The 230,686-nt window shown below is 64.2% G+C and carries 203 protein-coding genes, 1 tRNA gene, 1 pseudogene and 1 riboswitch (2 of these 206 running past the window's edge); of the genes and pseudogenes, 137 read left to right on the top strand and 68 right to left on the bottom strand.

Annotated features, from left to right (window positions below; genetic code table 11):
- On the bottom strand, window positions 1–1,297 hold the 5' portion of the coding sequence (locus S7S_RS12700; RefSeq protein WP_008738706.1) for a hypothetical protein. Its footprint begins 524 nt before the window's first position; 1,297 of the gene's 1,821 nt are visible here — the first part of the coding sequence; the start codon lies at window positions 1,295–1,297; the stop codon falls past the left edge of the window.
- A 587-nt stretch (window positions 1,298–1,884) separates the two neighbouring features.
- On the opposite strand from S7S_RS12700, the gene S7S_RS12695 reads away from it, so the two are divergent.
- From S7S_RS12695 to S7S_RS12635, 15 genes are all read left to right on the top strand, one after another.
- Window positions 1,885–3,270 carry a TolC family protein gene (locus tag S7S_RS12695; protein ID WP_041025995.1) on the top strand — a complete coding sequence of 462 codons (1,386 nt, stop codon included), beginning with the start codon at window positions 1,885–1,887 and terminating at the stop codon, window positions 3,268–3,270.
- Window positions 3,267–4,244: an HlyD family secretion protein gene (locus tag S7S_RS12690; RefSeq protein WP_008738710.1), complete on the top strand. Its 978-nt coding sequence runs from the start codon at window positions 3,267–3,269 to the stop codon at window positions 4,242–4,244. Before S7S_RS12695 ends, S7S_RS12690 begins: the two co-directional genes overlap by 4 nt.
- 1 nt (window position 4,245) lies before the next feature.
- A complete protein-coding gene (locus S7S_RS12685; RefSeq protein ID WP_008738713.1) occupies window positions 4,246–5,364 on the top strand; it encodes an ABC transporter permease in 1,119 nt (372 codons plus the stop codon).
- The gene (locus S7S_RS12680) at window positions 5,361–6,512 is read left to right on the top strand and encodes an ABC transporter permease (protein WP_008738716.1); all 1,152 of its coding nucleotides are present in this window, start codon (window positions 5,361–5,363) and stop codon (window positions 6,510–6,512) included. Before S7S_RS12685 ends, S7S_RS12680 begins: the two co-directional genes overlap by 4 nt.
- Window positions 6,513–6,663: 151 nt before the next feature.
- Window positions 6,664–8,211, top strand: coding sequence for an MFS transporter (locus tag S7S_RS12675; RefSeq protein ID WP_008738719.1), 1,548 nt, complete (start codon window positions 6,664–6,666; stop codon window positions 8,209–8,211).
- A gap of 88 nt (window positions 8,212–8,299) precedes the next feature.
- A complete protein-coding gene (locus S7S_RS12670) occupies window positions 8,300–9,172 on the top strand; it encodes a universal stress protein (RefSeq protein ID WP_008738721.1) in 873 nt (290 codons plus the stop codon).
- A gap of 116 nt (window positions 9,173–9,288) precedes the next feature.
- A complete protein-coding gene (locus tag S7S_RS12665) occupies window positions 9,289–9,825 on the top strand; it encodes a hypothetical protein (RefSeq protein WP_008738722.1) in 537 nt (178 codons plus the stop codon).
- Between the two features lie 144 nt (window positions 9,826–9,969).
- Complete coding sequence (dbpA, locus tag S7S_RS12660; RefSeq protein WP_008738724.1) at window positions 9,970–11,349, top strand: ATP-dependent RNA helicase DbpA; 1,380 nt, start codon at window positions 9,970–9,972, stop codon at window positions 11,347–11,349.
- Between the two features lie 232 nt (window positions 11,350–11,581).
- A complete protein-coding gene (locus tag S7S_RS19875) occupies window positions 11,582–11,731 on the top strand; it encodes a hypothetical protein (protein ID WP_169745570.1) in 150 nt (49 codons plus the stop codon).
- A complete protein-coding gene (locus S7S_RS12655) occupies window positions 11,728–11,907 on the top strand; it encodes a hypothetical protein (protein WP_035205388.1) in 180 nt (59 codons plus the stop codon). Before S7S_RS19875 ends, S7S_RS12655 begins: the two co-directional genes overlap by 4 nt.
- A gap of 323 nt (window positions 11,908–12,230) precedes the next feature.
- Window positions 12,231–12,782: an outer membrane beta-barrel protein gene (locus tag S7S_RS12650; protein WP_008738726.1), complete on the top strand. Its 552-nt coding sequence runs from the start codon at window positions 12,231–12,233 to the stop codon at window positions 12,780–12,782.
- Between the two features lie 93 nt (window positions 12,783–12,875).
- Entirely contained in the window at window positions 12,876–15,722 is a 2,847-nt protein-coding gene (locus S7S_RS12645) for a hypothetical protein (protein ID WP_008738729.1), read from the top strand.
- Between the two features lie 39 nt (window positions 15,723–15,761).
- Window positions 15,762–16,004 (top strand): RNA-binding protein, encoded by a 243-nt coding sequence (locus S7S_RS19670; RefSeq protein WP_144401660.1) that lies wholly within the window; start codon window positions 15,762–15,764, stop codon window positions 16,002–16,004.
- A gap of 3 nt (window positions 16,005–16,007) precedes the next feature.
- On the top strand, window positions 16,008–16,232 hold the full coding sequence (locus tag S7S_RS12640; RefSeq protein ID WP_008738730.1) for a helix-turn-helix domain-containing protein: 225 nt from the start codon (window positions 16,008–16,010) through the stop codon (window positions 16,230–16,232).
- On the top strand, window positions 16,229–17,488 hold the full coding sequence (locus S7S_RS12635) for a type II toxin-antitoxin system HipA family toxin (RefSeq protein ID WP_008738731.1): 1,260 nt from the start codon (window positions 16,229–16,231) through the stop codon (window positions 17,486–17,488). The genes S7S_RS12640 and S7S_RS12635 overlap by 4 nt, the downstream gene beginning before the upstream one ends.
- Before the next feature lie 54 nt (window positions 17,489–17,542).
- Here the strand turns inward: S7S_RS12635 and fadA are convergent, their stop codons facing one another.
- Both fadA and fadB read right to left on the bottom strand, forming a co-directional pair.
- Window positions 17,543–18,718 (bottom strand): acetyl-CoA C-acyltransferase FadA, encoded by a 1,176-nt coding sequence (fadA, locus tag S7S_RS12630; protein ID WP_008738732.1) that lies wholly within the window; start codon window positions 18,716–18,718, stop codon window positions 17,543–17,545.
- 23 nt (window positions 18,719–18,741) lie between these two features.
- A complete protein-coding gene (gene fadB / locus S7S_RS12625) occupies window positions 18,742–20,892 on the bottom strand; it encodes a fatty acid oxidation complex subunit alpha FadB (RefSeq protein ID WP_008738734.1) in 2,151 nt (716 codons plus the stop codon).
- Window positions 20,893–21,336: 444 nt separating this feature from the next.
- Between fadB and recJ the strand changes: the two genes are divergently transcribed.
- The 6 genes from recJ to ung all read left to right on the top strand — a co-directional run bounded on the left by recJ (window position 21,337) and on the right by ung (window position 27,719).
- Window positions 21,337–23,007: a single-stranded-DNA-specific exonuclease RecJ gene (gene recJ, locus S7S_RS12620; RefSeq protein WP_008738735.1), complete on the top strand. Its 1,671-nt coding sequence runs from the start codon at window positions 21,337–21,339 to the stop codon at window positions 23,005–23,007.
- A 196-nt stretch (window positions 23,008–23,203) separates the two neighbouring features.
- A complete protein-coding gene (locus tag S7S_RS12615) occupies window positions 23,204–23,488 on the top strand; it encodes a DUF7352 domain-containing protein (protein WP_008738737.1) in 285 nt (94 codons plus the stop codon).
- Between the two features lie 111 nt (window positions 23,489–23,599).
- Window positions 23,600–24,719, top strand: a protein-coding gene (gene prfB / locus S7S_RS12610; protein WP_144401659.1) for a peptide chain release factor 2 whose coding sequence is annotated in 2 segments (ribosomal slippage) — window positions 23,600–23,671 and window positions 23,673–24,719 — 1,119 coding nt in all. Because the reading frame shifts where the segments join, the coding sequence is not laid out codon by codon here.
- Window positions 24,720–24,814: 95 nt separating this feature from the next.
- A complete protein-coding gene (gene lysS / locus S7S_RS12605; protein WP_008738741.1) occupies window positions 24,815–26,302 on the top strand; it encodes a lysine--tRNA ligase in 1,488 nt (495 codons plus the stop codon).
- A gap of 35 nt (window positions 26,303–26,337) precedes the next feature.
- Complete coding sequence (locus S7S_RS12600; RefSeq protein WP_008738745.1) at window positions 26,338–27,009, top strand: TetR/AcrR family transcriptional regulator; 672 nt, start codon at window positions 26,338–26,340, stop codon at window positions 27,007–27,009.
- Window positions 27,010–27,035: 26 nt separating this feature from the next.
- Entirely contained in the window at window positions 27,036–27,719 is a 684-nt protein-coding gene (gene ung / locus S7S_RS12595; RefSeq protein WP_035205415.1) for a uracil-DNA glycosylase, read from the top strand.
- A 221-nt stretch (window positions 27,720–27,940) separates the two neighbouring features.
- Here the strand turns inward: ung and S7S_RS12590 are convergent, their stop codons facing one another.
- Complete coding sequence (locus tag S7S_RS12590; protein ID WP_008738753.1) at window positions 27,941–28,858, bottom strand: AraC family transcriptional regulator; 918 nt, start codon at window positions 28,856–28,858, stop codon at window positions 27,941–27,943.
- Between the two features lie 133 nt (window positions 28,859–28,991).
- Here S7S_RS12590 and S7S_RS12585 point away from each other — a divergent pair, with 133 nt between their 5' ends.
- The 6 genes from S7S_RS12585 (at window position 28,992) to S7S_RS12560 (ending at window position 36,071) form a co-directional block, all read left to right on the top strand.
- Entirely contained in the window at window positions 28,992–30,482 is a 1,491-nt protein-coding gene (locus S7S_RS12585; protein WP_008738755.1) for a CoA-acylating methylmalonate-semialdehyde dehydrogenase, read from the top strand.
- 16 nt (window positions 30,483–30,498) lie between these two features.
- Window positions 30,499–31,647 carry an acyl-CoA dehydrogenase family protein gene (locus S7S_RS12580; protein ID WP_008738756.1) on the top strand — a complete coding sequence of 383 codons (1,149 nt, stop codon included), beginning with the start codon at window positions 30,499–30,501 and terminating at the stop codon, window positions 31,645–31,647.
- Window positions 31,648–31,702: 55 nt separating this feature from the next.
- Complete coding sequence (mmsB, locus tag S7S_RS12575; protein ID WP_008738757.1) at window positions 31,703–32,590, top strand: 3-hydroxyisobutyrate dehydrogenase; 888 nt, start codon at window positions 31,703–31,705, stop codon at window positions 32,588–32,590.
- An 18-nt stretch (window positions 32,591–32,608) separates the two neighbouring features.
- Window positions 32,609–33,709, top strand: coding sequence for an enoyl-CoA hydratase/isomerase family protein (locus S7S_RS12570; protein ID WP_008738758.1), 1,101 nt, complete (start codon window positions 32,609–32,611; stop codon window positions 33,707–33,709).
- Between the two features lie 218 nt (window positions 33,710–33,927).
- A complete protein-coding gene (locus S7S_RS12565) occupies window positions 33,928–34,296 on the top strand; it encodes a hypothetical protein (protein WP_008738759.1) in 369 nt (122 codons plus the stop codon).
- A complete protein-coding gene (locus tag S7S_RS12560; RefSeq protein ID WP_008738760.1) occupies window positions 34,296–36,071 on the top strand; it encodes an outer membrane protein assembly factor BamB family protein in 1,776 nt (591 codons plus the stop codon). Before S7S_RS12565 ends, S7S_RS12560 begins: the two co-directional genes overlap by 1 nt.
- Here S7S_RS12560 and S7S_RS12555 read toward each other — a convergent pair.
- A complete protein-coding gene (locus tag S7S_RS12555; RefSeq protein ID WP_008738761.1) occupies window positions 36,057–37,202 on the bottom strand; it encodes a PQQ-dependent sugar dehydrogenase in 1,146 nt (381 codons plus the stop codon). The genes S7S_RS12560 and S7S_RS12555 overlap by 15 nt on opposite strands.
- A 95-nt stretch (window positions 37,203–37,297) precedes the next feature.
- Between S7S_RS12555 and S7S_RS12550 the strand changes: the two genes are divergently transcribed.
- Window positions 37,298–37,756 (top strand): hypothetical protein, encoded by a 459-nt coding sequence (locus S7S_RS12550; RefSeq protein ID WP_008738762.1) that lies wholly within the window; start codon window positions 37,298–37,300, stop codon window positions 37,754–37,756.
- Here the strand turns inward: S7S_RS12550 and S7S_RS12545 are convergent, their stop codons facing one another.
- Complete coding sequence (locus tag S7S_RS12545) at window positions 37,757–38,650, bottom strand: acyltransferase (RefSeq protein ID WP_008738763.1); 894 nt, start codon at window positions 38,648–38,650, stop codon at window positions 37,757–37,759.
- Window positions 38,651–38,739: 89 nt separating this feature from the next.
- Complete coding sequence (gene ygfZ / locus S7S_RS12540; protein ID WP_008738764.1) at window positions 38,740–39,750, bottom strand: CAF17-like 4Fe-4S cluster assembly/insertion protein YgfZ; 1,011 nt, start codon at window positions 39,748–39,750, stop codon at window positions 38,740–38,742.
- Between the two features lie 190 nt (window positions 39,751–39,940).
- Between ygfZ and S7S_RS12535 the strand changes: the two genes are divergently transcribed.
- Both S7S_RS12535 and S7S_RS12530 read left to right on the top strand, forming a co-directional pair.
- Window positions 39,941–40,198, top strand: a complete 258-nt coding sequence (locus S7S_RS12535; RefSeq protein ID WP_008738765.1) for an FAD assembly factor SdhE — start codon at window positions 39,941–39,943, stop codon at window positions 40,196–40,198.
- Between the two features lie 46 nt (window positions 40,199–40,244).
- Window positions 40,245–40,544 carry a hypothetical protein gene (locus S7S_RS12530; RefSeq protein WP_144401658.1) on the top strand — a complete coding sequence of 100 codons (300 nt, stop codon included), beginning with the start codon at window positions 40,245–40,247 and terminating at the stop codon, window positions 40,542–40,544.
- Between the two features lie 21 nt (window positions 40,545–40,565).
- Here S7S_RS12530 and nadB read toward each other — a convergent pair whose 3' ends face one another.
- On the bottom strand, window positions 40,566–42,143 hold the full coding sequence (gene nadB / locus S7S_RS12525) for an L-aspartate oxidase (RefSeq protein WP_008738766.1): 1,578 nt from the start codon (window positions 42,141–42,143) through the stop codon (window positions 40,566–40,568).
- A 384-nt stretch (window positions 42,144–42,527) separates the two neighbouring features.
- On the opposite strand from nadB, the gene rpoE reads away from it, so the two are divergent.
- The 15 genes from rpoE to acpS all read left to right on the top strand — a co-directional run bounded on the left by rpoE (window position 42,528) and on the right by acpS (window position 54,565).
- The gene (gene rpoE, locus S7S_RS12520; protein WP_008738782.1) at window positions 42,528–43,097 is read left to right on the top strand and encodes an RNA polymerase sigma factor RpoE; all 570 of its coding nucleotides are present in this window, start codon (window positions 42,528–42,530) and stop codon (window positions 43,095–43,097) included.
- Window positions 43,098–43,152: 55 nt separating this feature from the next.
- The gene (locus S7S_RS18895; RefSeq protein WP_052269337.1) at window positions 43,153–43,725 is read left to right on the top strand and encodes a sigma-E factor negative regulatory protein; all 573 of its coding nucleotides are present in this window, start codon (window positions 43,153–43,155) and stop codon (window positions 43,723–43,725) included.
- 12 nt (window positions 43,726–43,737) lie between these two features.
- Window positions 43,738–44,754 (top strand): MucB/RseB C-terminal domain-containing protein, encoded by a 1,017-nt coding sequence (locus S7S_RS12510; RefSeq protein ID WP_008738786.1) that lies wholly within the window; start codon window positions 43,738–43,740, stop codon window positions 44,752–44,754.
- Window positions 44,751–45,227, top strand: a complete 477-nt coding sequence (locus S7S_RS12505; protein ID WP_008738787.1) for a SoxR reducing system RseC family protein — start codon at window positions 44,751–44,753, stop codon at window positions 45,225–45,227. Before S7S_RS12510 ends, S7S_RS12505 begins: the two co-directional genes overlap by 4 nt.
- Window positions 45,228–45,340: 113 nt before the next feature.
- The gene (locus tag S7S_RS12500) at window positions 45,341–46,759 is read left to right on the top strand and encodes a DegQ family serine endoprotease (protein ID WP_008738788.1); all 1,419 of its coding nucleotides are present in this window, start codon (window positions 45,341–45,343) and stop codon (window positions 46,757–46,759) included.
- Between the two features lie 100 nt (window positions 46,760–46,859).
- Window positions 46,860–48,659, top strand: coding sequence for a translation elongation factor 4 (lepA, locus tag S7S_RS12495; RefSeq protein ID WP_008738789.1), 1,800 nt, complete (start codon window positions 46,860–46,862; stop codon window positions 48,657–48,659).
- A complete protein-coding gene (gene lepB, locus S7S_RS12490; RefSeq protein WP_008738790.1) occupies window positions 48,659–49,453 on the top strand; it encodes a signal peptidase I in 795 nt (264 codons plus the stop codon). Before lepA ends, lepB begins: the two co-directional genes overlap by 1 nt.
- Before the next feature lie 203 nt (window positions 49,454–49,656).
- Window positions 49,657–50,034: a DUF4845 domain-containing protein gene (locus tag S7S_RS12485; protein ID WP_144401657.1), complete on the top strand. Its 378-nt coding sequence runs from the start codon at window positions 49,657–49,659 to the stop codon at window positions 50,032–50,034.
- 46 nt (window positions 50,035–50,080) lie between these two features.
- Window positions 50,081–50,767, top strand: coding sequence for a ribonuclease III (gene rnc / locus S7S_RS12480; protein ID WP_008738792.1), 687 nt, complete (start codon window positions 50,081–50,083; stop codon window positions 50,765–50,767).
- Window positions 50,764–51,657 (top strand): GTPase Era, encoded by an 894-nt coding sequence (era, locus tag S7S_RS12475; RefSeq protein WP_008738793.1) that lies wholly within the window; start codon window positions 50,764–50,766, stop codon window positions 51,655–51,657. Before rnc ends, era begins: the two co-directional genes overlap by 4 nt.
- Window positions 51,658–51,665: 8 nt before the next feature.
- A complete protein-coding gene (gene recO, locus S7S_RS12470; protein WP_008738794.1) occupies window positions 51,666–52,334 on the top strand; it encodes a DNA repair protein RecO in 669 nt (222 codons plus the stop codon).
- Window positions 52,335–52,439: 105 nt separating this feature from the next.
- A complete protein-coding gene (locus S7S_RS12465) occupies window positions 52,440–52,718 on the top strand; it encodes a type II toxin-antitoxin system TacA family antitoxin (protein ID WP_008738795.1) in 279 nt (92 codons plus the stop codon).
- A 41-nt stretch (window positions 52,719–52,759) separates the two neighbouring features.
- Window positions 52,760–53,266 (top strand): GNAT family N-acetyltransferase, encoded by a 507-nt coding sequence (locus S7S_RS12460; protein ID WP_008738796.1) that lies wholly within the window; start codon window positions 52,760–52,762, stop codon window positions 53,264–53,266.
- A gap of 181 nt (window positions 53,267–53,447) precedes the next feature.
- Window positions 53,448–54,185, top strand: a complete 738-nt coding sequence (gene pdxJ, locus S7S_RS12455; RefSeq protein ID WP_008738797.1) for a pyridoxine 5'-phosphate synthase — start codon at window positions 53,448–53,450, stop codon at window positions 54,183–54,185.
- Window positions 54,182–54,565 carry a holo-ACP synthase gene (gene acpS, locus S7S_RS12450; protein WP_008738798.1) on the top strand — a complete coding sequence of 128 codons (384 nt, stop codon included), beginning with the start codon at window positions 54,182–54,184 and terminating at the stop codon, window positions 54,563–54,565. The genes pdxJ and acpS overlap by 4 nt, the downstream gene beginning before the upstream one ends.
- Here acpS and S7S_RS12445 read toward each other — a convergent pair.
- On the bottom strand, window positions 54,526–57,270 hold the full coding sequence (locus S7S_RS12445; protein ID WP_008738799.1) for a response regulator: 2,745 nt from the start codon (window positions 57,268–57,270) through the stop codon (window positions 54,526–54,528). The two genes, acpS and S7S_RS12445, sit on opposite strands and share 40 nt — an antisense overlap.
- Window positions 57,271–57,394: 124 nt before the next feature.
- Between S7S_RS12445 and cysM the strand changes: the two genes are divergently transcribed.
- From cysM to mazG, 4 genes are read left to right on the top strand one after another with little or no spacing between them, the layout of a single operon-like run.
- Window positions 57,395–58,300 (top strand): cysteine synthase CysM, encoded by a 906-nt coding sequence (gene cysM, locus S7S_RS12440; protein WP_008738800.1) that lies wholly within the window; start codon window positions 57,395–57,397, stop codon window positions 58,298–58,300.
- A gap of 7 nt (window positions 58,301–58,307) precedes the next feature.
- Window positions 58,308–59,642, top strand: a complete 1,335-nt coding sequence (gene rlmD / locus S7S_RS12435; protein WP_008738809.1) for a 23S rRNA (uracil(1939)-C(5))-methyltransferase RlmD — start codon at window positions 58,308–58,310, stop codon at window positions 59,640–59,642.
- A 33-nt stretch (window positions 59,643–59,675) separates the two neighbouring features.
- Window positions 59,676–61,919, top strand: a complete 2,244-nt coding sequence (gene relA, locus S7S_RS12430; protein ID WP_008738812.1) for a GTP diphosphokinase — start codon at window positions 59,676–59,678, stop codon at window positions 61,917–61,919.
- 22 nt (window positions 61,920–61,941) lie between these two features.
- Window positions 61,942–62,736, top strand: a complete 795-nt coding sequence (gene mazG, locus S7S_RS12425; protein ID WP_008738814.1) for a nucleoside triphosphate pyrophosphohydrolase — start codon at window positions 61,942–61,944, stop codon at window positions 62,734–62,736.
- A 3-nt stretch (window positions 62,737–62,739) separates the two neighbouring features.
- Here the strand turns inward: mazG and S7S_RS12420 are convergent, their stop codons facing one another.
- Window positions 62,740–63,381 (bottom strand): DNA-3-methyladenine glycosylase family protein, encoded by a 642-nt coding sequence (locus S7S_RS12420; RefSeq protein ID WP_008738817.1) that lies wholly within the window; start codon window positions 63,379–63,381, stop codon window positions 62,740–62,742.
- 166 nt (window positions 63,382–63,547) lie between these two features.
- On the opposite strand from S7S_RS12420, the gene S7S_RS20125 reads away from it, so the two are divergent.
- From S7S_RS20125 to S7S_RS12400, 4 genes are all read left to right on the top strand, one after another.
- Entirely contained in the window at window positions 63,548–69,592 is a 6,045-nt protein-coding gene (locus tag S7S_RS20125) for an autotransporter-associated beta strand repeat-containing protein (protein ID WP_052269255.1), read from the top strand.
- 19 nt (window positions 69,593–69,611) lie between these two features.
- Entirely contained in the window at window positions 69,612–70,379 is a 768-nt protein-coding gene (locus S7S_RS18885; RefSeq protein WP_008736654.1) for an OmpA family protein, read from the top strand.
- A 165-nt stretch (window positions 70,380–70,544) separates the two neighbouring features.
- Complete coding sequence (locus S7S_RS12405) at window positions 70,545–71,555, top strand: porin (protein WP_008736657.1); 1,011 nt, start codon at window positions 70,545–70,547, stop codon at window positions 71,553–71,555.
- Between the two features lie 345 nt (window positions 71,556–71,900).
- Window positions 71,901–72,671: a putative porin gene (locus S7S_RS12400; protein ID WP_008736659.1), complete on the top strand. Its 771-nt coding sequence runs from the start codon at window positions 71,901–71,903 to the stop codon at window positions 72,669–72,671.
- Window positions 72,672–72,740: 69 nt separating this feature from the next.
- Here the strand turns inward: S7S_RS12400 and fabB are convergent, their stop codons facing one another.
- Window positions 72,741–73,955, bottom strand: coding sequence for a beta-ketoacyl-ACP synthase I (gene fabB, locus S7S_RS12395; RefSeq protein WP_008736661.1), 1,215 nt, complete (start codon window positions 73,953–73,955; stop codon window positions 72,741–72,743).
- A gap of 84 nt (window positions 73,956–74,039) precedes the next feature.
- A complete protein-coding gene (fabA, locus tag S7S_RS12390; RefSeq protein ID WP_008736664.1) occupies window positions 74,040–74,558 on the bottom strand; it encodes a bifunctional 3-hydroxydecanoyl-ACP dehydratase/trans-2-decenoyl-ACP isomerase in 519 nt (172 codons plus the stop codon).
- A gap of 538 nt (window positions 74,559–75,096) precedes the next feature.
- Here fabA and S7S_RS12385 point away from each other — a divergent pair.
- The 9 genes from S7S_RS12385 (at window position 75,097) to S7S_RS12345 (ending at window position 83,453) form a co-directional block, all read left to right on the top strand.
- Window positions 75,097–77,091: a heme lyase CcmF/NrfE family subunit gene (locus S7S_RS12385; protein WP_008736666.1), complete on the top strand. Its 1,995-nt coding sequence runs from the start codon at window positions 75,097–75,099 to the stop codon at window positions 77,089–77,091.
- Entirely contained in the window at window positions 77,088–77,621 is a 534-nt protein-coding gene (locus S7S_RS12380) for a DsbE family thiol:disulfide interchange protein (protein ID WP_008736668.1), read from the top strand. The genes S7S_RS12385 and S7S_RS12380 overlap by 4 nt, the downstream gene beginning before the upstream one ends.
- Window positions 77,618–78,061: a cytochrome c-type biogenesis protein gene (locus S7S_RS12375; protein ID WP_008736670.1), complete on the top strand. Its 444-nt coding sequence runs from the start codon at window positions 77,618–77,620 to the stop codon at window positions 78,059–78,061. Before S7S_RS12380 ends, S7S_RS12375 begins: the two co-directional genes overlap by 4 nt.
- Complete coding sequence (locus S7S_RS12370; protein ID WP_041025993.1) at window positions 78,058–79,071, top strand: tetratricopeptide repeat protein; 1,014 nt, start codon at window positions 78,058–78,060, stop codon at window positions 79,069–79,071. Before S7S_RS12375 ends, S7S_RS12370 begins: the two co-directional genes overlap by 4 nt.
- A 195-nt stretch (window positions 79,072–79,266) precedes the next feature.
- Complete coding sequence (adk, locus tag S7S_RS12365) at window positions 79,267–79,929, top strand: adenylate kinase (RefSeq protein ID WP_008736674.1); 663 nt, start codon at window positions 79,267–79,269, stop codon at window positions 79,927–79,929.
- A gap of 343 nt (window positions 79,930–80,272) precedes the next feature.
- Window positions 80,273–81,004, top strand: a complete 732-nt coding sequence (gene minC, locus S7S_RS12360; protein WP_035204456.1) for a septum site-determining protein MinC — start codon at window positions 80,273–80,275, stop codon at window positions 81,002–81,004.
- 89 nt (window positions 81,005–81,093) lie between these two features.
- Window positions 81,094–81,915, top strand: a complete 822-nt coding sequence (gene minD / locus S7S_RS12355; RefSeq protein WP_008736677.1) for a septum site-determining protein MinD — start codon at window positions 81,094–81,096, stop codon at window positions 81,913–81,915.
- Complete coding sequence (gene minE / locus S7S_RS12350; protein ID WP_008736679.1) at window positions 81,912–82,166, top strand: cell division topological specificity factor MinE; 255 nt, start codon at window positions 81,912–81,914, stop codon at window positions 82,164–82,166. Before minD ends, minE begins: the two co-directional genes overlap by 4 nt.
- 498 nt (window positions 82,167–82,664) lie before the next feature.
- Window positions 82,665–83,453 carry a hypothetical protein gene (locus tag S7S_RS12345; protein ID WP_035204458.1) on the top strand — a complete coding sequence of 263 codons (789 nt, stop codon included), beginning with the start codon at window positions 82,665–82,667 and terminating at the stop codon, window positions 83,451–83,453.
- A gap of 207 nt (window positions 83,454–83,660) precedes the next feature.
- Here the strand turns inward: S7S_RS12345 and mobA are convergent, their stop codons facing one another.
- Entirely contained in the window at window positions 83,661–84,242 is a 582-nt protein-coding gene (mobA, locus tag S7S_RS12340) for a molybdenum cofactor guanylyltransferase MobA (protein WP_008736684.1), read from the bottom strand.
- A gap of 129 nt (window positions 84,243–84,371) precedes the next feature.
- On the opposite strand from mobA, the gene S7S_RS12335 reads away from it, so the two are divergent.
- Genes S7S_RS12335 through S7S_RS12315 form a run of 5 tightly spaced genes read left to right on the top strand, consistent with a single transcriptional unit; the run spans window position 84,372 to window position 88,961 of the window.
- Window positions 84,372–86,342: a DNA repair helicase YoaA gene (locus S7S_RS12335; RefSeq protein ID WP_008736687.1), complete on the top strand. Its 1,971-nt coding sequence runs from the start codon at window positions 84,372–84,374 to the stop codon at window positions 86,340–86,342.
- The gene (gene tsaB, locus S7S_RS12330) at window positions 86,323–87,003 is read left to right on the top strand and encodes a tRNA (adenosine(37)-N6)-threonylcarbamoyltransferase complex dimerization subunit type 1 TsaB (protein ID WP_008736689.1); all 681 of its coding nucleotides are present in this window, start codon (window positions 86,323–86,325) and stop codon (window positions 87,001–87,003) included. Before S7S_RS12335 ends, tsaB begins: the two co-directional genes overlap by 20 nt.
- Window positions 87,000–87,440 carry an acyl-CoA thioesterase gene (locus S7S_RS12325; RefSeq protein WP_008736691.1) on the top strand — a complete coding sequence of 147 codons (441 nt, stop codon included), beginning with the start codon at window positions 87,000–87,002 and terminating at the stop codon, window positions 87,438–87,440. Before tsaB ends, S7S_RS12325 begins: the two co-directional genes overlap by 4 nt.
- The gene (locus S7S_RS12320; RefSeq protein ID WP_008736693.1) at window positions 87,440–88,237 is read left to right on the top strand and encodes an undecaprenyl-diphosphate phosphatase; all 798 of its coding nucleotides are present in this window, start codon (window positions 87,440–87,442) and stop codon (window positions 88,235–88,237) included. Before S7S_RS12325 ends, S7S_RS12320 begins: the two co-directional genes overlap by 1 nt.
- A 4-nt stretch (window positions 88,238–88,241) precedes the next feature.
- Window positions 88,242–88,961 carry a class I SAM-dependent methyltransferase gene (locus S7S_RS12315; protein ID WP_041025992.1) on the top strand — a complete coding sequence of 240 codons (720 nt, stop codon included), beginning with the start codon at window positions 88,242–88,244 and terminating at the stop codon, window positions 88,959–88,961.
- A 5-nt stretch (window positions 88,962–88,966) separates the two neighbouring features.
- Here the strand turns inward: S7S_RS12315 and S7S_RS19330 are convergent, their stop codons facing one another.
- Window positions 88,967–89,344 (bottom strand): DUF4351 domain-containing protein, encoded by a 378-nt coding sequence (locus tag S7S_RS19330; RefSeq protein WP_238582969.1) that lies wholly within the window; start codon window positions 89,342–89,344, stop codon window positions 88,967–88,969.
- 190 nt (window positions 89,345–89,534) lie between these two features.
- On the bottom strand, window positions 89,535–92,036 hold the full coding sequence (plsB, locus tag S7S_RS12305) for a glycerol-3-phosphate 1-O-acyltransferase PlsB (RefSeq protein WP_008736701.1): 2,502 nt from the start codon (window positions 92,034–92,036) through the stop codon (window positions 89,535–89,537).
- A gap of 320 nt (window positions 92,037–92,356) precedes the next feature.
- Here plsB and S7S_RS12300 point away from each other — a divergent pair, with 320 nt between their 5' ends.
- Window positions 92,357–93,097, top strand: coding sequence for a TIGR04219 family outer membrane beta-barrel protein (locus S7S_RS12300; RefSeq protein WP_008736703.1), 741 nt, complete (start codon window positions 92,357–92,359; stop codon window positions 93,095–93,097).
- On the opposite strand, the gene S7S_RS12295 is transcribed toward S7S_RS12300, so the two are convergent.
- From S7S_RS12295 to glnT, 3 genes are all read right to left on the bottom strand, one after another.
- Window positions 93,054–93,710, bottom strand: a complete 657-nt coding sequence (locus S7S_RS12295; protein ID WP_008736705.1) for a TetR family transcriptional regulator — start codon at window positions 93,708–93,710, stop codon at window positions 93,054–93,056. The genes S7S_RS12300 and S7S_RS12295 overlap by 44 nt on opposite strands.
- Before the next feature lie 66 nt (window positions 93,711–93,776).
- Window positions 93,777–94,853: a putative urea ABC transporter substrate-binding protein gene (locus S7S_RS12290; RefSeq protein WP_008736707.1), complete on the bottom strand. Its 1,077-nt coding sequence runs from the start codon at window positions 94,851–94,853 to the stop codon at window positions 93,777–93,779.
- Between the two features lie 93 nt (window positions 94,854–94,946).
- Window positions 94,947–96,305, bottom strand: a complete 1,359-nt coding sequence (glnT, locus tag S7S_RS12285) for a type III glutamate--ammonia ligase (protein ID WP_008736710.1) — start codon at window positions 96,303–96,305, stop codon at window positions 94,947–94,949.
- 143 nt (window positions 96,306–96,448) lie between these two features.
- Here glnT and S7S_RS12280 point away from each other — a divergent pair, with 143 nt between their 5' ends.
- The 11 genes from S7S_RS12280 (at window position 96,449) to S7S_RS12230 (ending at window position 109,329) form a co-directional block, all read left to right on the top strand.
- On the top strand, window positions 96,449–97,462 hold the full coding sequence (locus S7S_RS12280) for an alpha/beta fold hydrolase (RefSeq protein ID WP_082027710.1): 1,014 nt from the start codon (window positions 96,449–96,451) through the stop codon (window positions 97,460–97,462).
- A gap of 159 nt (window positions 97,463–97,621) precedes the next feature.
- Window positions 97,622–97,724: riboswitch (guanidine-I (ykkC/yxkD leader) on the top strand.
- Between the two features lie 142 nt (window positions 97,725–97,866).
- Complete coding sequence (locus S7S_RS12275) at window positions 97,867–98,691, top strand: ABC transporter permease (protein ID WP_008736714.1); 825 nt, start codon at window positions 97,867–97,869, stop codon at window positions 98,689–98,691.
- A complete protein-coding gene (locus S7S_RS12270) occupies window positions 98,688–99,497 on the top strand; it encodes an ABC transporter ATP-binding protein (RefSeq protein WP_008736716.1) in 810 nt (269 codons plus the stop codon). Before S7S_RS12275 ends, S7S_RS12270 begins: the two co-directional genes overlap by 4 nt.
- Window positions 99,497–100,219, top strand: coding sequence for an urea amidolyase associated protein UAAP1 (locus S7S_RS12265; RefSeq protein ID WP_008736718.1), 723 nt, complete (start codon window positions 99,497–99,499; stop codon window positions 100,217–100,219). Before S7S_RS12270 ends, S7S_RS12265 begins: the two co-directional genes overlap by 1 nt.
- Window positions 100,219–100,863: an urea amidolyase associated protein UAAP2 gene (locus S7S_RS12260; protein ID WP_008736720.1), complete on the top strand. Its 645-nt coding sequence runs from the start codon at window positions 100,219–100,221 to the stop codon at window positions 100,861–100,863. Before S7S_RS12265 ends, S7S_RS12260 begins: the two co-directional genes overlap by 1 nt.
- Window positions 100,864–100,943: 80 nt before the next feature.
- Entirely contained in the window at window positions 100,944–104,543 is a 3,600-nt protein-coding gene (gene uca, locus S7S_RS12255) for an urea carboxylase (protein ID WP_008736722.1), read from the top strand.
- Window positions 104,543–106,321 carry an allophanate hydrolase gene (gene atzF, locus S7S_RS12250; protein WP_008736724.1) on the top strand — a complete coding sequence of 593 codons (1,779 nt, stop codon included), beginning with the start codon at window positions 104,543–104,545 and terminating at the stop codon, window positions 106,319–106,321. The genes uca and atzF overlap by 1 nt, the downstream gene beginning before the upstream one ends.
- Window positions 106,322–106,400: 79 nt before the next feature.
- Entirely contained in the window at window positions 106,401–107,267 is an 867-nt protein-coding gene (locus S7S_RS12245) for a Dyp-type peroxidase (protein WP_008736726.1), read from the top strand.
- Between the two features lie 110 nt (window positions 107,268–107,377).
- Entirely contained in the window at window positions 107,378–107,911 is a 534-nt protein-coding gene (locus tag S7S_RS12240) for a DUF2058 domain-containing protein (RefSeq protein ID WP_008736728.1), read from the top strand.
- Between the two features lie 4 nt (window positions 107,912–107,915).
- A complete protein-coding gene (locus tag S7S_RS12235) occupies window positions 107,916–108,755 on the top strand; it encodes a CvfB family protein (RefSeq protein ID WP_008736730.1) in 840 nt (279 codons plus the stop codon).
- A 181-nt stretch (window positions 108,756–108,936) separates the two neighbouring features.
- Entirely contained in the window at window positions 108,937–109,329 is a 393-nt protein-coding gene (locus S7S_RS12230; protein WP_008736732.1) for a hypothetical protein, read from the top strand.
- Window positions 109,330–109,391: 62 nt separating this feature from the next.
- On the opposite strand, the gene S7S_RS12225 is transcribed toward S7S_RS12230, so the two are convergent.
- From S7S_RS12225 to map, 9 genes are all read right to left on the bottom strand, one after another.
- On the bottom strand, window positions 109,392–111,071 hold the full coding sequence (locus tag S7S_RS12225) for an amidase (protein ID WP_008736734.1): 1,680 nt from the start codon (window positions 111,069–111,071) through the stop codon (window positions 109,392–109,394).
- Between the two features lie 366 nt (window positions 111,072–111,437).
- Window positions 111,438–113,030: an aldehyde dehydrogenase family protein gene (locus S7S_RS12220; protein WP_008736736.1), complete on the bottom strand. Its 1,593-nt coding sequence runs from the start codon at window positions 113,028–113,030 to the stop codon at window positions 111,438–111,440.
- Window positions 113,031–113,252: 222 nt separating this feature from the next.
- Window positions 113,253–113,609 carry a hypothetical protein gene (locus S7S_RS12215; RefSeq protein ID WP_008736738.1) on the bottom strand — a complete coding sequence of 119 codons (357 nt, stop codon included), beginning with the start codon at window positions 113,607–113,609 and terminating at the stop codon, window positions 113,253–113,255.
- A gap of 124 nt (window positions 113,610–113,733) precedes the next feature.
- Complete coding sequence (gene dapE, locus S7S_RS12210) at window positions 113,734–114,870, bottom strand: succinyl-diaminopimelate desuccinylase (RefSeq protein ID WP_008736740.1); 1,137 nt, start codon at window positions 114,868–114,870, stop codon at window positions 113,734–113,736.
- A gap of 77 nt (window positions 114,871–114,947) precedes the next feature.
- Window positions 114,948–115,982, bottom strand: coding sequence for a 2,3,4,5-tetrahydropyridine-2,6-dicarboxylate N-succinyltransferase (gene dapD / locus S7S_RS12205; protein ID WP_008736743.1), 1,035 nt, complete (start codon window positions 115,980–115,982; stop codon window positions 114,948–114,950).
- A 73-nt stretch (window positions 115,983–116,055) separates the two neighbouring features.
- A complete protein-coding gene (locus S7S_RS12200) occupies window positions 116,056–116,415 on the bottom strand; it encodes an ArsC family reductase (RefSeq protein WP_008736745.1) in 360 nt (119 codons plus the stop codon).
- Between the two features lie 21 nt (window positions 116,416–116,436).
- The gene (gene dapC, locus S7S_RS12195) at window positions 116,437–117,615 is read right to left on the bottom strand and encodes a succinyldiaminopimelate transaminase (RefSeq protein ID WP_008736746.1); all 1,179 of its coding nucleotides are present in this window, start codon (window positions 117,613–117,615) and stop codon (window positions 116,437–116,439) included.
- Window positions 117,616–117,643: 28 nt separating this feature from the next.
- On the bottom strand, window positions 117,644–120,352 hold the full coding sequence (locus S7S_RS12190) for a [protein-PII] uridylyltransferase (protein ID WP_008736748.1): 2,709 nt from the start codon (window positions 120,350–120,352) through the stop codon (window positions 117,644–117,646).
- Window positions 120,353–120,406: 54 nt separating this feature from the next.
- On the bottom strand, window positions 120,407–121,183 hold the full coding sequence (gene map / locus S7S_RS12185) for a type I methionyl aminopeptidase (protein WP_008736750.1): 777 nt from the start codon (window positions 121,181–121,183) through the stop codon (window positions 120,407–120,409).
- Window positions 121,184–121,455: 272 nt separating this feature from the next.
- Here map and rpsB point away from each other — a divergent pair, with 272 nt between their 5' ends.
- The 17 genes from rpsB to S7S_RS12100 all read left to right on the top strand — a co-directional run bounded on the left by rpsB (window position 121,456) and on the right by S7S_RS12100 (window position 142,162).
- A complete protein-coding gene (rpsB, locus tag S7S_RS12180; protein ID WP_008736752.1) occupies window positions 121,456–122,205 on the top strand; it encodes a 30S ribosomal protein S2 in 750 nt (249 codons plus the stop codon).
- A 116-nt stretch (window positions 122,206–122,321) separates the two neighbouring features.
- The gene (tsf, locus tag S7S_RS12175) at window positions 122,322–123,203 is read left to right on the top strand and encodes a translation elongation factor Ts (protein WP_008736754.1); all 882 of its coding nucleotides are present in this window, start codon (window positions 122,322–122,324) and stop codon (window positions 123,201–123,203) included.
- 253 nt (window positions 123,204–123,456) lie between these two features.
- The gene (gene pyrH / locus S7S_RS12170) at window positions 123,457–124,209 is read left to right on the top strand and encodes a UMP kinase (protein ID WP_008736756.1); all 753 of its coding nucleotides are present in this window, start codon (window positions 123,457–123,459) and stop codon (window positions 124,207–124,209) included.
- 71 nt (window positions 124,210–124,280) lie between these two features.
- Complete coding sequence (gene frr / locus S7S_RS12165; protein WP_008736758.1) at window positions 124,281–124,838, top strand: ribosome recycling factor; 558 nt, start codon at window positions 124,281–124,283, stop codon at window positions 124,836–124,838.
- Window positions 124,839–124,955: 117 nt separating this feature from the next.
- Entirely contained in the window at window positions 124,956–125,741 is a 786-nt protein-coding gene (uppS, locus tag S7S_RS12160) for a polyprenyl diphosphate synthase (protein ID WP_008736760.1), read from the top strand.
- The gene (locus tag S7S_RS19635; protein WP_008736762.1) at window positions 125,735–126,556 is read left to right on the top strand and encodes a phosphatidate cytidylyltransferase; all 822 of its coding nucleotides are present in this window, start codon (window positions 125,735–125,737) and stop codon (window positions 126,554–126,556) included. Before uppS ends, S7S_RS19635 begins: the two co-directional genes overlap by 7 nt.
- Before the next feature lie 3 nt (window positions 126,557–126,559).
- The gene (gene ispC / locus S7S_RS19630) at window positions 126,560–127,753 is read left to right on the top strand and encodes a 1-deoxy-D-xylulose-5-phosphate reductoisomerase (RefSeq protein ID WP_008736764.1); all 1,194 of its coding nucleotides are present in this window, start codon (window positions 126,560–126,562) and stop codon (window positions 127,751–127,753) included.
- Between the two features lie 46 nt (window positions 127,754–127,799).
- Entirely contained in the window at window positions 127,800–129,119 is a 1,320-nt protein-coding gene (rseP, locus tag S7S_RS12145; RefSeq protein ID WP_008736766.1) for an RIP metalloprotease RseP, read from the top strand.
- A gap of 14 nt (window positions 129,120–129,133) precedes the next feature.
- On the top strand, window positions 129,134–131,485 hold the full coding sequence (gene bamA / locus S7S_RS12140) for an outer membrane protein assembly factor BamA (RefSeq protein ID WP_008736768.1): 2,352 nt from the start codon (window positions 129,134–129,136) through the stop codon (window positions 131,483–131,485).
- Window positions 131,486–131,651: 166 nt separating this feature from the next.
- Entirely contained in the window at window positions 131,652–132,149 is a 498-nt protein-coding gene (locus tag S7S_RS12135) for an OmpH/Skp family outer membrane protein (RefSeq protein WP_008736770.1), read from the top strand.
- A 6-nt stretch (window positions 132,150–132,155) separates the two neighbouring features.
- On the top strand, window positions 132,156–133,172 hold the full coding sequence (gene lpxD, locus S7S_RS12130) for a UDP-3-O-(3-hydroxymyristoyl)glucosamine N-acyltransferase (RefSeq protein WP_035204550.1): 1,017 nt from the start codon (window positions 132,156–132,158) through the stop codon (window positions 133,170–133,172).
- Between the two features lie 111 nt (window positions 133,173–133,283).
- Window positions 133,284–133,718, top strand: a complete 435-nt coding sequence (fabZ, locus tag S7S_RS12125) for a 3-hydroxyacyl-ACP dehydratase FabZ (RefSeq protein WP_035204552.1) — start codon at window positions 133,284–133,286, stop codon at window positions 133,716–133,718.
- Window positions 133,719–133,887: 169 nt separating this feature from the next.
- The gene (lpxA, locus tag S7S_RS12120; protein WP_008736775.1) at window positions 133,888–134,655 is read left to right on the top strand and encodes an acyl-ACP--UDP-N-acetylglucosamine O-acyltransferase; all 768 of its coding nucleotides are present in this window, start codon (window positions 133,888–133,890) and stop codon (window positions 134,653–134,655) included.
- Between the two features lie 5 nt (window positions 134,656–134,660).
- Window positions 134,661–135,815: a lipid-A-disaccharide synthase gene (gene lpxB, locus S7S_RS12115; protein WP_008736778.1), complete on the top strand. Its 1,155-nt coding sequence runs from the start codon at window positions 134,661–134,663 to the stop codon at window positions 135,813–135,815.
- Window positions 135,812–136,483 carry a ribonuclease HII gene (gene rnhB / locus S7S_RS12110; protein WP_420795637.1) on the top strand — a complete coding sequence of 224 codons (672 nt, stop codon included), beginning with the start codon at window positions 135,812–135,814 and terminating at the stop codon, window positions 136,481–136,483. The genes lpxB and rnhB overlap by 4 nt, the downstream gene beginning before the upstream one ends.
- Before the next feature lie 80 nt (window positions 136,484–136,563).
- The gene (gene dnaE, locus S7S_RS12105) at window positions 136,564–140,064 is read left to right on the top strand and encodes a DNA polymerase III subunit alpha (protein WP_008736781.1); all 3,501 of its coding nucleotides are present in this window, start codon (window positions 136,564–136,566) and stop codon (window positions 140,062–140,064) included.
- A gap of 322 nt (window positions 140,065–140,386) precedes the next feature.
- Window positions 140,387–142,162 (top strand): alpha/beta hydrolase, encoded by a 1,776-nt coding sequence (locus tag S7S_RS12100; protein ID WP_035204471.1) that lies wholly within the window; start codon window positions 140,387–140,389, stop codon window positions 142,160–142,162.
- Between the two features lie 90 nt (window positions 142,163–142,252).
- Here the strand turns inward: S7S_RS12100 and S7S_RS12095 are convergent, their stop codons facing one another.
- The gene (locus S7S_RS12095; protein ID WP_035204473.1) at window positions 142,253–144,184 is read right to left on the bottom strand and encodes a ligand-gated channel protein; all 1,932 of its coding nucleotides are present in this window, start codon (window positions 144,182–144,184) and stop codon (window positions 142,253–142,255) included.
- 306 nt (window positions 144,185–144,490) lie between these two features.
- Between S7S_RS12095 and S7S_RS12090 the strand changes: the two genes are divergently transcribed.
- From S7S_RS12090 to S7S_RS12030, 13 genes are all read left to right on the top strand, one after another.
- Window positions 144,491–145,462: an acetyl-CoA carboxylase carboxyltransferase subunit alpha gene (locus tag S7S_RS12090; protein ID WP_008736788.1), complete on the top strand. Its 972-nt coding sequence runs from the start codon at window positions 144,491–144,493 to the stop codon at window positions 145,460–145,462.
- Window positions 145,463–145,497: 35 nt separating this feature from the next.
- Window positions 145,498–146,889, top strand: coding sequence for a tRNA lysidine(34) synthetase TilS (gene tilS / locus S7S_RS12085; protein WP_052269249.1), 1,392 nt, complete (start codon window positions 145,498–145,500; stop codon window positions 146,887–146,889).
- A gap of 321 nt (window positions 146,890–147,210) precedes the next feature.
- A complete protein-coding gene (locus S7S_RS12080; protein WP_035204476.1) occupies window positions 147,211–148,857 on the top strand; it encodes a CTP synthase in 1,647 nt (548 codons plus the stop codon).
- Window positions 148,850–149,698 carry a 3-deoxy-8-phosphooctulonate synthase gene (gene kdsA / locus S7S_RS12075; RefSeq protein WP_008736792.1) on the top strand — a complete coding sequence of 283 codons (849 nt, stop codon included), beginning with the start codon at window positions 148,850–148,852 and terminating at the stop codon, window positions 149,696–149,698. Before S7S_RS12080 ends, kdsA begins: the two co-directional genes overlap by 8 nt.
- 16 nt (window positions 149,699–149,714) lie before the next feature.
- On the top strand, window positions 149,715–151,007 hold the full coding sequence (gene eno / locus S7S_RS12070) for a phosphopyruvate hydratase (RefSeq protein WP_008736794.1): 1,293 nt from the start codon (window positions 149,715–149,717) through the stop codon (window positions 151,005–151,007).
- A 91-nt stretch (window positions 151,008–151,098) separates the two neighbouring features.
- On the top strand, window positions 151,099–151,401 hold the full coding sequence (locus tag S7S_RS12065) for an FtsB family cell division protein (protein WP_008736797.1): 303 nt from the start codon (window positions 151,099–151,101) through the stop codon (window positions 151,399–151,401).
- Window positions 151,388–152,113: a 2-C-methyl-D-erythritol 4-phosphate cytidylyltransferase gene (gene ispD, locus S7S_RS12060; RefSeq protein ID WP_008736800.1), complete on the top strand. Its 726-nt coding sequence runs from the start codon at window positions 151,388–151,390 to the stop codon at window positions 152,111–152,113. The genes S7S_RS12065 and ispD overlap by 14 nt, the downstream gene beginning before the upstream one ends.
- On the top strand, window positions 152,104–152,580 hold the full coding sequence (ispF, locus tag S7S_RS12055) for a 2-C-methyl-D-erythritol 2,4-cyclodiphosphate synthase (RefSeq protein WP_082027801.1): 477 nt from the start codon (window positions 152,104–152,106) through the stop codon (window positions 152,578–152,580). Before ispD ends, ispF begins: the two co-directional genes overlap by 10 nt.
- Window positions 152,577–153,635: a tRNA pseudouridine(13) synthase TruD gene (gene truD, locus S7S_RS12050; protein ID WP_008736803.1), complete on the top strand. Its 1,059-nt coding sequence runs from the start codon at window positions 152,577–152,579 to the stop codon at window positions 153,633–153,635. The genes ispF and truD overlap by 4 nt, the downstream gene beginning before the upstream one ends.
- 4 nt (window positions 153,636–153,639) lie before the next feature.
- Window positions 153,640–154,299: a protein-L-isoaspartate(D-aspartate) O-methyltransferase gene (locus tag S7S_RS12045; RefSeq protein ID WP_420795636.1), complete on the top strand. Its 660-nt coding sequence runs from the start codon at window positions 153,640–153,642 to the stop codon at window positions 154,297–154,299.
- Window positions 154,296–155,228, top strand: coding sequence for a DUF368 domain-containing protein (locus S7S_RS12040; protein ID WP_008736808.1), 933 nt, complete (start codon window positions 154,296–154,298; stop codon window positions 155,226–155,228). Before S7S_RS12045 ends, S7S_RS12040 begins: the two co-directional genes overlap by 4 nt.
- On the top strand, window positions 155,225–156,034 hold the full coding sequence (locus S7S_RS12035; RefSeq protein ID WP_008736812.1) for a peptidoglycan DD-metalloendopeptidase family protein: 810 nt from the start codon (window positions 155,225–155,227) through the stop codon (window positions 156,032–156,034). Before S7S_RS12040 ends, S7S_RS12035 begins: the two co-directional genes overlap by 4 nt.
- A 2-nt stretch (window positions 156,035–156,036) precedes the next feature.
- Window positions 156,037–156,957, top strand: coding sequence for a cation diffusion facilitator family transporter (locus S7S_RS12030; protein WP_008736814.1), 921 nt, complete (start codon window positions 156,037–156,039; stop codon window positions 156,955–156,957).
- Window positions 156,958–157,044: 87 nt separating this feature from the next.
- Here the strand turns inward: S7S_RS12030 and S7S_RS20025 are convergent.
- Both S7S_RS20025 and rnt read right to left on the bottom strand, forming a co-directional pair.
- Window positions 157,045–157,194, bottom strand: a pseudogene (locus tag S7S_RS20025) (ribonuclease T); the annotation flags it as partial.
- Window positions 157,195–157,401: 207 nt separating this feature from the next.
- Window positions 157,402–158,076 (bottom strand): ribonuclease T, encoded by a 675-nt coding sequence (gene rnt / locus S7S_RS12025; protein ID WP_008736819.1) that lies wholly within the window; start codon window positions 158,074–158,076, stop codon window positions 157,402–157,404.
- Between the two features lie 150 nt (window positions 158,077–158,226).
- On the opposite strand from rnt, the gene S7S_RS12020 reads away from it, so the two are divergent.
- From S7S_RS12020 to S7S_RS12000, 5 genes are all read left to right on the top strand, one after another.
- Complete coding sequence (locus S7S_RS12020) at window positions 158,227–159,447, top strand: argininosuccinate synthase (protein WP_008736823.1); 1,221 nt, start codon at window positions 158,227–158,229, stop codon at window positions 159,445–159,447.
- A gap of 165 nt (window positions 159,448–159,612) precedes the next feature.
- Window positions 159,613–160,002 (top strand): lactoylglutathione lyase, encoded by a 390-nt coding sequence (gene gloA, locus S7S_RS12015; RefSeq protein ID WP_008736826.1) that lies wholly within the window; start codon window positions 159,613–159,615, stop codon window positions 160,000–160,002.
- Window positions 159,999–160,442, top strand: coding sequence for an ATP-dependent zinc protease family protein (locus S7S_RS12010; RefSeq protein WP_008736828.1), 444 nt, complete (start codon window positions 159,999–160,001; stop codon window positions 160,440–160,442). The genes gloA and S7S_RS12010 overlap by 4 nt, the downstream gene beginning before the upstream one ends.
- Window positions 160,439–161,347: a 30S ribosomal protein S6--L-glutamate ligase gene (gene rimK / locus S7S_RS12005; RefSeq protein ID WP_008736831.1), complete on the top strand. Its 909-nt coding sequence runs from the start codon at window positions 160,439–160,441 to the stop codon at window positions 161,345–161,347. The genes S7S_RS12010 and rimK overlap by 4 nt, the downstream gene beginning before the upstream one ends.
- Entirely contained in the window at window positions 161,344–162,393 is a 1,050-nt protein-coding gene (locus S7S_RS12000; protein ID WP_008736833.1) for a succinylglutamate desuccinylase/aspartoacylase family protein, read from the top strand. The genes rimK and S7S_RS12000 overlap by 4 nt, the downstream gene beginning before the upstream one ends.
- Before the next feature lie 7 nt (window positions 162,394–162,400).
- Here the strand turns inward: S7S_RS12000 and S7S_RS11995 are convergent, their stop codons facing one another.
- The 4 genes from S7S_RS11995 to S7S_RS11985 all read right to left on the bottom strand — a co-directional run bounded on the left by S7S_RS11995 (window position 162,401) and on the right by S7S_RS11985 (window position 164,710).
- Window positions 162,401–163,090, bottom strand: coding sequence for a BUD32 family EKC/KEOPS complex subunit (locus tag S7S_RS11995; protein ID WP_008736836.1), 690 nt, complete (start codon window positions 163,088–163,090; stop codon window positions 162,401–162,403).
- A gap of 76 nt (window positions 163,091–163,166) precedes the next feature.
- A complete protein-coding gene (locus tag S7S_RS20120; RefSeq protein WP_274544688.1) occupies window positions 163,167–163,298 on the bottom strand; it encodes a hypothetical protein in 132 nt (43 codons plus the stop codon).
- Window positions 163,299–163,423: 125 nt separating this feature from the next.
- Entirely contained in the window at window positions 163,424–164,065 is a 642-nt protein-coding gene (gene nth / locus S7S_RS11990) for an endonuclease III (protein WP_008736838.1), read from the bottom strand.
- Window positions 164,066–164,176: 111 nt separating this feature from the next.
- A complete protein-coding gene (locus tag S7S_RS11985) occupies window positions 164,177–164,710 on the bottom strand; it encodes a glycine zipper 2TM domain-containing protein (RefSeq protein WP_008736840.1) in 534 nt (177 codons plus the stop codon).
- 162 nt (window positions 164,711–164,872) lie between these two features.
- Here S7S_RS11985 and S7S_RS11980 point away from each other — a divergent pair, with 162 nt between their 5' ends.
- Entirely contained in the window at window positions 164,873–165,718 is an 846-nt protein-coding gene (locus S7S_RS11980) for an HAD family hydrolase (protein WP_008736842.1), read from the top strand.
- 46 nt (window positions 165,719–165,764) lie between these two features.
- Here S7S_RS11980 and S7S_RS11975 read toward each other — a convergent pair whose 3' ends face one another.
- The 7 genes from S7S_RS11975 to rsxA all read right to left on the bottom strand — a co-directional run bounded on the left by S7S_RS11975 (window position 165,765) and on the right by rsxA (window position 172,803).
- Window positions 165,765–166,406, bottom strand: coding sequence for a glycine zipper 2TM domain-containing protein (locus tag S7S_RS11975; RefSeq protein ID WP_008736844.1), 642 nt, complete (start codon window positions 166,404–166,406; stop codon window positions 165,765–165,767).
- 235 nt (window positions 166,407–166,641) lie between these two features.
- Window positions 166,642–167,355: an electron transport complex subunit E gene (locus tag S7S_RS11970; protein ID WP_008736845.1), complete on the bottom strand. Its 714-nt coding sequence runs from the start codon at window positions 167,353–167,355 to the stop codon at window positions 166,642–166,644.
- Complete coding sequence (gene rsxG, locus S7S_RS11965) at window positions 167,348–168,016, bottom strand: electron transport complex subunit RsxG (protein ID WP_008736848.1); 669 nt, start codon at window positions 168,014–168,016, stop codon at window positions 167,348–167,350. Before rsxG ends, S7S_RS11970 begins: the two co-directional genes overlap by 8 nt.
- A complete protein-coding gene (gene rsxD / locus S7S_RS11960; protein ID WP_008736850.1) occupies window positions 168,013–169,035 on the bottom strand; it encodes an electron transport complex subunit RsxD in 1,023 nt (340 codons plus the stop codon). The genes rsxG and rsxD overlap by 4 nt, the downstream gene beginning before the upstream one ends.
- Window positions 169,032–171,644 (bottom strand): electron transport complex subunit RsxC, encoded by a 2,613-nt coding sequence (gene rsxC / locus S7S_RS11955; RefSeq protein WP_008736852.1) that lies wholly within the window; start codon window positions 171,642–171,644, stop codon window positions 169,032–169,034. Before rsxC ends, rsxD begins: the two co-directional genes overlap by 4 nt.
- Complete coding sequence (gene rsxB / locus S7S_RS11950) at window positions 171,641–172,222, bottom strand: electron transport complex subunit RsxB (RefSeq protein ID WP_008736855.1); 582 nt, start codon at window positions 172,220–172,222, stop codon at window positions 171,641–171,643. Before rsxB ends, rsxC begins: the two co-directional genes overlap by 4 nt.
- Window positions 172,219–172,803 carry an electron transport complex subunit RsxA gene (gene rsxA / locus S7S_RS11945; RefSeq protein WP_008736857.1) on the bottom strand — a complete coding sequence of 195 codons (585 nt, stop codon included), beginning with the start codon at window positions 172,801–172,803 and terminating at the stop codon, window positions 172,219–172,221. Before rsxA ends, rsxB begins: the two co-directional genes overlap by 4 nt.
- Before the next feature lie 331 nt (window positions 172,804–173,134).
- On the opposite strand from rsxA, the gene S7S_RS11935 reads away from it, so the two are divergent.
- From S7S_RS11935 to S7S_RS11925, 3 genes are all read left to right on the top strand, one after another.
- Complete coding sequence (locus S7S_RS11935; RefSeq protein WP_008736861.1) at window positions 173,135–174,619, top strand: amidase; 1,485 nt, start codon at window positions 173,135–173,137, stop codon at window positions 174,617–174,619.
- Window positions 174,620–174,648: 29 nt separating this feature from the next.
- Window positions 174,649–176,787, top strand: a complete 2,139-nt coding sequence (locus tag S7S_RS11930; protein WP_008736863.1) for a molybdopterin oxidoreductase family protein — start codon at window positions 174,649–174,651, stop codon at window positions 176,785–176,787.
- A gap of 109 nt (window positions 176,788–176,896) precedes the next feature.
- Window positions 176,897–178,519, top strand: a complete 1,623-nt coding sequence (locus S7S_RS11925) for a BCCT family transporter (RefSeq protein WP_008736865.1) — start codon at window positions 176,897–176,899, stop codon at window positions 178,517–178,519.
- Between the two features lie 161 nt (window positions 178,520–178,680).
- Here the strand turns inward: S7S_RS11925 and S7S_RS11920 are convergent, their stop codons facing one another.
- Window positions 178,681–179,574: a LysR family transcriptional regulator gene (locus S7S_RS11920; protein WP_008736867.1), complete on the bottom strand. Its 894-nt coding sequence runs from the start codon at window positions 179,572–179,574 to the stop codon at window positions 178,681–178,683.
- A gap of 64 nt (window positions 179,575–179,638) precedes the next feature.
- Between S7S_RS11920 and S7S_RS11915 the strand changes: the two genes are divergently transcribed.
- Window positions 179,639–180,514: a DMT family transporter gene (locus tag S7S_RS11915; protein ID WP_008736870.1), complete on the top strand. Its 876-nt coding sequence runs from the start codon at window positions 179,639–179,641 to the stop codon at window positions 180,512–180,514.
- Between the two features lie 603 nt (window positions 180,515–181,117).
- Window positions 181,118–182,572 (top strand): sodium:proton antiporter NhaD, encoded by a 1,455-nt coding sequence (gene nhaD, locus S7S_RS11910; protein WP_008736872.1) that lies wholly within the window; start codon window positions 181,118–181,120, stop codon window positions 182,570–182,572.
- Between the two features lie 74 nt (window positions 182,573–182,646).
- Here the strand turns inward: nhaD and S7S_RS11905 are convergent, their stop codons facing one another.
- The 4 genes from S7S_RS11905 to egtB all read right to left on the bottom strand — a co-directional run bounded on the left by S7S_RS11905 (window position 182,647) and on the right by egtB (window position 186,231).
- A complete protein-coding gene (locus S7S_RS11905; RefSeq protein ID WP_008736874.1) occupies window positions 182,647–183,393 on the bottom strand; it encodes a hypothetical protein in 747 nt (248 codons plus the stop codon).
- A gap of 96 nt (window positions 183,394–183,489) precedes the next feature.
- Window positions 183,490–183,786, bottom strand: a complete 297-nt coding sequence (locus tag S7S_RS11900; protein WP_008736875.1) for a sll1863 family stress response protein — start codon at window positions 183,784–183,786, stop codon at window positions 183,490–183,492.
- A gap of 187 nt (window positions 183,787–183,973) precedes the next feature.
- The gene (gene egtD / locus S7S_RS11895) at window positions 183,974–184,951 is read right to left on the bottom strand and encodes an L-histidine N(alpha)-methyltransferase (RefSeq protein WP_008736877.1); all 978 of its coding nucleotides are present in this window, start codon (window positions 184,949–184,951) and stop codon (window positions 183,974–183,976) included.
- Complete coding sequence (gene egtB / locus S7S_RS11890; protein WP_008736879.1) at window positions 184,948–186,231, bottom strand: ergothioneine biosynthesis protein EgtB; 1,284 nt, start codon at window positions 186,229–186,231, stop codon at window positions 184,948–184,950. The genes egtD and egtB overlap by 4 nt, the downstream gene beginning before the upstream one ends.
- Before the next feature lie 243 nt (window positions 186,232–186,474).
- On the opposite strand from egtB, the gene S7S_RS11885 reads away from it, so the two are divergent.
- Window positions 186,475–186,768, top strand: coding sequence for a hypothetical protein (locus tag S7S_RS11885; protein WP_008736881.1), 294 nt, complete (start codon window positions 186,475–186,477; stop codon window positions 186,766–186,768).
- Here the strand turns inward: S7S_RS11885 and S7S_RS11880 are convergent.
- Window positions 186,765–187,760 (bottom strand): LLM class flavin-dependent oxidoreductase, encoded by a 996-nt coding sequence (locus tag S7S_RS11880; RefSeq protein ID WP_008736882.1) that lies wholly within the window; start codon window positions 187,758–187,760, stop codon window positions 186,765–186,767. The two genes, S7S_RS11885 and S7S_RS11880, sit on opposite strands and share 4 nt — an antisense overlap.
- A gap of 113 nt (window positions 187,761–187,873) precedes the next feature.
- Here S7S_RS11880 and S7S_RS11875 point away from each other — a divergent pair, with 113 nt between their 5' ends.
- On the top strand, window positions 187,874–189,661 hold the full coding sequence (locus S7S_RS11875) for an ABCB family ABC transporter ATP-binding protein/permease (protein WP_008736885.1): 1,788 nt from the start codon (window positions 187,874–187,876) through the stop codon (window positions 189,659–189,661).
- Here the strand turns inward: S7S_RS11875 and pyrC are convergent.
- Entirely contained in the window at window positions 189,658–190,692 is a 1,035-nt protein-coding gene (gene pyrC / locus S7S_RS11870; RefSeq protein WP_008736886.1) for a dihydroorotase, read from the bottom strand. The two genes, S7S_RS11875 and pyrC, sit on opposite strands and share 4 nt — an antisense overlap.
- A 79-nt stretch (window positions 190,693–190,771) precedes the next feature.
- Window positions 190,772–192,589, bottom strand: coding sequence for a hypothetical protein (locus S7S_RS11865; RefSeq protein WP_008736889.1), 1,818 nt, complete (start codon window positions 192,587–192,589; stop codon window positions 190,772–190,774).
- 196 nt (window positions 192,590–192,785) lie between these two features.
- Between S7S_RS11865 and S7S_RS19315 the strand changes: the two genes are divergently transcribed.
- The gene (locus tag S7S_RS19315; protein ID WP_008736891.1) at window positions 192,786–192,935 is read left to right on the top strand and encodes a DUF3096 domain-containing protein; all 150 of its coding nucleotides are present in this window, start codon (window positions 192,786–192,788) and stop codon (window positions 192,933–192,935) included.
- Here the strand turns inward: S7S_RS19315 and S7S_RS11860 are convergent.
- Window positions 192,909–193,241 carry a thioredoxin family protein gene (locus S7S_RS11860; protein ID WP_008736893.1) on the bottom strand — a complete coding sequence of 111 codons (333 nt, stop codon included), beginning with the start codon at window positions 193,239–193,241 and terminating at the stop codon, window positions 192,909–192,911. The genes S7S_RS19315 and S7S_RS11860 overlap by 27 nt on opposite strands.
- A 73-nt stretch (window positions 193,242–193,314) precedes the next feature.
- Here S7S_RS11860 and sbcB point away from each other — a divergent pair, with 73 nt between their 5' ends.
- Window positions 193,315–194,784 (top strand): exodeoxyribonuclease I, encoded by a 1,470-nt coding sequence (gene sbcB / locus S7S_RS11855; protein ID WP_052269248.1) that lies wholly within the window; start codon window positions 193,315–193,317, stop codon window positions 194,782–194,784.
- A 3-nt stretch (window positions 194,785–194,787) separates the two neighbouring features.
- Here the strand turns inward: sbcB and S7S_RS11850 are convergent, their stop codons facing one another.
- The 6 genes from S7S_RS11850 to S7S_RS11825 form a co-directional block, all read right to left on the bottom strand.
- On the bottom strand, window positions 194,788–195,336 hold the full coding sequence (locus tag S7S_RS11850; protein ID WP_008736897.1) for a type 1 glutamine amidotransferase domain-containing protein: 549 nt from the start codon (window positions 195,334–195,336) through the stop codon (window positions 194,788–194,790).
- Between the two features lie 168 nt (window positions 195,337–195,504).
- Window positions 195,505–197,073, bottom strand: coding sequence for an alkyl hydroperoxide reductase subunit F (ahpF, locus tag S7S_RS11845; RefSeq protein ID WP_008736899.1), 1,569 nt, complete (start codon window positions 197,071–197,073; stop codon window positions 195,505–195,507).
- Between the two features lie 78 nt (window positions 197,074–197,151).
- Window positions 197,152–197,715: an alkyl hydroperoxide reductase subunit C gene (ahpC, locus tag S7S_RS11840; RefSeq protein ID WP_008736901.1), complete on the bottom strand. Its 564-nt coding sequence runs from the start codon at window positions 197,713–197,715 to the stop codon at window positions 197,152–197,154.
- Window positions 197,716–197,951: 236 nt separating this feature from the next.
- Window positions 197,952–199,013, bottom strand: a complete 1,062-nt coding sequence (locus S7S_RS11835) for an alpha/beta hydrolase (protein WP_008736902.1) — start codon at window positions 199,011–199,013, stop codon at window positions 197,952–197,954.
- Window positions 199,014–199,017: 4 nt separating this feature from the next.
- On the bottom strand, window positions 199,018–201,063 hold the full coding sequence (gene metG, locus S7S_RS11830; RefSeq protein ID WP_008736905.1) for a methionine--tRNA ligase: 2,046 nt from the start codon (window positions 201,061–201,063) through the stop codon (window positions 199,018–199,020).
- Window positions 201,064–201,156: 93 nt separating this feature from the next.
- On the bottom strand, window positions 201,157–203,928 hold the full coding sequence (locus S7S_RS11825) for a hybrid sensor histidine kinase/response regulator (protein ID WP_008736908.1): 2,772 nt from the start codon (window positions 203,926–203,928) through the stop codon (window positions 201,157–201,159).
- A gap of 383 nt (window positions 203,929–204,311) precedes the next feature.
- Between S7S_RS11825 and S7S_RS11820 the strand changes: the two genes are divergently transcribed.
- Window positions 204,312–205,757, top strand: a complete 1,446-nt coding sequence (locus tag S7S_RS11820) for an alkaline phosphatase D family protein (protein WP_008736910.1) — start codon at window positions 204,312–204,314, stop codon at window positions 205,755–205,757.
- A gap of 355 nt (window positions 205,758–206,112) precedes the next feature.
- On the opposite strand, the gene S7S_RS11815 is transcribed toward S7S_RS11820, so the two are convergent.
- Window positions 206,113–206,412, bottom strand: coding sequence for a DUF2288 domain-containing protein (locus tag S7S_RS11815; RefSeq protein ID WP_008736912.1), 300 nt, complete (start codon window positions 206,410–206,412; stop codon window positions 206,113–206,115).
- Window positions 206,413–206,655: 243 nt separating this feature from the next.
- On the opposite strand from S7S_RS11815, the gene S7S_RS11810 reads away from it, so the two are divergent.
- On the top strand, window positions 206,656–207,846 hold the full coding sequence (locus S7S_RS11810; RefSeq protein WP_008736913.1) for an oxygenase MpaB family protein: 1,191 nt from the start codon (window positions 206,656–206,658) through the stop codon (window positions 207,844–207,846).
- A gap of 76 nt (window positions 207,847–207,922) precedes the next feature.
- Here S7S_RS11810 and S7S_RS11805 read toward each other — a convergent pair whose 3' ends face one another.
- The gene (locus tag S7S_RS11805; protein WP_008736915.1) at window positions 207,923–208,582 is read right to left on the bottom strand and encodes a glutathione S-transferase family protein; all 660 of its coding nucleotides are present in this window, start codon (window positions 208,580–208,582) and stop codon (window positions 207,923–207,925) included.
- Between the two features lie 143 nt (window positions 208,583–208,725).
- Between S7S_RS11805 and S7S_RS11800 the strand changes: the two genes are divergently transcribed.
- Window positions 208,726–209,787: a PA0069 family radical SAM protein gene (locus S7S_RS11800; protein WP_008736917.1), complete on the top strand. Its 1,062-nt coding sequence runs from the start codon at window positions 208,726–208,728 to the stop codon at window positions 209,785–209,787.
- A gap of 49 nt (window positions 209,788–209,836) precedes the next feature.
- Entirely contained in the window at window positions 209,837–210,475 is a 639-nt protein-coding gene (locus tag S7S_RS11795) for an alpha/beta family hydrolase (RefSeq protein ID WP_041025991.1), read from the top strand.
- 33 nt (window positions 210,476–210,508) lie between these two features.
- On the opposite strand, the gene S7S_RS11790 is transcribed toward S7S_RS11795, so the two are convergent.
- The 5 genes from S7S_RS11790 to S7S_RS11770 all read right to left on the bottom strand — a co-directional run bounded on the left by S7S_RS11790 (window position 210,509) and on the right by S7S_RS11770 (window position 215,786).
- Window positions 210,509–211,993, bottom strand: a complete 1,485-nt coding sequence (locus tag S7S_RS11790) for an amidase family protein (protein WP_041025990.1) — start codon at window positions 211,991–211,993, stop codon at window positions 210,509–210,511.
- A 449-nt stretch (window positions 211,994–212,442) separates the two neighbouring features.
- Window positions 212,443–213,564: a GNAT family N-acetyltransferase/peptidase C39 family protein gene (locus S7S_RS11785; protein WP_008736923.1), complete on the bottom strand. Its 1,122-nt coding sequence runs from the start codon at window positions 213,562–213,564 to the stop codon at window positions 212,443–212,445.
- Window positions 213,561–214,658: a DUF2817 domain-containing protein gene (locus tag S7S_RS11780; RefSeq protein ID WP_008736925.1), complete on the bottom strand. Its 1,098-nt coding sequence runs from the start codon at window positions 214,656–214,658 to the stop codon at window positions 213,561–213,563. The genes S7S_RS11785 and S7S_RS11780 overlap by 4 nt, the downstream gene beginning before the upstream one ends.
- Window positions 214,659–214,735: 77 nt before the next feature.
- Window positions 214,736–215,293: a YaeQ family protein gene (locus S7S_RS11775; RefSeq protein ID WP_008736926.1), complete on the bottom strand. Its 558-nt coding sequence runs from the start codon at window positions 215,291–215,293 to the stop codon at window positions 214,736–214,738.
- Window positions 215,294–215,309: 16 nt separating this feature from the next.
- Window positions 215,310–215,786 carry a hotdog fold domain-containing protein gene (locus S7S_RS11770; RefSeq protein WP_008736928.1) on the bottom strand — a complete coding sequence of 159 codons (477 nt, stop codon included), beginning with the start codon at window positions 215,784–215,786 and terminating at the stop codon, window positions 215,310–215,312.
- 139 nt (window positions 215,787–215,925) lie between these two features.
- Here S7S_RS11770 and S7S_RS11765 point away from each other — a divergent pair, with 139 nt between their 5' ends.
- Both S7S_RS11765 and S7S_RS11760 read left to right on the top strand, forming a co-directional pair.
- Entirely contained in the window at window positions 215,926–216,645 is a 720-nt protein-coding gene (locus tag S7S_RS11765; RefSeq protein WP_008736930.1) for a pseudouridine synthase, read from the top strand.
- Entirely contained in the window at window positions 216,645–217,385 is a 741-nt protein-coding gene (locus S7S_RS11760; protein ID WP_041025989.1) for an O-methyltransferase, read from the top strand. Before S7S_RS11765 ends, S7S_RS11760 begins: the two co-directional genes overlap by 1 nt.
- Window positions 217,386–217,560: 175 nt before the next feature.
- Here S7S_RS11760 and S7S_RS11755 read toward each other — a convergent pair whose 3' ends face one another.
- Window positions 217,561–219,525 (bottom strand): transglycosylase SLT domain-containing protein, encoded by a 1,965-nt coding sequence (locus S7S_RS11755; protein WP_169745568.1) that lies wholly within the window; start codon window positions 219,523–219,525, stop codon window positions 217,561–217,563.
- 267 nt (window positions 219,526–219,792) lie between these two features.
- Here S7S_RS11755 and S7S_RS11750 point away from each other — a divergent pair, with 267 nt between their 5' ends.
- Window positions 219,793–220,752 (top strand): methyltransferase, encoded by a 960-nt coding sequence (locus S7S_RS11750; RefSeq protein WP_008736937.1) that lies wholly within the window; start codon window positions 219,793–219,795, stop codon window positions 220,750–220,752.
- A 3-nt stretch (window positions 220,753–220,755) separates the two neighbouring features.
- Here S7S_RS11750 and S7S_RS11745 read toward each other — a convergent pair whose 3' ends face one another.
- A complete protein-coding gene (locus S7S_RS11745) occupies window positions 220,756–221,748 on the bottom strand; it encodes an SDR family oxidoreductase (protein WP_008736939.1) in 993 nt (330 codons plus the stop codon).
- A gap of 238 nt (window positions 221,749–221,986) precedes the next feature.
- Between S7S_RS11745 and S7S_RS11740 the strand changes: the two genes are divergently transcribed.
- Together S7S_RS11740 and S7S_RS11735 are read left to right on the top strand one after the other, a co-directional pair.
- Window positions 221,987–222,469, top strand: coding sequence for an FKBP-type peptidyl-prolyl cis-trans isomerase (locus tag S7S_RS11740; protein WP_008736941.1), 483 nt, complete (start codon window positions 221,987–221,989; stop codon window positions 222,467–222,469).
- 56 nt (window positions 222,470–222,525) lie between these two features.
- Window positions 222,526–222,599, top strand: a tRNA-Gly gene (locus S7S_RS11735).
- 48 nt (window positions 222,600–222,647) lie between these two features.
- Here the strand turns inward: S7S_RS11735 and S7S_RS11730 are convergent.
- Window positions 222,648–223,874: an MFS transporter gene (locus S7S_RS11730; protein ID WP_008736945.1), complete on the bottom strand. Its 1,227-nt coding sequence runs from the start codon at window positions 223,872–223,874 to the stop codon at window positions 222,648–222,650.
- 98 nt (window positions 223,875–223,972) lie between these two features.
- On the opposite strand from S7S_RS11730, the gene S7S_RS11725 reads away from it, so the two are divergent.
- From S7S_RS11725 to S7S_RS11710, 4 genes are all read left to right on the top strand, one after another.
- Window positions 223,973–224,902: a LysR family transcriptional regulator gene (locus S7S_RS11725; RefSeq protein WP_008736947.1), complete on the top strand. Its 930-nt coding sequence runs from the start codon at window positions 223,973–223,975 to the stop codon at window positions 224,900–224,902.
- A 70-nt stretch (window positions 224,903–224,972) separates the two neighbouring features.
- Window positions 224,973–225,794: a MipA/OmpV family protein gene (locus S7S_RS11720; RefSeq protein ID WP_008736951.1), complete on the top strand. Its 822-nt coding sequence runs from the start codon at window positions 224,973–224,975 to the stop codon at window positions 225,792–225,794.
- Complete coding sequence (locus S7S_RS11715; protein ID WP_008736953.1) at window positions 225,794–226,480, top strand: response regulator transcription factor; 687 nt, start codon at window positions 225,794–225,796, stop codon at window positions 226,478–226,480. The genes S7S_RS11720 and S7S_RS11715 overlap by 1 nt, the downstream gene beginning before the upstream one ends.
- Window positions 226,467–227,834 (top strand): sensor histidine kinase, encoded by a 1,368-nt coding sequence (locus S7S_RS11710; RefSeq protein WP_008736956.1) that lies wholly within the window; start codon window positions 226,467–226,469, stop codon window positions 227,832–227,834. Before S7S_RS11715 ends, S7S_RS11710 begins: the two co-directional genes overlap by 14 nt.
- A 92-nt stretch (window positions 227,835–227,926) precedes the next feature.
- On the opposite strand, the gene S7S_RS11705 is transcribed toward S7S_RS11710, so the two are convergent.
- Complete coding sequence (locus S7S_RS11705; protein ID WP_008736957.1) at window positions 227,927–230,230, bottom strand: hybrid sensor histidine kinase/response regulator; 2,304 nt, start codon at window positions 230,228–230,230, stop codon at window positions 227,927–227,929.
- A gap of 237 nt (window positions 230,231–230,467) precedes the next feature.
- On the bottom strand, window positions 230,468–230,686 hold the final stretch of the coding sequence (locus tag S7S_RS11700; protein WP_008736959.1) for a DUF3336 domain-containing protein. Its footprint extends 1,266 nt past the window's final position; 219 of the gene's 1,485 nt are visible here — the last part of the coding sequence; its start codon lies off the right edge, out of view; the stop codon is at window positions 230,468–230,470.

The raw sequence follows: 230,686 nt of genomic DNA, 5'->3' as shown, positions 1-230,686 counted from the left end.
GTGCGGCGGGTGACGGCAACTGGTCGGTGTAGGCCTTCAGGGCTGCCAGCGCGTCGTCATCAACACGGCGACCTGCCGGGCCGGCGGGGCTGCCCGGCGCCAGGCCGGTCTGCGCGGCATTCACGTAAGGCAACACGTCGCTGATGGCCACGCCATCGGGCAATACACCGGTATCGCGCAGCGCCTCTTCGTACCGGTTGGCGATCTCATCGCCCACCGGGCCGGCCAGGGCGTTCAGCAGTGCCCGGCCTTCGGTGGTCAGCAGGCTGGTCGGGTCCAGCGCCACGGTATAGACCAGATTATTGAAATCATTCAACCGTGCGAAGCTGCCGGCATGGCCCCACGGCGCCGCGAGATCGGTGCGGAAGAACGGCGGTATGTAGGTCGCGTTGCCGATGCCGTCCGGCGTCGGATCAAAAAACGTCACCGGGTAGTAGCGCTCGCCGGTGACCGTATCACTGCCGGTCAGGTATTCGCGCGCGGCGGCGGTGGCTTCTGCCACGGAAGCGCCGTCGGGAATGCCGGCGAAATCGCCATTGCCGAGGGTGGCATCGCCCAGGGATGTGAACTGCAATTGCAGCAGCGGCAGGTAGGCGAGCGGATTGGCGGCGGCGGCAAAGATATTGCCGATGTCGACACCCTCCGCCACGACGCCATCCACTTGTGCACCGACAGAGCCGGGACCGGCGAAGCCGGCGGGCACCACGCTGCCATCGGTGCCGGCGTGGCACACCGCGCATGTCACACCGACCTTGTCGCCCCGCGCCAGGTCCAGCGTGTCGGCGGGATTGAAGCCGGTATCGCTGCCGAGTGGCTTGCGTGTGCCGTCGGCGGCGAACGGTACGACACCGATGACGGCGCCCTCGTTGATCAGCGCCAGGGTGACGGCCGGGCTGGCCAGCACAGTGTCGGCCGGGTCGACGCCGTTGTTGATCTGGTCCAGTGCATCCAGCAACGCAGCGGCGGTGCCACTGCTGAGTGCGTTGACGTTCACGTTCAGGCCCAGGCTGAGCGCATCCAGCGGCGTAACACCGGCGGCAGCGATGCCCTGCGGCAATTGCATGGCGTCGGTCCAGAAGCCTTCGTTACCGAAAGTCTCGTAGCTGAAAATGGTTTTGCCCTTGGCCACATTGTCCACCGGCACTTCCACCGGACGGTCGACAAACACGGTGCGGTCATTGTCGCCACCACAGGCGGACAGTACGACGGCAGCCAGCAGGCCAGGCAGGGCATGGCGTAGTGAAAGCAGTGGATAAGCATGGCGCGTTGGCGCCGGGGTCTGGTGATCGCGCTTCATGGAAAACTCCTTTTTCTTGTCGGAGGCCTCACGGCCGGCGCTCGGTCGGACCAGGACCTTCCCGGGGAGTGAGCAGCCGTCAATGTGCTGTCACGGGCCGACGTTAGGCGCTGGTGAATGAACGTCGAGTCAATGGGCGAGTGAAATGAAGAGCGTCTTTTCTGGGAGATCGTGTGAGTGAAGAAAACAGGGCCCGTGAAGGAAAAAAACAAAACCACCATGAATTCATGGACCTGAAAAAAAGAAGGTGGGTATTCGGGAAACGCACAATAAAAAAAATGGTGAACAGCAGGTGAATTCACCGGCGTCAGTGACACAGAGCGCTGGCATGGAGAGAAATGCGTTTTTTTGTAACGGGGCGCGGGCAGGCGTGACGGGATGCAAAACACCCGTCCCATGTGGCCGTGGCCGGAGCGGGCCATGACGTTAGCCTGGCGCCGCTGGCGGTATCACCGTCGCTCGCCCTCAGGTGGCCTGTCCGGGACCGGCAGCCGCGGCATAGTGCCACGCCATTGACCGTCTGTGTCTTGCAGCGCTCCCGGGCCTGTGCTTTTCTCTCTGGGGCGGTCTGCATCCAGGGAGGATCAATGCTGCGAACGGTAATCGCGCTCGTACTGGGCTGCCTGGTGCCTGCCGTGGCGCCGGCGACGCCAATGAGTTTCAGCGATGCCTGGCAGGCGTTGCAGGCCAGCGACGACAGCCTCGCTGCCGGTGAACACGCGCGCGAACGGGCCGCCGCGCTGCTTTCTTCCAGCGGCTCCCTGTTCCTGCCGCAGATCGATCTGATCGGCAGCTACACTCGCCTTGAAGAACCCGTCGAACTTGATGCCCTGGCACTGCGGCCGCTGAGTGACGCAGCCGATACGTTGCCGGGGCAGTTGCTGATTTCCCTGCTGGGCGGGCCGGATGCCTTCCTCACCCCGATGACACGCCGCGACATCACCCGCAGCGCGCTGGTCGCGTTCTGGCCGTTGTATACCGGCGGCAAGATCACCACAGCGCGCGACATCGCGGCACTGGGCCAGCAGGAAGCCGATGCCTTGCTGGAAGAAATCCGGCGTGCCCGTTTTCTGGAACTGGTGTCGGCCTACTTCGGGCTGGTGACAGCAGAGAAAGCGCTGGCCAGCCAGCGTCTGGCGGAACAGACGCTGGCCGGACACCTGCGCGCGGCCGAAGCACTGGAAGAACAGGCACAGATCGCGGTGGTCGAGCGTCTTGCGGTGCAGGCCGCCTACGATCAGGCCCGCATCGCCACGCGCGCGATGCAGGAAAAGCGGGACATCGCACAGTTGGCCCTGACACGCCTGGTGCACGGAGACAGCGATGTGGAACCCGTCTCGCCCTTGTTCATCCACCCGTCGCTGCCGGCGCTTGCCAGCTTCGAACCCGGGCTGGCTGATCATCCCGGCCTGCGGATACTGGGTGTTAAAAAAGCGCAGGCCGAACACCTCGCCCGCGCCGGGCGCGGTCTGTATCACCCCGATGTATTCATGTTCGGCAGCTACAGCGTTTATGAGGACGATTCCCTGGCCAGTGAACTGACACCGGACTGGCTGGTGGGCGTGGGCGTACGCCTGCCGTTGCTGGACCGCAACGGCAGGCGCGGCAAAGTGCGCGCCGCCGACAGCGCGGTAGCGGAAGCCGGGCGTCTGCAGCAGGGCGCTGAGCGTCGTCTCAGCCTGTTGCTGGAAAGTCAGTACCGCGAGGCCCGCCAGGCGCTGCTGGAATACCGCGAGCTGGCCAGCAGCGTGGCGCTGGCGGAGCAGACGTTGCGCCTGCGCGAGCGTGCCTTCGCCGAAGGGCTGGGCCGTGCGCTGGATGTGGTGGACGCGCAGTCTTTTCTGTCGGCAACGCGCACCCGCCGTGATGCGGCGTCGTTTCGTTACGTGCTGTCGCTGGCGCAGGTGTTGAGCCTGGCCGGGCGGCAGGCAGAGTTTGTCCGTTACCTTGACGACGGGGAGGCAATCCAGTGAACGCACGCAAAGGGCTGATGCTGGTGGTGGCGGTCGTGGTGTTCTGCGGCGTGGCGTGGGCCTTCGTGCAGGCCTACCGCACGCCGGCGGAAAGGCTGCAGGGCCAGATCGAGGCGCGCCAGTACATGGTGTCGTCCAAGGTGCCGGGCCGGCTTGGTGAATTGCGGGTGCACAAGGGCGACCGGGTCGCCGAGGGCGATGTGCTGTTCAGCATCGACAGCCCGGAACTGGAAGCGAAGCTGGTGCAGATTGATGCGATCGACCGCATCGCGGGTTCACTGCTGGACGCGGTGGAGGGCGGCACCCGCGAGGAACGCATCAATGCCGCGCGCAGTGAATATGAAAAAGCCAGAGTGGCCGAGGCGCTGGCGGAAAAAACCTGGCAGCGCATGCGCGCGCTGGCAGAGGAAGGGGTGGTGGCGCGGCAGCGGCTGGATGAAGCCTACACCTTCTGGCAGGTGGCGGTGAAAACCAGTACCACGGCGTCGGAAGTGCTGCGCCTGGCGGAAGCGGGGCCGCGCCGTGAAGCGCGCGATGCCAGCCGCGCCAACGAAGAAGTCACCGCCAGCCTGCGCGAAGAAGTGGAAACCCTGCTGGCGGACACTCGTGCGCATGCGCCACACGCCGGTATCGTCAGCAACGTGCTGCTGTCACAGGGTGAACTGGTTCCGCAGGGATTTCCGGTGGTGATGGTCACCGATCTGGACGATGCCTGGGCGCTGTTCAATGTGCGCGAAGACCTGTTGCAGCAGTTGCCGCAGGGCGCCGCTTTCGAAGTGGAGATTCCCGCACTGTCGACGCGCGCCAGGTTCCGTGTGACACACATTGCCGTGCTGGGTGATTTTGCCACCTGGCGAGCGACCTCGTCCGGGCAGGGGTTTGACCTGCGCACCTTCGAGGTGGAACTGCGCCCGGAAAAACCCGTGCCGGGGCTGCGGCCCGGCATGAGCGTGTTGCTGTCCCTGGCGCGCTGACATGGGCCGCAGCGGTTGGCAGGCACTGCGCGACGATCCCTGGCTGCTGGCGCTGGTGGTCTGGTTGCCGCCGCTGCTGACCGGATTGTTTATTGCCGTGTTTGCCAGTGGCCTGCCCCGCGATCTGCCGGTGACGGTGGTCGATCTCGATCACAGCACGGCCTCGCGCGCATTGCTGCGGCAACTGGACGCCAGCCCTGCACTGGACACCGCGCATGCGCGTGCGAGTGTGAAGGAGGGGGCGTTCGCCTTGCGTACGGGCGACAGCCTGGCCTTGCTGGTGATTCCCGAGCATTTTGAAAAAGACGTGCGGCGCGGGCTGAGCCCGCGTGTGGAAGCCTATTACAACGCGCAATATCTGCTTGCCGGCAAGTTCATTGCGTCCGCGTTGCAGGAAAGCGGTGCGGATTTTGCGGCCCACGCCGGCGCTGCGCAGCGGCTCGCGGCCGGGCAGCACATGCCGGAGGTGCTCGCGGCGGTAGCGCCGGTGCGGCCGCAGATTACCGCGCTCTACAATCCGGCCATGAGCTACGCGCGTTTTCTGGTCACCGCCATCGCGCCGGCGGTCTGGCAGATACTGATTGTGACGGCGATGGTGTTGTTGCTCAGCCGTCAGCTCCAGCGTGAGGGGCTGCCGGAGAGCGGGCCTCGGCGATGGCGGTTGTTGCTGCGCTGGTGCCTGCCCCTGACACTGGTCTACTGGGTGCAGGGCCTGCTGATGCTGGGGCTGTTCCGGCATTTTGTCGGCTGGGTGCCGGCGGGATCGGTGCTGATACTGGTGCCGGCACTGTTGTTCACCGTGCTGGCGGTGCAAAGCATTGCACTGATGATTCTGGCGCTGGCACCCGACACGGTGCGTGCGTTGAGCCTGTGCGCCGCGTATCTGGCGCCGGCCTTTGCCTTTATGGGCATTACCTTCCCGCGTGGCGACATGCCTGCGCTGGCGGTGTTCTGGGGCAACCTGATGCCGTCCACGCACTATGTGCAGTTGCAGGTGGCAGTGGGTGACCACGCCGCGCCATGGAGCGCGCTCTGGCCGTCGCTGCTGGTGTTGTTGCTGTTTTTACTGCCGTTGCCGCTGGCACTGCGCGCGCTGCCGTCACGCATGGTGGCGTCATGACGCGCTGGTGGCACGCCTGGTGTGATGAGGTGCGTCATGTGCTGACCGACCACGCTGTGTTGCTGGTGTTCGGTGGCGGGCTGCTGTTCTACGCCTTGCTGTATCCGTTGCCCTATCACCGCAACGTGCCGGGCGAGCAGGCGGTGGCCGTGCTGGACCATGATCGCGGTGCACTGGCGCGGCAACTGGTGCGCTGGGTGGATGCCACGCCGCAGATCCGGATCACGGCGCAGCCGCGCAGCCTGTATGAAGCGCGCGCGCTGCTGGCGGCAGGTACGGTGCATGGGCTGCTGGTGATTCCGGAGCAGTTCGAGCGCGATGTCTACCTGGGCCGGCCGACAACCCTGTCGTATGCCGGAGATGCCAGTTACTTTCTGATCTACAGCAACATCGTCCAGGGCCTGGTCACCGCCGGCACCACGCTCACGGTGCAGACACAGGTGGCCCGGGCGCTGCGCAGTGGCGAAAATCCGGCCCGCATTCCGGGTCAGGTGATGGCCCTGCGTGTGACGCCCGAGCCGGTATTCAACAGCAGCGGCGGATATATCAATTACATTGTGCCGGCAGTGTTTGCACTGATCCTGCATCAGACGCTGCTGATCACGGCCGGCAGTGTCACGGTCAAGGACCGCCGCCGCCGTGCGGCAGGGCAGATGGCCGCACCGCCCGGCATGGCGCTGATGCTGCGCGGGCTGTTGTTTGTGCTGATCTATGTGTTTTTTGCGCTGTTGTACTTTGGTTTTTTCTTTGCGTTGTACGATGTGCCGCGCGTGGCGCCACCCTGGGCGTTGCTGGGTGTGGCAGGGGTATTCCTCGCCAGTACCACAGTGTGCGCCATGTTGATCGGTTATCTGGTGTCGCGGCCGGAACTGCCGACGGTGGTGGTGCTGATCACTTCGCTGCCGATTGTTTTCACGGCCGGTTTTGCCTGGCCGGCACAGAGCCTGCCGGCGGGGCTGGATGCGCTGAGCTGGGTGCTGCCGGCGCGGCCGGGCATCCAGGCGCTGCTGACACTGAACCAGATGGGTGGTGGCCTGGCCGGGGTGCGGGACGAACTGCTGGTGCTGGTCGTCCAGGGTCTGGTGTATGCGCTGTTGCTGGGGAAGTTGGTGCAGCGCCAGACGAAAAAAAGTGTTCTCCCGTCATAAAATGGCAACAGCGCGGTGTAACTGAAAAATCCGCTGTCCCCGTCGATTCGCTTCCTTTCTGCACGACAAGAAACAAGCTGCTTGACCTCGACATGGCTTGAGATTCTATAGTGCGCGTCCGGGCGTGGGTCCCGGGACCAGGGAGAATGTAATGACGACAGATATTCCGGCCAGCACGGCGCGGCCGGCAACACGACGGGAATGGCTGGGCCTGGCGGTGCTGATGCTGCCCACCGTACTGCTGGCGCTGGACATGACCGTGCTGCATCTGGCCGCACCGCACCTGAGTGCAGACCTGAAACCGACCAGTGCACAGCTGCTGTGGATACTCGATATCTACGGTTTCATGATCGCCGGTTTCCTGGTGACCATGGGCACACTGGGCGACCGCATTGGCCGTCGCCGGTTGCTGCTTTGCGGCGCCACGGCGTTTGGCCTGGCGTCGGTACTGGCGGCGTTTGCACACACTGCCGAAGCGCTGATCGCCAGCCGCGCCCTGCTTGGCGTGGCCGGTGCTACCCTGATGCCGTCGACGCTGTCGCTGCTGCGCAACATGTTCCAGGTTGATACACAGCGCACGCTGGCGATCACCGTCTGGATGACCGGCTTTATCGTCGGCAGCGCGATCGGGCCGCTGGTGGGTGGGCTGATGCTGGAGTTTTTCTGGTGGGGGTCCGTTTTTCTGCTGGGCGTGCCGGTGATGCTGCTGTTGCTGGCGGTGGGCCGCTGGATCTTGCCGGAGTTTCGTGATGACAACGCAGGCCGGCTTGATTTCGCCAGTGCGCTGTTGTCCGTGGCGATGGTGCTGGCGGTGATCTACGGCCTCAAGGATATGGCGCGCAATGGTCTCAGCCTGATGGCGCTGGGGGCTGTGCTGCTGGGCTTGCTGGTGGGAGTGATCTTTGTGCGCCGCCAGCGCCGGCTGGCGCAACCCATGTTCGACATGGCGCTGTTTCGCAATCGCGCGTTCAGCACGTCGGTGGGCGCGATGATGCTGACCGTGCTGGCGATCTCGGGCGCCTGGCTGATGGTGTTCCAGTATCTGCAGGGTGTGCTCGGGTTGTCGCCGCTGAAGGCGGGCATCGTGATGCTGCCGGCGACGCTGGTGCAGATATTCGGTTCGTTGCTGGTGCCGGTGCTGGCCGGACGCATGCCGAAATCGGTATTGATCAGCGGTGGCCTGCTGCTTGCGGCGCTGGGTTTCCTGGCCATGGCGCAGGTCACCGGGCTCGACAATATGGCCTGGCTGATGATCGGCACGGTGATCATGGGGTTCGGTGTCATGCCAATGATGATTCTCGGCACGGACCTGGTGGTCAGCGCGGCCCCGGCAGAAAAAGCGGGGGCCGCCTCGGCCACCTCGGAAACCGCCAGTGAACTGGGTATGGCGCTGGGGATCGCGGTGATCGGCAGCATCGGCGCCGCCATCTACCGCAGCGAAATGGCGCTGCACCTGCCCGCCGGGCTGCCACAGGACCTGGCACTGGCTGCCACCGATACCCTGGGCGGCGCACTGGGTGTGGCGGCAGCGCTGCCGTCATTGCAGGCCGAAAGCGTACTGGTCCCGGCGCGCGCAGCGTTCTCGGCCGCGTTGCATACCAATGCGGTGATCGGGGCGGTGATCGTGACAGTCGTTGCGGTCATCACCGGGCTGCTGCTACGCCAGCGCCCGGCACCGTCCGCCGAAGCGGCCTGTTGACGTGCATCAAGACCGGGTGGGCCAGGAGGCATAGACTGGTGACAGGCAGTACATGGAGTGTCATCCACCACCTGGGAGGTTGCTTGTCATGGCCCGTATCTCATCTCTGCGCATTGCGACTGATTTTTCTGAGCACGCTGACCGCGCTGCGCGTCGCGGCGCCCGTCTGGCCCGCGCCCTGGGCATCACCGGGGCGCGTCTGATCCACGTTGCTGAAAAACCCGGCCTGCTGGCGGTGCAGTCGTTGCTGGCCGATCCCATCGAAGAGGCAATGGCGCGCGCCATGGACGCCAGCCTCGACGCCATTGAGGCCGACACCGGTTACCGGCTGAGCGGCGATATCCAGGATGGCAAGATCACCGAGATCCTGCTCGAGGGCGCCGACGCTGAGACCCTGGTGGTGCTCGGGGGGCAGGGCGCCCACGCCTGGCAGGACCGGGCGCTCGGGTCCACCGCCACCCGCATTGTGCGCCATAGCCAGAGCCCGACACTGGCAGTGCGTGGCGAAGCGCCGGGGGATTACCAGCGCGTGCTGGTCCCGGTGGACCTCTCCGAGGTCTCCGGCCAGGCGCTCGATATGGCGCTGACTATTGCGCCGGACGCGAGCCTGGAACTGCTCTACACCTGGGCGCCGGTTACCGTGCTCTACGGCAGTTTCGTCTCCATCAGCGGCGACATGATGGCGGCCTATGCCGCCGACCAGCAGGCTGCCGGCCACGACGGCCTGAGCCGGCTGTGCGAAGCGCACGGGCTGGCCCCGGAACGTGTGACCTGCACCGTACGTCGTGATTTCCCGGCCCGGGGCATCCTGCATCGGGCCCGGGAACTGAACGCCGACCTGATCGTGATGGGCAAGGAAAGTGGCCATCGGCTGGAGAAACTGCTGGTGGGCAGCGTCACCAGCCAGGTGCTCGCCCATGCCGACGCCGATGTGCTGGTGGTGCCACGTGCACCGGGCTGAGCCGGGAACGTAAAAGGGTGCTAAATCCGGCGGCATGCCTCGGTATCTCCCCCGGGGGAGGAGCGTACTGTGGGCCTGAAGTCAGTCTTCACTGACGTAACGCAGGAGGACAGGTGATGGCAACGCAGAAACAGATCGATGCCGCCCGGCGGAATATCCGCAAGGCGCAGAAAGCCTGGCAGAACATGTCGTCGGAAGAACGGGCCCGTTCACAGCCGGAAGGCCGCCGGCGGGTCAAGCCGGGGCGCACCGGCAAGGGCGACTACTACCATGTGGAAGTGCGCGACAAGTACCAGTTCGAGCTGTTCCGCACCCACGACGTGGGCGACCCGGGTGGCGTCCAGCGCGTGGCCGGCAAACGGCCGAGCGGTTCCTGGGATACCCTGAAATGGCTGATTGCCAAGGACCATGCCCACGTTACCGACGGCAAGCTGGTGGCAGATTCCGATGACGCGAAAGAGGTGCTGGCGCAACTCGGCTCAGAGCCGGTGCATGTCAAGGGCGATATCTTCCGCGCCAAACCACGGCCGAACGTACCGGAAAAAGACAAGCCCACCCAGGCCCAGCAGCGTGCCCGCGAGGAGAACATCCAGAAAGCCCAGAGCACCTGGCAGGCCATGAGCAGCGAAGAGCGGCGCCACAGCCGTCATTGATCGCTATTCCCCGCGCGCCTGAATGGGTAGGGGGCAGGCGCCTTCCCCTTCATCAGTATCTGCTGCACGACGTCGCCATTAATCCCGCGATCCGCCCGGCCTGCTGCTACACTGCGCGCCATTCTTTGCCGCAGGTTGATACCCGTGACCGATACCGCGTTTTCCTCATTGCCGCTGGCCGATGCCTTGCTGGGTAATCTTGCCAGCCTGGGTTACACCGCCATGACCGACATCCAGGCACAAAGCCTGCCGGTGATTCTGCGTGGCGCGGACCTGATTGCGCAGGCCAGCACCGGCAGCGGCAAGACCGCCGCCTTCGGACTCGGCCTGCTGCAGGCGCTCAATCCCCGCTATTACGGTTGCCAGGCCCTGGTGCTGTGCCCCACTCGCGAGCTGGCCGACCAGGTGGCGCGGGAGATCCGCCGGCTGGCGCGCGGGGCGGACAACACCAAGGTGCTGACGCTGTGTGGTGGCGTGCCGATGGGCCCGCAGGCGGCTTCGCTGGAGCATGGTGCACAGGTCATCGTTGGCACGCCGGGGCGAATCCAGAAACATCTGGCGCGCGGTTCGCTGGTGCTGGAAGGGGTCAATACCCTGGTGCTGGACGAAGCCGACCGCATGCTGGACATGGGCTTCTATGACAGCATCGCCGGCATCATCGCGCAGACACCGGCACGGCGGCAGACGCTGCTGTTTTCCGCTACCTACCCGGACGGCATCCGGCAGATCGCGGCGAACTTCATGCGTGATCCGCAGCAGATCAGCATTGCTTCCGAACAGGCCGCGCCGCGCATCGAGCAGCGTTTCTTCGAAATCGACCCGCACCAGCGCACCGACGTTGTGGCGCAGGTGCTGGCCTGCTTCCGGCCGGTATCCTGCGTGGCGTTCTGCTTTACCCGGCAGCAATGCCAGGAGGTGGCGGACGCACTGTGTGCCCGCGGGATGGCCGCCATGGCGCTGCATGGCGACATGGAGCAGCGAGAGCGGGACGATGTGCTGATCCGCTTTGCCAGCCGCAGCCTGACCGTGCTGGTGGCCACCGATGTGGCCGCCCGGGGCCTGGACATTGATGCACTGGACCTGGTCATCAACGTGGAGCTGGGCCGCGATGTGGAAACCCATGTGCACCGCATCGGCCGCACCGGCCGTGCCGGCGAAAAAGGCATCGCCGTCAGCCTGGTGGCGCCACCGGAAATGCGCCGCGCCCAGGCCATCGAGGTACAGCAGGGCGCCGCGCTGAACTGGCACCCGCTGAGCAGCCTGAAACCCCGGCCCGGTGGGCCGCTGGTGCCGCCGATGAAGACCCTGTGTATCGCCGCCGGCCGCAAGGACAAGCTGCGCCCCGGCGATATTCTCGGGGCCTTGACCGGTGAAGCCGGATTGCCCGGCGACAAGGTGGGCAAGATCAGCATTACCGATTTCCAGGCGTTCGTGGCGGTGGCGCGGGAGATGGCGCCGCTGGCGCTTGAGAGACTGAATGCGGGGCGGATCAAGGGGCGTTCATTGCGGGTGAAGTTATTGTAATCAGCGCTGTTGTCTGCACCAGCGCCAGCCTGCCGGCACCCGCGTGATCACGCAGAGCGTGCCTTCATAACTTTCAGACACCAAGGGGCCGAGAGCGTTATGGCCAGCGCCCCGTGTCCTCCTGTTTCGCCAATATCCCTGAGTTCAGTGATAGGTGGCCGTGTCTGCGCCCGATATGATGCCGTATCGGTCATATGTCCTTGTTTTCTGGCGGTGCTTCAGGGGGGCTGCTATGCACGATGTGAAGTTGTTGCCGGCCGTGCCGGTGATTCCCGGCGTGTCGGCGTGCGGGGGCGGTGCGTCCGGGAAGAAGGCAGGTGACGCCAATGCCGCGCAGCGACTGGCCGGTAAACAGCGCCGGCTGCGATGGGGGGCTTTATGATGCGCAGCCGCACCAGTGTCACGGACGTGCAACGGCTGGCGTTACTGAAAATGCTGGCCAGAGAGACGAAAGGGGAACTGATGCTGATTCCGTTGGAAAAAGTGCCTGCAGTGATGGCCGTGCTGGAAGGACGAGCACCTGATGCCGCGCCGATGCCGGTGTCACGGGATCAGTAGACGCAGACAGCAGATCGTTTCGTTGCGACAGAAGAGAGCCCGGCGGATGCCGGGCTTTTTTGTCTTGGGGCCGCAGCAGAGGGCCAGACACGTTCAATCCCCGTTTGTGTGCCAGCGGAACAGCCGCTTCCTGTAGTGCAAATGCACGATACAAACCATTTTGCCAGCAATACACCATCACCCCGGTCATGGGGGGCGTGGACTGCTCTGCAGGACCGCCACTCGACTGGCCATACAGGGCCACTGTGCTGCTCAGATGGCATGGGCTTAAAAAAAACGGAAAAGGTTCTGGCGATATGAAGAAGTGGAAAGGATGTCTTGCGGTGTTGTTGACCTGGGGTGGGATGCCGGCGTTCGCGGCGGCGGATCAGATCAGTTACAGCCATCTGGAAGCCGGTTATCAGCGGATGACGGGCGACGGCAGTTTTGACGGTTACTTCTTCCGGGGGGCCTTCCAGGTCACGGACAGCATCTACCTGGCGGCGGGTTACGACGAACTGGAAGACAGCGGTGTCAGCCAGGAAGTCATGACGCTGCGTGCGGGCCTGGCAGTGCCGCTGCAGGATGGGCTCGACGCCTATGGCGAGCTGGGTCTGGTGCGTGCGGAGGTTGCCGCGAGTGTGCCGGGGCTGGGCACCTTCAGCGAGAAGGAAACCGGTTATCAGCTGGAGGCTGGCGCCAGAATGGCGATGGCGTCGCGGCACGAACTGCGCGGATTTTTGCGAAGCGTCGATGTGGATGGCTACGACGAAACCTTTCTCGGGGCGCAGGGGGTGCTGCATGTTGCTCCGCGCGTCGGCCTGCTCGCGGGGGTGAGCCGGTTGTTCGATGCGTCAGAATTTCTGTTTGAGCTCGGTGTGCGCGTCAATTTCTGAGCCACGGTATGGATGGGCCGGTACGGCTGAATGCAGCGGTCAGCAAAGTGACTGGGCACGGTGCCTCGGCCTGAACGTCAAGGGAGAGAGCACATGACCTTTATGAGAATGCGTTATGCCAGCGCGGTGATCCTGTGTGGCGTACTGGCGGCCTGTGGCGGCGGCGGCGGAGGTGGGCGCGCTGGTGCCCCGGCGCCGGACTGGCCCGCACCGGGGACGCCTCCCACGACGGCGGAGGGCGGTGCGGACCTGACGGCGGTGCAACCGGTGGCTGACACGGCGGGCGCCTTGCAGGGGCTGGAACTCACCGGCCTGCCCGACGGCCTGGACAGCGCCACGCTGTATGCCGAGTTCTATACCACCGAGGGCGAGGCGCCATTGCAGGGGCGTGTGGACACTTTCCGCCTGCTGCCGGTCTTCGTGCTCGACGACACGGTGCAGCTGCCGCTGCCGTTGCTGGATACGGAAGGGGCCACCATCGTCTGGCGGCTCACCGACGGGGCCAGCACCAGCGAAACATTCCAGACCCGGATACAGGCGTTGCCGGCGCCGCGCACGGGCAGTGTCGAGGCGCTGCTCTCTGGCACCGAGTCGATGCTTGAGGCGGCCACGCAGGCACTGGGCAAGCAGTACCCGGAAGAATGGGAATACTGGCGTGACAATGACCCGACACAGATGCCGGTCTACCTCGTGCCGCTCTGGCAGGCGTGGCACGCCATGTTCGATACCGAGAACGATATTGCCTGGGTCAACCAGCCCTGGTCGGCGGAACAGACGACCATGCTGGAGCGTGTGCTGGCGGCCCAGCCCATCGACGAGGCCATGCTGGGCATGGCGGATTACATCGCGCAGGGCCATAGCCTGCTGGACGAGGCTGCGGACCTGTTGCCGGTACGGACCAGCAGCGGCGTCACCGCCAGCAGTTACGCACTGCACGAAGGCCGGGTTGCACCGGGCGGTATCGTGCACGAAGCCGGCATGCTGCCGATCAGCAATGCGGCGGAATTGTCGGCGGGGCTACAACAGTACGACGATGCCCGGCGCTTCCATCGCAATATGGACAACTTTGACAAGCACGTGGGCACCTACCTGACGGCCGTGGGGGTGCTGGCAGCATTGCCGGTGGTCGCGGGCACGGGTGGCGAGGCTGCGGTGGCCCTCACGGCGGCGCGGCGCCAATTGATGGCGCAGATCGGCAATATCGCCACGGTTTTTTCGCGGGTCAATGCGATGGCCAAGTGGTTTGCCCCCTGCTGCATCCCGTCACTGGCCATCACGCTGGACCCGGCCGACGGTCGCGTCACGGAAGACCTGCCTGAAAACCAGCTATGGCTGGACGAGGCCCGCGCGCGCGCGGAAAGCGAGCCGGTCAACCTGACGCGTGAAATCACGGACATCATTCTGGCCGAGGCCGGTGGCGCCCTGACCGGCAAGCTCAGCGAAACCGTTGCCGAGCAGTTCAGCACCGCCGTGCAGCAGTCTGGTCTGGCCGAGGACGGCGCCTCAATGGTGATTGATTTTGCCGCCAGTCGTGCCGGCAAATCGGTGCTCGAACGTTTCCCGGTTGGCGCCGACATGGTGTTTTTCTGGGACGATATCGACCTGGTGCACAACGAACCCCAGCAATGGCTGGCGGTGGAGGCGCGCACGCTGGATGGCAGCGCGGACAGCGCCATTGTCGAGCAGGCATCGACCGGGTCGCACGAGATGGCGTTCCGGCTGCGCGCGCCGCAGGCATTTCAACTGCAGAGCTCGGTGTTGCGGTTCAACACGCGGCCGGAAGCACTGCCTGCCGCAGCGCCGGCCATCGACACGCAAATCGTTTCGCTGGACTACCTGAACCTGCGCTTTGATCCGCCGGTGCTGACGGTGGCGGATGAGCCGGTGGATTTCACCCTGACGCTGGAGAACGCCGCTCCGGAAAGCGTCAGCGGCGGTGACTTTATCGACGTGGCCGCCTTCCTCGACGGGTTCACCCTCGGCAGCGCCGTGCTGCAACAGCGCGACGGTGAGGTGATGCGGTTTACCTACACGCCCCCGGAAAGCGGCTTTCCGGAAGATACTGTGCTGGAAGTCGAGACGTTTGCCACGCTGGAGACCGGCCTGCGTAACCCGGCGTACAGCCCGCCGGTGCGTCGTGGCGCCTTGCTGCTCAGTGCCGACGGGGTGGTGCAGGGCCTTACCGTGGCGCCGGGTGCCGCATGTGTTGCCGACGGCGAGTCACAGCAATTCACCGCCACCACCACGGCGGGCGAGCCGGCGGATGTGATCTGGCAGGTGGAAGGGCCGGGGCAGATCACGGCGGGCGGTCGTTATACGGCTGGCGGTACCGGCAGCAGTGCACGCATCATCGCCCGCCTGCGGGAGGATGAGTCAGTCATGGCGGAGGCCCGCATCACGCTGGGTAACTGCAGCTGCTGGTGGCGTACCGAAGTCGCGGGGGATTTCCAGCAACGGATGACGGGCGATGGCCAGTGGATCGAAACGGATGCGCAGCAGCGTATCACCGGGCTGGTCCATTATGCCGGCGAGTTCTCCCAGGTTCGTCTGGACCTTTCCGGCGATCCGATCCCGCCCGGCGCCACCGGCAGTTTCCGTGCCTCGGTGCCCCAGGGCTATCTCGGCAACAGCCTGCCGGGCTTCGGCACCGTCTGGTACAACCCGAGTGCGGCGATCGCCAATGAAGCCGGCCTGCCGCCGGTGCCGCAATTGACGGTGCAGGTCACCCGCCATGACATGCTGGTGTACCCCGACGCCGCCGGGGTCGCCACAGGCGCGCGCAACCTGGAAGCCAACATTACGGGTGTCGCCGTGTACGAGTCGGTCGAGTACGAGCCGATGCGTATCGAGCGGCTCAGCGGTGGCCTGAACATGTATTTGCGTGGCACCTACTGGATTGATCTGGGGGGTGGCACCATCAATTGCAGCGGGGGGCTTTAAGGCAAAGTCCGGCCGCTGCCTTGTCGTTGCCGCAGCAAGGTGGACAAGATCAACATCACGGATTTCCAGACGTTTGCGGCGGTGGCGCGGGAAGTGGCGCCGCTGGCGCAGGGAAGGCTGAATCCGGGCGGATCAAGGGACACTCGCTTGACTAAAATCTGTGCGATCGCGCAGATTATGATTGAATTTTCCGCTTGCTCTGTGAAATATGTGCGTTCGCGCAGATATTGCCTTTCAGTGCGCTTTCTGCCATTAATATGTGCGATCGCGCTGATTGAGTAATGTATGGACAGTACCACTCTCGGGGCACTCGTGCGTCGGGTCCGCAGGCGGCAGCAGCTGACGCAGCAGGCTTTGGCGGCTGCGGCAGATGTCAGCACGCGCTTTGTGCATGATCTGGAACATGGAAAATCGACGGCGGCGCTGGGACTGACGTTGCGGGTGTTGGCTGCTCTGGGTATTGAGGTGCAACTGGTCGCACCCGATGGCGGAGATGACGTAACGCCATGAAACTGAACGTGACCCTGGGCGATGTGCTGTGTGGTGAACTGTCTGTCGATCAGCAGGATCGCTTCACTTTTCAGTATTTACCTTCCTATGTTGCCCACGCACGGCTTGCGTTGTCGGTCTCCATGCCTTTGCGTCAGGAGGCGTATCCTGACCGTGTTGCGTTTCCATGGTTTGAGAACCTGCTGCCAGAGGGGCTGCTGCGTCATCTGATCGCGGATGATCTGGGCACCGACGTGCAGAATATTCCCGGCTTGCTGGCGCGCCTGGGCGGGGATGTGGCGGGGGCGGTGTCGTTGTCCGTCGAGGGGCGGCAGGCGGACGCGGTGTCGCCGTTTCACGATACACCACTGGATGAGCGGGCGTTGGGGCGGTTGCTGGAAGAATCGGCCTTGCATCCGTTCCTCGCGGACCGGGCCGGCGGCCCTCGTTTGAGCCTCGCGGGGGCGCAACAGAAGCTGCCGGTGATCAACGATGGGCAAGCCGTCCGGTTGCCGCTCTCGAAACCCTCCACCCATTTGCTCAAGCCACCGTCGCCACGTTTCATCGCGTTGCCGCAGAATGAATTCCTGTGCATGCGTGCTGCCGGATTGGCCGGGCTGGATGTCGCGGGTGTGGCCCTCCGGCCTTACCTCGGTTCCAGCGGGGAGGCCGGGGTATGTTTGCAGATTGCCCGCTATGATCGCCGTGATACGGGACGCATTCATCAGGAAGATATTTGCCAGGCACTGAGCATCGTGTCCTCACGGAAATACGAGCAGGACGGCGGGCCGGGCATGGCGCAATTGTTTGAAACGGTGCGCCGTCATTCGGCGATGCCCGCCAGGGACATTGTCGAACTGCTGAAGCGGGTAGTGTTCAACCTGCTGATCGGCAACGAAGATGCGCATGGCAAGAATTTCTCGCTGCTGTATTCGGGGAAGAAACCGCGGCTGTCGCCCGCCTATGATCTTGTATCGACCAGTGTTTATGCTGAACTGGGCCGGGACTTTGCCATGCGCATCGGCGAGGCTACCCGTTTCGAGGCACTTGATGAGCACGGCTTCCGGTTATTCGGGGAGCAAAGTGGTACCGCACCGGCGCGCATGCGCACTCTATTGCTGCGTTTCCTTGATCAGGCGATGCGCGCTGTCGAGCAGGCTGCTGATGAAGTGAAGCCCTGGTGTGAGGGTGAGGCGGCAGCCATGCCCGACAATCTGCTGGCGCAGTGTCGAGCCCGGTGCAGCGTACTGGAAAAGCTGATCACTTTTTTGCGCTAGATAAAAGAAGCCCGGCAAATGCCGGGCTTCCGAGGGGCGCGAAATGATGAGCCGTTATACGCGCTCAATCACCGTCGCAATCCCCTGGCCCAGGCCGATACACATGGTGGCCAGGCCGAGCGTGCCGCCTTTCCATTCCATGACATTCAGCAGGGTGCCGGTGATGCGCGCACCGGAGCAGCCCAGCGGGTGACCCAGGGCGATGGCGCCGCCGTTGAGGTTCACTTTCTGTTCAACCTTGTCCAGCAGTTTGAGATCCTTGAGCACCGGCAGGGACTGCGCAGCGAAGGCTTCGTTCAGCTCGACATAGTCGATGTCGTCGATGGACAGGCCGGCACGCTTGAGCGCTTTCTGCGTGGCCGGCACCGGGCCGTACCCCATGATGGCGGCGTCGCAGCCGGCCACGGCCATGCTGCGGATTTTTGCACGCGGCGTCAGGCCCAGGGCCTGGGCGCGTTCGGCGCTCATCACCAGCATGGCGGACGCACCGTCAGACAGCGCCGAGGAGGTGCCGGCGGTGACGGTGCCGTTGCGCGGATCGAATACCGGCTTCAGGCCCTGCATGCCTTCCAGCGAGGCGTCCTTGCGGATCACTTCGTCGATTTCGCACAGCACTTTGAAGCCGTTCTGGTCGTGGCCTTCGATCGGCACGATTTCGTTTTTCCAGCGGCCTTCCACGGTGGCTTCCCAGGCTTTCTGGTGCGAGCGCACGCCGAATTCGTCCTGCTGCTGGCGGCTGATGCCGTGCATGCGGCCGAGCATTTCGGCGGTCAGGCCCATCATGTTGGATGCCTTGGCGACAAACTTGGAGGCTTCCGGGTTCAGGTCGATGCCGTGGTCCATGGCCACATGGCCCATGTGCTCCACGCCGCCGATCACGAACACGTCGCCGTTGCCGGTCATGATTGCCTGGGCGGCCATGTGCAGTGCCTGCATGGACGAACCACACAGACGGTTCACGGTCTGCGCGGCGGTGGTGCGCGGCATGTCGGCCAGGATGGCGATGTTGCGGGCGATGTTCATGCCCTGTTCCTTGGTCTGGTTCACGCAGCCCCAGATCACGTCCTCGGTTTCGGTCGGATCCCAGTTCGGGTTGCGCTCGCGCAGCGCGCGGATCAGCAGCGCGGACAGTTTTTCTGCGCGCACATTACGGTACTGGCCGTTCCGGGATTTGCCCATCGGGGTACGGACAGCATCTACGATGACTACGTCTCTCGGGTTCAGACTCATTGCTTTATCTCCTGTGTCCGTGTTCAGCCGAAGAAGCTCTGGCCTTTGGCGGCCATGTCTTTCAGCAGTTGCGGCGCTTCATAGATGCCGCCCAGGTGTGCGTACTTGTCGCACAGGGCCACGAACTCTTTGGTGCCGATGGAATCAATGTAGCGCAGCGGGCCGCCACGGAACGGAGGGAAGCCGATGCCGTAGATCATGGCCATGTCGGCCTCGGCAGCGGAACCCACGATGTTGTCTTCCAGGCAGCGCACGGTCTCGGTGCACAGCGGGATCATCATGCGGGCAATGATCTCGTCGGCCTCGAATTCCTGGCGCTCGGCGACGTGCGGCTTGATCAGCGCGTAGGTCTCGTCGTCGACCACTTTCTTCGGCTTGCCCTTCTTGTCTTCTTCGTACTTGTAGAAGCCCACGCCGTTCTTCTGGCCGTAGCGCTTGTTCTCGAACATGACGGTGGAGACATCCTTGAAGTCGTACTGCATGCGGTCCGGGAAGCCTTCGGCCATCACGGCGGCAGCGTGGACACCGGTGTCGATGCCGACCACGTCCATCAGGTAGGCCGGGCCCATCGGCCAGCCGAATTTCTCCATCACCTTGTCGACGGCCTGGAAGTCGGCGCCGTCGCGCATCAAGAGGCCAAAGCCGCCGAAGTAGGGGAACAGCACGCGGTTGACCAGGAAGCCCGGGCAGTCGTTGACGACGATCGGGTTCTTGCCCATTTTCTGCGCGTAGCTCACCAGGGTGGCGACGGTGGCGTCAGAGGTTTTTTCACCGCGGATGATTTCCACCAGCGGCATCATGCTGACCGGGTTGAAGAAGTGCATGCCGGCAAAGTTTTCCGGTTTCTTCAGCGCGGTGGCCAGGCGGGTGATGGAAATGGTGGAGGTGTTGGAGGCCAGCACGGCGCCGTCCTTCAGGTGACCTTCCACTTCGGCCAGCACCGACTGTTTGATCTTTTCGTTCTCGACCACGGCTTCGACCACCACATCCACGCTGCCGAAGTCGCCGTAGTTCAGGGTCGGGCGAATCTTGGACAGGGTCTTGCCCATCGTTGCCGGGTCCATCTTCTTGCGCTCAACGCGCTTGGCCAGCAGCTTGGAGGCTTCGTTCATGCCCAGGTCCAGCGCCTTGTCGGCGATGTCCTTCATGATGATCGGGGTGCCTTTCAGCGCGCTCTGGAAGGCGATGCCGCCGCCCATGATGCCGGCACCGAGTACCGCCGCCAGGTTGATTTCGGCAGCGCCTTTCTTGATATGCGCGCCGTTGGCTTTTTTCACGGCCTGGTCGGCCAGGAACAGACCCACCAGCGCGGTGGCCTGCGGGGTCTTGGCCACTTTGGCGAAGCCCTTGGCTTCCACTTCCAGGGCCTTGTCGCGGGTCATGCCGCCGTGTTGCTGCATGACATTCACGGCCGCGACCGGTGCCGGGTAGTTCTTGCCGGCCTGCTGGGCCACGAACGCACCGGAGGTCTGGAACGCCATCATGTTTTCCAGCGGCGGCAGGGTCAGCGGCTGCAGTTTTTCGGCACGCTTGGCCTGATAGTCGATCTTGCCGGCCAGGCATTCCTTCACCAGCGCGATGGCGGCGTCTTTCAGTTTGTCAGCCTCGACCACGGCATCCAGCACGCCGTCTTTCAGCGCCTTGTCGGTCTTGTGCTGGCCGCCGGCGGCGATCCACTCGACCGCATTGTCGACGCCGATCACACGCGGCAGACGCACGGTGCCACCGAAGCCCGGGAACAGGCCCAGCTTCACTTCCGGCAGGCCCACCTGGGCGCTGCTGGCAGCGATACGGAAATCACAGGAGAGGGCCATTTCCAGACCACCACCCAGCGCGATGCCGTTGATGGCACAGACGCTCGGGAACGGCAGGTCTTCAAAGGCGGTGAACACCTGGTTGGCGCTCAGGCACCAGCCGGCGATCTCGTCTTCCGGCAGTTTGAACATCTCGGTGAACTCGGTGATGTCGGCGCCGACAATGAACACGCCCTTGCCGGAGGTCACGATGACACCCTTGACGCTGCCATCGGCCTTCAACGCTTCGACAGCCTTGCCGAGGTCTTCAATGGTTTCGCGGTTGAACTTGTTGACGGACTCGCCCTGAAGATCGAACTTCAGCTCGGCGATACCGTCGTCCAGCAACTGGGCGCTGACGGCCTTGCCTGAGTAGATCATGTTGATGCTCTCCACGTGGTGTCGGGAGGGCTGGCCGGGCTGTGCTGATGCCTGGCGTGCCGCCCCGTTGAATCGAAAAGCGTTGCATGCATCGGCCGGAGATCTCCGGTCCGGAAAGTGCATTCATGTGAGCGTTTGCTCACTTCCGGAGGTGCAGACTGGCATCAGTCCACATTCCGGGTCGCCAAGTATAGGGCAACGCGGGGGCAGTTGGCCCCCTCTCCGGAGCGGCATTTGTGACCGGGGGGTTCCGCTGAAGACGCGGTGTGTCCGCAAGCCAGAGCGTGCGGCTGCTGTGTAGGCGCGGGCAGGCAGATGGCGAACGCGCTGGTGTGCCGGCGCTGTTATACTGCCGCCCTTATGGTCCTGTGAGCCCGGCTGAAGTCCATGGTCCTGCCCCGTATCCGCCGTCGTGCCGTCGACACGCCTCCTGACTGGCCCGGTATGTCCCCCCTGCTGGCGCGCATCCTTGCCGCCCGTGGCGTGGTGCGTCCCGATCAGCTCAGCTTTGCCTTGAAACACCAGATGCCGCCACCGGATGCCCTGCCTGGCATGGCGCAGGCGGTCGCATTGTTGTGCCGGGCGCGAGAGGCCGGGCAGCGCATTCTGGTGGTCGGCGATTACGATGCCGATGGCGCCACGGCGACCGTCGTCATGCTGCGCGGGCTGGCCATGCTGGGGTTTCCTGCGCCGGGCTTCCTGGTGCCGGATCGCTTTGTGTTTGGTTACGGCCTGTCGCCGGCCATTGTCGATCTGGCTGTGCAGCAGGGCGCCCCGGACCTGCTGATTACAGTGGATAACGGCATCGCAAGTGTCGAGGGTGTCGCGGCGGCGCGTGAAGCCGGCATTCAGGTTCTGATCACCGATCATCACTTGCCCGGTGAGCACCTGCCGCAGGCGGATGCCATCGTCAATCCGCGCCTCCAGCCGGCCGGGCCGGGCCAGCATCTGGCCGGTGTCGGCGTGGCCTTCTTCTTGCTGAGTGCTTTGCGTGCTGCATTGCGTGAACAGGGTGATGCCGGGGCGGCCAGCGCGCCGCTGGCGGATCTGCTCGATCTGGTGGCGCTGGGCACGGTGGCTGATGTAGTGGTGCTGGATGATCTGAACCGCGCGCTGGTCGAGCAGGGATTGCGCCGTATCCGCAGCGGCCGCTGTGTGCCCGGTATTGCCGCGCTGCTGCGGGTGGGGCGGCGTGAACCGGAGCGGGTGGTGGCCAGTGACCTGGGTTTTGCTGCCGGGCCGAGGTTGAATGCCGCCGGCCGGCTGACGGAAATGAGCCTGGGCATTGAATGCCTGCTCACCGACGACCCGGTGCGCGCCATGCATCTGGCGGAACAACTCGACGGTATTAACCGCGAGCGGCGCAGTATCGAGCAGGGCATGCGTGACGCCGCCATGGCACACGTGGCGCTCCTGCGTGAACGGCATGACCCGCTGCCCCCGGCGCTGTGCCTGCATGACGATGGCTGGCATGAAGGGGTGGTCGGCATCCTCGCGTCACGCGTACGTGAGGCGACTCACCGGCCGGTGGTAGCCTTCGCGCCATCGCAGGAGCCGGGCCTGCTGAAAGGCTCCGGGCGTTCCATCGCCGGTCTGCACCTGCGCGATGTGCTGGACCGGGTGGCCACCCGGTATCCTGGCCTGTTGCATCGTTTTGGCGGCCACGCCATGGCTGCTGGCATGACACTGGCGACGGCATCATTGCCGCGCTTTCGTGACGCGTTGAGTGAGGCCGTGCAGGCCATGGCGCAACCGGGCCTGTTCGACGAGGTCGTCGAGACAGACGGCGAACTGTCCGCCGCCGAACTGGACCTGGCCCATGCGGAATTGCTGTGCCATGCCTTCCCCTGGGGCCAGGGCTTTGCCGCGCCGTCGTTCGATGGCGAGTTCGAGGTGCTGGATCACCGCGTGGTGGGCGAGCGCCACCTGAAGCTGACCCTGGGCCTGCCGCAGACCGGCGCCATCATCGACGCCATCCATTTCAACGCCGACCTGCCGCGTTTGCCGTCCCCCCTGCGCGCCATTCGCGGCGTTTACCGCCTTGACGTCAATGTCTGGCAGGGCCGGCGCAGCCCGCAGCTGATTTTTGAGTATCTGGAGGCGCTGCGCGCCTAGCTGCGAGCGGTGAGTTTGAAAAGCAACGGCGTGGGGTCACAAGTGGTATGAGGGGACCTCCGCCGCCCTGACTGGCTTTCCACAGCTAGCCGCTCGCAGCCCGCAGCTAGCCGCCGGCGCGCAGCGCCTGTAGCATTTCCCCCCTGACGGCGCCCACAAGGCGCTTGCCAAGAGCCGAGCGGGAGATCCCCTGATCATGAAAACAATACACAAACATCGTCTGCAGACCGGCAGTGAGGTGCAGAAACTGAAGCTCTCCGCCGAGGGCGTCGTGCGGGAAGTGACTTACAGCCAGCAGGAGCGGCTGCTTTATGTCTGGGTGGAAGTGCCGGCGGGCAGTCTGCTGGAGAGCAACCAGGTCGAGCGGAGTTTCCGCGTGTTCATGACCGGGGACGGCATTCCCGACCACGCGGTCTTTGCCGGCACCGCCATCGACATGATGCGGCCGGAGGCCTACCACATCTTTGAACTGACAGAGTGAACCGGGCGCCGCGCCTCGCCATTGGCGCGCGCAATCGGTAGAATTCACGCCCTTCGCGGGCCGTCCTCCGGCCCGCCTGTCCACCGCAAGCACTGGTAAAACTGGAAGGCTATGGAAATCAATCCGCTGCGCAATCAGCTGGCAGACCTCAAGGCGCGCACCGACGCGCTCAGGGGGTATCTTTGACTACGCTACCAAGCGTGAACGCCTGACCGAGGTCGAGCGCGAGCTCGAAGACCCGACCGTCTGGAACAATCCCGAACGCGCCCAGTCCCTTGGCCGTGAACGTGCCCAGCTGGAAGCGGTGGTGACCACCGTGGACACGCTGGACAGCGGCTTCGAGGACAGCGAGGCGATGCTCGAACTCGCCGTCGAGGAAAAGGACGAGGGCATGCTCGCCGACCTGGCGCGTGAGCTCGATGAGCTGGAAAGCAGTGTCGCCAATCTGGAATTCCGCCGCATGTTCTCCGGCGAGATGGACAGCTGCAACGCCTACCTCGATATCCAGGCCGGTTCCGGCGGCACCGAGGCCCAGGACTGGGCCGAGATGATGCTGCGCATGTTCCTGCGCTGGGCCGAGGCAAAAGGTTTCAAGGCGGAGCTGATCGAAGCGTCTGCCGGTGAAGTGGCCGGCATCAAGAGCGCCACCGTACACGTGCAGGGTGAATACGCCTACGGCTGGCTGCGTACCGAAACCGGCGTGCACCGCCTGGTGCGCAAATCGCCGTTCGATTCCGGCGGCCGCCGCCACACCTCGTTCAGCTCGGTGTTCGTGTCGCCGGAAGTGGACGACGACATCAATATCGACATTGATCCGAGCAAGGTGCGTACCGATACCTACCGCGCGTCCGGTGCCGGTGGCCAGCACGTTAACCGGACCGATTCCGCCGTGCGCCTGACCTACGTATTCAAGGACCCGGATACCGGCGAGGAACACACCGTGGTGTCCGCCAGCCAGAGTGGCCGCTCGCAGCACCAGAACAAGGACGAAGCCTGGAAAATGCTGAAGGCCAAGGTCTACGAGCTGGAAGTCCAGAAACGCAATGCCGAGAAGCAGCGCCTGGAAAACAGCAAGGCCGATATTGGCTGGGGCAGCCAGATCCGTTCCTACGTGCTGGACGATGCCCGCATCAAGGATTTGCGCACGGGTGTTGAAACACGCAATACCCAGGCGGTACTTGACGGTGCGCTGGACCAGTTCATCGAAGCGTCCCTGAAGTCGGGATTGTAATCAAAGCGTCAGACGTCCGACGTCAGACGTCCGACGCTTTTTCAGTGTTACACCCCGGATGTCCGACGTCAGACGTCCGGCCAAGGATTTTCCCCATGACTGACGACCAGCTCCAGCAGGACGAAAACCGTCTGATCGCCGAGCGCCGCGACAAATTGCGGCAGCTGCGTGAGGCAGGCCAGGCATTCCCGAACCAGTACCGCCCGGACAGCCTGGCCGCAGACCTGATCGCGCAATACGGCGAGGAAGAAAAGGACGCGCTGGAAGCCCGCAACATCGTTGTCGCCATCGCCGGCCGGCTGATGCTGGATCGCAAGTCGTTCAAGGTGTTGCAGGACCAGAGCGGCCGTATCCAGATTTATGCCACCAAGGACGTGCAGCAGGCGACGAAACACTGGGATATCGGCGACATCGTCGGTGTGCGTGGCAAGCTGTGCAAATCCGGCAAGGGTGATCTGTATGTGATGATGGACGAGTATGTCCTGCTGACCAAATCCCTGCGTCCGCTGCCGGAAAAACACAAGGGCCTGACCGACACTGAAATGCGCTACCGCCAGCGTTACGTCGACCTGATGACCAATGAAGACACCCGCCGCACATTCCGTATCCGGGCGCGGGTGGTCAGTGGCATTCGCCGGTACCTGGAGCAGCGTGGCTTCTATGAGGCGGAAACGCCGATGCTGCAGGTGATTCCCGGCGGCGCCACGGCGCGGCCGTTCGTCACCCACCACAATAGCCTGGACCTGGACATGTATCTGCGCATTGCGCCGGAGCTGTACCTGAAACGGCTGGTGGTGGGCGGCTTCGACCGCGTGTTCGAGATCAACCGCAATTTCCGCAATGAAGGGCTCTCCACCCGGCACAACCCGGAATTCACCATGGTGGAGTTCTACCAGGCCTACGCCGACTACAACGACCTGATGGACCTGACCGAAGACATGCTGCGCACCATCGCGCTGGATGTGCTCGGCAGCACGGACGTGCCGTACCAGGGCGAGATGTTCGATTTCGGCCAGCCGTTTGCGCGCATGACGGTGTTCGATTCGATCCTGCACTTCAATCCGGACATACGCGCCGAACAGCTGCGCGACGAGCAGGGCGCGCGCGCCATCGCCACCGGTCTGGGTATTCCGCTGAAGGACAGCTACGGGCTGGGCAAGGTGCAGATCGAAATTTTCGAGAAAACGGTAGAACATCGATTAATGCAGCCGACCTTCATCACCGAATACCCGACCGAAGTGTCGCCGCTGGCACGTCGCAGCGACGCCAACCCGTTCGTCACCGACCGGTTTGAGTTTTTTGTCGGTGGCCGGGAAATCGCCAACGGCTTCTCCGAGCTGAACGATGCCGAAGACCAGGCCGAACGCTTCCGTAGCCAGGCTGCCGAGAAGGACGCCGGCGACCTGGAGGCCATGTTTTTTGACGACGATTATGTGACGGCGCTGGAGTACGGTATGCCGCCCACCGCAGGTGAGGGGATCGGCATAGACAGGCTGGTAATGCTTTTTACCGATACGCCATCCATCCGTGATGTGATTCTCTTTCCCCATATGCGTCCGCTGGCAAAACCAGGCGGCGCTTAACCGGGGGCATAGTTGAAACACATCAAGGGATTCAGATGACATCTGCTATTCAATATCAGGGTCGCAAGGCGCGCCGTGCCGGCAGTGAGCAGCGCAGACGTGCCATTCTGGAAGCCGCGTTGCGCATCATCATTCGTGATGGTGTGCGCAGTGTGCGGCATCGCGCGGTGGCGAAGGAAGCCGACGTGCCGTTGTCTGCGACAACCTATTATTTCAAGGACATTACCGATCTGATCGCGGATACCTTCACGCTGTTTGCCGAACAGGCCATGCATGACGTGATCGAGCCGTTCCGTGATCAGGCATTCGCGCTGATCGATGGCGTGCCGGCACAGATGAGCGATGAGCAGCGTCAATCGTTGCTGGCCACGCTCGCAGAAATGACCGCTGCCTACGTGATCAACGAAGTGCACAACATGCGCGATCATCTGATCGCCGAGCAGGCCTTCCTGCACGAGGCGCTGCTGGATGAGCGCCTGCGTGAACTGGCTGCGGTCTACAAGCAGAAACAGCTGGATGTGCTGGCGGGTGCCTGCGAGCGTCTGGGCAGTAAAGAGCCAGTGCTGGATGCAGAAGTGTTCTTCGCCGTGCTCTACGGTATCGAACAGGATATGCTGGCGGCGCCGGACAAATACACCGAAGCGGATGTCCGCGCGCGCGTCGCCCACACGCTGGAAATGATGGCACGCACGACACAGGCATCCTGACCACCAGCAGGCAGTACAGCAGGGCAATGACGTCACAACGCAGCGTACAGATGGAACCGGGCTGGAAAGCCGCCCTGGAAACGGAATTCGACAGTGAATACATGCAGGCGCTGCGTGCGTTCCTGCTGGAAGAAAAACGGCGTGGCAAGGTGGTGTACCCACCGGGCCCGCAGATTTTCAATGCCTTCAATACCACCCCTTTCGACCAGGTCAAGGTCGTGATCCTGGGCCAGGACCCGTACCACGGGCCTGGCCAGGCGCACGGCCTGAGTTTTTCCGTGCCTGCTGGCGTGCCGCCGCCGCCGAGCCTGCAGAATATCGTCAAGGAGATCCAGCGTGATCTCGGCATTGAAATGTCGCGCAGCGGCTGTCTGGTGCCGTGGGCGGAGCAAGGCGTGCTGTTGCTGAACGCGGTGCTGACCGTGGAGCAGCGTCAGGCGGCATCACACCAGGGCAAGGGCTGGGAGCGTTTTACCGACGCTGCCATTGATCATCTCAACCGCGAGCGCGACGGGCTGGTGTTCATGCTCTGGGGCAGTTACGCACAGCGCAAGGGCAACCTGATTGACCGCAAGCGGCACCTGGTGCTGACCGCGCCGCATCCTTCACCGTTGTCGGCACATCGGGGTTTCATCGGCTGCGGGCATTTTTCCCGCGCCAATGACTGGCTGGTACAGCAGGGCAAAACACCCATCAACTGGCGTCTGTAGAGGCGCGGCCCAGTTACCGAGTTGGCGCTTCCGTGCCAGGGGAAACAGGTGTATCCCGAACGATTTTGCGTGAAGAAAGCGTGTTTTTAGGCGCTGATCTCCACAATATCGGTGCCGTTTTACATTATTTTTCAATTCATCACTAAGCCTAAAGCCTGAGTCGTGGCGCTGCCCTGTTGCGCGTTTCAGGCGTAAACGCCATCTGGTGCATTGACGGTTGGTCAGAGATCCTGTCGCGGCGGCGCCATCCCCTGCTTGCGGTACTGCGCCGGGCTGGCGCCCGTGGCCTTGCGGAACAGCCGCGAGAAGTAATAGGGGTCATCAAAACCCAGTTGCTGCGCAATATCAGCCACCGGCAGGCGACTGGTTTCCAGCAGGTAGCAGGCGCGTGCCACTTTCATGTGCAGGAAGGCCTTCACCGGTGTCTGCCCGGTGTGGGCGCGATAGTCGCGAATGAACTGATAGCGTGACGGCTGTCCGGCCAGTGTGGCCATGTCCGCCAGTGTCAGCCGGTCATGGATACGGGTCTGCATGTGCAGGTGCAGGGTGTCGATGTCCAGCCCGCTTCGTGCTTCACGGGGCTGGCTGAGCAATAGCGCGGCATAACTCAGTATGGTCCGGCACAGGTTGGCGGCGTGCAGGTAGGCGCTCAGCTGGTGGCTGCCACGGGTGCTGTCGAGCAGGGCGCGGAAATCGCTGAGCAGTCTTTCATGCAGGCCGGGGTGCAGCAGCGAGTGCGCGCCGAACAACTGGCGCAGTTGCAGCGCGGCTTCCTCGCCGCCCAGATGCATCCAGAACAGGCTCCAGGGCTGGCGCGGGTCGGCCTCGTAACTGTGCGGCTGTCCGGCCGGCAGATACAGCAGGTCGCCAGCGTGCACGCTGGTGCGGTGCTCGCCCAGGCTCACACTGGCGCACCCCTCTACGCAATAAATCACAATATCGTCCGCCGGGTGCCGGCGTGCCATGCGGTGGCCGCTGGCGCGCGGATAGTAGCCGAACGCCAGCGGATGAAACGCCTTGCTCAAGGGATGCCCAGCCAGACTTGCCAGCAGGGTCTGGGGCAGCAGAACGCGCTCGCCCTGGCCGGAAAGAGGCCAGTCTGAGGTCTGGGCGGGCGCGGCGGCAGGTGGGCGGTTCATGCAATATAGTCCATCTCTCTGCAATGGAAGCCATCTTACCCCGGCCATGTCCGTGCTAAAACTGGCACACTGAATCCCGGCCCTGCCGGGCAATGCCAATAACACAGCCGTTCACGGCTCCAGGGAGAGCGCTATGACCCGTTCCGTACCGCATCTGATCGGCGGCGAATTCATCACAGGCGGCGGGGAGACCCTGCCGGTCACCAACCCGGCCAATCAGGACGTGCTCTGGAACGTGCCGATGGCCACCGATGCGGAAATGCAGGCGGCCATCGACGCCGCCGGCAAGGCGTTTCTGTCCTGGCGCGAAGTGGCTGTGCCGGAGCGCGCGCGTTTGATGATGCGTTACCAGCACCTGCTGAAAGAACACCATGACGAAATCGGCGAGCTGATCGCGCAGGAAACCGGCAAGACCTTCGCCGATGCCAAGGGTGACCTGTGGCGCGGTATCGAGGTGGTCGAACAGGCTGCCAATATCCCTGCGCTGATGATGGGGGAGACGGTCGAGAACGTGGCCCGGGGGGTCGATACCCATTCCTGGATCCAGCCGCTGGGTGTGTGCGCCGGCATCACGCCGTTCAATTTCCCGGCCATGATTCCGCTGTGGATGTTCCCGATGGCGATTGCCTGCGGTAACACCTTTATTCTCAAGCCGTCCGAACAGGACCCGATGACCGCTGTGCGGCTGGCGGAGCTGTTCCTGGAAGCCGGCGCGCCAGAGGGCGTGTTGCAGGTGGTCCATGGCGGTCGCCATCAGGTGGATACGCTGCTCACGCACCCGGCCATTCGTGCGGTGTCGTTCGTCGGTTCCGTGCCGGTGGGCCAGCACGTCTACCGGACCGCCACCGAGCACCTCAAGCGTGCGCAGTGCTTTGCCGGCGCAAAAAACCACACGGTGATCATGCCGGACGCGAATCCGCAGCAGGTGGTCAGCCAGTTGGTCGGCGCCTCCGTGGGCGCCGCCGGCCAGCGCTGCATGGCGATTTCGGTGGCGGTGTTCGTCGGTGATTCGAAAAAACTGATCCCGGCATTGCGTGATGAACTGGCCAAGGTGCGCCCGGGCGCCTGGGATGATGAGCAGGCCGGCTATGGTCCGCTGATCAGCCCGCAGGCGAAAAAACGCGTGCTGGACATGATCCGTCAGGGCAAGGAAGAAGGTGCGGAATGTTTGCTGGATGGCTCCGACTGCACTGTGGACGGCCTGCCGGACGGCAACTGGGTGGGTCCGACGGTGTTCAGCAATGTCACTCGCGAGATGAGCATCTACCGCGAGGAAATCTTTGGCCCGGTGCTGTGCTGCATGTGCGTGGATACGCTCGATGAAGCCATCGCGCTGGTGAACCAGAACCCGTACGGCAACGGCACCTCCATCTTTACCGCCAGCGGTGCCGCCGCGCGCAAATACCAGCACGAAGTCGAAGTCGGCCAGGTGGGCATCAATATCCCGATCCCGGTGCCGCTGCCGTTCTTCTCCTTTACCGGCTGGAAAGGCTCCTTCTATGGTGACCTGCACGCCTACGGCAAGCAGGGTGTGCGCTTCTACACCGAGACCAAGACCGTCACCTCGCGCTGGCCGGAGGACGACATGGTGCACGAAGCGAACATGACCATCAGCCTGAAGTAAGGGCCTGGAGCACGCGATGGATTTTTCACTGACCGAAGAACAGCTCGCCTACCAGGACACTGCGCGCCAGTTCAGCGACAAGGCGCTGGCGCCGTTCGCGGCGGACTGGGATGCACGCAGCCACTTCCCGCTGAACACGCTGCGGGAAGCGGGCCAACTGGGTTTCATGGGGCTGTACACGCCAGAGGCCGTCGGTGGGCTGGGCCTGTCGCGGCTGGATGCGGCGCTGGTGTTTGAACAATTGTCGCGCGGCTGCACCTCGACCACGGCGTTTATCACCATCCACAACATGGCGACCTGGATGGTGGCCTCGTTCGCCACGGACGAGATCCGTACCGAATGGTGCCCGGCGTTGACCAGCGGCGAAAAACTCGCGTCTTACTGCCTGACCGAACCGGGTGCCGGTTCGGATGCGGCGGCGCTGAAAACCACCGCGCGCCGCGACGGCGACGATTATCTGCTCAACGGCACCAAGGCGTTTATTTCCGGCGCCGGCAGCACCGATGTGCTGGTGCTGATGGCGCGCACTGGCGGTGCCGGGGCGGGCGGTGTCTCCTGCTTCCTGGTGCCGGCGGATGCGCCCGGCATCAGCTATGGGCGCAACGAAGACAAGATGGGCTGGAAGAGCCAGCCGACCCGGCAGGTGACACTGGAGAACGTGCGCGTTCCCGTCAGCCACCTGCTTGGCCAGGAGGGCGATGGCTTTCGCATTGCCATGCGCGGGCTCGATGGTGGCCGCATCAATATCGCCAGTTGTTCGCTGGGTGCTGCCTCGGCAGCGCTCGCGCAGGCCGGCGAGTACGTGCAGACACGGCAGCAGTTCGGCCAGCCCCTGTCGGATTTCCAGACGGTGCAGTTCCGGCTGGCGGACATGGCCACCGAGCTGGTGGCGGCGCGACAGATGGTGTACCTGGCGGCCTGGAAACTGGATCAGGGGGATGCGGAAAAGACGCTGTACTGTGCCATGGCCAAACGGCTGGCGACGGATCTGTGTTTCAACGTCTGCAACGACGCGCTGCAACTGCACGGCGGCTACGGCTATATCCGTGAATACCCGCTGGAGCGTTATGTGCGCGATGCGAGGGTGCACCAGATACTGGAAGGCACCAATGAAATCATGCGTGTGATCATCGCCCGGCGATTGCTGGCCGGCGTGGCGGTCTGACCCGAAGACGAACAATGCCGGCGCTGGCCGGCTTCAAACAACAAAGGAGCACATCATGCGGATCGCATTCTTTGGTGTCGGCAACATGGGCGGCCCGATGGCCGTGAATCTGGTACGGGCCGGTCATCAGGTGCGGGTGTTCGACCTGGCGTCGTCGCTGGTGGACGCCGTGGTGGCCGAAGGCGCGCAGGCCGGGGGCAGCCCGGCGGATACGGTGGCGGATGCCGAGATCGTCATCAGCATGCTGCCGTCGGCGGCGGCGGTGAACGGGTTGTACCTGGGGGAGCAGGGCGTGCTGGCCAGCATTCCGGCGCAGGCACTGATTATTGACTGCTCCACGATTGACGCCGCCACAGCCAGGACACTTGCGCAGGCAGCCGCCGCCATGGGCCGCACGGTGATTGATGCGCCGGTCTCCGGCGGGGTCGGTGGTGCGAAGGCCGGCACGCTGACGTTTATCTGCGGCGGCCCTGCCGAAGCGGTGGAGCGGGCGCGGCCGGTGCTCGCGAACATGGGCCGCAATGTATTCCACGCCGGCGACAACGGCGCCGGACAGATCGCCAAGATCTGCAACAACATGCTGCTGGCGATTCACATGATCGGCACCTGCGAGGCGTTGCAGCTGGGCGTGGACAACGGCCTGGACCCGAAAGTGCTGTCCGATATCATGCTCGCCAGCTCCGGCCGTAACTGGTCGCTGGAAGTGTATAATCCGTGGCCGGGCACGATGGACAATGTGCCCTCGGCGAACGATTACCAGGGCGGCTTTGCCGTCGACCTGATGAACAAGGATCTCACGCTGGCCATGGACAACGTGCTGGCGGTGAAGGGCCGCACGCCGATGGGCGCGCTGGCGAAAAGTCTTTATGGCCTGCATGGCGCGCAGGGCAACGGGCGGCTGGATTTCTCCAGCATCCTGTCGTTGCTGAAAGTGCGCGAGTGATCAACAAACGGAGCAGTCATGTCCGATTCGGTACTGTTTGAAGAACGCCCGTGTGAGTCCGGCAAGAAGGTCGGCATTGCGCGGCTGAATGCACCGCGCTCGCTGAATTCGCTGAGCCGCACCATGATCGGCCTGCTGTACGAAAAGCTGATCGACTGGGAGCACGATGACGCCATCGCCTGTGTCTGGCTGGAAGGCGAAGGCGAGCGCGCCTTCTGTGCCGGCGGCGATATCGTCGAGATGTACCGCAGCATGACGCCGGTGGGCGAACGCAACCCGTTCATCGAGGACTATTTTGCGGCGGAATACCGCCTGGATCACCTGCTGCATGTGTACGAGAAACCGGTGATCTGCTGGGGCCACGGTGTCGTCATGGGCGGTGGCATGGGGCTGATGCAAGGCGCCAGCCAGCGTGTGGTGACCGAGAAATCGAAACTGGCGATGCCGGAAATCACCATCGGCCTGTACCCGGATGTGGGCGGGAGCTGGTTCCTCAACCGCGCGCCGGGCAAGACGGGTCTGTTTGCCGGCCTCACAGGGGTGCATCTGAACGCGGCCGACGCGCTGTTCATGGGGCTGGCCGATGTGTTCATCCATGCCGACCGGCGCGAGGCGGTGCTCGACAGCCTGGCCCTGCTGTCGCTCAGCGGTGACGAAACGCTCGATACGGCGCTGGTGCATCGCTGCCTGCGCGAAGCGGCGTCGCCGTCGCTGCCGGCCTCGAACGTGCGCGAGCACTTTGACCAGATCAATCAGGCCTGTGACCGGGCCACGTTGCCGGAAGTGGCGGAAGCGCTGCGGCGGCTCAAGGACGGGGGCGAGTGGTTGCACCGTGCGGCCTCGACCTTTGAACGGGGTTGCGCGCAGACCGCCTGGCTGGTGTGGGAGCAACTGCGCCGTGCGAAGCATCTCTCCATTGCCGAAGTGTTCCGTCTGGAGTGGTGCATGTCCGTGCAGTGCGCGATGCATCCGGATTTCCGCGAGGGCGTGCGTGCGCTGCTGATCGAGAAGGATGGCAGCCCGCAGTTCCGTTATGCGCAGGTCAACGAGGTGCCGCGCGAGTATGTTGAAGGTTTTTTTGACAGCCCGGCACCGACGCATCCGCTGGCTGATCTGTAGCCGGTATCCCCGCTCGACACCCGTAGCCGGCGCCCTGATCAAGGTCGCCGGCTGTCCCTGAATTGTAAACAAGCTTTTTGCCCGCCCGTTTTGCCGGCCTGGTGCTTTGCGCCCGCGCTGCGCCTGCCAGTATGCTGAGTCGATTGTCATGGCCCGGTCTTGTTCGTTTGAGACGCTACCGGCCAAACCTCTGACAAGGCTTCGCATAAGGAGTGTTCGTGGCCTGGTTGCCTCCGCGTGATCCCGCTGGTTTCAGTCTCTGGCTGTGTGCCGTGGCATTGTTGTGCCTGGGGCTGTGGCTGCTTGGCGGGGGTATCTGGCTGGCGCTGCTTGGTGGTGCCCGTTACTACGTACTGGCCGGCGCGGGCATGACGGTGTCGGCGCTGCTGGTGCTGGCCGGCCGCGAAAGTGGCGTGTGGCTGTATCAGGGCGTGCTGTTCTGCACGCTGATCTGGGCGCTGACGGAGGTCGGCAATAATCTGCTCGCGCTATGGCCACGGCTGTGGATGCCGGCACTGCTCGGCATGCTGTTGTTGCTGTTGTTACCGGCATTGCGGCGCCAGCGTGCGCTCAGGGGCGTGCGTTGATGCGTTGCGGGTGGTGGTTGATCGCGTTGCCGGCGCTGGTGCAGGCGCAGCAATCCGTGGTGGCGCCGGTGCCGCCGCGTGTGGTGCCGGAGGCCGTCGAAGCCGGTGCACCTCCGGCCGCTGCACCGGCAGATGGCGACTGGAGCGCCTACGGGCGCAGCAATGCCGCCCAGCGTTACTCCCCGTTGCAGAGCCTGGATCGCGATAACGTCGCTGCGCTGACGCTGGCCTGGCGTTATTCGCTCAATGATATGCCGCGTGATCTCAAGGCGCGCTGGGCGCCGCACACCACACCATTGAAAATTGGTGACGCGCTGTATCTCTGTTCCGGGCGTGGCAGCGTCATCGCGCTGGATGCGACCACGGGGGAACAACGCTGGCGTCATGACAGTGCTCTGCAGGCAGACCAGTTTGCCGGGCCGGCCACCTGCCGTGGCGTGTCGTTCCATGAATCCCTGGGCGCCAATCGCGATGGCCTGTGCCGTGAGCGTATCCTCGCCGCGACGGCAGATGGCCGGCTGCGCGCGCTGGACGCTGATACGGGCCGGCCGTGCGTGGAGTTTGGCGAACAGGGTGTGGTGACATTGCCCGGTCATTTCAGTGGGCCGGTGTCGCCGCCCACGCTGGTGCGCGGGGTGGCGGTGACACGCGCTGGTGACAGTGTGGCCGGTATCAGTGCCGCCACGGGCCGGCTGCTGTGGCGATGGCAACCGGAGCAAGAACGCGAGCAGTTTGCAGCCGAAGCGGTTTTTTCTGCCGATGAACAACTCGGTCTGGTGTACCTGCCGCTGGCGCGGCCGGCGATGCTGGTAGCGGTGGATGTGACCAGCGGTGAGACGCGATGGCGCTTCCGTGGCGTGCGTGACGATGTGTGGGGCTATGGATTATCCGCGCAGGCCACGCTGCTGCCGTGGCGCACGCCGGAGGGCGTGGTGCCGGCGCTGGTACTGCCCACGCGCCAGGGTGATCTGTTTGTGCTGGACCGTGCCACGGGGGAGCCGCTGGTGCCGGTGACACAACAGCAGACGCCGGCAGCCTACGCGCCGGACGGTGTGCTGCCGGCATCGCAGCCGGTGTCAGAAGGCCTGCCCGGCCCGCGTGCCGCGTTGCTGCGCGAGGAAGATATCGGTGGTGTCAGCCCGATCGACCAGCTCTGGTGCCGTATCCAGTTTCGCCGGCTGGTCTACCAGGGCCGCTTTACGCCGCCTGGCCCGGAGCCCTGGCTGCAATATCCGGGGGACATGGGCGGCATCGACTGGGGTGGTGTGTCCTTCGATCCGGAGCGTGAGCTGCTGGTGTTCAATTACAACCAGGTGCCCATGGTCGGCGAGATTCGTGACGGCGTGCCATACCGCACGCCGTGGGGTGAGGTGGACCGGCTCTGCCTGAGGCCACCGCACGGCGGCATCATGGCGGTGAGCACGCAGGCGCCGGCATTGCACTGGGATCGGCCGCTGGGCCGGGCCGGGCTGCCGCTGCCGTTTGGTTTGTCACTGCCGCTGCCGTCGGACACCGGCACTCCGAACCAGGGCGGCGTATTGCTTACCGCCGGTGGCCTGGCGTTTGTTGCCGCCACCACCGACAACCTGATCCGGGCGCTGGATACCGAGACCGGCGAAGAACTCTGGCGTGCCCGCCTGCCGGCGGGCGGGCAGGCGACACCGATCAGTTATGCCGTGAACGGCCGGCAGTACATCGCCCTGCTGGCGGGCGGCGACTATCGGCTGGAGACGCCGCGCGGGGGAGAACTGCTGGTGTTCTCACTGCCTGAGTGAGGTGGGCGCGTCGGCGGGGACAACGCGCAGCAGCTTGCCATTGGCGCTGTCGGTAAGCAGATACAGGGCGCCATCCGGCCCGGTGCGCACATCACGAATCCGCTCCCCGAGTTCCTGAAACAGCACATCCTGTTCACCGGCCGCCAGCACCCCATTGGCCTGCGTCAGCGGTATGCGACGGACGCTTTTTTCCGCCAGTGTGGAGACAAACAGGCTGTTGTCCCACTGCGGGAACAGGTCGCCGTGATACAGCGTCATGCCGGACGGCGCGATGGAGGGTGTCCACTGCAGCACCGGCTGCTCCAGGCCGGGCATTTCCGTGTACGGGCTGACGCGTGCGCCGGTGTAGTCCAGGCCGTAGGTGATCAGCGGCCAGCCGTAATTGTGCCCGGCGCGAATGCGGTTGAGTTCGTCACCGCCACGCGGGCCGTGTTCGTGTGCCCACAGCCGCCCGGTGGCGAGGTCGCTGACCAGCCCCTGCACATTGCGGTGGCCGAAACTGTAGATCTCCGGCAGTGTGTCCTGCCGGTCCAGGAACGGATTGTCCGTGGGCACGCTGCCGTCGCGGTGGATGCGGATGATCTTGCCCAGGTGGCTGTCGCGCTGCTGGGCCTGTTCGCGATAATCGAAACCATCCCCAAGCCCCATCACCAGCGTGCCGTCGGCGAGCCAAGCCATGCGCGCACCGTAGTGGGCGTCGCCGCGCTTGGCCGGTTGCGCAGTGAAAATCGGCAGCACATCTTCCAGGGCATAACCGGACAGCCGCGCGCGCACGATGCGTGCCTGGTTGGCGTCCTGGTCGCCGTGGGCAAACGACAGGTACAGAATCTGGTTCTGCTCAAACTCGGGGTCCAGCGTGACGTCAAACAGACCGGCCTGGCCGGAAGCGAACACCGGCGGTACGCCCTGGACCGGCTTGTCGAGCAGGCGCCGCCGTTCATACATCCGCAAGGTGCCGCCGCGTTCGGTGATCAGCATGCGACCGCCGGGCAGGAACGCAACGGACCAGGGGAAGTCGAGCCCTTCGGCCAGCGTCTCCACGCGATAGGTGGGCGAGGGTGCCTGTGCCGGTGCGGCCAGTGGCAGTGAAGCAAGCAGGCCCAGCAGGAGAAAGGCAGTCAGGCGTGGCATCCGGTGTCCTCTTTATTCGTGGCGGCGGTGTAATGTCTTTCCACGCTGAATCGTATAGATTGGCGACTCAATCGCAAAGCAGACAGGAAGACACAATGACGCACACAGCCGGAACCGGCGCACGCCTGGGGCGTGGCCTGGTGGCCTTTGTGGTGGCCGTACTGGTGGCGGTAGCGCTTGGCGCCGTGATCCAGACGCAATACAACCTGGCGGCACTGATCCAGCTCGGCGCAGAGATTCCGCTGTCGGTGCGCTTGCGGACCACGGGCGAGGACCTGATGGGTTTCTCGCCGATTTATGCGGTGCTGGTGGTGCTGGCACTGGCCTGCAGCCTGCCGGTGGCGGCGCTGGTGTCGCGCGGGCTGCCGCAGGCACGCGGGCTGGTGTACGCGCTGGCGGCGCTGGCCGGACTGATTGTGGCAGTACTGGTGGTGAATCACCTGGCGCCGATGCCGACCCTGATCGCCGCGACCCGCGTCTGGCATGGCCTATTGCTGATGGCGCTGGGCGCGGCGGCGGCTGGCTGGCTGTTTGCCCGCCTGATGCCGCGCTGATCAGCGCGGCAGTTCCTGCTTCAGACTGGCGATGCGCTGGTCTTTCTCTCGCCACAGATCGCCCACCCAGCGTTGCACCACGACCCGGAATGCCGGGTCGTTTTCATAGTCGCCTTGCCACAGAGCCGCATTCAGTTCGCGGGTGCGGATGTCGACGATGACGTGGCGTACCCGACCGCACAGCAAATCGACAAATCCCGGTGGCGTGTCGCCGGGATATACCACCGTCACATCCAGCAGGGCATCGAGCTGCTCGCCCAGGGCGGCCAGCACGAAGGCGACGCCGCCGGCTTTCGGTTTCAGAAGGTAGCGATAGGGTGAGTGTTGCGCGTCACGCTTGGCCGGCGTGAAGCGGGTGCCTTCCAGGTAATTCACCACGGTTACCGGCAGCTCGCGGAATTTCTCGCAGGCAGCACGGGTGATTTCCAGGTCCTTGCCGAGCAGATGCGGTTTTTTCGCCAGCACGGATTTCGGATAGCGCTTCATGAAGGGGTAGTCGAGCGCCCAGAACGCCAGGCCGAGGAAGGGCACCCAGATCAGTTCTTTTTTCAGGAAAAACTTGAAGTAGGGCGTCTTGCGGTTGAATGCCTGCACCAGTGCCGGGATATCGACCCAGGACTGGTGGTTGCTGACCACCAGATAGGATGTGTCCCTGCGCAGTGTGTCGCCGCCACGGATATCCCAGCGCACCGGGGTGAACAGGGCGAAGATCAGCTTGCAGATTTCTGCCCAGGTTTCGGCAATCCACATCACGCCCGCCGAGCAGGCCCGGCGCAGCGGCTTACCGGGCAGCATCAGCTTTAACAGGGCGATCAGCAGCATCGGGCCAATCAGGATCAGGGTGTTGAGCAGCAGCAGGAGGGAGGTGGTCAGGCCGGTGAACAACGCGCGCATGGGGAGTCCGTTCTGGTGATGTCCTCAGGGATGATACGCAACGGCAGTGGCGAGCCCAATTGTCAGGATGTAACAGCGCGACAAACGTCTCAGCGTGCGGGCAGTTCGTAGGGCAGTGTTTCCGGCCGTGCACCCAGCGCATGCGCCTGGCCGTCCTCGCTCTGCAGATACAGGTCACCTTCATGCGCCAGCCGCAGCACCGCCAGCGCCTGCACCTGGCCGCCGGCCGTCATGCTGTCCACCAGTTCGCCCAGTGCCTTGCCGTTGGCATCGCGCAACACCGTGCCGGCGGGCAGTGGCGTGTCGCCGGGCCAGCTCACATGTTGCAGACGCTGTTTCATCTGTCCCTTGAAGTGCATGCGGGCGACCACTTCCTGCCCGGTATAGCAGCCCTTGCGGAAACTGACGCCGTGCAGCACGTCGTAATTCAGCGCCTGGGGCAGGAACAGGTCTTCAGCGCCGGGCAATACATGGCCCTCACCGGCGAGGATGTCATGCAGGCGAGCGTGCTCTGCACCGCCGATGCCGCGCCCCTCGCTGAGTGCGGCCCAGTGTGCGATGGCGGTTTCCACCGGCAGCACCAGCAGGGTGCGGTGCCCGTCCATGCGTACGGCGGTGCCGTCAGCGGTAAAGGCGGCTTTGCCGGCCGGCAGGTCATCGGGCACGGCCGGAACAGCGTCACCGCCGACCAGCGAGAGCACCACCCGCGTGTCGTCCAGCGCGAGGCTGGCTTTTGAAAAAACAATGTACTTGCCAAGCAGCTTCAGCAGCGAGTCCGCCATGGCGGTGGGCACCAGCAGGTCAAAGCCATCTTCCGCCGGCACAAGCCGCATGCTCACCAGCCCACGGCCCTTGAGGCTCAGGTGCATGGCCAGCCGGCTGTACTGCTGCTCGCTGACCTCACGCACATCTGCCGTGACCTGGCCTTGCAGGAAGGTGACGGCATCCGGCCCGCGCAGTGTGACGATGCGCAGGTGATCACAGACATGGAGCTGGGGCAGCGCCACGCGGGTCGGCGGGCGGCCAAAGTGCAGCACGGTGCCATCGGTGTCCCGGACGGCGCCGGTCTGGTCGAGAAAGGTTTGCCATGACGCGGACACGGTGACGACTCCTTGTTCTGGACAGCAGGGTGGTGCGGGCAGGCGATGACAGACATCGCAGGGCAGGATGATAGATAATGTTGCCGACCACTGACAGCCATCCACCCGATGTGGGGCAGTAATGGGGATGCCGCGCTGTTTTTCCAGCCGGTTTTCCCGGTGCCTGCCGCGAACAGGATCAAGACAGCGCATGACCCCGGAAGAGAAAAAACGCCGCCTGGTCTGGCAATGCCGACGCGGCCTGAAAGAGACCGACGTGGTGCTCAACGCGTATCTCGACGAGCACTTCCTGACCGCCACCGCCGAACACCAGGCGCTGTTCGAACGCCTGCTGGCCTGCCAGGACGCAGACATGTTCGAGTGGTTCACTGGCCGCACGGTACCGGATGACAGGGAACTGGATGCCTTCGTCAGACACATGCTCGCCCTGCTGGGGCGCAAGGACTGAACTGCGCGCCGGGCGCTATCGCCTCTATGCGTTGCTGATACTGCTGGTGTTGGCAGCCTGGGCGGTGCTTGCCAATGGCCTGCCGTGGTGGTTGCGCCTCGCGTTGCTGTTGACGGTGCTGCCGTGGCTGGTGCGCGGCTGGTGGCGCCAGCCACGGGCGCAGGCGTTGACGCTGTGGCCCGAGGCGTTGGCGGTGGAGTGCACCGACGGCCGTCGCCTGCACCTGAGCGCGCCGTGGCGCGCGGCCTTCTGGCCCGGCTGTGTGCGCGTCGGGCCGGTGCTGCTCTATCGTGACCAGATGGAGGACGCCGTCTGGCGCAGGCTGTGCCTGGTATTGCGCGCCTGACAGGGTGTTTTCAGCCGCCTGCTAATCCTGATCCGGCACCAGAATGGTGTCCTTCGCCTCGGCTTCCATCTCCGGGAAATCCAGGATGTAGTGCAGGCCGCGTGACTCGCGGCGCTGCAGTGCCGAGCGAATGATCAACTCGCCGATCACCACCAGATTGCGCAATTCCAGCAGGTCGCTGGAGATACGGTAGTTGGAGTAATACTCGGCGATCTCGCGCTTGAGCAGATCGATCCGGTGCATGGCGCGCTCCAGCCGTTTGACCGTGCGCACGATACCCACGTAGTCCCACATGAAGCGACGCAACTCGTCCCAGTTGTGCGAGATGATCACGTCTTCGTCGGAATCCGTTACCAGCGAGTCATCCCATTCCGGTGCGTTGCGTGGCTCGGGCAGTGTCTTCAGTTGCGCGCTGATGTCCTCGCTGGCGGCCTGGCCGAACACAAAGCATTCCAGCAGTGAATTGCTGGCCATGCGATTGGCGCCGTGCAGGCCGGTAAAGGCGGTTTCGCCGATGGCGTACAGGCCGGGCAGGTCGGTGCGGCCGTGCATGTCGGTGATGACACCGCCACAGGTGTAGTGTGCCGCCGGCACCACCGGAATCGGGTCGCGGGTGATGTCGATGCCCAGTTGCAGGCACTTGGCGTACACCGTCGGGAAGTGATTGATGATGAAATCCGCCGGGCGGTGGCTGATGTCCAGATACAGGCAGTCGGCGCCCAGGCGTTTCATTTCAAAGTCGATGGCGCGCGCCACCACATCGCGCGGGGCCAGTTCGCCGCGCTCGTGGAACTGGTGCATGAAGCGTGAGCCATCCGGCAGCAGCAAGTGGCCGCCTTCGCCACGGATGGCCTCGGTGACCAGGAAGGATTTTGCCTTCGGGTGGTACAGGCAAGTCGGGTGGAACTGCATGAATTCCATGTTTGACACCCGGCAACCGGCGCGCCAGGCCATGGCGATGCCGTCACCCGTGGCAACGTCCGGGTTGGAGGTGTACAGATACACCTTCGAGGCGCCACCCGTGGCCAGCACTACTGCACGGGCCAGGAACACATCGGTTCTGCCGGTGATCGGGTTGTGGATATAGGCGCCGGCGCAGCGGCCGTCCTGCACGATCAGATCGACAGCGGTGCGGTGTTCAAACAGTTCCACGTTCTGCCGCCGGCCGACCTGATCGATCAGGGCGCCGGAGATCGCCAGCCCGGTGGCATCGGCCACGTGGATGACGCGCCGGTGGCTGTGGCCGCCCTCGCGCGTCAGGTGGAAGCCCTGGCGGCCATCTTCTTCAAAGCGGGTAAAGCCCACACCCTGGTCGATCAGCCAGCGGATTGCGTCCGGGCCGTTCTCCACCGTCTTGCGCACGGCATCCTCGTGGCACAGGCCGGCGCCGGCCACATGAGTGTCCTTGATATGCGATTCCAGCGAATCCTGCTGGTCCATCACCGCCGCCACGCCGCCCTGGGCGTAATAGGTGCTGGCGCTGGTGAGTTCGCCCTTGGAGAGCAGTGCGATACGGGCGTCGGGGCTCATGCGCAGGGCGACGGTGAGACCCGCAGCGCCGCTGCCGATGATCAGTACATCATGGCGGTAAGTGGCCATAGCTACTCCGGTTGGCGTCCGCGGCGGCAGGTAAGAGGCCGGCGCTGGCCGCAGGGCCAGGATAAAGGCGCGTGCCACGGCACGGCCAATGCCGGTGCTGGCGCGGCGATAGTATAGGAACGTGACCGGGCGGACACCATAGCAGGGCGCCGGGGAGACCGGCTGGCAGGGTGTAAAACCTCCTGAAACGGCTGGCGCGTCATGGCACAGGCTTTGCTACAATGCGCCGTTTTGAACGCGGCGGGTCATGCATCCGTCATATCGGGCCGCTCTCTCAGGCCAGATGGATCAACGACGCGTTACGGCATGCTGCGGAACTTGTGCGCGGTACAGCTATCAGATGGAACCATTGCGGCTTGAGCAAAGCCTGTCGGGGGACCCCGGGTGTCAGACGAGGAACTGGTCAAACGCTGCAAGAAGGGCGATCAGCGCGCTTTCGACCTGTTGGTGCATAAGTATCAGCACCGCATTTTCGCGCTGATCAGCCGCTATGTGCGTGACCATGATGAAGTGCAGGACGTTGCCCAGGAGGCCTTTATCAAGGCCTGGCGGGCGCTGCCCCGTTTTCGTGGGGACAGCGCCTTCTATACCTGGCTTTATCGCATTGCGGTGAACACGGCGAAGAATCACCTGGTGGCCCAGGGCCGCCGTCCGCCGGGCTCTGACGTGGATGCGGTGGACGCCGAGCAGTTCGTGGGCGCCGAAGGTTTGCATGAACTTGGAACTCCGGAATCCCTCGCGCTGTCTCACGAACTGGAAGCCGCGATCCACGAGGCCATTGACGCCCTGCCGCAGGAACTGAAGACTGCGGTGACATTACGGGAATTCGAAGGTCTCAGTTACGAAGACATCGCGGCGGTGATGGATTGTCCGGTCGGGACAGTCCGGTCCCGGATATTCCGGGCCCGGGAAGCGATTGATCAGGTAGTGCGGCCCCTGATGGAACGGGGCTGATCCGTCAGGTGATGGAAAGTCTGTGAACGTGCTGAAACGTGCTGAAGGTGACGTCATGAACAGTGAACGCGAGCGTGAAGTCCTGTCCGCCCTGCTGGATGGAGAGACCTCTGAACTCGAAACACGCCGTATGCTGCGCGACCTGGACCAGGCCGGCGTTGCCCGATGGGCGCGTTGGCAACTGACCAGCGACATTCTTAAAGGACATGACGTCGCCGCCGTGCCGGCCGGGTTCAGCAATCGCCTGAGCGCCGCGCTGGCGGAGGAAAAAGTGCGTCGCACCGGCTGGATCGGCAGTGTGGCACGGGCTGCGGTGGCCGCGTCCGTGGCGGCGGCCACCGTGACCGTGGGCTGGCAGTACTGGGGCACGCAGGGCACAGGCACCGATACGCCGTCGGCGATGGTGGCCAGTGCACCGATGGAAGCACCGCGTGCCGCCCGCCCGTTTGCCGAAGCTGCACTGGTCGGCCTGGGTGGCCGCGCCCAGCAACCGGCAGCGATGCAGGGCAGCCAGCAACTCAGCCCGATGCTGCTGCGCCACAGCGAATTCACTGCGCGTCACAGCGGGCAGGGCATGGTGCCCTATGTCCGTCTGGTCAGCGCCGATGCCCGGCAGGGGGCTCGTTAAGGGGTTCCCGCAATGAGGGTATCGCTGTACCGGGCACTGCTGCCTGTTTTGTGTCTCCTGCCCCATCTGGCCCTGGCCCAGGCGGCACCCACCGGAGAGGTGGTGTCGCCGCCGCAGAGTCTGCTGGCCTCCATGGCCAAGGCTTACCGCAGCCTCAGCTACCAGGGCCGTTTTCTCTACATGTATGGCAACGAGCTGTCGACGCTGGAAGTGCGCCATGCGGTGATCGATGGCAATGAATTCGAACGCCTTACCCATCTGGATGGCCCGCTGGCGGAACTGATCCGCGAAGGCGATGAGGTCATCTGCATTCATCCCGATCGCAGCATGACGCGCCTGTCCGTGGGTGCGGGCCAGTCGCTGGCCCGTCTGTCGCTGCATGAGCGGCTGGCCACCAACCTGCCGCAACAGTACAACGTGCTGCTGGATGGTGATGGCCGCGTGGCCGGCCGTGCCGCGCTGCGCGTGCGCGTGAACCCGCTGGACAATCACCGTTACGGCTACCGCCTGTGGATCGACCGGGACAGCCGCCTGTTGCTGAAATCCGAGATGGTCGACAGTGGCGGTGTGGCACTGGAGCGGGTGGAATTCCTCGCCCTGGATCTGCAGCCATCGTTGACGCGGGAAGACTTCGCCGTGCCGGACGTACCCGTGCAGTACGCCATCGAATCCTTGCCGGAGCCGCTGCCGGGGCAGCCGACGCTGGAGGCGGGCTGGCTGCCGGCCGGTTTTGTCACCACGCAACGGGATCTGCGCCGCAGTGCGCCGCACCGTCTGCCGGTGGCGGCGATGGCCTACGGCGACGGGCTGGCGTCGTTCACGCTGTTCGTGCAGGCGATTCCGCCCGGCGTGATGGCCGAGCAGGGAGTCAGCCGGCTGGGACCGACGGTGGCGGTCAGCCGCCGGGTCGACAATGCCACGGGCAGTTTTCTGCTGACGCTGGTGGGTGAAGTGCCACAGGTTACCGCCGAGCGGGTGCTCGGTGAGGTGCGCCTCAACGGCCAGCCGATCACCGGGGCCGCGCAGTGATCGAAGAGACCGGCCGTGTCGTGGCAGTGGAGCCGGATGCGGTCTGGGTTGAGACACTGCGCCGCAGTGCCTGTGAAAGCTGCACCGCCCGCAACGGTTGCGGACACAAACTCCTCGACAGCGAACGTGCCGGCAGCCGCGCCAGGCTGCGTGTGCTGAATCCCGATATGGTGTTGTGCATAGGCGATCAGATCGTGCTCGGTATTCCCGAGGGCGCCCTGGTTCGTGGTGCCCTGATGATCTACCTGATGCCATTGCTGCTGCTGTTTGCCGGTGCGCTGCTGGGATCGCAGCTTTCCCTGAACCAGACCGACCTGTCTGCGCCGCTGGGTGTGGCCGGGCTGGCGGTCGGCTTCCTGATCAATCGCTGGTACAGTCAGAGCCGGGCCGCAGACCCGCGCCTGCAGCCGCATATCATGCGGCGCCTGTGTCCGGATCCTGCGGCGAAGATGGCGTCTCCTGCGGAATACTGATTCCGGCCTGCGCTGTCGCACACACGATTTTTTTCCGTCGGTGGCTTTCTGATACCACCACGGACCGGTCGGAGAGGCCGGTGTTCACCATTGACGACCAAGGGGGTTGAGTGATGACGCAGAGAGTCTTTGCACGCTGGGTGTTCGTGTTGCTGGCAGGTATGTTGATCAGTTGCGGACCGCAGTCCGGGCCGCAGGCCAATACCCTGCCTGATTTCACCAGGCTGGTGCAGGAGCAGGAACCGGCGGTGGTCAACATCTCCACCCTGCAGCGGGTGAGTGGTGTTGAAGGGCGTCTGCGCGGGCAGCAGGTGCCGGAATTCTTCCGCCATTTCTTCGAGGGCATGGAAGAGCAATTCGATGCTCCGCAACGGGATGCCGAATCGCAGGGCTCCGGGTTCATCATTTCCGAAGATGGCTACATCCTCACCAACTATCATGTGATCCGCGACGCCGACCGCATCCTGGTGCGTCTGCAGGATCGTCGCGAACTGGAGGCGGAGCTGGTCGGCCATGACCAGCAAAGCGATCTGGCGCTGCTGCACATCGAGGAAGACGACCTGCCGGTGGTCAAGATCGGCTCTTCCCGCGATCTGAAAGTGGGCGAATGGGTGCTGGCCATTGGCGCGCCGTTCGGCTTCGAGAGCACCGTGACGGCGGGTATCGTCAGCGCGCTGGGCCGCAGCCTGCCGAACGAGAACTATGTGCCCTTTATCCAGACCGACGTGGCCATCAATCCCGGCAACTCCGGTGGCCCGCTGTTCAATCTCGACGGTGAAGTGGTCGGCATCAATTCACAGATCGTGTCGCAGTCCGGCGGTTTTATGGGGCTGTCGTTCGCGATCCCGATCGACATGGCCATGGACGTGGTCCAGCAACTGCGCGAGGACGGCCGCGTGGCGCGTGGCTGGCTGGGTGTGTTGATCCAGGATGTGGACCGTGACCTGGCCGAGTCCTTCGGGCTGGACAAGCCTGCCGGTGCCCTGGTGGCACAGGTGATGAAGGATTCCCCGGCGTCCGCAGCCGGCCTTGAGGCAGGGGACGTGGTGATCAGTTTCAACGGCGAGACCATTGATCGCTCGCCGCAATTGCCGCATCTGGTGGGGCGTGTCGCGCCCGGCGCCGAGGCGACCATGGAGGTGGTCCGCGAGGGCAAGCGCAAGACATTGAAAGTCACCGTTGGTGAATTGCCGGAAGACATGCGTCAGGACGGCGGCAGCGAGCGCGGCGCGGCACCGCCAGCGGCCGCAGCGCCGCTGGGCCTGACGGTGGCGCCGCTGTCCGATACCGAGAAAGAGAAGCTGGGCCTGAGCCATGGCGTCAAAGTGACGGATGTGAAGCCGGGGCCGGCCGCCCGCGCCGGTATCCGGGCCGGCGACGTGCTGCGCACCCTGAACAACCTGGACGTGGAAAACCCGGCGGCGCTGACCGAGATCGTCGAGAGCCTGCCCACCAACAGCTGGGTGCCCGCGCTGGTGCAGCGTGGCGAGAACCCGCGCTTCATGGCGATCAGGATCGAGGAAGCGCCCTGAGGGCCGCTCGCAGCTGCCCCCCGGCACGATGGGAACCATCGCTCTGGGGGGCCAAATCCGCTATCATCGCGGCCCATCGTTTCCTGGCCCGGCGTGCTTTGTGACTGATATCAGCCATATCCGAAATTTCTCCATCATTGCCCATATCGACCATGGCAAATCGACCCTGGCGGACCGTTTTATCCAGGTCTGCGGCGGCCTGTCCGAGCGTGAGCTCAAGGAACAGGTGCTCGATTCCATGGACCTGGAGCGTGAGCGCGGTATCACTATCAAGGCGCAAAGCGTGACGCTCTACTACAAGGCGCGGAACGGCGAGACCTACCAGCTCAACTTCATCGACACCCCCGGCCACGTGGATTTCTCCTACGAGGTGTCGCGCTCGCTGTCTGCCTGCGAGGGCGCGCTGCTGGTGGTGGACGCGGCGCAGGGCGTCGAGGCGCAGTCGGTGGCCAACTGCTATACCGCCATCGAACAGGACCTGGAAGTGCTGCCGGTGCTGAACAAGATCGACCTGCCGCAGGTGGAGCCGGAGCGGGTGATCCAGGAGATCGAGGAGATCATCGGCCTGGATGCGCACGATGCCTGCCGCGTGTCGGCCAAGACTGGCCTGGGCATCGAAGACCTGCTTGAGCAGCTGGTTGAGCGTATTCCGCCACCGGTCGGCGAACGCGATGGCAAGCTGCAGGCGCTGATCATCGATTCCTGGTTCGACAACTACTTGGGCGTGGTATCGCTGGTCCGCGTCACACAAGGGCGCCTGAAAAAAGGCGACAAGATCCTGGTGAAATCCACCGGCCAGTCCCATTCCGTGGACCTGCTGGGTGTGTTCACCCCGAAACGCACCGAACGCACGGTGCTGGAAGCCGGCGAAGTGGGCTGGATCAGCGCCAGCATCAAAGAGATTCTCGGTGCCCCGGTAGGTGATACGCTGACCCATTCCAAAACCCCCGAGGTCGAGGCGCTGCCCGGCTTCAAGAAGGTCAAACCGCAGGTCTATGCCGGCATGTTCCCGGTCAGCGCGGACGACTACGAAAACTTCCGTGATGCGTTGTCCAAGCTGGCACTCAACGATGCCTCGCTGTTCTACGAACCGGAAACCTCCGACGCACTGGGCTTCGGCTTCCGCGTCGGCTTCCTCGGCATGCTGCACATGGAGATCATCCAGGAGCGGCTGGAACGCGAATACGATCTCGACCTGATCACCACGGCGCCCACGGTAGTCTATGAACTGCTGCTGGTGGACGGCACCGTGCTGCACGTGGATAACCCTTCCAAGCTGCCGGAATCGAACAAGGTCGAGGAATTCCGCGAGCCAATTGCCCGGGTAAATATCCTGGTGCCGCAGGATTATGTCGGCAGTGTGATCACGCTCGCCGTCGAACGGCGCGGTGTACAGAAGAATATGCAGTACCTGGGCAAGCAGGTGGCGCTGACCTACGACATCCCGATGGCCGAGGTGGTGCTGGATTTCTTCGACAAGCTGAAATCCTGCAGCCGGGGCTACGCCTCGCTGGACTACAGCTTCGACCGCTTCGAGCCCGCGAAACTGGTGCGGGTGGACGTGCTGATCAACGGCGAGCGGGTCGATGCACTGGCCATGATCTGTCACGCGGACCAGGCCATGTACCGTGGCCGTGTGCTGGTCGAGAAAATGAAGGACCTGGTGCCCCGGCAGATGTTCGATGTGGCCATCCAGGCGGCCATCGGCAGCAAGATCATTGCGCGGCAGACCGTCAAGGCGCTGCGCAAGAATGTGATCGCCAAGTGCTACGGCGGTGACGTCTCCCGGAAGAAGAAACTGCTGGAAAAACAAAAGGCCGGTAAAAAACGCATGAAGCAGGTAGGCAGTGTGGAAATTCCGCAGGAAGCCTTCCTCGCCGTACTCAAGGTGAGCGACTGATGGAAATTGATATTGGCTTCTGGCTGACCCTGGCCGTCTTCATCTCCGGCGTGATCTGGCTGCTGGACTGGAAATTCAAACTGCGCGAGCGGGGCGGCAAGGCGGTGAAGGAAACGGTGGAATTCACCAATTCCCTGCTGCCGGTGTTCTTCGTGGTGCTGGTGATCCGCTCGTTCGTGGTCGAGCCGTTCACCATTCCCTCCGGCTCCATGCTGCCGACGCTGGAAGTCAACGATTTCATCCTGGTGAACAAGTTCGCCTACGGTCTGCGGCTGCCGGTGACCAACACCCGTATCCTCGACCTGGGCGACCCGGAGCGCGGCGACGTGATGGTGTTCCGCTACCCGCTCAAGCCGGCGCAGAATTTCATCAAGCGCGTGGTCGGCGTGCCCGGCGACCGTATCAGCCAGCGCGGCGGCCAGCTGTATATCAATGGTGAGCCGCTGCCACGCGAGCAGATTGCCAGCGAGCGCATGGGCCGCCTGCAGGAAACCCTGTATGAAGAAACCCTGGGCGAGACGCGCCACCTGGTACGTCATGAAGCCGAGATCAATCCGTTCACCGGGGCGCTCATGTCGCGCAGCGAAGACAAGGACTGGGTGGTCGGCGAGGGCGAATACTTCATGGTCGGTGACAACCGGAACAACAGTAACGACAGCCGGTATTGGGGTATGGTGCCGGAAGACCATATCGTCGGTAAGGCATTCCTGATCTGGATGCACTGGCGGCCCGGCCTGTCACTGCCGAGCTTCTCCCGGAACGGCGCCATCGACAAGCTCGACGACGCCGACTAGCAGACTGTTGAAAAACAGCCTGCGCTGACGGCTCAACCAAGCCGTCAGCAAAATCAAGCGCGATAAGCGATTGATTTTTCGTGCCCATCTTTGCGGACCTGCGCCGCAAAGGTGGCTTGAAAAAGTCTCAAAGAGGCTTTTTCAACACCCTGCTAAGCACGCCGGCGCAGACCGGCGATCAGGCAACGATTGGAGGCGGTCTCATGACAACTTTTCCGTCCCGGATGCGTGGTGTGTCGGTGGCCGGCTGGATGGTCATCATCGTGCTGGCCGTGGTGCTGGGTACGGCGGCACTGCGGGTCATTCCGGCATACATGGAATACAGCACCATCAAGACCGCCATCAATGGCCTGCTCGCTGACAGCAAGGTCGGCCTGCAATCGGAAAACGAAATTCGCGCCACGCTGGACAAGCGCTTCAACGTCAACAACGTCAACGCCATCAGCGCCCGTGAACTGATGATCAGCAAGGACAGTGGCCTGCTGTATATCGGTTTTGATTACGAAGTGCGCGAACCGCTGTTTGGCAATGTGGACCTGATCCTGAGTTTCAAGCAGGATTTCGAGAAGCACATCCGCTGATATCCAACCCGGGTCATGACCGCGCCCGGCCCGACCGGAAGACGACATGACTGCCGTGGACCTCGCCAGGCTGTGCAAACGCCTGGGCTACCAGTTTCAGGACGAGCGCCTGTTGCAACAGGCGCTCACCCACCGCAGTGCCGACCGCCGTCACAACAATGAACGGCTGGAATTCCTCGGCGATGCCCAGCTCGGGCAGATTATCACGCGCTGGCTGTTCGACCATTTTCCCGAGGCCCGTGAGGGCCAGCTGACGCGCATGCGCTCGATCCTGGTGCGCGGCGCCATGCTGGCCGAGGTGGCCCGCGAGCTCGATCTCGGAGCCTGCCTGCTGCTGGGGGGCGGCGAGATGAAAAGTGGCGGCCACCGTCGTGATTCGATTCTTGCGGATGCCCTGGAGGCCGTGGTCGGTGCCCTGCTGCTGGAAGCCGGCGAGGAGGTCTGCCGGCGTATCGTGCTGGCATGGTTCGCGTCACGGCTGGCCGAGGTAACGCCACAGAACGCCGATAAGGACGCCAAGACCCGGTTGCAGGAGTGGCTACAGGCGCGCCAGCTGCCGCTGCCGGAGTACACTGTGCTGGACATCCGTGGCCAGGCACCGGACCAGCAATTCGACCTGCAATGTGCGCTGACCAGCCACGACCAGGCATTTACCGCCACGGGCAGCAGCCGCCGCCGCGCCGAACAGGACGCGGCCGCCGCCGCGCTGACCTGGCTTGAGGAACAGGCATGAGTACACCCGCCACCCGCTGCGGCGTGGTCGCCATCGTCGGCCGCCCGAACGTGGGCAAATCGACACTGATGAACCATCTGATCGGCCAGAAGATCAGCATTACCTCGCGCAAGCCGCAGACCACCCGGCACCGTATCCACGGCATTCTGACCCGCGACGACCACCAGATCATTTTCGCTGATACGCCCGGCATTCATCGTGGCGAAGACCGCGCGCTCAACCGCAGCATGAACCAGGCCGCCGTGTCGGCGCTGGCGGATGTGGACGTGGTCTGCTTCATGGTCGATGCGCTGAAATGGACCGAGGCGGATGAACATGTACTGTCCCTGCTGCGCCGTGTGAATGTGCCGGTGGTGCTGGTGGTGAACAAGGTCGATGCGCTGGAGGACAAGGAGCGGTTGCTGCCGCACCTGGCGTTTCTCGGCGAGCAGATGTCGTTTGCCGACGTGGTGCCGGTGTCGGCGCTCGGCGGGCATAACCTCAAGGCGCTGGAAACGACACTGGTGAAATATTTGCCGGAGGCCGAGTTCTGGTACGACGAAGACCAGATCACCGACCGCAGCCTGCGTTTCATGGCAGCGGAAATGATCCGCGAAAAAGTGTTCCGCCAGCTCGGCCAGGAACTGCCACACCAGATCACCGTGGAAGTGGAGCTGTGGGAAGACAGCCCCACGGTGACGAATATCGCGGCGGCCATTCTGGTGGAACGTCGCGGCCAGAAAAAGATCCTGATCGGCGCCGGCGGCGACCGCATCAAGAAAATCGGTACCGAGGCACGGCACGATATCGAAGCGCTGATCGAGCGCAAGGTCATGCTCACCCTGTGGGTGAAAATCCGTTCCGGCTGGTCCGATGACGAACGCGCCCTGCGTTCGCTGGGCTACGACTGAGCCGCGCCATGGCGGACAGGGGCTCGCCGCTGGAAACCGCCTGGGTGCTGCATGCCCGGCCCTATCGCAACAGCAGCCTGGTGCTGGACATGTTCAGTGCCGGCCGGGGCCGGCTTGGCGTGGTGGCGCGCGGCGGCCGCCGCAACCATCTTTTGCAGCCTTTTCGCCCGTTGCTGGTGAGTTTCACCGGGCGCGGTGAACTGCTGACTATCCAGCAGGTGGAAAGTGCCGGCAGTACCTTGCCGCTGGCTGGCCGTGCGCTGTACTGCGGCATGTACCTGAACGAATTGCTGGTGCGGCTGCTGCATCGCAACGACCCCCATCCCGGCCTGATGGCGCCCTACGAGGCGACCCTCCAGGCCCTGGCCACGGACGTGCCGGCGCAGGATGTCCTGCTGCGGCACTTCGAACTCGCCCTGCTGGATGAACTCGGCTACAGCTTTTCGCTCACCGAGGATGCCACCGGCATGCCCCTGCGCCCGCAGCAGGCTTATCGTTTTGATCCCGAACTGGGCCTGGTGCCCGCTGCCAGCGGCTGGCCCGGCAACGCCTTGCTCGCCATGGCCGCCGGTGACTGGCAGGACGACACCCGCCGCGTGGCCCGCGACCTGCTGCGCGCCGCGCTGGCGCCGCATCTGGGCAGCCGGCCGCTGGTGAGCCGGGAGCTGTTTCGGTAGCAATGTTTTATTGTGAGTACGATGTGTGTACAATTTTGGCCAAGCAGGTGCTCCAGAAGGAGCATCGGACACGGTGACGAACCCGTTGGGTTCAGGATGTGACACATGAGTGCGCAGACCGAAGGGGTAACCCGGAAAGACGAACGCCTGAATTTGCGGGTGGATGCCCGGACGAAGGCCATGCTGGTCAGGGCAGCGGAAATCAGCGGTGCCCGCCTGACGGATTTCCTGTTGCAGACCGCTCTCGATCGCGCGGACAGGCTACTCAGCCAGCCGCAGGTCACCAGGGTGAGTAATGAGGAATTCGTCCGGGTGCTGGACATGATCGAACATCCGCCTGCCCCGACGGATTATCTGGTTGCCGCCATGAAGCGGTTTGATTGATCTTTTCAGCCTTATCGGGCCAGGGACGGGAGAACCGATAAGTGACGGCTTCCTTTGTCATTGAATCATTCAGCCGCGCGCAACACGATCGCAGTGCGTTCGATTGCGGCGTGCCGGTGCTGAATCACTATATCCAGCGACAGGTATCCAGTGACATCCGCCGTAACCTGGCTCGCTGTACTGTTGCCGTGCGCGCTGAGCGCCCCACGCAACTGGCAGGCTACTACACGCTCTCGGCACACAGCGTTGAGGCTGATCTGCTGCCAGAATCATTGTCGCAATCCCCCTACCCGAGTGTGCCGGCGGTGCTGATTGGGCGTCTCGCGGTCTGCCAGTCCTGCCAGGGACAGGCTCTGGGGGTGCAACTGGTGGTCAGCGCCTTGCGCAAAAGCCTGCGGCTGCATGAAGAGCTGGGTATACAGCTCGTAGTCGTGGATCCCCTGGGGGAGGAAGTGGTGGCATTCTACGAGAGATTCGGGTTTCAGGAATTCAGCGGTGGCCGGCTGCTGCTGTCCCTCAAGACGGTAAAGCGGGCGTTGGCCGAATAGCTTTGGCGGCTGCCAGGCATCAAGTGAGCCGACGGCATACTGCCGACGGGGAAAGGCCGGTTTCGACAGTTTTGCGGGCATGAGCAATGGCCTGGACGTGGTGGGTTTCGCGTTCGCTCTCCCCGCCCTGCGACCGCTATACTGCTGAGCCTGACGGAAACCACCATAAGGTAGCTTGTCCATGCCCGTTCTTCTCGGCGTCAATATTGATCATGTGGCCACCCTGCGTCAGGCGCGAGGCACCCGTTATCCCGAGCCGGTGCAGGCAGCGCTGATTGCAGAACAGGCCGGGGCGGACGGCATCACCGTGCACCTGCGCGAGGATCGCCGGCATATCAATGATCGTGACGTGGCATTGTTGCTGCAGACAGCGCAGACGCGCATCAATCTGGAAATGGCCGCCACCGACGAGATGGTGGCGATTGCCACGCGCCTGAAGCCGCCGCACTGCTGTCTGGTGCCGGAGCGTCGCGAAGAGCTGACCACGGAAGGTGGCCTGGATGTGGCCGGCAACCTGTCACGCATGAAAGACGTTTGCGCGCAGTTGCGCGAGGCGGGTATCCAGGTGTCGTTGTTCATCGACGCGGAACCTGCGCAGATTGAGGCAGCGGTGGCCTGTGCCGCGCCGGCCATTGAAATCCACACGGGCCAGTACGCGGAAGCGGTGCATGCGGAGGACGCCCAGTCTGAGTTGCGCCGCATTCGTGAGGGGCTGGATCTGGCGCTGGAGAGTGGCCTGATCGTCAATGCCGGGCACGGCCTGCACTACCACAATACGGCGCCGATCGCGGCGCTGCCCGGTATCAATGAACTCAACATCGGCCATGCGATCATTGCGCGCGCGGTGCTTACCGGCCTGGACGAAGCGGTGCGCAGCATGCGTGCGCTGATCGATCAGGCCGCGCGGTACGGCGCATGATCGTCGGCATCGGTACGGACATTGTTTCGGTCGCCCGCATCGATGCGGCGTGGGCGCGCCGGGGCGAGGCGCTGGCGGAGCGGCTGCTGCACCCGGATGAACTGCGCATCCAGCGCGCGCATGCCACGCCGGTGCGCTGGCTGGCGAAGCGGTTCGCTGCCAAGGAAGCCTTGCTGAAAGCACTGGGCACAGGATTGCGCCAGGGGCTGCGCTGGACGGACATGGCGGTGCTGCCGGACGCGCTTGGCCGGCCGCAGGTGTTCTGGTCCGGCGCCGGTGCGGCGCGGCTGGGGCAGATCGGGAACTGCCGCACGCACGTGTCGATCAGTGATGAGCGCGATTACGTGCTGGCGTTCGCCGTGATCGAATCCGGCGCCTGAGTCAGCAGACGGTCGATTTCCTCCAGCAGCGTCTGTACGGCGGTATGGATATCCGCAGCGCTGGCGTGCGTCTTGAGTTTTTCCTCCAGTTGCCGTGCGGCCTGTTCGAGCCGTGGTGCGCCGCAATAGCGGGTGGCGCCATGCAGTTTGTGTACGGTTTCCAGCAGGGCGTCGCGGTGTTGCTGTGCGGCCAGCGCGCGAATCTGGGGGCCATCCTGGGCCAGGCTGGCGCGCAGCATGGTATGCATCTCGGCCGCCAGTGCCTCGCGGCCGCCGGCGCGGCGCAGTGCCAGTTCCGCGTCGAATACGGGACAGGCATCGAGGCTGACGCCGGGCGCCGGGCTGTCCGCTGGCGGGGACGGGGGGGCACCACGGAGGTCGCCGGCCTGATAACGCGGCACCCATTTTTGCAGCATATGGCGCAGGTGGCCTTCGCTGACCGGCTTTGACAGGTAATCGTCCATGCCGGCCTGCAGCAACTGTTGCCGTTCACTGGCCAGTGCATGCGCGGTGAGGGCGATGATCGGGGTGTGGCGTGCGTCAGCTTCCAGTGCGCGCAACTGGCGTGTTGCCTGCAGGCCATCCATGTCCGGCATCTGGATATCCATGAACACCAGGTCCAGCGGTTCGGCGGCAAACGCCTCGATGGCGTCGGCGCCGCTCTTGCAAGCGGTGACACGCACGCCCATTTCTTCCAGAAAGACCGTCGCCAGCCGCAGGTTGCCGGTGTGATCATCCACCACCATCACATGCAGGTCCGCCTCCCGCGGGCTGTCGTCACGCGGTCGTGGTGACACGTCTTCCTGGCCACTGAGTTCCAGCAGCGCATCGTACAGCCGCAGGCGCGTGGCGGGCTTGCCGAGGATACGGCACAGCGACGGCATGGCCGGAATGTCACGGCTGAGGCGGTCGGCCTGGTTGCACAGCACAACGACCGGTTTGCCGCGTCCCAGACACAACTGCTGCAGGCTGTCGTTCAGTGCCGCGCCCTGGTCATGGCCGGGCGACATGCCGATAACAATGAAATCTGCCGCTGGCAGCTCGTCGGCAGCCAGCGCACTGTGCAGGGCGTCCAGCGCCTGCAGGTTGGTCACTTCCATGCCCCAGGCGCGCAACATGTGGTACAGGCCCAGCCGGGCGTGTTCATTCTGTTCCACCAGCACCGCGCTGGCGCCACGGAAGGCGCGGAAACTGTCGGTCACCGGCGTATGCTCGTCGATTTCCACGCGCAGCGTGAACCAGAACGTGGCGCCGCGACCGGCGGTGCTGTCGACCCCGATCTCGCCGCCCATTTCCTCCACCAGCCGCTTGCTGATCGCCAGCCCCAGGCCGGTGCCACCGATGCGCCGTGCAGCACTCTGGTCAACCTGGGTGAACGCGCTGAACAGTTCCCGCTGCATGTCTTCGGTGATGCCGTTGCCGGTGTCCGTCACGGCGACCTTGATCGTCGCCATATGGTCGCGCTGTTCTTCCAGCATGGCGCGCACCACGACCGAGCCGCGCTCGGTGAACTTGATGGCGTTGTTGACCAGGTTGGTGAGTACCTGACGGATGCGCAGCGGATCGCCGAGCAGTTGCAGCGGCACATCGGAATAGATGATGGCCGCCTGCTCCAGGCTTTTTTCCTGCGCCAGCGGGGCGAGCATGGTCTGCACTTCCTCGATCAGGTCATGCAGATGCAGCGGCACGCGATCCAGGCTCAGTTTGCCGGCTTCGATCTTCGAAAAATCCAGAATGTCGTTGATGATCGCCAGCAGTGCTTCGGAGGATTTGCGGATGGTGCTGAGGTAGTCGCGCTGGCGCGGACTGAGGTCCGAACGCAGCAACAGGCGGGTGAAGCCGATGATGCCGTTCAGCGGCGTGCGAATCTCGTGGCTCATGTTGGCCAGGAATTCCGACTTGATCTGGCTGGCCTTGAGCGCCTGCTTGCGCGCCATGTCCAGTTCGATGTTCTGGATTTCGATGGTTTCCAGTGTCTCGCGCAGGTCTTCGGTGGCCTGGTCGACGTTCTGCTGCAGTTCCGTCTGCGCCTCTTCCAGCGAGGCGGCCATGCTGTTGATGGTATGTTCCAGCCGCCCCAGTTCGCCGCCGGCGCCGGTGTGCACACGGACACCGAGCTCGCCGTCGCGGATCTGCTCCAGGGTTTCGGTAAAGCGCTGCACCGGCGCGGTCATGCGCTGGCTGAAGCGCAGCGCCGGGATCAGTGCCAGGCCGATGATGCCGACGGTGGCCAGCACCAGCGTGAGCATGGTCTGCAGCATCTCGATGCGCTGGCGGCTGCTGGCGAACTCGACTTCGAGGACGCGCCCCGGCGCGAGCTGCTGACGCCAGCGCCAGTTTCCTTCCGTGGGAATCACGTCGGTGCCGGGGGCCAGCGTGGTGAACTCCAGGGCATCGGCATCCAGTGGCCGCATGCGCGGGCCGGCGTGAATGGCGGCATCGCCCTCGCGCAGCGTGGCGGCGCGGACATCCTGTTCCTCCAGCATGCCGCGCATCAGTTTCTGGTAGTCATCCAGGGTCGGTGCCTGCATGGCCTGGATGCGCGCCGCATAGCTGTCGACGATCAGCCGGTGCAGGTTCTGGGTATTGTCGCGGATGTCATCTACCCGGCTGCCGAACACGTAGCCACCCAGCGTCAGCGTGGCGATGATCGCCGGGATGGCGGTCAGCAGCAGAATGCGGGTGCGCAGATTGATATTGCTCATGGGCCTTCCGAGGCATCACCGGTCACCGGATTATGCCTGCCCCGGGCGGCCAGCGGCCAGCCGCCCGCTGGTGCCGTCGGCCCCTTCGGGTACAATGGCGCCCATGATTCAGACGGATGCGGTTATGGACTTTCCTGGTATCGAAAGCACGGTCGGCAATACGCCGCTGGTGCGCCTGAAACGCCTGCCCGGCGAGACCTCCAACGTGATTCTGGTGAAGCTCGAGGGCAACAACCCGGCCGGCTCGGTCAAGGATCGCCCGGCGTTGAACATGATCATGAAGGCCGAGGCACGCGGTGATATTCGTCCCGGCGACACCCTGATCGAGGCGACCAGTGGCAACACCGGCATTGCCCTGGCCATGGCCGCCGCCATGCGTGGTTATCGCATGAGGCTGATCATGCCTGCCAACCAGAGCCAGGAGCGCCGTGATGCCATGGCCGCCTACGGCGCCGAGCTGATCTCGGTGAGCAAGGAGGAGGGCATGGAAGGTGCCCGCGATCTGGCGCAGGCCATGCAGGCGCGTGGTGAAGGCAAGGTGCTGGACCAGTTCGCCAATCCGGACAACCCGCTGGCGCACTATGAGAGCACCGGGCCGGAAATCTGGCGCGACACGCACGGCCGCATCACGCACTTCGTGTCGTCCATGGGTACTACCGGCACCATCATGGGCGTCTCGAAGTACCTCAAGGAGCAGAACCCGGACGTGCGCATCATTGGCCTGCAACCCACCGATGGCGCCTCCATCCCTGGCATCCGCCGCTGGCCAAAGGAATACCTGCCCAGCATCTTCGATGCCAGCCGGGTCGACGAGGTGGTCGACATGGACCAGCAGACGGCCGAAGAGACCATGCGCCGTCTGGCCCGCGAAGAGGGCATCAGCTGTGGCGTGTCCTCCGGTGGCGCCGTGGCGGCAGCACTGCAACTGTCGCAGCGCGTCGAGCATGCCGTGATCGTGGCCATCGTCTGCGACCGGGGGGACCGTTATCTCTCCACCGGCGTGTTCAGCGCGCCCGGCAAGGCGGGTTGATGCACTGATGGGACGCAGAAGACGACACAAGCCGCTGCCGAAAGGCGAGTTCGCGGCGGACATTGCACGCCTGAGCCACGATGGCCGGGGCATCGCCCGTATCGAGGGCAAGACCACTTTTATCGACAATGCGCTGCCCGGCGAGCGCGTGCAGTTCCGCTACACCGGCCTGCACGGCAAGTTTGACGAAGGGCTGGCGGTGAGCATCCAGCAGGCCGCCCCGGAGCGCGCCGAGCCACCCTGCCAGCACGCCATGCTGTGCGGCGGCTGCAGCCTGCAGCATATGAGCTCCGAGGCGCAGATACAGATGAAGCAGGCGGTGCTGGCCGAGCAGCTGGATCACTTCGGTGGCCTGGTGCCGGACCAGTGGCTGCCGCCGCTGACCGGGCCGGTGACGGGCTACCGGGGCAAGGCGCGCCTGGGCGCGCGCTATGTCGACCCGCGCAATACCGCCCTGGTCGGGTTCCGGGAAAAACGCAATAAATTCCTGGCGGACATTGAGCGCTGCGAAGTGCTGGTGCCGGAAATCGGCCATTCGCTGATGGCGTTGCGGGAACTGGTCGGCGGGCTGGATGGCCGTTATCGCCTGCCGCAGATCGAGGTGGCGGCCGGCGATGACGTGATCGCGCTGGTGTTCCGTCATATGGACCCGCTGACACCGGCCGACCAGGCCGCCATCGTGACGTTCTGCCAGCAGCGTGGCTGGCACTGCTACCTGCAGCCGGGCAACGAGAGCACAGTACACCGGGTGTGGCCCACCGACGGTGAGGAACGCCTGTACTACCAATTGCCAGTGGATAACGTCTCGCTGGCCTTTCACCCTACGGACTTCACCCAGGTGAATGCGGTGATCAACCGCAAGATGGTGCCGCTGGCACTGGATTTGCTGGATATCTCCCCGGACCACCGGGTGCTGGACCTGTTTTGTGGCCTGGGCAATTTTACCTTGCCACTGGCGCGCCGGGCGCGGCAGGTGGTGGGCGTGGAGCTCAGCGAGGCGATGGTGCAGCGCGGTTACGAGAATGCACGCCGTAACGGTATGGAAAACCTGGCTTTTTACGCCTGGGACCTGAGCCAGGACGTGGCCGGTCAGGCCTGGGCTGCAGAGCGGTTCGACCGCATCCTGATCGACCCGCCGCGCGCCGGGGCCCTTGAAATGGTGCGCCTGATGCCCCAATTCGGGGCCGGTAAACTGGTGTATGTGTCCTGCAACCCGGCCACCCTGGCGCGGGATGCCGGCGAGCTCAGGCGCCTGGGCTACCGGCTGCGGGCGGCTGGCGTGATGGACATGTTCCCGCACACTACGCATGTGGAATCGATAGCCCTGTTTGAACGCACCTAGCATCACGCGTCAGACAGGCTCTGGGAGTATTTCATGGTCACTGTCCGCCGACAGGTACCTCTGGATGGTCAATACAGCGATCTGCCCGCCTGGCTTGACAGTGTGGCAGAGCGTTGCCACCTGCAGGATACCTCCGTGCTGGAGCGCGCCTGCGCCCGGGCGGAGGCCTGCGAGAAGGCCGGTGATCTGGCCGGCCGCCGCTGGCCCTACGGCATTGGCTGCTACCGCATTGGCCTGGAAATGGCCGAGATTCTGGCCGACCTGCACGCCGACGGCGAAGCGCTGCCGGCGGCGGTGCTGTACCGCGCCGTACGCGAAGGCCATCTTTCCCTGCTGGAAGTCGAACGCGAATTCGGCGAAACCATCGCCCGCATGGTCGAGGGTGTGCTGCGCATGGCGGCCATCAGCGCCGTGCTCAACCCGACCCGCAAGCCGGTGCTCGGGCAGCAGGAAGGCCAGCTCGACAACGTGCGCAAGATGCTGGTAGCGATGGTCGATGACGTGCGCGTCGCCTTGCTCAAGCTGGCCGAACGGACGGTGATCATTCGCGCGCTGAAGGACGGTGATGAAGAACGCCGCCTGAAAGTCTCGCGCGAGATTTTCGATATCTATGCGCCGCTGGCGCATCGTCTTGGCGTGGGCCAGCTCAAGTGGGAGCTGGAAGACCTGTCGTTCCGGTATCTGCAACCTGGCGCCTACAAGAAAGTCGCAAAGCTGCTGGATGAAAAACGCCTCGACCGCGAAGCCTATATCGTCAAGGTCATTGATGAACTGAAAGGGCACCTGAGCCGTTCCGGCATTCATGATGTGCAGGTGGACGGCCGCGCGAAACACATCTACAGCATCTGGCGCAAAATGCAGAAAAAGCACCTTGATTTCTACGAGGTGTACGACGTGCGCGCCGTGCGCATTCTGGTGCCGGAAGTACGTGACTGCTATGCCGCGCTGGGCGTGGTGCACTCGCTGTGGCAGCACGTGCCGAAAGAATTCGACGACTACATTGCCACGCCAAAGGAAAACGGCTACCAGAGCCTGCATACCGCCGTGGTCGGCCCGGACCGCAAGATGCTCGAAGTGCAGATCCGCACCTACGAGATGCACGACGATGCCGAACTGGGCGTGTGCGCCCACTGGCACTACAAGGAAGGCGCGCGCCGCCGCAAGGGGCAGGACGAACACAAGATCGCCTGGCTGCGGCAGGTGCTGGAATGGCACGACGAACTGGGCGAGGCCAGCGTCACCAACATGGTGGACGATTTCCGCGCACAGGATTCCAGTGAGCGGGTCTATGTGTTCACCCCGGATGGCCATGTGGTGGCCCTGGAAGCCGGCGCCACGCCTGTGGATTTTGCCTACCACATCCACACCGAAGTGGGGCACCGCTGCCGGGGCGCCAAGGTCAACGGCCATATCGTGCCGCTGCACTACCGCCTGAAAACCGGCGAGCAGGTCGAAATCCTCACCACCCGCGAAGGCGGCCCCAGCCGTGACTGGCTGACCGGCTCGCTCGGTTATGTGCGGACTTCCTCGGCGCGGGCGCGTATCCAGCAGTGGTTCAAGCGCCAGGATCGTGACACGCACATTGCCCAGGGCCGCGCCATTCTGGAAAAGGAAATGTCCCGGCTGGCGCTGGGCCAGGTGGACCTGGACAAACTTGCACCGCAGTTCAACCTGAAGACCGGCGAGGACGTACTGGCGGCGCTCGGTGCCGGCGACCTGCGTCCGGCGCATGTGGTCAATCAGGTGCAGGGCCTGCTGGAAGTGGACGCACCGCAGCAGGAACTGGAATTCGTGCCGCGCAAAGTCACCAAACGGCCCACCGACAGCAGCGACATCACCATCGAAGGTGTCGGCAACCTGATGACGCATATCGCGGCCTGCTGCCAGCCGATTCCGGGCGATTCGATCATGGGCTACATCACCCAGGGTCGGGGCGTGACCGTGCACCGCGCCGACTGCCCGAACCTGCTGTCGATGCAGGCGGATGATCCGCGCCGCGTGATCGAAGTGAGCTGGGGCCATGCCGATCGCATCAGTTACCCGGTGGATATTTTCGTGCGGGCCTGGGATCGCCAGGGGTTGCTGCGTGACCTGTTGTCGGTGCTGGCGAATGAACGTGTCAACGTCACTGCCGCGCACACCGAATCGCATCAGGACGACAATACCGCCACCATGCTGCTGACCATCGAAATCTCGACGCTCGGCAACCTGGGCAAAGTGCTGGCGCGCATGGACCAGTTGCCGGGTGTGCTTGAAGTGCGCCGCTACAAAAAATAACGGCTGTTCCAGGGAGTCTGTCATGGCGCAACAGCACATCATCGAAGACATGCTCGCGGTCATGGCGCGCCTGCGTGATCCCGAGCACGGTTGCCCGTGGGATCTGCAGCAGAATTTTTCCACCATTGCACCGTACACCGTCGAGGAAGCCTTCGAAGTGGCCGAGGCGATTGCCGCCGGCGACATGCACGGGTTGCGCGATGAACTGGGCGACCTGCTGTTGCAGGTGATCTTCCACGCCCGCTTGGCGGAAGAACAGGGCCTGTTCGATTTCAGCGACGTGACGCGCGGGCTGATCGACAAAATGATCCGCCGCCATCCGCATGTGTTCGGTGATCAGCAGGGCGCGTCCATCGCCCAGATCAAGGACACCTGGGAAGCCACCAAGGCGGCCGAACACGCGCAAGCCGGCAAGGCACGCAAGAGTGCGCTGGATGGGGTGCCGGAGGGTTTGCCGGCGTTGCAGCGCGCCGCCAAGTTGCAGAAGAAAGCCGCACGGGTCGGTTTCGACTGGCGTGATGTGCAGCCGGTGCTGGCGCAGGTGCGTGCAGAGCTGGATGAGCTGGAGGCCGCGATGCAAAGCGGCGTGGCGGAGGAGATCACGGATGAACTCGGTGACGTGCTGTTTTCCGTGGTCAACCTGTCACGGCATTTGAAAAACGATGCTGACATGAGCCTGCGTGGCGCCAGCCATAAATTCGAACGCCGCTTCCGCATGATGGAGCAAATGGCCGCAGAGCAGGGCCAGTCGCTGGATGACATGAACGTGGCAGCGCTGGAAGCGCTCTGGGTGGCTGCCAAGGCCCGTCTGAAATAATCCTCACCCCTCGCGTGACAGATCCACCACACGCCACAAATACCACGCCGCCGTAGAACGATACGGCCGCCAGGCTTCCGAGATGGCCAGCAAGGCCTTGGGCGCGGGCTGCGCCGGCAGGCCCTTCAGCAGGCGCCAGCCTTCGCGCACACCAAAGTCACCGGCCGGCATCACATCGGGCCGGTTGAGCGTGTGCATCAGCAGCATTTCCACCGTCCAGCGGCCCACGCCACGCAGTGTGGTCAGCCGTTCGATCAGGGCCTCGTCGTCCAGCCTGGCAGCCTGCGAGCGGGTGGGGATGACACCCCCGAGTTTGCCTTCGGCAATGCCCTGCAAGGTGGCGACTTTATTTGCCGACAGGCCGCAGGCACGCAGCGTGTCCACCGGTGTGGCGAGCAGCGCTGCCGGCTGCGGAAAACGTTCGCGTTTCCCGTACAGGGCCAGCAGGCGAGCGGTGATGGCCGCTGCGGCACGGCCATGCAGCTGCTGATAAATCACGGCGCGTGCCAGGGCTTCATACGGCGAGCGGCCATTGTCCGGCGTCAGACCACAGGGGCCGACACGACGAATCACCGGCAGCCAGTCGGGGTCGGCACGGCAAAGATGGCGTAACGCGGGGTCGGTCGGTAGTCGGGTCGCAGGCATCAGTGTTTTCCGGCTTCAGCGCGCGTGCACGCTCGTGATGAATGTCACATTTTATAATGACGCTATTTTCGGATTCTGCTAATTTTCCCTGTAACGGTATTTACCGTGTTGGGGATGGGCTCTCGGACGAGCACCAGAATAATAACAATAAGCGTTGGAGTTGCTCATGCCGTTTGGTTCCGGTCTGTACGGGCGTGTCTTGCTCGCCGGTTCTCTCTGCACTGCCATCCCTGCCGTGGACGCGGCCACCTTCCAGGTCACCGATGAAGCCACGCTGCGCCAGGCCATCATCGACGCCAACAGCCAGACTGGCCCGCACTTCATCGAATTCAAGGCGGATGTCACGCTGACAACCGCACTGCCACCGGTACTCAATTCCGTTACTTTCCAGGGTGGCAACCACGCGCTCAATGGCGCCGCAAGCCATCGTTTGCTGTTCATCGGCGCGGATGACAGTGCCGGTGGACCGCGCATTCTCGTGAACATCAATAATCTGCGTCTGACCAATGGCCTGGCGTCCGGCGGCGACGGTGCCGATGGTGGCGGTGGCGGTCTTGGTGCTGGCGGCGCGCTGTTTATCAACACGCGCGCCGATGTGGTGCTCAACAATGTCGGCCTGGACAACAACCGTGCTGAAGGCGGCGGTGGTGGCATCACTGCCGGTGGCGATGCGGGTGGCGGTGGCGGCCTGGGGGGCGACGGTGGCCAGGTGCATGGCGGCGGTGGCGGACTCGCTGGCCAGGGCGGGAATGGCACTGGCACCGCTGGTGGCGGTGGCGGCGCGCTGGCCGATGGCGGAGACGGCCTGGCCGACCAGGCGGGTGGCGGTGGTGGCCTTGCAGACGGCGGGTCGGGTGTGTCGCCCGGCGCAGACGGCAGCTGGGAACAACCCTGGCGCTCCGGTGATGCCGGCGACGGTGCGGCGGGCGGCCCGGGTGGCACGCAAGGGGGCGGTGGTGGTGCCGGCGGCGCTGGCAGTGGCGGCGGTGGCGGCGGTTTTGCCGGTGCGGAGGGTACGGCCGGCAACGGTGGTGCGGGCGGTACCCTGGGTGGTGGCGGCGGCGGGACGACCGGTGCAGGGGGCGCTGGCGGTTTTGCCGGCGGTGGCGGCGGGTCTGCGGCGGACGCAGGCGGCGCGGGCGGCTTCGGTGGGGGTGGCGGCGGAAGCGGCGCGGGTATCGGTGGTGCAGGTGGTTTTGGCGGTGGCGGTGGTGCCGGTGTCCAGGGCGGCGATGGCGGTTACGGTGGTGGCGGCGGTGCCGGTGGTACAGGTGGCCATGCGGGGACAGGCGCCGGCGCCGGGAGTGCCACGCAAGGTGGCGGTGGCGCCGGCCTGGGCGGCGCGATCTTTGTTGCTGAAGGGGGCGTGCTGACGGTGGGCGGCAGCACCTCGGTCAACGGTGGCAGTGTGGTGGCCGGCAGCGGCGCGCATAACGGCAGCGCCGCCGGGAGCGGACTGTTTCTGCAAGGCTCCGGCAACCTCTCCGTGCGCGGGCCGGCCGATGGCAGCCTGATCATTGCAGACGATATTTCGGATGCCGTCGGCGCCGGCCTCGCGGGCGCGAACGATTATGACCGCTGGAACCTGATCATCAGCGGCGCGGACATCAATGGCCGCGTGGTGCTGTCGGGTGACAACCGCTACAGCGGCGATACCTATGTGTCCGACACGACGCTGATGGTGGCTGAAGATCGCAATCTTGGCGGCAGCCTCGGCATGGTGGTGCTGGACAACGGCGGGCTGGCCATGGGCGACGGCTTTACCCTGACACGCGACGTGCTGGTCAATGCGCGCGGCGGTGTGCTGGGTGTGGACAGCGGCCAGACCGCCACGCTGAACAGCAATCTGTATGGCGACGGCGGCGTGCGCAAGGAAGGCGCTGGTGATCTGGTGCTGGCGGTGGACACGGCCTTCCAGGGCAACTGGGTGGTGGGCGATGGCCATCTTGTGATCGATCGTGATGCGCGGCTGGGCAATTCGTCGCTGTTACTCGACGGGGGCGGCCTGCGCTTCAGTGCGGCCTTCGATGACCTGCGCACCGTGACGGTAACGGATAAAGGCGGCGTGCTGGATGCCGGCGGGCACGCCGTGCGTCTGGAGAACGGCCTGTTCGGCACCGGCGATGTGACCTATACCGGCGGCGGCCAGTTCACCGTCACCGGCGTGGTGGGCCATTCGGGGAATACGGTGATCAGCAACGCCACGACGCTGTCGGGTGGCGTTGGCTCAGGCTCGCTGATTCTGGGCAGTGATGCCGTGTACAACCTCGACGGCCAGGATCGTCAGGTGCGTGATATTCAGGGCAGCGGCACCGTCCATCTGGATGACGGCCATCTCCTGACACTGATGGCGGAATTTGATCCGGACAACCCTGACATCCTGTTTGACGGCACGCTGACCGGCACCGGCGGGCTGGTGATGGCCGGTGTGGCCGAGAGTGTCATGCGCTTGAGCGGAACCAACACCTACAGCGGCGGCACACGTCTGGTCAGCGGTCAGTTAACCGTGTCCGCTGATGAGAACCTGGGGACCGGCGGCGTGACCTTTGCCGGCGGCACCCTGCTGTTCGACACGGATGCCACCACCCAGCGGGACTATGTCATGGCGGGTGGCGGCACACTGGCCCAGCGCGGCGGCACGCTGGAGGTGAGTGGGGTGATTTCCGGCGCCGGTGATCTGACGCTCACTGGTGGTACCACCATTTTCAGCAACGCCAACACCTTTCAGGGCGACACCATCGTCAAAGGCGCGAACTCGCTGCTCGGATTGCGCACGGGCGCCAGCATCGGCGATGGCAACCTGGTGCTGTCGGAACTCGGCGGCCTGCTGTTGCTGGGCAACACCGCCGACCTGCAAACGGTGATCCTGCAATCCGGCGGCGGCACCATCCATACCAACGGTTTCGAAGTGGTATCCCAGGGCGGCATCATCGGCAGCCAGCCCGACGACCGTCTGGTAAAGGACGGCCTCGGCACGCTGGTGCTGGCCGGCACCAGCCAGTACCAGGGCGGCACGGATATCCGCGCCGGCGTGTTGCAGGTGGGGCAGGGCGGGCTGGACGGTTCGCTGGCAGGCCACGTCACTATCGCCCAGGACGCCTGGCTGGACATCAACCGTGCCGGCACCCTGGCGCTGGATGGCGTGATCAGCGGTGCCGGCGCAGTGCGCAAGACCGGCACCGGCACACTGCAGTTGACCGGGGGCCATATCAACCTGTTCCAGGGTGGTCTGCACGTGCAGCAGGGCTATGTTGGCTTCGACAGCGCCGGGCTGCTCGGTCTGTCGCCCGTCAGCCTGGATGGCGGTGGCCTGTTGTTCGGTAGCGATCTTGCCGCCAGCCTGGATATTGCCGCCGGTCACGGCGAATTGGTGGTGGACGCCGGCAATACGTTTGCGCTGTTGGGTGATACCGCCGGTCCCGGCATGCTGGAAAAAAGTGGCCAGGGCACGTTGCTGATCAGCGGCGTGGCGGCCCATGACGGTGGCACGCAGGTATCGGCGGGCACCTTGCAGGTGGGCGATGGGCTGCGCGGCACGCTGGCCGGTGATGTGGATGTCGCCGCCGGGGCCACCTTGGCGTTTGGCCGCGCGGACCTTTCCGCATACCAGCACCGGGTCAGCGGTGACGGCGCGCTGGTGATGCGTGGCACAGGGGAACTGGTGCTGACCTCCGCGCAGGCCTATACCGGCGGCACCCGGGTGGAAGCCGGTACGCTGCGCATCGGCATGGGCGGTACCAGCGGCAGTATTCTCGGCGACGCGGTGATCGACAGTGGCGCGCGGCTGGTTTTCGATCGCAGTGACGATGTGCTGTTCAGCGGCGATCTCAGCGGCGACGGGCAATTGATCACCACCAGCGCCGGCACGCTGATCCTCACCGGTGCCGCCACGCACAGCGGCGGCACGCAGGTGGCCGGCGGTGGCCTGCAAATCGGTGACGGGGGAACGGATGGCAGCCTGGCCGGCGACGTGCAGCTGTTCAATGGCACCCGGCTGCTGCTCAATCGCAGCGACATGCTGGCACTGACCGGCGACATCAGTGGGGCAGGCGGGCTCTGGCAAGTGGGCGCCGGCACCACGCAGCTCAGTGGTAACAACACCTTTACCGGCGACGTCCGCGTGCGCGATGGACGGCTGGCGGCCGATGCCGACAGCCGTCTTGGCGGCGGGGAACTGATCCTCGACGGCGGTGCCTTTGCCTGGTCACAGGCGTTCAATGATTTGCGCGGCGTGCGCCTCACGTCGGCCGGCGGCACGCTCGATACCAACGGTTTTGATGTGCAGTACGGCCAGATCATCAGCGGCAGCGGTGATTTCACCAAAGCCGGCCAGGGGGTATTGGCACTGACCGGCGTGCTGGCCGCCGCGCAGACCCGTGTCAGTGGCGGTGAGCTGCGGGTCGGCGTGGGCGGCACCCAGGGCACCCTGCTCGGCGACGTGCAGATCGACACCGGTGCGGCGCTGGGTTTTGAACGCAGTGATCCGTTCAATTTTGCCGGCGTGGTGCGCGGTGATGGAGCGCTGCACCAGCGCGGTAGCGGCAGCCTGTTCCTGACCGGTGACAGCCTGCTGTTCAACGGCGACACAACCGTGCATGACGGCCGGCTCTATCTGGATGGCGTACTTGGCGGTGACATGCGGGTGCAGGGCGGCACCCTGCTGGGCAATGGCCGCCTCGGCGGCGATCTGGTGATCGCCAGCGGCGGCACACTGGCCGCCGGTGCATCGGTAGGCAGCCTGCGGGTGGACGGCGACCTGGGCTTTGATCCCGGCAGTGTCTGGCAAGTGGATGTGCGCGCCGACGGCACGGCGGATTATCTGTCGGTGGGCGGCACGGCGACGCTGGCCGGCGATGTCCAGATACTGGCCGGGGGCGGTGGTGACTATGTGGATGGCAGCGTTTATCGACTGCTGGACGCCGACGACGTGGAAAACACCTTCGATAATCTCAGTACCGATCTGGTGTTCCTGACGCCGACCCTGCGCTACGGCGACGATTTCGTCGAGCTGGTTCTGGGCCGCAACAGCACCTCCTTTACGCAGATTTCCCTGACCCGCAACCAGCAGGCGGTCGCGGGCGCCCTCGACCAGATGGACCCGGCGCATCCGGTGACTGCTTATGTCTCCGGCCTGAACGCGAGCGGCGCCCGCGATGCCTACGACGGCCTCAGCGGCGACACCTTGCTGGCGGGCCTGACCACCGGCGCTCGTGTTGGTCGCCAGTTCAGCGATCACCTGCAACAGCGCACCAGTCGCCTCGGTGTCGCGTCACGCGGTCGCGTCGAGCAGCAGTTGCAACAGAACCTGCAAATGCTGGCGGGCAACGCACCCGTGATTGCCGAACCACTGCCTGCCGCAAACGGCCCCGTGCGTCCACTGGAAGGCGTCTGGGTGCAGGCCCAGCAACTGCAGATTCGGGAAAAAGGCGACCAGGGTATCGGTAACCCGGACCTGACCGTGGATGGCCAGATGCTCACCGCCGGCCTGGACGGCTACTGGCGTGACGACCTGATCGTCGGCGCCGCCCTCGGCATTACCGACGGCGACCTGAGCTTCGGCGACCGGCGCGCCAGCGGCGAGCTGTCGGGTTGGCAGGCAGGGTTATACAGCCGCTGGGACAGCGGCGGCGCACTGCATCTGAAAGCCGCGCTCAACCACGGCGAAACCGAACTGGATCAGCGCCGTACCACGCCACCGGGTGGTGACGCGGCCATCGCCGAGAGCACCGTCACCGGCACCCGGCTGGCCATCGAAGCCGGCCTGGGGCTGCATGCCGGCAACTACGGCCTGCGGCCGTTTGCCGCACTGACCCTGCAGCGCATGCAGCGTGATGGCTTCAGCGAACAGAGTGGTGGCGATGCCGGCCTGCAAGTGGCCGACGGCGATTACGACAACGGCGAAATCGGCCTGGGCCTGGAAGTGTCCCGGCCCTGGCTGCTGGGCGACGAACGCTGGGCGCAATTGCAGGGCGGCCTGTCGCTGATCAAACCGTTCGGCGACACGCGCCTGACGCAGCGCACCAGCTTCCTCGGCACCGGCGTGCCGTTCAGTGTCAGCGCCAGTGATGCGGGCGCGCTGGAAATGGGGCTGACCGCCGGCGGTGAAGTGTACCTGGCCAAAGGTGTGTCGCTGTGGGCCGGCTATCAGGGCCGCTTCGGCGACACCCTGGAAGAACACAACGCGCTGTTGAGCTTCAACGTGCGCTGGTAACGAAAAAAAGAGAGCCACCATGCAGAAACTGACATATCCCCGCGCCATGCTGATGTCCGCGCTGGGGCTGGCGCTGCTGGCCGGTTGCACCGTCCGCCCGGTAGACAGCCGCATCCCCGGTTACCTGACCACCCCCGGCGGGGCGTTGCTGTACAACGACGCAGGCCAGTGCTGGCGTACCGCCGCCTGGCGGCCGTCGCTGGCGATCCCCGAGTGTGATCCGGACGTGGTGCGGCGCCAGCGTGAACTGGCGCAAGAGGAAGAAGCACCGGCCGTCGAGGAAGATGCCGCCCGCAACAGCACCCTGGTTGCGGTGGCAGAGGTCGAGCCCGTTGCGCCACCTGCGGCGCCGGCGCCGCCTGCCACACAGCCGTTCCTGCTCAGTGCGGACGCCACGTTCCACTTTGGCCATTACCGCCTGAGCTACGCGGGCGAACAGGCGGTGGCGACACTGGCCGACCGTATCCGTCTGCGCGGTGGCGAAGACCTGCAGGTGCGCATCATCGGCCACACGGATCGCATCGGTGACGCGGGTGCCAACCAGCGGCTGTCGGAGCAGCGCGCCAATAGCGTGCGTGACAAGCTGATCGAGCTTGGCATCCCGGCTGCGGCCATGACCGCTGAGGGCCGGGGTGAAAACCAGCCCGTCACCGCCCCGCAGGAGTGCCCGGATGATCTGGTCCACTGCGAACAGATCCTGTGCCTGAGCCCGGATCGCCGCGTGGAAGTCGAGGTCTCCGGCACCCAGACCAGGGCGCTGCGGCCCCGCCCGGTGCGTTCCCGGTGAGCGATGGCGGGGCGGGATGTCGCGTATTACCCCCTTGTGGTTCCCGATTCACAAAAACTTCACAAAGACGCAACTTAGCCGTCACAGGGTCTTTCCATACTTCGCGCCAGTCGTAGCAATGTTGTTACGTCGCTAACGAATGAGCCTGAATTTGGGAGATCACGAATGAACAAGAAGCTGCTTGCGATTGCTGTGGGGGCTGCTATTGCGATGCCGGGTACCGTTCTGGCTGCTGGCCCGACTGTATACGGTAAAGTGAATGTTTCTTTGGAAAACGAAAGCACTGATCCGGGTCCGGGCGCGCCGAACAACGACGATAGCTGGGTTCTGGACAGCAACGCTTCCCGCATCGGTGTGAAGGGCGACTTCGATCTGGACTTCGGTGGTCTGAAAGCCATCTACCAGGCAGAGTATGAAATCAATGTTGATGACGGCGGTAGTGCCCCGTTCAGCCAACGTAACATCTTCGGTGGCCTGAAAGGCAGCTTCGGTACTCTGAAGGCAGGTAAATTCGATACCCCGCTGAAAGTTGCCCAAGGTGACGTCGACCAGTTCAACGATATCGACGGCGATATCAAATTCATCATGGCTGGCGAAATCCGCTCTTCCAACATCATCCAGTACTCTACTCCGAAACTGGCTGATATGGTTACCCTGAACCTGGCATTCATCCCGGCAGAAGACGGCACCGACTTTGACGGCGACGGTGAGAATGAAAATGGCCTGGCTGACAGCACCTCGATCTCTATCGTACTGGAGACCGGTGGTTTGTATGCCGCGCTGGCGCGTGATACCGACATTGTTGACTCTCTGGAAGTTGACACGGTAACCGGCAGCAATGTAACTCTGGATATCACCCGTGCAGTAGCCGCATACAACTTATCCGGTCTTGAGCTGGGTGCTCTGTTCCAGATCGCTGAAGAAACCGAAGGCGATGGCAAAGACACCTCCATGCTGGTCAGCGCGGCCTACGGCATCAACAACGTCAAACTGAAAGCTCAATACGGCATGACCGAAGCTGATCAGACCGATGAAGAAGCCACGCTGATGGCCATTGGTGCAGACTACAAACTGGGCAAAAACAGCAAAGCATTTGCTTACCTGTCCCAAGTTGAGTTTGACCAAGCTGATACCGAAGATCGTACTATCGGTATCGGTCTGGAACACAAGTTCTGATAATGATAACCCTGATATCGTGGAACGACGGTCTACAGGGGTAGCAACGCAAGTAGCAAGGCCCACCTCGTGTGGGCCTTTTTTTATTTGTTGCGTCATGCCGTGGCCCGTGCATGCGTCTGGTAGTGACCCGGGACGTGGCCTGCGCATTGGCCTGGCCGCTTCCGGGCCTCTCTCCCGGCCTTTCCCGGCCCGTAGCTTGGTGTGTGCAGACGCTGGCGGAGGCAGTACGTCACGGGATCATCGCCCACCTCTTTCTTCCCGTCACAGGATTGTCATATAGTCGGGCCAACCGGCTTGCAGGGCCGGTCACATCAAGAATGACAATGATCAGGGAGATCACCTATGAAGAAGCACCTGCTTGCACTGGCTGTTTCCGCTTCCATTGCACTGCCCGGCCTGGCCATGGCCAGCGAGGGCGATTACCAGACTGAGATCGGCTTCCAGTTTCAGCGTGTGGACGTGGACAATGTGGGGGACGACACAGCCATTGGGGTGGACGCAACCTATCATTTCCAGCGTGTCAACACGACGGGCCATCCGTTGGCCGAGGCAGCCTTTCTGGAGCGTTCCAGCAATATCGGCGCCTCCTACATTACTTATGATGATCTTGACCTCGATGTGCTGAGCCTGTTCGGTGAAGCCTATGTCGAGGACTTCTATGCGGCAGCACAGCTGTCCCGTAACGACAATGGCAGCACCACCAACGATATCGGTGTCCGGTTAGGTTTCCTGCCTGCCGACGGATTATTGCTGACTCTGGGATTTGACAAGGAAGAAGACGCAGGGCCGGGAGGGGACGATCTGAACAGCGTGTCCCTGGGCGCCAAGTACGTCACCAAAATGACCAATGACACCGCCTTCAATCTGGAGGGCGAGCTGTCGCGCGCTGACGATGATGACGACACCATGGCGCTGGCGCTGGCCGGGGACTATTACTTCAATCGCCAGTTCAGCCTCGGCCTGCGGCTGGTGGAAACCGATAACGACAATATCGACACGGCCTACGGTATTGGTACGCGTCTGTTCTTCACCCCGCTGGTCAGCGGCGAACTGGAGTACATGAGCGATGATGATATAGACATCATCTGGGCGCGCCTGGCGGCCCGTTTCTGAGGTGATTTCCGATAACCGTAAAACAGAAAAGCCCGCGTCAGCGGGCTTTTCTGTCATCCTGTCTGTGAATCAGGCGTATCGCTTCAACACCAGCGATGCATTGGTTCCCCCGAACCCGAAGCTGTTGCTCAACACCTGGTTAAGCACCCGCTCCTCACTCTGGCGCAGAATCGGCAGGTCACCCGCAGCCTCATCCAGTTGCTGGATATTTGCCGAACCGGCAGCAAAGTTATTCTGCATCATCAGCAGGCAGTAGATGGCTTCCTGTACACCGGCGGCGCCCAGCGAGTGGCCCGACAGGCTCTTGGTGGAGCTGATGGTGGGGACATTGCCGTCGGCAAAGGTGGCACGGATGGCTTTCAGCTCGGCCAGGTCGCCGACCGGGGTGCTGGTGCCGTGGGCGTTGATGTAATCAATCGGGCCATCGATATTGGCCAGCGCCTGGCGCATGCAGCGGATCGCGCCTTCGCCGGACGGGGCGACCATGTCGTGGCCGTCGGAGGTGGCGCCGTAGCCGACGATTTCGGCGTAGATTTTCGCACCACGGGCCTTGGCGTGTTCCAGTTCCTCGATCACCAGCATGCCGCCACCGCCGGCGATGACGAAGCCATCGCGGTCGGCGTCGTAGGCGCGTGATGCCACGGCCGGGGTCTCGTTGTACTTGGTGGAGAGCGCGCCCATGGCGTCGAACAGCACGCTCATGGTCCAGTGCTCCTCTTCACCGCCGCCGGCAAACACGATGTCCTGCTTGCCGAGCTGGATCTGTTCCATGGCGTTGCCGATGCAGTGCGCGCTGGTGGCGCAGGCGGAGGCAATGGAATAGTTCACGCCCTTGATCTTGAACGGCGTGGCCAGGCAGGCGGACACGGTGCTGGCCATGGTGCGGGTCACCATGTAGGGGCCGACGCGTTTCACGCCGCGCTCGCGGGCAATGTCGATGGCTTCCACCTGATTACCGGAGGAGGCGCCGCCGGAGCCGGCAATCAGCCCGGTGCGTTCATTGGACACCTCGGCGTCGCTCAGGCCGGCGTCGGCAATGGCCTGTTGCATGGACAGGTAGGCGTAGCAGGCGGCATCGCCCATGAAGCGGCGCGCCTTGCGGTCGATCAGGGCATCAAAGTCGATGTCCGGGGTGCCGGAGACCTGGCTGCGCATGCCCTGTTCGCGATAGCTGTCGTTGTAGCGGATACCCGAGCGGCCCGCGCGCAGGGACTCGGTGACGGTTGCCTGATCATTGCCCAGGCAGGAGACGATGCCCATGCCGGTAATCACAACTCTTTTCATTGTCTTCAGCCTCAGTACAGGTGCCGGAGCCGGCGGCTCCGGCCCGTTGTCGCGGCATGGCCGGGACAACGGTGTCGACGGTCGTCAGAAACCTTCCGTGGAACTGAATAGCCCCACGCGCAGATCCTTGGCGTGATAAATGTCGCGCCCGTCCACGGAGACGGTGCCGTCAGCGATGCCGAGCGTCAGTTTGCGCGCCATGACCCGCTTGATATCCAGTTGGTAGGTGACTTTTTTCGCTGTCGGCAGGATCTGCCCGGAAAATTTCACCTCACCCACCCCCAGAGCACGCCCGCGGCCAGGGTGGCCGAGCCAGCCGAGGTGAAAGCCCACCAGTTGCCACAATGCGTCCAGGCCCAGGCAGCCCGGCATCACCGGATCGCTTTCGAAATGGCACTGGAAAAACCACAGGTCCGGGTGGATATCGAGTTCCGCGATGATCTTGCCCTTGCCGTGTTCACCCCCGGTGTCGCAGATGTGGGTGATGCGGTCAATCATCAGCATGTTCGGCAGCGGCAGGCGTGCATTGTCGGGGCCAAACAGTTCGCCGTGTCCGCAGGCGAGCAACTCGTCCCGGTCAAAACTGTGCTTTCGTGATTCCATCAAATCTTCATGCTCCTGGCTGTGGAACACCCGGCGGACAGGTGGGTCTTACCGGCGCCAGGGCGCGGCTATCATAACAAAGCGTTTGTGACAGTCGTGAACGAGGATACTTCAGAATTATGTCAAGGTGTTGCAAGCGCCTGGCCGCTGCGCGAGAGGGGAGCCTGGCGATAGTGCGCAATGCGCACGGGGTGGGCGCGCAGTGTCGCTGACGGGGATCAACACGGGGGGGCGAAAAGCGCGCAAAAGCTTGAAAATACGTGCTTTCTCACCCAAGCTATGCGCCCGCAGGACAAGCTGGCCAGGCCGGATGGCGGCGGCCTGCTGGTGCCGTTGCGGCACACTTTGCCTGCCTGAATTACGCGCGGCTTTGCGCCCCGGCACTCTCGTTGGCGCCGTCTGGCGCGCTGGCGGTGGTCGCGCCGCCTGCCGGGCAGGTCTGCGCCGACCTGCTTGCCCCATCAATGACCGGCTCCGGCTGCATGACGCGCCAGCCTGTCCATAACCGGCTTCGGCCCTGAAGCCTGAAGGAGTCGCTGTGACGGCGGAACTGGGACACTTTGCAGTCTGGATGGCACTGGTGCTGGCGGTATTGCAGGCCGTACTGCCGTTGCTGGGCACCTGGCGGGGCAGCACAGCGCTGGTGAGCACCGCACGGCCGCTGGCGCTGATGCAGTGCCTGCTGCTGACCGGCGCCATGATCGCGCTGGGTTACGCCTTCTACTTTAATGACTTCACGCTGGCCTACGTCGCCAACCATTCCAACTCCGCCATGCCCTGGGGCTACCGCCTGTCGGCCATATGGGGCGGGCACGAAGGCTCGCTGCTGTTGTGGGTGTGGATGCTGGCCGCCTGGGGGGCAGCGGTGGCACTGCTGAGCCGCTCGGTGCCTACCGAGATGGTGGCGCGGGTGCTGGCAGTGATGGGCATGGTGGGGATCGGTTTCCTGTCCTTCATGCTGTTCACCTCCAACCCGTTTGATCGCATCCTGCCCTGGTTTCCGCTCGACGGGGCGGATCTCAACCCGCTGTTGCAGGACCCCGGCCTGATCGTGCACCCGCCGATGCTCTATATGGGCTATGTGGGATTCTCGGTGGCGTTTTCGTTTGCCGTGGCCGGGTTGCTGGCCGGCAAGCTGGACCCGGTCTGGGCGCGCTGGGCGCGGCCCTGGACCACCATCGCCTGGGCCTGCCTGACCATTGGCATCGCGCTTGGCTCCTGGTGGGCCTATTACGAGCTGGGCTGGGGCGGCTGGTGGTTCTGGGACCCGGTGGAAAATGCCTCGCTGATGCCCTGGCTGGCGGGTACGGCGCTGATCCACTCACTGGCGGTGGCGGAAAAACGCAACCTGTTCCGCGCCTGGACCGTGCTGCTGGCGATCCTGACGTTTTCACTGAGCTTGCTGGGAACGTTCCTGGTGCGCTCCGGCATTCTCACGTCCGTGCATGCCTTTGCCAACGACCCTGAGCGCGGCACTTTCGTATTGATCTTCCTGGCGCTGGTGGCTGGCGGCTCGCTGACACTGTTCGCGATCCGCGCACCGAAGCTGAAAAACACGGCGGGCTTCCGGTTGCTGTCGCGGGAGACTTTCCTGCTGGGCAACAATCTGCTGCTGCTCACGGCGACGTTCGTGGTGCTGCTCGGCACGCTGTTCCCGCTGATTGGCGATGCGCTGAACCTGCGCATCTCCATCAGTGCGCCGTACTTCAACAAGTTCTTTGTGCCGTTGACGCTGGTCCTGATGGCGTTGCTGGTGCTGGGCGTGATCAGCAACTGGAAATCGCACCGCGCCGACCAGTTCCGCCGAAGGGTGTTGCCGCTGATTCCTGCCGCCATTGTCGGCGGGCTGTTCGCCGCCTGGCTGCCGGGCGGCACGCCGTGGCTCGGCACGCTCGGACTGATCGCGGTGGCCTGGGTAGTGATCGGCCACCTGGACGATGTCGTGCGCAAGGCGCTGGCGTTCCGGGCCGGTTTGCTGCGTGGCATCGGGCGTCTGTCCAATGGCTATAAAGGCATGGTGCTGGCGCATTGCGGGCTGGCGTTGCTGGTGGCGGGTGTGATCCTGGTGTCGCACCACGAAATCGAGCGGGATGTGCGCATGGTGCCGGGCGATACCGCGCATGTTGGCGGCTACGACTTTACCTTTGTTGATATCAGCCCGCGACAGGGTCCCAATTATGACGCCATGCGCGGCACCTTCGAAGTGAGCCGCAATGGACGGCGCGTGGCGACCATGCATCCGGAAAAACGCACCTATCGTGTCGGCGGCCAGGTCATGACGCAGGTGGCCCTGCGGCCGGGCCTGATCCACGACCTGTATGTGGCGCTAGGCGAGCCGCTGGACATGCCCGGTGCCTGGGCCGTGCGCGTCTATTACAAGCCGGGCGTGCGCTGGATCTGGCTCGGGGCGCTGGTGATGGCGCTCGGTGGCGCACTGGCGGTGTCGGACAAGCGCTACCGCAGCCGGCGCCGGCAGGAGGAAACAGAAACGGCCGCGCCGTCCGCTGCCGTTGCGACGGAGATGGGTGCATGAAGAAATCACTCTGGGCGCTGATTCCGCTGGTGCTGTTCCTGGCGCTGGTGGTGCTGTTGTACAACGGCCTGGGCCGCGACACGGAAGAATTGCCGTCAACACTGGTGGGCCAGCCGGTGCCGGCGTTTTCACTGCCGTCGCTGATTGGCGAGGATCGCATGCTGGGGCCAAAGCTGTTCGAGGACCGCTGGTCGCTGCTGAATATCTGGGCCACCTGGTGCCCGACCTGTTATGTGGAGCACCCCTACCTGCTGCAACTGGCGCGCCAGGGTGTGGCCATCGTTGGCGTCAACTACAAGGACAATGACGAGAAGGCGCGCACCTATCTGGCCGAGCTGGGCAACCCCTATACCGAAGTGATCGTCGACAAGCGCGGCACATTGGGTATGGACCTCGGTGTGTATGGCGCGCCGGAGACCTATCTGATCAACCCGCAAGGCCACATCGTGCTGCGCCATACCGGCGAAGTGAACGAACGCGCGTGGCAGCAGAAATTCCTGCCGCTGATCAAAGGGGAGGGCGTGCAATGATCCGTCTGTTGCTGGCTCTTTGTCTGCTGCTGCCACTGGCGGCGGCGGCAGTGATTGATGTGTACGAATTCGACAGTGCCGAGCAGGAAGCGCGCTTTCGCTCGCTGACGCAGGAATTGCGTTGCCCGAAGTGCCAGAACCAGAGCATCGCCGATTCCGATGCGGATATTGCGGCGGACATGCGTGCACGTACCGCCGAGATGATTCGCGACGGCGCGAGTGATCGCGACGTGGTGGAGTTTTTCCGTGCCCGCTACGGTGATTTTGTCAGTTACCGGCCACCATTTGCCGTCAATACGTTGTTGCTGTGGCTTGGGCCCGTCGTGGTGGTGCTGATCGGCGGGGGTCTGGTCGGGCGCCAGTTGCGTCGCGCCAGCCAGGCACCGCTGGATGACGATGACATGCAGCCGGATGAGCGCCAGCGGGAGAATGAACAATGATGATAGTGCTGCTGGTGGTGCTGGCCCTGGGCACAGCGTTATGGCTGCTGTGGCTCTGGCAACGGGAAGCGCGCCGTGCCGGTGCACGCCTGTCGCCAGGCTGGCTGGCGGCGGGTCTGCTGGTGCCGGTGCTGGGCGCCCTGGTGTATCTGGCGTTCGGTTTCCAGCGCGATACGCTGGAGTGGGTGGCGGATTATCACACGCTGCGGCCGGCGGCCCGGGAACTGGCGGCCGGGCACCCGCCGCAGGGGCTGGATGAAACGGTGTCGCCGGCGGCACTGACCCGCGTCCTGCAGCGGCAGCTGGCGATGACGCCGACGGCGGACGGCTGGTATGCGCTGGGATTGCTGTACGGTGAATTGCAGGCGCCAGCCATGTCCGTGCTGTCGGCACGCAAGGCGCTGGCATCTGATCCGGACCTGATACCGGCTCGCCTGCTGCTGGCGCAGAGTCTGGTGGACGAAGCCGAGGGCCAACTGACCGATGAAGCCCGCGAGGTGCTGGATGGCGTGCTCGCGGTGCAGCCGGAACACGACGGCGCCTGGATGCTGCTGGGCATGGCGGCCAGCCAGAGCCGTGACTATGCATTGGCGGCGGATGCCTGGCGCCAGTTGCTGTCGCGCCACGCTGACAGCGAGGCCGGCGATGTACTGCGCCGCAGCCTGGCGTTTGCCGACGCCCAGCAGGCGCAGGCGGGCCGGTTTGCCGAGGTCAGTGTGACGGTGGCTGCAGCGGAGGTGCCGCCGGGTGGTTCGCTGTTCGTGTTCCTCCAGCCGGAGGGGGGGAGTGGCCAGCCACTGGCGGCGCGGCGGGTGCTGGCGGAGCAATTCCCGGTGACGGTGCGTCTCCGCCAGGGCGACTGGCTGCAACCGTTCCCCGAGGCGGATACGGCCGTGGTGGTCGGCGCGCGCTACAGCCCGTCGGCTGCCGCCGGCGTCGACCAGGCTATGCTGGCCGCCCCGCCGCGTCCCTTTACGCCGGGTGAAACCGTCACCTTGCAGTTGCGATAACCGGCAAAACCCCTGCTTCCGCCTGGCACCAAGGTTGCATTCCGGGCGGGGCATTGTGCCACCAATGGCTAATCCCCTGCGCTTGTGGCCTTCGGGCCGGCAGGGTAAAGTGGCGCGTTTTCGAGGTCCGGGTGCCCGCCGGCTGTCGCCACACGGCCCCTTCGGGGCACCTGATTCCCACAGATGGAGAAAGCTATGCGCGTCATCCTGCTTGGCGCGCCTGGGGCCGGTAAGGGCACCCAGGCGCAGTTCATTATGGAACAGTACGGTATCCCGCAGATTTCCACCGGCGATATGCTGCGTGCGGCGGTGAAGGCCGGTACCCCTCTGGGGCTGGAAGCCAAGAAAGTGATGGATGCAGGTGGCCTGGTGTCGGATGACATCATCATCGGCCTGGTGAAAGAGCGTATTACCCAGCCGGATTGCGAAAACGGCTTCCTGTTTGACGGTTTCCCGCGCACCATTCCGCAGGCGCAGGCACTGGTGGAAGCGGGCATCACCATTGACGCCGTAGTGGAGCTGGATGTGGATGACGCCGAGATCATCGAGCGTCTGTCCGGCCGGCGTGTGCATCCGGCGTCCGGCCGCGTGTACCACCTCAAATATAATCCGCCGAAAGTACCAGGCAAGGATGATGTGACCGGTGATGATCTGGTGCAGCGCGACGATGACCGCGAGGAAACCGTGCGCAAGCGTCTGGAGGTATACCAGCAGCAGACCCGCCCGCTGGTCGATTTCTATCAGGATCTGGCCAGGCAGGATTCCGGTGTGGCGCCGGCCTATATTCGTGTGCCCGGCGTCGGTTCCATGGACGATATCCGTGCACGCATCTTCGAAGGGCTTGATGCCCGGCGTTGAAAACACCGCGTAGCAGGCGACTGAAACCCCGGCTCCGGCCGGGGTTTTTTGTTGTTGCGGGGCAATCAGGGCAGCCGGTCACGGCCGTGAACAGTTTTACATTCCGCGCCGCACATTTCGTCCGCCATCGGCATGCCGGTCATGTTATTGATTTCAACCGCGTGAAACTCGCCCGAGTGGCTGTGGCGGGCAAAAAAACAGCCCTGCCGTGGCGCGCTTGCGCTTTTCCCGATGGAACCTTTGCTCTAGGCTTGCGTTCCATTCCGTAAGCCGCCTCTTATGCGACAGATCGCCGTGAGCATGAGGCTCTCTGGCGTGACAACTCACCCGACACAGGTCAGTGATGACAGCAGTAGTGGAAGAAAATACCGTCCTCGAATTCCGCGGCCGCATGCTCATGATGACGGTCCTGCATCTGAAAACGCTGGCGCTGGATGCGCTGCACGCCCAGCTCGACAAAAGCCTTGAGGAATCCCCCGACTGGCTGCGCGATGTGCCCATCGTGCTGGACCTGCCGCCGCAGGTGGAAGCCTCGGTGGTGGAGCTGGCGCTGGTGCTGGAAGCGTTGCGCGCCCGCGACATGAACCTGGTGGCGGTGGCGGCCTCCAGTGCCATCTCGGAGCAGGACATCCGTGCGCTGGGGCTGGGTATGGTGACACTGGGCAGCCAGCGTGGCGGTAACGTGCCGCGTGCGGAGAAGCGTGCGGACAAACCCGAGGCCGAGCCGGCGGCCGCCTCGCGGGGGGAAACGCTGGTGATCGACCAGCCCGTCCGTTCCGGACAACAGATCTACAGCCGGGGTGACCTGATTGTGCTGGCGCCGGTGGGCACCGGCGCTGAATTGCTCGCTGAAGGGCATATCCATGTCTACAGCAACCTGCGCGGTCGTGCGCTGGCCGGTGTGCGCGGCGACACCTCCGCGCGCGTGTTCTGCCAGCAGCTCAATGCTGAGCTGGTGTCCATCGCCGGGCATTACCGGGTGGCGGAGGACCTGCCAGAGAGTTGGCGCAATCAGGCGGTACATATTTCGCTGGACGGGGAAGCAATGCAGTTTTCGCCGCTCAAGCCCCGTTGACAGGCCGGGCCGGGAGGCCCGCCGTTCCCTATTCAACTCGCAGGCGGCCATCGCGCCGCCGGCATGGCAAGCACTGAGGAGAAAGAAGCGTGACCAAGATCATTGTTGTGACCTCCGGCAAAGGAGGCGTGGGCAAGACTACCACCAGCGCGGCGCTTGCCACCGGTCTCGCGCTGCGGGGCTTCAAGACAGCGGTCATCGACTTTGATGTCGGTCTGCGCAACCTGGACCTGATCATGGGCTGCGAACGGCGTGTGGTCTACGACCTGGTCAATGTGATCAGCGGTGATGCCAACATCCGCCAGGCGCTGATCAAGGACAAGCGCGTCGAGAATCTCTATATTTTGCCCGCGTCGCAGACCCGGGATAAGGATGCACTGACCCAGGACGGTGTGGAGCGGGTGCTGACGGCACTCAGCGAAGACATGGCCATGGACTACATCATCTGCGACAGCCCGGCGGGTATCGAGAAAGGCGCGCTGATGGCGGCCTACTTTGCCGATGAAGCCGTGGTGGTGACCAACCCGGAAGTCTCCAGCGTGCGTGACTCGGATCGCATTCTCGGGATTCTGGCCAGCAAGACGCGCCGTGCCGAACAGGGCGGTGGCGACATTCCCGCACGGCTGTTGTTGACCCGTTATTCCGCAGACCGGGTCAGCCGTGGCGAAATGCTGTCGGTGGAAGACGTTCAGGAAATCCTCGCCATCGACCTGCTGGGTGTGATCCCGGAATCCCAGGCGGTGCTCAACGCCTCCAACGCCGGCACCCCGGTGATTCTGGATATCGAGTCGGATGCCGGGCAGGCCTATCTGGATGCCGTCGCGCGTTTTCTGGGTGAGCAGGTGCCGCATCGCTTCCTCACCGTGTCCAAAAAAGGCCTGCTGGGCCGCCTGTTCGGAGGTCAGGGATGAGCATCTTCAGTTATCTGCTGCCGAAAAAGCAGAACACCGCCTCGGTCGCCAAGGAACGTCTGCAGATCATCGTGGCCCGTGAACGGTCCGTGCGTGGCGGGCCGGATTACCTGCCTCAATTGCAGGAGGAACTGCTGGCCGTGGTACGCAAATATGTGCCGGTGGACCCGGAAGCGGTGATGGTGCAGGTGGATCGTGAGTCTGGCTGTGAAATCCTGGAGCTGAATATCACGCTGCCGGAAAAGGAATAGGTGGCGGGGGGGAGATGTCCCCTCCGGGACAAGACAAGGCGGCCGAGGCCGCCTTTTTTGTGGCGTGCCATCCATGGCCGCCATCCTTCGGGCCGTCGCTGGCGCGACGTCAAAAATGGCTCCTGGCCATTTTTTGTGCCCGGCGACCGCCTGATACCTGTGATCGGCGACGACAACATATAAAAAATGCAGGTGCCGACGCGGTGGCAGGGGATCCAGTCAGCGATGATGGCATCGTTGCAGTGCGGCGTTAATAAACCGGGAGGGGGTTAATCGGGGGAGGTAATCGGGGTTTCAAAAAACGCGCTGCTGTTTCTTTTATTACCTTTGGTTTATCCCCCGATGACCCCGCTTCAAACCCCAAAAGGGGGTAATCGACCGATTTTTTTCCATTTGCTCAAAAAATGTTGGCTAAATTATGTACCAACTGATTTTTTTTTATGCTACTTTTCAGCCGTTGCAGTACCCAAAACAATGTGATGGTTTAGGAGATCAATCATGGCTCGTGCAAAGAGAAAGGCCGCACCGCGTAAAAAGGCGGTAGCCCGCAAGGCACCGGCAGCAAGAAAAGCAGCAGTGCCGAAGTCCATCGTCAACGCCGAAGCAAAAGTAAAACTCCAGCAGAAAGTCCTCGACCAGGCCCAGAAGAAGGTCGCCCAGGCCAGCACCAAACAGGAGCAGGCCCGCAAGAAACTGGATACCGAAACCGGCAAACTGGCAAAACTCCAGTCCGACCTGAAAACCAAGCGTGACAAGGCCCGTACCGGCACCGCCGCCGCCAAGAAAGCCGTGGCACCGGCCCGCGACAAGGTCAGCGCCCAGCGCCTGAAAGTGAAAGAAGCCCGTGACCAGATCAAACTGGTACGTGGTGAAGAGCAGGCCGCCAAGAAACTGGTTGCCCGCGAAACCAAGAAACTGCGCACTGCAGAGCGTAACTACGGCACCAAGGTACGCGACCAGGAGCGTAAAGCCGCCAAGAAAGCCAAGGCCGCAGCCAAGAAAGCCGCTGTGAAAGCCAAGGCTGCTGCCAAGAAAGCCGCTGCCAAAGCCAAGGCTGCCGCCAAGAAAGCGGCCGCCAAAGCCAAGGCTGCCGAGAAGAAAGCCGCTCGCAAGGCCAAGGCGAAAGCCAAGAAGGCCGCGCCGAAGAAGAAAGCGCCGCGCAAGGCAGCTGCCCGCAAGGCCCCGGCTCGCAAGACCACCGTCCGTAAAGCCAAGGCCAAGAAAGCACCGGCCCGCAAGAAAGCAGCACGTCGTGGTCGTCCGCCGAAGAAGGCAGCGGCCAACTGATTGATGGTGTCTGCCATCGATGAATGAAAAACCCCGCTTCGGCGGGGTTTTTTTATGGGGGCGTTTTAATCTCCAGGCCTGGGCCGGATTCCGTGACGGGGTTTTAAGCGGGCCGATGATACGGCACGCTGCAGAAAGGAATCCGGCGCGGTGCCGATAGGGTACAAGGCGGTTACGCCGATCCGGGTGTTTCGATTGGTAACATTTTTAGCCGGATGTCCATTCATCCGGATAATTCAGATTTGCGAAGGCGTCCCTGGCTGCCTCATTGCATTGCACCGGCCGTATCGGCTTGTCGCGCAGCCAGCCGTGCACACTGCGATCCCTGTCATTGAGCCAGCTGTCCAGATTCTGTTGCCAGTAGCCGCTGTCGAGCGCCATGCACAAGGGTTGCAGCCGCTGGCCGTCATGCAGCACGGCAATGTCCGCCGTATCGAGGCGTGCTGCGCAGAGTTGCCGGGGCAAAGTAGCCGGCAGCCGTGGCATGTCGCAGGGCAGCAGCACACATTGCGCACAGCGCGCGGCGGACAGGGCGGCCTGCAGGCCGGCCAGCGGGCCGAGCAGCGCCTCGCTCTGGTCCTGTAAGACCTGCGCCCCGAACGGGGCGGCCAGCGCACGGTACTCGGCAAGGTGGCGATTGACGACCAGCAGGTGTTGCGAGGCGTCGTTGAAGCGCTGCAACAGATGCTGTACCACCGGCTGGCCGTGCCACGGCAGCAACCCCTTGTCGGCCCCGCCCATGCGCCGGCCGGCGCCGCCAGCGAGAATGATCAGTGTGTAATGGCTCATGACGCGACTTTCCGGCAGCGCCGTGCTTGGGTCAATAACCGGCATCCGCTATTCTCTGCGCTGATTTTTCGATGCCGTCGTGGCCGGCCTGGCCGTTGTCGCCGTCATCACCATGGCAGGAGCAGGGTATTGAGTCAGGTTCGCGACATTCTCCAGCAGGGCGAACGCTTTGAAGCGTTCATCCCTGGCTTCCTTGCTCGCGCGCCGCAACTGGAGATGGCCACCGCCGTGGAATCGGCCCTGGCGGCGCACGAGGCGCTGGTGGTGGAAGCGGAAACCGGCACCGGCAAGACGCTGGCCTATCTGGTGCCCGCGCTGCTCTCCGAAGGCCCGACCATCATTTCCACCGGCACCAAGAGCCTGCAGGACCAGTTGTTCTTCAAGGATGTGCCGGTAGTGCTCAAGGCACTCGGTGTGCGCCGGCGTGTGGCGCTGCTGAAAGGCCGCGCCAATTATCTCTGCCCGTATCGGCTGGCCCTGCACATTGAGGAAGGCCGCTTCCTGGCGCGTGAGACGGCGGAACAACTGCAGGTGGTGGCGCGCTGGGCCGGACGGACGGCCACCGGTGATCTCGCCGAGTTGCAGGAGCTGCCGGAAGACGCCCCGGTCTGGCCCTGGGTGACCAGCACGGCGGACAACTGTCTGGGACAGGACTGCCCCAACTACAGCGAGTGTCCCGTCATCCAGGCGCGCCAGCGTGCCCAGGAAGCAGACCTGGTGGTGGTCAATCATCACCTGTTTTTTGCCGACGCGGCGTTGAAAGGCGAAGGCGTGTCTGATCTGCTGCCGAGCGCCAATGCCGTGATCTTCGACGAAGCACATCAATTGCCGGATGTGGCGGCGACGTTCTTTGGTGAATCACTCAGCGCCCGCCAGATCACCGAGCTGGGCCGCGACGTGCTCAGCGAGGCCGGCCATACCGCCGCCGACCTGCAGGCACTGAACAGCCTCACAGCGGCGCTGGAGCGCGCCACAGCCGATCTGCGGCTGGCCCTGGGGGATGAGGGCCGTCGTGCCCCCTGGCAGGACGTCGCGCACCTCAAGGCGGTCCAGGAGGCCGTGGACGGGCTGCTGGCGCGGCTGGAGGAACTCGATGCGATGGTGGCGCCGTTGCAGAAGGCCAGCCGGGGCATGGATAACTGCGTCCGCCGCAGCCGCGAACTGCTGAACAGCCTGGGACGCCTGACCCGGGCCGAAGATCCTGCCCAGGTTTACTGGTTCGAGAATTTCCGCCGCACCTTCATGCTGCACGCAACGCCGCTGGCCGTGGCCGAAGCCTTCGGTGCCCACCGCGCCCGGCATCAGTGCGCCTGGGTCTTCACCTCGGCCACGCTGTCGGTGGCGGGCAATTTTTCTCATTTCCTGGACCGGCTCGGGCTGGACCAGGCGCGCACGCTGCGGCTGGCGAGCCCGTTCGATTTTCGGCGCCAGGCCGTCTTGTACGTTCCGGAAAATCTGCCGATGCCGGAGTCACCGGACTATACGCGCGCGGTGGTGGACACCATGCTGCCGGTGATCGAGGCGGCGAAAGGGCGCACGTTTTTCCTGTTCACCAGCCACCGCGCGCTGCGTGAAGCCGCAGCGCTGCTGCGTGACCGGCTGCCCTTCCCGCTGCTGGTGCAGGGTGAGGCCGGGCGGCGGCAACTGCTGGAACAGTTTCGCGGGCTTGGCAACGCTGTCCTGCTGGGCGCGGCCAGTTTCTGGGAAGGCATTGATGTACGCGGCGACGCGCTCAGTTGTGTGATCATCGACAAGCTGCCGTTCGGTTCGCCGGGCGATCCGGTGGCCGCCGCACGCATCGACAATATTCGTAAACAGGGTGGGCAGCCGTTTCGTGATTTCCAGTTGCCGCAGGCCGTGCTGACATTGCGGCAGGGCGCCGGCCGGCTGATTCGTGATCCGCAGGATCGCGGCCTGCTGGTGGTGGCCGACCCGCGCATCGTCAATCGCAGCTACGGCAAGCTGTTTCTCGACAGCTTGCCGGGCATGACCCGCACCCGCAAACTGGAGGTCGTCCAGCGTTTCTTCCGCATGCTTGAGCAGACCTCGCCGGCACTTCCCGAACAGAGACAGGATTCAGATGAAACTGATCGGCATTGAAACCGCCACCGAAAGTTGCTCGGTGGCCCTGTGGCAGGACGGCGACCTGCTGGAGCGTTTTGAGATGGCGCCGCGCCGGCAGACCGAACTGGTGCTGCCGATGGTGGAGGCGTTGCTGGCGGAAGCGGGCCTGACGGCGGCGCAGCTTGATGGTGTGGCGTTTGGGCGCGGACCGGGCGCCTTTACCGGCGTGCGCGTGGCCGTAGCCGTGGCGCAGGGGTTGGCGTTTGCCATTGACCGGCCGGTGCTGGGTATCTCGACGCTGGCGTCGGCAGCGCTGGCGGCGTTTGATCGTGGCGCCCGCGGCCCATTGCTGACGGCGTTCGATGCGCGCATGAACGAACTGTACCTGGCAGTGTACGAACGGCAGGGTGACAACGACCGTTTGCATGCGCTGGTGGAAGATTGCCTCGCCAGCCCGCTGACCTTGCCACCGCTACCGCAGCAGGTACGCACCGGCACCGGCTCGGGGGAGGTGCACCGCGCCGCCCTGCAGCAGGCACTGCCCGCATTAGGAGAATGGCTGCCGGACGGTTATCCGCGCGCAGCCACCATTGTTCGGCTGGCGGCACCGGGTTTTGCCGCAGGGGAAGGGGTAGACGCCGCGCAGGCACGGCCCGTGTATCTGCGTGACCAGGTGATTCAGGGAGCTAACCGATGATCGAATGGGATTTACCCCGACCGCACACGCTGTCGATGATGGTGGAAGACGACAGCATTGATCGCATGGGCCACGCCAACAACGCGGCCTACGTGCAGTGGATGGAAAAGGTGGCCTGGGACCATACCGAGGCGCTGGGCCTGGGCTGGGAAACCTATAGCCGTCTCAATCGCGGCTTTGTGGCACGCCATACTGAGCTGGAGTATCTCAGCCCCGCGTTTGCCGGTGACAGGTTGCTGCTGGGCACCTGGATTGTGCAGAACGATTTCCGCATCAGCATGACGCGCCGTTACCAGATCGTTCGTGAAAGCGATGGCGTGACGCTGGTGCGCGGCCATACGCGTTGGGTGTGCGTGGCGGTGGATTCCGGCAAACCGCGTCGCATGCCGCCGGAGTTTGTCGAGGGCTATGCCGTCACCGTCAAGGATGCGCTCTGATGGACTGGTTGCAGACACTGGTCCTGGCATTGATTCAGGGGCTGACCGAATTCCTGCCTGTCTCCAGTTCCGCGCATCTGATCCTGCCGGCGCAACTGCTCGGCTGGCAGGATCAGGGGCTGGCGTTTGATGTGGCGGTGCACCTGGGCACGCTGGTCGCGGTGGTGTGGTATTACCGCCGGCAACTGACCGCCATGGTCGGCGGTGCCTGGCAGGGCGTGACACAGCGGCGCGTGAACGAGGACCTGCGCCTGGGGCTGCTGATCGTCTGGGCGACCTTGCCGGCGGTGGTGTGCGGCCTGCTGTTCAAGGATCTGATCGAACAGTACACACGCTCTGTGACGGTGATCGGCATCACCACCGTGCTGTTCGGCGCACTGCTCTGGTTTGCCGACGCGCGCGGCCGGCAGCGGATCGGCCTGATGGGCATCGGCCTGGGGCTGGCGACGATCATTGGTGTGGCGCAGGCGCTGGCGCTGATCCCCGGGACGTCTCGCAGCGGCATCACCATCACGGCCGCATTGCTGGTCGGGTTGAAGCGTGAAGACGCGGCGCATTTTTCCTTTCTGCTCTCGATTCCGGTGATTCTGGGTGCGCTGGTCCTGATGAGCCGTGACCTGGTCGGGCTGGAGCATGCCTACAGCCTGATTCAGCTGGGCGTGGCCTGCGTGCTGTCCGCACTGGTGGCCTACCTCACCATCGCCTTCTTTGTGCGTCTGGTGAGCCGTGTCGGCATGATGCCGTTCGCGGTGTACCGGCTGCTCCTGGGTGCCGTGCTGCTGTTGTGGTTCACCTGACGCCATGAGCCTCGGCCTGCTGCCGGATGCACCGCCAGGCCTGCCCGGTTTGCCGGTGGCCAGCGATGCCGCCGCGCTGGCCACCGGCTGTGACCTGGTGCTGGGCCATCGCGATGGTGCGCTGTCGCTGTGGCATCCGGGTGGGCCGGAAACGCCCCTGTGCGTGGATTTTGCAGGCGGCAAGACCGGCTACCGCGTTGCCGCCGACCGCGTGCGTCATGAAAAACTGGTGCGTGCGGCCGGCAACATGCCGGAAAACGGTGTGGTGATAGACGCCACCGCCGGTCTCGGACGCGATGCGGCGGTGCTGGCGGCGGCGGGCTGGCAGGTCGTGCTGCTGGAGCGGCAGCCGGTGCTGCACGCCATGTTGTCGGATGGGCTGCGGCGTGCCGGTGCGCTGGCGCAGCGCATGACACTGGTGAATGCCGACAGTCTCGACTGGCTGGTGACGCATCCGGCGGTGGCACAGGTGGTGTATCTGGACCCGATGTTTCCCGAACGGGAAAAATCCGCTGCGATCAAAAAAGATCTGGCGTGGCTGCAGCAACTTTCCCCCATCGACGATGAGGCCGGTGAGGCAGCGCTGCTGACAGCGGCGCTGACGGCGGCGGGCAAACGGGTGGTGGTCAAGCGGCCGTTGCGCGCACCGCTGCTGCCGGGCAGAAAGCCCTCTCACCAGCTGGCGGGGAAGACGGTGCGGTTTGATGTCTATGTGACGGGCTGACGGGCTTACTGGAAGACATCTTCCAGCGATCCGGCATCGAATACCCGGTCGGCCCAGTGTTCGAGTTGCGTTGTGCTGGCGGTGGCCAGACGGGCCTGGACTTCTGTGGGCAATGGTCCGAAACGCCGCGTCAGCAATCGGCTCAGTAGGGCACTTTCACCCTCGATACGTGCCTTTTTGGCCGCCTCATCAATGGCATGTCGTTCAAACACACTGAGAAATTTCACGGTCGCTCCTCCTTGGTTGGCCACTTCCCTGCGCAGTTGCTGGTTCAGCAAGGGCGGCAGGGCCATCAGCCAGTCGATCACCCGGAATAGCTGGATAATACGTGGTCGCTCCCATTGTCGGGTAGGGTGGGTAGAGCCAAAGGCGAAACCCACCACGTCCAAGCCACGGTTCACTCCCGCAAGTTTGGCGAAACTACCCTCTGAAGACAGGCCGTTCCGCTGGTTTTGTGCGAGCAGTGTGCGGCATCCGTGCGGAGGGGCCGTCAGGAAAAATCGGCGGGTGCTGTCAGTGATCCCGCCGTTGTGCTGTAGGAAAATGCCCCACCGGCAGGTGGGGCGGGGCGATTCAGGCGTCCGGCGCGACCGTTGCGGTGTCCTGGCCTGTGGCCTGGCACAGTTGCGTCAGGCGCACGATGGCCTGGCGCAGGGTCGGGCTGAGCATACGGCGTGCCTCGCCATCCAGGGCGCGCAGGCGGTCGTCGAACGTCAGCAGGCCGGCGTCGTTGGTGCTGACCAGGCTGTACGCGCGCAGTTGCGAGATGAAGTTGCGCAGCACCACCCGGTCGAAAAATTCCGGCGAGTTGAATTCATACAGCAGCGACAGCCGCTGGGCGGTCTGCTGCGCCAGTTCTTCCAGCGCTTCGGGGGTCAGCCGGTCGCTGCCGTGCTGCACCAGGATGCGAATCGTCAGATAGAAGCGCTCCAGCGCCTGCGCCACCGTCTGCGCCAGATGATTGAGCAGTTCCGATTCCATGGAGTGCAGCGGCGCGCCGCGCAGCTGGTCGTCTTCCATCAGCACCAGCCCCTGGTCAGCCAGGACACGCAGGATGTCATCGACGGCATTGAACAGGTCTTCATCGTTGTCCCAGTGCAGGAAGTATTCGCCCTGGAAGAAGGGGTAAAGCAGATGCACGAGCTGTTTCAGCTGGTCACGACGGATGCTGCGCGCATCTTTCAGCAGCGAGCAGACCAGCCCCGGCAGCACGAACAGGTGCAGGCTGTTATTGCGCACATAGGCCATCTGCAATGCGGTGATGTTGTCGGTGCCGATCAGGTCACCCATGGCATGTTCGATACGATGGATAAAATCGTTCTTCATGCCGTATTCGATGATGTCTGCCGCATCGCTGTTGGCGATCTGGGCGCCGCTGCTGTAGGGCGCCTGTTGCAACAGGGTGATGTACAGCTCCAGCTGGCGCGTGAGCTGTACTTCGTCCATGGTGTGTTTCGGCGTTGCCAGCAGGGCCAGGCTCAGCAGGTTCACCGGGTTGGCGACGGCCACGGCATTGATGCGGGTCACCACCTCGTTGCCGAGTGCATTGATGGCCTGTTTCATCGGTGCCGGGAACGGCTGGTTCAGGTCGGTCTGCTGCCAGGCGGGGGCCTGTTCATCCAGGAAGGATTTCAGCAGCAGTGGCTCGCCGAAGTTCACGTGCACCTCGCCGAAGTGGCTGCGCAGCACCGAGAGTGACTTCAGGAAGCCGAAGATGCTCTCTTTCTGTTTCTTCTTGCCGTGCAGTTCACCGATATAGGTGCTGCCTTCAATCAGCTTCTCGTAGCCGATATACACCGGCACCAGCGCAATCGGTTTCTGGCTGTCGCGGATAAAACTCTCCACGGTCATCTTCAGCATGCCGGGGCGCGGGTTGAGCATGCGCCCGGAACGGCTGCGGCCACCCTCGACAAAATACTCGATGGAATAGCCGCGGCTGAGGGTGACGTGCATGTATTCGTTGAACACTGCCGCGTAGATCGGGTTGTCCTTGAAGCTGCGGCGCATGAAGAAGGCTCCGCCACGGCGCAGAATAGTCCCGATCACCGGCAGGTTCAGGTTGATGCCGGCGGCGATATGCGGCGGCACCAGGCCGTTCTTGTAGAGCAGGTAGGACAGCAGCAGGTAGTCGGCATGGCTGCGGTGGCAGGGGACGTAGATGATCTCGTGATCCTGCGCTACCGCTTGCAGCCGGTGCAGGTTGTAGGCGCGCAGGCCGCTGTAGAGGCGGTTCCAGACCCACTCCAGCACGATCTCCAGGAAGCGGATCACGGTGTGCGAGTAATCCGCCGCGATCTCCATTGCGTAGCTGCGGGCGCGGGCCTCGAGTTTCTCGTAGGCCTCGCCGCTTTCTGCGGCAGTCTGGCTGATCACTTCGCGCACCGGTGTGCTTTCCACCAGGCTGTTCACCAGCGTGCGCCGGTGCGACAGGTCGGGGCCGATGACGGCCTCGCGCTGGCGGCGGAAGTGCACGCGCACGATACGTTGGGCCTTGCGCACGGTGCGTTCCGGGCTGGCGCTTTCATCCACCAGCTGCCGCAGCGACATGGGCTGGCTGATGTTGATGAACAGCTGCCGGCCCTGGGTCAGGATGATGAAGAATTTCTTGATGAAGCCCGGTGGCGACCAGTTCTCCGCGAAGATGATCTTCCACAGCGAGTTTTCCTTTTCCGGGCGGCGGCCCCAGAACAGCGATACCGGCACCAGTTGCACATCCTGGTCCGGGTGGGCGCCCAGCGATTCCACCAGTTGTATCAGGCGGCGGTTGTTGCCGCCGACGCGCTCGCGGCCGACCAGCGCCTTGCGCTTGTACATATAGAAATAGCTGCGCCGCAGCGTGCGATCCGGCAGCGCCAGCGGTGACAGCGGGCTGGGCAGGCCGAGCCGCCGGGTTTCCCGGTCGAGCAATAGCAGATCCGCCAGGGACGCCTCGCGCAGCACGTAGAACACCGGCCGGTTCGGGTCCAGGCCCAGGTCGGCCGGCTCCCGATGCAGACTGGTGGTGCGGGTACACCAGTTGAGGAAGAGGCGGGCGAGGAAGAAGAACAGGCGATCTAGACCAAACCAGAAAGTCATAGTTTTTGTCGGGAACAGGCTCTGAAAGGTAGCGAAAGTGTAATCAAACGTCCGCACGGGGAACAGGCGGGGCATATTTCAGGATGTAACCTGCCGACAGCCGGGCAGGGCAGAGGTATTGTGACTGTCAGGTCATTTTTATCCGCCGCCGCCTCGTGACCGCAGCCGCCTGCAGCCGGCGGGTCGGCGCGCGCGTGGCGTGGTGCTGTGACAAACCATTTACATTCAAGGCTTTGTCAGTGCTGGCACAGGTGTAATACTGCCCGGGCAGGGGCCTGGCGCGCGGCCAGGCCATTATCCCCGTTGCAAGGAGCTGTTCGATGCGCAAGTCACTGGTTGCCGCTGCCCTGATGTCCGCCTCTCCCGTCGCCTTCAGCGCCCCGTTGATCGATATCTATGCCGGTGCCTACACCTGGAATGCCGAAATCAGTGGCGATATCGCCACCGGCAGCGACAAGGTGGACCTGGAAAGGGACCTGGATTTCGACAAGACCCGCGAAAACGTCTTCTATATTGGCCTGGAACACCCGGTGCCACTGGTGCCGAACGTGCGCCTGCGCCATATGGCGATCTCCGATGACCAGCGCAACACACTGACGCGCGGCTTCAGTTTTGGTGGTGGCACCTTCGTCGCCGGCAACACCGTGCGTTCCGACTTCGATCTCGACATGACCGACCTCACGCTCTATTACAGCCCGCTGGACAACTGGCTGAACCTGGACCTGGGCCTGAACGTGCGCCGCCTGGATGGCGAGTTCACCATTGCGTCCGGCGCCCAGCGAGGGCATGAAAAGGCCGAGAAAACCATTCCCATGCTGCATGTCGCCGCACAGGCGGACCTGCCGCTGACCGGCTTCTATGTCGGCGCGGAAGTGAACGCCATCAGCTATGACGGCAGCAAGCTGCAGGACAGCACCCTGCATGTCGGCTGGGCCTCGGATTTCCTGCTGGGGGTGGAGCTGGGCTACAGCCGCATGGACCTGGAGCTGGATGACGTCAGCGACCTGGACAGCGACATTACGATCGGTGGGCCTTATCTGGCGCTTGCGCTGCGGTTCTAGCGCCGGGTGTCACCCCCGCCAGCGCCAGTAACCTGCGCCGGAAGAACGGCGTCTGCTGTGCCAGCGAAAACAACCGTGGCGAAAACAGCCAGCTCTGCGTGATGCCCATCAGGGTACTGTAGAGCAGCAGGGCCACGTCCTCCGCCGTGTCGGTCAGCGTCAACTGGCCGGCGTCGGCGGCCTCTGCCAGCCGCCTTGAGAGCATCTCCACCATGCTGCGGGTCAGTTGCCGCTCGCGTCGAATGGTGGCGGCCATGCTGTCGGTCAGTTCGGTCTTGTTGAGCAGGATTTCGAACGACTGCCGGTACCAGCGATCCTCCACCAGCAACCGGAACCATTCATCGATAAACAGGGTAATGCCGGCCACCGGATCTGCGCTGGCCAGCGCCTGTTCGACCAGCTGTTGCAGCGGCTCCTGCGAATACTGCAGCACTGCTTCAAACAGTTCGTCCTTGTTGCGGAAGTGCCAGTAGATCGGCCCGCGGCTGAAGCCGGCTTCGGTGGCGATCATGTTCAGTGTGGTACGTGAATAGCCGTTGCTGCTGAACAGTTTCAGTGCGGCGGCGATGACGCCGAGCCGGGTCTTTTCCGTGTCTTCGCGGGTCTTGCGCATGCCGCAGGGATTCCGGTGCTGGGAGGGGGGAAGCGCGTACCGGCCGGTGCCGGTACGCGCGCCGGATCAGAGCTTGCCGTCGGCGGCCATCTGCGTATAGGTGGTGTCGAAGCGCAGCTTGATGTTGCCACTGTCGCCCAGCACCTTGCCACCCGGGAAGCTGATGCCGACAAAGTCCGCATCGCTGGCGCCTTCGCCCAGCAGGCCATGGTCAAAGGAGAAGTGGCGTACGCTGTCCATTGCCTCGAACGCCTGTTCGCTGCTGTAGAACGTGAGGGCATCGGCCGGTTTCCAGAACATGTACATGCCGGCCAGCTGTGCTTCGTAGCCAGCCCGGTCGGTGCCGGAGACGGTGCCCAGGAACTCGCGCATTTCGATACCGGTGTCGGTGTCGGCCCCGAGGTCCGCCATCATCTCATACCAGGCGCCCGCCAGTGCCTTGCCCAGGGCCGGGTTGTCGCGCAGCGTGTCGGTGTTGACCACGGTCAGGTCCTTGATGTGGCCCGGGATGCTGCGGGAGTCCACCAGCCGATGCGAGCCGGGCATGGACGCGACTTCGTCCAGCAGCGGGTTCCAGGTCACCACGGTGGTGACGTCGCGGGTCTGGAAGGCGGAGACGATGTCAGCGTCGGAGGTGTTGACGAGAGTGACGTCGCGCTCGCGCAGGCCGGCGTCGTCCAGTGCACGGGCCAGCAGGTAATGCGACACGGACAGTTCCACCAGGTGAATGCTGGTGCCTTTGAGTGCCTCAATCGAGGTGGCGGTTTTTGATACGATGCCGTCGTTGCCGTTGGAATAGTCACCGATCAGCAGGGCAGTAGTGTCGACGCCGCTGGCAGCGGGTATCGACAGCGCATCCATGCTGGTCAGCGTCACACCATCGAATTCACCGGCCGTGTACTGGTTGATGGATTCGATATAGTCATTGATCTGTACGATCTCGACCTCGATGCCGTACTTGTCGGCCCATTTCTTCATCAGGCCGGATTCCTTGATGTACTGCCAGGGGACCCAGCCGGCGTAAATGCTCCAGGCAATGCGGAAGCTTTTTTTCTCGGCGGCCACGGCTGCCGGTGACAGGGCCACCAGCATGGTGGCCAGCAGGCCGCAGAGCAGGGCACGGGTGCGGGAAGGGTGTCGCATGGTGAACCTCCAGGGTGTCAGTGCTGCGCAAGTCATGGATCAACAGATCGCTCGCCCGGTGAACTGCAATTTCTGCGCCACCGGGCCGGCGGCTCAGAACATCTTCAGGTAGCGCTTGATTTCCCAGTCCGACACAGCGCTGTGGTAGCTCTCCCATTCGGCCTGCTTGAAGTCCACGAACGCCTTGAACATGGCGTCGCCGAACACCTCGCGTGCCAGCGGATCGGCCTCGAAGGCCTCCACCGCCTCGCCCAGCGTGCGCGGCAGGAACTGCACGCCCATCTCCGCGATCTGCTCGTCGCTGTAGCGGTACATGTTCTCCCTGCGCGGCGCGCCTGGGTCGAGCTGTTCGCGTACGCCTTCCAGGCCGGCGGCAAGGATCAGCGCGGCGCCCAGGTAGGGGTTGCAACTGATGTCCGCCGCGCGGCATTCAATGCGGCTGCCGGCCCCGGGGACACGGATCATGTTGGTGCGATTGTTGTTGCCGTAGCAGACAAACACCGGCGCCCAGGTGGAGCCGGACATGGAACCCTGGCGCACCAGCCGCTTGTAGCTGTTCACGGTGGGCGCGATCACGGCGCTGATGGCGCGCGCATGGCGCAGCACGCCGGCGGTGAAGTGATAGGCGAGCTTCGAGATGCCGCAGTCGTGCAGGTCATCGCCGTCCGGGGCGAACAGATTGCGGCCGGTGTCGATATCCGCCAGTGACATATTGTAGTGGGCACCACTGCCGGTGCGGTTGGCGAACGGCTTCGGCATAAAGCTGGCGAACGCGCCGTGCTTGCGCGCGATTTCCACCGCCATCAGCCGGAAGAACGTCAGCCGGTCGGCCATGGTCAGTGCATCGGCATAGGTGAAATCGGTTTCGAACTGGCCGTTGGCGTCTTCGTGATCGAACGAATACACGTCCCAGCCGAGTGTGTTCATGGCGCTGACCAGTTCGTCCATGATCGGCAGGTTGTCGATCAGGGTGCGTGGGTCGTAGCAGGGTTTTTCGCCGGCATCGCGGTCGCTGATCGGGCCGAAGGTGCCGTCGCCGTTATCCCTGAACAGGAAGAATTCCGTCTCGATGCCGAGGTTGAAGGTGTAGCCCATCTTCGCGGCGTTATCGAGCTGCCGGCGCAGGATGTTGCGTGAGCAGGCTTCGAACGGCGCGCCGTCGAGATGCAGATTGCTGGCGAACCAGGCCAGCTCCGGTTGCCAGGGGCACTGCATCACCGAGGCCGGATCGGGCACCGCCGACACTTCATTGTCACTGATGTCCTGCGGCACGCCATCCAGTGCCGCACCGGTGTACAGCTCAGAGCCGCCAAGCATGTTGCCCAGATGTTTCAGCGGAACGAATTTGCCTTTGATACAGCCGTGAATATCCACATAGCCGGCCATGGCGTATTTCACTCCGTCGGCTTCCAGGGTTTGCCGAAGGGAATCTGAAACGGGGCTGCTGCTCATCGGACTGCTCTCCTCAAGATGGATGTGCGGCGGTGGTTCGGGGTTGGCACGGTTCTTCCATCCGCCTTGTCCGGATGCATTCAATATACATGCCAGCATGCATATATAACGGCTGGCCTGATGCGAAGAGGCAGCAGAAAATAATGAGCACTCAATGGGTTACGAGGGACTTCCTGCTCGGTGATTTGTCGTTGCAGAACGGCAACGTGCTGCGCGATGCACGCATTCGCTACCAGCAGCGGGGCGACATCGGGGCAGCGGGCACCGAACTGGTGCTCTTGCCCACCTATTACGGCGGCCGTTGTGCGGGCAACCGTCCGCTGACGGAAAAAGGCCCGCTGTCGAACCCGCGTTACACCATCCTCATCCCGGCGCTGTTCGGCAATGGAGAATCCACCTCGCCGTCAAACGCGCCGCCGTCGCAACGCGGTGACCAGTGGCCGGGCGTCAGCCTGTATGACGCGGTGCGCGCGCAGCACCTGATGCTCAGTGAACTGGCGGGTGACTACCGGCTCGCGCTGGTGGCGGGCTGGTCGATGGGCGGCATGCAGAGCCTGCAGTGGGGATGCCTGTATCCGGAGCGTGTGCAGCGGGTGGCGGCCTGGTGCGCGAGCGCGCGCTGCCATCCGCTGAACCAGCAGTTTCTTGCCGGCGTGTCCTCGGCACTGAAAGCAGATCCGCGTTATCGACGCGGCGATGTGCCGCGCGCCGGGTTGCGCGCGTTTGCGCGTGTCTATGCAAGCTGGGCGTATGCTGCACCGTTCTGGCGCCGGCAACTCTGGCGCGAACTCGGTTTTGGTTCCCGCGAGGCGTTGCTGAGCTGGTGGGAACAGGATCACCTGCAACAGGATGCCCACGATCTGCTGGCGGTGATGGACACCTGGTACAGCGGCGACATCAGCGACAACCCGGTGTTTGCCGGCAACTATGCGGCCGCACTGCGTGCCATCCGTGCGCCGACGCTGATCATGCCGGCCAGCACGGACATGTATTTTGTCCCCGATGACATTGCCCTGGACGCTGCGCTGATGCCCGACGCCCGGTATCAGCTGCTGGAAACGGACTGGGGCCACTGCGGGGGCGGCCCCGGCCGCTCCGCTGACGCCATGCAACAGATCCTGGGCGCGCTGGAGGTGTTGCTGCATGACGCTGCCTGATTGCGGTGCAGAAATATCCGCCCTGCACCCGAACAGTGCGCCGCACGTTACAGCAGCGCGACCTGTACCGTGTGATACCGCCCTGTCCGGCTGGCATGGAACCTGCAATATCCTGCCTGAATGCGGCGCACCGGGTTTGTTCCGGTACGCCTCGTACAGCATCAGGGTGACTAGGGTTCCGGCTGCCGACGCAGTGACTGGTCCGAGAGTCACCGGCCTCTCCTCCAGAGGGGTTACACGGCGGGATAAAAGCCCGGGAGACCAGGGAAGATCGCAGAACGATTTTCCACGCTGTACCTGCATTCCGGTCGCCGTGTAAAACCGAGGAGGAGAGGCATGTCCACACACTTCCCGTGCAGCAGTTTTCCCGACACAGGTGCGTCATTGCACCGGGGGGCGCGCCCATGCGCCTGATGAACCTGCGCCCTGAACGCCCGCTGGCCGTGTTGCTGGCCCTGCTGCCCTTCATTGTGCTGCTGCTGTTGTACATGACGGCCTCAGACGCGCGGCTGGCAGAAAACCCGAACGATAAACTGCTGCCGACCCTGCAGAGCATGGTCGATGCCATGCAGCGCCTGGCGTTTGTGGAGGACCGCCGCTCCGGGGAATACATCTTCTGGGGCGATACCGCCGCGAGCCTGAAACGGTTGCTGATCGGCATCGGCATTTCGGCCTCCATGGCGTTGCTGGCCGGCGTACTGCTCGGCACCTTGCCCTTGGCGCGCGCTTTCGCCGGGCCGGTGGTCGCGGTGGTGTCGATGGTGCCGCCGCTGGCGATCCTGCCGATCCTGTTCATTGTGTTTGGCCTGGGCGAGCTGTCGAAAGTGGTGCTGATCGTGATCGGCACGGCGCCGGTGATGATCCGCGACATGACACAGCGCGTGCTGGATCTGCCCTCGGAGCAGGCGATCAAGTTGCAGACACTCGGCGGCAGCAGCTGGCACCTGATGTTGCGTGTGGTGCTGCCGCAGGTGTTGCCGCGCCTGCTGGCGGTGGTCCGCCTGTGCCTGGGGTCGGCCTGGCTGTTTCTGATTGCCGCCGAAGCCATCGCGGCCACCGACGGGCTGGGCTATCGCATCTTCCTGGTGCGCCGCTATCTGTCGATGGATGTGATCCTGCCGTACGTGCTCTGGATCACGCTGCTGGCCTGGGTGATGGACCTGGGCCTGCGCAGGGCCTCGCAGCTGATGTTCCCCTGGTTCCACGCCGGACAGGAGCGCAACGCATGAGCCTGATCGAAGTACGCCAACTCTGGAAACGCTACGGCGACACCGTGGTGCTGGAAAAACTCAACCTGAACGTGGAAGAGGGCGAATTCTGCACACTGGTCGGCACCTCCGGCTGCGGCAAGACCACCTTCCTGCGCATGCTGCTCGGTGACGAACAGCCGAGCAGTGGCGAACTGCTGATGGATGGCAGGCCGATGCCGCGCGAGCCAGGGCAGGAGCGGGGCATCGTCTTCCAGCGCTACTCGGTGTTTCCGCACTTGTCTGTGCTGCACAACGTGATGCTCGGCCCGGAACTGCAGCAGAGCCGTTTCCTGGGACGCACCTGGGGCGCGCGGCGCAAGGCGATCCGTACGGCAGCCGAGGACATGCTCACGCAGGTCGGCCTGCAAGACGCGCTGGACAAGTACCCCAGCGCCTTGTCGGGCGGCATGCAGCAACGGCTGGCCATTGCCCAGGCGCTGATCATGAAACCGCGCGTGCTGTTGCTGGATGAACCCTTTGGAGCGCTTGACCCCGGCATTCGTGCCGACATGCACGAACTGGTGCTGCGCTTGTGGAAAGAAAACCGCCTCACCGTGTTCATGGTGACGCACGACCTGAAAGAAGGTTTTTCCCTCGGCACGCGCCTGCTGGTGTTCGACAAGGTGCGCCTGGACCCGCAGGTGCCCGGCGCCTACGGCGCCACCATCACCTTTGATCTGCCGATCGGCCGGCGCGATGCCGGGACGCTGTCAGACGTCACCCGCTCGGTGCACGCCACCGGCCAGTTCCTGTCTGAAAATGCCACCGCCAGGGGAGCTGTGTGATGAGCGAGACAATACTGGATCAGGATACCCTCGGCGCCGGGTGCCACTGGTCCCTGCAAGTGGGGCGTGGCCATACACTGCGCCTGACGGATGTCCACGGCGGCGCGAATGTGGGCATGCTGCTGTTCAACCCCTACAACCTGCTGGAGCGTCTGAACATTCCCGACACGCTCAAATGCCAGCACACCTTCCTGCTGAGCAAAGGGCATGCGCTGTATTCCGACATGGGGCGGATCTTTTGCACCATCGTCGAGGACAGTCTCGGCTGGCACGACAGCGTCTGCGGGACCTGCGACAGGCAGACCGTGGCCGAACGCTGGGGCGCACTGGATTACCAGACGGCCCGCAACGGCATGCACCGCAACGGCCGCGACGGTTTTCTGATCGAACTGGCCAAATACGGGCTGGACCGGCGCGACATCGTGGCCAACCTGAACCTGTTCAGCAAGGTGGTGCCGGACGTGGACGGACACCTGACGCACATCGCCGGCGCTTCGAAAGCCGGCGAGACGATCTCGCTGCGCTTTGACATGGACACCCTGGTGATCCTGCACACCTGCCCGCACCCCCTGGACCTGTCACCGGCCTATCCGGCCAGCCCGGTGCGTTTCGAATTACTGCAGGGCGTACCGCCGCTGGCGGAACCCGGCAGTGACGAAAACCGCCGTGGCCTGATCAACACGGCCCTGTACGCGGGCCAATGCTGCGGAGGACACCACTGATGCTGCGTGAAAGTCATCGCGACCCGGCACAGGCCCGTTACCGTGAAGTGGTGGGTGCCGGCGATTACTGGCTGTATGAAGTGAAAAGCGGCGAAGTGCTGCGCATTCATGACCTGGAAGGCAATCAGGCGGCGGACACGCTGTTCTTCAATGCCCGGGACCCGGCCGAGCACTACAGCGCCATGAACACCCTCCAGGCCCAAAAGAGCCTCTACCTGAGCGCCGGCACACGCCTGATGTCGTCCCAGGCCAACCCGATGCTGGAGATCATCGCCGACACCTGCGGCCGCCACGACACGCTCGGCGGCGCCTGCGCCACCGAGAGCAACACGGTGCGCTACGCGCGGGAAAAGAAAGGCATGCACGCCTGCCGCGACAGCTACCTGCTGGCCGTGAGCGAGCATCCGCAATACGGCCTGGGCAAGCGCGACATCACCCACAACATCAACTTCTTCATGAACGTGCCGGTGACGCCGGACGGCGGCCTGACCTTTGCCGATGGCATCAGTGGCGCCGGCAAATACGTCGAGTTGCGCGCGCTGATGGATGTGCTGGTGCTGGTGTCCAACTGCCCGCAACTGAACAACCCCTGCAACGCCTACAACCCGACGCCGATTGAAATGCTGGTCTGGGCGGCGGAGTAACACACCATCAACGCCGCCGGGACGGCCCGGCGTGCCGGAACCACCGCAGGACGACCTGCGCCCGTCACGGAACAGTGACCATGTTCAGTAAAGTGCTGATTGCCAACCGCGGCGCCATTGCCTGCCGCATCATCCGCACCCTGAAGGAATTGGGGATCCAGTCGGTGGCCCTGTACTCCCGCGCCGATGCCGGTTCGTTGCATGTGCAGCAGGCCGACCAGGCGATCTGCCTGGGCGAAGGCGGTGCCGGCGACACCTACCTGAATATCGACAAGGTCATCGCCGCCGCCCGCGACAGTGGCGCCCAGGCGATTCATCCCGGCTACGGATTCCTCAGCGAAAACCTGACCTTCGCTGCGGCCTGCGAAGCGGCCGGTATCGTGTTTATCGGCCCGGCGCCGGAACAGATCGAAGCCTTCGGCCTGAAGCATACGGCGCGCGCCCTGGCGGAAAGCAGCGACGTGCCGTTGCTGCCGGGCTCCGGTCTGCTCGACGATGTGCAGGCTGCCCTGCGCGAGGCCGAACGTATCGGTTACCCGGTGATGCTCAAGAGCACGGCGGGTGGGGGCGGCATCGGCATGCAGCGCTGTTTCGATGCGGCGCAACTGCAGGATGCGTTTGCGTCGGTGCAGCGTCTGAGCCGCAACAATTTCAGCAACGACGGCCTGTTCCTGGAAAAATTCGTGCAGCGCGCCCGGCATATCGAAGTGCAGATCTTCGGTGACGGTGACGGGCACGTCGTGGCGCTGGGGGAGCGCGACTGCTCGTTGCAGCGCCGCAACCAGAAAGTGGTGGAGGAAGCGCCGGCACCGAACCTGCCCGTGCGGGTACGCGACGCCATGATGACCACTGCGGTGCGGCTGGGTGAGCGCATGCGCTACCGTTCCGCCGGCACGGTGGAATTTATCTATGACGATCAACAGCAGGCGTTTTATTTCCTCGAAGTAAATACCCGCCTGCAGGTGGAGCACGGCGTCACCGAAGAGATCACCGGTGTCGATCTGGTCGGCTGGATGATCCGGCTGGCGGCCGGCGAGCGGGATTTCGTGCGGCAGTATGTGCATCGGCCGGCGGGCCACGCAATCCAGGTGCGTGTCTACGCGGAAGACCCCGCGCGCGGATTCCAGCCCAGCGCTGGCCGGCTGACGGCCGTGCAGTGGCCGGCGGGCGTGCGGTGCGATACCTGGGTCGAAGCGGGCACCGAGGTGCCGGCACTGTACGACCCGATGCTGGCGAAAGTGATCGTGCATCGTGCGGACCGCGACAGCGCCCGCCGCGCCCTGCTGGCGGCACTGAACGACACGGCGCTGGCCGGCCTGGAAACCAACCTTGCCTATTTGCGCGCGATACTGGACGACGCGGTCTTTTCCGAAGGCCGGCAAAGTACCGCCTGCCTGAACGATTTCCGCTTCGCTGCGCGTGGCATCGAAGTGCTGGAGGCCGGCACCCAGAGCACCGTGCAGGACTGGCCGGGCCGCGTCGGTTACTGGCATATCGGCGTGCCGCCGTCGGGTCCGTTTGACGACATGGCGCTGCGCCTGGGTAACGCGTTGCTGGGCAACGCACCGGGCGCGCCGGGGCTGGAAATGACCATGACCGGCGCGACGCTGAAATTCCGGCAGGCGGCCAGCATCGTCCTGGCCGGCGCCGACATGCAGGCCATGCTGGACGGTGCGCCGCTGCCCTGCTGGCAAGTGGTGCCGGTCCCGGCAGGCGGCGTGCTGGCGCTCGGTGCGGTGCAGGGTGCCGGCAGCCGCACGTATGTGTGTGTGGCCGGGGGCCTGGCCGTGCCGGATTATCTGGGCAGTGCCAGCACCTTCACGCTGGGCGGTTTTGGTGGCCACGGCGGCCGTGCGTTGCGCCCCGGTGATGTCCTGCATTGCCAGCAGGACAGCCCGGCCGTGGTGCGCGCCAGCCTGCCCGATGCACTGCGTCCGGCGCTGACGCACCACTGGACCCTGCGCGTCATCTACGGCCCGCATGGCGCACCGGATTTCTTTACGCCGGACGATATCGACATGCTGCTCGGGACGGACTGGCAGGTGCATTACAACTCCAGCCGCACCGGCGTGCGCCTGATCGGTCCGACACCGCAATGGGCGCGTGCCGACGGCGGCGAAGCCGGCCTGCACCCGTCGAATATTCACGATAACGCCTACGCCATCGGTGCGGTGGATTTCACCGGCGACATGCCGGTGATTCTCGGACCGGACGGCCCCAGCCTGGGCGGTTTTGTCTGCCCGGTGACGATCATCCGCGCCGATCTGTGGCAAATGGGCCAGTTGCGGCCGGGTGACACCGTGCGCTTTGTACCGGTCTCGCAGGAAGACGCCGAGCAACTGGAACGCCTGCAACGTCAGCAGGTGGAGACCTTGTCGCCAGTGACACCGCCGAGGATCCAGGCCGCCAGGCCGGTCACGCCGGTACTGCGCCAGCTCGGCCCGGACGTGCACCCGGTGGGTGTGGTCTACCGTGTCTCCGGTGATGACAACATTCTGGTGGAATACGGGGAGCAGGTGCTCGACCTGAACCTGCGTTTTCGTGTCCACGCACTGATGCAGTGGCTGCAGCAGGCGCAGCTGCCGGGCGTGCTGCAACTGACACCGGGCATTCGCTCGCTGCAGGTGAATTACGACAACCTGCACCTGCCGCGCGAAAAGCTGCTGGATGCCCTGTGCGAGGCAGAGCGCGCCCTGGACTGCATCGACGACATGACGGTGCCGACGCGCATCGTGCACCTGCCATTGTCGTGGGATGACGAACAGTGCCGGCTGGCCATCGAGAAGTACATGCAGTCCGTGCGCAAGGATGCCCCCTGGTGCCCGAGCAATCTGGAATTCATTCGTCGCATCAACGGGCTGGCGGATATCGAGGCGGTAAAGCGCATCGTGTTTGATGCCAGCTACCTGGTCATGGGCCTGGGCGATGTGTACCTGGGCGCGCCGGTGGCCACGCCGCTGGACCCGCGTCATCGCCTGGTGACCACCAAATACAATCCGGCCCGCACCTGGACTCCGGAAAATGCGGTCGGCATTGGTGGTGCCTACCTGTGCGTGTACGGCATGGAAGGGCCGGGGGGCTACCAGTTTGTGGGCCGCACCGTGCAGATGTGGAACACCTGGAAGCAGACCGCCGAATTCCGGCAAGGCCAGCCATGGCTGCTGCGTTTCTTCGACCAGTTGCGCTTCTACGAAGTCAGCCACGATGAACTGATGCAATGGCGTGAGGATTTTCCGCGCGGCCGCGCCGGGCTGAAGATCGAGGAAGAGACCTTCAGCCTGCGTGACTACAACCGCTTCCTGTCCAGGAACGCGGCAGAGATTGACACCTTCCGCACACATCAGCGCCAGGCCTTCGCGGAAGAACGCCAGCGCTGGGCCGAGGCCGGACAGGATGTGGTCAGTCTCACCGAGCCGGAGGCCGCGCCGGTGGATGCGCTGGTGCTGGCTGATGGAGAGCGCGCCATCAACAGTCATGTGCCCGGCAGCATCTGGCAGGTGACTGTCGAAGAAGGGGCAGCAGTGAGCGCCGGCGAGACGGTGGCGGTGATTGAATCCATGAAGATGGAAATTCCGGTCACAGCGCCGGTGGCGGGTCGCATCAGCCGGGTGCTGGTATCGCCGGGGGCGTCGGTGACGCCAGGACAGGCGATGCTGGTGCTGGCCGGGGAGGTGCAGTGATGGATCTGTCGATTGCGGCACTGCATGCCGCCTACCGCGACGGAGTGCTGACCCCGGCGGATCTGGTGACGCAACTGCGGGCGCGTATCCAGGCGCACGCGGCGCACAACGCCTGGGTCACGGTACTCGATGATGAAGCACTGGCACCGTTGCTGGCGCGCCTGGCCGGCCACTCGCCGGACACGCTGCCGCTGTACGGCGTGCCGTTTGCGATCAAGGACAATATCGATCTGGCCGGTGTGCCGACCACCGCCGGTTGCGAGGCGTTTGCCTCCACACCCGGCACCAGTGCCACGGTGGTGGCGCGGCTGATCCAGGCCGGCGCCGTGCCGCTCGGCAAGACCACGCTGGATCAGTTCGCCACCGGACTGGTGGGCACCCGCTCGCCCTGGGGCGCCTGCCGCAATGCGTTTGACCCCGCGTATATCAGCGGTGGTTCCAGCGCCGGTTCCGCCGTGGCCGTGGCCCTGGGCGAGGTGACTTTTTCGCTCGGCACCGACACTGCCGGTTCCGGTCGTGTGCCCGCCGCGTTCAACAACCTCATCGGAGTCAAACCCACGCGCGGACGCTGGTCCACACACGGTATCGTGCCCGCCTGCCGGTCGCTGGACTGTCCGTCGTTGTTTGCACTCAACCCGGATGACGCACGGTGCATCATGGCGGTGCTGGACGGTGTCGACTGCAAGGACCCGTTCAGCCGTGCCGGCCCGCCCGTGTCCGGTCCGCTGACCGGCTATCGCCTCGGCGTGCCCTTGCCCGCACAACGTCGTTTCTTTGGTGATGCGCCGCAGCATTATGCGCGGCTGTTTGACGACACCGTGGCGCGCTTTGCAGCGCTCGGGGCCGAGCTGGTAGAGATCGATTTCGCGCCGTTTGCGGAAACGGCCAGCCTGCTGTACGACGGCCCCTGGCTGGCCGAGCGCTACCACGCCATCCGTACCTTGATGACCCGACAGCCGGATGCCCTGTTGCCGGTCACGCGGGAGATCATCGAGCGCGGCGCGCTGCCGTCTGCGGTGGACACCTTTGATGCCATGTACCGCCTGCAAAGCCTGCGTGCGCAGGCGCAGCGCGTCATGCGCGATGTCGACGTCATGCTGGTGCCGTCTGCGGGCGCGCACTTTCGCATTGATGCCGTGCAGGCGGCGCCGGTGCAACGCAATACCGAACTGGGGTATTACACCAATTTCGTCAACCTGCTCGACATGGCCGCCATGGCGGTGCCCGCCGCGTTCACGGACGACGGCCTGCCCTTTGGTGTCACGCTGATCGGCCCGGCCTTCAGTGATGAGTATCTGCTGGCGCTGGCGCACCAGTGGCTGGCACAGGCTGACCTGCCCTGTGGTGCCACGGGCCGCCATTGGCAGGCTGGCCCGGTGCCCTCACCGCCGGGCCGGATTCCGCTGCTGGTCTGTGGTGCGCATCTGTCCGGGCTGCCGCTCAATACGCAATTGACCGAGCGCGGTGCCTTCCTGCTGGAAAGCACGCACACAGCGCCATGCTATCGATTGTACGCGCTGGCCGGCGGCCCGCCGTTGCGGCCGGGCATGGCGCGCGTCAGTGACGGTGGTGCAGCCATCGAGGTGGAAATCTGGTCGGTGCCGGAGGCCGCGCTGGGCAGTTTTGTGGCGGGTATTCCGGCGCCGCTCGGCATCGGCAAGGTAGCGCTGGCGGACGGGCGCCGGGTCAGTGGTTTTATCTGCGAACCGCAGGGGCTGGAAACGGCCACCGACATCACCGCTTTCGGCGGCTGGCGCAGTTACCTGGCATCGTTGTGAGGGCGTGCTCCCGTGAGGCTGGCGATGCCTGCCCGCCGTTGTTATTGTTGTCGCCGTCCAGATCAGGGGAGCACAACGGGTGAGCACCTTCCAGCCGGGGATTTTCGACAAGCGTTTTCGCGAACAGGTTTTTCTTGAGTACATCAGCCAGGACAGTGACACGGTAAGGCAGGCGATTGAGTCGCTGCTGGCGCTGCGCACGCAGTACCGGGACAACGCGGTGGTCACCCTGGCATTTGGCCCGGCGCTGTGGCGCCAGTTGGGCGGCGATGTCGATTTCGATGCCTTTTCACTGGATGGACGCATCAACGAGACCCAGGCCGATCTGCTGGTGTGGGTGCAGGCGGTGGACCGCAGCACGGTGTTCGATGTGGCCCGTGCCGCACACCAGACGCTGGGGCAGGCGTTCCGGCAGCAACTGGAAATCAGCGCGTTTGTGTACCATGACCTGCGTGACCTGACCGGTTTTGTCGACGGCATCGGCAACCCGGCCGGCGACAAGGCCAGGCTGGCGGCGCTGGTGCCGGACGGCCAGCCGGGCGCCGGTGGCAGTTTTGTGCTGACGCAGAAATGGGTGCATAACCTGGCAGCGTTCGAGCAACTGCCGGTCAGTGAACAGGAAAATGTCTTCGGCCGCACCAAGGCCGACGCGGTGGAGTTCGACGAAGAACGGATGCCGAACGATTCCCACGTGGGCCGCACCGATGTCGACCGCGACGGTGTGCCGCAGAAAATCTGGCGTCGCAGCGTCCCCTACGGAGGCACCCTGGAGCACGGCAGTTATTTCGTCGCGTTCTGCTGTGAACAGTCGCGGCTCGACTACCTGCTGCGCCGCATGTTCGCCATGAACGACGACAAGGTGCAGGACCGCCTGACCGAGTTCAGTACACCGGTCAACAGTTCATACTGGTACGCCCCCACCGAAGAAGCGCTCGCGGCCCTCTGACCCTTCACCCGGGGAGGGATGCGGCGCAAGCAGGCAGGCGGTGTTGCGCTGGCACTTGGCGGCCGCGTCGCCCAGAATACCGGCATCGCAAACAGTGCTGGATAGATCCCATGGCTTCCCTCAAGGACCAGTTGCTCAAGGCCGGGCTCGCCGACAAGAAGCGTGCGCGCCAGGCCGACCATCAGAAACGCCAGGAGAACAAGCGCCGCGAGCAGGGCGAATCGGTGGAGGATGCCGCCGCCCGCGTGCGTCAGCAGCAGGCCGAGCAGGCCGAGCGCTCGCGCCAGCTCAACCAGCAGCGCGAGGACGAAGCGCGGCAGCGGGCGCTGGTGGCCCAGGTGCGGCAACTGGTCACCGAACATCGTGTCGCCCGTGCCAAGGGCGATGCGCCGTACCAGTTCACTGACCAGAAGAAAATCCAGAAAATCTACGTGCTGCCGCCGATGGTGAACCAGCTCGCCCGTGGCCAGCTTGCCGTGGTGCGGCTGGACAACGGCTATGAGGTGGTGCCGGCGGTGGTGGCGCAGAAGATCCAGGCGCGGCTGCCGGAAGCGGTGGTGGTATTGCACACCCGCGACAGCAGCGTGGCGGCCGAGGATGATCCCTACGCGGATTATCCGATCCCTGACGACCTGATGTGGTAACCCGATGACAACGGTCGCCACCGGGCGTTTCAACGATCTGACCGTGGTGCGGCGTGGCCGCGCCGGCTTCTATGTGGACGGTGGCGATGACGGTGAAATCCTGATCCTGCCGCAACACGCGCCGGCGGACTGCCGTGTCGGCGACACCCTGTCGCTGTTCATCTTTGTCGATGCCGACGGCCGCCTGGTGGCGACACCGCGTGCGCCGCTGGCGCAGGTGGGCGAGGTGGGCTGGCTGCGCGTGGTCAGCCTGTCAGCCGTGGGTGCCTTTCTTGACTGGGGCATGCCCAAGGACCTGCTGCTGCCGCACGGCGAGCAGCGGTTCCCGCCGGAAGCCGGCAAGCATGTGCTGGCCATGGTGTTTCGCGATGCGCGCGGCCGCGTGGCCGCCTCGACCCGGCTGGATGATTTTATCCGCGACGAAGCGGAAGACCTGCGTGCCGGCGATGAAGTGACACTGGTGATTTCAGACCGCACCACGCTGGGCTTCAAGGCGGTGGTCAATCATCGTTTCTGGGGCCTGCTCTACAGCAGCGATCTGCCGCGTCCGTTGCGGCTGGGGGAACGGGTCGCCGGCTACGTGCGGCGTGTGCGCGAGGACGGCCGGCTGGACCTGTCACTGACACCGGTTGGTGTGGTACGGCTGGAAGGTGCGGCGGCGGATGTGCTGGCGCGGCTGCAACAGGCCGGTGGCGTCATGCCGCTGGGCGACAAGAGCAGCCCCGAGGCCATCCGCGCGGCCACCGGGCTGAGCAAGAACGCGTTCCGCCAGGCTATCGGCATGCTCTACCGGCAGCGGCTGATCATCCTGTCTCCCCACGAGATTCGATTGCCCGAAGCGTGATCCAGCCTGGTGCATGACGTCTTTTGTTGCACAATGAATGTTCACTTTCCGGCCCCGGTTTCTACAATGCAGCCCTTCTGATTACCGGTCGGTCATGATTTTGTGCACTCTGGCACGGAATCTGCGTGGCTGTTCGCATGGGCCTGTGCAGTATGGGCCCGCCATCGAGGTGGGGGTCGTTATGGAGGCAGTCTCAGACAGTAACTGGCTGATGCAGTATCGCATCCTGCGGTTGGTGAACCAGTGCCGCCGTCTGATCCAGTCGGAGTTCGGGGAGAAATTGCATCTGACGGACGACGCACTGCGCGAAATACTGGCGCAGTTCGCAGGCCGTTCACGCAATCAGGCGCTGCAACGGGTATATGCGGAACTGAGGCTGGCGCTGATTGATCTGGAAGGGCAGGACGAATTGCTCAGCGCGCCGGCGGCGCCCACCGGGCAGCGGCGCTATCGTGGCCAGGTGATTCCGGATGCGCCGAAGGCACACACGGCGGAACCGGTAGCGTCAGGTGCCGATACCGCAGTGCGAACCGGCGTGACACTGGTCTATCGCGGGCAGGTGCAGCGTCGCTGAGGGATGCATCAGGATGAAAAAAAACGCCGGGCAAGCGCGCGGCGTTTTTTGTTGTGCGCCGGTTACTGCTGCGGCAGTTCCGGTGTGTGGGTCGGGGCGACACGCGGGTGTGCGACTTCCTGATAGCCGTAGGCCACCTCGATCAGCATTTCCTCATCGAATTCCCGCCCCAGCAGTTCCAGACCCACCGGCATGGCCGGGTCCAGATCGGTGGCCATGCCGGCCGGCATGGTCAGGGCCGGGAACATGGAGAACGGGCTCAGGCGGTTGTTGCTGCCTGCGCTGACGCTGCCGCTGCCGGTGTGGATGCCGGTCATTGCCGGGTAAATCAGCACATCGAACGGTTCGCCGAGGCTGTCGCCGTTGATGTCCTTGTTCTCCAGCGCCAGCATGACGCGTTCACGCACAAACACCGGACGTTCGATGGTGTTGCGGTCATAGAACTCCTGCTCGCTTTCTGACAGGTTGTCCAGATCGCGGTCGCGGTAGGTCAGGCCGCTGGCGTTGCCGGGCAGATAACCTGCACTGTCGATCAGGGCCTGGTAGCTGGTGATGTGGCCATCCATGCTGGTCGGCCAGGCATTCAGGTAGGCTTCCAAGTCGCGCTTGAACTGGTAGCTGGACAGGCTGGCATAGTTGCCCAGCACTGCGCTGACTTCCGGGATCGAGACTTCTTCCAGGATCGCGCCGGCGGCTTCCATTTTGTCCAGTGCCTCCTGCATCACCGTGTTGACGCTGGTGTTGCTGCCGAACAGCTCACGTACTACGCCGATACGCTTGCCGCGCAGGCCATCGGCCTCCAGGAATGCGGTGTAGGTCTCCGGGATGCCGGTAATTTCCTTGTACTGCTCTTCGGACGTGATCAGCGGCGCGTCGATCTCGAAGCTCTCGCGCTGGCCGGAGTGCGCGGAGGCATCAAAGCCCACCATCGCATCCATCATCAGGGCGCAGTCCTGCACGGTACGGCACATCGGGCCGCCAGTATCCTGGAAGCTGGCCAGCGGCATGATGCCGTCCTGGCTCACCAGGCGCAGGCTCGGCCGGATGCCGACCAGGCCGCCGACGCTGGACGGCACACGGATGGAGCCGCCGGTGTCACTGCCGGTGCCGGCAATGGCGAAGCTGGCGGCGATGGACGCCCCGGTGCCGGTGGATGAACCGCCGGCGCTCTTGGTCAGGTCATAGGCGTTTTTCACCCGGCCGCCGAGGGAGCTCTCGCCGGTGAAGCCGAACGCGAACTCATCCATGTTGGCCTTGCCGAGCACGATGGCGCCGGCTTCGCGCAGTTTGCGTACGGTATAGGCATCTTCGGTCGGACGGTTGTAGGCAAAGGCGGTGGCGCCGCCGCTGGTGGGCATCTGCACGGTGTTGAAATTGTCTTTCGGCAGGATCGGCACACAGAACAGCGGCTTGTCGATGCCGGTGGCGGCCATCTCGAGGTCCATTTGCCGGGCTTCGAAGATCGCCTGCGGGTTGATGTTGATGACACTGCGCATTTCCACGGTGGTGCCCGGCTTGTCGTAGGCTTCGATACGGTCGATGTAACCCTGTACCACGCCTTCACAGGTGATACCGCCAGTGCGCAGCGAGGTATGCAGGCTTTCCACGGTGGCTTCAACGAACGAGAACGGAACCGGTTCCGGTGGCGTGGACGGGCCGCCGGAGCTGGACGATGAACCCCCACAGCCGGTGATCGCGGAGGCCAGGAAGACCGAGCCGGCAAGCAGCTTTAATTTGAACATGGCGATGATCTCTGTACCGATGTCATATCGGCGCGCAGCGCGCGTGCCGGTGGACAGATTGATAGCTCCCTACTGAATAGCGGCGGGCCGCAGTGAGGCCACATCCCTGAGCGCCGCATCAGGGTAAAGGCAGAAATCGTGCCAGTTCTTTTGCGGGTATATTTGCATGCATCCTTGTTGTTGATGAATAAGGATTTTTTAATGGCGAAGTGCTATCTGGCGGGCCGCCACGGGTGACCGGGCTGATCCAGTATCGGGCAGGTGTACGGGGTGGGCCTCTTTATGAGGCGAGGGTGTGCGATAAAACGGGGCGTGTTGCGGGGCGAGCACACTGCCCCGCGTTCAGGGGCAGTGTGGTGCGGGCGCTCAGGTGCGCCAGCGTGTGAACATCTTGCGCAGCAGATAGGGCGTCAGTTTCAGTGAGCTGGTGAGCCATTCACCGGCGCCGCGCGGGAAGACGAAGCGCAGCGCGTTGAGCAGCGCCTTGAACGTGGCCTCGTCAAACGGATACCACCACAGATTGCGCCTGGCGGGCAGGATGTCCCAGTTGACGACTTTCACCTGCGTCATTTCGTGCAGCCCTTCCGGGCCGTGGGTGCGGCCGATGCCCGATTCCTTCCAGCCTCCCCAGGGTGTTTCCGACAGGCCGTGGGTGTAGAGGTGATCGTTGACAGTGGTGACGCCGGTTTCCAGCCGTGCCGCGAGCGCGCGCCCGCGACGGGTATTGCGCGTCCAGACCGACGACGTCAGCGCCAGATGGGAGTCATTGGCGCGAGCCAGCGCTTCTTCTTCGTTGGCCACCTTGCATACCGCCAGCAGCGGGCCGAACGTCTCGTCGCGCATGGTCAGCATGTCGTCAGTGACATCGGTGAGCAGCGTGGCCGGGTGGAACTGGCCATGCTGCGGGCCGGCCGGTTGCGATTGTGCGGCGATCTTTGCCCCCTTGGCGAGAGCATCTTCCAGGTGTTGCTGCACGGTGCGCAGCTGCCCGGCGGTGGTCAGGCTGCCCATGTCGATATTGAAATTGTCGTGGCCGGCGCCGTGCCGCAGGGCGCGGGTTTTCGCTGCCAGCAGGCGCACGAATTCGTCGTACACCGAGGCCACCACATAAATGCGCTCGACACCGCCACAGGACTGCCCGGCATTCTGGTAGCCGCCCCAGGCGGCGCCGTTGGCGGCCCGTTCCAGGTCGGCGTCTTCCAGCACGATCATGGCGTCGTTGCCGCCCAGTTCCAGGGAGAGCGGCGTCAGCGTCTGTGCCGCCTGCGCCATCAGTTGCTTGCCGGCATTCACCGAGCCGGTGAAGAACAGCTTGTTGATGCCGTGGCTGAAGAATGCCGTGGCCACCGGGCTGCCGGAGCCGACCACATGCTGGAACAGCCCTTCCGGCAAGTCGCCGGCGGCGACGATCTCTTCAATGGCCTTGCCCACGGCGGGCGTGGCGGCGGCGACTTTCAGCAGGACAGCGTTGCCGGCCATCAGGCCCATGACGATCTCGCCGAACGGGATCGACAGTGGGTAGTTCCAGGGGCTGATGATGCCCACCACGCCCAGCGGCACATGCATCATCTGCGTGCGCTTGTTGAAGAACAGCAGGTTGCCGCCGCCCCGCATTGTCGGCTTGAGCACTTTAGCGGCGTTGTTCGCATACCAGTTGCAGGCCAGCGCGCAGGGCAGTACCTCGGTGGCGAGCGCGTCGGTGCGGGTCTTGCCGTTGCTCTGGCTCACGGTCAGCGACAGCGCTTCGGCGTGCTCGACGATATAACGGCGCATGCGCTGGATATGCCCGGCGCGCTGTTTGAAGCTCTTCGCGGCCCACTGGGCCTGGGCACGGCGTGCGGCGGCCATCATGTCCGGCATGCGGCGCAGATCGGTTTCCTCGATGTGGAAGAAGCATTCCCCGGTGGCCGGGTTGATATCCTCCACGCGCTTGGGCGTGGGTGTCTCGACGGCATTCATGGCGGCAGTCCTTTTTTATTCGGGCAAGGCGAATCTCAGAGCACGAATGTGAACATAAAAGAAGGCGGCGGGCTACTGGCTGCGGGCGGCGAGCAGAGCGGCGGTCGCGGGGATGGAGGTGGGCAAGGTGACGTTGGGAGGGTGGGCGTCGCTCTGTTCAACGCCAACCTGCGAGGGGTGGGTGTCGGCTCGCAGCGCGCCGCTGCACCGCCCCCGGCGGTGCTATTCATCGACCCACTGCCACCGCAGCGGCTCGCCGAAATCGTCATAGATCAGCTTGCGGCGGGGGGCGCGACGGGCCTTGATGCGGGTGGATTTCTGGCGGCGCGCCTGCTTGCGTGCTTCGATCGTGGCAATCACATGATGGAGTGGCACGCGGGGTGGGGGCGAGGTGTCGCCGGCCGGTGCCTGGCGCGGGGCAAAATGCTGATGCCGCCAGTCGCCGCCAGCGGGGGCGCCCGAGGCCCCGTTGGGGACCTGACGGATATGGCCGCCCCGCGACAGGAACTCGTCGATCTGCCGTTGCAGTTGATCGCGTTGCCGGGCTTTGAAGGACATTTCCTTGGGCGACTTGGGCATCACTCCCACACTCTGCGGTAACACAGGGGAGTTATCATACACTTCGTGGCCGGCTCACCACTATTTCCAGCCGCCCTCAACTGTCGAGGCCGGTGGAAATAACAGCGGTGGGCTGGTACGCAGATCAGGGCAGCAGCCGGTCCAGGATGTGCTGGTAGATTGCCACCAGCTGCCCCAGCTCATTCACCGGGGTGCATTCGTCGATCTTGTGAATGCTGGCGTTGACCGGCCCCAGTTCCAGCACCTGCGCGCCGGTGGGCGCAATGAAGCGGCCGTCGGAGGTGCCGCCGCTGGTGGACAGGGTGGCCTCCCGGCCGGTGACCGTGTGGATGGCCGCCACGGCGGCATCCACCAGCGCGCCGCGCGGGGTCAGGAAGGGTTCGCCGGAGAGTGTCCAGGTGAGGCGGTACTCCAGCCCGTGGCGGTCCAGAATGGCCTGGGTGCGCTGTTTGAGTTCGTCGGCGGTCAGTTCGGTGGAGAAGCGGAAGTTGAACACCACTTCGCAGATGCCGGGTACCACGTTGGTGGCACCGGTGCCGGCGTTGATATTGGAAATCTGGAAGCTGGTGGCGGGGAAGAATTCGTTGCCTTCGTCCCACTGCTGGGCCACCAGTTCGGCCAGGGCCGGTGCGGCGAGGTGGATCGGGTTCTTCACCAGGTGCGGGTAGGCTACGTGCCCCTGGACGCCCTGGACCACCAGCACGCCGCCGAGTGAGCCACGGCGGCCGTTCTTGATCACGTCGCCCACGGCATCGGTGGAAGACGGCTCGCCGACCAGGCACCAGTCGATCTTTTCGTTGCGGGCTTCGAGCGTCTCCACCACCTTCACGGTGCCGTTAATGGACGGGCCTTCCTCGTCGGCGGTGATCAGCCAGGCAATGCTGCCGCTGTGCTCCGGACGTTCGGCAATGAAGTCCTCCACCGCGACCAGGAACGCGGCGATGGAGGATTTCATATCTGCCGCGCCGCGCCCGTACAGCAGGCCGTCGCGAATCTCCGGCACAAACGGATCCGAGGACCATGCCTTGAGGTCGCCGGTGGGGACCACGTCGGTATGGCCGGCAAAGGCCAGCAGCGGGCCCTGTTCGCCGCGTCGTGCCCACAGATTGTCCACCTCGCCGAAACGCAGGTGTTCACACTGGAAGCCCAGTGCTGCGAGTTTTTCCGCCAGCCATTGCTGGCAGCCGGCGTCCTCGGGCGTGACCGAGGCCCGACCGATCAATTCCCGCGCATAAGACAGGACACGTTCTTGCTGGGACATGATGAGCATTCTCAGAGGGGCACCGCGGCGGCGCGCTGCGTTTTTTCTCCGCAACCCGCCGCCCGCAGCTCGCCGCTTCAGTTATGTTTATGCAGTTCTTCGTTCAGCGCCACGGCGCTCTTGTTGGTCAGGCATTCCACCGCGCCGGTCAACGAATTGCGACGGAACAGCAGATCGCTCTGGCCAGCCAGTTCGCGTGCCTTGGCAGTGCGCACCTGCTCGCCTTTTTCGTCGAGCAGGTTCACCTTGGTGCCGGCGGTGATGTACAGGCCCGACTCGATGGTGCAGCGGTCACCCAGCGGAATGCCGGTGCCGGCGTTGGCGCCGAGCAGGCAGTCTTCGCCCAGTGAGATGATGATGTTGCCGCCGCCGGAGAGGGTGCCCATGGTGGAGGCGCCGCCGCCGATATCGGACCCGCGCCCGACGAAGACGCCGGCGGAGATACGGCCTTCGATCATGCCCGGGCCTTCCGTGCCGGCGTTAAAGTTGATGAAGCCTTCGTGCATGATGGTAGTGCCTTCGCCCACGTAGGCACCCAGGCGTACGCGTGCGGTGTCGGCAATACGTACGCCGCTGGGCACCACGTAGTCGGTCATGCGCGGGAATTTGTCCACCGAGAACACGCTCAGCAGGCGGCCGTCCAGACGCGCCAGCAGTTGTTTTTCCGGCAGCTCGTCCAGGTCCACCGCGCCGTCGCTGGTCCAGGCCACGTTCGGCAGCAGCGGGAAAATGCCGCTGAGGTTGACCGCGTGCGGCCGCACCAGCCGGTGCGAAAGCAGGTGCAGTTTCAGGTAGGCTTCCGGCGTGGAGGACGGCGCAGCGTCGGTTTCCAGTACCGTGATCACCAGCGGCTGGTCGGACTCCTGGAAGGCCACCGCATAGCTGGCCTGTTCTTCATGGCCGGCTTCACGCCAGGCACGGGCCAGTTGCCCGACCTGCCGATGGCTCAGTGACAGCGCCACGTTGCCGCCTTCGTAATCCAGCGTCTCGCGCACGGCGTCGACCAGTGCCGTGTCCGGACTCAGCACCGGCGCCGGGTAATAGACTTCCAGCCACTCTTCGTCGCGGTTCTGCGTGCCGCAGCCCAGGGCCAGGGCAAATACCTTGCTCATAATCTTCCCTTGGTCGGTTCGGTTGGGCGCCATTATGCCAGTTGGGGCCGCGAGCCGCAGCCTGCGAGGCTGATCAATTCCGGGCGTGCAGCCGATCGGCCCATTCTTCCGGGTCGAAGCCGAGCAGCAGTACCTTGCCGTCGAATTCCACCAGCGGGCGGCGGATCATCGAGGGGTTGGCCACGGCAGCGGCCGCCGCGCCCGCGGCGGTCATGGTCTCGCGCTCGGCTTCCGGCAGTTTGCGCCAGGTGGTGCCACGGCGGTTGATGACCTGTTCCCAGCCGAGCTGTTTGATCCACGCCTTGACCTGCGCGGCGGAGGCGCCGGCCTTTTTATAGTCGTGGAAGTCGTACTCGATGCCATGCTGGTCGAGCCAGGTGAAGGCTTTTTTCATGGTGTCGCAGGCCTTGATGCCGTACACGGTCACTCGCATCAGTGTGTCCCCCTGTTCTGTTCAGGCGCGTTGCAGGAAGGTGCGGATACGTTCGGCACCTTCGATGCATTCATCCAGCGTGGCCACCAGCGCCATGCGCACGCGGCCCGCGCCGGGATTGAGGCCGTTCACTTCCCGCGAGAGATAGCTGCCGGGCAGCACGGTGACGTTCTGTGTGCGTTTCAGTTCGCGGGCGAAGTCTTCATCGCTGCCCGGGGTGCGCGGCCACAGATAAAAGCCGGCCTGCGGCGCCTGCACGTCCATCACATCGCCGAGAACGTCGAGCACGGCGGCGAATTTCTGCTGGTACAGGCGGCGGTTCTCGATCACGTGGGCTTCGTCGTTCCAGGCCACGATGCTGGCAAGCTGGTGATGAATCGACATGGCGCAGCCGTGGTAGGTGCGGTAGCGCAGGAAGCCGGCCAGCAACGCGGCATCGCCGGCGACAAACCCGGAGCGCATGCCGGGCAGGTTGGAGCGTTTCGACAGTGAATGGAACACCACGCAACGGGCGTAGTCGGTGCGGCCCATGTCGGCGCAGGCTTCCAGCAGCCCCGGCGGCGGCGTGTCGGCATAGATTTCCGAGTAGCACTCGTCCGAGGCGATGATGAAATCGTGTTCGTCCGCGAGGCGGATGAGTGCCTGCATCGTCGGGATATCCAGCAGCGCGCCGGTGGGGTTGCCGGGCGAGCAGATATACAGCAACTGGCAACGCTGCCAGGTGTCGGCGCTGACGGCATCGAAATCCGGTTGCAGGCCGTTCTCGGCGATGCAGGGCAGGTACACCGGCTCGCCGCCGGCCAGCAGCGTCGCGCCTTCGTAGATCTGGTAGAAGGGGTTGGGCATCAGCACCAGCGGTGCGCGGCTGCGATCGAGCATGGCCTGGGCAAAGGCGAACAGTGCCTCGCGGGTGCCGGACACCGGCAGCACCTGCCCGGCCTCCAGTGCCGGCAGGTGGAAGCGGCGTTCCAGCCAGCCGCGAATGGCGGCATTCAGTTCCGGCAGCCCGGCGGTGGTCGGGTAGCGCGACAGCGCGGCGGTGTGGTCTTTCAGGGCCTGCTGCACGATGGCCGGCGCGGGATGCTGGGGTTCGCCGATGGACAGCGCAATGTGAGGCAGTGACGGCGTGTCCAGCCCCTGGAACAGTTTGGCGAGTTTCTCGAACGGATACGGGTGCAGTCGATTCAGATCAGGGTTCATCAGGTCACTCATTATTGTTCGCGCGTGATCAGATCGAGAGGCCGCCGGACGGCGTCACCTGATCGCGGCTGGTGTCATCCAGCTCTTCCTTCAAACGCTGTTGCAGGCGCTGGCACAGGTCCGGGTCGGTGACCGGGCCGCCGTCCTTTTGCGTGATGAAGAACACGTCTTCCACCCGCTCGCCAAGGGTGGCGATGCGTGCATTCTGCAACAGCAGGTCAAATTCCATGAACATGCGGCCGATGCGGGCCAGCAGGCCGGGGCGGTCCAGCGTCTGCACGTCGACCACGGTGCGGTCGTTGACAATGTCGTTGCTGATGATCACCTGTGTCGGCACGCGAAAATGCTTGTGCCGGCGCGGCATGCGCCGCTGCACGATATTGCCGAACTGGCTCGGGTCGCGCAGCGCCTGGGTCAGGGTGTCGCGGATCGCCTGCAGGCGCGGATAATCGTTGCCGATCGGCGTGCCGTGTTCATCGAGCACAATGTAGGTGTCGAGGCTGAAGCTGTCGGCGGAGGTGATGATGCGCGCATCCATGATGGTCAGGTTCAACTGGTCCAGCGCATTCACGGTGGCGGCGAACAGGTTCTCGGTGTCCGGCGTGTAGACGAAGATCTGCGTGCCGCCTTCGTACTGGCCGCCGCTGCTTTCGCGTACCAGCACCAGCGGCTCGTCCGGGTTGTCGCGGGTGAGCATGGCTTCGGTGTGCCAGGCGATGTCGCGGGCATTCTCGCGCAGGAAGTATTCGTCGCCGATGCCGGACCACAGTTTCTCGATGTTCTCCACCGGAATCTGCCGCTGTTCCAGCAGTTTCATCGCTTCATCGCGGGTGTCGTCGATCCAGTCCTGCTTGTCGATCGGGTTGTTCAGGCCACGGCGCAGGGCGCGCTTGGTTTCCGTGTAGAGCTGGCGCAGCAGTGAATCGCGCCAGGAATTCCACAGTGCCGGGTTGGTGGCGTTGATGTCCGAGACGGTCAGCACATAGAGATAGTCCAGGTGCACCAGGTCGCCCACCTGGCGGGCAAACTCCATCACCACGTCCGGGTCGGCGATGTCCTTGCGCTGCGCGGTCACCGACATGACCAGGTGGCTGCGCACCAGCCAGGCAACCAGCTTGGCGTCCCAGTTGGTCAGACCGTGGCGCTGGCAGAAGGCAATGGCGTCATCGGCGCCCAGCTCGGAGTGGTCGCCGCCGCGCCCCTTGGCAATGTCGTGGTACAGGCCGGCAATGTACAGCAACTCCGGTTTCGGCAGCCGATAGAACACATCGCAGGCGAGCGGGAATTTCTCGCGTGTCTCTTCATAGCGCAGGCGGCGCATGTTCTTCACCACCAGCAGGGTGTGCGCGTCCACCGTATAAATATGAAACAGGTCGTACTGCATCATGCCGATGATGCGGCCGAACTCGGGCAGGTAGCGGCCGAGAATGCCGTAGCGCTTCATGCGCCGCAGTTGCGACCAGAGCTTGTGCGGCGAACGGATCAGTTGCATGAACAGCGCGGTGTGCTGCGGGTCGTTGCGGTAGGCGTCGTCGATCAGCCGGCGCTTGTCGATGCAGTCACGCATGGTGGTGGCGCGCACGCCTTTGAGCTCCGGGTGCTGGGCCAGTACCACGAACATTTCCAGCAGGGCAGACGGGTGTTCGGTGAAGACGTTTTCGTGCGTCACTTCCAGGTAATCGTTATGGATCTGGAAGCGGCGGTTCAGCGGGCGTACCTCATGCGGCTTGTCCGCCTGCAGAATCGCTTCGTCGAACAGTTGCAGCAGCATCTCGTTGAGCACCGAGAGCGCCAGTGCCACGCGGTAGAACTCCTTCATGAACAGTTCCACCGCCAGGTTGGCGTTGGAGTCCTCATGGCCGAGCAGGGCGGCGACCTGGCGCTGATAGTCGAACAGCAAGCGGTTTTCGTTGCGGCCGCTGAGGGTGTGCAATGCCCAGCGCACCTCGAACAGGAAATCCTCGCAGCGGCGCAGGGCGGCATATTCCCGTTCGGTCAGGAAATCCAGTGCGACCAGCTTTTCCAGGTTGCTGGCTTTATCGCGCGGGTAGAAATGCCGCTTCGCCACCCAGCCGACCATCTGCAGATCGCGCAGGCCACCGGGCGCATTCTTGATGTCCGGTTCCAGGTTGTATTCGGTGTCGTTGTGCTTGCGATGACGGCTGGTCTGTTCATGCCACTTGGCGGCGAAGAACGCCGGTGTCGGCCAGATGTGCTCCGGGCCGGTACGCTCGGCCAGTTGCTCGCGCAGGCGGTCGTCGCCGGCCAGCGTGCGGGATTCCATCACGTTGGTGGCGACGGTGATGTCGTCCCGCGCCAGCAGCAGGCATTCCTCCAGCGTGCGCACGCTGTGGCCGATCTCCAGGCCGGTGTCCCAGAGGAAGGCGATAAAGCCTTCCAGCTGGCCGCACAGCGACTGTGCCGGGCTGCCATCGAGCAGGATCAGCAGATCCACGTCGGAGTGCGGGTGCAACTCGCCGCGACCATAGCCCCCCACGGCCAGCAGCGCCTGGCCTTCCTGGTCTGCCAGCCCGAACAGTTGCCAGGCGGCCTGCAGCACGCGGTCGACCAGTGCGGCGCGGCCACGCACCAGCTTGCGGATCGGCGTGGCGGGGAAGGCCGCGTCAAGCCGGGCCTGGCCGGCGGCCAGCAGTTCGCGGGCCTGTTTGCCGGGCACTTTGCTGTTGCGCAGGGCGGCCAGCGCCTCGGCCGGGGTGAAATCGGGTTCGAAGGTCATGAAGTCGCTCTGGTTCGTCACGCAACGGTGTGGCCGCGCCGTCCGGTCCGGGGATCAGCCCAGGTCAGTCTCTTCCCGGCGCCGGGTCAGCACGTCGAAGCCGTCACGGGTGACGGCCAGGGTGTGCTCCCACTGGGCAGACAGCTTGTGGTCCTTGGTCACCACCGTCCAGCCGTCCGGCAGCAGCTTGGTGTGCGGCTTGCCGGCGTTGATCATCGGCTCGATGGTGAACACCATGCCTTCTTCAAGAACCATGCCAGTGCCGGGCTTGCCATAGTGCAGCACCTGCGGCTCCTCGTGGAAGACCTTGCCGATGCCGTGGCCGCAGTACTCGCGCACCACCGAGAAGCGGTGCGATTCGGCGTGCTGCTGGATGGCGTGGCCGATGTCGCCCAGGCGCACGCCGGGGCGGACCATCTCGATGCCCTTCATCATGCACTCGCGGGTGACGTCCACCAGCCGCTGGGCCAGCACCGACGGCTCGCCGACGAAGAACATCTTGCTGGTATCGCCGTGCCAGCCGTCCTTGATGACGGTGACGTCGATATTGATGATGTCGCCTTTCTTCAGCACCTTCTTGTCATTCGGGATGCCGTGGCAGATGACGTGGTTGACCGAGGTGCAGACGGACTTCGGGAAGCCCCGGTAGCCGAGGCAGGCGGGGATCACCTGCTGGGTGTTCACCATATAGTCATGGCAGATGCGGTCCAGCTCCTCGGTGGTGACGCCGGGACGGACGTGCTGGCCGATCATGTCCAGCACTTCGCCCGCCAGGCGGCCGGCTTCGCGCATCTTCTCGATATCTTCCGGGGTTTTCAGGGTCACGGTCATGATGCTGGGAAGAACTCCTGCTAGATCAGGGGGTTGGCCGGATGCTGTCGGGCCGGGTCAGTCAGGTTTCAGCGCCGCGCCGATTGTTGCGCCCGCATGATCGTGGTATAAAGCGCGCGCCCTGGCCGGCCGCAGGGGTACGCATTGTACCCGTTGGGGGTGAGCCAAGGGAAATCCACACATGTTCCGTCACATGGCCCTGGGTGCCCCCGCAATTCGTGGGGTTGGGTCATGAGGGAACATGGAGGCCCAACCCGAACCGGAGAACACAGATGCCTAACGTCACCATGCGCGACATGCTCAAGGCGGGCGTTCACTTTGGTCACCAGACCCGTTTCTGGAACCCGAAGATGAAGCCCTTCATTTTTGGCGCGCGCAACAAGATTCACATCGTCAACCTGGAAAAGACCCTGCCGTTGTTCACCGACGCCCTGACGTTCGTGAACAGACTGGCCTCCAGCAATAACAAGATCCTGTTTGTAGGCACCAAGCGTGCCGCACAGAAAGTGATTGCTGAAGAAGCCACCCGTTGCGGCATGCCGTATGTCGACCACCGCTGGCTCGGCGGCATGCTGACCAACTGGAAGACCATCCGCCAGTCGATCAAGCGCTACCGCGACCTGGAAGCCCAGGCTGCCGACGGCACCTTCGACAAGCTGACCAAGAAAGAAGCGCTGATGCGCCGCCGCGAGATGGACAAGCTGGAACGCTCCATCGGTGGTATCAAGGACATGGGCGGTCTGCCGGATGCCCTGTTCGTGATCGACGTGGACCACGAAGACATCGCCGTTCAGGAAGCCCGCAAGCTGGGTATTCCGGTGATCGCCGTGGTCGACACCAACAGCAACCCGGACGGTGTGGACTACATCATCCCGGGCAACGATGACGCCATTCGCGCCATCCAGCTGTACGTGCAGGCGGTTGCCGACGCAATCCTCGAAGGCCGTGAATACGCGGCTACCCAGGCGCCGGGCGCCGCTGACAGCGACGGCTTCGTGGAAGTCGACGAAGCTGCCAGCTAAGCAAGCCCCCGCCTGAACGCGGGGCCCGTGAACACGGTGCCCCGCATTCAATTTTCCGATCCGGCCGGCCCGTGCCGTATCCGGCCGACCGGATCCGCTGACTATGAGGTTGGATCATGGCTGCTGTAACTGCTGCTCTGGTAAAAGAACTGCGTGAACGCACTGGCCTCGGCATGATGGAGTGCAAAAAGGCACTGGTCGAAGCCGAGGGCGATATCGAACGGGCCATTGATGACCTGCGTAAATCAGGTCAGGCCAAGGCCGCCAAGAAAGCCGGCCGCACCGCCGCCGAAGGCACCGTGGCTGTGGCGATCTCCGCCGACGGCAAGACCGGTGTGCTGGTGGAAATCAACTCCGAAACCGATTTCGTCGCCCGCGACGACAACTTCCTGACCTTCGCCGGCAAAGTGGCCGACGCCGCACTGGCGGCTGAAGAAGCGGACGTTGCCAGCATCGCCGCGCTGCAACTGGCCGACGGCAGCACCGTCGAAACCGCCCGTGAAGCGCTGATCCAGAAAATCGGCGAGAACATCCAGGTACGTCGTGCTGCCGTGCTGAAAAGCAGTGGCCGCGTGGGCGCCTATGTGCACGGTGGCAAAATCGGCGTGCTGGTCGACCTGACCGCCGGTGACGAAGAGCTGGGCAAAGACGTGGCCATGCACGTCGCCGCCGTGGCGCCGAGCGTGGTGCGCCCGGAAGAACTGCCGGAAGCCGAGCTGGAGCGCGAGAAGAGCATCATTCGTGCGCAGCCGGACATGGCGGGCAAGCCGGAAGAGATCGTCGAGAAGATGGTCGGTGGCCGTATCCAGAAATTCCTCAAAGAGGTGAGCCTGGTCGAGCAGCCGTTCGTCAAGAACCCGGATGTCACCGTTGGCAAACTGGCGAAAGCGGCCGGTGCCGACATCGTGTCTTTCGTGCGCCTGGTGGTGGGCGAAGGCATCGAGAAAGAAGAAACCGATTTCGCTGCCGAGGTCATGGCTCAGGTCAACAAGAGCTGATTTTTTGCAGTGCACTCCGCAAAGCGCCTTGCCGGTATGCCGGCGAGGCGTTTTTGTACCTGCCACCCGGGCTTGTATGCCGGGCAGGCATGGCACTGTGTGCCGCAATGGCGCATTATTCACCGCGACGCAGTATGCGGTGACCAGGCTCGGGGCGACGCCGGTGAACAATCCCGGCATGACGTGGTCCGAGCGGCATCCCGATGACAGATGGTTCAGGCCCTGAATGATGAAGAGCGGTGGAGAATCTGACATGTCCAGTACAAGTAAAGACCGGTCGCCGCGTTACAAGCGCATCCTGCTGAAACTCAGTGGCGAGGCGCTGGCGGGCAACGAAGGCTTCGGTATCGATCCGGCGGTGCTGGACGCCATGTCGCTGGAGATCGGCCAGCTGGTCGGCATCGGTGTCCAGGTGGGTCTGGTGATTGGCGGCGGCAACCTGTTCCGTGGCGCAGCATTGCAGACCGCCGGCCTGGACCGGGTCGCCGGTGACCACATGGGCATGCTGGCCACGGTCATGAATGGCCTGGCGCTGCGTGATGCCCTGGAGCGTTCCAATATCCGCACCCGGCTGATGTCGGCGATCCCGATGAGTGGTGTGGTCGAGCATTACGATCATCGCAACGCGATCCGCTATCTGAAGAACGGTGAGGTGGTGATTTTCTGCGCCGGCACCGGCAACCCCTTCTTTACCACCGATTCCGCCGCCTGCCTGCGCGGGATCGAGATCAATGCCGACGTGGTGCTCAAGGCCACCAAGGTGGACGGCGTCTACGACAGCGACCCGGTGAAAAACCCGAACGCAATCAAGTATGATCGCCTGACCTATGACGATGTGCTGGCCAGCAAGCTGGGCGTGATGGACCTGACCGCCATCTGCCTGTGCCAGGATCACAACATGCCGCTGCGGGTGTTCAACATGAACAAGCAGGGCGCGCTGCTGAACCTGATGCTCGGTGGCAGCGAAGGCACGCTGGTGGAAGCCGGCCGTACCGAAAGCGCATGACGGGCCGCCTGCGGGCGGCAACAAAGCCCTGTGACGGGGTTTTCAACATCAGAACAAGCGAGGAATGCACGGTGATCGACGATATCAAGAAAGATGCCGAAAGCCGCATGAAGAAAAGCATCGAGGCGCTGGAAACGGCCCTCAAGCGCGTGCGTACCGGGCGTGCCCACCCGAGCCTGCTGGACACCATCAGCGTGTCGTACTACGGCTCGGACACGCCGCTGTCGCAACTGGCCAACATCTCCGTGGAAGAAGGCCGCACCCTGCTGGTGTCGCCGTTCGACAAACAGCTGGTGCCGGACATCGAGCGCGCCATCCTGAAATCCGACCTGGGTCTGAACCCGTCCACCGCCGGTACGGTGATCCGCCTGCCGCTGCCGCCGCTGACCGAGGAAACCCGGCGTGATCTGGTGAAAGTGGTACGTAGCGAAGGCGAGCAGGCCAAGGTGTCGATCCGTAACATCCGCCGCGATGCCAACGGCGACCTCAAGGATCTGCTCAAGGAGAAGGAAGTCTCCGAAGACGACGCCCGCCGGGGTGAGGAAGCGATCCAGCAGCTCACCGACCGTATGGTGGGTGAAGTGGACAAGTTGCTGAAAACCAAAGAAGAAGACTTGATGTCGATGTAACCTGCTGCGGGCGGACGCCGCCCGGGCCAGGCCATCGACAGACATCAGTACTTGCCGGGCTGCAGTCAGCCCGGTTTTGTTTAGGGCCTGCGATATGGCAGCGCCAGGATGAGCACCATGCAGGACAACCGATCAAAGGCCCCGGACGTTGATTCCGTGAAGGCGTCCGGCGTACCGCGCCACGTGGCGATCATCATGGACGGCAACAACCGCTGGGCGCGCCGCCGTGGCCTGCCCGGCCACGAAGGCCACCGCGCCGGCGAACGGGCTGTGCAATCGGTGATCAGTGGCTGCGCCCGCCGGGGTGTGGAAGTGCTGACCCTGTTTGCCTTCAGCTCGGAAAACTGGCGCCGGCCGGAAGACGAAGTCCGTCACCTGATGGGCCTGTTCATGGAGGCGCTGGGTGACCGGGTCCGCGAACTGCACGAACACCGCATCCGCCTGCGCTTCATTGGTGAGCGCAGCGCGTTCAGTGCGCCATTGCAACAGGGCATGGCCGCCGCCGAGCAACTCACCGCTGACAATAAAGGCATGGTACTGGCCATTGCGGTCAACTACGGTGGCCAGTGGGATGTCACCCAGGCCGCACGGCGCCTGGCGGAAGACGTGGCAGCAGGCCGCCTGGCGGCGGCCGGTATCGACGAACACGCTGTGCAGGGTTACCTGGCGCTGGGCGACCTGCCGCCACCGGACCTGCTGATCCGTACCGGCGGCGAATGCCGCCTGAGCAACTTCCTGCTCTGGCAGGCGGCCTACAGCGAGCTGTTCTTCAGCCCGTTGCTGTGGCCGGATTTCAATGAACAGGCGCTGGCCGAAGCCCTGCGGGACTACGCCGGCCGGCAACGCCGTTTCGGTCGCAGCGGGGAACAGGTGGCCGGCCCGGACGAGGACACAACATGCTGAAATTGCGGGTCATCACCGCACTGATACTGCTGCCGATCGTGCTCGGCGCAGTGTTCCTGCTCGAACGGACCGCGTTTGCCCTGGTGGCCGGCGCCTTCTTCCTCGCCGCCGGCTGGGAATGGTCCGCGTTGATCGGCCGCCTGACGCTGCCATTGCGGGTGCTGTGGGTCGTCTCGCTGGCGGCCCTGATGGCGCTGGCGGAAGGGACCCAGCCGTTGTGGCTGTACGCCTGGATGCCGCTGTGGTGGCTGCTGGCCCTGGTGCTGGTGGTGACGTTCCCGGCCACCGCCGCCGCCTGGGCGCGGGCGCCGGTGATGGTGCTGATGGGCTACCTGCTGCTGGTGCCGTCCTGGGCAGCCGTGGTGCATGTGCAGAGCGTCGGTGCGCTGGGCCTGGCCGGTCCCTGGGCGCTGCTCTATCTGCTGGTGTGGGTCTGGGCGGCGGACACCGGTGCCTATTTTGCTGGCCGCGCGTTGGGCCGCCACAAGCTGGCGCCGAAGGTCAGCCCCGGCAAGACGGTGGAAGGGCTGGTGGGCGGCCTGCTGCTGGCGCTGGCCGTGGCGGCCATTGTGCCGCACCTGTTCCCGGTTACCGGCACCCTCTACAAGGTACTGCTCGTGGCCGGCCTGACCGTGCTGGCTTCCGTGCTGGGTGACCTGTTCGAGAGCATGGTCAAGCGCCAGCGCGGCGTAAAGGACAGCGGCACCATGCTGCCGGGCCATGGCGGCATGCTGGACCGGATCGACAGTGTCACGGCGGCCCTGCCGGTGGCGCTGGCGGCCCTGACCTGGGCGGACCTGCCCGGAGGGCTGTAACCCGTGGCCGGCTCGCCGCAACAGCTCACCCTGCTGGGGGCCACCGGCAGCATCGGCACCCAGACACTGGCGGTACTGGCCCTGCATCCGGCCCGTTACCGGGTGTATGCGCTGACCGCTGGTTCACAGTGGCAGGCGCTGGCAGCGCAATGTGAAACCTGGCAGCCCCGTTACGCGGTGCTGGCGGACGAGCAGGCAGCGCTATCACTTCGGAACCATCTTCAGGCGCTTGGGTCACAGACCGAGGTGCTCGCCGGGGACGCGGCATTGGCCCAGGTGGCCGCTGCTGCTGAGGTGGACACTGTGGTGGCGGCGATTGTCGGTGCCGCCGGGGTCAGGCCGACACTGGCTGCCGTCCATGCCGGCAAGCGTGTGCTGCTGGCGAACAAGGAAGCACTGGTGGTGACCGGGCAATTGTTCATGGATGCCGTCACTGCCTCCGGCGCGCAACTGTTGCCGGTGGACTCGGAACACAACGCGATATTTCAGTGTCTGCCTCCCTGTGCACCGGGGCAGAACGCCCGGCTCGCCGGGGTGCGCAAGCTATTGCTGACCGCCTCGGGCGGCCCGTTCAGGACCTTCACGGCGGAACAGCTGGCCACCGTGACGCCGGAGCAGGCGGTGCGTCATCCGAACTGGAACATGGGGCCGAAAATCTCGGTGGATTCCGCCACCCTGATGAACAAGGGGCTGGAGCTGATCGAGGCCTGCTGGCTGTTCTCGGTGCCGCCGTCGCTGATCGACGTGGTGGTGCATCCGCAGAGCGTGCTGCACTCGATGGTGGAATACGACGACGGTTCGGTGCTGGCGCAACTGGGCACACCGGACATGAAAACACCGATTGCCTGTGCCCTGGCCTGGCCGGAGCGGATAGACTCAGGCGCCCGGCGACTGGATTTCACCCGCCTGGCGGGGCTGGATTTCGAGGCGCCGGACGAGACCCGCTTCCCCTGCCTGCAGCTGGCGCGGGAAGCGATGCAGGCCGGCGGTACCGCCACGGCGGTACTGAACGCGGCCAACGAAGTGGCGGTGGCGGCGTTTCTGGACCACCGCCTGGATTTTCCCGGTATTCCGGTGGTGGTGGCGGAGACACTGGCCCGCGTGGCGGCCCCCGCCTGTACCGATGTGGACGCGGTGATGGCGGTGGACGCTGCCGCACGCCAGGTGGCGACAGCGCAACTGACCGCCAGGACATGAGCAGCAGGGCAGGGACAGGCGTGACAATGACAAATCGGGTATCGGCATGCTGATGACACTGCTGGCGTTTGCGGTCACGATCCTGATCATCGTGGCGATTCATGAATACGGGCATTACCTGAGCATGCGCGCCTTCGGCGTGCGCGTGCTGACCTTCTCGATCGGTTTCGGCCCGCGCCTGTTCAGCTGGCGCAGCAAGGGCGGCACCGATTTTGTCCTCTCTGCTATTCCTCTTGGTGGCTACGTCAAGCCGCTGGATCGCCGTGACTGCGAGATACAGCCCGGCGAAGAACATGAAGAATTCTCCGCCAAGCCCGCCTGGCAACGGGTCATTACCTATGCCGCCGGCCCCGCCGCCAACCTGCTGCTGGCCATCCTGATCTACTGGGTCGTGCTGATGGGCGGCCAGAGCGGCGTGCCGCCGGTGGTGGGCGAGGTGGCCGAGGGCTCACCTGCTGCCAGTGCCGACCTGCGGCCCGGCGACGAACTGGTGCGGCTGGATCAGCGCACGGTGCAGACCTGGGAGCAGTTCGGCATGGCTATGCTCGGCCATGTGGGCGAGCGCGGCAGTGTGCCGCTGACGGTACGCGGCAGCGACGGTATCGAGCGCACCGTGGGCCTGCCGATGGCCGCCTGGTCTGCCGATCCGGAACAGCCACTGCTGCCGGTGCTGGGTGTGACGCCGCAGCCGATCCCGGCAATCGTGGGCAAGGTCAGCGACGACAGTGCCGCTGCAGTGGCCGGCCTGCGCGAAGGCGACCGGGTGCTGCGTGTGGACGGCCAGCCCATTGCCGGCTGGACGGAATGGGTCGAGGCGGTACAGGCCGCCCCCGCCCGGCCGCTGGCGCTGACGGTACAGCGTGACGGTAGCGAAGTGGCGCTGACGCTGACGCCGAAAGGGGTACAGACCGACAACGGCGAGATCGGCCAGGCCGGCGTCCGTGCCGGTGGCCTGCGCGAAATTCATTACGGCCCGCTGGAAGCGATTCCGGCGGCGGCCTCGCGCCTGTGGCAGCAGACCAGTATGATCTTCGCCGCAGTGGGCAAGATGCTCACCGGCGAGCTGTCCGTGAAGACGCTGGGCGGGCCGATCACCATTGCCCAGGCAGCCGGTGAAACCGCTGCCATTGGCCTGGCCACATTCCTGATGTTCCTGGCGTTCTTCAGTATCAGCCTGGGGGTGATCAACCTGCTGCCGATCCCGATGCTGGATGGCGGCTGGATCATGTTCGGGCTGATCGAGATGATTCGTGGCAAAGCGTTGCCCGAACGGTTTTTGATGGTGGCCCAGAGCGTCGGCATGATGCTGGTGTTCGGGCTGATGTGTGTCGCGGTGTTCAACGACCTGATGCGGCAGTTTGCATGATAATCGGGGGTGTTTTGCGAGCCTGGTCCTGCTGTTTCATTGTCAGCCTGCTGTTGTTTGCAGGTGGTGCCTCGGCCAATGAGCCATTCCGTGTCAGCGATATCCGGGTGGAGGGTCTGCAACGGTTGCCGGTGGAGCGCGTCTATGCGGCGCTGCCGATCCAGTCCGGTGATCTGGTCAGTACCCGCGACGTCGCGGAGGCGGTGCGCCGTCTGTACGGCTCCGGTGATTTCGAGGATGTGCAGATCGGCCGTGATGGCGACCAGCTCGTCGTCGTGGTGTCTGAGCGGCCATCGATTTCGAGCCTGGAGATCAAGGGCAATAAATCCATCGACGAGGACAATTTGCGCAAAGGTCTGCGTGACGCCGGCCTGGCCGAAGGCGAAGTGTTCCGCCGCTCGACGCTGGAAGCGATCACCGGCGAGCTGCAGCGCCAGTACGTGGCGCAGGGGCGCTATGATGCGCAGGTGGACACCGAGGCCGTGCCGTTGCCGCGTAACCGGGTGGCGCTGCATATCAATATCTACGAAGGCAGCCCGGCCAGCATTCGCGACATCAATATCGTCGGCAATACCGTGTTCAGCGATGATGAACTGCGTGGCGCGTTCGAGCTGCGGCCACGTGGCTGGTGGCCGTTCGGCAGCAAGCACCGTTATTCCCGTGAGCGCCTCTCCGGTGACCTGGAGCGGTTGCGTTCCTATTACCTGGACCGCGGTTACATCAACTTTTCCATGGAATCCACCCAGGTGGCGGTCACCCCGGACCGCAGCCAGGTGTACATCACCATCAATGTGGACGAAGGCAAGCGTTACCGCGTCGGTGAAGTGAAGCTGGCCGGCGACCTGGTGGTGGACGAGGAAGACCTGCGACCGCTGCTGGTGATCCGCCCCGGTGAAGTGTTCTCGCAGCAGATGGCGACCCAGACCGGCGAACTGCTGACCCGCCGCCTCGGCAACGAAGGCTATACCTTTGCCCAGGTGAACGATTTCCCGGAAGTGAACGAGGATGACGAGACGGTGGATATCACCTTCTATGTCGATCCGGGCCGCAAGGTATATGTTCGCCGTGTCAATTTCAGTGGCAACATCAAGACCCAGGATGAAGTGCTGCGCCGCGAGCTGCGTCAGTTCGAGGGCGCACCCGCCAACACGGCGCTGATCGACCTGTCCCGCGAGCGTCTGCAACGGCTGGGGTATTTTGCCCTGGTGGAGGCGGACACCCCGCGCGTGGTGGGCGCCGAAGACCTGGTGGACGTGAACTACACCGTGGAAGAGCAGCCCTCCGGTTCCATCGGCGCCAACGTCGGTTATTCCGAGGCCAGCGGTTTCATTTTCGGTGCCAGCATCAGCCAGAACAACTTCATGGGCACCGGCAACCGGGTATCGTTCGCGCTGTCGCGCAGCGACATTCGTGACAGCTACAGCTTCTCGCACTTCAATCCGTACTACACGCTGGATGGCGTCAGCCGGGGTTTCAGCCTGTACTACTCGAAGATTGATTTCAGCGAGGTGGACGTGGCGTCCTACGCCGCCGACCGTATCGGGGCCTCGGTCAATTATGGCTATCCGATTTCCGAATACTCACGCCTGGATTTCGGTTTCGGCTACGACAACGTGGACATCACCGTGGGTGATTTCGTTGCCGTCGATATCTACCGTTTCCTGGAATCCGAAGGCAACAGGTTCAACCTGTACAAGGGCAATATCTCGCTGCGCACCAGCACCCTCAACCGGGGCATCATGCCGGACCGTGGCTGGTCGCAGACCGTCGGTCTGGAAGTGGCGGTGCCCGGCAGTGACTACACCTTCTACAAGCTGTCCTGGGACGGTGAACGCTACTTCCCGATCAGCCGCCGCTGGACGCTGCGTACCCGCGCGGATGTCGGTTATGGCGACGGCTACGGCGACAACCAGGCACTGCCGTTCTTCGAGAACTACTACTCTGGCGGTATCGGTTCTGTGCGGGGGTATGAATCGCGCAGCCTGGGTCCGCGTTCCGACGCGCTCACCTATGTCGATATCTGCAACCAGAACCCGGCCAACTGTACCCGCGATCCGGACCCGGACCCGCTCGGCGGCAACCTGCTGGTGGAAGGCAGCCTGGAGCTGATTTTCCCGACGCCGTTCGCGCCGGAAAGCCGCAACGTGCGTACCTTCTTTTTTGTCGATGGCGGCCAGGTATTCCAGACCGAAACCATCAACAACATGTATGAGTTCGATGCCGGTGAAATACGGTATGCTACCGGCATCGGCCTGACCTGGCTGACGGCCATCGGCCCGCTCAGCTTCAACTTTGCCCGGCCGTTGAACCGGCAATCCGGCGACGACACAGAGTTTTTCCAGTTCTCGCTGGGCCAGGTTTTCTAACAGGCTGTTGAAACAGCCTGTGCTGACGGCGTAGTCAGGCCGTCGGCAAAATCAAGCGCGACAAGCGATTGGTTTTTCGTGTCCGCCCTTGCGGACCTGTGCCGCCAAGGCGGCATGAAAAAGCCCCTGTGTGGCTTTTTCAACACCCCAATTTAGGAGCAGATGTATGAAAACAATGAAAACCGTGCTGTTCGCTGTCCTGATGGTCCCGATGCTCGCGCTGGCGGACAAGATCGCCGTGGTCGACCCGATGCAGGCGATCATCGAGACCGAGGAAGTGAAAAGCCGCAACGCCACGCTGGAATCCTCCCTGGAAGCGGATAGCCAGCGGCTGCGCAAACTGCGTGACGACATCACCAAGGTGGAAGAGCGCCTGCAGCGTGACGGCATGACCATGAGCAGCGAAGAGCGCAACCGCCTGACCGACGAGCGCGAAACCAAGGGCTTTGAATTCCAGTCCCTGCAGCAGTCCCTGCAGCGCCGTGTCAATTCCGACCGCCAGGCACTGATCGAGCAGATGGAACCGAAGGTCCTCAAGGCGATTGAAGAAATCTCCAACGAAATGGGCCTGGACATGGTGATCAGTGCACAGGCCGTGGTGTTTGTGAAACCGGACCTGGACATCACTGCCCAGGTAACCCAGCGCATCAACCGGATGAAATAAACGGTGGTGCTGACACTGGCACAGCTCGCCGAAGAGCTGGGTGCAGAACTGCGCGGTGACGGGGCCACTGAAATCAGTGGCCTCGGCACGTTGCGCGGCGCCACCGCACAGCAGCTTACCTTCCTGGCCAATCCGCGTTACCGCGCGTACCTGGAGCAGACCGCTGCCGCCGCCGTGCTGTGCACGGCGGATCAGGCGGAAGACTGCCCGGTGGCGGCGCTGGTGGTTGCTGACCCGTACCAGGCCTTCGCGCGCATCAGCCATCACTTCGACACGACACCGGCGCCGCTGCGCGAAGTACATCCGCGCGCCGTGATCGCTGCGGATGCGGTGATCGAGGACAATGTGTCGATTGGTCCGAATGCGGTGATCGGCGCCGGCGTACGGCTGAAGGCTGGCGCGGTGGTGATGGCCAATGCGGTGATCGGCGACGGGTCGGAAGTGGGCGAGCAGGCGCGCATTTACCCGAATGTTACAATTTACCATGGTGTCATCATCGGCCCACGCACTATCATACACGCCGGTTCGGTGATCGGTTCCGACGGTTTCGGTTTTGCATTCAATGAAGGCCGCTGGAACAAGGTAGCCCAGGTAGGCGGTGTGCGGATCGGTGCGGATGTGGATATCGGCGCCAACGTGACCATTGATCGTGGCGCTATCGAAGACACCGTCATCGGCAACGGCGTGATTCTCGATGATCAGGTACATCTGGCTCACAACGTGGTGGTGGGTGACCACACTGCGATGGCGGGCAAGGTGGGTGTGTCCGGCAGCACCCGTATCGGCAGTTACTGCATGATCGGGGGCGCTGTGGGCATTGCCGGCCATCTGGAGATTGGCGACCGGGTGGTGGTGCTGGGCATGACGCTGGTGTCCCGCTCTCTCACCGAACCGGGAACCTATGGCTCTGCACTGCCGGCTGACCGGCAGGACCGCTGGCGTCGCAACACGGCACGATTCAGGCATCTGGATGAACTGTACCGTCGCGTGCGCAAGCTGGAGCAGGATGCCGGCCGGGGTTAAGCCTGACCAGCCACCCCCGGCCCCCTCGCGAAGCGGCACCGGACGCCGCTTCTTCTCATTGGGCTTGTGAAAGGTTCCGGACGGCCCCCCGTTCCGGGCAGCGCGCTTATGATGAACATCAACGAAATCAAGGAATACCTTCCACAACGTTACCCGTTCCTGCTGGTGGACCGGGTGATCGAGCTGGTGCCGGGTGAACGGGTGCTGGCGCTGAAGAACGTCACCTGCAATGAGCCTTTTTTCAATGGCCATTTTCCGCATGAACCGGTGATGCCGGGCGTACTGATCATCGAAGCGATGACACAGGCTGCCGGGGTGCTGGGCTTCATTACCGCCGGCAAGCGTCCCGCCGACGGCTATAATTACCTGCTGTGTGGCACCGACAATGCACGGTTCAAGCGGCCGGTGGTGCCGGGTGACCAGTTGATGCTGTCCGCACGGTTGCTGGCAGTGCGTCGCAATATCCTCAAATTCGGTTGCGAAGCACATGTTGACGGCAAGCTGGTCGCAACGGCCGAAACCCTGGTGGCTGAGCAAAAACTCTGACACAGGGCCGGGCACGCGTCGGAAGGCTGACGTATACTCTGGGCACGCGTGCGACCGCCGCGTGCCTGGGCCGGGGCCCCGGGTGCCATCGAGTGAACAACCGTTGCCTGGTCGCCCGCTGGAGCGCTTCTCCACCTTCTGACAAGCAGACTGCGGATATCCGACAACAATGATACATACCACCGCCATTATTGATGCCCGTGCCGAGTTGGCCAGCGATGTGCAAGTAGGGCCTTACACCGTTATCGGTCCGGATGTGAAGATCGGTGCAGGCACCGTCATCGGACCGCACGTCGTCATCCAGGGGCCGACCACCATCGGCCGCGACAACCGCATTTTCCAGTTCGCTTCCGTGGGCGAAGCCTGTCAGGACAAGAAGTACAAGGGTGAACCGACCGCGCTCGAAATCGGTGACAACAATGTCATTCGCGAGCATGTGACCATTCACCGTGGCACCGTGCAGGACAACGGCCTGACCCGTATCGGCCACAACAACCTGCTGATGGTCGGCGTGCATGTCGCGCACGACTGCATGATCGGCAACGACAACATCTTCGCCAATACCACCGGTATCGCCGGCCACGTGCACATCGGCGATGGCGTGATCCTCGGCGGCATGACCGGCGTGCATCAGTTCTGCCGCATTGGTTCCTATGCCATGACCGCCGGTTGCAGCCTGGTGGTGAAGGATATTCCGGCCTATGTCATGGTCGGTGGCAATCCGGCGGCCTCGCGCTCAATGAACTTCGAAGGCATGCGCCGGCGTGGCTGGAGTGCCGAGGTGATCAGCCAGTTGCGTCAGGCCTACAAGACCGTGTTCCGCCAGGGTCTGACCCTGGAGCAGGCGCTGGAGAAGCTCGACCAGCTTGAGGCGGGCCCCGAGCTGCAGCTTTTCATCGACTCACTGCGCGCTTCCGAACGCGGCATCACCCGCTGAACACCATGCAGGCAGGGACGCAGCCCGTTTTCGCCCTGATCGCCGGGGAACTCTCCGGCGACATTCTCGGTGCCGGGCTGATCCGTGCCCTGCGCGAGCATTACCCCGATGCACGCTTTATCGGTGTCTGCGGCCCGCAGATGCAGGCCGAGGGCGGCGAATCCCTGTTTCCGATGGAGCGCCTGTCGGTGATGGGCATCACCGAAGTGCTGCCGCGCCTGCCAGAGCTGTTCCGCCTGCGCCGGCAGCTTGTCGACACCCTGATCGCCGAGCAACCGCTGGCGGTGATCGGCATCGATTCCCCCGACTTCACCCTGTCCGTGGCCAAGCGGGTGCACGCCCGTGGTCTGCGTACCGTGCATTACGTCAGCCCCTCGGTGTGGGCCTGGCGGCAGGGCCGTATCAAGGGTATCCGCGCCAGCATCGACCTGATGCTGACGCTGCTGCCGTTCGAGGCGCGCTTTTACCAGGAGCACGATGTGCCGGTGGCGTTCGTGGGCCACCCGCTGGCGGACATGATTCCGATGACGCCGGACGTAGCCGGCGCCCGCGATCTGCTTGGCCTGCCGCATGACGCGCGTGTGCTGGCGGTACTGCCGGGCAGCCGGGGCGGGGAAGTGCGGCAATTGCTGCCGGACTTCCTGGCCGCAGTGCGCCTGTTGCGTGCCGATCAACCGGCGCTGCATGTGGTGATACCGGCTGCGACACCGGACCGCCATGCCGAGATTACTGCCGGGCTGGCCGCCGCCGGCCTCACCGACATCCAGTTGGTGGATGGCCAGAGCCGTACCGTGATGGCGGCCGCCGACGTGGTGCTGATGGCCTCTGGCACCGCCACGCTGGAAGGGCTGTTATTGAAAAAACCGATGGTGATCGGTTACCGGCTGGGCGGCCTGACCTACGCCATCGCATCAAGGCTGGTCAAGCTCGACCATGTCGGCCTGCCGAACCTGCTCGCCAGCCAGCCGCGCATTCCGGAATTCATTCAGGACGCCATGAACCCGGAGGCGCTGGCCGGTGCGGTACAGCACTGGTTTGACCATCCGGACGACGTGGCGGCGCTGAAAGACGATTTCGAAGCCGTCCATGTGCAACTCCGGCGTGACGCCAGCACCCACGCGGCGGCGGCCGTCAAGGCGCTGGTGGAGGGCACCCTGTGACGCGTCCGTTCGCCGAGTACCCGACCATGCTGCCCTGGCAGCCGAGCCGGTTTGCCTGGCGCGCCGGCATGCTGCTGGCGGGGGTAGACGAGGTCGGACGGGGCCCGCTGGTCGGTGCGGTGGTCACGGCAGCCGTGATCCTGGACCCGGCGCAGCCCATCGCCGGGCTGGCCGACAGCAAAAAACTGACCGAACGCCGCCGCGAAGCGCTGGCAGAACAGATCCGTGAGCAGGCCCTGTGCTGGTCACTGGGCCGTGCCGAGCCGGACGAGATTGACCGGCTGAATATCTACCAGGCCACCATGCTCGCCATGCAGCGCGCCGTCGCCGGGCTGTCGCAGGCCGCACACGCCGTGCTGGTGGACGGCAACCGCAGCCCGGATTTCGGCCTGCCGAGCGAGCCGGTGGTGAAGGGAGATGGCCTGATCCCGGCCATCAGCGCGGCCTCGATCCTGGCCAAGGTGGCCCGCGACGCCGAAATGGTGGCGCTGCACGCGCGTTACCCGCAATACGGCTTCGACCGCCACAAGGGTTACCCGACGCCCGTGCATCTGGCAGCATTGGAGGCGCATGGGCCGTTGCCGGAGCATCGCCGTTCGTTTGCGCCGGTGGCGAGATTGGCGGATAGAGAGCCGGTCGGACGTCGGACGTCGGACGTCGGACGCTAAAACCAAAGTACCCTCTTTTTATTTTTTGCGTCAGACGTCCGACGTCAGACGTCCGACCTTCATCATCGAGGACCGTCGCCTTGAGCACACCTGCGTTCATTCATCTGCGCGTCCACACCGACTATTCCCTGGTGGATGGCGTGGCGCGGGTGAAACCGCTGGTCAAGCAGTGCGTGAGCCGGCAGATGCCGGCAGTGGCGGTGACCGACGATTCCAACCTGTTCTGCCTGATCAAGTTCTACAAGGCTGCACAGGGCGCTGGCATCAAGCCGATTGCCGGCGCCGATCTCTGGCTGGAAAGCACCGTGCTGGAAGAGCCGGCGCGGTTGTGTGCGCTGGTACAGAACGGCACCGGCTACCAGAACCTGACCCTGCTGATCTCCCGTGCCTGGCAACATAACCAGCAGCGCGGCCGTGCCGTGGTCAGGCGTGAGTGGCTGGATGAACTGCACGAAGGGCTGATCTTCCTGTCTGCCGCCCGCCAGGGTGAAGTCGGCCAGTTGCTGCTGGCCGGCAAACAGGAAGAAGCGACACAGGTGGCGTCCGGCTTTCGCGACCTGTGCGGCGACCGGTTTTATATCGAAGTGCAGCGCACCAGCCGCCCGGGTGACGAGCACTGCCTGCATGCCAGCGTAGCGCTGGCCAGCGCACTGGACCTGCCGGTGGTGGCAACCAACGATGTGCGTTTTCTCAGACAGGACGATTTCGAGGCGCACGAGGCACGCGTCTGTATTCACGACGGTGCCGCCATCGACGATCCGCGCCGCCCGCGCAAATACAGCGACCAGCAGTATCTGAAGAGCGCGGAGGAAATGGCCGAGCTGTTCAGTGACCTGCCCGAGGCGCTGGCCAATACCGTGGAGATTGCCCGGCGCTGCTCGCTGGATATTCGCCTCAACGAAAACTTCCTGCCGGATTTTCCGATCCCCGACGGCTACACCATTGAACAGTTCATCCAGGAAGAATCGCGCCGGGGGCTGGACAAGCGGCTGGCGCTGATTCTTGATCCGGCGGCAGAGGACTACGCGGCTCGCCGCAAGGAATACGAGGACCGGCTGCAGTTTGAGCTCGACACCATCAACAGCATGGGCTTCCCCGGCTACTTCCTGATCGTGTCCGACTTTATCCGCTGGGCCAAGGAAAACGGCGTGCCGGTGGGGCCGGGCCGGGGTTCCGGTGCGGGCTCGCTGGTGGCCTATTCGCTGGAAATCACTGACCTCGATCCGATCGAATACGACCTGCTGTTCGAGCGCTTCCTGAACCCGGAGCGGGTCTCCATGCCCGACTTCGACGTCGACTTCTGCATGGACGGCCGCGACCGCGTGATTGCCTACGTGGCGGACAAATACGGCCGTGCCGCCGTGGGCCAGATCATCACCTTCGGCACCATGGCGGCGAAGGCGGTGGTGCGCGATGTGGCGCGGGTGCAGGGCAAGCCCTACGGGCTGGCCGATCGCCTGTCGAAAATGATCCCGCCGACGCCGGGCATGACGCTGGAAAAGGCGCTGGAACAGGAGGAAGTGCTGCGCGACTTCCTCAACAACAGCGAAAACAGCGACCAGGAATCGGCCGCCGAAATCTGGGAAATGGCGCTCAAGCTGGAGGGCCTGACCCGGAACGTGGGCAAGCATGCCGGCGGCGTGGTGATCGCGCCCGGCCAGTTGACCGACTTCGCGCCGCTGCACTGCGATGAACACGGCGAAAACCTGGTGACCCAGTTCGACAAAGACGACGTCGAGGCCGCCGGCCTGGTGAAGTTCGACTTTCTCGGCCTGAAGACGCTGACCATCATCGACTGGGCCGTCAAGGCAGTGAATGCCCGCCGCGCGCGCGAAGGCGAGGCGCCGCTGGACATCACCCAGATTCCGCTGGAAGACAGCCCGTCCTTTGAACTGCTCAAGCGCGGTGAAACCACCGCCGTGTTCCAGCTCGAATCCCAGGGTATGAAAGAGCTGATCAAAAAGCTCAAGCCGGACGTGTTCGAGGACATCATCGCGCTGGTGGCGCTGTACCGGCCAGGGCCGCTGGAATCCGGCATGGTGGACAACTTCATCAACCGGAAGCACGGCCGCGAACCGCTGGCATACCCTGATCCGCAATACCAGCACGAACTGCTGAAACCGATCCTGGAGCCCACCTACGGGGTCATCCTGTATCAGGAACAGGTCATGCAGATCGCCCAGGTACTGGCCGGTTACTCGCTCGGTGGCGCGGACATGCTGCGCCGGGCGATGGGCAAGAAAAAGCCGGAAGAGATGGCCAAGCAGCGCGAAGTGTTTGAAGAAGGCGCGCGCAACAAGGGCATCGACGGCGACCTGGCGATCAAGATTTTCGACCTGGTGGAGAAATTCGCCGGCTACGGCTTCAACAAGTCGCACTCCGCCGCCTACGCGCTGGTGGCCTACCAGACCGCCTGGCTGAAGGTGCATTACCCGGCCGAGTTCATGGCCGCGGTGATCTCTGCCGATATGCAGAACACCGACAAGGTCGTGACCTTTATCGACGAATGCAAAAGCATGGGCCTGAACGTGCTGCCGCCGGATGTGAACAGTTGCGGCTACCGTTTTACCGTCAACCAGGACGGCGATATCGTCTACGGCCTGGGTGCCATCAAGGGCCTGGGTGAAGGCCCGATCGATGCCATCGTGCAGGCCCGCGAACAGGGCGTGGTGTTCGACGACCTGTTCGACTTCTGCCGGCGCGTGGACATGAAGCGCATCAACCGCCGCTCCATGGAAGCGCTGGTGCGTGCCGGTGCACTGGACAAGCTCGGCCCGACCCAGCATCACCGCGACCGCGCCATCCTGATGGCGAGCCTGGCGGACGCCACCCAGGCCGCAGAACAGGACGCGCGCAATGCGGAGGCCGGCATGAGCGACCTGTTTGGTGGCGGGGCGGAAGTCAGCGCCACGCCGGTGGCCTGGAAACAGGCCCGTATCTGGAACGATGACCTGCGCCTGAACGGCGAACGCGACACACTGGGGCTGTTCCTCACCGGCCACCCCATCGACCAGTTCGAACGCGAAGTGGAACGCTTCGTCAGTGCGCGGCTCAATGCGCTGACGCCCACCGGCAAGGGCGAGGCGGCCACCATCGCCGGGCTGGTGGTGGCGATGCGGATCACCCGCAGCAAGCGCAGTGGCGAACGCATGGCGTTCCTGACGCTGGATGACAAGACCGGCCGGGTGGAAGTGTCGGTGTTTGGCCGCACCTTTGCCCAGTACGGTGACATGGTGCAGAAGGATGTGTTGCTGGTGGTGCGTGGTGGTGTGCGGCACGACGATTATACCGGCGGTTTCAGCATGTCGGCCGATGAAATCCTCGATATCGGCCGCGCGCGGGCGATGTTCGCGCGGCGCCTGATGGTGCAGGCGGAGGTGGTGTCACAACTGCCGAACGAGCTGCGTGCAGCGCTGGTGCCCTATGTGGGGGGCGGCTGCCCTGTGGCGCTGCGGCTGCGGCACCCGGAGGGCCGTGGCATGCTCTGGCTCGGTGACGAGTGGCGCGTCAATCCCGAGCAGGCGCTGCTGGATGACCTGCGTAACCGCTTCGGTGATCAGGCCGTTGCGGTGGAATACTGATCCTTTCCTGTTGCTCCTGCCTGCTTCCCTGAGCGGCAGTGGTGCGTCATGCACCACTGCCATGCCCGCTCCTGGCGCATGCGCGCAGGGCTGCCCCTGAATATTGCGCGCTGCACCCGATTGGGCCGGGGGATTGCGATGTGTCAGTATTATTGCCTTTCTATTTGCTTGAAAAAATACTCGTAAATACCGGATATTTTTCACAAAGTGATGAATCTCTCCCGCCATGCCGGTGTTCTGGCATGGCGATTGCTCTCTCCGCTGCCGTCCTGCATGGATATTTTCTATTTCACTCACTATGCAATCAGGGGAGAGGGTACACATGGAGCTTATCCAGTCTTTTTCACCCCGCGCTACGCTCGGCTCGTTTTGCCTGGCTGGCGTGTTGGCCCTCACAGGATGTGGCGGTGATTCATCATCGAACCGTGGCGGGGAAGCGCCAAAAACAACGCCGGATGCGGTCTACAGCGGTGTCGCCATGGACCCGGCGGAAATGGGTCCGTACACCGTGGCCGAACATGAATACGATTTCGGCCGCATGGAGGTGTACGACGACAAGCGCGATCACACCTACGAAACCACCCTGCACGGCTATATCCAGTATCCGGAAGACCTGGACGGCAGCGCGCCGGTGGTGCTGTTGCTGCATGGCCGCCATGGCACCTGTTACGACCGTGGCTACACGCCGGACACCTGCCCGACGCCGATCCCGAGCTACCGGGGTTATGAATACCTGTCCGAGAACCTGGCCAGTCATGGCTACGCGGTGATTTCCGTCGATGCCAACTACATCAATGCCAACGACAGCGGCCCGACCAATGGCGATTCCGGTGCATTGCAGCGGGCGCAGCTGGTGGTGCGTCATCTGGACGAGTTCCGCGAGATCAACCTTGCCGGCGGCTACGGCATGGACGATCTGGTCGGCAAGCTGGACATGAGCGCCATTGGCCTGATGGGTCACTCGCGCGGCGGCGAAGGGGTGAACAAGACCGTCACCTATAACCGTACCCGGCCGGAACCGCACAATATCGTCGCGGTGTTCTCGCTGGCGCCGACCGATTACAACACCCTGACGGTAGCCAACGTCGCCTTCACTGCGCTGGCTGGTTACTGCGATGGTGATGTGGAAGACCTGATGGGCAACTTTGCCTTCGATACCTCCCGTTACGCGGTCAGTAACGATCCGTATCCGAAGTTTCAGTTGATCCCGATGGGCGCCAACCACAACTTCTACAACACCTACTGGGCCGACGAAACGCTGGAATCGCGTCCGGACGACTGGAGCATCTGGGACCGCAACCAGGATGATCCGCATTGTGGCACGGCCGCTGCCGGCAATGGCCGCGATACGGCCGAAGTACAGAAAGCCCAGGGTCTGTTCTTCATGGCGTCGTTCTTCCGCTACTTTGTCGGCGGTGAAACCGAGTTTGCCGGGTACTGGAACGGCCAGGCCACTGTGCCGGGCAACATTTGTCCGGATGGTGTCGGCCCCTGCGACGATCGTTACCTGCTCAGCGTGCTGGCGCCGCCGGCTGACCGTCTGGTGGTGGACGATACGCTCGACCCGGCCAGCCTGTTCGTCAACAACCTGGGCGGCAACGTGACCTTCGACGGCTTCTCCAGCTTCGGTGTGTGCCAGACCAATGGCCGCCCCGGCGAAGGCTGTGCCGTGGCGGAACCGACCTTCAATACCGCCGAACAGCTCTACATGGTATGGGACACCACGGCGACCTACCGCACCGAACTGCTGGGCCTGAACGTGGTGCCGTATCAGGTGCTGTCGATGCGTATCGGTGTGTCACACGGTGACCTCGACAATGTCGACGGCCAGGACTTCACCATCGTCCTGGAAGACGTGGCGGGCAACCGGGTATCGGTACTGGCCAGCGACTACAGCGGTGCGTTGTTCTACCCGCCGGGCCGTGCCTTTGCCGAATCCGGTTCGCAGAAGACCGTGCTCAACGCCGTTGACGTTCCGCTGACTGCGTTTGAGGGGGTCGACTACACGCAACTGAATGCGATCGAGCTGGTGTTTGACCAGACTGCTGCAGGTTCCGTGCAGATGACCGACGTGCTGTTCCAGCGCGTGGAGTTGTGATCCGTTAGCAGGCTGTTGAAAAACACCTGTCAAACGAAAAAGCCGCCCGGTGCAGACCGGGCGGCTTTTGTTATTCCGGTACGGCTGGTGTCAGAACGTGACCCGCACGCCGAGCCAGTACCGCTTGCCATCTTCCACGTAACCGTACTCGTCCTGAAAGATTTCCTTGTCGGTCAGATTGTAGATGCCGGTGTTCAGCGTGGTCTGCGGGGTGAGCTGATAACGCAGGCCGATATCCACCAGCGTGTTCGACGGCGCGATGATGTCACTGCTGGACGGGCCGGTGGTCGGGTTGCTTTCCTTGCCGCGATAGCGCACGGAGGCCCAGGGTGCCACGCGGTCGTTCAGGCGCCAGTCGGCCTGCAGGCTGGCCAGGTGCTTCGGCGTTTGTGTCAGTGGTTCGCCTTTGTACTGGCCGGATTTCTGTTCTGAATCGGTGTAGGTGTAGCTCAGGGTCAGCGATAGCACGTTTGCAATTCGCGATGACACCGTGGCTTCGACGCCCTGTGTGACGGCCTCGTCCACATTGATGCGGTAGGTCGGGTCGCTGCCCCACTGGTTCGGCCCGTCGGTGCAGAGGGTGACCGGGCAGGTGACGCGGGTGATCTTGTCTTCAAAATCATTGTGGAACACGGTCAGGCTGGCGAGCAGGTCATCGGCGGTGAAGTAGACACCGATTTCCTTGTTCAGCGAGGTTTCCGGTTCCAGGTCCGGGTTGCCGTAGACATTGCCGCCGCGGCTGGTCTGGCCCCAGTCCGGTGTGATTTCGCGCAGGTTCGGCGAGCGGAAGCCGGTGGAGACGCCGCCCTTGACGGTCCAGCCGGGCAGCGCCTGCCAGACGCCATACAGGCGCGGGCTGACATGGCTGCCGTAGTTCTCATCGTCGTCCAGGCGCAGGCCGGTGGTCAGCGAGAACGTCGGCGACAGCATCCACTCGTCCTCGGCGAACATGGCCCACTTGCTGCTGTCGATGCGGGTGCGGTCAGAGATGCGGTTGGAGGTCTTGTCCGAGAGTTCTTCTTTCTCGAAGTCCGCGCCAAAGGTGAGCATGTGTGTGCCGGCCACCAGCGTCAGCGCCGAACGGGCGTTGGTGTTGGTGATCTCCATCTCGCGGGATTCGTTTTCTGCCGTTTCGCGCTGCACGTAGCTGTCGGTGGTGCCGAAACCCCAGCGGCCGGTGTGGGTCAGCGCCAGCGCGCGGCGGTCGAAATCATTGTCGGTGTCGCCGTCGCCGACGGCGGCGCTGTAGCCTTCGGTCATGCGGCGGCGCTGGCGTGTCTCGTTTACTTCCAGGCCCAGGTCGTGCTGTGCGGTCGGGGTGAAGGTCAGCTTCGCATTCAGGTTGCGTACGGATTTGTCTTCAAAGCCGTCAACAAAATAATCCTCTTCGCGCTGGCTGAACTGCCCGGACACCTGCAGGCCAAGCAGGTCTTCCTGCAGCGGCCCGCTGAGGCTGAAGTTGCCCTGCTGGCTGTCACCGGAACGGGAATCGTCCTGGATCACCGTATCCAGCTGCACGGCGCCGGCCCAGCTGTCGGTGACCTTGCGGGTGATGATGTTGATCACACCGCCGATGGCGTCCGAACCGTACAGGGTCGACATCGGCCCGCGCACGACTTCGATGCGTTCGATGTTCTGCAGCGGCGGCAGCCAGTCCTGCTCGAAACCGGCGCTGCCGTTGGGGCGGCTCTCGCGGGTGGACACCGGCTTGCCGTCCACCAGGATCAGGGTGTACTGCGACGGCATGCCGCGAATCACCACGTCGGCGCCGTTGTCACCCGCGCCACCGCCGGTGACGATCACGCCGGGGATGTCGCGCAGGGCGTCAGTGGCGTTGCTGTAGTAGCGCTGTTCGATCTGTTCGCGGGTCATCACGCTGATCGACGCCGGCGCGGATTCCACCTGCTGGGCGTGGCCGGAGGCGGTCACGGTGATACGGTCGAGCTGGGCGGTCTCGGCCAGGGCCGGCCCACTGGCGGCAGCCAGTATGGCGCTGGCCAGGGTGGTCATTCGCAGTCGCATGCCTGGAGTCCTCGTTTCATGTCGCACAGAAGTACTGTGGGCGGCCACGATGTCAGGACCGTCCCCCGATGTCGCGGATGGTACTTATTCTCATTTGTGAATGAAGCGAATTTACAATCTATACACTTGGCTGGAACGCCAGACATGGGACTTTGGTGCCTGACAGAGGGGAGGGTGCCGGACGGAAAAGCCCTGGTTTTTTGTGGCGTGCGTAACAAGTTGAAACCACAGAACGGGGACCGGGCGGTCGACCTGCCGACCGGGTTACCGCTAAACTCCCCGCACTAGCCAATCAGAGGTCCAGGAATGAACCCGAATTTCCTCGAATTCGAACAGCCTATTGCTGATCTGGAAGCCAAAATCGAGGATCTGCGCCTGGTCGGCAGCGGTACCGAGGTGAATATCTCCGAGGAGATCACCAAACTGCAGGAAAAGAGCATCACGCTCACCGAGAGCATCTTCAAGAATCTCTCCTCCTGGCAGATATCGCAGTTGTCCCGCCACCCGCTGCGCCCCTACACCCGCGATTACATCCGCCGCATCTTCGACGAGTTCGATGAGCTGCACGGCGACCGTACCTTTGCCGACGACGCGGCCATCATCGGTGGCATCGGCCGGCTGGACGGCAAGCCGGTGATGATCATCGGCCACCAGAAGGGCCGCGACGTGAAAGAAAAAGTGCGTCGCAACTTCGGCATGCCGAAGCCGGAGGGGTATCGCAAGGCGCTGCGCCTGATGGAAATGGCCGAGCGGTTCCGCATGCCGATCCTGACGTTCATCGACACGCCCGGTGCCTTCCCCGGTATCGATGCTGAAGAACGCGGCCAGAGCGAGGCGATTGCCCGCAACCTGCTGGTGATGTCGCGCCTGCGCGTACCGGTGGTGGCCACCGTGATCGGCGAGGGCGGCTCCGGCGGCGCGCTGGCGATCGGCGTCTGCGATCATCTGCAGATGCTGCAATACGGCACCTATTCGGTGATCTCGCCGGAAGGCTGTGCCTCGATCCTGTGGCGCAGTGCCGAGAAGGCGCCGGAAGCGGCCGAGGCCATGGGCCTGACGGCGCATCGCCTGCACGAACTGGAAATCGTCGACGAAGTGATTCCGGAGCCGCTTGGCGGCGCCCACCGGGACTACGACCTGGCCGCTGATCGCCTCAGAAAAAGCCTGCTCAAGGCACTGGACGAGCTGTCCGCCTACGACACCGACAGCCTGCTCGAACGCCGCTACCAGCGCCTGGTGTCCTACGGCAATGTCGCCACCACCCCGGTGGACGAGTAAGCCGCCACTGGAGTGTGACCGCCCCGGGCGGTTAAATGGCGGGACAACGCGGGCTGCGCGAGGCAGCCCGCCAGCCCGACCGGTGGAGCATGGCACGCGACCTTCCTACAGACCTGACTGCTGACCTGCGCACTCGCCTTGCCGGTGTGCGCGGACGGCTGGTGCTTGGCTTCAGCGGCGGGCTGGATTCCACCGTGCTGCTGGCAGCGCTGGTGCGCGCGGGCTTCGGCGACCGGGTGCTGGCGGTACATGTGGCGCATGGCCTGCAGGCGGCGGCCGAGGGCTGGGCGGCGCACTGCGCCGGCGTGGCCGGCGATCTGGGTGTGGCCTGCCAGTCGGTCCCGCTCGGCCTGGCGCCGGGCAGCAATCTGGAGGCCCGCGCCCGTGAGGCCCGCCGCACAGCCCTGCTGGCGCTGACCGGCGAGGCCGACGCACTGCTGCTGGCCCACCACGCCGATGACCAGGCGGAAACCCTGCTGCTGCGCCTGTTGCGCGGCAGCGGCCCGGCCGGCCTTGCCGCCATGGTGCCGCACCGGCAGTACGCCGGGCGCACGCTGATCCGCCCGCTGCTGGACTGGCGCCGCGCTGAACTGGCGGCGCTGGCGCAGGCCTGGGGCCTGCACTGGGTCGAGGACCCGACCAACGCCGAACTCGACGCCAACCGCAACTTCCTCCGCCACGATATCCTGCCGCGCCTGGCACAGCGCTGGCCGGCGGCGGCGGAGACCCTGGCCCGTGGCGCCCGGTTGCAGGGCGAGGCCGCCGAGCTCATGGCCGAACTGGCGCAGGGCGACCATGACGCCCTGGTGAAGGCGGATGGCGCCCTGAGCCTGAGCGGTTTCGCCAGCCTGAGCCCGGCCCGGCGCCGCAACCTGCTGTATGGCTGGTTGCGTGCACAGGGATTGCAGCCACCGCCGCTGAAAGTGCTCAACCGCGTGCTCGATGAACTGCTGACAGCCGGCGAGGACCGGCAACCGCAGGTGGCCTGGGATGATGGCGTGTTCCGGCGTCACCGAGACGGCCTGTACCTGCTGGGCCCGGCGGCGCTGGCACCGCTCTCCGGCGAGGCGCAGCTGCGGCTGGAGGAGGGGGGCAGTTGCCGTCTCGGCCCGCTGCAGGTGAGTGTGCAGGCCGGGGTGGCCAACGGCGGGGACTGGTGTCTGCCGCGCTCACTGAGCGAGGTCACCGTTTGTGCCGCGCCACGGGGCGCCCGGTTGCGCCAGGGCGGCATGGCCCGTGATATACGCGAACTGTGGCGTGCGGCGGGGATTCCACCCTGGCAGCGTGCCCGGCTGCCGGTGCTGTGCCAGGCCGGCGAGTTGCTGGCGGCAGCACGGATCGGCATGGCCGACCAGGCCCGTATGGCCCCGGATGAGCCAGCCTGGGTGTTGCACTGGCAGCTCGATGGCGGCCATTCCGGATTGTGAGCATGCAGGCGTTCTGTTAGCATTTACTCCCGTCCAGATACAGCGCACTCCTCAAAGCAATCCTTTGAAATCGCCCGCTTTTCGCGGTCGTTTTTATTGGTGGCATCATCAGGTCCTGACCGGCCTGTCCCGCTTTGCAGAGGGCGCCGTTTTTTCATTTCCAGCCCGGAGGTTCCCCCTCGCCGCGACACGGCACCCGCAGTTCGGATGTGACAGTTCTCCTTCTTCCGGCGCAGCCCTGGCCGGTCGGAGCTTACGGCACAGACGCTGCCCGGGTGTGGTCACCGGTATGGGAAAGCCCGGGCCTGCTGCGGTGAGCGCATGACGCGATTTATCTTTGTCACAGGCGGGGTGGTGTCTTCTCTGGGTAAGGGAATTACCTCCGCCTCCCTGGCGTCGTTGCTTGAGGCACGTGGTCTGAAAGTGACCATGCTCAAGCTTGACCCCTACATCAACGTTGACCCGGGCACCATGAGCCCGTACCAGCACGGCGAGGTGTTCGTCACCGAGGACGGTGCCGAGACCGACCTGGACCTGGGTCACTACGAGCGCTACATCCGCACCCGGCTGACGAAGCGCAACAGCTTTACCACCGGCCGCGTGTACCAGAACGTGCTCGACAAGGAGCGTCGTGGCGAATACCTGGGGGCCACCGTGCAGGTGATCCCGCACATTACCGACCAGATCAAGCTGATGGTCCGCCAGGGCGCGGGCGAAGCCGATGTGGCGATCGTCGAGATCGGCGGCACCGCCGGGGACATCGAGTCGCTGCCGTTCCTGGAAGCGGTGCGGCAGATGCGCGTGGAGCTGGGTTCCAGCAAGTCGCTGCTGGTGCACCTGACGCTGGTGCCCTGGATTGCCTCCGCCGGCGAGATCAAGACCAAGCCGACCCAGCACTCGGTGAAAGAGTTGCGCTCCATCGGTTTGCAGCCCGATATTCTGGTGTGCCGTTCCGATCACGAAATTCCTGCCGGCGCCCGCGAGAAAATCTCGCTGTTCACCAACGTCGAGGCGCGCGCCGTCATTTCCTGCCCGGACAGCCGCACCATCTACCAGGTGCCGCGCGTGCTGCATGAGCAGGGCCTGGACAACATCGTGATCGAAAAATTCGGCCTGGATTGCCCGGAACCGGACCTGGGTGAATGGGACCGCGTGGTCGATGCCCAGCTCAATCCCAAGCGCGATGTCACCATCGGCATGGTCGGCAAGTACATCGAGCTGGCGGACGCCTACAAGTCGCTCAACGAAGCGCTGATCCACGCCGGCATCGCCACCGAATCGCGGGTCAACATCGAGTACATCGATGCCGAGGACGTGGAGCGCCAGGGCACCGCCATGCTGGAAAAGCTCGACGGCATCCTGGTGCCGGGAGGTTTTGGCGACCGGGGCACCGAAGGCAAGATCATGGCGATCCGCTTCGCGCGCGAGCACCGTATCCCGTACCTCGGCATCTGCCTGGGCATGCAACTGGCGGTGATCGAATATGCCCGCCACGTGGCGGGCATCACCGACGCGCATTCGACCGAACTGAAACCGGGCACCTCTGAGCCGGTGGTGGGTCTGATTACCGAGTGGCAGACGGGTGATGGCCATAAAGAACAGCGCAGCGCGGCCTCTGATCTCGGCGGCACCATGCGCCTGGGCGGCCAGGAATGTGTGCTGGAGCCGGATTCCATCGCCGCGCAGTGCTACGGCAAGACGCACATCGTCGAGCGGCACCGCCACCGCTACGAGGTGAACAACAATTACCTGCCGCGCCTGACCGAGGCCGGCCTGCGCATCGTTGGCCGCTCGGTCGACGGTGAGCTGGTGGAAGTGGTGGAAGTGCCCGAACATCCGTGGTTCGTGGCCTGCCAGTTCCATCCGGAATTTACCTCCACGCCGCGCGACGGCCACGGCCTGTTCCGCGGTTACGTGGAAGCGGCACTGGCGCACAAGGCAACCACGCAGGGAGCACAGGGTGACTGACCAGAAAACGCTGCACATCAACGGTATTCCGGTGGGCAACGACCAGCCGTTCGTGCTGTTTGGCGGCATGAACGTACTGGAATCCCGCGACCTGGCCATGCAGGTGGCCGAGGAATACGCCACCGTGACCCAGCGGCTGGGCATTCCGTGGGTGTTCAAGGCGTCGTTCGACAAGGCCAACCGTTCCTCGCTGACCTCGTACCGTGGCCCCGGCCTGGACGAAGGGCTGAAAATCTTCGAGGAAGTGAAAAAGACCTTCGGCTGCGCGCTGCTGACCGATGTGCACGAACCGTATCAGGCAGCCCCGGCAGCCGAAGTGATCGACGTGCTGCAACTGCCGGCGTTTCTGGCCCGGCAGACCGACCTGGTGGTGGCGATGGCAAAGACCGGTCGCGTCATCAACATCAAGAAACCGCAGTTTCTCGCGCCGCGTGAAATGGGCCACATCCTGCACAAGTGCGAAGAGGCGGGGAACGACCAGTTGATCCTGTGCGAGCGCGGCAGCTCGTTCGGCTACAACAATCTGGTCGTCGACATGCTCGGCTTCGGTGTCATGAAGCAGTTTGGCTACCCGCTGTTCTTCGATGTGACCCACGCACTGCAGATGCCCGGTGGCCGCGCTGATTCCGCCGATGGCCGCCGCCAGCAGGTGGCCGACCTCGGCCGCGCCGGCATGAGCCAGGGCCTGGCGGGGCTGTTCCTGGAAGCCCATCCCGACCCGGACAACGCCAAGTGCGACGGTCCCTGCGCGCTGCGCCTGGACCGCCTGACGCCGTTCCTCGAGCAGATGAAAGCCGTGGACGAGCTGGTCAAATCCTTCCCCTCTTTTGATAACCGTTAAGCGTTCGGAGACCTTCATGCCAAGGATCGTAGACATTAAAGCCCGCGAGATTCTGGATTCGCGTGGCAACCCGACCATCGAAGCGGATGTGGTGCTGGAATCCGGCGCGGTCGGCTCGGCATGTGCGCCCAGTGGTGCCTCCACCGGCTCGCGCGAGGCACTGGAACTGCGTGACGGCGACAAGAGCCGTTATCTCGGCAAGGGCGTGACCCAGGCCGTCGGCAATATCAACTCGGAAATCCGCGAGCTGCTGCTCGGTCGCGATGTCACCGAACAGCGTGACATCGATCAGTCGATGATCGATCTCGACGGCACCGAGAACAAGGGCCGCCTGGGCGCCAACGCCATCCTGGCGGTGTCGCTGGCCGCTGCCAAGGCGGCTGCCACGTACCAGAAAAAGCCGCTGTACGAATACATCTCCGACCTGCAGGACGACGACAACGAATACAGCCTGCCGGTGCCGATGATGAACATCATCAACGGCGGCGAGCACGCCGACAATAACGTCGACATCCAGGAATTCATGATACAGCCGGTGGGCGCGCCGACCGTGGCCGAAGCCATCCGCTGCGGCGCGGAAGTGTTCCATGCCCTGAAAAGCGTGCTGAAAAAACGCGGCCTGAACACCGCTGTCGGCGACGAGGGCGGTTTCGCCCCGGACCTGCCGTCCAACGAAGCGGCGCTGGAAGCCATTGTCGAAGCCATCAGCCTGACCGGCTACAAGCTCGGCGACGACATCACCCTGGCGCTGGACTGCGCAGCGAGCGAATTCTACAAGGATGGCAAGTACGTGCTGGCCGGTGAAAACCGCAGCCTCAGCGCCGAGCAGTTCGTCGATTACCTGGCCGAGCTGTGCAGCCGCTATCCGATCATCTCCATTGAAGACGGCCTGCACGAAAGCGACTGGGCCGGCTGGAAAATCCTCACCGACCGTCTGGGCGACAAAGTGCAACTGGTTGGCGACGACCTGTTCGTGACCAACACCAAAATCCTCAAGCGTGGCATTGACGAGAAGATCGCCAACTCCATCCTGATCAAGTTCAACCAGATCGGTTCCCTGACCGAAACCCTGGAAGCGATCAAGATGGCCAAGGATGCCGGCTACACCGCCGTGATTTCGCACCGCAGCGGCGAAACCGCCGACACCACCATCGCCGATCTCGCCGTGGCCACCGCCGCTGGCCAGATCAAGACCGGCTCGTTGTGCCGCAGCGACCGCGTCGCCAAGTACAACCGCCTGATCCGCATCGAGGAAGAGCTGGGCCGTGCGGCCTATCATGGCCGCAAAGAGTTCCGCTTCCTGAACTGATGAAACCGCCGACGCTGCGCGCAGGGAAGCACCGCGCCGCCGCCTTCGCGGCGGCGCACCCTGTTGCCTGCCGTCCGCCACGGGAGCTGTGGTGAAACGCCCCGCTGGCCGTACCCTGCTGCTGGCCGTGCTGGTGCTGGCCATCCTGGGGTTGCAGGCGCGGCTGTGGTTTGGCGAGGGCAGCCTGCGTCACGTCGCCAGCCTGCGCAAACAGGTGGCGGCGTTGCAGGCAGAAAATGACACGCTTGCCGACCGCAACCGGTTGATGAGCGCGGACGTCGAAGACCTCAAGGAAGGGCTCGACAAGATCGAGGAAATCGCCCGCCGTGATCTGGGCATGATCCGCGAAGGCGAAACCTTCTATTTGGTACTGGACCGCGATGCTGCCCGCTGATGCCCGTCTGTTTGGCCTGATCCCCGCCGCCGGCCACGGCGCCCGCATGGGCGCGCCCCTGCCCAAGCAATATCTGTCCCTGCATGGCCGCACCCTGGCGGAACATACCGTCAGCCGCCTGCTGGCCTGTAGCCGTCTCGACAGCCTGGTGGTGGCCATTGCCGACAGCGATCACTGGTGGCCGGCATTGCCCGTTTCGCGCCAGCGCCGGGTGATCACTGCGACCGGTGGCGACACGCGCGCCGATTCCGTGCTGCGTGGCTTGAATGCCTTGCCGGATGCCCGTGACAGTGACTGGGTGCTGGTGCACGACATGGCCCGCCCCTGCGTGCGCCTGTCGGATATCGACAAACTGCTGCGCGAGACCGGCGAGCAGGGGGCAATCCTGGCGTTGCCCGTGACCGACACCATCAAGCAGGCGGATGATCATTCGCGCATCCAGGCCACGCTGCCACGCAGCCAGGTCTGGCGCGCCCTGACCCCGCAACTGTTTCCGGTCGGCCCGCTGCGGCTGGCGCTGACCCAGGCGCACGAGCGTGGTATCGAGATCACCGACGAAGCCTCGGCCATGGAAGCTCAGGGCTGGCATCCGGCACTGGTCACCGGCAGCGCGGATAACATCAAGGTGACCTGGCCCTCGGATCTGCCGCTGGCCGGGTTTTATCTGCGCGCACAACAGGAGGAGGCCGAGCGGTGGCAGGCATCCGTATAGGACAGGGGTTTGACGTGCATGCGTTCACAGCGGGCGACCACGTCATGCTGGGTGGCGTGCGCATTCCGCACAGCCACGGCCTGAAAGCGCATTCCGACGGCGATGTGGCGCTGCATGCACTGGCTGATGCGCTGCTGGGCGCCCTGGCACTGGGCGACATCGGCCATTTCTTTCCCGACACCGACCCGGCCTGGCGTGGCGCCGACTCCGCCGTGCTGCTGCAAAAGGTCTACGAGCACATCACTGCCGCCGGCTATCAACTCGGCAACGCGGACATCACCGTCATTGCGCAGAAACCGAAAATGGCACCGCATATCGGTGCCATGCGGGCACGCATTGCCGCACTGCTGGATGCCGACGCCGGGCAGATTTCAGTCAAGGCCACCACCACCGAGCACCTGGGTTTCACCGGGCGCGAAGAAGGCATCGCGGTGACCGCCGTAGTGCTGCTGGAAGCGCGCGCATGAGCCTGCTGCGTGCGCACGGGGGGCCGGTCGCCCGGGGTGTACTGCGCACCACACCGGAAGATTTTCGTGTGATCGAAGAGCTGGGCTTTGAGCCGGACGGCGAGGGCGAGCACCTGTGGCTGCTGGTGCGCAAGCGTGAGTGGAACACCACCGACCTGGCCCTGGCCTTGGCGAAACTGTCGAAACTGCCGCTGCGCGCGGTCGGCTACAGCGGCCTCAAGGATCGTGTTGCCGTCACCGATCAATGGTTCAGCCTGCACCTGCCGGGCAAAGCCGATCCGGATCTCGGCGCCCTGCCGGAAGGCGTGACACTGCTGCGTGCGGTACGTCATCGCCGCAAGCTCAATCGCGGTACGCACCGTTTCAATCATTTCGAGCTGTACTTGCGCCATCTGGAAGGGGACACGGCATTGCTGCGCGAGCGGCTGGAGGCGGTGGCCCGTGACGGCGTGCCAAACTATTTTGGCGAGCAGCGGTTTGGCCGGGGCGGCGACAACTTCAGCCGTGCCAGTGCCTGGCTGCTGGGGCAGGGCGAGGCGCCGCGCAAGCCGGCGCTGAAAAGCCTGTGGCTGTCCGCCGTGCGCAGTGAGCTGTTCAATCAGGTGCTGGCACGGCGTGTGCAGGAACACTGCTGGCAGCGGGCGCTGCCTGGCGACCTGCTGCAACCGGAGGGCAGCCGTGGCCTGTTCCCGGCCGACGAGGACCCTGCTGCCGCTGAGCGGGTAATCCGGGGCGAGGTGCATCCCACCGCGCCTATGCCCGGCGCCGGGGGCATGGCATCATCCGGGGCGTGCGCGGCCCTGGAGCAGGCGGTGCTGGCACCGCATGCAGCGCTGATCGAGGCGCTGGCGGCGCACGGTGTGGAGGCAGCACGTCGCGCGACGCGGCTGCCGGTGCATGATCTGGCGGCGGATATCCAGGCCGACGGACTGCACCTGCGCATGACATTGCCGGCCGGGTCATTTGCCACCACGGTACTGGCGGAACTGATAGACACCGTGCGCCCGGATCACAGCGCCGGTGAACAGGACAGAGGGGAACGCAGTGGGGGCTGATGTGATGGTGAACCGCTCAGGGATAGGCATGACGTCGGCGCGCACGCGCGAACGGCTGATCAACCGGCTGCGCGAAAAAGGTATCCACGACCCGCGCGTGCTGGACGTGATCCGCAATACGCCACGCCATCTGTTCATCGACGAAGCCCTCGCCCACCAGGCCTACGACGACACCGCACTGCCCATCGGCCACGGTCAGACCATTTCCCAGCCGTGGGTGGTGGCGCGCATGACCGAACTGCTGATCGAAAAGACCGTGCCCGGCAAAGTGCTCGAAGTGGGCACCGGCAGTGGTTACCAGACCGCCGTGCTGGCCGCGCTGTGCGAGCAGGTGTGGTCGGTGGAACGCATTCGCCCGTTGCAGGACATGGCCCGCCGCCGCCTGCAGACGCTGGGCATGGCGCGGGTGCAGTTGCGCCACGCCGACGGCGGCTTTGGCTGGGCCTCGGAAGCGCCGTTCGACGGCATCCTGGCCGCCTGTGGGCGCCCGGATATTCCGGAAGAACTGCTCAGCCAGCTGGCCGACGGCGGCCGGCTGGTGATGCCTGTCGGGGAAGCGGAACAGCAGTGGCTGACCGTGGTCGATCGTATCGGCGACGATTTCCGTACCACACGGCTGGATGCCGTGCGGTTTGTTCCCTTTCGGCGGGGTATTCTCAGATGAAACGGCTTTCCGGCATCTACCTGCGCGGCATGGCCATGGGTGCTGCGGATGTGGTGCCCGGCGTGTCCGGCGGCACCATCGCGCTGATCACCGGCATTTATGAACAACTGATCACCACCCTCAGCGGCCTGAAGCCGTCACTGCTCGGCGTCTGGCGCCGGCAAGGCTTCCTGGCGTTCTGGCAGGCATCGAACCTGGGCTTCCTGGTGGCCTTGCTGGCCGGCATCGTCACCAGCATTGCGCTGCTGGCGCGGCTGATCACCTGGCTGATGGACGTGTACCCGGTGCCGCTGTGGTCCTTCTTCTGCGGGCTGATCATCGCCAGCATCCTGCTGCTGTTGAAACCGCTGCGCATGAAACAGCTGAGCACCTGGCTGATGCTGGCGGCGGGCGTGCTGATCGCGGTCTGGGTGATGAGCCGTCCGCCGCTGGGCGGCACGCTGGCACTGACGCTGCCGGTATTCTTTATTGCCGGCGCGGTGGCCATCTGCGCCATGATCCTGCCCGGTATTTCCGGCAGCTTCATCCTGGTGATCCTCGGCATGTATGCGCCGGTGCTGGCGGCAGTGAAGGGCGGCGAGTGGGCCATTTTGCTGGCGTTTGTCGCCGGCTGCGCCACCGGGCTGCTGTCATTTGTGCATCTTTTACGATGGCTGCTGGCGCGCTTTCATGATCCGGTGATGGCGATGCTGGTCGGTTTCATGGCCGGGTCGCTGGCGGTGCTGTGGCCCTGGCGTGTACCCGATGCCAGCGGCGCTGCGCTGTTCCGCACGGTATGGCCGGCGCAGTATGTCGCCGAAACCGGTTTGCCGGCATTGCTGCCGGCAGCGGTGATCGCGGCCGTCGCCGGCCTGGCACTGGTATGGCTACTGTCGCATTTCGCCGGGCATAATGAGGCGAATTCCGCGGCAGGGACATCGGCATCTTGAGACTGACCGGGCTACTGGTTCTGATTCTGGCACTGGTTTCCAGCGGCTGCGCCGCCAGTCACGCACCGGTGGTGGAATACGATGCGGGTGGTGCGCGCAGCGGCGGCACCATGAGCACCCGACCGGCCAGGATCACCCGTGGCGCACATCAGGTCACCCGGGGTGATACGCTGTTCTCCATCGCCTGGCGTTACGGCTGGGACTACCGCGAACTGGCCGCCGCCAACGGCATCAGCGCGCCCTATACCATCCACCCGGGCCAGCGCATCCATCTCGACCGTCGTGTGCCGCAAACCACGGCCAGTGCGCCGTCGCGGCCGGCATCGCCACCGCCTGCCGCGCGGCCGACCACGCCCGCAGCCACGCCGTCACCCACGCCTACCCCGGCGCCGCCAGCGCGCAGCCCGTCTGCCACCAGTACACCGTCCGGTACCGGCGCCGTGACCTGGCGCTGGCCCGCGAACGGCCAGCTGATCAGCGGCTTTTCCGCTGCCGGCCAGCGCGGCATTGCCATCGCCGGGCGCGAGGGCGACCCGGTGCTGGCCGCTGCGGACGGGGTGGTGGTGTATCGCGGCAACGGCCTGACCGGTTACGGCAACCTGCTGATCGTCAAGCACAACGACCGCTGGCTGTCGGCCTACGCGCACAACCACGACATGCTGGTGCGCGAGGGCGAGCGCGTGCGCATCGGCCAGCGCATCGCCACCATGGGCGCCACCGGCACCTTCCGTACCCAGCTGCATTTTGAAATCCGCCGCGACGGCCAGCCGGTGGACCCGGCCAACCTGTTACCGAAGCGATCCTGACCATGGCCGTCACCCCGGAAGACGCCTCCCGCCTGTTGCGCCGTGCCACGCTGGCGTCGGTGTGCGTGGCACTGACACTGATCACGGCCAAGGCACTGGTCTGGTGGCTCAGCGGCTCGGTGGCACTGCTGGCATCCCTGATGGATTCGTTGATGGACGGCGCCGCCTCGCTGGTGACCTTGTTGGCGGTACGCTATTCCCTGCAACCGGCGGATGCCGAACACCGCTTTGGTCACGGCAAAGCAGAAGCCCTGGCGGGGCTGGGGCAGTCGGCGTTTATCTCGCTGTCAGCGGTGTTGCTGGTGGTGGAGGGCACGCGCAAGCTGCTCAACCCTCAGCCGGTGGAGGCCACCGGGCTGGCCATCGGCGTGATGCTGCTGTCGATTGCGCTGACCATCGCGCTGGTGAGTTACCAGCGCCACGTGGTGCGGCGTACCGGCTCCACGGCGGTGGCCGGCGATGCGCTGCACTACGCCAGCGACCTGGCCATGAACGTGGCCATCATCGTGGCCATCATCGTCGCCGGCTTCGGCTACCTGCGCGTGGACGCGCTGGTGGCGCTGGTGATCGGGTTGTATATCTTCGTGTCGGCGATGCGCATCGGCTTTGCCGCCGTGCAATTGCTGCTGGACCGCGAGCTGGATGATGCCCAGCGCACACAGATCAGCGCGCTGGTGGCCAGCCATCCGGGCGTGCTCGGTTTCCACGACCTGCGCACCCGGCAATCCGGGCGCACACAATTCATTCAGGTGCACGTGGAACTGGACAAGGACCTGTCGCTGGAGGCGGCGCACGCCATCATCGCCGATATCGGCCGCACGCTGTGCGAGGCGATGCCGACAGCGGAGGTAATCATTCACCCTGATCCGGTGCCGGTGTCGAAGGTGGTGCCGGTGGGGGGCGGTCGGACGTCGGACGTCTGACGTCGGACGCAAAGTCAAAAGACCCCGGGTCTGTTTTTTGCCTTTCGCGTCAGACGTCCGACGTCAGACGTCCGACCCATTGGCCCCTCAAAAATCCCCACTCTTGCTCGCCAGCGTGGGCGGCCAACCGCCCAGGTTTCGCCAACGATTGACGATGGTGCAGAACAGCTCTGCCGTGCGGGTGGCACCGTACAGTGCCGAATGCGCCTGGCTCTGACTGAACGGGATGCCGGCCATTATCGCCGATGTGGGACGCTCGCTGCGCGAGGCGATGCCGGCTGCTGAAGTGATTATTCACCCTGATCCGGTGCCGGTGTCGAAGGTGGTGCCAGTGGGGGGCGGTCGGACGTCGGACGTCTGACGTCGGACGCAAAGTCAAAAGATCCCGGGCCTGTTTTTTGCTTTTAGCGTCAGACGTCCGACGTCAGACGTCCGACCCATCATCTAAAAATCCCCACTCTTGCTCGCCAGCGTCGGCGGCATCTCGCTGGCCGGCGGTGGTGGCCAGCCGCCCAGGTCGCGCCAGCGATTGACGATGGTGCAGAACAGTTCTGCTGTACGGGTGGCGTCATACAGCGCCGAGTGGGCCTGGCTCTGGCTGAACGGGATGCCGGCCATTTCACAGGCACGTGCCAGCACTGTCTGCCCCAGCGCCAGCCCGGCCAGGCTGGCGGTATCAAAGCAGGAGAACGGGTGGAAGGGGTCGCGCTTGAGGTCGTTGCGGACCACGGCGGCCTTGAGGAAATCATGGTCGAAGAAGGCGTTGTGGCCGACCAGGATGGCGCGCTTGCAGTGATTCTGCTTCACCGCCTTGCGCACCGCCTCGAATACGCCACGCAGGGCCATTTCCTCGGGTACGGCGCCGCGCAGCGGATTCCAGGGATCAATGCCGGTGAAATCCAGCGCCGCCTGGTCGATATTGGCACCTTCGAACGGGTCCACATGGTAGTGCACCCGTTGCGCGGGGCGCAGTATGCCCTCGTGATCCATCTCCAGCGTCACGGCTGCAATTTCCAGCAGGGCGTCGGTGTGGGCGTTGAAACCGCCGGTTTCCACATCCACTACCACGGGCAGGTAGCCGCGAAAACGCAGGGCAAGAGAAGGGCGATTGTCAGACATGCGGGCTCCACACAGATTGGAGGGCAATGCTACCGGAATCCGGTCCGCGTTGGCACCCGCACAAGCCTGCCTGTCTGGGGCTGTCGAGGGTGCGTCGTCAGGGGTACAATGGCGCCCACTTTTCAGCTTACTGTTTAACGCGGAGTCTTCATGTCGGATATCAAGAAGGTAGTGCTGGCCTATTCCGGTGGCCTGGACACCTCGGTGATCGCCAAGTGGCTGCAGCAGACCTACGGTTGCGAGGTCGTGACCTTTACCGCCGATATCGGCCAGGGTGAAGAGGTGGAGCCGGCCCGTGCCAAGGCCGAGGCGATGGGCATCAAGGAGATCTACATCGAGGACCTGCGCGAAGAATTCGTGCGTGATTACGTGTTCCCGATGTTCCGCGCCAACACCATCTATGAGGGCGAATACCTGCTGGGCACCTCCATCGCCCGTCCGCTGATTGCCAAGCGGCTGGTGGAAATTGCCGAAGCCACCGGCGCCGATGCCGTGTCGCACGGTGCCACCGGCAAGGGCAACGACCAGGTGCGCTTCGAGCTGGGTGCGTATGCGCTGACGCCGGGCATCAAGGTGATCGCGCCGTGGCGCGAATGGGACCTGAACAGCCGCGAGCGGCTGATGGCGTTTGCCGAAGAGCACGATATCCCGGTGGACTTCAAGAAAGCCGGCAAGAAATCACCGTACTCCATGGACGCCAACCTGCTGCACATCTCCTATGAAGGCGGCATTCTGGAAGATCCGTGGGCGGAAGCCGAAGAAGACATGTGGCGCTGGACGGTGAGCCCGGAAGCCGCGCCGAACGAGGCCGAGTACATCGACCTGACCTACGTGCAGGGCGATATCGTCGCCATCAATGGCCAGTCGATGAGCCCGGCCGAAGTGCTGGCCGAACTGAACCGCCTGGGCGGCAAGCACGGTGTGGGCCGCCTGGATATCGTCGAAAACCGTTATGTCGGCATGAAATCCCGTGGCTGCTACGAAACACCGGGCGGCACCATCATGCTGCGTGCGCACCGCGCGATTGAATCGATCACGCTGGACCGTGAGTCCGCGCACCTGAAAGACAGCCTGATGCCGAAGTATGCCGAGCTGATCTACAACGGCTACTGGTGGTCGCCGGAACGCCTGGCGATGCAGAAACTGATCGACGCCACCCAGGAATGCGTCAACGGTGATGTACGCGTGAAGCTCTACAAGGGCAACGTGATCGTGGTGGGCCGGCGTTCCGGGGACAGCCTGTTCGATGCCAGCATCGCCACGTTTGATGACGACGCCGGTGCCTACGACCAGAAGGACGCGGAAGGCTTCATCAAGCTGAACGCGCTGCGCCTGCGTATTGCAGCGCGCGCCGGTCGCAAGATGAAGTAAGCGCGCGTCGTCTGGAGACAGACTGGAGCGTAACACTCTGAAATGCCCGGCATGTTGCCGGGCATTTCAGTTTGCAAAATCTGTGCTTGCGGTAATGCAGCGGAGACATTCAGGGCACATACTGGTTTGCGTCCGGCCCGGGCGCCGAGTATTGAAGGAGCACCCATGCGCATACTCCACACCATGATTCGTGTCGGCGATCTGGAACGGTCCATCGCCTTTTATACCGACGTGCTGGGCATGCGCGTGTTGCGCCGCAAGGAGTATCCCGACGGCCGTTTCACCAATGTGTTTGTCGGTTACCAGGACGAGCAGGACGGCGCTGCGCTGGAGCTGACCTATAACTGGGACACGGACGCCTACGACCTTGGCACGGGCTACGGGCATATCGCGCTGGCTGTGGACGATGTGTACGCCGCCTGCGAACGCATCCGTGAACGGGGCGGCCGCATTACCCGGGAACCGGGGCCGATGAAACACGGCACCACCGTGCTGGCGTTTGTCGAAGACCCGGACGGCTACAAGATCGAACTGCTCGGCAGCAAGGCCGCATGAGCGCGTCGGAATGCATTGGCTGGCGTGAGTGGGCGCGGCTGCCGGAGCTCGGTATCGACGCGATCAAGGTGAAGGTGGATACCGGTGCGCGCACCTCCGCGCTGCACGCGTTCGAGGTGAAGACCTTTATGCAGGATGGCCGTGAGTGGGTGCGTTTTCGCATCCACCCGCTGCAGAACAATACCGAACTGGAATGCGAATGCGTCTGCCCGGTGCTGGACCGCCGGCAGGTGTCGGATTCCGGTGGCCACCGGGAAGAGCGAGTGGTGATCCAGGCAGACATCGAGATGGGCGGTCGCCGCTGGCCCATCGAGATCACGCTGACGGATCGTGAAACGATGAAATTCAGGATGCTGCTGGGACGTACGGCCATGAAGGGCCTGCACGTGGACCCGCAGGCCTCCTTTCTGTTGGGCGGCAATCAACGCGAGTCATTATGAAAATCGCCATTTTGTCCCGTAATCCCAAGCTCTACTCGACACGACGTCTGGTGGAAGCGGGCGAGCAGGCTGGCCACGAAGTGCATGTCATCGACACGCTGCGTTGCTACATGAGCATGGTGTCGCACAAGCCGGAAATTCACTTCAAGGGCCGTACTCTGGAAGGGTATGACGCGGTAATCCCACGTATCGGCGCCTCCATCACGTTCTACGGCTGCGCCGTGTTGCGTCAGTTCGAAATGATGGGCGTGTTTCCGGTCAACGAATCGGTGGCCATCACCCGCTCGCGCGACAAGCTGCGTTCGCTGCAACTGCTGGCGCGCAAGGGCGTGGGCCTGCCGGTCACCGGCTTTGCCAATGCACCGGATGATATTCCCGACCTGATCAGCATGGTTGGCGGTGCGCCGCTGGTGATCAAACTGCTGGAAGGTACCCAGGGTATCGGCGTGGTGCTGGCGGAAACGCGCCAGGCGGCGGAGTCGGTGATCGAGGCGTTCATGGGCATGTCCGCCAACATCATGGTGCAGGAATACATCAAGGAAGCCGGCGGCGCCGACATCCGCTGCTTTGTCGTCGACGGCAAGGTGGTGGCCTCGATGAAGCGCCAGGCAAAGGACGGCGAATTTCGCTCCAACCTGCATCGTGGCGGCAGTGCGTCGCTGATCCGCATCACGCCGGAGGAACGGGCCACCGCCGTGCGTGCCGCGCGCATCATGGGCCTGAACGTGGCCGGTGTGGATATCCTGCGTTCCAATCATGGCCCGCTGGTGATGGAAGTAAATTCCTCGCCCGGCCTGGAAGGCATCGAGAGTGCCACCGGCAAGGACGTGGCCGGCATGATCATCAGCTTCCTGGAAAAATCGGCGCGGCCACACCGCACGGCCACCAAGGGTATCAAGGGATGAGTGTGGCGCCCTTCGAACTGGGGAACGTCAGTGTTGCGCCGGGCCGCCGTGCGATTGTCGAAATGCCGGCCGCGCAGCTGTACACCCAGACACCGCTGAATATTCCCGTGCATGTGGTACATGGCCGTGAACCGGGGCCGGTGTTGCTGGTCTGTGCCGCGATCCACGGTGACGAACTCAATGGCGTGGAAATCATCCGCCGGCTGCTGCGCTTGAGCGCACTGAAAAAATTGCGTGGCACCTTGATTGCCGTGCCGGTGGTGAACGTATTCGGCTTTATTCACAAGTCGCGCTACCTGCCGGACCGGCGTGACCTGAACCGCTGCTTTCCCGGTTCCGAAACCGGCAGCCTGGGCGCACGCATGGCGTGGCTGTTCAAGACGCAGATTCTGGACCGTGCCACCCACGCCATCGACCTGCACACCGGCGCCGTGTACCGCTCCAACCTGCCGCAGATCCGCGCCAACCTGGCCAGCCCGGACACCGCCGCGATGGCGAATGCCTTCGGCGTGCCGGTGGTGCTGAACTCGGTACTGCGCGACGGCACCCTGCGTGAGGTGGCCGAGGCGCAGAATATTCCGGTGATCACCTATGAAGCCGGTGAGGCCCTGCGCTTTGAAGAAGCCTGCATCCGCGTTGGCGTGCGCGGTATCACCAACGTCATGCGGCATCTGAACATGCTGGCCGAGCGCCGTTCACCGCATGCGCCCGTGACACCCGCCGTGGCCGGCAGCTCCACCTGGGTGCGCGCCGAGCGTGATGGCGTGTTTCGTTCACTGGTGACGCTGGGCCAGCGCATCAAGAAAGACCAGTTGCTGGGCCGCATCAGCAGCCCCTTTACCAGTGATGAAATCGAAGTGCGGGCACCCTGTGCCGGCCTGCTGGTGGGGCGCGACAATCTGCCGCTGGTCAACGAAGGCGAGGCGCTGTTTCACATCGCGCGCTTTGAAGAAGTGAAAGAGGTGGCGCAACAGGTGGAAGCGTTTACCGCCGATATTCTTGAGGCGCCGCCCTCGATCGAGGGCGACGGGCCAATCGCGCCCTGAAAAAACGTCAGACGTCCGACGTCAGACGTCTGACGCTTTCATAAGTCTGCCGTACCCGGCCGCCGACACTGTCTCTTTCACGCTGCGGCAGATCTGCATCATCCAGATACCCCAGGATCACCGCATCGATCAGTGCCGGCGTCAGGTATGGCCGGTCCGGCGGTGCACGCAGGAAATGCAGCCAGTTGCGCCGCCGGGCCCAGCGTGACATCGACCAGGGGCGCACCTTCATGTCGAGCAGGTCGATCAGGCCGAACTGCTGCATGCCGGTGACGACAATATTGCCCGGGTGCACGGAGCGAAAATACACACCACGACGATGCAGCAGCGCCAGGAAGGTGCCAATGCGGTACATCAGTTGCGGGGTGGCCTCGCCGCGGGCCAGCAGCTGTCGCAGCGTGCGGCCGGGCAGTGGCCGGTACACCGCCACGCTGTGCGGTTCGCCCGGTATCCGGTGCAGACTGTCCACGTGCAACGTGGGGATGCCGAGCCGTTCCAGTTGCACCGCGTGGTGTGCAAAGCGCACCGCAGCGGGCGCCAGCAGGTCGCGGTTCAGCCAGCGCTTGCGGCGGAAGAATTTCAGGAAGCGGCCGTCAGAGAGTTGCAGGACCTTGATGCCGTGACGGTCTTGTTCAATCACACGGCCCTGATGACAGAGGCTGTCGAGCTGGTCACGGCTGAGCGGGTGGATACGCATGGTGGTGGGGCTCCCGTTAAGCGCTCAGGATACCGCCTGGCCTGCGGCAGGCCCCGTACCAGGCTGTAAAAATCGGTCAAACTCTGTCGGCAACTGTCGCGTCGCAAGGCAGCACCACAGGCTGCACCGCACCCTCGGCCAGGATATCTTCCAGCACCTGGGTAAGCTGCTCCGGAATCCAGTCGAACTGTTCGATGCTGTCGTCCATGGGGGCGCTCCGAAAATGGATAGGGAAATTATTGACGGAGGCGTGGGGAGATACTGTTACTGGTTTGTTGGTGTTTGGCTACGCGCTTGAAGCACTTTCACCCTCACGGCCCCTCCGGGGCCGCGTCAATATTCCGGCCTCTGGCTCATCGGCAGCTCGCACAGGTCCTCAATGATGCAACTGCCGCACTTCGGCTTGCGCGCCACACAGGTGTAGCGGCCGTGCAGGATCAGCCAGTGGTGGGCGTCGACCAGGAATTCCTCCGGCACCACGCGCAGCAGGCGCTTTTCCACTTCCAGCACGTTCTTGCCGGGGGCGATGCGGGTGCGGTTGGAAACGCGGAAAATATGGGTGTCCACTGCCATGGTCGGCTCGCCGAAGGCGGTGTTGAGCACGACGTTGGCGGTCTTGCGGCCGACGCCGGGCAGGGCCTCCAGCGCGGCGCGGTCGCGGGGAATCTCGCCACCATGCTGTTCGACCAGAATACGGCAGGTCTTGATGACGTTCTCGGCCTTGCTGTTGAACAGGCCAATGGTCTTGATGTACTGCTTCAGCCCGTCCACCCCCAGGTCAAGGATCGCCTGCGGCGTGTTGGCCACCGGATACAGCTTCGCGGTGGCCTTGTTGACGCCCACATCGGTGGCCTGCGCGGAGAGGATCACCGCGATCAGCAGTTCGAACGGGCTGCTGTATGCCAGTTCGGTGGTGGGGTTGGGGCGCTGGGCGCGCAGGCGGCGGAAGATTTCAGTCCGTTTTTCCCGGTTCATCGGCTCTACTGGCTGGCTTGTTCAAAGGCGCCAGTATAGCAGGTTGTTGAAAAACACCCTGACAAGGCTTGTGGACACTCGATCCATCGCGTGCGCGCCCGGCGGGCGGCATCAGTCCGTGATCACCTCGCCGTTTTCCACCCGCAGCCGCTCACCGGGCTGCTCCTTCATTTCCACAGTGCCTTGCTCGTCGCCGAGCAGGTAGGTCACCTTGTACCCGACGGTTTCACTGCGGGTTTCGGTCACCATGTCGCAGCGTTGTTCGGTGCTGGTGACGACGTTGCGTTCCTGCATGCCTTTCTGGATCTGGTTGCCGGCATAGCCGCCGGCCACCGCACCGCCGGCGGTGGCCAGGTCCTTGCCGCTGCCGCCACCGAACTGGTGGCCGACCACACCGCCGACCACAGCGCCCAGGATGGTGCCGGTGGCGCGGGCGCCGTCACGCGGTTCGGCCTGCCGTTGCACGGCGACATCGCGGCAGACTTCGCGCGGTGTGTTCACCTGGCGCACGATCGGTGCCACGTTGGTGACTTCGGCAAAGGCCGGGGCATCGTCCTGCTGCAGGGCCTGGTAACCTCCATAGCCGATACCGGCCACGGCCAGCGTGCCGACGGCGGTCAGTGCAATGATGCCTGCGGTGTTCATGGCTGCGTTCCTCTTTCAGTCCGTTTTATGTGATGCACTGCTTTGACTGCCAGCTTCGCGCCTTTTCGCTGTGAAGAGTTTCAAAGCTCGTAAAATGGCCGTGCGGTGCTTCACAGATCCGCGCCATGGCGGGACACTGAAGGCCCGTTCTGGAGGGTTGTCATGGGTATTCTGCAAATGCCGCACGGTCGTCCCGGTGTGATCCTGATTGATTGGCATGCCACGCTGGTCGATACCCATGACGCCATGTACCACGCCGTCGACGATGTGCTGCCACGGCTGGAAGAGCTCGGGCTGCTGTCACGCCTGCTGACACCGGAGACCTCCAAGACTTTCGAAGACGCCAAACTGGTCCGCTACGTGCGCGAGCACCGCCGGTTGCACCCGAAGATCGTCAGCCAGCGCAAGATTTCCCGTACTGATATCTTTGAAGTGCTGTTTGGTGATGACAGCGATGCCAAATTGCGCGCCCACCAGGCGTTTGATGACGCCTACCACCGCTACGTCGGCGCCGTGCATCCGCTGGAAGCGGACGCGCTGGATCATCTGCGGGCATTGCGTGCGCTGGGCATCCTGCTCGGTGTCATCACCAACCGTAACCGGGCCTTCATGGAACACGAACTGGCACTGCTGGAAGAGGGACGCTGGATTCCGCTGTTCGATACGGTGGTCTGCGGCAGCGACGGAGGCCGCCGGAAACCGGCGCCGGACATGCTGCTGCGCGCGCTGGATAACCTGCGTAACGCGGGGCATGAGGTCAGCCGTGAGAATTGCTGGTACCTGGGTGACAGCACCACCGACGTGATCGCCGCCCGCGAGGCAGGCGTGACCGCGCTGTTCTACAACGGCGCCGGGTGGGATCAGGCCTGGCTGGACAAGATCTTTCCCGGCACCGTGCGCCACCCGCACCGGCCGCATGCCGTGGTCGGCAACCTGGGTGAACTGGTGGCGCTGGCCCGGCACATGCTGGCGCAGGACATGCGCGTGACGCGCGCGAAGACACAGTAAGAGGGCTGGCCTGGAAAAGCCTTGAAGCGGCTTTTTCAGCACCCTGTCAGTAGGCGCGCACGACACCATTGCGCACCGGCAATGTATCGCCGGGGCGCTCGTCCATATGCAACGTGCCGGTGTCATTGCCCAGTCGGTACGTCACCTGGTATCCGTCGGTACGGCTTTTCGGCTCCATCACGGTATGGCACTGCTGTTCGGTGGTGGTGTAGGTATTCGCCTGCTGGCGGCTGGCCTGTACCCGGTTCCCCGCATAGCCGCCGGCGATGGCGCCGGCCACCGTGGCAGCGTCCTTGCCGCTGCCGCCGCCGAACTGATGTCCCACCACACCACCGATGGCCGCGCCGAGCAGGGTGCCGGCGACACGCCGTTCATCCCGTACCGGCGCCTGCCGCTGCACCGTGACGGCTTCACAGACCTGTCTTGGTTCTTGCCAGGTGGTGATGATCGGTTCCACATGGGTCACCTGTGCGACCTGCGGACGTGGCGCCGGTGTGGTCACGACCGGCCGGGGCACGACAGGGGCCGGTGCAGTGGCCACTGCGGGTGCCGTGGGCGGTTCGGTGGTGGCGGTATCGGTCTGTATCTGGACCCGGCTGACGCCCGCCTGATAGGCCCCGTAACCCAAACCGGCGACGCCGAGCAGGCCGGCCACGGCCAGGGCGGGAAGCGCGATGCGATTGTCCATGGGAAAGCTCCTGTACGAGGCGGGCAACCGGCCCGCAGCGTTATTTCGCGCCGGCATCGTGCAGGAAATGTGGAAGGAAAAAGAGTTGTTTGAGGGCGGTCGGACGTCGGACGTCTGACGCTAGAACCGGAACGGCCAGGCTTGTGAGCGTGCGCTCATCGCAGGGGAGCAACCATTACTACAGCACCAAGGTTTTCGCGTCCGACGTCCGACGTCAGACGTCCGACCCCTTTTTTTAAACCACCTTCCCCGTCGTCCGCACCCGCCGCGACGCAGCCACATCCATAGGCTGCCGCCGTTTCGCGGCGTCTTTCAACCGCTTGTCGATGATGTTCTTGCCGGCAATGATCAGCCCCAGGCCGAGGAAGGCGCCGGGCGGCAGGATGGCGACCAGGAAACCGCGATAGTCGTGGATCAGGGTGACCTGCCAGCCGCGTGCGGCCTCGCCGAACAGCAGGTGCATGTTGGCGAACAGGGTGCCTTCACCGACCAGTTCGCGCAGCGCGCCGAGCAGCAGCAACACCACCAGAAAGCCGGCGCCCATCATCATGCCGTCCAGCATGGCCGGCAGTGGCGGGTGCTTCGCCGCGAAGGCGTCGGCGCGGCCGAGGATGGCGCAGTTGGTGACAATCAGCGGAATGAAAATGCCGAGGATTTCGTACAGCTCGAAGGTGTAGGCCTGCATCACCATTTCCACCACCGTGACCACGGCGGCGATGATCATCACAAACGCCGGCAGGCGCACTGCGGGCGTGACAAAACCACGGATCAGCGATACCGCCAGATTGGACAGCATCAGCACCGCCATGGTCGCCAGGCCCAGGCCGAGGGCGTTGACCACCGAGCCGGTCACTGCCAGCAGCGGGCACAGGCCGAGCAGTTGCACGGTGGCCGGGTTGTTCTTCCACAAGCCGTTCAGGACGATGCCGCGATAATCGATATCACTCATGGCAATGCTCCAGGCTGCCGGTGTCCACCGCCGGCACGTCGAACAGCGTAGCACGGTGGGTGCGGTAGTAAGTCAGCGTGCGGTAGACGGCACCGACCACGGCGCGCGGGGTGATGGTGGCGCCGGTGAAGGCGTCGAAGTCGCCGCCGTCTTTCTGCACCGCCCAGCCGTCGGCGGCGGTGTTGGCCAGTGAGCGGCCGTCGAAGCTGCGTATCCAGTCGGACTTGCGTGTTTCGATCTTGTCGCCCAGGCCCGGGGTTTCGTTGTGTGGCGGCACCACGCGTACGCCGGTGATCTCGCCGTCCACGGTCACGCCCACCAGCAGGGCGATGGCGCCGCCGTAGCCGTCCGGTGCCACGGTTTCCAGCACGGCGCCGCTCGGCGCGCCGGTTTTACGGGCGCGGTAGATATGCCGCTCACCCCGGCCCAGCGTGGCATCAGTGACGATGATCTGGTCGGCCAGCAGATTGTTGTCGGCCAGCGACGGTGGCAGCACTTCGTGCAGCGATGCTTCCAGTGCCTGCTGCCGGTTGCAGGCCACCTGATCGCGGGTGCGGTCGTTGGTGAACGCCAGCATGGCGGCGGTGGCCACGGCGAACAGGCCGAGGATCAGGGCGTTGCGGGAAATCGCCAGGCCGATCAGGTTCGGTTGCTCGCTCATCCGCCGATGCCCCGTTTCGGTTTGCTGTGGCCGTAGCTGCGCGGTTGGGTGTAGTAATCGATGGTCGGTGCGGCCAGGTTCAGCAGCAGCACGGCAAACGCCATCGCATCCGGGTAGCCGCCGAAGCTGCGGATCACCCAGATCAGCACGCCGATCAGCGCGGCGTAGATCAGCTGGCCGGTACGGCTGGTGGCGGCGGACACCGGGTCAGTGGCAATAAAGAACGCGCCGAACATGGCCGCGCCGCTGAACAGGTGGAACAGCGGGCTGGCGAAACGCGCGCTGTCATGCAGCCAGAAGGGCAAGGCACACAGCGCCAGGGCGCCGAGCAGTGCGGCCGGAATATGCCAGGCAATGACGCGGCGCCAGAGCAGCCACAGGCCGCCGGCAAGAAAGGCGAGGTTGACCCATTCCCAGCCCAGGCCGGCGAATTCGCCGTGCAGGATCGGCTGCGCGGCCAGCGCCGTGCTGTCGCCGGCCCAGGTGCGGAAACTGTCCAGGGGGGTGGCGCCGGTGAGGGCATCAATGCCGTTGTCGCGGCCGAGGAACAGCTGCAGCGAGGTGGCGATATCCGGTGCCTCGAACGGCGGCAGCCAGCGCGTCATGTCCACCGGAAAGGAAATCAGCAGCAGCACGTAACCGGCCATGGCCGGGTTGAACGGATTCATGCCGAGGCCGCCGTACAACTGCTTGGCAAAAATGATCGCAAAGCCGACGCCGACCAGGGTCAGCCACCAGGGCGCGGTGGGCGGGATCGCCAGTGCCAGCAGCACGGCGGTGACCAGCGCGCTGCCGTCAGTGAGATGAAAACCGACCGGCTTGCCCCGCAGGCGCAGCACGGCGGCTTCGCACAGCAGTGCCGCAAGGCACGCCCACAGCACATTGATCAGGCTGCCCCAGCCGAACAGCCAGCACAGCACGCCCAGGCCGGGCAGGGTGGCCAGCAGCACTTGCGCCATGACGCGCTGGGTGCGTGACGGGCCGGTGGTGTGCGGTGAGGTGACGCTGATCAGCTTCATTCGCCCAGGCCCTCGTCGTCGACCGCCTGCTTCAGGGTGCGGGCGGCCTCCAGTGCGGTCTGCTCCAGCGCGGCGAGTTCCTGTTGCAGCACGCTGATCTGTTCTTCGTCACCGGCTTCGCGGGCGGCGGCCAGCGCGGCGCTTTTTTCGCGCACGGTGCTTTCGGCGCGGGCGGCGTTGAGTTTCAGGGTTTTCAGATCGGTGCCGGTGCGGGCCTGGATGCCGGCCTTGGCTTCCGTCACCAGCACGTCCAGTGCGGCGCGGGCCTTGTCGGCTTTGTTGCGCAGTGTGTCGACGCGGTTGCGCAGGGCATCCAGTCCAGCCACGTCGCCACTGCGCTCGGCGCGCTCAAACGCGGCGGCGGCGTCCTTCCACTGTTTGTTGGCCATGTTGTAGGCGGTCTTCAGCGCCTTCATGCGCTGGTTGCGCTTTTCGATCTCGTCATCGCCGGTGGCCGCCGGCGCGGGGGCTGCCGGTGGGGCCGGTGGTGGTGTGGCCGGGGCAGTGGCCTTGGCGTCACGCAGTTCGGCCTTGAGCCGGTCGGCGTCGGCTTTCAACCGGTCGGCCTCGGCGCGTAGCGCATCCACGTCGCTGTCACCGCTGGCTTCGGCTTCTTTGGTGGCTTTCACGGCCGCCTTGTAGGCGGAGGAGGCCTCGGCGACGGCTTTTTTCAGCGCCGCAACAGGGTCTTCCGGCACCGGCGCAGCGGTCACGACAGGCGCAGCCGCCTTGGCATCTCGCAGTTCGGCTTTCAGCCTGTCCGCCTCGGCTTTCAGGCGCTCGGTGTCGGCGCGCAGGGTATCGATGTCACCGTTGCCGCCGGCCTCGGCCTCTTTCATCGCCTTCACGGCGGCTTTATAGGCGGCGGAGGCTTCGGCGACGGCTTTTTTCAGCGCCGGCAGCACCTCGTCCTGTGCTGGTGGTGCTGCAGGCCCGGCGGCTTTCGCATCGCGCAGGCTGGCTTTGAGGGTGTCGGCATGGGCTTTCAGGCGCTCTGCTTCGGCACGCAGTGCCATCGCGTTGTCAGCACCGCTGGCTTCCGCTTCCTTGGCCGCCTTGACGGCGGTCTTGTAGGCGGCGGAGGCATCGTTGACGGCTTTTTTCAGATCCGCCTGCGAGGGGGCCGGTGCGGCATCCGGTGCCTGCTTCGTCCGGTTGGCGGCCAGCCGTGCCTGCCGGCGTGCCTCTTTCTCGGCCTTTTCCTTTTCGATGCGGGCAGTGCGCGCTTCGAAGCGCTCGCGGGCGCGATCTGCTTTCTGGTGTTCGGCGGCCTGTTTGCGCAGTTCGCCCTTGGCGTAGCGGTAGTACTGCACCAGCGGAATATTGCTCGGGCAGACATAGGAGCAGGCGCCGCACTCGATGCAGTCGAGCAGGTTGTAATGTCGCGCACGGTCGAACTCGCCGGCCTTGCTGTACCAGTAAAGCTGTTGCGGCAGCAGTTCGGCGGGGCAGACGTCCGCGCAGGCACCGCAGCGGATGCAGGCCTGTTCCGGCGCCGGTTCCGGCAGCTCGGTCAGTGGCGCGGCGATAATGCAGTTGCTGGTTTTCACCACCGGCGACATCGGGTGATCAATGGAAAAGCCCATCATCGGCCCGCCCATGATCAGCCGGCCCTGGTGCGGCTGGGCAACACCCCCGAAATCCAGCAACGCCTGCACCGGGGTGCCGATCAGGGTCTCCACATTGCCGGGTTGCGCGAACGCTTCGCCGGTCAGCGTGGTGATGCGGCGGATCAAGGGTTCGCCATGGACTACGGCCCGTTCCACCGCGTAGGCGGTGCCGATGTTCTGGCACACCACGCCGATTTCTGCCGGAATGCCGCCGGAGCGCACTTCCTTGCCGGTGACCAGGCGGATCAGTTGTTTTTCACCGCCGGAGGGGTATTTGGTCGGCACCGTCATGATGCGGATGCCGGTGCCTTCGGCGGCGGCGCGCATCGCTGCGATGGCGTCCGGTTTATTGTCCTCGATGGCGACAATCGTCTCCGCCGGCTGCACCAGATAGCGCAGTATCTCGATGCCCTGGATCAGTGCCGGGGCGCGCTCGCGCATCAGGCGGTCATCCGCCGTAATGTACGGCTCGCATTCCACCGCGTTGAGAATCAGCTGCTCGATGCGCTGGTTGTCGCGCAGGTTCAGTTTGATGGCGGTGGGGAAACCGGCGCCGCCGAGACCGGCAATGCCGGCTTCGCGGATCAGCGCCACCAGCTCCGGGCGCGGGATGGCGCGGAAATCCGGTTGTGGATGCAGGGCCACCCAGCGGTCTTCGCCGTCAGTGTCGAGCACAATGCAGGGTGCATCCAGGCCGGAGGGATGCTGGATCGGGCGCGGCTCGATGGCGCTGATCACACCGGAGGATGGCGCATGCACCGGCACGCTGACCGGGCCGCTGGCCTCGGCGATTTTCTGGCCCTTGAGCACGGTGTCGCCGACCTGCACCAGCGGCCGCGCAGGCGCGCCGATATGCATGGTCAGCGGCAGGATCAGTTGCGCCGGCAGCGGGCCGGGACGGATCGGCGTAGCGCTGGAGAGCGCCTTGCGCTCCGGCGGATGAATGCCGCCGTGGAAATCGAACTGGCGGCGCGGCAACAGGCGCGATAACAGGCTCACCGGAGATTCACCACATTGATCAGTCGGTCGGGTGTGTTGCCCACGCCCTGCGGGCGTGACCAGCCCCAGGTGGTCAGCGTCGCCGGCACTTCGATCATGTCGATGCAGTCCACCGGGCAGGGTTCCACGCACAGGTCGCAGCCGGTGCATTCGTCAGCGATCACGGTGTGCATCAGCCGTGCGGCACCGACGATGGCATCCACCGGGCAGGCCTGGATGCATTTGGTGCAGCCGATGCATTCTGCCTCGCGGATAAAGGCGACTTTTTTCACGTCGGCGCTTTCGGCCTCGCCGTCCAGCGGCAGCACCTCGCGGCCGAGCAGGTCGGACAGGTCCTGGATGGTCTGCTCGCCGCCGGGCGGGCAGCGGTTGTGGTCCTCGCCCTCGGCGATGGCTTCGGCGTAGGGCCGGCAGCCGGGGTGGCCGCACTGGCCGCACTGGGTTTGCGGCAACAGCGCGTCGATCTGGTCGACGATGGGGTCGCCCTCGACGCGGAATTTTTCCGAGGCAAAGCCGAGCAGGGCGCCGAACACGACGGCCAGGGCCAGCAGCGCGAGCACCGCGATCAGGATCGTCATAGCCGGATCAGCCCGCTGAAGCCCATGAATGCCAGCGACATCAGGCCGGCGGTGATCAGGCCGATGGCCGGGCCACGGAACGCCTCGGGCACATCGGCCACGGCAATGCGTTCGCGCATGGCGGCAAACAGCACCAGCACCAGCGAAAAGCCCAGCGCGGCGCCAAAGCCATAGGTGAGCGAGCTGAGGAAACTGGCGTCTTCCTTGCGCACGTTCAGCAGCGCCACGCCGAGCACGGCGCAGTTGGAAGTGATCAGCGGCAGGAACACGCCGAGCACGCGATACAGCAGCGGGCTGGCCTTGCGCACGAACATTTCGGTGAGCTGCACGGCCACGGCAATGACCAGGATGAAGGACAGTGTGCGCAGGTATTCCAGCTCCAGCGGCACCAGGATCCAGTCCCAGGTCAGGTAGGCGAGCACGGAGGACAGTGTCAGCACGAAGGTGGTGGCCAGTGACATGCCCATGGCGGTCTCCACTTTATTGGAGACGCCCATGAACGGGCACAGGCCCAGGAACTGAACCAGCACGAAGTTGTTCACCAGCACGGCGCTGACAAGGATCAGAACGTATTCGGTCATGGGCGGTGACGTTATCGGTGCGGTGAAAGGTCTGGCTGGGCATCCGGCCGCCATGGTGGCTGGCCCCTGTTCCGGATGCCTGGCTATGCCTGCCGGTCAGGAGCACGACAGGGGGCGTAGTATGCGGCAGCGCCGGATGTCACTCAAGCCGGCGGCCCTGTGTGACGGGCCTGACCGGACAGTCCCGATGGACGGGGCGGCACAGTTTTCAGGCGGGGCTGCGACGGCCTGGCGGCACGGGTATGATCGGGTGAGTCTGGCTGCGCTGCACGGATGTCCCACAGGCCACGACCCTGTGGACGCACAAGAATAAGGACAAAAGGGAACGCTCATGCATTTCGAGGAATACCGCAAACTGGATGGCCTGGCGCTGGCGGCGCTGGTGGACCGGGGGGAAGTGACCCCAACTGAACTGCTGGAGCTGGCGATTGCCCGTGCCGAGCAGGTCAACCCGGCGCTCAATGGCCTGATCATTCCCCTGTATGAACAGGCCCGGCGACGGGCCGGGCAGCATCTCTCCGGGCCGTTTGCCGGCGTGCCGATGCTGGTCAAGGACCTGTTCCAGGAAATGGCCGGTGTGCCGCACTATCTTGGCAACCGCGCCCTGAAGCAGATCGGCCGCCGCGCCACCGAGGACAGCGAGCTGGTACGCCGCTGGCTGGACGCCGGGCTGATTATTTTTGGTCGCACCAATACGCCGGAATTCGGCGCCAAGGGCATCACCGAGCCGCTGGCCTGGGGCGCCACCCGCAACCCCTGGAACACGGACCATACGCCCGGCGGTTCCTCGGGCGGTTCCGCCGCGCTGGTGGCCGCCGGCGTGGTGCCGTTTGCCGGTGCCAACGATGGCGGGGGCTCCATTCGCATTCCGGCGGCCTGCTGTGGCCTGTTCGGCCTCAAGCCGGGCCGGGGCCGCACGCCCTGGGGGCCACAGTTCACCGAAGCCATGCACGGCATGTCGATCAATCACGCGGTGACGCGCTCGGTGCGCGACAGCGCCGCGCTGCTGGACGCCACCCACGGCGATGAGCCGGGGGTGCAGTTTCATCTGGCGCCGCCGGAGCGGCCTTATCTGGACGAAGTGGGCCGTGATCCGGGCAAGCTGCGCATTGCCTTCAGCACCCGTTCGCCGATCGGTACCCCGGTGCATGCGGAAGCGGTGCGGGCGGTGGAAAACGCGGCGCGGCTGCTGACGTCGCTGGGTCATCATGTGGAAGAGGGCGAGCCGGCCATCGACGGTGAGCAGATGACGGCGGACTGGTTGCAGATGTGGTTTGCCCACTGTGCGGCCACGGTGGATGCGGTGCGGCGGGAAACCGGCTGCGACGATGACGGCTTCGAGCCGGACACGCTGGTGATGGCGGCCTTCGGGCGCAGCACACGCGCCAGCGAGTACGTGGAAAATTACCAGCGCTGGCAGCTCTATACGCAACAACTGTCGTCGTTCCTGCAACGCTACGATTTCTGGCTGACGCCCACGCTGGCAATGCCACCGGCGAAAATCGGCGAGCTGTCGACGCCGGCCTGGCAACAGGCGGCTTCGAAGCTGGTGCTGCGTCTGGGCGCCTCCCGGCTGGTGCTGAAATCCGGCATGCTGGAAAAAATGGCGCGTGAAAACCTGCGCTATACCCCGTTTACGCAGGTTGGCAATGTGACCGGCGTGCCGGCGATGTCGGTGCCATTGCACTGGTGCGACAACGGCCTGCCGCTGGGCGTGCAGTTCATCGGCGATCACGGTGACGAAGGCAAGCTGATCCGGCTGGCCGCGCAGCTTGAACAGGCCAGTCCATGGATGCATCGGCTGGCGCCGGTCTGAACAACAGAATAAAGCGGCGGGAGCACGCCATGACGCAACACGCAGAGCCAGAGGTCCACTACCGCACCTGCAATCTGTGCGAAGCCATGTGCGGCATTGCCATTACCCACCGTGACGGGCAGATCGAAAGCATTCGCGGTGATGAGCAGGACCCGTTCAGTCGCGGGCACATCTGTCCCAAGGCGGTGGCGCTCAAGGACCTGCATGAAGACCCGGACCGGCTGCGTCAGCCGCTGCTGCGCACCGAAGACGGCTGGCGCGAGATCGGCTGGCCCGAGGCGCTGGACCGCGCCGCCGACGGCCTGCGTGCCGTGCAGCAGGCGCACGGCCGCGATGCGGTGGCGACCTATCTGGGCAACCCGAATGCGCACAGCCTCGGCAATATGCTGTTCGGCCGCACGCTGCACCAGGCGCTGCGGTCGCGGCAGCGGTTTTCTGCCACGTCGGTGGATCAGTTGCCGCACCATATCGTGGCGCATCATCTGTTCGGCCATCAGCTGCGCCTGCCGGTGCCGGATATCAACCGCACGGATTTCATGCTGATGCTGGGTGCCAATCCGGTGGCCTCCAACGGCAGCCTGATGACCGTGGCCAACGTGAAACAGAAACTGAAAGACATTCTTGCCCGGGGCGGCGAGGTGGTGGTGATTGATCCGCGTCGCACGGAAACCGCCGAGATCGCCAGTGCGCATCATTTCATTCGGCCGGGCACTGATGCGTTGCTGATGCTGGCAATGCTGCACGAGGTATTTGCCACGGGCCGGGTGAAACAGGACAGCCGCGCGCTGCCACTGTGCGACGGTCTGGACGAGATCGCGGCGGCCGTGGCCGACTGGCCCCCGGAGCGTGTGGCGGCACACACCGGCATCAGCGCCGGGGTGATCCGTGATCTGGTGGCGCGTTTCTGTGCTGCACCGAGAGCCGTCTGCTACGGCCGCATGGGGGTGTCGGTGCAGGAGTTCGGTCTGCTGACGCAGCATCTGGTGACCCTGTTCAATATTGTCACCGGTCGCCTGGATGAAGAGGGCGGGGTGATGTTTACCCGGCCGGCAGCGGATATTCTCAGCTACACCGGCCCGGGCCGGCTCGGCAAGCACCATACGCGCGTGCGTGGGCTGCCGGATTTCGGCAGCGAATTTCCGGTGTCGTCCATGGCAGAGGAAATGCTCACGCCCGGCGAAGGCCAGATCCGCGCGCTGGTGACGGTGGCGGGCAATCCGGTCCTGTCAACGCCGAATGGGGAACAGCTTGACCGCGCGCTCACGCAACTGGATTTCATGGTCTCTATTGATTTCTATCTCAACGAAACCACCCGCCATGCCGATCTGATCCTGCCGCCGGTGGGCCCGCTGGAACGCTCGCATTATGACCTGGTGTTCCACCTGCTGGCGGTGCACAACACCGCAAAATATTCGCCGCCGCTGGTGGCGCCACCGGAAGGCGCGATGCAGGACTGGCAGATTTTCATGGGCCTGGCGGAGCGGCTGCAGCCGCCGCGTTCATTGCGTGACAAATTGACGCGCGCGTTTCTGCGCCGGGGTGGTCCGGATACGCTGCTGGCGATGATGTTGCGCTACGGCCCCTATGGGCGCGGCTTCAAGCCCGGTGGCCTGACGCTGAAAAAACTGCGTCGCGCGCCGCACGGTATCGACCTGGGGCCGATGACGCCGTCGCTGCATCATCGAAAACGGCGTATTCCGCTGCGCCCGGATTTCTATCTGCCGGACATCGAGCGGTTGCACGCGCATTTCTTCTCCGGCCCGGCGCCTGATGCGGACACCGCTCTGCTGATCGGCCGTCGTCATGTGCGCAGCAATAATTCCTGGCTGCATAACAGCCACCGCCTGGTAAAGGGCAAGTCGCGCTGCACACTGATGTTGCATCCGCAGCATGCGCAGCAGCTGGGTATCCGCGATGGTGATCCGGTACAGGTGCGCTCGCGGGTGGGCCAGGTGACGCTGGTGGCGGAAGTCACCGATACCATCATGCCCGGTGTGGTCAGCATTCCGCACGGCTGGGGCCACCAGCGTGACGGGGTGCGGCAACGCATCGCCCAGGCCAACGCCGGCGTCAGCGTGAACGATCTCACCGATGACCAGCGCATTGATGTGCTCAGTGGTAACGCGGCGCTCAATGGTGTGCCGGTGACGCTGGCGCGCGCAGTCTGAGCCATGCCGGGTGGCGCTCGCCGCCCGGGTTGGTTATGGTTTCCGCTCACCAACGAGAAAGCCACCACGCCGGCAATGCGCGGACCGGGTGGCGATTGAGTGGAGAGTCATGCTTGCCAGACAACGGGTTTACCTGATTTCCGCCAGCATCATCATTCTGCTGGTGATTGCCGGCGCGATATGGCCGGCGCAATTCGCCGCCACTGCCGGGCTGATCCTGGATCGCCTGAGTTACTACTTCGGCTGGTTTTATCTGCTGGCCATTTTCGTGTTTATCGTCTTCCTGCTGTTTCTCGCCTTCGGGCGCTATGGCAAGACCCGTCTCGGGCCGCAGGACAGCACACCGGATTATTCCTTTTTCTCCTGGATCAGCATGCTGCTTTCCGCCGGTTTCGGCGTCGGTCTGGTGTTCTATGGCATGGCCGAGCCGATGCAGCATTATCTGACACCACCGCATGCGCTGGCCGAGGCCTCTTCGCCGGAAGCGGTGGAGCTGGCGATGCGTTACAGCTTTTTCCACTGGGGCGTCAATCAATGGGCGGCGTTTGCGCTGGTGGGGCTGATCATCGCGTTTTTCCAGTTCCGCAAGGACCGTCCCGGCCTGGTCTCGAACATGGTCGAGCCGGTGCTGCGCAAGGTGCGCTACCAGAAGCCGATTCTCAACGCGCTGGACGTGCTGGCGGTGGTGGCCACGGTGATGGGCATCGCCACCTCCATCGGCCTGGGCGTGCTGCAGATCAACAGCGGCATGAGCAGTGTGTTTGGCCTGCCGAGTACGTTCTGGACCAAGCTGGCTATTCTGGGCGCCATGTTTGCGGTCTACACGGTGTCGTCCTATTCCGGCCTGGATCGCGGCATCAAATGGCTCAGCAACCTGAACGTGGGGGTGGCGCTGCTGCTGATGCTGTACCTGCTGGTGACCGGGCCGACCGTGTACATCATTGACGGTTTCGTCAACGGCATGGCCGGTTACCTGGGCAATTTCATCGAGCTGAGTTTGACCCTGCCACCGGCTGACAAGAGCGGCTGGATGAATGAATTCACGGTGTTCTATTGGGCCTGGGTGATTGCCTGGTCGCCGTTCGTGGGCACCTTTATCGCGCGGATTTCCCGTGGCCGTACCATTCAGGAATTCGTGATCGGCGTGATGGTGGTGCCGCCGCTGTTTGCCTGCATCTGGATCGCCATTTTCGGGGGCTATGCGCTGTTCCTGGAAACCAACGCGGTGGCACCACTGGCGTCTGCTGTGGCGGATGACGTGGCCAGTGGCCTGTTCGCGATGTACGACGCGCTGCCCGGCTCGCTGTTCCTGTCGAGCATTTCGCTGTTCCTGATTTTTACTTTCCTGGTGACCTCGGCGGATTCCGCGACCTATATCGTCGCGCAGATGACCGATGAAGGATCGCTGGACCCACCGCTGTACAAACGCCTGAGCTGGGGTGTGCTGATCTCCGCCATCTGCATCACGCTGATTGCCGCCAGTGGCCTGCGCGGACTGCAGTCGGCGTCGCTGCTGGTGGCGCTGCCGTTTGCCATCGTCCTGTTCATGATCATGATCGTGCTGTTGCGTGAGCTGGCGGATGACCGCCGGCAGATGCTGCTGGACCTGTATCATCGTGCCGATGGCACACCGGTGGGCGGCGATATCTTCGAGGCGGACGAGATCTGCGAACTGAGCGTGGAAGAGCGCATCAAGCGGCGAATGAAAGTCACCAACCCAAGGTTGAAGTAGGGTGGGTAGAGCCAAAGGCGAAACCCACCATGTCCATGCCCATTATTCACTCCCGCAAAACCATCGAAACTGCCCCGCTTAGGAGGTGGGTAGTTTCGATGGTTCTGTGCGAGCAGTACACCACATGGACCCGGTGGGTTTCGCCTTTGGCTCTACCCACCCTACGATAACGGCGCCCCGATCACCGCCTGCAACGCCGCCAGGTTCGCACCACAACGCGCCGGGTGCCAGACCAGACAAGTGTCATCCCGGGCGATGGCCCTCGGCAGCCTGTGCAGCGCCAGCCTGTCACGGTCGGCAAACACATCCAGCACGGATTGCGGCACCAGCCCGACGCCGGTGCCGGCCGCCGCACAACTGAGCATCACATGATAGGAATGCAGCTCGATACGGCGGCGTGGTGCGCCACCGTCCTGTTGTGCCCAGCGTTCCAGCCGGGCGCGGTAGGCGCAGTCCGGCGCGAACACCAGCAGCGGCGTGTCGCCGAGATCGGCGGGCTTTTTCACCGGGCGGTGATCGCGCGCGGACACCAGCACCAGTTCCTCACGAAACACCGGCTGCCGGCTGAGCTGGTCGCTGACCGCGTCGGCGGAGACGAACGCGGCATCCAGTTCGCCGCGTTCCACCGCGCGCAGGGTGGTCCACGATGGCTGGCTGACCAGTTCCAGTTGCACCGCCGGGTAGTCGGCGTGGAAACGGCTCAGCAATGCCGGCAGCCGGGCGGCGATGGTGCTTTCCATGCTGCCCAGGCGAAACTGCCCGGCCGGATGTGGATCGCGCAGCAGGGCGCGGGCCTGCTCGGCACGCTGCAACAGGTCGCGCGCCGCGTCGAGAAAACGTTCCCCGGCGCTGTTCAGGGTGAGGCCTCGCCCACGCCGGTCGAACAGCGGCTGCCCCAGGTCCTGCTCCAGTTGCCGCAGGCGCACGGAAATGCCGGACTGCACCCGGTTCAGGCGCCGGCTGGCGGCGACCACCGAGCCGGTTTCTGCCACGGCCACAAAACAGTCGAGGTCACGCAGGTTCATGAATTCACCATTGATGATCAGTGGCTTCATGATAATTCAATTTACCTGAATGGCCAGCCCGCCCAGAATACAACCCTGCCACGGGGAGAGCCGCATGACGCACACTGAACGACAGGGCCTGATCGCCGGCTTGCTGGCCGTGGCCTGCTGGGCCGGGTTTGTGCTGGTGTCCCGCGCGGGGGGCCGCAGTCCGCTCACGCCTTGGGACATCATGGCGATCCGCTTTGGCGTCGGCAGCCTGTTGCTGTTGCCGTTCCTGCGCCCCGGCCGGTTGTGGCTCAATGCGCGCGGCCTGACGCTGGCGCTGGTAGGCGGCCTGGGTTACGGATTGGCGGTGTATCAAGGCTTCCGGCTGACGTCGGCGGTCCACGCGGCGGTGATGCTACCGGGCCTGATCCCCTTCGGCGCCGCGCTGTTTGCCGCGCTGATACTGGGCGACCGGCCATCGCCGTTGCGCTGGCTCGGGCTGGTGACGATTGCTGTCGGCGGCGTGCTGATGCTGGCCAGTACCGGTGGGCACGGTGACCCGGCCGGTGACCTGTGGCTGGTGGCGGCGGTGCTGTGCTGGTCGCTGTATACCGTGCTGGCGCGGCGCTGGCAGGTATCGGCCTGGACCGGCGCCATCACCACGGCGCTGTGGTCGGCGGCCCTGTTTTTGCCGCTGTATCTGTTGTGGCTGCCGGGCAATCTGGCCGCGGCGTCCGTGGGCGATATTGCGTTGCAGGTGGTGTATCAGGGATTGATCGCGACCGTGCTGGCGATGCTGCTGTACCTGCGCGCAGTCAGCAGTATCGGCCCGGCGGCCATGGGGGCGCTGATGGCCCTGGTGCCGGTGGTCAGTGGCCTGCTGGCGGTGCCGGTGCTGGGTGAGGCGCTGTCGGTGACCGAAGCCGTCGCGCTGGCGGTGACCAGCGTCGGGGCGGTGCTGGCGTCAGGGCTGTTGCGGCGTCGTCAGCCTGAGGCACGTTAGCAGGATGTTGAAAACGCCTCTCTGAGGCGTTTCAGACTGAGGACAAACCCCTGTTTTTATGAATCACCTCTTCGAGGCGATATAAAAGTGGGTGGTCGCATTCCAGGTTGCAGCCCTATGGCTATGCAAGTGGAGGCTATCACCAGAAAAACAGCGACTCTTTGCCCTGGGTGGATAATTTTTTAGTAGAAGAATGGCTGCCGAGGTTTGTCAGCAGCCTGAAACGCCTCTCTGAGGCGTTTTCAAGCCATCTTTGCGGCACAGGCCCGCGAAGATGGGCAGGGAAAATCAATCGCTTACCGCGCTTGCTTTGCTGACGGCCTGTCAGTCGTGGTCCCCCACGACCTTGGTCGCAGGGCAGAAGGTGTGGCTGCGTCGTTTCCCTTGTTTTTCTGCTGCCGTGGCGAAATGCCGCCCTGATCCGGATCAATTCCCTGGATCAAACGGCTACAGCGCGGTGTGCCGGCGTGCTACCATGCGCGCCGTTCGTGCCATGGCTCGACCGTTCATGAGTTCGACAGCGGAGGTTCCCACCGGGGTGGTCGGGAATTGTCGCCAGACGGCCGGGTCATCCCTCTCCGTTGTTCGTCGAGCGAGACTGTCATGTACCGCAAGTGTTGGCCGGTTATCTGTTCCGCCTTATCCGTTTTTTTCCTGTCGTTGCTGAGTTCCCCCGCCCTGGCCGCTGAAGGCCAGCTTGACCTGACCCAGACCTGGACCGGCTATATCGCACTGGTGATTTTCGTGCTCGCCTACGCGCTGGTGATGGCCGAGGAAAAGCTGCATCTGCGCAAGTCCAAGCCGGTGCTGGTGGCGGCCGGTATCATCTGGGTGCTGATCGGCGCCGTGTACGTCAATCACGGCATGACCGAAGCCTCCGAGCACGCCTTCCGGCATACGCTGCTGGAATTCGCCGAGCTGATGCTGTTCCTGCTGGTGGCGATGACCTACATCAACGCGCTGGAAGAGCGCCGCCTGTTCGATGCGCTGCGAGCCTGGATGGTGCGCAAGGGCTTCAGCTACCGCACCCTGTTCTGGCTCACCGGCCTGCTGGCGTTCTTCATTTCGCCGGTGGCCGACAACCTGACCACCGCACTGCTGATGTGTGCAGTGGTGGTGAAGGTGGCCGAGAACGACAGCCGCTTCATCAATCTCTGCTGTATCAACATTGTCGTGGCTGCCAACGCCGGTGGCGCCTTCAGTCCGTTCGGGGATATCACCACGCTGATGGTGTGGCAGGCCGGCAAGGTGCAGTTCTACGAATTCTTCGCGCTGTTCATTCCGTCCGTGGTCAACTTCCTGGTACCGGCGGTGGTGATGAGCCTGTTCATTCCCAACCGCAAGCCGGACACCGTGTACGAAGCCGTGGAGCTCAAGCGCGGTGCCTTCCGTATCCTGGCGCTGTTCCTGCTCACCGTGGCTACCGCCGTGGCGTGCCACAGCGTGCTGGGCCTGCCGCCGGTGCTGGGCATGATGACCGGCCTGGGGTACCTGCAGTTCTTCGGTTACTTCCTGCGCCGCACGCTGCCGCGCTCGCTGGAGCGCAAACGCGCGCTGGCGCAGCAGAAGGGTGACGAAGAAGCCCTCAAGCGCCTGGGCGGCGTGGTGCCGTTCGATGTCTTCAACCGGGTGGCGCGCGCTGAGTGGGACACTCTGCTGTTCTTCTATGGCGTGGTGATGTGTGTTGGTGGCCTGGGCTTCATGGGCTATCTGGCGCTGCTCTCGGAAACGCTGTTCACGCAGTGGAATGCCACCTACGCCAACGTCTTCCTGGGCATCATGTCGGCGGTGATCGACAACATCCCGGTGATGTTCGCAGTGCTGACCATGTCGCCGGAAATGTCGCACGGCCACTGGTTGCTGATCACCCTGACCGCCGGGGTGGGCGGCAGCCTGCTGTCGATCGGTTCTGCGGCGGGCGTGGCACTGATGGGCCAGGCGCGTGGCCACTACACCTTCCTTGGTCATCTGCGCTGGATGCCGGTGATTCTGCTGGGCTATATCGCCAGCGTGCTGGTGCACCTCTGGTTGAACGACAGGCTGTTCCACATCTTCTGATCGGTACTGCCTGACAAAAAAGCCCGCTGCAAACACAGCGGGCTTTTTTTATGGTGCATCGACATGCGTGCGCGTTACAGGCTGATATTGGCGTTGCGTGCCAGCGCGAGCAGGATCTGCCGGCCGTTGCGGCTGACGATATACGGCAGGGATTCCTCAGTGGCGCGCAGCACGCTGCTGCGAATGAACAGCCATTTGGTGTGCGCGTCACGTAGCGGGCTTTGCGCCGGGGCGTCGGCAAGCAACTCTTGCCAGAGGCTGTCCATGTCCTGGCTCAGTCGCGACAGGTCGGCGTCTTCGTCCTCGCTGCTCATGGCAAACGAACCGAACGGGCTGGCTGCCACCAGCATGTAACCGCTGAGGATACGGGCCATCTGCAGGGTGGCCTGTTCCGGCACGCCCCGGGCTTGCTGGCGGGCGGCACGGATGATCGCTTCACGCAGGATGTCGCGGTGTGCCGAATAGGTGGCGTGCAGATAGCTGTCGTAGCCATCGACGAGACCGGCCCCGGTGTTGTCGCCCAGCAGCAGTGTGCGCATCGCCTGCCACTCTGGTGTCAGTCGGCTGCGTTCCGCAGAAGGTTGTGCGGCCAGGTAGCGGTCCATCAGGGGTGACAGCCGCTGCATGCGGGTGTTGACCTCGTCCACATGGGCGCCGTTGTCCGGCTCGTAGTGCATCATGCCGACGTCGGCGATCAGCAGGGCGAGCTGCCCGGCCATGTCGAGGCTGTTCGGTGTCGCGGGTGTCTGGGCGAGGACTGCGCTGGTGCAACACAGCAGCAGGCCCGCCAGCAGATGTCTGGCGTGGTTTTTATAGGTCATGGTGTGGTCTTCTTGCATCCCCGGAAAGCGGCAAGCGTAGCAGGGAAGGCAAGCCGCGCCGGGCGTTGCGGCGCCGCGCAACGCCCGGCGCTGGGGTCAATTGCCGGGGAACAGCCGCTCGGTCAGCTCGTGCAGTTCCCGGTTGATCTTCTGCCAGCCCTGTTCGAGCCGGGCGCGGGTGGCGTCCCAGGTGTCACCGGCGTGGTTACGCGCCTCGCGCACGCGCTGTTCCATGTCCGCCAGTACCTGTTCCAGTTCCGGCTTGCGCGTTTCCCAGTTGCGTCGCGCTTCCTCGCCGGCGTCGCGGGCCTGCTGTTCCAGCCGCGTCAGCTCGGTGTTCCACTGCTCGAGTTTTTCCCGGATGCGTTCGATGTATTCCTTGCGCTCTGCCATGGATACCTCCTTCATTACCGTGCCCGCTGCTCTGCGCTGACCTTTTGCGGGGTGTTGAAAAAGCCTCAAAGAGGCTTTTTCACGCCACCTTTGCGGCGCGGGTCCGCAAAGGTGGACACGCCAAATCAATCGCTGATGGCGCTTGATTTGGCTGACGGCTTGATTAAGCCGTCAGCACAGGCTGTTTTCAACAGCCTGCCAGCGCAAACACAGCGAACAGGCCTGCGTCGTCCTGCCAGTGCCCGGTGATAGCCAGGCCGGCCTGGCGGGCCAGCCGGGTGAAACTGTGCCGGGTGTACTTGCAGGAGTACTCGGTCAGTATGCGCTCGCCACGGCGGAACTGCACCGTGCGGCCGCCGCAGCGCACGCGCTGCGTATGACGGCTTTCCAGATACATTTCGATGCGCCGCCGTCCCCGGTGGTAGCCAGCCACATGGCGGAAGGCGCCAGGGTCGAACTCGCCGTCGAGCAGCCGGTTCAGATGGTTGAGCAGATTCAGATTGAAGGCGGCGGTGACGCCTGCGGCATCGTTATAGGCCGCGTGCAGGACATCGTGGTCCTTGTGCAGGTCGATGCCGAGCAGTAGCTGCCCGCCGGGGCCGGTCAGCCTGGCGGCGTGGACCAGGAAACCGCGTGCCTCGGCCGGGGTGAAATTGCCCAGCGTGGAGCCGGGGTAGAACAGGCAGCGTGGCGCCTGTGGCAGCGCCGCCGGCAAGGCCGGCATGCGGGTGAAGTCGGCGCGCAGTGCGGTCACCGGCAGCCAGGGATATTCCTCTGTCAGCCGCTGCGCGGACTGGCACAGAAAATCGCCGCTGATGTCCATCGGCACATAGGCGGCCGGTTGCAGGCTGTCCAGCAACAGGCGCACCTTTTCGCAGCTGCCGGCGCCGGGTTCCAGCAGCAGTTGCCGGCGGCCAAGCCGTTTGGCGATATCGCCGCAGTGCCGGCGCAGGATGCCGCGTTCAGTGCGGGTGGGGTAATACTCCGGCTGCGCGGTGATCTGCTCGAACAGCTCGGAGCCGCGTTCATCGTAAAAGTATTTCGGGCTGACCCGTTTGCGCGGGCCGGTCAGCCCGGCCATCAGTTCGGCCACGCTGTTGTCGGGCGGCGGGCCGCTGTCGATATAGTCGAAGGCGGGGGTGTTCAGTTGCGGCTGGGCGGTCATGGCTGTTTCCCTCTGGCCAGGCGCAGGCCGCTGAACTGCCAGCGATCCGGCGGATAAAAAAAGTTGCGGTAGCTGGTGCGGAGATGGTCCGCGTCGGAGACGCAACTGCCGCCACGCAACACCAGTTGATTGCACATGAACTTGCCGTTGTACTCGCCCAGCGCGCCCGCCGGCGCCTGGTAGCCGGGGTAGGGGCCGTAGCTGCTGGCGGTCCATTCCCAGACGCTGCCCAGCAGTTGCGTGGCGCGCACCGGGCGCGGGTGATAGTGGCCGTCGCCAATAAACTGGCCGTCGGCCACCTGCGCATCGAGATGCTGCGCAGCGGCTTCCCATTCGTACTCGGTGGGCAGGCGCGCGCCGGCCCAGCGCGCGAAGGCGTCGGCTTCGTAGGCGCTGATATGGCATACCGGCCGGGCCGGATCGACGGGTTGCATGCCGTACAGGGTGAAGCTCTGCCAGCCGGCGTGCTCGTCCTGTTGCCAGTACAGCGGCGCCTGCCAGCCCTGCTGTTGGCGTGCAGTCCAGCCGTCGGAGAGCCACAGGGCCGGGTCGTCGTAGCCGCCGTCAGCCATGAACGCCAGCCATTCGCCGTTGGTGACTGGGCGGGAGGCCAGCTCGAAGGCGGGCAGGAAGGCGCGGTGGCGGGGCGTTTCGTTGTCGAACGCGAAGGCGTCCGTCTCCGTGGCGCCGATAGCGCACAACCCTTCCGGTATGGCGTGCCATTGCAGCGGCGGGGTGTGCTGGCCACTGAGCCAGGGACCGGTGTGTTCGCGATAGGCCGGCCCGAGCGGATTACAGGACAGGCTGTACTGGATATCGGTGAAGAACAGTTCCTGATGCTGCTGCTCATGGTGCAGGCCAATCAGCAGGCGGCGGTGCATTTCCTCGTCCAGCCCGCGTGCCAGCAGGCCGCGCACGCCCTGGTTTACCGTTTCCCGCCAGGCCAGCACCTCGGTCAGCGTTGGCCGCGACAACAGCCCGCGCTGCGCGCGGCTGAACTGCTCGCCAATGCTGTTGTAGTAGGAATTGAACAGATAACGGAAGGCAGGGTTGAAGGGCGTGTAGCCAGGCAGGAAGGGTTCCAGCAGGAACGTCTCGAAAAACCAGGTGGTGTGCGCCAGGTGCCATTTCGGCGGGCTGGTTTCGGGCATCGCCTGGAGCGAATAATCCTCAATCTCCAGTGGGGCGCAGTCGTGTTCTGAACGGGCACGCACGCTATTGAACCGTGCTGTCAGTGAACGCGTGGCGTCCTCGTCCGTGCTGGCTTGCCGGTGCTGCATGGTCCCTCCTCAGGTGGCCGTGTGGCGCTGATGGTGGTGTTCAAGGTCAGCCGGTGTCCGTGTGTTCCCCCCGGACTATGCCCAGCCGCAGGCGAGGCGGGCAATGTATTGCGTCTGGCGGTGCGCCGGTTTTACGCGGTTTTACGCCAGGCCGTGCGGTGTTGCGCAAAGAGTACCGCAGGTCGGGATGAGGCTGACGTGAGGCTATGACATGCTGGTGACGGATGCTGGCAGGAGGGTGCAATGCAGATATTACTGGTACTGGTGGCGCTGCTTGGCGTGGCGGCGGTGCTCTACAGCCACCTGCGGCTGCGCTATCACAGCGACACGGTGCTGCAACGCCGTGCCACACGCCTGATCCTGATTGGTGTGGGCACCGCGTTCGGGCTGGTGATGAGTTATCTGTTCAGCGACATCGGGCCACTGGCGGCGCGTCACGCAGGGCTGCCGCCGGTGCTGGTGTTCGTCAGCGCCTTTGGCCTCACCCATGTGCCGGCCGCCTGCATCCTGTTTCTGAAGCGTCAGCAGCAGCGCTAGTCTTTCAGTGCGGCGACAATATCGCAGGCACGCAACCGGTGTGCCTGGTCGTACATGTCACAGGTGAAGATGATTTCATCCGCCTGGGTCTGTTCGACGATCATCTCCAGCCGCTGTTTCACCCGCTCCGGCCCACCGATCACCGCCAGGCCATACAGATTGCCCACGGCGTCCTGCTCATGGGGCAGCCAGCGCGAGGCCATGCTTGGCACAGGCGGCACCAGTTTCAGGCTGTGCCCGCGAATCAGCGCCAGCGCGCGCTGGTAGGCGGTGGTGGCGTTGTGTTCCGCTTCCTCGTCGGTCGGTGCGGCCTGTAGCGGCACGCCGACCATCACGTAGGGTTTCTCGAGGGTCTCGGATGGCTGGAAATTGTCGCGGTAGATGCGCAGCGCCTGATGCAGCATGCGCGGCGCAAAGTGCGAGGCAAAGGCATAGGGCAGGCCGCGCTGCGCCGCGAGCTGGGCGCTGAACAGGCTGGAACCGAGCAGCCAGATCGGCACCCGGGTGTTGGTCCCGGGCACGGCAAACAGCTTCTGGCCGGGCTGTGCCGGGCCAAGCAGGCGTTGCAAGGTGCTGACATGCTCCGGGAAATCCTCGCCGTCATCCGCGCTGCGTCGCAGCGCCATGAGCGTGGTGCGGTCCGCGCCGGGCGCCCGGCCCAGGCCCAGGTCAATGCGGTCGGGGTACAGCGTGGCCAGGGTGCCGAACTGCTCGGCGACCACCAGCGGCGCGTGGTTCGGCAGCATCACGCCGCCGGAGCCGACGCGGATGCGCGAGGTGCCGGCGGCAATATAGCCCACCAGCACCGGGGTGGCAGAGCTGGCCACGCCGTCCATGTTGTGGTGCTCGGCGAGCCAGAAGCGGCGGAAGCCCAGGGCTTCCACATGGCGCGCCAGTTGCAGCGAGTTGGCCAGGGCCTCGGCCTCGGTGCCGGTGTCCCTGACCGGTACCAGATCGAGCATGGAAAAGGCGGTGTCTTGAAGGCGGGTCATGCACAGCTCCCGTTGGGGACATAAAGTGGTCTGTTAATGTGGGCGCAGGACGCCCGGTTCAAGCCCCGGCGGAGTATCATGACGCGCCCGCCCCGAAGTGAGAGAGGCCGCCTTTGCACCGCTTGCAGGATACCGAGATCGACACCCGCCCTGACTGGCGCATTCTGCGCCGCCTGTGGCCCTACCTGATGGAATTCCGTGGCCGCGTGCTGCTGGCGCTGGCGCTGCTGATTGCCGCCAAGCTGGCCATGGTGGCGATGCCGGTGGCTCTGAAATACATCATTGATGCGCTGGAAGCCGGCGACCGCGCCACCGGCCTGCTGGCGGTGCCGGCGCTGCTGGTGGTGGCCTACGGGCTGCTGCGGCTGGCGTCGACACTGTTCAGTGAGTTGCGCGACGCGGTGTTCGCCCGCGTGGCCGAGCGCGCCATGCGGCGGGTGTCGCTGGAGGTGTTCGAGCACCTGCATCAACTGGAGCTGGATTTTCATCTCTCGCGCCGCACTGGCGGCCTGGCGCGGGATATCGAGCGCGGTACCAGCGGCATCAGTTTTCTGCTGCGCTTTACCCTGTTCAATATCGTGCCGACGCTGCTGGAGATCGTACTGGTGGCCGGCATTCTGTTTGCCGTGTTCTCGCCCGGCTATGTGACCGTGGTGCTGCTGGCGGTGGTGGTCTATGTGCTGTTCTCTGTGCGGGTGACGGAGTGGCGCACGCGCTTCGTGCGTGAATCCAACGAGATGGACAACCGCTCCAACACGCGCGCCGTGGACAGCCTGCTGAACTTCGAGACAGTGAAGTATTTCGGCAACGAGGCGTTCGAGTCGCGCCGCTATGACGCGGACCTGGCCGACTGGGAAAAGGCGCGCATGAAGAACCGGCTGTCGCTGGCGGCGCTGAACGCCGGGCAGGCGCTGATCATTGCCGTGACCATGACGGTGATGATGTGGATGGCGGTGCGGCAGGTGCAGAGCGGCGAGATCAGCCTGGGTGACCTGACCATGATCAATGCCTACCTGATCCAGTTGTTCATTCCGCTCAACGCGCTGGGGTTCATCTACCGCGAAATCCGTCAGGCGCTGGTGAATGTAGAGCGCATGTTTTCGCTGCTGGAACAGCCGCCGCGTGTGGTCGACAGCGCCAATGCGCAGCGGTTGCCGGAGAGCGGCGAGGGCGTCCGCTTCGAGCAGGTGCGCTTTGGCTATCACCCGGACCGGCGGATTCTGCATGACGTCAGCTTTGCCATTCCCACCGGCCACAAGGTGGCTGTCGTGGGCACCAGCGGCGCCGGCAAATCCACCCTGGGGCGGCTGCTGTTCCGCTTCTTCGATATCGACGGTGGTGCCATCCGCATCAATGGCGTGGATATTCGTGACGTGACACAACAGAGCCTGCGCGCGGCCATCGGCGTGGTGCCACAGGATACCGTGCTGTTCAACGACAGCATCTATAACAACGTCGCCTACGGGCGGCCGGACGCCAGCGATGAAGACATCCGCGAGGCCATCCGGCTGGCGCACCTGTCGCAGTTCATTGAAGCGTTGCCGGAAGGTTTGCAGACCAAAGTGGGCGAACGGGGCCTGAAGCTGTCTGGTGGCGAAAAGCAGCGCATCGCGCTGGCGCGGGTACTGCTGAAGAATCCGCCAATCCTGCTGCTGGACGAGGCGACGTCATCGCTGGATTCGGTGTCGGAACAGGCGGTGCTCAGTGCCCTGAACGAAGTGGCGCGACAGCGGACCACGCTGGTGATTGCACACAGGCTGTCCACCGTGCGCGATGCCGAGCAGATTCTGGTGATGGAACAGGGCCGCATTGTCGAGCGCGGCACGCATGAGCAGTTGCTGGCGGAGCAGGGCGTGTATGCGCGCCTGTGGCAGCAACAGGCGCGCGGCAACGAGGATTAACGCACCTTCCAGTGCAGCGTGCGACCAGCCTGCCAGGGCACCACAGGTTGCCCGTCCATCTCCTGGCTGTCAGGGACCTGCCAGCTTTCGCGCACCAGCGTCACCGTGTCGCTGTTGCGCGGCAGCCGGTAAAAGTCCGGGCCGAAGTGGCTGGCGAAGGCTTCCAGCTTGTCCAGCGCGTTGCATTCCTCGAAGAAGGTCGCGTACAGCTCCAGCGCCGCCGGCGCGGAATAGCAGCCGGCGCAGCCGCAGGCGGCTTCCTTGCGGTGCCGTGCGTGCGGCGCGGAATCGGTGCCGAGGAAAAAGCGCGGGTGGCCGCTGAGGACCGCCTGCTGGATCACCTGCTGGTGATCGCGGCGCTTGAGCACCGGCAGGCAGTAGTTGTGCGTGTGCACGCCGCCCACCAGCAGATCATTGCGGTTCATCATCAGGTGTTGCGGGGTCACGCTGGCGGCGGTCAATTCGCCGGCGTCGCGCACAAACTGCACGCCTTCCAGGGTGGTGACATGCTCGAACACGATGCGCAGCGCGGGGAAGCGGGCGCGGATGTCGTTCAGGTAGCGGTCGATAAAGACCTTTTCACGGTCGAAGACATCAATCTCCGCCTCCGTGACTTCGGCATGCAGCAGCAGCGGCAGGTCGTGTTTTTCCAGGGCTTCGTACAGGTGCATGATGCCGGCCGGGTCGCGCACGCCGCTGTCGGAGTTGGTGGTGGCGCCGGCCGGATACAGCTTGGCGCCGAACACGATGCCGCTGGCGGCGGCCTCGGCAATGTCCCGGGCCGTGGTGGCGTCGGTGAGGTAGATCACCATCAGTGGCTCGAAGTCCACGCCCGCTGGCACGGCGTCGAGAATGCGTGTGCGGTAGGCGGCGGCGTGGCCGGCGTTGACCACCGGCGGCACCGTGTTCGGCATCACGATGGCGCGGCGAAACACGCGCGCGGTGGCCGGTACGGTGCCCTGAAGCATGCCGCCGTCGCGGAAATGCAGATGCCAGTCGTCAGGGCGGGTAAGGGGCAGTGTCTCGGGCATGGGGCCTCTGCGGGTCAGGCGTCGGGAGTGCCAAGGATACATGCCCGGACGGTGCGGAATAAGAGGGGCCGGCAATGTCTCAGGTGGAACGCCGCCGCCCCCACAGCAGCGCCATGCCGAGCAGACCGAGCAGCGCCACGCTGCCGCCGGAGCTGCGGCTGCGGACGGGTGCGGGCTCCGGCTGCACGAACAGTGCCGCCTGCCAGGCGATACCCTGGTACTCGGCGTGTTTGCGCTGCTGGCCGGCCTGCTTGTCCGCGGTGAAAAAATGGCGCCCGGTGCCGGTGTCGTAGAAACGGTGCACCGGCGCCAGCCCCGGCCAGGATTCGGCAAAGGCGCCGAAGGCGCGGCCTTCGCGTGTCCAGCGGGCATCGGCATCCAGTTGCGTCTGTTCGCTGGCATCCAGCGTATAGAGACGGTCGCCATCGTCCGAGACGTAGCCGATCACATCCCGCACGCCTGGCCGGGCGGTTTCGTTGGCGAAGGCCACTTGCACGAGTGCATAGCCTTCGTCGTCGATCAGTGCGGTGGCGTGTTGTGCGTTGCTGGTCAGGATGTCCGCCGCGCCGGGCGCTTGCAGATGGAAAACCACCGGCAGGTTTTCGTCGAGGTCGTAGCTTTCCAGTGTCTGCGCGGCATAACTGACGGTTTGCGGCGCATCCAGCGCCTGCGCGATGGGAAACAGTTGCGGCAGCGCCGGCCGGGTGTAGACCGTCCCGGCATCCGGTGTGCGGCCCGGCCCGCCAGGATTGTAGATCGGGTTGTAGCCGGGCACGGCTTCTGTGGGGAGCTCGACCGATTCCAGCAGGCGCATGGCCGCCTCGTCTCCTTTCAGGACGACATCGAAATAATTGTCGTGATCCTCGGCGTAATAGGCGCGCTCCGGTACGCCTTCGGCCGGCGCACCGACTTCCGCCAGCCCGACGATTTCGAGCTGGCCGGCGCCCAGGTCGTAGACCTGCCCGGTTTTATCGAGGATCACGGCGTTGCCGTTGCTGTCGCGCGCATGCAGCCGGAAAAAGAGTTCGAAATCCGTTGGCAGGAAACCGCTCACGCCGTCCGGTGAAAAGCCGCCGGAGGTGAAAAGCCGCAGCCGGTATTCGGCGTCCTCACCGTAGAGCGAGTAGGCATCGTTGGGAAAGGCGCCGGAGAGCGCGGGCGGCGGAAAATCGCCGGCCGGGGAAAAATGGCTGAGCTTGGCGCCGACCAGCGCCGGGCCGGCCAGATAGGGATTGGTGCTTGGTGCCGACAGGCCGACGATGGAAACGGGGCCATCCGGCCCCACCGCCATCAGCGGCGAGGCGCCGGGCACGAAGCTGACGGCCACGGGATAGATGGCGCCCACGCTGCCGGGCGTCAGGCGATTGCCGAATTCGCCGAATACCACGATCACATGGCGTTCGTTGTGATCGTAGTTGGGGTTCAGCGCGGCCGCGTCCGGGTTGACCGTTTCGCCGGTGTTGAGCGTGATCTCGATATTGTCCGGCGACACCGAGCTGGGCAGCAGCGGCCAGCTCACTTCGATCGGCATGGCATCGGCGTGCAGGGTGGTGGCGCCGAACCCGGCCACCACCACGCCGGCCACACCGGCGGCGCTGGTCAGGTTGCGCAGCGGCGGCGCCGGGTCCAGTGCCGCCCAGTCGAGATTGACGCCGGCACCGGCAGCGACGGCCTGGGCCAGGTCGTCGGCGTCCTGCAGGCCGGGCACGCCGATGATGCCTTCAAAGCCGAAATTGGCCGCCAGAATTTTTGGGGTGTCCGTCCAGAGGTCGGCGTTGATCAGCACGTCACGGCGCAATTCGATATAGGCGGGCGCCTGTTGTGCGGCATCGGCGTACAGGCTGGGGGTCCAGGCGGCCAGGGTGGTGGCCAGGATGATACGGGCGGGTCTGCTCATTGTTGTTCTGCCTCCGGCGGTCGACCTGACCAGCGCATCGGCTGGCCTGTGTGTGCTGTCATTGATGCCACGTCCGGCCGGCGAATCCCATACCATGAATACGGTATGCGGGCGGGAGGTTTTAACCAGTTTTGCAAAGGCGGCCGCGTGATTGCGGCATGCTGGGTGTGAACCCCGGCAATGAAGGAGACATTCCGTGACGATCAACCTGGATACCGGCTTTATCGTGGCATTGCTGTCACTGCTGGCGGGCGTGCTGATCCTGATCGTGCCGCGCCTGCTGAACTACATCGTGGCGTTTTATCTGATACTGGTCGGGTTATCCGGCCTGCTTGCTTACTTCTAGGGCCTCGGTCAGCGGCGCGCTGGCCGTTGGCCGCACGACACGCGCCACTTCCTGGCCATCGCGCAGGAAAATCAGCGTCGGCCACAGTTTTACCCGGTAGGAGCGCCCCAGCGGCCGGCCGGGGCCGTCGGCGATTTTCAGATGCCGCAGGCCGGTGGCGTTGCCCAGCGCCGCATGGATCACCGGCTGCGCGCCGATGCAGTAGCCGCACCAGGAGGCGCCGAATTCCAGCACCGTGGCGCCGTCCAGGGCATCGGCTTCGGCGCGGGTGAGTGTCTCTTCCTGATAATCGGGGAGCAGGCTCATTTGAGGATCTCCGGTGGTGGTGCGCTGACCTTAGCGCAGGTATTCAGTCATCGCCATGGCCTGTATCCTCTCGATGAAACAGGGAGGGGCCGGTTTGACTCAGCACACATTCTTTTGGCATGACTACGAAACCTGGGGCGCCAATCCGTCCGTGGACCGGCCCTCGCAGTTCGCGGGCGTGCGTACTGACGCTGACCTGAATGTGATCGGCGAGCCGCTGATGCTCTACAGCCGTCCGACACCGGATTACCTGCCGCACCCGGAAGCCTGCCTGATTACGGGCCTCACCCCGCAGCATGTGCTGGAAGAAGGCATCCCGGAGGCTGCATTTATCGCCCGGATTCATCAGGAGTTGTCGCAGCCCGGAACATGCGGGGTGGGGTACAACAGCATTCGGTTCGATGATGAAGTGACCCGTTTTACCCTGTATCGCAATTTCCATGATCCCTATGCCCGCGAGTGGCAGAACGGCAATTCCCGTTGGGACCTGATCGACGTGGTGCGGCTGTGCCACGCGCTGCGGCCGGACGGCATTCAGTGGCCACAGCGCGAGGACGGCACGCCGAGTTTCAAGCTGGAGCTGCTGACCCAGGCCAATGGCCTGTCGCACGAGGCGGCACACGATGCGCTGTCGGACGTGTATGCCACCATTGCATTGGCGAAGCTGCTGCGGGACAGGCAGCCGAAGCTGTTCGAGTACGCGCTGGGACTGCGCTTCAAGCAGGCCGTGGCGGAACAGCTGAATCTGGTGACACAGGCGCCGGTGCTGCATGTGTCGGGCCGTATCCCGGCGGCGCGTTTCTGCAGTGCATTGGTGATGCCGCTGATGGCGCATCCGACCAACCGCAACAGCGTGATTGTTTACGACCTGGCCACGGATCCGACCCCGTTGCTGGAGGGCAGTGTGGAGGACATCCAGCGGCAGGTGTTCAGCAGTGCCGCAGCGCTTGAGGCACAGGATGAGGCGCGCATTCCCCTGAAGGAAATCCATATCAACCGCGCGCCGGTGGTGGCGACGGTAAAGCTGGTGGATGACGCCGTGGCGGCACGCCTGCAATTGGATATGGACGCCTGCCGCCGGCACTGGCAGAGGCTGCGCCAGGGGGGCGATGCCCTGCGTGCGCGCTTGAAAGAGGTATTTGGCGCACGGGACTTTACCGAACAGACCGACCCGGACAGCATGCTCTACAGCGGCGGCTTTTTCAGCGATGCCGACCGGCAATTGATGCACCGCATCCGTGAGACACCGCCGTCGGAACTGGCGCGACAGAGCTTCCCGTTCGAGGACCGGCGATTGCCGGAAATGCTGTGGCGCTATCGGGCGCGCAATTATCCGGAAACACTGTCGCCGCAGGAACTGGCCGACTGGCGTCAGTTCTGCGCCGAGCGGCTGCGGGACGCGGACCCGGCCCGGTTGTCGCTGAGTGCGTTTCGGGAGCGGCTCGGTGCGCTGGCGGCGGAAGTCGAAGACGATAAGGGCCGCTTTATCCTGCATGAGTTGTCGGAGTATGCCGACGACCTGGAAGCGGCCCTGCAAGGCTGAGGTTCACGCTGCCAGCGCGGACACCAGTGCTTCGTTGAATTGCGGCAGGTCATCCGGCTTGCGGCTGCTGATCAGGTTGCCGTCGCGCACCAGTGCTTCGTCGCGCCAGTCGGCGCCGGCGTTTTTCAGGTCGTCTTTCAGCGACGGGAAGCTGGTGATCTGCTTGCCTTTCACCACCCCGGCGGAAATCAGCAGCCAGGCGCCGTGGCAGATGACGGCAATCGGCTTGCCGGCGCCCACCGCGCCCTGCACAAAGGTAATGGCGGCATCGTCCATGCGGATGTGATCGGCATTCACCACCCCGCCGGGCAACACCACGGCGTCGTAGTCGTCCAGCTGGATCTTGTCGAAGGTATTGTCGACCTTGAAGTGGTCACCGGGGTCGGTGTGATGCCACCCGGTCACGTCGCCCGGCTGGTCGGCAATGATGTCGGCTTTTGCGCCGGCGTTTTCCAGTGCTTCCTTCGGGCTGGTCAGTTCCACCTGTTCAAAGCCGTCGGTGACCAGCAGCGCGACGCGTTTTCCTTTCAGTGTCGGATGCTCAATGCTCATGACTGTCCTCCTGATGGGCGGCACGCCCGCCGTGGCGGGCTGGGATGTCCTGTCAGGTGTGACACAGCACAGGGAGCAAGTTCCGTGGGTGGGGTGGGAATGTGAAGCGGAACGGAAAAACCACCCCGGCGTTGCCGCGCGGGGTGGTTTTGTGTGTGGTGGAGGTGATCAGGCCGCGACGTCAACCGAATGGCGGATCAGGTAATCAAAGGCGCTGAGTGATGCCTTGGCGCCTTCGCCGACGGCAATCACGATCTGCTTGTAGGGCACGGTGGTCACGTCGCCGGCGGCAAAGATGCCGGGGACGGAGGTTTCGCCGCGCGCATCGGTGATGATCTCGCCGAAGCGTGACAGCTCCACAGTGCCTTTCAGCCAGTCGGTGTTCGGCACCAGGCCGATCTGCACGAACACGCCGGCCAGGTCCACGCGGTACTCTTCATTGCTGTTGCGGTCCTTGTACACCAGCCCGTTGACGCGGGTGCCGTCGCCGGTGATCTCGCTGGTCTGGGCGCTGACGATCACGGTTACGTTCTTCAGGCTGTGCAGTTTTTTCTGCAACACGGCATCAGCGCGCAGCTTGCTGTCGAATTCCAGCAGTGTCACATGCTCGACGATACCGGCCAGGTCGATGGCCGCTTCCACGCCGGAGTTGCCGCCGCCGATTACTGCCACGCGCTTGCCTTTGAACAGCGGGCCGTCGCAGTGCGGGCAGTAGGCCACGCCACGGCCACGGTATTCCTTCTCACCCGGCACGTTCACTTCGCGCCAGCGGGCGCCGGTGGCCAGGATCAGGGTCTTCGCTTTCAGGCTGGCGCCGGAGGCGAATTTCACTTCGTGCAGGCCGCCGTCGGTGCCGGGGATCAGTTGCTCGGCCCGTTGCAGGTTCATGATGTCCACGTCGTACTCACGCACGTGTTGTTCCAGCGCGGTGGCCAGTTTCGGGCCTTCGGTCTCGGTGACCGAGATGAAATTTTCGATCGCCATGGTGTCCAGCACCTGGCCGCCAAAGCGTTCAGCGGCAACGCCGGTGCGGATGCCTTTGCGGGCCGCGTAGATGGCACTGGCAGCCCCCGCAGGGCCACCGCCCACGACCAGCACATCGAAGGCTTCCTTGGCGGACAGTTTTTCCGCATCGCGTTCGGCGGCGCCGGTATCGAGCTTGGCGAGGATTTCTTCCAGGCCCATGCGGCCCTGGCCGAAGGCTTCGCCGTTGAGGAACACGCTCGGCACGGCCATCACCTGGCGCTCGTCGACTTCGGCCTGGAACAGGGCGCCGTCAATGGCGACGTGTTTGATGTTCGGGTTCAGCACTGCCATCAGGTTCAATGCCTGGACCACGTCCGGGCAGTTCTGGCAGGACAGTGAGAAGTAGGTTTCGAACTGGAAGTCGCCTTGCAGCGCCTTCACTTGTGCGATCACCTCGTCGCTGACTTTCGGCGGGTGGCCGCCCACCTGCAGCAGGGCCAGCACCAGCGAGGTGAACTCGTGGCCCATGGGGATGCCGGCGAAGCGCAGGCTGATGTCACCGCCGACACGGTTCAGGCTGAACGACGGTTTACGGGCGTCGTCGCCGTCTTCGCGCAGGCTGATCTTGTCGGACATGCCTTCGATATCGCGCAGCAGTTCGGCCAGTTCTCTGGATTTGTCGCCATCATCAAGGGACGCGACAATCTCGAACGGCTCGCTGATGCGTTCCATGTACGTCTGCAGTTGGGTCTTGAGGTTGGCGTCCAGCATGCTGGCGTTCTCCATGAGCAATTGAATCGGGTGATAAATGCCCGGGCCGGCAGGCCCGGGCGGTGGTGCAGAAGCCGCTTAGATCTTGCCGACCAGGTCCAGGGACGGGGCCAGGGTCGCTTCGCCTTCTTTCCACTTGGCCGGGCACACTTCACCCGGGTGCGTGGCAACGTATTGCGCTGCTTTCACTTTGCGCAGCAGGTCTTCGGCGTCGCGGCCGATGCCTTCGGCAGTGATTTCCACGGTCTGGATGATGCCGTTCGGGTCAACGATGAAGGTGCCGCGGTTGGCCAGGCCCTGGTCTTCGCGCAGTACTTCAAAGTTGCGGCTGATCTGCATGGTCGGGTCGCCGAGCATGGTGTACTTGATCTTGCGGATCGTGTCGGACGCGTCGTGCCAGGCTTTGTGGGTGAAGTGGGTGTCGGTGGAGACGGAGTAGATTTCCACGCCCAGCTTCTGGAATTCTGCGTAATGGTCGGCCACGTCGCCCAGTTCGGTCGGGCACACGAAGGTGAAGTCAGCCGGATAGAAGAAGAACACGGCCCATTTGCCTTTCAGGTCGGCTTCGGTGACTTCGATGAATTTACCGTCCTTGAATGCCTGGGCCTTGAACGGTTTGATTTCGGTGTTGATTACTGACATGTCGTTGCTCCTTCGAAGTGTTGTCATCGTGACGGGGTACAGAATACGGGTCTTGTCCCGATATTCATAATGGATAGCTGGTATGGCTGTAATTGGTTTTGCCAATCATACGGCTTGCAGGCCACAAGCCATGCCCCGGCGTCAGGCAGGGGTGGGGACAGGTGTGGCGTTTTCAATGCAATACGATGATTGATTGCCGGTTTTTCAACCAGTTGCGGGCAGAATCGTGATCCGGATCAGGCGCGCAATGCGCTCAGGTCGCCGCTGGCCAGGCGCTGGAAATCTTCCACCAGCTGTTCGGAGCGCTGCATGGCTTCGCCCCATTCGCGGATACGGACGTCGTCCGGCATGCGGGTGAAGTCACGGCGGTCGGGGATGCGCCCCTGCGGCAGGCGGGCGACCCAGTCGTCGCTGGGGCAAAGGATCACCACGTTGTCGTAGTGACGCGGGTTGGCGCGGCGCCATTTCAGGCCCTTGTCGAACCAGCCGGGAGTGATGGTGGGGTAGAAGTGCGGGTACAGCACCAGCCCGTCCTGGCTGAACGGGATGTCGAAGTGATAATCCGTGACGCCGCCATCGTAGTAGATGCCGGGGCCGGCGCCGGGGATATCAGGGATGCCGCTGAGCACCAGCGGGATCGCCCCCGACGCCAGGATCGCTGGGCGCAGGTTGTTCTCCGCCAGCGCAACCTGTCGGGTAGGCAGATCGCTGAGCTGGTAGAAGGGCGGCTGGTGGTCGGCGGCATGAAACAGGACGCGCTCGAAGAAACCGCCGAGGGCGCGTCGGTGCACGGCGTTGGCCAGTGCGGTCAGGCCCAGGCCGGCGGCTTGCAGGCCACGGGCGCGGGCGGCGTTCAGACCGCGCGCGCGGGCGGCGATCAGGTTGAGCTTGATGTGCGGGTTGGTCAGCACCTGCTTTGCGGCGGCGTCATCCGGTAGCACCACATCCAGCAGGGTGTGGGTGTGGCGGGTGATGTCCTCGAAGCCCATGCCGGGCGCGTAGCAGATGTGCTGGTAGGCCTCGGCGAAGCGGCGCGAGGCGGCAGCCGGGTTGGCCTGGGCAAAACAGGCGAAGCGCCAGGCGCCGGCGGAGGAGCCGATCAGGTGCAGGGGCTCGACGCGTTCGCCGGCGAAGAAATCGCCGAACAGGTGCTCGTCCAGCTTCGCCAGCGCCAGCCATTTTGGCCCGCCGCTGGCGCCGACCATGACGCGGATGTCCTGCGGGCGCAGGCCATCGCGTTCGATCTGGGCGCGGGCGCGGTCACCGGCGATGACGCGCAGGGCGGGCGAACGGCTCATCGACTCAGCGCACTTCCATGCCGGGCTCGGCACCGTCATCGGGGCTGAGCAGGAAGATGTCGCTGCCGCCGGGGCCGGCGGCCAGCACCATGCCCTCGGACAGGCCGAATTTCATTTTGCGCGGGGCCAGGTTGGCGACCATGACGGTGAGTCGGCCTTCGAGCTGTTCCGGGCTGTATCTGGCCTTGATGCCGGCAAACACATTGCGGGTTTCGCCTTCGCCGATGTCCAGCGTCAGTTGCAGCAGCTTGTCGGCGCCTTCGACGTGCTCGGCCTTCAGGATACGGGCCACGCGCAGTTTTACCTTGAGAAAATCGTCGATGCTGATGGGCGCATCGTCGTCGTCAGCTTTTTGCGCTGTCTTCGCTTTTTTCTCCGGCTTGGCGGCCGGCTGCGCGGCGGCAGTGTCCTCTTTTGAAGCACCGAGCATGGCGTCAATCTGCTTGCTGTCGATGCGATTGAGCATGGCGTTGAAGCGGGCGATGGCGTGCTCGCCGAGCAACTGGTCGGCGTCCTGCCAGGTGAGCGGTGCCACCTGCAGGAAGGCTTCGGCTTTCTCCGCCAGCGCCGGCAGCACCGGTTTCAGGTACAGCGCCAGCAGGCGGAAGATGTTCACTGCGGCGGAACAGATTTCCAGTACGCGCTGTGCCTGGCTGTCGTCTTTCGCCAGTGACCAGGGCGCCTGTTCCTGGATGTACTGGTTGGCCTTGTCGGCCAGCGCCATTACTTCGCGCATGGCCTTGCCGTATTCGAGCTGTTCATAAAAGGCGGCGATGCGCGGCGCGGCGGCCTGCACTTCACGCACCAGCGCTTCGTTGTCCAGCGTGGCGGACAGCCGGCCACCAAACTTGTGCACGAAGTTGCCGGTGCGGCTGGCGATATTCACCACCTTGCCGACCAGATCCGCGTTGACACGCTGCACGAAGTCTTCCAGGTTCAGGTCGAAATCTTCCACGCCCTTGCCGAGTTTGGCGGCGAAATAGTAGCGCAGGTATTCCGGGTCCAGATGCTGCAGGTAGGTGCTGGCCTTGATGAAGGTGCCGCGCGACTTGGACATCTTGGCGCCGTTGACGGTCACGAAGCCGTGTACATGCAGTGCAGTCGGCTTGCGGAAGCCGGCGCCTTCGAGCATGGCGGGCCAGAACAGGCCGTGGAAGTTGACGATGTCCTTGCCGATAAAGTGATGCAGCTCGGTGTCGCTGCCCTCGCGCCAGAAGGCGTCGAAGTCGAGGCCGTGCTGGTCGCAGTAATGTTTGAAGCTGGCCATGTAGCCGATCGGCGCGTCCATCCAGACGTAGAAGTACTTGCCCGGCCAGCCGGGAATCTCGAAGCCGAAGTAGGGCGCTTCGCGGCTGATGTCCCAGGGTTGCAGGCCGGCATCGACCCATTCGCGCAGTTTGTTGGCGACGCTGTCCTGCAGGGCGTCGCTGTCGAGCCAGGTTTTCAGCATGGCGTCGAAGCGCGGCAGGTTGAAGAACAGCTGGATGTTCTGTTTTTCCACCGGGGCGGCGCCGCTGATGGTGGAATACGGGTCTTTCAGTTCGGCGGGGGTGTAGGTGGCGCCACACACTTCGCAGTTGTCGCCAAACTGGTCGGCCGCGCCGCATTTGGGGCAGGTGCCGCGCACGAAGCGGTCGGCCAGGAACATGCCCTTGACCGGATCATAGAGCTGGGTGATTTCTTTCTCGATGATGTAGCCGGCATCGCGGTTGCGGGTGTAGACCAGTTCCGAGAGCACCCGGTTTTCGTCGCTGTGGGTGCTGTGGTAGTGGTCGTAGCGGATCAGGAAGCCGGCGAAGTCACGCTCGTGCTCGGCCTTGACCTGCGCGATGTAGTCTTCCGGCGGCAGCCCCAGCTCTTCGGCCTTGAGCATGATGGCGGTGCCGTGGGCGTCGTCCGCACAGACGTAGATGCACTGTTCGCCGCGCATTTTCTGGAACCGCACCCAGATGTCGGTCTGGATGTGTTCAAGCATGTGACCCAGGTGAATGGAACCGTTGGCATAGGGCAGCGCGCTGGTAACCAGGATCTTGCGGGGCGTGTGGCTCATGTAAGGCTGAATCCGTCGGCGGTGGCGGGGCGCCCATGATACTGGTCGGCGCCCGGTTTTTCACGTTTCAGGGCGTGCGGCGGGGCGGCGCTGTCAGTCGGCGGTGTCCTGGACGATTTCGCCATCGCTGAGGGTAGAGCGGCGGATGGCGTCGATCACCTGGTCGCGGGACACCGGCTTGGACAGGTAATCGTCCACGCCGGCATCGCGGGCCTTCTGGATGTAGTCGCCGGAGGCGTGGGCGGACAGGGCGATGATCCAGCTCCGCTGCCGGTTGTGTTGCCGCTCCAGGGTGCGGATGTGCCGGGTGGCCTCGTAGCCGTCCATCTCCGGCATCTCGCAGTCCATGAAGATCACGTTCCAGTGGCGCGGGGACTGCTCGACCCGGGTCAGGGCCTCGCGGCCGTTGCTGGCCACGGTGGCGCGGATACCGGCGGTCTTGAGGATGCTGTCGATCACCAGCTGGTTGACGGCATTGTCCTCGACGATCATCACGTGGAGTTTGTCGAGGCTGTCTTCGTCCACCGCCTGGCTGGCAGGGGGCGTGTGGCTGACGCGCGTCGGCACCAGCAGGTTGTACAGCTCCTCGCGCAGGAAGCGGGCACGGATCGGTGTTTCGATGGCCACGGCCCCGGCCGCCACGCCGGCGGCGGGTATCTCGCCGGTGGCACCGGTCAGCAACAGCGCGGAGGGGCGCAGCTCGATCGGGATCTGGTACAGCTCGTCCTTGAAGCACTGGTTCACCAGCAGCGCATCGAACGGCGTACGGCGGGTGGCCTGTTCCAGCCGGGTGGCGGCGTCATGGAGACTGCGGCAGTCGTCCACCTGCATGCCCCAGCGCGATGCCATCTGTGACACCGACAGGCTGAACGGCGGCGACGGGTCGACGATCAGCAGCCGTTTGCCATGCAGCGCGCGCAGCGTGCCCGGCGAGCTGATCTGCCGGCAATGGATGGTGAACCAGAAGGTGGCGCCGCGACCGGGTGCGCTGTTGACGCCGATCTCGCCGCCCATCAGTTCGCACAGCCGCTTGCTGATCGCCAGCCCCAGCCCGGCGCCGCTCTTGCGGCGGGTGGAGGAGCGCTGCTCGATATTGCTGAATTCCTTGAACAGGTGCTGCTTCTGGCTGTCGTCCAGGCCGCTGCCGGTGTCCGACACCTCGAACAGCAGCACGCACTGGCCCTTGTTGTCCGGCGGCTGGCGCACCGCCACGTGCAGTGCAATCTGGCCCTGCTCGGTGCATTTGAAGGCGTTGCTGAGCAGGTTGGTGATGATCTGCTTGAGGCGCACCGGGTCGGTACGGATGACTTCCGGCACGCGGCTGTCGAGGTAGGTGTAGATCGGCAACTGCCGCTCGCTGGACAGCAGCGAGAACAGCGACACGCAATCGTCCACCAGGCTCTCGACGCTGACGTCGACACTTTCCAGCTCCAGCTTGCCGGCCTCGATGCGTGAGTAATCGAGGATGTCGTTGATGACCGTCAGCAGTGACTGGGTGGACTGGTAGATGGTGTCGACGTACTGCGACTGCTGGTTGTTCAGCGCCGTGCGCCGCAGCAGGTCGGTCATGCCCAGCACGCCGTTCATGGGCGTGCGGATTTCATGGCTCATGGTGGCCAGGAATTCGCTCTTGGCCTGGTTGCGGGCGCCGGCCTTGAAGGCTTCCATTTCCGCGCGCGCCTTTTCGTGAATGGAGGTGGAATGTTCTTCCTTGAGCCGGTTGATGCGGTTGGCCAGCGCCAGCGACAGCAGCACCACCTCAATGAACACGCCGGCCTGCACCAGGTACTCGGTAAACAGGTTGCGCGGCAGCACGCCAAACTTGCTCAGTGACATGGTGGCCGCGCCGGCAATGAAACACAGCCAGGCAAGCGTGAACACGCGCGCGTCGGGGTCGCCGGCACGGGTGCGCAGCAGCCCCACCAGCAGGATCGAGGCATCCATGGCCAGGATGCACACGACATCCACGGGGATGATGTAGTGGCGAGGCACGAACGGGGTCAGCAGCAGCAGCGTGGTGCCGATCACCACATGCAGCCGCAGCAGGCGCGCCAGCATCGGCGCGCGCTGGCCCAGCTCCAGGAAGTGCAGCGTGAACAGCGCCGGCAGCAGCACGATGAAGGGCAGCAGGTAGACCATCATGTAGCTGCTGAGGGTGACATTGCCCGGCCACAGGAAGCGCTGGGCGAAGCCATGCAGGATGGCCATGAACAGCGTGATGGTGAGTGACCAGGCGACGTACAGCAGGTAGGCCTTTTCCCGGATCGAGAAGTACAGGAACAGGTTGTACAGGATCATGACCACCATGCCGCCGAAGAACAGGCCCTGGATCAGCATGGTCTGCTGTGCGCTGTCGTTGAAGGCGTCGCGCGTGATCACCGTTATCGGTACTTGCAGGCTGTAGGCGGAACTGGCCAGCAGGAAGGCCTCGGCAGTGTCGCCGGGGGCCAGAGTCAGCGGGAAGGCTGGTTGCTGCCAGGCGACCGGGCGGGTGTGGTAAGGCAGGTCCAGCCCGGCACTGGCCCGGTCGGTGATGCGGCCGTCGGCCTGGCGCAGGAACAGGTCGACACGGGCGAGCAGCGGATAGCGCACCTGCAGCAGCCAGGGGGTGTCGGCGTCGCGGGCGCGTTGCAGCGGCAGGCGGAACCAGCAGTGGTCGGTGGTGAAGCCGCGATTCGGCGTGGCGTCGCCGACGGCGGCCCAGGCGAACTGGTCCGGGTGTGGCAACAGGGTTTCCGGGCTGGGCAGCGTGTCGGCCGGCCCGCACAGCCAGCGGGCATGGGTATGGGCGTCAGGGTGTGCCGGCGTACTGTTGTCCAGCAGCAGTGCAGCGCTGGCGGGCAGGGCGCCCAGCAGGGTCAGCAAAAGCAGACACCAGCCAGCCAGGTATCGGGCCGGGTGTGATGGGGGTGTTGGTCGGATGACAACCTGCCGGGCTACCCGCATATCCATGTATTGGTCTCGTTCAGGGTGTCGGGCGTATTGCCCGCACCATGCCTGGCCCTGTTTGGGAATACCACACGGCGGTGATATAAGTGTGCTCAGGCTTCTGAGTCTTTTTTCCTATAGGCAATCCTAGCCGTCACGTGCGGCGGCGACAATTTTAATCATCACGGCGTGTGGCCGGCATTGGCCTGGTGCCCCGGGCATCGGCCTTCTGGCACGCACGGCTGTTTTTATATCAGGGAAGGGCGGGGGCCTGCTGAGGGTGTCCGGATAACAGGAATCTGAAGGAGAAGGGGACAACAATGCAGGTGGCTGCATTTTCGGTAGGGCCGCTGGTGGGTGACTGCGGCCGCACCTCGGTACGTATTTTGGGGCGCGCGGACATTGCCGCTGCGACGGCACGCGGCAAGGCCATGCTCGGTCGCATCCAGTGGCGGCCACGGCCTGTGCCGGGGCAGGGGGAAACGGACTGGACGTTGCCGCTGGCATTTCGCATGAACAGCAATTTCGACGGCAGTGGCGTGGTGGTGCTCAATGACCTGTTACCGGGTGTGGAGTACGAGTACCGCGCCGGCTGGGTGACGGATGAGAACGTGGCCGGGGAGCAGCTGGACTGGGCGCGTATCACGCCAGGCCGTTTTCGCACCGCACCGGCGGACGACACGGCGCCGGTGAGTTTCCTGTTCGGTTCCTGCTGCTACCGGTTTTTCGATCTCAACGGGCTGGTATCCGACGACCGCGCCGACAAGACGTTCGGCGCCATGCTCACTCACCAGCGCCAGTATGGCGATGTGGATTTCGTCATGCTGTGCGGGGACCAGATTTACGCTGACCCGTTGAACCGGCTCGGTGCCATCAGCGCGGAAGAGCAATACCTGTCGCTGTACCGCAAGGTGTTTGGCCAGCCGAACATGCGCGAGCTGATGGCGACCACGCCGACCTACATGATCCTCGACGATCACGAGATCGAGGATAACTGGCCGGCCAGTGCCTCGAAGGAAGACTGGGTCGGCAAGTTGCCGGCAGCGCTGAAGGCATACCAGATCTACCAGGCCTCGCACGGACCGGCGATGCCGCTGGACCCGAGCGGCCGCTACCTCGACTGCGACCCGGACCATCTCTGGTACAGCTTTCGCCGTGGCTGTGTGGACATGTTCGTGATGGATGTGCGCACCGAACGGCATCTGGCGGAGACAGCGCGTGAGCGCATGATGATTTCCGGGCGGCAGGAGCAGGCGCTGGTCGACTGGCTGCTCGACGGCAGCGACCGGGTGAAGCTGATCGTGTCGCCGGTGGTGGTGTTTCCCGACCAGCGCCGGTGGTTCCGCCGCAAGGATGCATGGGAAGGGTTTGTCGCCCAGCGTGCACGCATTCTCGAAGTGATCCGGCGCAACCGGCTGCAACGGGTGGCGTTCCTGTCCGGCGATGTGCATGCCTCGCTGGTGGCGGCGCTGCACAGCCGCCAGGGCGGCCAGGATGTGACGATGTATAACCTGGTCTGCTCCGGGCTGTTCTGGCCCACCGCGCTGATGGCTTTCCGCTGGTACTCGCCGATGGTGGACGGCAAGGGCCGGCTGGCGACCGGCGGGCTCTGGTCCCGCTACCGGGTGGAACTGCTGAAAGGCCTGTACAGCCGGGATGCCTTTGCCCGCGTGGACGTGACCCGCGATGGTTTCCGCTACCGGCTCTATGACCGCCGTGGGGATCCCTTGCCGGAATTCTGGCTGGAGCGGTCCTGGCAGGGGTAACAGGATAATGTCACCGTGCAATGTGGCGAATGTCCTGCGTGCGATGTAGGCAAAGGCTTACAGAAACTGACGGCATTTGCCTGCGTTCAGACGGCGCCCGGCAGTCTAGTCTGGTGGGGCATGGATGCGCCGGGCAACACGGAGGTTCCCTTTTCGGCCTGTAATGACATTGCCCGCTTCCCCGGCGGGCCTCTTTTTCTGGCAGGGACGCTTTCCGGCAGGGATGCCGGCCTCCGGGCAGACAGAGCGCACAAGGCGGCTTGAAGCTGCTGCACGCACAGCGCCCACATAACGCAGAGAGTGCGCAGGAATGACACGCGGGTGAGGCAGGTAACTCTGCCTCACCCGCCTTCGTTCAGGCGGCCGGCTGTATCAATACCCAGGGGGCGACCACCACTGCCCACATCTCCGCATTGGTCTGTGACCAGGCTGCCGCCTGCGTATCGCTGACCCGCATGACCTCGCCGGCGTCCATCCAGGCCGCTACGGTGTCGCGCTGGTCGCCGGCAAAGGCCGTGGCCACGGCCACCAGATCAAGACCGGGCTGCACCAGTATCGTCTGCCCACGGGCAAAGAAGGGCTGCAATGCGCGCCAGTCGATGCGGGCGGTTTCGTGATTCAGTTTCGCGGCAGTCAGATCGGTGTCCTGGGTCATGGCGTCGGCGGCGGTAGTCCACGGGGCGGGCGAGTATAGCAGGGCGGCAACGCGCCTGCCGGGCGGGGGAACGATTCGCCCGGATCGGTATACGTGACCGGAACTATCGGCAGGCGCCATGTTTGTGGTCATTGACCCTGCGGGCTGCCCGGCGGCAATGTGAGCGCCAGAACCAGCCGGTTTTGCCGGCGCTGTTTATCGTCAGCACCGCGTCCCCGGCGTTGCCTGTCACTGGAGAAGTTCATGCTTACCACCGTCCTGCCGCCACTGGGTACCATCCCGGCCCGCGATTCGCTGCGTTTCACGCCGCCCTATACCGAGGCGTACCTCGACCAGCTGCGCACGCAGGGGGACCCGCTGGCGGATGAGGTGGTGGCCGCGCTGGCGGCGGAAGGTGCCTTGACCGGCTTTCACGATCTGCTGGGCGTCGTGCGCGAGCGCGCCGCGCAGGAAGGCGGTGTGTACCAGGCGTTTCTGGACGCCTGCAATGACATACCCGAGTGGGCGGACTTCGAGGCCATGCGTACCGGCCAGCGGATGCTGGCGGCGTTTCCGGTCAACATGGGCATTGCGCTGTTTACCGGCAGCCTGGTGGGCGGTGCCGTGTTTGTGAAGATGGCGCTGGTGACCTCGATGACCGGCATGCTCAGTGGCGATTCCAGCCGGCGGCTGGATGAAACCGCCGCCATGGTGTTGCGCATGGCCTTCCCGGGCAACCTGGAGCCGGGCGGGGAAGGGCACGAACTGCTGATGCGGGTGCGCATGCTGCACGCGGCGATCCGCCGCTTCCTGGTCGACAGCGGCCGCTTTGCCCACCCGGTCGAGGTGCCGATCAACCAGCAGGACCTGGCCATTACGCTGGGTCTGTTCGGCTATCTGAATATTCGCAGCCTGGCGATGATGAATATCCATTTCAACGACCGCGAACTGGCTTCCTTCAATCTGCTCTGGCGCTATACCGGCCATGTGCTCGGTATCCGCGCGGAAGTGCTGCCGGACTCCGTGCCGGATCAGCAATCGTTTTTTCTCGCCAGCCTCAAGCACCAGGCACGCCCGGAACGGCTCGATGCGCGTACGCGCCAGGTCATGGACAACGTCGCCGCCAGTGCGGCGCGGCGCATGGCCGGCGTCAGCGAACCGATGGCGCGCAAGTTCCTGTATCAAAGCTGCCGCTGGCTGTCCGGCAATGAATACGTGACCGGCATGGAGATTGAGGATGCCGGGGAATACGCCGGCATCAAGCTGCTGAAAGGGCTGGGGCGGGTGTCGTACTGGATGTGGCGCTATGTGCCCGGTGGGCAGGCAATGCTGTATGCCATCGGCGCGCGGGCATATCGCAAGGCGCTGGCGCGCATGGCGCGGACGAAAGACAAGCAGGGGGAGTATCGGGTGAGGACCGTGGAGGAAGGGGGCGGTCGGACGTCGGACGTCTGACGTCGGACGCAAAAAACTTGCTGCCACAGTATCCCGGCGGTTGATTCCGTGTTGTTCTTTTAGCGTCCGACGCCTTCTATCTCTGCACGATGGTTTTTGCCGCTTCCAGCACCTTCGCCGGTTCCGGCTCCCCCGGTACCTTCACACCCCGGTCCACTGCCGCACGGGCGCGGATCTGATCCAGCCAGCGCTTGAGATGATCCAGCCCGGTGATGTCCACGCCGGACCAGGCATGGGTGCGTGCCCAGCACCAGTTGGCGATGTCGGCGATGGAATAGTCGCCGGCGAGGAATTCATTGTCCGCCAGACGCGTGTCGAGCACGGTCAGCAGGCGGCGCGATTCGTTCTGGTAGCGGTCGATAGCGACTTCGATTTTTTCCGGCATGTAGCGGAAAAACACATTCGCCTGGCCCATCATCGGGCCGAGGCCGCCCATCTGGAACATCAGCCACTGGATGACCTGTGAACGCCCCTTGGCGTCGGCAGGCATCAGCATGCCGGTCTTTTCCGCCAGGTAGATCATGATGGCACCGGATTCGAAAACCGGAAAATCACCGTTGTCATGATCGACAATGGCCGGGATGCGGCCGTTGGGATTGATCTTCAGAAAACCGGGCTTTTTCTGCTCCCCCTTCATCAGGTCCAGCGCAATGACGTTGTACGGCAGGCCCATCTCTTCAAGCGTGACCGAGGCTTTCCAGCCATTCGGCGTGGCGGCGGTGTAGAGATCGATCATAGAAGCTCCTGTTTTACCGTGACGAGCAACACCAGAACTTTGCCTTATCTTGCGTCACGGAAGGTGGGACCGCCATCACGATTGCAAGCGATATGACATTCTGGTGAAATACTGTCCATATGATCAGTATCTGGTTTTGAGACATGACCACAGGCCGGGGCAGCACCAGCAATCTGCCGGGGCGGTTTATCCGCACGGTGACGGAATTCGAGCCGGGCGAGCAGGGCGCGGCGGCGCAGCAGGCCGAAGACGGTGCGCCGTCAGTGCGGCCCACCCGGCTGCACGCTGAACAGTGCAAAAGCATTCTGGTGGGCAACCAGTCGCCGGATATTCCGTTTTCCCAAAGCATCAACCCGTACCGCGGTTGTGAGCACGGCTGCATCTATTGCTTTGCACGGCCCACGCACAGCTACCTGGAACTGTCGCCGGGGCTGGATTTCGAGACGGAGATTTTCTGCAAGGACAACGCCGACCTGGTGTTGCGCCAGCAGTTGATGCGCAAAAGCTACCAATGCCAGCCGGTGGCCATCGGTGCCGCCACCGATCCGTATCAGCCGGCGGAACGCAGCCGCGAGATCACCCGGCGGCTATTGCAGGTCCTGGCGGCGTTTCAGCACCCGGTCACACTGATCACGAAGAGTTCGCTGGTGCTGCGGGATCTGGATATTCTCGCGCCGCTGGCAGAGCAGTCGCTGGTGTCGGTGGCGATGTCGGTGACCACGCTGGATAACCGGCTCAAGTCGATGCTGGAACCCCGCGCCAGTGCCGGCAGCCGGCGGGTGGAGGTGATCCGTGAGCTGACCCGCGCCGGTGTGCCGGTGACGTTGCTGTTTGCGCCGGTGATCCCGTTTATCAATGACCACGAATTGGAAGCGATTGTCGCCGCCAGTGCCGAGGCCGGCGCCACGCAGGCCGGTTACGTGGTGCTGCGTTTGCCGCATGAGGTGCATCCGCTGTGGCAGCAGTGGCTGGCCACGCATTTTCCGCAGCGCGCCGCGAAAGTGATGTCGGTGGTGAATGGCTTGCATGGCGGGCGTGATTATCGCAGCGAATGGTTCGTGCGCCAGACCGGACAGGGCGCCTGGGCAGACCTGATCGCGCAGCGCTTCGATATTGCGTTGCGTCGCCACGGCATGGTGGGGCGCTCGCGCCGGTTGCGCACCGATCTGTTCCGGCGGCCGGAGCAGCAGTTGTCGTTGTTCTGAGGCGTGGGCATCATGCCTGCCTGATAACCATGATCTGCAGGATGGCGCGATGTCTGAACCTTCTGCCTTGCTCTGGGACCGACCCGCAGGTAAACCACATGCGACGTTGCTGTTTGCCCATGGCGCCGGTGCACCGATGGACAGCGATTTCATGACGGCCATGAGCACGGCGCTGGTGGTGCACGGCATTGCCGTCGCCCGGTTTGAATTTCCCTACATGGCGCGCCGTCGTGCCGGGGGCGGCAAGCGGCCGCCGGACCGGCAGCCGGTGCTGCTGGCGGCATTTCATGATGCCTTGCGGGCCATGCCCGATTCAGCGCGCTGTTTTATCGGTGGCAAATCCATGGGCGGCCGTATGGCCAGCCTGCTGGCGGCAGAGGGCGCCAATGTGCCGGGCGTGGTGTGTTTTGGCTATCCGTTTCATCCACCCGGCAAGCTGGCCACAACGCGCACCGCGCATCTGCCGGGGCTGCCCGTGCCGATGCTGGTGTGCCAGGGCGTGCGTGACCCGTTTGGCACGCAGGAGCAGGTGGCGGGCTATCTGCTGGGGCAAAACGTCAGCCTGCACTGGGTGCCGGATGGTGACCATGATCTGAAACCGCGCAAGGCCAGCGGCCTGACGCATAGGGAAAATATCGCCGCAGCAGCGGCTGCGGCGAGTGCCTTCATGGTGCGGGCAAGCCGGTGAGCAACCGGGCAGTCCGTTGCCGGGGTGCAGATATCAGTCCAGTGCCGGGTAAAGCGGTGGCTGATGCCGGTGCAGCGTGGCCTGTTCGTAGGCGTAGGCAAAACCGATCAGCGTCATTTCCGAGAACGGCAGGCCATAGATTTGCAACCCCAGGGGCAGGCCATCGGCGTCAAATCCCATTGGCACGGTAATGGCTGGCTGGCCTGAGGCGGGCGCCAGGCCCTGGCTGTTGTCGCCTTTGTTGGAGGGCAGGTCGCTGAGGTTGTTCAGCGGTTGGGCGGCGTTATCCCAGGTGGGATAGACCATGGCGTCGAGACCGGCGTCGGTCATGGCGTTGACCATGGTGTCGCGGAAGGTCTGACGGCCGGGATTGTCACGGATATTGCCGGCTTCCCCCAGGCAGGGGGGCGTCTGTTCGTCCGGTGCGCCGACCACCTCATTATTGCTGCGCAGGCTGCTGGCATGCACTGCGGAGAACAGGCCGCTGTCGATGATGTCCTGCAGGGTGTGCACCGGGGCATCGGGGCCGAGAGAAGCCAGATAGTTTTCCAGGTCGTACTTGAAACGTCGGCAGGAGGTGGCGCCGCGCAACAGGTCGTCGTAATCGGCAATCTCGAACGGATCAATCAATTCCGCACCCTGCGCCCGCAGGTCGGCCAGTGCCTGTTCAAATAATGTCAGGACCGCCGGGTCGGCGTCACTGGCAATCAGATGGCGGAACACGCCAATACGGGCACCTTGCAGGGCATTTTTGTCCAGCGCGGCGGTGTAGTCCGGCGCCACATGACCCTCACTCAGCGAGGTGATGGGGTCCGCCGGATCATTGCCGGCGATGACGTTCAGGATGCGTGCAGTATCCTCCACGGTGCGGGTCATGCCGCCTACCACATCACGGTCCAGGTTCAGCGGAATGACACCGTCACGGCTGACCAGGCCCATGGTGCTGCGCAGACCGACCAGTGAGGCATGCGAGGAGGGCCCCCGGATCGAGTTGCCGGTGTCACTGCCCAGGCCCACTGCGCCGAAGTTGGCGGCCACTGCCGCAGCGGTGCCGCCACTGGAACCGGCGGGTGTGCGGTTGAGGTTGTAGGCGTTGCGTGTAATGCCACCGACCGAGCTGACCGTGTGCGCCGCACGGAAGGCGAACTCGTCCAGGTTGGATTTTGCCAGCATGATGGCGTCTTCTTCGCGCAGCCGGGCAACGACCCAGGAATCATCCGGCGGGACGGAGTTGGCGAGTGCGAGGTTGCCCCCCGATGTGGGCATGTCATAGGTGTCGTAGTTGTCCTTCACGATGACCGGCACGCAGTACAGTTCGCCGAGCGTGTCGCCGGCAGCCAGACGCGCATCAATGTCGTCGGCCGTGGCGAGGGCGGCTGGGTTGGTGCGGATAATGGCATTGACGCCAGTCGTCTTGTCGTAGACGGCGATGCGCTGCAGATAAGCCTGCACGATGTCGCGGCAGGTGGTCTGGCCGGATTCCAGTGCACTGTGCATGCCGGCGATGGTGGTTTCCATTATGGAGTACGCGGCTGGGGCCGGCGCTGGCGGGCTGCTCGAAGATGAGCCTCCGCAGGCGCTCAGTAATACGGTGGCCAGCAACGAGGCTGAGCATAACGCAACACGCACACTGCGAGGTGTGTCCGCTTTTCCTGACATTGACTTGATCTCCTCGGGGAATGGTTGAGTGATGCCATCCTTGGAGAGAATCTCCGCAGTGCGCAGGATTTACGTCGCTCCAGAACAAGCATATCTGCGCACTTGCAGGTATTAGTGCATGTAATGTGCCCATATTTGCCGGCCGGGGCCGGTCTGGACGGAAGGTAAAAAAATATAGAGTCTAGGATAAAAATATATATATTTTGTGGTGCGGGTGGCGCTTGTCTACCTGCGAACAGGGGTCGGGTGAGGTATGCCGGCAACGGTATACGGCGAGAAAACGGTCTGAACAGGTGCGCGGTGGGCGTTCAGGGGGCAGGCAGGCGAGGTTTCCCCGGGCGGATCACCACGGCGGTGCGCAACCGGTTGCGGCCAAAGCGCGCCATGCGGTCGAAATCGGCGCGGGCCACCGGCAGATACTGACAGTCCAGTTCGGTCTGCACGCCTTCTTCCGGGTCGGAGTCGTGCAGGTAGAGAAAATCGTCATCGAACGCGGACAGCACCACCCAGTGCGGTGTGCGCTTGCCGTCCATTTGCCAGGTGGAAATCAGGATCAGCGGGATGCCGCCGGCCTTCAGGGCCTTGGTCAGGGTGCTCTGGGTGACTTCGCGATAGTGCACGGTGATGCCGGCCTGTTTGCTCTGCCGCACGAAATCCTTGTGCACCATTTCGATGATGTGTTTTTTCTCTTCGCTGCGCACGCTGTCGACGAACAGCGGGCCGCGCTGGCTGATCCAGACTTCCGCCTCAAAACCGCGTTTCACGGCGGCGAGTGCCAGCCCCAGCGGATGGCAGCCGCCGTGGCCGGCGGTCATGAAAATGGTGGTGGCTTCGCGCCAGAGCTGCAGTTCTTCGCGCTGGCGGGGTGTGTGGGCGTGATCCAGTGCCTGCATGGCCATCATCAAAGACGCCGGCCCACAGGTGAAATCCGTGGTCTGCCGGTACCAGGGCACCGGGCGTTGCCACAGGCGTGCATCGAAGTGGCGAATCTGTTTCTGGTAGCGCAGCGCGTCCTGGTGGTCTTCGTAGTAGTCGCGGTACTCGCCGAAGCGCAGGTACTGCATGCTTTCGTACAGGGCGATGGCGGCGGGATTGTCTTTGCGCACTTCCAGGCGCAGATAGATGCGGCCGGCATCCAGCGCGGCTTTTTCCGCTGCCTGCATCAGTTTGCGGCCCAGCCCCTGGCCCCGGCAGGTGTCGCTGATGGCAATCGAGTAGAGCCGCGCCAGTGACGTGCCGCGATGCAGAATCACCAGGGCATAGCCGACCAGTTCGCCGTCCAGGTCGGCCTTGAGGAAGGCCCGGTGTTCGCTGGTCAGCCAGCGGCGCAGGCTGCGGCGGCTCAGGCGGTCGGTGTCGAAGGTGCGTTTTTCCAGCGCCTCCAGGGCGTCCAGGTCCGCCAGGGTGGCGGGCAGAATCTGCAGAGTCATGCGGTGTGTCCTGTGCCAGCCAGGCCGTCGAGCGCCAGGCGAATGACCTGGCGGCTGCGGAACAGCACCAGTTCCTGCCATTGGCGCTGGCCGGGATAGAAGTGATCGCGCATGGCCTGTTTGACCGCACGGGTGCCGGCAGCGTGCCAGTCGGGCAGGCCGTGGCGATGCAGGCGGTGGTCGGCGAGGATCACTTCGAACAGCTGGTCGGTGCTGTAGGTGCCGAATTCCAGCGTCACGAAACAGCTGTCGGCGTCCATGATGCGATGCCAGGCGTAATCGAGCAGGCCCTCTTTCGGTACCGACGATGAGGTGCCCGCCGCCGGCAGGGTCACGGCATCGCCATACCAGCGCTGGGCGGTGCGGGTGCCGTCACTGTCGGGCAGGTGGTCGCAGATGATTTCGCCATAACCATAGGGGCCGAGGCCGGTGTGCAGGTCGATCACGGCCAGTTGCCGCTGGTCCAGGCGGTGCGCGCGGATCAGGGTGTGGATCAGCGTGTTGGCGGCTGCGGGGGCATGGCCGCCAAAAAAAGGCCCGGCAGGATCGCTGTACTGGCCGCCGCTGATGGCGATCTCCAGCGCGGTGCGGCCATAGCGGTCGCCGTAGCTGGCCAGTGCTTGCTGGCGTTGCCGGCTGTCGTGATCGAACAGCGCCTCGCGCAGGGCCAGGTAACCGCTGTTGTCCGGCAGCGGCTGGCTGAAATCGATGAAGTTGCGGTTCAGGTCGATGCCCTGCGGGTCGCAGCGACGCAGCCAGGCGGTACCCCAGGGGTTGAGCAGGTGCACCATCAGGCAGGCGCAGTCCGGCGGCAGCGTCAGGGAGCCGGCGGCGAGTTCGTGCAGCAGGTCGGCCTGGACGGCGGAGCCGGTCAGCCCCTCCACGCCGTGCGTGCCGGACAGCAGCACCAGCACCTGGGGCGCTTCCTCCGGCCCGAGCCAAAGACTGTAGCTGGCCAGTGCCTCGCCGGCCGGGCCGGCGTCGTCAACAGGATGGGCAACGGGTGTGCCGACGGCGCGGGCGCGCGCCAGGAACTGGTCGGTGGTGGCGCGGTAATCGGGCTGGAAATGCTGCAGGGCGTCGGCGTTGATCACTAAGGGTTCTGGCCTGTGAGGTGTGACACACGAGCCCTAGCGTACCGTGGATATCCATCCGGTTGGAATGGGCGTGTTCAGCCGGCGAAGGGTTTGATGACGTCCGGGTGCAGGGTGGTCATCTCGCCACGGTGATCAACGATGTACAGGGCGCCATCGCTGGTGTTCACCTGCCAGGTGAAGGTGCGGGGCAGTGCGGTGGCCAGCGTGCCGACTTCCTGCCAGGGCAGGGCAATCACATCGGCACGTTCCATGCGGCTGATGTCTTTTTCGTGACGCTTCCACCATTGTGCCCAGGCGCGGCCATAGGGCAGCACGGTGACCCGCTTGCTGCGCAGGCAGGCCTTGCGCACGCGGTCGGCATCGGGTTCGCCGACGTCGATCCAGTGCTGCACGTTGTCGAGCAGGTCGCGCCGCCACAGGTCTGGTTCGTTGGGGGTGGAAATGCCGCTGCCAAAGGTCAGCGGCGGGTCGAGCTGATCGTTGAACAGGCACCAGGCGAGCAGGCGCGCCACCATGCGTTCCGCTGTTTCCGACGGATGCAGGGCCAGTGTCAGCCGTTCGTGACCATAGAAATTGCGGTCGCTGTCGGCGATATCCAGGCTGGCGTGATAAATGGTGGCGCTCAGGGCCATGATGCGTTCCGTCAGTTCAGCGTTGCGGTTTTTCGGTGACCCAGAGGTGGATGGTGCCTTCCACCACGACGGTGCCGTCGTCACGGACACCGCGTACGCGCACGGGCAGGTCCGGGCCGTTGTCCCAGGCATCCTCGGCGACTTCGGCGATCACGCGGATATCCGTTTCCGCCTTGGCGGTGTACTTCACGTCCATGCCTTTCGGAATCCAGCGCAGGTGCGACGGGATGGAGGCTTCCGCCACCACGCCCATGGCAAATTCCAGGCCGTTGCAGATGGCGATGACGTGGACCGTGCCGATGTGGTTTTCCACCGCGCGGCGCTTCTTGATCACCGCTTCGCAATAGTTGCGCTTGAGCGTGACGATGCGCGGGCGCACGGTGCCGAAGTACGGTGCCTTGCGGCAGATCGCCATGGCGAACAATGTCTTGCCGCCGGGCAGGGATTCCATTTTCTGGTAGGTCGCCAGCACTTTGTTGGGCCGCTCGCTCATGGCGGTGTCTCCTGTTCCGGAAAGCGTGCATTGTCCACGCCGGCCGCATTGCAGGGAAGGACTTTCCCGCGCCGGTGCGCGGCGCTGGGGTAAGCCACCGTGACTCGGGTAGAATGCGCCTTTTCCATAGGTCCTGTTTATGACAGCGCTGAACCTGATAGCTGAACAGCCGGACTTTGTTGTGCTGGACAAGCCCGCCGGTGTCAGCGTGCACAGCGAGGACGGCGCCGGCGTGGTGGCGCAGTTGTCGGCGCTGCGCGACGAACCGCTGTGGCTGGTACACCGGCTCGACCGCGATACCTCCGGGGCGCTGCTGCTGGCGCGCAACCGGGAGGCGGCGGCCGCGCTCGGGACGCTGTTCGCTGCCCGGCAGGTGACGAAATTCTATCTGGGCATCAGCACCCGCCGTCCGCAGAAGAAAACCGGGCTGATCACGGGCGACATGCAGCGCAGCCGCGATGGCAACTGGCGGCTGGCGCGGGAACAGACGCGCCCGGCATTGACCTCGTTTGTCTCGGCGGCGGCCGGCGACGGTCTGCGGGCGGTGTTGATGCGCCCCTGGACCGGCCGTACACACCAGTTGCGGGTCGCCATGAAAGCGCTCGGCGCGCCGTTGCTCGGCGACAGCCGCTATGGCGGGGCGGCCTCGGACCGGTTGCACCTGCACGCCTGGGCGCTGTCTTTCGTCTGGCAGGGCACAGCGCGCTGCTTCCAGGCGCCGTTGCCGGACGCCGGTGCGTTCCGGCACCCGGTGATGTGTGCGCAGGCGGCAGCCTGGTGGCCGCCGGAACAGATCGTCATGCCGGCGCCGTCGCCGGCGCAACTGGCCCGCATCGGGGCCGATCAGGAGGACTGTTGATGGCCGTAGTCTGGCGCGCCGGGCGCGACGGGGTCGAATACGAAGTGCGCCGGCAGGGCCGCACCCTGCGGCTGTACGCCAACGGCGTGCAGCATTCCGAGTTCCATCCGCAGCGGCTGGTGACCGGCAGTGTCTGGGATTTGCTGTGGCTGCCGGTGCTGCTGGGCGAGCCGGATCATCTGCGCCGGGTGCTGGTGCTGGGGCTGGGGGGCGGCAGCCTGATTCCGCCGCTGCGGCGGCTGGTGGACCCGCTGGCGATGGTGGCGGTGGAGCTGGACCCGTTGCACCTGGAGGTGGCCGAGCAGCAATTCGGTGTCGGCGAGTTCGGCGTGGAGACGGTGTGCGCCGACGCGGTGGAGTGGGTCAATGCCTACGATGGCCCGCCGTTCGATCTGGTGGTGGAGGACCTGTTCGCCCCGTCCAACACCAATGTCACCCGCGCCGTGCCGGCCAGCAAACGCTGGCTGCAACAGTTGCAGGCGCTGGTCAGCCCGCGCGGCATGCTGGTGATGAATTTCGGCGACTGGGCCGAGTACCGCCGCAGCGATGCCACCGTCAAACCGAAAGGCTGGGGCAGCGGTTTCCGGCTGGCAACGCCGGACTGCCATAACGCGGTGATCGTGTGGACCCGGCAGACCACCAGCAGCAAGGCGCTGCGCCGTCGCGTTCAGGCGGATGAGGAACTGGCGCGTGAACTGGCACTGGGGCGGCTGGATTATTCGATCAGGCAGTTGTTTTGAGAGGGGGGCGGTAGGGTGGGTAGAGCCAAAGGCGAAACCCACCACGTCCAAGCCCGTTATTCACTCCCGCAAAATCATCGAAACTGCCCCGCTTAGGAGGTAGGTAGTTTCGATGGTTTTGTGCGAGCAGTGTGCAGCATGGACCCGGTGGGTTTCGCCTTTGGCTCTACCCACCCTACTCCTCCAACAGAGCGATGTGATAACCAGGATGCCGCTCGCTGGCGTTGATCAGTGCCACGCGGCGTTGGGCGTCGGGACGGTCGAGCTGTTCCAGCAGGACGCGGTAGGACAGCACCGCCTGCACGTATTCGCGGGTTTCGTAGTAGGGAATCGATTCCACCCAGACATCGAACGGCAGGGTGGTGGCGCTCAGCCATTCATCCACCCGTTGCGGGCCGGCGTTGTACGCGGCCAGCGCCAGCAGGCGGTTGCCCTGGTAGCGCTTGAGCAGATCGCTCAGGTAAGTGCTGCCCAGGCGGATGCTCATCAGCGGGTCGTACAGGTCGTCGGTGTCCGGCGCGGGTTCGTCGAGCCATTTCGCCACATGCCGTGCTGTGCCCGGCATCACCTGCATCAGTCCGCGTGCGCCCACCGGTGAGGTGGCATGGCTGTGGAAAGCGCTTTCGCGACGTGCCACGGCCATCAGCAGATACGGATCGATGTCGCCTTCGCGGGCGGCGTTGACGAACTGGTCGCGGTAGGCGCGCGGAAAGCGCCAGACCAGCACGTTGTGCGCGCGGGCATGGATGGCGGTGTCGACGGCCAGCGCGGGCCAGCCCTGCGCCAGCGCGTAATCGGCCAGCGCCGGCATTTGCGTTTCCGGTTGCCGGCGCAGCAGGGCAAGCCATTCGTCCCGGGCCAGTTGTGGTTCGTCCGCCGCCAGCAGCAGTGCCACCCGTTGCAGCGCGGCGTCATCGGTCAGCGGATCGCCGGCGGGCGGTGGCACCTGATTCAGCGCGTAGGGCTGGCCAAGCTGGTCGGCGGCGGTAAAGCCCCAGAAGCTGCGGTGCGAGGCGGCATCGCGATAGGCGATGTCGGCCAGGTCGGTGTTGCCCATGGCCTGATGCGCCCGGCCGAGCCAGTACTGCCAGCGGGCGCTCTGCTGGCGCGCCACCGGCAGGCGGGCGATCCAGCTCACCACCTCGGGCCATTGCTGCTCGATCACCGCGCGGCGGGTGCGCTGTTCGAGCAATTCCTCGTCGCCGTTGTCGCGCAGCCAGCGATCTGCCCAGGCGCGGTTTTCCGGCAGGTCGCGGATGATCGAATACCAGGCGATGCGGCGCTCTGCCTCGGCGCGGATGTCGCTGTCCAGGCCGCCGGGCCGCTGACTCAGGGTATGTACTGCCGCCAGCGCGGCCGGGGTGTCGGTGTGCGCCATGCGGTGCAGGCCGGCGCTGATCAGTGCGTCGCGTTGCGCTGCCCGCAGGTCCTTGTCGAGGCTGAGCATCATGTCCGGACGGTTGTAGAGCTGGCGCAGCAACTGGCCTTTGGCGGCGTGCTCGTCAGACAGCCGCCCGGCCAGGTAGCGCATCAGGCCTGGGTTGCCCTGGCGGAAGGCCAGCAGCATGCGCTGCCAGATCAGGTCATCGTTGATCACGCCGGTGGCCAGTGCCTTGTCAAACAACGGATCACAGGCCGCCGGACGGGAACCGCCGGTGAGCCACATCGCCGGTACGGCATCCATGGCTTCCTGCGGCTGCTGCTCACCCACCGCCTGCCAGTAGTAGCAGGCCAGTTCCGGTGTGATCGGCGGGGTGTCGCGCAGGGCACGCAGGGCTTTCCAGTTGCCGGCGGCGCCATAGCGGGCGATGGCCAGCCGCTCCATGCTGTTGGCCAGTGGCAGGTCGCGGTAGTGGCGCATGTAGTCCTTGACCCGCGCAGCGTCTATTTGTGGCAGGCCGTTGCGCAGGCGGTGGTAGTCCAGGTAACCCTGCATCAGGTAGTCGTCGCCGAGGCGTTTTTCCAGCTGCGCCAGGCGTTCAAAATCACCGTCGCGGGCAGCGGCCAGGGCATCCTGGAAACGCACCACGTCGGCGTTGCTGACTGGTGTCGCCGGCGCGGCGGGCAGCGTGACGGGTGTCAGGGTGAGAGCGCACAGCAGGGCGGTGCGCAACAGTAAAACAGGGTGTCTGAAAACCACAGCCATAGCCATCCTGATCCGGGCGGTTGGGATATGTCTCGACTGTGCAGGCCCCCGACTGGGCGAGCGTGCAACGCAGGGATTTCAGTGTACGCAGCGATTTGTGCCTGAACAGTAGTGGATGTGTAAAACCTGGGCGGAGAACATGAACCGGCTGCGGATTTTACAAAGTGCCGCGTGAAAACAGTCACCCCCGGTACGCCCGTGCGACCGTGGGCTGGGCTATACTGCGCGGCTTTCACGCCCGTCACCTTGTGGATGCATTGAATGGAAAATACCACCCGCCTGCTGGATCGACAGTCTGCGCTGCTGGCATCGCGCCGTGTGCTGATCGCGGATGGCGACGATGCCGCGCTGACGCAATTGCCGTCGGCATCGATGACGTTGCACAGCGACCTGGCCAGTGTGCCGGCGGATCAACTGCAAGCGCTGCCGGACGTTCCCGCCGGCACAGATCTGCTGGTGATCATTCTGCCGAAAGCGCGTGAACGGCTGGAGCTGCTGCTGGCGGCACTGGCCGGTGGCCTCGACGCGCCGATGGAATGCTGGCTGGTCGGGCCGGGCAAGGGCGGCATCCGCGGTGCGCTGAAACAGTTCGCGGCGGTGGCCGGGGAGCCGGTACTGCTGGACAGCGCGCGGCACTGCAAGCTGTACCAGGGCTGGTTGGCGCCGGCACCGTTTTCACTGGCGCGGTTTGCGCGCCAGTGGCCGGTGCAGGGTCTTCTGGTGACGTCTTATCCCGGTGTGTTCAGCCATGGTCGTCTGGACGATGGCACGGCGCTGCTGCTGGAAGAGCTGGCAGACAGGCCGGTCCAGGGTGCGGTGCTGGATGTCGGTTGCGGCGCCGGTGTACTCAGCGCGGCGCTGGCGCAGCACGGCGCACGGGTGACGGCGGTGGACGTGAGCGCCACCGCCGTGCAGGCAACACAGCAGACGCTGGCGGACAATGGCCTGAGCGCGCAGGTCAGCGTCAGTGATCTGTATCGGCAGGTGCGTGGTCGCTTCAATGCCATCTGCACCAACCCGCCGTTTCACGACGGGCTGGCGCGCACGACTGACACCACCCGGCAATTGATCCGTGGCGCACGCGACCACCTGCAACCCGGCGGTGAGCTGGTGCTGGTGGCGAATCAGGGGCTGGAATACGGCGACTGGCTGGCGGAGAGCTTCCGCGACGTGTCGGTGGCGCGGGAGAACCGGCGGTTCCGGGTCTGGCGCTGTCGTTGAAGGTCAGGCGGCCTGCAACATGCCTTCTGCACGCATCCACTGGATGCATTCTTCCAGCATGGTGCGCAGGGGCACCGCTGCGTTGAAACCCAGCTCACGTTGCGCGCGCTCACTGCTGGCGATCACGCGATTGGTGACCAGCGCCACTTTTTCCGGTGTCAGCCGGGGTTCCTCGCCGCTGAACACCGACAGCAACGGGTAGACCCGGCCGGCCACGCGCAGCACGGCTTTCGGTACCGCACGACGCGGCGCCTTGCGGTGCAGCAGGTCGCTGATGGTGCGCGCCAGCTCCAGGAAGCTGGCATCAACACCGGAGAGAATATAATTCGCGCCGGTGCGGCCCTTTTCCACCGCAGCGATATGCGCTTTCGCCACTTCCGTGACGTGACAGAAACTGCCTGCACCTGGTGGGACACCGGGCAACTGGCCCGCGTCGATCAGTGCAATCAGCTGTGACCAGTTATGCGTGTCGCCGGCGCCGATAATCCCGCACGGGTTCAGGATGACGGCATCCAGCCCATGGCGCAGGCCGTCGCGGACTTCCTGTTCACCGAGGTATTTGGTGCGGTTGTAGTTGATCCAGTCATGTTCCGCATTGGAGGGCGTGCTCTCGTCAATCGGCTGCTGCTGGATGCCGTAGGCGGAAATCGATGAGGTATGGATCAGGCGTTGCGCACCGCGCTGCCGTGCCGCGTGGACCACCGCGCGGGTGCCGAGCACATTGTCACGGTATTGCTGCGCGTTCAGCTTGCGCCACATGGCGGTGTTGCCGGCAACATGAAACACCGCGTCCGGGGCGTCAGGCATTACCTCGGCGAGCTGGCCGGCTTCATGCAACTGTGCGGCCACCGGCCTTGCGCCCAGGCTCAGCAGATGTTCCCGGTTGCCGCCAGGGCGGTGCAGCGCGGTCACGGTCCAGCCCTGCTCGATCAGCAGGCGCACGATGTGCCCGCCGAGGAAACCGGAACCGCCAGTGATAAATGCCTGCTTGCCCATGAGTGCTCTCCGTACCAGACCGCCGAGAATACCCAACCGGTGTGAAAACAAAAAGTAAGCTGTGTGCCAATCCGCGCTGTTAGCTGCCTCACGGCGCGGCCCGCCGTTAACAGGAAATGAACAGAACGCCAACGGAAGCGTACCCGCCGTTGTGTCGGGGTGCGGGGTGCACTACTGGACAGCCGTCGGGCCAGCCCAAATAATGGCGCCCCCGTAAAAACCAGAATGAGTACGCACCATGCAGATCGAAAACGGCAAGGTTGTCAGCTTCCACTACCAGCTCTTCGGTGAGGATGGCTCTTTGATTGAAAAGACCGAAGACCAGCCGACTCTGTACCTGCACGGTGCCAGCAACATGATCAGTGGCGTGGAACAGGCCCTGGCCGGCCGGGCTGCCGGCGAGCACTTCGAGATCACCCTCAGCCCGGAGCAGGCCTACGGCGAGCGCAAGGAAGAGATGACCCAGCGCGTCTCCGCCAAATACCTGCGCCATGCCGGCAAACTGCGCCCGGGCATGCAGGTGCCGGTACAAACCGACGAAGGCCAGCGCTGGGTCACGGTGCTGAAAGTCGGCCTGAAGACCGTGGATGTGGACGCCAATCATCCCCTGGCAGGCCGCACGCTGCGGTTTGTGATCGACGTAGTCGACGTGCGTGATGCGACACAGGAAGAGATCAGCCATGGCCACGCCCACGGGCCGGGCGGGCATCATCACCACTGATGGCGAAAAAATAGCAGTTCCCCGGCGGGCGCTGCTCTGGTAAAAAGCAACCCTTCGCGGGTGTAGTTCAATGGTAGAACGGCAGCTTCCCAAGCTGCATACGTGGGTTCGATTCCCATCACCCGCTCCAATATCAAAAACGCCACGCAATCGCGTGGCGTTTTTTTATGGGCGCACGTCAGGCATCGTTCAGTGCTGTCATAACGTTGTCCTTGCGGGGCATCAGCCGGATCAGCAGCGCCGTCACCGCGCTGGTGGTGGTCAGTACGGCGATACCTGTCCATCCCCATTGCGCCAGCACCTGGCTGCCCAATGCCGCGCCGAGGGTCATGCCGGTGAACATGCCGGTCAGCAGTATCGCGTTGAGGCGGCTGCGGGCGTCCGGGTCGAGGCCGTAGATCAGTGTCTGGTGCGCGATCAGGGCAGCCTGGATGCCGAGGTCGAAACCGATGGCGCAGGCGGCAATCAATGCCAGTTGCCCGGCGGCGGGCAGTGTATGGCCCAGGCTGAGGGCTGCGAATGAGACGGCAGCCAGCAGGGCGCCAAGCCGGACTACCACTTCCGGGCCGCGGCGGTCCGCCAGGCGGCCGGCCAGCGGCGCGGCCAGGGCGCCGACCGCGCCGGCCAGACCGAACGCACCGGCGATGGCGCTGCCCAGATGCAGGGTGTCGTGCAGCATCACCGCCAGTGTGGACCAGAAAGCGCTGAACCCGACCGACAGCAGCCCCTGGGACCATGCTGCCCGGCGCATGCCGGGGTGACGGCGCCAGAGTGTGGCCAGGGAACGGAGCAGGGCGCCGTAACCGAGCCGGGTGGTGGGCGTGATGCGTGGCAGACCGAACCAGCAGGCCACGGCGAGCAGCGCCATGGCCGCCGCCGAGGCCAGGTACATGCTGCGCCAGCCAGCCTGCTCGGCCACCAGCCCGCTGACCACCCGCGACAGCAGGATGCCCAGCAGCAGGCCGGTCATCACGGTGCCAACCACTTTGCCGCGCTGGCGGGCGGGCGCCAGGGTTGCTGCGGTGGGCACGATGTCCTGCGCCAGTGTTGCGGACAGGCCGATGGCCAGGCTGGTCAGCAGCAACAGGTTCAGGTTGGGGGCCAGGCCACTGACCAGCAGTGCCAGTGCCAGGATCAGACTCTTGGCGAGGATGATGTGGCGGCGGTCGTAGCGATCACCGAGGGGGGCCAGCAGCAGGATGCCTGCGGCGTAGCCGAACTGGGTCAGTGTCGGCACGAAGCCGATGGCGCGGTCGCTGACGTGCAGGTCGGTGGCCAGAACGCCGAGCATCGGCTGGCTGTAATAGAGCGCTGCCACTCCCAGGCCGGCGCCCGTGGCCAGCAGCAGGACCAGGGCGCGTGGCAGGGAGGGAGTTTCTTCATGCGTTTTGTGAATGCTGTTCATGCGGATATTTCCGGTGTGTTGCGTGATATTCGGCATTATCCGTGCCTCTGACGGCATGGGTAGTGGGCCTGCACGCAGAGTTGTTATACGCTGCACGCATGAATCAGGACCTCTTCGGGGGCAGTGACCGGCTGGCGCTGATGCAGACCTTTGTCCGCATCGTCGAGGCCGGCAGCCTGTCCGCCGCCGCCGATCAGCTGGGCACCACACAGCCTACCGTCAGCCGCCGCCTGCAGGCGCTGGAGCGGGCGCTGGGCCTGCGCCTGCTGCAACGCTCCACCCATGAAATGACGCTGACCGCCGATGGCGAGCGCTGTCTCGGCCATGCCCGTGCCCTGCTCGCCACCTGGGCCGGGCTGGAGGAGGACATGCAGGAAGCGCAGGTCACCCCGCAGGGCACCTTGCGGGTGCTGGTGCCGCACGCCTTCGGGCAGGATCAACTGGTCGGGCCTCTGGTGGCGTTGCTGCAGCGTTATCCGGGGCTGTCGGTGGAGTGGCTGCTTCAGGATCGCTGGCCGGATTTCGCGAGTGAGAATCTTGATTGCGCGGTGCATGTGGGGCAGGTGAGCGATCCCGGTGTCGTGGCGCGGCATGTGGCGGAGGTGCCACGCATCGTCGTCGCGGCACCGGGGGTGGCGGCGCAGCTGCCGGCATCGGCGGAGGTCGAGGCATTGCGTACGCTGCCCTGGCTGGCACTGCGCACCTATTATCGGGACGAGGTTGTGCTCACGGGGCGGGACGGTGCGCACTGCCGGTTTGCGGTTCGCCCGCGCATGAGCACCGACAGCCTGCACGCATTGCGCAATGCGGCGCTTGCCGGGTTGGGAGCGGCCATCATGTCGGCCTGGCTGGTACGTGATGACCTGGCGACGGGCAGGCTGGTGCAGTTGATGCCGGCCTGGCAGGCGCCGTCGTTGCCGGTCTATCTGGTCTATCCGCAGGCGCGGTTCTATCCTGCCCGGTTGCGGCTGTTTCTGCAGGCGATGCGCGCGGCGATGCCGGATGTGGCGGGGATGCTGGCGCGCTGACAGGGGTAAGGACTCAGTAAGGCCGGTAGGTCGACAGTGAGGCTCAACCTGGGCTGTTCTGGAAATCGTTATGCAAGCGCTGCGCTGTGATGCTTCGGGCCACGTCGTGTTTCGCCTGGCCTGCTGGATGATAGGTGTTGCCGGACTCTGTAGTGCGCTGCTGGCCAGTGCATCGGAATCGCCGGACGGGCGGCCGCCGTCGTCGCACTGGGGGCTCGGTGCCGGTGTGTCGAATCAGCAGAAGCCTTATGCCGGCATTGAACGTGATACCACGGCGGTGCCAGTGATTCAGTTCGAGAACCGCCATATACGATGGCTGGGGCCGCTGCTGGAAGTGAAAACGCCGGGGCTGGCGCTCAGTGACAGCCAGCGGCTCGACTTGAGCCTTGTCGCTGTTTACGACGTGGGCGGGGGGTATGAAGAGGACGATGCCCGGATACTGCGTGGCATGGACGACCGCAAGAGTGGCCTGTGGGCCGGTGCCAGTGCGGTATGGCGTACCGGGCTGGTGGATGTCAGCGCCCGCTGGATCGCGGACCTGTCCGGATACAGCGACGGGCAGCGTGTCAGTGTCGGCCTTGAGAAGGCGTGGCGGCTGGGTGCCCGGCTGAGGCTGGCGCCGCGCATGGGCCTGGTGTGGCACGACGACAAATTCGTGGATTACTATTTTGGTGTTCGCGCGAATGAGGCGCGGGCGGACCGGCCGCTGTATGAGGGTGAGGCCGGTATCGATACCTACCTGGGGGTGCAGGCGCTGTACCGGCTTGGCCGCCAGCACACATTGCTGCTGGACCTGTCGGCGACACGGCTTGCGCCGGAAATCGAGGACAGCCCGCTGGTGGATCGCTCAACGGAGAATCGCGTGCTGCTCGGTTACGTCTACCGTTTCTGATGAATCGTATCCTGCTGGTCGAGGACCATGAACGGCTGGCCCGCCTGATGTGCAAGGGGCTGGCCGGGGCAGGCATTGCCGCGGATGCGCTCGGGCGGATCGACATGGCCTGGGCTGCGCTGCAACAGATCCCCTATCAGGCGCTGGTGCTGGATCGTGGCCTGCCGGATGGTGACGGGCTGACGCTGCTCAAGCGCTTGCGGGGTGCCGGGCTTGGCGTGCCCTGCATTGTGCTGACGGCACGTGATGCCCTGCACGATCGGGTCGAGGGCCTGGAGGCCGGTGCCGATGATTACCTGCCCAAGCCGTTTGCCATGGACGAGCTGGTGGCCCGTGTCCGGGCGCTGTTGCGTCGGCCGGTGATGCGCCGGTCGCTTGATCCGGAATACGGTGATCTGGTGCTGCATCCGGAGTCGAGTGTGATCTGTTGCGGGGATGAGTGCGCGACACTTGCACCAGCGGAAATGCAGATCATGCTGGTGCTGGTCCGGCGCCAGGGGGAAGTGGCCCGTCGCACGGTGCTGGAAACGGCGGGCTGGGGCATGAATGAAGCGGTGACACCCAATGCACTGGACGTGGCGCTGCATCGCATTCGCCGCAAGCTCAGGGTGATCGGGTCGTGCCAGCAGATCGTCAATGTGAGGCGTATCGGTTATGCGCTGCGTGATGGCGATGTGGCTGAATAGCCTTGGCCTGAAAGTGCTGCTGGCCTTTGTGGTCGGTGTCGCATTGAGCATCGTGTTGCTGCTGATGACCTCGGCGCTGGTGGTGGACTGGCGCAGCGATATCCTGTCCGGCTATGAGACCATGGAACGCACCAAAGAACTGGCCAGAAAGCTGGTGTTTGATCATCACGGCAGGCCGGTCGGATTGCGCCGGGAAGTGGATGAAGTCAGTTGGGTGTTTGACAGCCTGAAGCAGGAAACGGCCTACCGCGTGCTGGATGCCGACGGGCAGGTGGTGCTGACGTCGGCGGAGCCTGACCTGTTCCTGTCCTCGCCGGAAGCGACGCTCAGCCGGACGCGGGGCCGCTTTGATTTTGAGCGTGACGGAGTGCTGATGCACGGGGCGACGGAACCGGTCGAGCACGACGGCCAGGTGTGGTTTTTCCAGTTCGCCACCAGTGTGCGTCTGCTGGATATCATTCAGCGCGGGTTTGCGGTGCCATTCATGTCCACCGGTATTACCGTGTTCAGCCTGGTGCTGTTTTTTGTGTTTGGCGCCTGCGCCTACGTGACGCTGACCTACACGCTCAAGCCCCTGCGACGGCTCTCTGCCGGCGCGGCAGCGATTTCCCCACGCTCATTGCACGCCCGCTTGCAGCTTCATGCCGTGCCGACGGAAATTGCACCGCTGGTGGAGAGCTTCAACCGTGTGCTGGACCGGCTGGAACAGGGTTACCGCACGCAGCAGGCGTTTCTTGCGTCGGCGGCACACGAACTGAAGACGCCGCTTGCACTGATCCGCGCGCAGATCGAGTTGATGGAAGGCGGGGAGGATCGCCGTGCCCTGTTGAATGATGTGCAGCATATGACGCGCCAGGTGCAGCAACTGTTGCAGCTGGCCGAAACCAGTGAGCGGTACAACTATCACTTCACCGAGGTGGATGTGGCGGAAGTGGCCCGGGAAGCGGTGGCGTATCTTCAGCGCATGGCCGATAGCGGGGCGGTGTCGCTGCAGGCACCGGGACACAGCGTCAGTGTGCCCTGGCTTGCCGATCGCAGTGCGCTGTTCACGCTGCTGAAAAACCTGCTGGAGAATGCAATCCAGCATGCACCGCCGGGCACCTCGGTCATGGTGGCGGTCGGTGCCAACGCCTTGGCGGTGCGTGACCAGGGGCCGGGTGTGAGTGAGGTGGACCGCGCGCGGATGTTCACGCGATTCTGGCGCAGCGCCGCACGTCGTGATCATGGGGCGGGGCTGGGGCTGGCGATTTGCCAGGAAATTGCACAGGCCCACGGCTGGACATTGTCCGTGCACCCGGCCGAGCCGGGTCTGCTGCTGCAGGTACGTCGGGGAGACGCGGCGTCGATGCTTTGAGCGGGTGTCGGGACCGGTTTTCCCGAGGTGCTTCTTTGGCGCAGGCCCGCAGAGGGGGCGCCGAAAATCTATCGCTGGCCTGCCGGCGACGATCAGTCCTCCTGGCGTTGCTCGAACGACACCAGTTGCAGTGTCTTTTCCAGCCCGAGTTCTGCCAGCAGTTTGCGCACGGCGTCCTTGCGTACCGGTTTGCTCAGGAAATGCGACATGCCGGCATCGCGCATGCGCTGCCGTTGAGGCTCCATGACATGCGCGGTCAGCGCTACCACGGGGACCGGCGGCAGCGCGGCCTGTTCCTCGATGGCGCGGATTTCGGCGGTGGCGATATAGCCGTCCATCACCGGCATTTCGCAGTCCATCAGCACCAGGTCGAAGGCGCCGCCTGCGGCGCGGTAGGCCGCCACCGCTTCTTCACCATTGCGGCAGATCACCGGGCGGATGCGCAGGGTGCCGAGGATCGCCTCGATCACGTCGCGGTTGACGTCGTTGTCCTCGGCAATCAATACGTTCAGGTGATCAAAGCGGCTGTGTTCGCGCACCCGGATGCCGCCGGGCGTGGCGCCCTGCAACTGGCTGTCGAGCAGGGCGGCCAGAGCGGTGGCGGTCACCGGCTTGGTCAGCGTGAGGAACTCCGGTTCGCGGCGATCCAGCGGCACCAGCACACACACGCGCTCGCGCCAGCGATCGAGCGTGGCACGTTGCTCGGCACTGAGCTTGTCCAGCACCGGCGCATCGATAAGGATGTGCCGGTAGCGCTCCGCCATGGCGAGATGTGATGGGCAGCCGGCACTGCCGGCCTGCACGTTCATGTGGCGCAGCATGCCCAGCAGCGCCTGTTGCAGGGGTTGCAGCGTTGACAGCACCAGCACGTGGCCGTCGGTGGGCGGGCGGCTGTGAGATACCTGTTCTGCATTGATTTCCAGTGGCACGGTGAAACTGAAACAGGAGCCATGACCCGCGCGGCTGTGTGCAATGATGGTGCCCTGCATTGCCTGTACCAGCCGTTTGCACAGTGCCAGGCCGAGACCGGTGCCGCCAAACCGGCGGCTGGTGCTGTGGTCTGCCTGGGTAAAGGGCTGGAAGATAGTGTCCAGATGCTGCTCGGCGATGCCGATACCGGAATCCTCGACATCGAAGCGCACACGGCTCAGTTCCGGGTCTTCCTGCACCCGTATCAGGACATGGCCGGCGGGTGTGAACTTCAGCGCGTTGTTGATCAGGTTCAGCAGCACCTGGCGGATGCGGGTCGGGTCGCCACGCACGTGCCGCATGGCCTGCAGACGCAGATCAAGCACCAGTTCCAGTGCCTGCTGCCGGGCGATGCCGGAGAAGGCACTGACGGCGTCTTCCACCAGCACCTGCAGGTCCATCGGGATGTGCTCCAGCAGCAGTTGCTCGGCTTCGATACGTGAATAATCCAGCACATCGTTGAGGATGGTGAGCAGGTTTTCGCTGGAATGCTGCATCAGTTGCAGGTAGTGCCGCTGGCGTTCGTCCAGGTCGGTGCCGGCCAGCAGATCCAGAATGCCGATCACGCCGTTCATCGGCGTGCGGATCTCGTGGCTCATGGTGGCGAGGAATTCGCTTTTTGCCTGGTTGGCACTTTCTGCGCGCACCCGCTGCTCCTGTTGTTGCAGCCGTTCCTGCCGGGCCTCCACCAGTGCCTGCTCGGTGATCTCACGCTCGCGGATATCCAGTTGCAGGCTGTCGCGCATGTGGTTGATGGCGTCGGTGATGTCCTGCAATTCGTCGCGCTCGGCATGGCGCCGCTCCAGCACCAGTGGCCGGTGCAGGGTATCCAGGTTCAGCTCGCGCGCGTAGCCGGCAATGTGGCGCAGGTGCCGGGTGAGCAGGAAGCGTACCAGGGCGATGATCACCAGGGCGATGACCAGGGTTTTCAGTATCTGGAACAGTGCGATGAACGCGGCGTGCTCGGCCACCTGCTGATACAGCGACGCGCGGCTGAGCCAGATGTTCAGTGTGCCAATCGCCTGGGCACTGCCGTCGTTGCGTCGGTACACCAGGGCATAGCGTTGCCGGGCGGCATCGCCGTCGGCGGGCACCACGCCCTGCGCGACGGTGCGTTCGCTGCCATTCCAGTCCTGCCAGGTGACGTTGACGGCCGCGATTTCCGGCACGCGCAACAGGGCATCAAGCTGTACCTGCAATTGCGACTCGTCGAAGTTCCAGAGCGCACGGGTGATGGCGGGGACTGCGGACAGTTCGACCTGTTCCAGGTTGCGTTCCATGCGGGACACGCCGATGGAAAATTCCCGGATAAGCAGTAACAGCACCGCGATCAGGGTAATCACGGAACTGATCAGCAGAATCGCACCCATCAGCCGGAAGGCCAGCGGGTTGTCTCTGCGGTAGTGTGTGATCCGGTCGAACATCATGCCCACCCTCGGGTGGACGGTCGCCGGTGCAGCAACGACATCATGCCCTCGTTTCCCTGTCTGACGCCGCCGGCGACGGTGCGCGGCGGCGATGAGGGCGGATACAACCTGGCTCCGCCAGTCGCATAAATCCCTTTTTCGTGCTGGTACCCGGGTACCTTGCCACCGGTCGCTGCGACGGCGCTCCGGTGGCACACGGCTAACCGCGATACTAGGCTCTGAAAGACGTCATTGCCATCACTGCGCCGACAACCGGTTGCCCTGTTCGCTGACCAGGCGCAGCCGTTGCAGTTTCTCCGCCTCGAGCTTGTCCAGCCGCTGTATGCAGGTGTGGAACGTGCGGCTGATGCTGGTGGAGTTGCGCACCATGTCCATGCTTGGCCAGGTGGTGCGCTCGCCGGTGCGGATGTAATTGCGCACGTCGTCCACGGTCGGATTGGCCAGGACTTTCAGCAG

It is taken from the genome of Isoalcanivorax pacificus W11-5 (assembly GCF_000299335.2).
Taxonomy (GTDB): domain Bacteria; phylum Pseudomonadota; class Gammaproteobacteria; order Pseudomonadales; family Alcanivoracaceae; genus Isoalcanivorax; species Isoalcanivorax pacificus.
The sequence above is the reverse complement of the archived record's forward strand: the minus strand, read 5'-3'. Positions and strand labels throughout refer to the sequence as shown.

Coding starts and splice junctions, on each gene's coding strand:
- S7S_RS12695 (WP_041025995.1), top strand. CDS start 1,885: ATGCTGCGAACGGTAATCGCGCTCGTACTGGGCTGCCTGGTGCCTGCC.
- S7S_RS12685 (WP_008738713.1), top strand. CDS start 4,246: ATGGGCCGCAGCGGTTGGCAGGCACTGCGCGACGATCCCTGGCTGCTG.
- S7S_RS12680 (WP_008738716.1), top strand. CDS start 5,361: ATGACGCGCTGGTGGCACGCCTGGTGTGATGAGGTGCGTCATGTGCTG.
- S7S_RS12675 (WP_008738719.1), top strand. CDS start 6,664: ATGACGACAGATATTCCGGCCAGCACGGCGCGGCCGGCAACACGACGG.
- S7S_RS12670 (WP_008738721.1), top strand. CDS start 8,300: ATGGCCCGTATCTCATCTCTGCGCATTGCGACTGATTTTTCTGAGCAC.
- S7S_RS12665 (WP_008738722.1), top strand. CDS start 9,289: ATGGCAACGCAGAAACAGATCGATGCCGCCCGGCGGAATATCCGCAAG.
- S7S_RS19875 (WP_169745570.1), top strand. CDS start 11,582: ATGCACGATGTGAAGTTGTTGCCGGCCGTGCCGGTGATTCCCGGCGTG.
- S7S_RS12655 (WP_035205388.1), top strand. CDS start 11,728: ATGATGCGCAGCCGCACCAGTGTCACGGACGTGCAACGGCTGGCGTTA.
- S7S_RS12645 (WP_008738729.1), top strand. CDS start 12,876: ATGACCTTTATGAGAATGCGTTATGCCAGCGCGGTGATCCTGTGTGGC.
- S7S_RS12640 (WP_008738730.1), top strand. CDS start 16,008: ATGGACAGTACCACTCTCGGGGCACTCGTGCGTCGGGTCCGCAGGCGG.
- S7S_RS12635 (WP_008738731.1), top strand. CDS start 16,229: ATGAAACTGAACGTGACCCTGGGCGATGTGCTGTGTGGTGAACTGTCT.
- fadA (WP_008738732.1), bottom strand. CDS start 18,718: ATGAGTCTGAACCCGAGAGACGTAGTCATCGTAGATGCTGTCCGTACC.
- fadB (WP_008738734.1), bottom strand. CDS start 20,892: ATGATCTACTCAGGCAAGGCCGTCAGCGCCCAGTTGCTGGACGACGGT.
- recJ (WP_008738735.1), top strand. CDS start 21,337: ATGTCCCCCCTGCTGGCGCGCATCCTTGCCGCCCGTGGCGTGGTGCGT.
- S7S_RS12615 (WP_008738737.1), top strand. CDS start 23,204: ATGAAAACAATACACAAACATCGTCTGCAGACCGGCAGTGAGGTGCAG.
- lysS (WP_008738741.1), top strand. CDS start 24,815: ATGACTGACGACCAGCTCCAGCAGGACGAAAACCGTCTGATCGCCGAG.
- S7S_RS12600 (WP_008738745.1), top strand. CDS start 26,338: ATGACATCTGCTATTCAATATCAGGGTCGCAAGGCGCGCCGTGCCGGC.
- ung (WP_035205415.1), top strand. CDS start 27,036: ATGACGTCACAACGCAGCGTACAGATGGAACCGGGCTGGAAAGCCGCC.
- S7S_RS12590 (WP_008738753.1), bottom strand. CDS start 28,858: ATGAACCGCCCACCTGCCGCCGCGCCCGCCCAGACCTCAGACTGGCCT.
- S7S_RS12585 (WP_008738755.1), top strand. CDS start 28,992: ATGACCCGTTCCGTACCGCATCTGATCGGCGGCGAATTCATCACAGGC.
- S7S_RS12580 (WP_008738756.1), top strand. CDS start 30,499: ATGGATTTTTCACTGACCGAAGAACAGCTCGCCTACCAGGACACTGCG.
- mmsB (WP_008738757.1), top strand. CDS start 31,703: ATGCGGATCGCATTCTTTGGTGTCGGCAACATGGGCGGCCCGATGGCC.
- S7S_RS12570 (WP_008738758.1), top strand. CDS start 32,609: ATGTCCGATTCGGTACTGTTTGAAGAACGCCCGTGTGAGTCCGGCAAG.
- S7S_RS12560 (WP_008738760.1), top strand. CDS start 34,296: ATGCGTTGCGGGTGGTGGTTGATCGCGTTGCCGGCGCTGGTGCAGGCG.
- S7S_RS12555 (WP_008738761.1), bottom strand. CDS start 37,202: ATGCCACGCCTGACTGCCTTTCTCCTGCTGGGCCTGCTTGCTTCACTG.
- S7S_RS12550 (WP_008738762.1), top strand. CDS start 37,298: ATGACGCACACAGCCGGAACCGGCGCACGCCTGGGGCGTGGCCTGGTG.
- S7S_RS12545 (WP_008738763.1), bottom strand. CDS start 38,650: ATGCGCGCGTTGTTCACCGGCCTGACCACCTCCCTCCTGCTGCTGCTC.
- S7S_RS12535 (WP_008738765.1), top strand. CDS start 39,941: ATGACCCCGGAAGAGAAAAAACGCCGCCTGGTCTGGCAATGCCGACGC.
- nadB (WP_008738766.1), bottom strand. CDS start 42,143: ATGGCCACTTACCGCCATGATGTACTGATCATCGGCAGCGGCGCTGCG.
- S7S_RS18895 (WP_052269337.1), top strand. CDS start 43,153: ATGAACAGTGAACGCGAGCGTGAAGTCCTGTCCGCCCTGCTGGATGGA.
- S7S_RS12510 (WP_008738786.1), top strand. CDS start 43,738: ATGAGGGTATCGCTGTACCGGGCACTGCTGCCTGTTTTGTGTCTCCTG.
- S7S_RS12500 (WP_008738788.1), top strand. CDS start 45,341: ATGACGCAGAGAGTCTTTGCACGCTGGGTGTTCGTGTTGCTGGCAGGT.
- lepB (WP_008738790.1), top strand. CDS start 48,659: ATGGAAATTGATATTGGCTTCTGGCTGACCCTGGCCGTCTTCATCTCC.
- S7S_RS12485 (WP_144401657.1), top strand. CDS start 49,657: ATGACAACTTTTCCGTCCCGGATGCGTGGTGTGTCGGTGGCCGGCTGG.
- rnc (WP_008738792.1), top strand. CDS start 50,081: ATGACTGCCGTGGACCTCGCCAGGCTGTGCAAACGCCTGGGCTACCAG.
- era (WP_008738793.1), top strand. CDS start 50,764: ATGAGTACACCCGCCACCCGCTGCGGCGTGGTCGCCATCGTCGGCCGC.
- recO (WP_008738794.1), top strand. CDS start 51,666: ATGGCGGACAGGGGCTCGCCGCTGGAAACCGCCTGGGTGCTGCATGCC.
- S7S_RS12465 (WP_008738795.1), top strand. CDS start 52,440: ATGAGTGCGCAGACCGAAGGGGTAACCCGGAAAGACGAACGCCTGAAT.
- pdxJ (WP_008738797.1), top strand. CDS start 53,448: ATGCCCGTTCTTCTCGGCGTCAATATTGATCATGTGGCCACCCTGCGT.
- acpS (WP_008738798.1), top strand. CDS start 54,182: ATGATCGTCGGCATCGGTACGGACATTGTTTCGGTCGCCCGCATCGAT.
- S7S_RS12445 (WP_008738799.1), bottom strand. CDS start 57,270: ATGAGCAATATCAATCTGCGCACCCGCATTCTGCTGCTGACCGCCATC.
- cysM (WP_008738800.1), top strand. CDS start 57,395: ATGGACTTTCCTGGTATCGAAAGCACGGTCGGCAATACGCCGCTGGTG.
- rlmD (WP_008738809.1), top strand. CDS start 58,308: ATGGGACGCAGAAGACGACACAAGCCGCTGCCGAAAGGCGAGTTCGCG.
- relA (WP_008738812.1), top strand. CDS start 59,676: ATGGTCACTGTCCGCCGACAGGTACCTCTGGATGGTCAATACAGCGAT.
- mazG (WP_008738814.1), top strand. CDS start 61,942: ATGGCGCAACAGCACATCATCGAAGACATGCTCGCGGTCATGGCGCGC.
- S7S_RS12420 (WP_008738817.1), bottom strand. CDS start 63,381: ATGCCTGCGACCCGACTACCGACCGACCCCGCGTTACGCCATCTTTGC.
- S7S_RS20125 (WP_052269255.1), top strand. CDS start 63,548: ATGCCGTTTGGTTCCGGTCTGTACGGGCGTGTCTTGCTCGCCGGTTCT.
- S7S_RS18885 (WP_008736654.1), top strand. CDS start 69,612: ATGCAGAAACTGACATATCCCCGCGCCATGCTGATGTCCGCGCTGGGG.
- S7S_RS12405 (WP_008736657.1), top strand. CDS start 70,545: ATGAACAAGAAGCTGCTTGCGATTGCTGTGGGGGCTGCTATTGCGATG.
- S7S_RS12400 (WP_008736659.1), top strand. CDS start 71,901: ATGAAGAAGCACCTGCTTGCACTGGCTGTTTCCGCTTCCATTGCACTG.
- fabB (WP_008736661.1), bottom strand. CDS start 73,955: ATGAAAAGAGTTGTGATTACCGGCATGGGCATCGTCTCCTGCCTGGGC.
- fabA (WP_008736664.1), bottom strand. CDS start 74,558: ATGGAATCACGAAAGCACAGTTTTGACCGGGACGAGTTGCTCGCCTGC.
- S7S_RS12380 (WP_008736668.1), top strand. CDS start 77,088: ATGAAGAAATCACTCTGGGCGCTGATTCCGCTGGTGCTGTTCCTGGCG.
- S7S_RS12375 (WP_008736670.1), top strand. CDS start 77,618: ATGATCCGTCTGTTGCTGGCTCTTTGTCTGCTGCTGCCACTGGCGGCG.
- S7S_RS12370 (WP_041025993.1), top strand. CDS start 78,058: ATGATGATAGTGCTGCTGGTGGTGCTGGCCCTGGGCACAGCGTTATGG.
- adk (WP_008736674.1), top strand. CDS start 79,267: ATGCGCGTCATCCTGCTTGGCGCGCCTGGGGCCGGTAAGGGCACCCAG.
- minC (WP_035204456.1), top strand. CDS start 80,273: ATGACAGCAGTAGTGGAAGAAAATACCGTCCTCGAATTCCGCGGCCGC.
- minE (WP_008736679.1), top strand. CDS start 81,912: ATGAGCATCTTCAGTTATCTGCTGCCGAAAAAGCAGAACACCGCCTCG.
- S7S_RS12345 (WP_035204458.1), top strand. CDS start 82,665: ATGGCTCGTGCAAAGAGAAAGGCCGCACCGCGTAAAAAGGCGGTAGCC.
- mobA (WP_008736684.1), bottom strand. CDS start 84,242: ATGAGCCATTACACACTGATCATTCTCGCTGGCGGCGCCGGCCGGCGC.
- tsaB (WP_008736689.1), top strand. CDS start 86,323: ATGAAACTGATCGGCATTGAAACCGCCACCGAAAGTTGCTCGGTGGCC.
- S7S_RS12325 (WP_008736691.1), top strand. CDS start 87,000: ATGATCGAATGGGATTTACCCCGACCGCACACGCTGTCGATGATGGTG.
- S7S_RS12320 (WP_008736693.1), top strand. CDS start 87,440: ATGGACTGGTTGCAGACACTGGTCCTGGCATTGATTCAGGGGCTGACC.
- S7S_RS12315 (WP_041025992.1), top strand. CDS start 88,242: ATGAGCCTCGGCCTGCTGCCGGATGCACCGCCAGGCCTGCCCGGTTTG.
- plsB (WP_008736701.1), bottom strand. CDS start 92,036: ATGACTTTCTGGTTTGGTCTAGATCGCCTGTTCTTCTTCCTCGCCCGC.
- S7S_RS12300 (WP_008736703.1), top strand. CDS start 92,357: ATGCGCAAGTCACTGGTTGCCGCTGCCCTGATGTCCGCCTCTCCCGTC.
- S7S_RS12295 (WP_008736705.1), bottom strand. CDS start 93,710: ATGCGCAAGACCCGCGAAGACACGGAAAAGACCCGGCTCGGCGTCATC.
- S7S_RS12290 (WP_008736707.1), bottom strand. CDS start 94,853: ATGCGACACCCTTCCCGCACCCGTGCCCTGCTCTGCGGCCTGCTGGCC.
- glnT (WP_008736710.1), bottom strand. CDS start 96,305: ATGAGCAGCAGCCCCGTTTCAGATTCCCTTCGGCAAACCCTGGAAGCC.
- S7S_RS12280 (WP_082027710.1), top strand. CDS start 96,449: ATGAGCACTCAATGGGTTACGAGGGACTTCCTGCTCGGTGATTTGTCG.
- S7S_RS12275 (WP_008736714.1), top strand. CDS start 97,867: ATGCGCCTGATGAACCTGCGCCCTGAACGCCCGCTGGCCGTGTTGCTG.
- S7S_RS12270 (WP_008736716.1), top strand. CDS start 98,688: ATGAGCCTGATCGAAGTACGCCAACTCTGGAAACGCTACGGCGACACC.
- S7S_RS12265 (WP_008736718.1), top strand. CDS start 99,497: ATGAGCGAGACAATACTGGATCAGGATACCCTCGGCGCCGGGTGCCAC.
- S7S_RS12260 (WP_008736720.1), top strand. CDS start 100,219: ATGCTGCGTGAAAGTCATCGCGACCCGGCACAGGCCCGTTACCGTGAA.
- uca (WP_008736722.1), top strand. CDS start 100,944: ATGTTCAGTAAAGTGCTGATTGCCAACCGCGGCGCCATTGCCTGCCGC.
- atzF (WP_008736724.1), top strand. CDS start 104,543: ATGGATCTGTCGATTGCGGCACTGCATGCCGCCTACCGCGACGGAGTG.
- S7S_RS12240 (WP_008736728.1), top strand. CDS start 107,378: ATGGCTTCCCTCAAGGACCAGTTGCTCAAGGCCGGGCTCGCCGACAAG.
- S7S_RS12235 (WP_008736730.1), top strand. CDS start 107,916: ATGACAACGGTCGCCACCGGGCGTTTCAACGATCTGACCGTGGTGCGG.
- S7S_RS12230 (WP_008736732.1), top strand. CDS start 108,937: ATGGAGGCAGTCTCAGACAGTAACTGGCTGATGCAGTATCGCATCCTG.
- S7S_RS12225 (WP_008736734.1), bottom strand. CDS start 111,071: ATGTTCAAATTAAAGCTGCTTGCCGGCTCGGTCTTCCTGGCCTCCGCG.
- S7S_RS12220 (WP_008736736.1), bottom strand. CDS start 113,030: ATGAATGCCGTCGAGACACCCACGCCCAAGCGCGTGGAGGATATCAAC.
- S7S_RS12215 (WP_008736738.1), bottom strand. CDS start 113,609: ATGCCCAAGTCGCCCAAGGAAATGTCCTTCAAAGCCCGGCAACGCGAT.
- dapE (WP_008736740.1), bottom strand. CDS start 114,870: ATGTCCCAGCAAGAACGTGTCCTGTCTTATGCGCGGGAATTGATCGGT.
- dapD (WP_008736743.1), bottom strand. CDS start 115,982: ATGAGCAAGGTATTTGCCCTGGCCCTGGGCTGCGGCACGCAGAACCGC.
- S7S_RS12200 (WP_008736745.1), bottom strand. CDS start 116,415: ATGCGAGTGACCGTGTACGGCATCAAGGCCTGCGACACCATGAAAAAA.
- dapC (WP_008736746.1), bottom strand. CDS start 117,615: ATGAACCCTGATCTGAATCGACTGCACCCGTATCCGTTCGAGAAACTC.
- S7S_RS12190 (WP_008736748.1), bottom strand. CDS start 120,352: ATGACCTTCGAACCCGATTTCACCCCGGCCGAGGCGCTGGCCGCCCTG.
- map (WP_008736750.1), bottom strand. CDS start 121,183: ATGACCGTGACCCTGAAAACCCCGGAAGATATCGAGAAGATGCGCGAA.
- rpsB (WP_008736752.1), top strand. CDS start 121,456: ATGCCTAACGTCACCATGCGCGACATGCTCAAGGCGGGCGTTCACTTT.
- tsf (WP_008736754.1), top strand. CDS start 122,322: ATGGCTGCTGTAACTGCTGCTCTGGTAAAAGAACTGCGTGAACGCACT.
- pyrH (WP_008736756.1), top strand. CDS start 123,457: ATGTCCAGTACAAGTAAAGACCGGTCGCCGCGTTACAAGCGCATCCTG.
- uppS (WP_008736760.1), top strand. CDS start 124,956: ATGCAGGACAACCGATCAAAGGCCCCGGACGTTGATTCCGTGAAGGCG.
- S7S_RS19635 (WP_008736762.1), top strand. CDS start 125,735: ATGCTGAAATTGCGGGTCATCACCGCACTGATACTGCTGCCGATCGTG.
- rseP (WP_008736766.1), top strand. CDS start 127,800: ATGCTGATGACACTGCTGGCGTTTGCGGTCACGATCCTGATCATCGTG.
- S7S_RS12135 (WP_008736770.1), top strand. CDS start 131,652: ATGAAAACAATGAAAACCGTGCTGTTCGCTGTCCTGATGGTCCCGATG.
- fabZ (WP_035204552.1), top strand. CDS start 133,284: ATGAACATCAACGAAATCAAGGAATACCTTCCACAACGTTACCCGTTC.
- lpxA (WP_008736775.1), top strand. CDS start 133,888: ATGATACATACCACCGCCATTATTGATGCCCGTGCCGAGTTGGCCAGC.
- lpxB (WP_008736778.1), top strand. CDS start 134,661: ATGCAGGCAGGGACGCAGCCCGTTTTCGCCCTGATCGCCGGGGAACTC.
- S7S_RS12100 (WP_035204471.1), top strand. CDS start 140,387: ATGGAGCTTATCCAGTCTTTTTCACCCCGCGCTACGCTCGGCTCGTTT.
- S7S_RS12095 (WP_035204473.1), bottom strand. CDS start 144,184: ATGCGACTGCGAATGACCACCCTGGCCAGCGCCATACTGGCTGCCGCC.
- S7S_RS12090 (WP_008736788.1), top strand. CDS start 144,491: ATGAACCCGAATTTCCTCGAATTCGAACAGCCTATTGCTGATCTGGAA.
- tilS (WP_052269249.1), top strand. CDS start 145,498: ATGGCGGGACAACGCGGGCTGCGCGAGGCAGCCCGCCAGCCCGACCGG.
- S7S_RS12080 (WP_035204476.1), top strand. CDS start 147,211: ATGACGCGATTTATCTTTGTCACAGGCGGGGTGGTGTCTTCTCTGGGT.
- eno (WP_008736794.1), top strand. CDS start 149,715: ATGCCAAGGATCGTAGACATTAAAGCCCGCGAGATTCTGGATTCGCGT.
- ispD (WP_008736800.1), top strand. CDS start 151,388: ATGCTGCCCGCTGATGCCCGTCTGTTTGGCCTGATCCCCGCCGCCGGC.
- truD (WP_008736803.1), top strand. CDS start 152,577: ATGAGCCTGCTGCGTGCGCACGGGGGGCCGGTCGCCCGGGGTGTACTG.
- S7S_RS12045 (WP_420795636.1), top strand. CDS start 153,640: ATGGTGAACCGCTCAGGGATAGGCATGACGTCGGCGCGCACGCGCGAA.
- S7S_RS12040 (WP_008736808.1), top strand. CDS start 154,296: ATGAAACGGCTTTCCGGCATCTACCTGCGCGGCATGGCCATGGGTGCT.
- S7S_RS12030 (WP_008736814.1), top strand. CDS start 156,037: ATGGCCGTCACCCCGGAAGACGCCTCCCGCCTGTTGCGCCGTGCCACG.
- rnt (WP_008736819.1), bottom strand. CDS start 158,076: ATGTCTGACAATCGCCCTTCTCTTGCCCTGCGTTTTCGCGGCTACCTG.
- S7S_RS12020 (WP_008736823.1), top strand. CDS start 158,227: ATGTCGGATATCAAGAAGGTAGTGCTGGCCTATTCCGGTGGCCTGGAC.
- gloA (WP_008736826.1), top strand. CDS start 159,613: ATGCGCATACTCCACACCATGATTCGTGTCGGCGATCTGGAACGGTCC.
- S7S_RS12010 (WP_008736828.1), top strand. CDS start 159,999: ATGAGCGCGTCGGAATGCATTGGCTGGCGTGAGTGGGCGCGGCTGCCG.
- rimK (WP_008736831.1), top strand. CDS start 160,439: ATGAAAATCGCCATTTTGTCCCGTAATCCCAAGCTCTACTCGACACGA.
- S7S_RS12000 (WP_008736833.1), top strand. CDS start 161,344: ATGAGTGTGGCGCCCTTCGAACTGGGGAACGTCAGTGTTGCGCCGGGC.
- S7S_RS11995 (WP_008736836.1), bottom strand. CDS start 163,090: ATGCGTATCCACCCGCTCAGCCGTGACCAGCTCGACAGCCTCTGTCAT.
- S7S_RS20120 (WP_274544688.1), bottom strand. CDS start 163,298: ATGGACGACAGCATCGAACAGTTCGACTGGATTCCGGAGCAGCTTACC.
- nth (WP_008736838.1), bottom strand. CDS start 164,065: ATGAACCGGGAAAAACGGACTGAAATCTTCCGCCGCCTGCGCGCCCAG.
- S7S_RS11985 (WP_008736840.1), bottom strand. CDS start 164,710: ATGAACACCGCAGGCATCATTGCACTGACCGCCGTCGGCACGCTGGCC.
- S7S_RS11980 (WP_008736842.1), top strand. CDS start 164,873: ATGGGTATTCTGCAAATGCCGCACGGTCGTCCCGGTGTGATCCTGATT.
- S7S_RS11975 (WP_008736844.1), bottom strand. CDS start 166,406: ATGGACAATCGCATCGCGCTTCCCGCCCTGGCCGTGGCCGGCCTGCTC.
- S7S_RS11970 (WP_008736845.1), bottom strand. CDS start 167,355: ATGAGTGATATCGATTATCGCGGCATCGTCCTGAACGGCTTGTGGAAG.
- rsxG (WP_008736848.1), bottom strand. CDS start 168,016: ATGAGCGAGCAACCGAACCTGATCGGCCTGGCGATTTCCCGCAACGCC.
- rsxD (WP_008736850.1), bottom strand. CDS start 169,035: ATGAAGCTGATCAGCGTCACCTCACCGCACACCACCGGCCCGTCACGC.
- rsxB (WP_008736855.1), bottom strand. CDS start 172,222: ATGACGATCCTGATCGCGGTGCTCGCGCTGCTGGCCCTGGCCGTCGTG.
- rsxA (WP_008736857.1), bottom strand. CDS start 172,803: ATGACCGAATACGTTCTGATCCTTGTCAGCGCCGTGCTGGTGAACAAC.
- S7S_RS11935 (WP_008736861.1), top strand. CDS start 173,135: ATGCATTTCGAGGAATACCGCAAACTGGATGGCCTGGCGCTGGCGGCG.
- S7S_RS11930 (WP_008736863.1), top strand. CDS start 174,649: ATGACGCAACACGCAGAGCCAGAGGTCCACTACCGCACCTGCAATCTG.
- S7S_RS11925 (WP_008736865.1), top strand. CDS start 176,897: ATGCTTGCCAGACAACGGGTTTACCTGATTTCCGCCAGCATCATCATT.
- S7S_RS11920 (WP_008736867.1), bottom strand. CDS start 179,574: ATGAAGCCACTGATCATCAATGGTGAATTCATGAACCTGCGTGACCTC.
- S7S_RS11915 (WP_008736870.1), top strand. CDS start 179,639: ATGACGCACACTGAACGACAGGGCCTGATCGCCGGCTTGCTGGCCGTG.
- nhaD (WP_008736872.1), top strand. CDS start 181,118: ATGTACCGCAAGTGTTGGCCGGTTATCTGTTCCGCCTTATCCGTTTTT.
- S7S_RS11905 (WP_008736874.1), bottom strand. CDS start 183,393: ATGACCTATAAAAACCACGCCAGACATCTGCTGGCGGGCCTGCTGCTG.
- S7S_RS11900 (WP_008736875.1), bottom strand. CDS start 183,786: ATGGCAGAGCGCAAGGAATACATCGAACGCATCCGGGAAAAACTCGAG.
- egtD (WP_008736877.1), bottom strand. CDS start 184,951: ATGACCGCCCAGCCGCAACTGAACACCCCCGCCTTCGACTATATCGAC.
- egtB (WP_008736879.1), bottom strand. CDS start 186,231: ATGCAGCACCGGCAAGCCAGCACGGACGAGGACGCCACGCGTTCACTG.
- S7S_RS11885 (WP_008736881.1), top strand. CDS start 186,475: ATGCAGATATTACTGGTACTGGTGGCGCTGCTTGGCGTGGCGGCGGTG.
- S7S_RS11880 (WP_008736882.1), bottom strand. CDS start 187,760: ATGACCCGCCTTCAAGACACCGCCTTTTCCATGCTCGATCTGGTACCG.
- pyrC (WP_008736886.1), bottom strand. CDS start 190,692: ATGCCCGAGACACTGCCCCTTACCCGCCCTGACGACTGGCATCTGCAT.
- S7S_RS11865 (WP_008736889.1), bottom strand. CDS start 192,589: ATGAGCAGACCCGCCCGTATCATCCTGGCCACCACCCTGGCCGCCTGG.
- S7S_RS11860 (WP_008736893.1), bottom strand. CDS start 193,241: ATGAGCCTGCTCCCCGATTATCAGGAAGAGACACTCACCCGCGCCGAA.
- sbcB (WP_052269248.1), top strand. CDS start 193,315: ATGAAACAGGGAGGGGCCGGTTTGACTCAGCACACATTCTTTTGGCAT.
- S7S_RS11850 (WP_008736897.1), bottom strand. CDS start 195,336: ATGAGCATTGAGCATCCGACACTGAAAGGAAAACGCGTCGCGCTGCTG.
- ahpF (WP_008736899.1), bottom strand. CDS start 197,073: ATGCTGGACGCCAACCTCAAGACCCAACTGCAGACGTACATGGAACGC.
- ahpC (WP_008736901.1), bottom strand. CDS start 197,715: ATGTCAGTAATCAACACCGAAATCAAACCGTTCAAGGCCCAGGCATTC.
- S7S_RS11835 (WP_008736902.1), bottom strand. CDS start 199,013: ATGAGCCGTTCGCCCGCCCTGCGCGTCATCGCCGGTGACCGCGCCCGC.
- metG (WP_008736905.1), bottom strand. CDS start 201,063: ATGAGCCACACGCCCCGCAAGATCCTGGTTACCAGCGCGCTGCCCTAT.
- S7S_RS11820 (WP_008736910.1), top strand. CDS start 204,312: ATGCAGGTGGCTGCATTTTCGGTAGGGCCGCTGGTGGGTGACTGCGGC.
- S7S_RS11815 (WP_008736912.1), bottom strand. CDS start 206,412: ATGACCCAGGACACCGATCTGACTGCCGCGAAACTGAATCACGAAACC.
- S7S_RS11810 (WP_008736913.1), top strand. CDS start 206,656: ATGCTTACCACCGTCCTGCCGCCACTGGGTACCATCCCGGCCCGCGAT.
- S7S_RS11805 (WP_008736915.1), bottom strand. CDS start 208,582: ATGATCGATCTCTACACCGCCGCCACGCCGAATGGCTGGAAAGCCTCG.
- S7S_RS11800 (WP_008736917.1), top strand. CDS start 208,726: ATGACCACAGGCCGGGGCAGCACCAGCAATCTGCCGGGGCGGTTTATC.
- S7S_RS11795 (WP_041025991.1), top strand. CDS start 209,837: ATGTCTGAACCTTCTGCCTTGCTCTGGGACCGACCCGCAGGTAAACCA.
- S7S_RS11790 (WP_041025990.1), bottom strand. CDS start 211,993: ATGGAAACCACCATCGCCGGCATGCACAGTGCACTGGAATCCGGCCAG.
- S7S_RS11785 (WP_008736923.1), bottom strand. CDS start 213,564: ATGACTCTGCAGATTCTGCCCGCCACCCTGGCGGACCTGGACGCCCTG.
- S7S_RS11775 (WP_008736926.1), bottom strand. CDS start 215,293: ATGGCCCTGAGCGCCACCATTTATCACGCCAGCCTGGATATCGCCGAC.
- S7S_RS11770 (WP_008736928.1), bottom strand. CDS start 215,786: ATGAGCGAGCGGCCCAACAAAGTGCTGGCGACCTACCAGAAAATGGAA.
- S7S_RS11765 (WP_008736930.1), top strand. CDS start 215,926: ATGACAGCGCTGAACCTGATAGCTGAACAGCCGGACTTTGTTGTGCTG.
- S7S_RS11760 (WP_041025989.1), top strand. CDS start 216,645: ATGGCCGTAGTCTGGCGCGCCGGGCGCGACGGGGTCGAATACGAAGTG.
- S7S_RS11750 (WP_008736937.1), top strand. CDS start 219,793: ATGGAAAATACCACCCGCCTGCTGGATCGACAGTCTGCGCTGCTGGCA.
- S7S_RS11745 (WP_008736939.1), bottom strand. CDS start 221,748: ATGGGCAAGCAGGCATTTATCACTGGCGGTTCCGGTTTCCTCGGCGGG.
- S7S_RS11740 (WP_008736941.1), top strand. CDS start 221,987: ATGCAGATCGAAAACGGCAAGGTTGTCAGCTTCCACTACCAGCTCTTC.
- S7S_RS11730 (WP_008736945.1), bottom strand. CDS start 223,874: ATGAACAGCATTCACAAAACGCATGAAGAAACTCCCTCCCTGCCACGC.
- S7S_RS11725 (WP_008736947.1), top strand. CDS start 223,973: ATGAATCAGGACCTCTTCGGGGGCAGTGACCGGCTGGCGCTGATGCAG.
- S7S_RS11720 (WP_008736951.1), top strand. CDS start 224,973: ATGCAAGCGCTGCGCTGTGATGCTTCGGGCCACGTCGTGTTTCGCCTG.
- S7S_RS11715 (WP_008736953.1), top strand. CDS start 225,794: ATGAATCGTATCCTGCTGGTCGAGGACCATGAACGGCTGGCCCGCCTG.
- S7S_RS11710 (WP_008736956.1), top strand. CDS start 226,467: ATGTGGCTGAATAGCCTTGGCCTGAAAGTGCTGCTGGCCTTTGTGGTC.
- S7S_RS11705 (WP_008736957.1), bottom strand. CDS start 230,230: ATGATGTTCGACCGGATCACACACTACCGCAGAGACAACCCGCTGGCC.